The organism is Leptospira congkakensis (assembly GCF_004770265.1).
Classification (GTDB): domain Bacteria; phylum Spirochaetota; class Leptospiria; order Leptospirales; family Leptospiraceae; genus Leptospira_A; species Leptospira_A congkakensis.
Genome location: NZ_RQGQ01000009.1, coordinates 173,014 through 337,657, shown reverse-complemented (window position 1 = coordinate 337,657; position 164,644 = coordinate 173,014). Strand labels below are relative to the sequence as shown.

The following is a 164,644-nucleotide window of genomic DNA, read 5'->3' as shown; positions in this document are numbered from 1 at the left end:
CAGCGTCTTCCCGCTACGTTTCGGCACAAGGCCTCACTCGGCCTGCGGCAAATTCCCTTCCGGCACGCTTCTTGCTCCGCAACAAGACGCGCCGACGCTAACACCTCCTTCGGAGGCTCAGCTACAGGGAACTTCGGGAACACTAGTTCGTTATGCGAAATTTTACAACTAATCTATGAGTATAGAAGAAAAATTAAATAAACAGGAAAATAACTTGCTGAAGATTTTGAATAAAAATCTTCCCAATTTTGTAAAAATGTATGACCCCAAAAAAAATGATCTTACAAAGTTTTACCAAATATTGCTAGAATATGAATCAAATATAAAAGAAAATTATAATACAGAAAAACCATTTGTAACAAAAATGTCATTAGCTGGTGCTATAATTACAACAATCACAAATCCGCAAGAGAATACTTCAAGTATTCTAGAGTATTTAGATCGAACTTGCAGCAATATTTTAACGAACCTAAATGATAAAACCAAAATTAAAAATATTAAAAAGCAAATTCTTAAACATATGTTAAATTTTTCTTCTCCAACAGAAGATAGATTCTGCACTGCTTTAGCAGAACTATCGACCTTAGATTACTACATAAATACAAAAAAATACAAATTTGAAAGATGTGAAGCAACAATTCCTGATCGAAAAACAAAAGCCGATTTACATTTCTCAAATGGAGAAGAGAATATATACATAGAAGTAATTAATATTCTAGAGTTTGATAGCTCCAAAGTAAAAAACAGTAACGATCTAAAAACATTCTTAGAAAACAGATTGTATAATAAAATTATAAACAAACTAAGAGCAGAAAACGAACAAAAGAATAAATTTACCTTCCTTCTCCAAACTGTATTTTGGGATATAGATCAATTAAAAAAATATGAAGAATTTCTAGAATCTTATTTAAATGAAAATCGACAATTGCTAAAATTTGTTAGTCTATGCCCATATCGGGATGAAGAAAGTCATGCCCTTGTTTATAAATTCGAGACCATTGATACAAGGTATAACAACATAAATCAAATATCTAATAATTGAAATAAAAATTTTAAAAACGTAAAACTTCGCATAACAGCAACTAACCGCTTCGCTTCGGGACTTACGCCCTCGCTCGGTCTCCGACACATAGGCTTCTGGCACTCCCCTTGCCTGCGCAAGTGTCGTGGCCAGTCCCTAACGTCCCGGCGGGACTCAGGGCCAGCCTACGTCGGTTAGTCTAGTTCGTTATGCGAAATGAGCTAAACCATGAATCAAAAGAAAAAAACAATTTTCTGAGCTTCCCATGCAATGTTTCTAGAAGTAATTATTTGCAAAGTTTCTGCTTGAAATTAAACATATGTCTCATAGTATAACAAGTTATGGGACGTTCTGCTCAACTTAAACTTATTCATCCTACTCCAACATTTGAGTGGGAAAACCTCTTTAATGATGCTCCCAAGCCTTATTTTGAGTCGAACTTAGGAACCTTATTTGACCAGGATTGTATGAAAGTCCTGCCTAAACTAAAAGAAAATTCAATAGACACAGTTTTTGCAGATCCTCCTTTCAACATAGGAAAAGTATACAGAAAAAGTACTGATGACAAAAGACCAGATCACGAGTACCTGGAATGGTCAAAACAATGGATTCGGGAATGTGTTCGTGTTATAAAACCAGGAGGAGCATTATTCCTATATAACCTTCCCAAATGGAATATCCTACTTGGTTCTTATTTGAATGAACTAGGTATGGAATTCAGACATTGGATAGCAATAGAGTTAAATATGCTTCTTCCAATTCAAGGTAGACTTTATCCAAGCCATTATAGCCTGCTTTACTATACAAAAGGAAAACCTAAAACTTTCAGGAAAATTAGAACACCTATTGAATTATGCAGACATTGCCATCGAGAAATAAAAGACTATGGTGGTCATAGAAAAGCAATGAACCCTCTTGGTGTAAACTTAAAAGATGTCTGGACTGATGTTCCTCCTGTACGGCACAGAAAATTTAAATCAGAAAATAGGAAAGCAAATGCACTCTCTACAAAAATAACTGATAGAATTATTGAAATGAGTACATTACCAGGCGATATCGTCTTAGATCCTTTTGGCGGAAGTGGAACCACATATATTTCTTGTGAAAATAAGCATCGTCACTGGATCGGAATTGAAATAGATTATGCAGACGATATAAAAGACCGTTTAGAATCCGATGATATTCATACACATAAGAATACAGACCACGTAGAAGAATAAATTGAAAGTTGTTCACATAGAATCCTTAATTGAAAAGGGAGATTATTCAAAATCTACCGACTGGAAAATTTTGAAAGATGGAATTGTCGCTGAAGTAAAGGAAGTCGATTGGCCACCTGGAAGTGGGAAATTTACTATCTATCCAGAGAGTGGCAAAAAAAGAGGCGAAGGCAATGGCGTAAAACCTATAAAAGACAGCTTCGTAAAAAGATTAGTCGTAAAAGGTTGGGAAGCAGAAAAACCACTCGATATTGCTTCACGAAAAAAACCTGGCAACCTTGACTTACTGTTAGAAACAAATAACCGAAAAATTGCAATTGAATGGGAAACAGGAAATATCTCCTCTACTCACCGAGCATTAAATAAAATGGCTCTTGGTTTAATTAAAGGCATATTAGATGCAGGAGTTTTAGTTCTACCATCTAGAAAATTATATCAATACTTAACCGATAGAATAGGTAATTTTGATGAAATTGAACCTTATACTGATTTGTGGAAAGCATTGAAAATGGAATCGGGAATTTTAATTATCATAGTCATCGAACACGATGAAGAAAGTAAAAAAGTCATGAAAATACCCAAAGGAACAGACGGACGAGCAATTAATTAAAAGCTCGCTTCGCATAACAGCGACTAACCGCTTCGCTTCGGGACTTGCGCCCTCGCTCGGTCTCCGACACATAGGCTTTTGTCACTCCTCTTGCTTGCGCAAGCGTCGTGCCAATCCCTAACGTCCCTTCCGGGACTCAGGGCCAGCCTACGTCGGTTAGTCTAGTTCGTTATGCGAAATTTTCTTAACTAACAACATGAAATTACTATCAATAAGCTTCGATATATCAAATTCAACTTTGCTGAAAACTAAAATTTCAGAAATTTCACCAAATCAAATCCGAAAAGTAGAACTCTTACAACGTTACAATACATTTCTAACAAAAATTGAATCACGACTCTATTTTCATGCTCACCGCCAAAATATAGATCTTACCAATCTATTTCTTATCAAAAATATAGGTGATGAATTGTGGTATGTATACAAATTTGATGATACAGATGGAATTCCATCGCACGTCTTTGAACTAATACAAATTGCATCAAATATTGTAGCTACAACTAACTCATTCATTGTCTCTGAAAGGGACTTATCTTACATCGAAGAAACCAACTTTGAATCATCTCCCAGCATTAATGAAACTCGCATTAATCTACCCGTGAAATGTTACTTTGATATACTTGAAGATTATATGGATTTTTCCTTGGCTCGGATGCATGCAATAGCTGATGAACTCGGTAAATTAATACAAAGTAATCTACATTTTAATCTTTCACAAGAGGAACGGACTCAAGCATATAATGATATGATTATGAATTTAAGTCCATCTCTGAATTTAGGACATGTGACTATAGAAGGAGACAATACAAGGCATAACTCTATTCGCTTTGACCCTATCGGACACGATGTAGACAGGTTCTTTCGAACTTCCAAATTCTCTCTGCCTGGAGTTATTACTATAGGAAATACCCTTTTTACTCTACTTGAGGAAAGTAGATCGAAAACAAGAGTACAAATTAAAGTGAAGCATGTTGCAGGTAGATATTCATTTGAATACAAAAATTTTATCAAATATCATATTCCCGCAAATAAATTAAAAGGAATTGGATATGGATACACTGTATACTATCTTCTCGTTTCCAATGCTCATGGCCTCTTCTTCGTCCGTCGAGGTGAACACGATGCCTACAAAGACACTCGAACATTACTTTTAAATCACTCGTTTTTAAATAGTAAATTTATCTACAACTTATTTTCCCATTGCAAAAATGGCACCGCCATATATACTCGAAATACGAAAAAATGGACAGATTATTAAAAGACACCGAAAACTTCGCATAACAGCGACTAACCGCTTCGCTTCGGGACTTCCGCCCTCGCTCGGTCTGCGACACATAGGCTTTTGTCACTTCTCTTGCTTACGCAAGCGTCGTGCCAATCCCTAACGTCCCTTTCAGGGACTCAGGGTCAGGGAACGTCGTCTCCCCTAATTCGTTAACCGAAATCGCCAATAATTAATTAAATACAAACAGTTTTTTAAATCTTGACCAACTGCCAATATTCGTAAATTTTTACTAAATCTATTCAAACGTTTTAAGGTAACAAATGAAATTTTTAAAATTCGCAATGACAATACTACTTATTAGTACACTTAATCAATGTATCACTTACTTAAAGAAAGAAATACCCGCATATAATCCCGCTAAAATAGAGAAGAAAATATCTAATGTAGATTTTGTTTTATTCTATAAAAGTTTCAACGCGATAGGTGAAAAATTTCCAGTTTCAGAAGCTGTTCATAAAGCAAATAAACAAGCATTTACCGACATTATCGCTGGATGTAAATGTATAAGCAAATTCAATGTATATGTAGATGGACTAGACGACTTAAGCAAGGTTAATAATAAAAATTTAGTAAATATTGAAGTAACCAGTAGAGTAAAACCGAATAGTGCTTTTTTTATAACAACTACTCTTCATGTTATAACTGCCGGCTTATTTCCGCTTTTCGCCGAATTTAATGGAAAAACTGAATTTATTGCTTTTAGTCAAGGAAAGGAAATCAAAAGGTATTCTTACGAAAATGATGTAGTAGAAGTAAGACAACTCCTTTTAATTTTTGCTATGCCATTTACTCAAAGAAGTTATATCACTAATCAAAACGTACCTGATAACTTTGTAAATGATATTTATAGAGATAAACTATATTCATTTGATTCCAATTAAATTCTAAATTACTCTATTCAACACCGAAATCTAAATTCCGAAGTCCTAATTTCAATTTGGCGACTTCGGTTAACTTCCGCTAACCACTTCGCTTCGGCACTTCCGGCCTCGCTCGGCCTGCGGCACATAGGCTTCTGGCACTCCTCTTGCTTGCGCAAGCGTCGTTCCAGTCCCTAACGTCCCGTCGGGACTCAGGGCCAGCCTACGTCGGTTAGTCTAGTTCGTTATACGAAATCGCAAAAACCTATCACTGAATACGATAAAAAAACGATTTGACATATCTCATTTTGAGATAATGATGGTAGCTGTGCACGTTATCAGCTGGAAGAAATTAGATGATTTCATCACTAAACATCCAAATTCTGAATCTTCACTTAAAAGCTGGTATAAATTAGTTAAAAATATCAATTTTAAAGATTTTAATGAATTAAGGACGATTTTTAATTCGGTTGATCAAGTTGGTAAATTTACTGTTTTCAATATTAGTGGAAACCACTTTAGATTAATTGTGGCAATCCATTTTAACAGGCAAAAAGTCTTTATCAGAAATATTCTAACTCATACCGAATATGACAAAGGAAAATGGAAAAAGGAGAATATATGATTCTAGAAATTGAAAAAGTTAAGAATGTTTGGAATGATGTTAAAGATATTCTCTCTGTTCCTCATACAGATAAACAGTATCGAAAATTAGTTAAAATTTTAGATGAATTGATTGATGAAGTTGGAAATAACGAAAAACACCAATTAGCTCCGCTTTTAGAAACCGTTGGAAATTTGATTGAAGAATATGAAAATGATCACTTTATACAACCAAATGCTGAACCAATCGAAGTCTTAAAGTTTCTTATGGAAGAAAACAACTTAACTCAAAAAGATTTAAATATTTTGGGTAGTCAAGGTGTTGTTTCCGAAATTCTAAACGGAAAAAGAGAACTGAACGTTAGACAAATTAAAGCATTAGCAGAAAAGTTCAAAATCTCCCCATCTGTTTTTATTTAAATTTTAACTCTAACTTTGCGACTTCGTATAACAGCGGCTTACTGCTTCGCTTCGGGACAAGCCCTCGCTTGGGCTGCGCCAAATTGTCCTCCTGTCACTCGCTCGCATACGCAAGCTACGTGCCAGTCCCTAACGTCCCAGTCGGGACTCAGGGTCGGACAACTTCAGTAACCCTAGTTCGTTATGCGCAAGAAATGCAAATTCCTCTAATCATAAAAATAAAATTCAAGATAAAATTTGTTAAATATTTTCATTAGTTTGAAAAATTAAATTTCTCCTCACTATGATAAACGAAGCAATATAATCAAAATTTACCAAAAAAAAATTATCTTAAACAATGTTAAATAAATCTATAAATAAATATGAAAACTAAAAAAAGGAAATGAATATGAGATATTGTTCAAGAACCATATTCAAACTAAATGAAAAAGATGTATAAAAGTATGATAACATTAGGAAATTTTTTTACAATTCTGTTCTTAATATTTCTGATAAATTGCCAAAGTGAAAGAGAGGAAATCTTTGGAAAATCAAAAGAGACAAAAGAAAAAGAAGATGCTTGCAATCCTGCTCTAACAATTATAATATGCGATATTTTCTTATATCAATCCTGTCTTAAAGATCCACCTGGACATACATCATGCTGGCAAATTCAAGAAAATTGTATACTTCAGCGTGGCTATAAATGTTCAGGCAAGACTTATTTATAATGTACGAAAAAAATACAAATTAGAAAAGGGAATTGAGTTAATTTATAATTTAAGTAAATAAGTCATTTCCAGCGCATAACAGCGACTAACCGCTTCACTTCGGGACGCCCTCGTTCGGCCTTCGGCAAATTTCCCGCTGACCCTAACGCCTACTACGCAGGCTCAGGGCGGGAAACTTCGTTAACACTAGTTCGTTATGCGAACATTGCGGGGAAAAATCGCCACATCCGTGTGGAGTTTTTAAGAAATCCTTTAAAATTATCGATTTGACAAATATACAAATTTTGTATATCCTGGAAAATTATGAATCAGACAGTAAATATCTCTTTCGAAAAGGCACTTTTAAAAGAAATCGATAAAATTGCAAAAAGAGAACATAGATCCAGATCTGAACTGATTCGTGAAGCAGCAAGGACTTACATTGAGAAAAAATCTAAGTGGCAAGCTATCTTCGATTTCGGTAATAAATCCGTAGAAAAATCAAATCTTACAGAAGCTGACATTTTTGGTGAAATTAAAGCTGTTAGAAGAAATAGACAAGCTTCTTAATGTTTAAAGTTCTCTTAGATACAAACATTTACATTTCTGCAATTCTATTTAATGGAAAACCTAAATTAGTTCTACAAGATTTAATCGATGAGGCTTTTGTTGGGTATATTTCAAATGAAATCCTTGATGAAATTGAAGAAACTTTAGCTAAACCTAAGTTTAAACTTCCAAATGATTTTATTCAGTTTACTATTGAGGAAATTAGAAATGCCACCACTATCATTAAAAATAAACCTCTAAAGGATTATTTAAATTTAAGAGATAGGGATGATTTTCATATTTTAGAAACTGCTTTTTCAGCAAATGTAGATTTTCTTATTACTGGTGATAAGGATCTTCTTACTCTTGAAAAAATCAAAGGTTTTAAAATCATCACAGCTGATGAATATTTAAGAATCAAAGACAAACTTAGCTAAGATGGCGACATCCGTCTCGCTCCCCGCAACGTCGCATAACAGCGTAGAAATGCTGCGCTTCGGCAAATTCCCTTCCGGCACGCTTCTTGCTCCGCAACAAGTCGCACCGACGCCAGCGCCTCCTGCAGAGGCTCAGACCGGGAAATTTTATTTATACTAGTTCGTTAGTCGCAATAAACCACAATTTATATGAAAAATCTAAAACAAATGCGACCAGTTCTCTTGCTTTTGTTTAGTGATTCAGCTACTTCAAAAGTAAGAGTGTTATGACCAATTTAAAACAAGGAAACAGAATTTTCTGTCAAATAATTGATGGTAATTACAATCCCATCGTTCATAAACTCTTCGACAATTATTCAAAGGATATGTGATGAACTGAAGTAATTCAAAAAAAATATTAAAGGATTTTATTTTTGAAAATAACTCGAGAACTAGGATTGACATAAAAACTTCAGGCCATAAATTCTTAGAATCAAATCGGAACAAATTCAGGAAAAAATCGGCCCTATGAGTAAAACAAAAAAATTATCTCCTAAACAATCTGAAGAGATCATAAATACATTAAAACTTCGTTTTGAAAAGAATAAAAACCGCCATAATAATTTAGAATGGGGAAAGATACATAGTAAACTGGAATCAAATCCCGATAAGTTATGGTCACTCAATGAAATGGAAAATACGGGAGGAGAACCAGACGTTGTTGGTTACGATAAAAAAACAAATGAATTTATCTTCTATGATTGTTCCGCAGAAACTCCCAAGAATAGGAGAAGTATTTGTTATGATCGAAAAGCACTTGATTCTAGAAAGGAAAACAAACCTAAAAGTAATGCCTTAGATATGGCAGCAGAAATGGGTATTAAATTATTATCAGAGGAAGAATATAAAGATTTACAAAAACTAGGAAACTTCGATACCAAAACATCAAGTTGGATCTTAACACCTCAAAACATTAGAGACCTTGGTGGAGCCTTATTCGCAGATTTTCGCTATGGTACTGTCTTTATATACCATAACGGTGCTGATTCATATTATGCGGTCAGAGGTTTCCGAGGTTCTCTCCGAGTTTAATTCAAAACAATGTCAAATTTGTTTTTAAACAGATTGATTAGTATCGAGGACCTCAAAGTTCAATGGGAAAATTTCTCGGCACCCGTAGACCATTATGTTGATACATACCAAAAATTTAACAAGGTTGGGTTAGCAATAAAACCAAACGATACTCTTTGGTATTTAAGACAAATGGATAAAAAAACTATTCTAACTTCTGGAACTTGGGGTACTAAACAATCATTTACAAATCGATTAATAACAACTACCCAATCTGAACATATCTACTCTTCTCCTCTTTGGAAAAAATATTCAGCTAATCGATGTTTAATTCCAGTGTCCGCATATTTCGAATGGCAAATGCAACTTAGCGGGAAAAAACATAAATTTAAAATTGAATTTATTGATAAAGATTCCTATTTCGGTGGTCTTTGGGGATACAATCCGGGAGACGATAATACATGGGTCACAATCGTTACGCAAGTTGCTAATGAAAAAACAGCCGAAATTCATAACTATGGAGACAATAAACACAGGCAACCGATTGTAATACGTAGAGAAAATCGAAAACGATGGATTGATCCGGGAAAAAACTCCGAATCAGAAATTAAAAATATAATTACTCAGTTCCAACAAAGTGAAATAATAACAGATGATCTTGACTACGAGCAAACACTGTTTGGCTGAAACTAAATAAGATCTACTTTTTGATATCATCGCCAAAAATTCTTCGAAATTGTTTTAATAAAATTAAAAATCTTTTTCTATCTTTTTCAGGTATCGAGCTTAGTATCGGTTCGAAGTGACTTAAGATTTTTTTAGGCAAAATTTTTTCTAACGACAGACCTTTCGCAGAAAGACGAATAACAGTCGCTCTTTTGTCTAATTTCGAAACCTCCACTTGGATCAGTCCAGCTAACTCCATTCGACCAATCATTTTGGAAGCAGAAGGAGCATCTTGTAACGTCAATTCAATAATTTGCTTCTGACTAAGAGCTTCCTTTTGCCATAACATTGCCAATACCTGCCACTGCTCTGGTGACAAGTGATACTCCCGTAGACAACGAATCAATTCTCTTCGAAAGAGAAGAGAAACTCGATTCAAATTAAAACCAATCTGATCATCTAGTAAAAACATATTTTTATATTGATTCTAATATACCCGATTAGTTGTCCAAACAATTATAATTTGACAACATTAAACCGAGCAATTTAATTGTCTAGACAACTAAATTGAGGCAAATAAATGAAACGAATTGATTTTTGTTTTAGAGTGTTACTAGGTATTGTTTTTATTCTGTTTGGATGTAGCAAGTTTTATGCGTTTATGCCAACGCCACCGATGACTCCAGAAGCTGCAAATTTTATCGGAGCCATTATCACTACTGGTTACTTATGGAAATTGGTAGGATTTTTAGAAATTTTTGGCGGTATACTCATCCTCTTCAATAAAACAACTATCCTTGGTTTAGTAATTCTTTCACCAATTATAATCAATATCATTCTTTACTTAGGTTTTTTACAATATAAGGTTGGACCGGCACCATTTATGATGATATTTTTTTTAATCTCAAGCACAAGTGTTTTGGCTTGGCAAAGAAAAAATCAATGGATAAGATTATTCAATTTTTGAATTTAATTAAAATAAGTTAGGTTAGGATTTAATACAAAAGATATTATTACTTCGTTGGAGCTGAAAAAACAATCATCTTGGTTTTATTTTATAAGAAGGGTCTTTTTACGTAAACCCTTCTTATATCATACTTAATTCATATCATCAATCTTAATATCATCCGGTGATGGTTTACCAACTCCTAGTTCTACAAGATCCCTCAAACTAAGCAAAAAAGTTGCCCATTTCATACTACAATGAGCAGTAAACTCCGTTTCCTCTTTCCAATCTTGATGACGGAAATAAAGAATTGTCATTCTTTCACCATCTGGTGCCTTTCCCGAATGCAACTGAAAATCAATATGAGAACCAATCCAATCACCAGGACCGGCGGTACATTCCCATAACAAATGTTTGGGTTCTAACTGCTGAACTTTCATTTCAATTGCGTTTCCATGTCCAAATCCAAACTGAATGGACTCACCGACCGAGGATACGCCAGTAACAAAACTACCGTTCACTTCCCTGGTCCACCAATTGCTTAGTCCCGTTTTTGTGATAAGTGCATCCATCACCTCTTTTTCTCCAGCTCTCATTCCAACTTTATGGTAAATTCCATTCATATGGGTCTCCCTATTTTTATTTTACTATTCTAAAATACTTTCTTTATCTTTATAAAATACTTGAGTGTTTAAGTGATCCACCCGCTTAAACTATCTAGTATATTTGTCCAACCATGATTGTGCATCTTGATTTGAATATCGCTGATCAGTTCTTCATGTATTAAAGTCACAAGCGTATTAAATTTTTGATTTTCCTTTGAATTTTTTTCATTCAAATCTCTTAATTCTTTAAAAGTAACAGTAACCAGTGTATCTCGATTTTCGGTAGCATGGGAGCGCCATGTGAAAACAAGCTTATGAGGTTTTTCAATGACAATGTATTCTCCTTCATGTGGAAGAATTTTACCATCCAGGCTCATGTTGATTAAAAATTTCCCACCTGGTCTTGGATCCATTGTTACAGATTCAATACCTATTCCCTCTCCTGACAAAAACCATTGCGCAAAATCTTCAACATTGAGCCATGCTTGAAATACTTTTGTTGGATCAGCATTAATTCTTCTTTCTACTTTTAGAATCTTTTGGTTCATTCTCCTTCTCCCCTAAAAATGCGTCGAGTTTCGCTAATTTGTTAGTCCAAAACTCTTGATGATATGTAATCCAATTGGTTGCCTCAATCAGAGTTTGATTTTGCAACTCCAAACGATAACTTCGGCCATCCTCTGGCGCACGCACCTTCCGAACCAGTTGCGCTTCAGTCAGTACTTCGATATGTTTGGCTACCCCAGCAAAGGACATCGAAAAAGGCTCTGCGAGTTCAGAAATGCTTAAAGAACCTTTACGCAGACGAGACAACATTTGCCTTCTTGAATGGTCCGCAAGAGCGGCAAACACCCGATCCAAAACTTGTTCTTTTCTCTTTAATTCAACCATTTAGTTGAATTAATTATTTTGTATTTTTTTAGTCAATTATTAAACCAAATGGTTGAACAATTTTCGTAATAAATACAAATGCAAATCGGCCAAAAATCGAATTATATAGGATTTACATCCAAAGACAGTAATAGAAAGATATCTATACGGATTGAATATGAACTGGATTCTACTCTTTATTGCCGGACTATTTGAGGTTTTATTTGCTTTTTGTTTAGGAAAAGCAAAAGAGAACACAGGAAACGAAGCCTATTTTTGGTATATAGGATTTTTTATCTCACTACTGATTAGTATGACATTACTCATCAAAGTAACTCAAACTTTACCAATTGGAACAAGTTATGCAGTTTGGACTGGCATTGGGGCCATAGGAACAGTTTTAATCGGGATTATTTTTTTCAGAGAACCAATCGAATTTTGGAGAATGTTCTTTCTCACTACTCTTGTTTTCTCTGTTGTAGGATTAAAATTCGTATCACATTAGTGAATACAAAATTTGAACAATTAATGAAACACAAACCTAGTGTAACAGCAGCAATTCCGCCTTTTCTAAATTCCACCAAAGAGAAGTTATTTGATAGGCTTAAACTACCAATCACAAACATTACATTAGAACCAGAAAGTTCAGAATACGATGCCTGTCATTTCCAGGTTCAAAATAAAAAAATCCGGTTTCGACAAGCAAAGGTCACACCAAAAAAAATCGGACAATTCGTAACTCTATGGAAACGGAATAAAGCCGGGATTACAGAACCCTTTGACTCGAAAGACAATACGGATATCTATATTATTTCTGCTAATCAAAAAACACAAATAGGATATTTCTTTTTTACAAAACAAATTTTAAGTGAAAAAGGAATATTATCCGGAAAACATGAAGGTAAACGAGGATTCCGCATTTACCCCTCTTGGGACACACCTGCCAACAAACAAGGGTTATCAACAAAAAAATGGCAAATACATTACTTTGTTGAATTAACTGGAAAAGAAGAAGATTTGGAATCTATCAGTAAACTTTTAGGCCTCCAACGCCAATAACCCCATCTGAAAATCCCCCACCTATCATTGCTGAACGACTCAAATCAAAAGACAAAGTCAAAGCAGACAAAACAAACGAAGCAACAATACTTTTTGCTCACATAGTTGAATTTACCGTTGTATCACAGACAATCGAGCCGGAAAAAATAGTTTCACTTTTAAACTATACATTCTCAGAATTTGATACAACTATCTAAAACCATAGTTTAGAAAAAATCAAAACTGATTGGGATGATATGCGAAAAAACATTAACCCTTGAATTCTACTTTACCCTCAACTTGGAATGAAGAAAAAGGACGAATGAATCAAATTTTTCGAAAAAACTTAACTACACACCACTTTGATTTAGACTGGAACCGTCATGTCACAAGTAGAACATATGAAAAATTTGGTTACGATGCAAGATGCGAAATTCTAAAGGAATTCGGATATTCCATAGAACAAATGTTAAATACAAATTCACGTTATGTTCCTGGATCCACATATGTCAGATTTTTAGACCAACAATTTGCTGACGCTGAAATAACTGTGGAATCACAAGTATTCAGAATGGATACGGGGGTTCTATTATGGAAACAAAGTATTATAGGACCGAACGGAAAAAAAGCCTGTGAATTAGAAACAACATCAACATTGGTTCAAGATGACAAAATCATCATCATAAAAAAAATACCAGAAATCAATATAACACCTTACAAATTCACCATTCACCCGAAACCCACAAAACAAAATACAGTTGAACATGACCACTATATTCCATTTAGCGATATGAATTGTTTTTGGAATTTACCATCAGATTCCATTTGGAAAATTTTCGAAGAAGGTCGTTTTTTATTTTTTAAAGAAATTGTAGATTTGAATTTAATCAAAGAAACGGATGCTACTACTTTCTTTATGGGTGGAGAAATTTTAATCCACAAACAACCAGAACCAGGATCTCATGTAAAAATCCTAAGTTGGATCGAAAGTTTTCAAAAAATACGTTTTTACTTTAGACAAGACATTGTTGATCTCAATGGGAATTTACTAGCAAGTATGAAAGATGAACAGTTGTTTGTATCACTTTCAAAATCTAGACCTAGAAAAGCACCAGAAGCTTTTTTTAATAAAATTGAAAGATTTATTGAGTGACTTATGATTTCTGTTTGAGAAGAATTTCCTCATCCAAAGTTAATTCGCGATACTTACCTAGAGCAAGTGTAGGATCTAATTCTAATTTCCCCATTTTCATTCGTTTGAGATAAGTTACTTCTTTACCTAAACTTTGAAACATCCGGCGAATTTGCCTATATTTTCCTTCTTTTAACCAAACGGTAACCACTGTTGGCTTTTCAAGGTTTGGAACGGCAAGTCTTGCTGGCAAAGTTTTATATCCATCATCCAAAACAATTCCCTTCTCAAAGGCTTTTATATCCTCTCCTGTTACTAAATCAGAAATTTCAGCATAATATTCTTTTTCTACAAAATGTTTTGGTGATGTATAATAATGGGCAAGTATTCCATCAGTGGTAAACAATAACAACCCTTCTGTTTCTTTATCTAACCGACCCACAGGAAACAATTCCATATTTTGATGTCTTTCACTTAAGTAGTCCATCACTGTTTTTTCACGTGTGTCTTCCGTAGCTGTAATACAATCCGGTGCTTTGTTCATCATAAAATAATAAAACTCTTTTCGAACGAGAGTTTCTTCGTAGTAAATGATTTCATCAGTAAGAGAAACTTTAAAACCAGGATCTTTGATTACGATTCCATTGACTTTAACAAACCCCTGATGAATCTCTTTTTTGACATCGGAACGAGATCCTAGACCATAATTTCCGAGCACTTTATCCAACCGTTCTTTTGCCATATATTGAGATCATCAAATTTCAAACAGAGAGAGCAATCAGGATTTCCCCATCCAACCATTGATTCGATCTAAAAAAAGCTATCGAAAACAAATGACAAAAACAATCTAACTAGTATGTTCGATATCTTAAAAAGGATTTTGAAAACCTCGAGAATTGCTTTTGATTTGGCATATAAGAGCTCTCCTTTTTTAACCGCATTTATCTCTATCCTGACCATTGCCAATGGCCTATTTCCTTCATTACTCGTTTGGATAGGAAAACTAATCATCGATTCCATTCTTCTCACAAACTCACAACCAAGTGAATGGAATCAATTATTACAATCAGATGCAGTTCAGTTAGTTTATGTCGAAGGTATACTAACGATCCTATTTTTTGGTTCACAAAAATTATATAATGTCTCTTATACTTTGCTTCGCATTCGATTAGGGCAAGAAGTTAACGAAAGAATTTTATCCAAAGCCATTCGTTTAGAACTCACTCATTTCGAAGATTCCGAAACATACGATAAAATGACTCAAGCCAGAACAGAGGCTTCTTCAAAACCTCTTTCGATGGTGACACGTTTTTTCACGATAACTCAATCCTCCGTCACCATTATAAGTTTTTTTGGACTTCTTATCAAACTTTCACCACTTGCTTCTTTTATTTTAGTGATTGCGGCTATCCCTTCTTTTATTGCCGAAACAAAGTTTTCTAGTCATAGTTTTCGTTTGTTTCGATGGAAAGCAAAAGAGACAAGAGAACAAGTGTATCTTGAAACTCTTATGGCAAGAGAAGATAATGCAAAAGAAATTTTACTTTTTAATTTAGGAAAAGAATTTTTAAATAGATACAAAGATAACTTTCAAAGAATATATAACGAAGATAGAAAACTAACCATCTATAAAGGTTTTTTTAGTTTCCTTCTCGGATTACTCAGTCAATTTGCATTTTACGGTTCCTATATCTGGATTGTATGTCTTGCTTTATTACATAAAATTTCATTGGGTGAAATGACTATGTATCTAGTTATCTTTAGACAGGGACAAAACACATTCTCCAATGCACTTTCTGCCTTTGGTGGAATTTATGAAGACCATTTATATATAGAAAACCTAATGGAGTTTCTGGATTTACCCATCCTAAAACAATACGGAACTGCCAAAGGTAATCACCAAAGATTAGGAATTGTTTTTGATTCTGTTTCTTTTCAATATCCAGGTTCCAAACAACCTTCATTATCCAATGTTAGTTTTGAATTAAAACCGGAAGAGAAACTTGCCATCGTCGGGGAAAATGGATCAGGAAAAACAACTCTTATCAAACTCCTAACTCGTTTGTATTCACCTACATCTGGAAATATTTATTTAGATGGAATCAACTTAGAAGATTGGGACGAAGAAACTTTACGTAGAAGGTTTGGAGTCATTTTTCAAAACTTTGTTCAGTATCAATTCAAAGTGGGTGAGAACATTGGAATGGGCGATGTGTTAAAAAATCAATCAGAAGCAGAATGGATACCTGCAGCAAAATTAGGCATGGCGCATGAATTTGTAACAAATTTGGAAAATGGATATGAAACTAGACTTGGAAAATGGTTTAAAGACGGTCGAGAATTGTCTGGTGGACAATGGCAAAAAGTGGCTCTTGCTCGTGCCTTTATGAGATCCAATGCGGATATTTTAATCTTAGATGAACCTACATCTGCCATTGATGCTGAAGCAGAAATGAAAGTTTTTGAACACTTTAGAGAACATACACAAGGAAAAACTGTAATCCTAATTTCCCATCGTTTTTCCACAGTGCGAATGGCTGACCAAATTTTAGTACTCGAACAGGGAAAAAAAACGGAATGGGGAAGCCATGAAGACCTCCTTTTAAATAAAGGAAAATATGAAAAACTATTTCGATTACAACAAGCGGGATATCAATAGCAGAATCATAATATCCGATACTATAAATAGATGAATCATGTTTCGAACAATAAGGATAAGATATGGAAGACAGTTATTCAAATTTAGGAATGCGAAAACTTAAAGATCTTATCGATTCATTTGGAGAAAGATCAAAAGAAATTGGTTCTGTAGCAGCATCGATCCAACAAGTTGCAAAACAAACAAACCTGCTTGCCTTAAATGCTTCGATTGAAGCCGCAAGAGCTGGAGAACATGGACGAGGATTCGAAATTGTAGCCAATGAAGTGACAAAGTTGTCTTTTCAAACATCTGAAGCCACAAAAAAAATCTCGGGAATTTTATCTCGCATCAATATAGAAAATTCATCTGCAAACGAAGATGTTTTTGAGATGGAAAAACAATCAATCCTAGACTATGCAGAACTTTGGACTAACAATATTGCCAAAGAACTTGAATCTAAATTTTACATTATGGCTACCTCACTCTATGGTTTGAAATTTTTAATCCAAAGTTTAGTCCATGCTAATATTGGAATGAAACGAGAACATCTACTTCTAATCTTACAAGAATACTTAATTCAAAATGAACAACAACTTGCATATGCAATCTGTTGCGAACCAAACGTAATTGATTCGATGGATGCAGAATACGCAAATAAAGAAGGTCACGATTCTAAAGGTAGATTTGTTCCCTACTGCCATAGACATACAGGAAGGATTTCGATAGAACCTTTGCAAGGATATGATACAGTCGGTGAAGATGGATGGTATACTCTCCCCCGCGATTTAGGCGAAGATGTAATGATGGAACCTTATGATTATCCAATCGAGGGTAAAACAGTAAAGATGACAAGTCTTATGACCAACTTATTTTTACATTCCAAATTTGCAGGTATCTTAGGAGCAGACTTTTCACTGGAACAATTACAATCAGAACTTTCACCGAAAAAATTATTCGGATTTGGAAGGACATCACTCATCACATACGATGGCAATTTTGCCTCCCACCCAGAAATTGAATTTTTAGGAACCCCGGCAGAACTTCTAACTGAGGATGCAAAACGAGCTGTTCAAAAAGGTGAAAGTTTCACCTTTATCGACAAATCAAATACTGCAAGAATCCTGAAACCAGTTCGAATCGGGCAAAGCAAAAGGCCATGGAGCATCCTTGTGGAATTCAATTTACTTTCCGCACTTAAAAAATAGTCATTACCTCTCCATTGAAAACGTCTGATTAGATACTTGATTCGCCATCCCAAACCAAAACTCTGGTTTTATGGACATCGATTCTTTGTTACAGGATTTAAAAACTCTTTTGGATTCCCCAAAGGAACTTGTAACCATCTCCGAAGAAAAACGATTGGAACTCATGATCCTTTGTGGGAAAATTTCTCGCCCAGATCGTAATGAAGTGCGGAGAAGAAACCGCACAGTTCGAGTAGAAAAAAAACAAACTCTTAAAATTCAAGAAAAACAAAAAACAGCACTAACAGGAATCAGGCGGGCGAGAGAAACGGCTGTTTTCAAAGCTCCACTACAAATTTCCAATTCAGCTGGATGGTCTTGGGACAAAGCAGAAGAACTTTCAAATCCCAAACCTTGTTATATCTGTAAAACTCCGTTTACAAAACTTCATTTTTTTTATGACTCAATGTGTCCGAATTGTGCGGAACTCAATTATTCAAAAAGATTTCAAACAACAGATCTAAAAGGGACGGTAGCAATCATCACTGGCTCTCGGTTAAAAATCGGATATCAGGCCACCTTGCTTTTGTTACGTGCCGGTGCTCGAGTCATTGCTACAACAAGATTCCCAAATGATTCCGCAATTCGCTTTTCTAAAGAAACAGATTTTCATTTGTGGAAAGATCGGTTACAGATTTTTGGACTAGATTTACGACACACACCTAGTGTAGAAATTTTTTGTAAATTTTTAGAAAATCATTTAGAGCGTTTAGACATTCTCATCAACAATGCAGCCCAAACGGTAAGACGACCTCCTGGTTTTTATAGTCATCTTCTTGATACAGAAAAACTAAGTCTTTCTGAATTGCCAATGGATGCACAAAAATTGCTTAATTTCTATCAACATTGTAAACAAGAATTAGATTCTTACAGGTCTGATTCAGAAATGAAAGACACTGCTACAGCCCTTGCTGTGAGTTGGAATCACAAAACACCGGGTGTTGGAATTCGTTCTTCTGCTGCCTTATCCCAAATTCCCTATTCACATGATAATTCCCACGAACTAGAAGCTGTATTCCCAGAAGGGGAATTGGATGCTGATTTACAACAAGTTGACCTTCGCAAAACAAACAGTTGGCGACTAAAACTTGGAGAAATCAATACTTCAGAAATGTTAGAAGTTCAGTTAGTAAATGCAGTGGCACCCTTCGTACTTTGTAACCGACTTGTTGGAATTATGCGGAAAGACAATACGGGAAAAAAACATATCATCAATGTTTCCGCAATGGAAGGAAAATTCCATAGGTTTAAAAAAGAAGACCGTCACCCACATACAAATATGGCCAAAGCTGCCCTGAATATGATGACTCATACCTCAGCAGAAGATTTTGCAAAAGATGGGATCTTTATGAATGCTGTGGACACTGGATGGGTGACAGATGAAGATCCCGTTGAACTTGCAAAAAGAAAACAAGACCTTCATGATTTCCAACCTCCACTGGACATTGTTGATGGCGCTGCGAGAGTCATTGATCCCCTGTTTGACGGCATCAATACAGGGAAACACTGGATTGGAAAATTTTTAAAAGATTACTTCCCTATTGATTGGTAGGAAAGCACCTATCACCTTCACCCACAGCTTCTCTTCCTAGAAGTAAGCCTCTAAGCTCCTCATCGAACCTTACATTGCCTAGAAAGCTGATCTCATTCAGGTATAATTGCGACCATTGTGGACTTATGTATCCATAACTTCGGAAACTTTGCTTAAGGATATTGTTTCGAGCTTCTGCACTATTAGATGTTACACCATCCTTCGTGATCCATCTTTCTCTACTTAAGTTATATCTAGGGTCTTTTGATTTTTTAGAATGATTCACCATCCGATGGTTAGGTCTGTCCCAGATGAATGTATAATACTCATCTGTGAATAAAGGCACATACCTTGGGATTTTCTCATCTAAGTCCTTCCCTAGATACTTCTGATTATTCAAGGGAATAGATTTGTAAAAGGTCATACCATGATTAATCCCAATAGTATGGACCATTGTGCCTTTCTGCTCCCCTCCTAACGCATTACTTAAGTAGATTGAAGCTGATCCAGTTTTGTATCTTCGGGATCTATGCTTATTGGCTTTTAGAGATGAGGAGTATAAAATAACTGTATCTGCAACAGCTAGAGGCTTGTTTTTAAGGGCTTTAGTGAGGTTTCCCTCCTTCGGTAGCCTGAAGTCCTTAGTAGCCTCTTGTAATTCATTATAGAGCTGTTTTTGAAGGGACTCATTTAGGATAGAGAATAGAACCTGGATTCTTTTCTTTAGAAAATAAGAACTCTTGTAGGATAAATTTAGTTTCCTAGAGATCTCCTTAGAAGTCATCACCTTGGGATATTGCAGTATTTGATCCTGCATTATGTAAGATATATAGGCTAGAGGTAACTTAATGTTATGGAATGGTGTTTTTGAAGTAAGGCTGATCTGCTTATGGCAGTGAGAGCACCTCCCAATAGATTCCCTACCTTTTACTTTGAGAAAATTAAGCTTGGGTTCTTTAGAAGATTGAGGACAATTACAGTTTTTGGGGAATAAAGTATTTAGAATTCTAAGAGTTTTAAGTGTATATTCTCTCCTTATGAGTTCATTTTCTAGAGGTGTTAGGTTCTTAGATGGAGGTGTATAGACTACTTTTGTGAATTTTGGGAGGAAAGATGAATTTCCTCCGTTAGATGAACTAGATTTACCTGCTTTGGGCTTTAAGGTGATAGGCTTCGGTAGGAATCTGTAACGTCAGGATTTGTTCCTTCGGTGAAAACTTCTTTAGAAACTGAGTAAAAGACAACAAGTTCCCTTTTTTAAATCGAAATTTAAGGAGTGTTGTTGCTGGTGACTTCAACCGAGTTAACATTTCTTTCCAATCTTGAGAATCAAGCTCTACAATCAAATTCGCATCTGTGAGTAAACCAGGAATCACTTCTGCTACCCCTTTTCTTACGTGGATGGAATATGATTCTTTCGTATCAAGAAACACAAATCCGACTTTTTCGTCTGTATTTACGCTTAATTTCGGATCCAAATTCGTTACAAAACTGCTTAAAATTACTTTTACAGGATAACGTCTTAACAAAGCCGGACTTGGTCTTACTTTAATTTTGGCAACAAACTGATTTCGTAATTCGAAAGCTTCCGTTAGATAATAATGTTTTGCATTGGCATTTGATTCAGACGCACCCAATTTTTCCAGCGCTTCTATTCGCAAAGGAATGACATCCGTTAACTTTGGATCATTCCGAAGAAGGTAACCAGAAAGTGTTAATACTGTTTGATATTCTTTTGATTGAAGTTTACTTTTTGTATACTTAAGTAAATTTTCACTTCCACCAGCTAAATCTACAATCAAGTCAGCATAAACCTTTCGATCCAAGGGTTGTAATTCCGCGGAATCTCCACTATACCAACCCAAATTTCCAGTAAATGCCGAACGAACCGACCAAGACACTTTTCCATAAATTTCTTTAAGATAAGGAGATTTTTTTAGATGTTCTGGGAGTTGGATCAATTGTACCAAGTCATCCGGATGGTAACCTGCATTGATACCACGCAGCGACTGATCGTGTACAAATTGTACGGTATCTCGATAATCAGTTACTATATCATAAATATTTGATTTACCTGAGATGGGTTTTCCGTGACTAGGAACCAGGTGGTCCGGTTTTAAATTTCGGATGATATCCAGCGACTCGTACCAATGTTTCAAACTCCGAAACCAAGTTCCACGAATCGTATATAAATTGGGGAATGCTTTATAAATATTATCACCGACAAATAAGATATTTTTTTCTGGATGATAAATATAAATTTGATCGTCCGTTTCACCTGGAGCATGGATCAGTCTCAGTCTTATTCCTGAAACTTCGATATCAAGACTGTCTCGAAACGTTTTTGTTGGAGGAACAAAATCTAATTTTGTATCAGCATTATAACCTTGGTAAGGCCCTATCCCTACATTGACCAAGTCACTTTTTTCTAAATAATTTCCAAACATCCGAGCACTCCTCGTTCCAATGATGGGAGTGGTTTCACTTGCTAATTTCTGAACCGTAGGAAGTAAACTCTCGTGTGCATACACTTCCGGTGATCCATCCGTAACAAATGACTCGGAACCAAAAATATGATCAGGGTGGCTATGTGTGTAAATGATTGCTTTGATTGGCAACGAAGAAATTTTTCGAAAATCTTCTAAAACTTGTTTGGATGCCTTTAACTCGTCTAACGTATCAATGATGATGAGGCCATCTTTCCCAACAAGTAAGATTGAGTTGGCGATTCCATAGCCAACTGCGGAATAAACTCCTGGTGCCACTTCATAAATTTTTTTTTCAAACTCGGCATTAAACTCTTCTAAATGGACATGACCGGAATCATTTACAGCAGTTTTTGATTTTGTAGAATGACAATAGACCAGTAGGATTAAAAAAAAACAGAGGATTAAGGATTTAATTTTCATACAATTCCTTATCAAACAAACCCAAGGTTAAGGAATAAACATAGTTTTGTGAACCAAAGAACGGAACCTTTCCATTTAAACCCAGTACATTGTCCGAATTGTATAATCAATCATCTGTCACTCGTTAGAAATGAAACCATTCACAGGATTCATTCAAGAAGCAAGATAAACTAACTATAATTAGTTGAATCGGTTCGCAGGAAAAGAATGTGGATAAAAAAAAAGATAAATTACTATCTAGGAACTAAGCATTAAATACAATATATTGGAATTATATTCGTAATAACAGATTTCAATCTACCCAATTTGGCTCTTTAGAGAACAGTGTCCAAAACACTACCGAGAGACCCAATGAAACTAATTCGATGGAGCCTATCCCTTACCCTATTCGCAATATCCCCTCTTTTGGCACAATCTACGACAAAAGAACAACCCGCTATTCTCTCCCAAACCAGGGCAGAGGCGCCAAATTCGAAACCTGAGGACGAAACAGCCGACAAGGAAAGATGGAGACTTCTCTTCTATGCAGGTGCCGGAAAGGCAGAAATCCAAACCAATCCCAATATTCCCTTTGCTCACCGAGATCCTAATACCGGGCTGCTTACCAATCCAGGAATTGGAAAAAAAACAGGACTGACCAATGCAGGCACAACCAATTTTCCTTCCGAAGGATCTGGAACCAACCAAGGGACCGTTTTTACTTTGGCTAACGACAAATGGTTGTTTGCTTATGGATATACATCAATCGACTTAAAAATGTCCCCAGCGAACCAAGGAGCAGTTCCCATACGATCCTTTGATTCATCTTCAGAACATGTGGTTAGAAATATACGAGTTGATTATACACAAAAAATTTCTGATTTAGTGTCCGCAGTATTTTCCGTTCGGCAGTTTTTAAGAACAGGAAATTATGAGTGGAACAATGTATTAGAAACAACGAATGTATCAAATCATTATGTTGCCTTCCCAAAAATCCAAGTGAATGACAGTATGAAAATTAATATTTATTCACTTGGTTTCAAATTTAATTATTTCAAAAACTGGGAAATTGAACCTTACTTCCAATACCGTGATGCAAGGTTTTATGCCAATGTATTTTCCACAGTAGGAATTGCACAAAGATCCGATAACTTACTTTTGCCATCTGACCCGGAAGCAATCGGAAATGCATGGGCCTACAAAGGACTCGGAAGTGCCTATGCTCTCCCCTTATACAATTCAATAGAAAAAGAATTTGGAAATGTTGGTTTAAAATTACAATACAATCCATATAAGTTTTTAATTCTTCGATCTGATGTGAGACGAAATCCAATTCTTGCAGCATGGGAAGTAAGAGGATCTGTAACTGTATTTTTAAGTAAGTATTTTGGAATTACAGCAGGTGGGGTCTATGCGGAAGCAGAAATCAATCCACTTAGTTTACGTGGTTGGGAAATTGGCCCTACGTTTACTTATTTGTTTTAATGTTAGAGCCAATCACCCAGGAAGTTACAAACCTATATCAATCATGGTAAAGGAATTTCAATTCTTTTACCATCGTGTCCAATGATCAAATCGCCATGATACACTTTCTGAATTGGATCTTTATAAATTGCTTTGGTTTGGATATATCCTTTCACAAAAGGAATCATATGGGTTAATACTAAAGTTTTTACTTTTGCTTCTTCCGCTAAATTTCCGAGTTCAGTAGCATCAATATGATACAACTGAATATCTTTCATAATTTTTCTAAATCGCTCATGATCAATAGATTCGTAAGCTTTTTCGACTTTTGCAATCATGGATTTGTTCATCACTTCAGAAATCAAATAATCCACACCAGAGGATTGTTTCTTTAAAAATTCCGAATCAGCAGTATCTCCAGAAATCACAATAGATTTACCCTTATACTCAACCCTGTAACCAACAGCAGGTTCCACTGGCACATGGTTTACAAAAAATGCATGAACCACAACTCCATCTTTTTCATATACAATTCTAGAGGATCCATCTGATTTAGGAGAAAACTCATTTGTTTTGGCACCTTTCCACTGCGATGGCATAACCGCCTCTCCATGATGTTTTGTGCGGTAATAATATTCCGATTGATAACTCTTTAAAAATCCATTTACAAGATCCGTAATTCCTTTGGGCCCATACACAGTAAGAGGTTTTTGTCTTCCAAGTAACCAACTGCGATCAATCACTTCTCCTAAGTCTGCAAAATGATCCGAATGAAAATGGGTAATAAAAACAGCACCGATTTCAGAAACCGGTAGGTGTAACTTTTCCATTGCCATGGCAACACCGTCACCCGCGTCAAATAACAAAAACTGACCATTCACAAAAATGGCTGTAGAATTCTGAATGCTTTCCGAAGGAAGTGGAGAACCTGTTCCTGTAAGGACGATGGTGATTTTATCCTTGTTCAAAAGTTCTTTTGCTGCTTTGGCTTTTACAGCTGTACTTTCGTTTACACGACTGATGACAAAACGATCCCAAGAACAAGAGAGTGTGAGTGAACCGAGGGAACAGATAAACAAGAATAGAATCTTGTTATAGAGTGATTTAGTTTGATTTAACTTCATAGTTTTTCCTTTCATATTTTTTGAATTCATTGAAATGATTGCGTACGATTGTTCGAAACCCAATATGGTTACTTGCCAATTGGTCTTCTTGTGGTTGTTTTGCTGCTGCCCTATATCGTTTGCAATAGTTTGACGAACAAAGAAAAGATCCACCTTTGATGGTATGGTATTTTGATTTGTCTAAAGTTTTATCCACAGGCCATGGATCGGCAGTGTATTCCCAAACATTTCCGATCATATCATAAAGCCCAAATTTATTTTTCGCAAAACAACCAACAGGTGATATTCCAATAAATCCATCCTCTCCTTCATCTAAGAAAGGAAATTCACCTTGCCAGGTATTGGCTTCTTCCTTACTCCCATTGGCGGCAGCCCATTCCCATTCCACCTCTGTTGGTAAGACCCGCCCCTTCCATTTGGCATAAGAACTAACATCCTGATAACTCACTGCGACTACAGGATAGGATCCTTTTCCTTCGATGGAAGAATTTGGTCCATCAGGATGACGCCAATTGGTTCCAGGAACATAAGTCCACCATTCTAAATGAGAATTTACTTTACCTTGGTTTGAAGGATTCTGAAAGACAACAGCACCTGGCTGATAAACATCAAACTTCACCTCTTCCGAGTTTGGATTCAAGTTAGTTTCAGCTTCTGTTTGATAACCTGTCTCCCAAACAAATTTTGCAAACTCATCATTGGTAACCTCTGTTTCATCCATCCAAAATCCCGAAACAGTTGTGGTATATATTGGTGATTCTTCAGGATACACATTGGATCCTTTTTCGAATTTTCCTGAAGGAACCCAAACCATTCCAGGAAGATTCGGGTTCTCATTTGATTTCGGATAATGACAAAAATTCTTGGTTCCGAAATAATTTTGAATCAGTGAACACTGCCAAAGAAAACAAAACAATACCAAAATCGCAAATTTCATATTAGGTGATATAAATTCAATTCACCCAATACGTATATTCATCATCGGCTTCCTGTTTTTGATCTAAAGTTTTATCAATCGAAACAGGAAATTCAATGAACGAAGGCCAAAGTGGTTTCGGCATTTGTTTGTTATAATGATCTAATAAACTATCTAACTTCGCTAACCTATCTGGAAATAGAGAAATAACATTTTTCTTTTCTAATGGATCCGTGTCCAAATGGAATAACCATTTCTTTTTCGGACGTTCTGTTCGAATCAATTTCCAACCTTCTGATTGCACTGTTTGGTAATAGCCATCACTCCAAAATAGTGGTCTTGGTTTTTGGATTGCCTGGCCTTTTAAATAAGGAAGAAGATTCACACCATCAATCTCTCTATCTAACGGTAGTTTCACGCCAGCAGCATCTGCTACAGTAGGCAAAATATCAATATTCGTAATTGCATTCTGGTATTTTGTACCTGGTTTGATATGGCCTGGCCACTTTGCCACATAAGGAACGCGAATCCCACCTTGAAAGAGAGTCAGTTTCCAACCACGGTATGGTGAGTTCACATCGGGTAGTCCAATATAATTAGGTGCTCCATTATCACTTGTAAAAATCACAATCGTGTTTTCATCCAAACCTTCTTCTCTGAGTGAATGCAAAATTTTTCCAACACTGCGATCAAGGGAACGAATCATACTCAAATACACTCGTTTCCGATGATCTTTGATATGCGAAAGAGCATCATAATCTTCCTTACTTGCTTGTAAGGGAGTGTGTACGGCCCAGTGTGCTAAAAATAAAAAGAACGGTCTATGTTTGTTTGTTTTGATTACCTTAACGGCTTCATCCGCAAAATAATCTGTCAAATACCGACTGGGTTCAAACCAATTACCACCGTTATAACTCACACCAAAACGCATATTGGGCCATAAAAACTGATCAATAGGATCGAAGTCTTGTTTAGAATTGTAGACATTGGGATCATCAACAGGAAGATACAAACCACTCTCCATAAACAATGATTCGTCAAATCCCTGTTTGTTGGGTCTCATTTCTTCCGTACTTCCCAAATGCCATTTTCCAATATGAACTGAATGATACCCTCGTTCTTTCAAAACTTCGGCAATGGTAATTTCCGAACCAGGCATCCCTAACTCATTAAAACTTTTGGACTTTTCAGCCTTTTCTTTATCAATCACAACGGGATACAAACGGCCTGGATCCGCATACAAATCTGCACCCACTCTTGCGAGAGCACCTGGTGTCGGAGTAAACTCGACTCCAAAACGAGAGGGATACCGACCTGTCATTAGAGCCGCACGAGAAACCGTACAAACTGCACTCCCCGAATATCCAGAATCAAATCGCACTCCGTCTTTCGCTATGGAATCAATATTAGGCGTGGGAACACCAAGGTCCGCATAACCACCACCATAAGTTGTAACATCATTAAAACCTAAATCATCTGCCATAATTACGACGACATTTGGTGGGCGAGTTTTTAGTGTTTCTTTTGGATTCTCTGGTCCCACTAGCCATGGCACAGGATGGTTCGGCTCTCTCGGATGACGAATGTCTGTGATCCAACCAAGAGAATAACGGAGTAGTAGCAAACGATTGTAATAAAGAATACCAAGAATGATAAAAAGAACAAAAAAGGTAGAGAGTAGAATTTTAAAAAGTTTCATCAAAAAACAAAAGTCCTCTGAATGAAACTAATCCATCTCGAACCATTACGCCAAGAGTTAAGTGAAAGCGAGATTTTTATAAAAAAGAAAAATCACAAAATCCATCCAGTCCAATGAAAAATCGAACAATGAATTAAACAGAGTTTCCTGTTTGTGAATATTTGACTAAACTATAATCTAGGAAAGTTACAGATCTGAACATAACAGACAAAATATTCTCTAACAATCGTATCTTCTGTTTTACCGGGGAAGTCCGTTTTGTTAAGTAAATAACAATTTAAAAAAGCTTCTCCTCTTTTTTGTGGAGTCTTCTCTACCGTTTTATTAAGATAACAATTCATAAAACCAAATAAAATCAATGTGATTAAAAAATTATCTTTTAACATCATAGAATAATTACCGGATGAACAAATGTTTAATTTAAGACTGGTTTAGTATCCTATCAATTTCGGATGGTCACATCTTTTCACAACTGACCATTTAGTAAACGAAAACCGCCATCAGAATTTACTTCGCAACTCCTAATTTGACCAAATTGATTCGCACCACCACAGGCAATAATTAAATTTCCAATTAATTCAAAAGTATTTGTTTCTGGATGAAAAATTTCTGCTGATTTTAATTTTTCTGATTGTTTTCCAAATCCACCTGTAATGAGTACTCGACCATCATTTAATAATGTAGAAGTGTGATACGTTCGAGGAATATTCATTGGTGATATGATTATAAATGAATTTGTTAACGGATCATATATTTCTGAATCAGAAAGAATGAATCGTCCATCATAACCTCCCATAATTAATACTTTACTATTTTGCAAAGTGACAACTTCATGTTGTACTCTAGGTGATGCATCGAACCTATATAACTCACCTGATCCTCAGTAAGCTTATAAACGTTTGCGGTGGCATATGTTTTTTGGCTGTTTCCTCCAACTAACAACACTTCTCTTTCTGAATATTTTGCTGATCGCTGTTGTTGTACACCGAATGGAGAAAAATAATCATAGAGAAAAACTAAACCCAAAAGTTCTTCTTCGCGATTCTTTTCCTTTTCTACATCAAGGACCAGAATACATTGGTTGAAAATTAATAAACAAGGGAAAAATAGCAGAAATTTTCGAATGATGGTCACAAACAAACCTTTACATTCCTAAGAATACAACATCACTTCCGTTTGGCGATTACTTAATTTCCTCCATGTTACCGTTTTTAAGTATTTTTATACTCTTTAATTTTTTCATATTCTAAATTATAAAAGTTACCTCCAAATGATCCCAGCTATAACCGTAAATTTAAAATTTAGAATCCATAAAAATCTACAGGGTAGCGAAAATACCACTCCCCAAAGACCCTACCCGCCACCCAATAACACTGTTCAGAAACGAACACCCAATCCAAATTCAGAGTCTATCTCGATCCCACTGGACTGAAATCATTTGAGAATCATTCACAATACGAAAACACCTCAAAACCTAATAAAAACCTAGTTTTTTAAAAAATTCCATTCGTTATTTAAAATTTAAATACATTGACTGACCAGTCAGTATCTTCGTTTATGGAGAAAAGGGGCGAAATGTTTTTTATTCTATTTTTGATTCTTTCTGTAATTTTCGCCGCAAGTATCGGTGTTCCCGATCTCATCTTCCCACAGGGAGACGAAATCATGCACATTCGTTCCATTCGAGAAAGTTTGGATCTGGGAAGTTATACTCTACCAGTCCTATCCGGCCTCCCGAACCCTTATAAACCTCCACTTCTATTTTGGTTGGGGATGTTCTTCGATCGAATCTTCGGTGTGAGTTATTTATCAGAACGACTTGTTTCTTTTTTCTTTGGGATTGGGACTTTGGTTCTTTTTTACAAACTCTATTTCTCCATTAGTAAATCTTCAAAAGAAACAAAAATAGCAACATTTACCTTTGCTTTTTCTTTTCTCTCTCTAAAATTTTTTGGAATACTTATGATGGAAGGAGCAATGGTATTTTTTACATTGCTTTATGTTTTCCTATTCTACCAAACCAAAAAAACCAAAAACTTAAGTTATATCGTTTGGGGAAGTTTCTTTGTAGGATTTGGATACTTACTCAAAGGACCAATCCTTCATATCTACATAGTATTATTTTTACTAAGTTATCTATACATCAGAATGGTTCGAGTGAGAAAAGGAAAATTTCAAATTTCTTTTTACCCACTGAATGAAGAAAAACCAATACTCCTATTGTTTAGCCTTTCTCTCATCATACCGATTCTTTGGATTTCGTATTTATATCTATTTACCAGTTCAGGAAAAGAACTTCTCAGATTCTTTTTTATCACTGAAAACATGGGAAAATTTTATGCCGCCAACCAATCGGGACTTAGAATTTGGGGAGGATGGCTTCTATATACAATTCCATTCACAATCCCTCTATTACATAGTTTTTACCTCAGCGTAAAAAAAACCTCAAACAAAAAAAATCAATCTTTTGTTATGGTGATTGTAGTATTCCTGGTACTGGTTACGGTATTTCATTTATTGCCAAACCGTAAAGACCCGTACTATGTGACTCCATTTGTTGTTTTCCTTTTTTTGATTCCTGCATTGAAAAAAGAAAGTTGGGAAACACTTATACTTTCCCATTTCAATAAATATTCAATACCAATCATATATTTTCTTTTCGCTGTCATTGCAGTGGTCTTAAGATTACCTGTATTATTTGCAATTTCACTTTTCGGAATCATCATAACATTAAGTGTTATCTTTGCTACGAAAGACAACAAATTTCAATTTTACGGAATTTTTATCCCACAACTACTCCTCGTACCAATCACGATGATGTTCCTTCTAAGGCCTATGTCAGATCCAGATATCACCAAACAGAACATAAACGCTGATGGAAAAGAAATTTGTGTTATAGCGGAAAATCCTTGGACGGCCATGGATGTACAAAACAAATTCAAAAACTCCAAAGTGAATTTTGCATTACCATTAACCTATAAAGAAACCTGTGGCAATGCGGAAATCTTAATCAATTTCCATGAAGACACCACATTTACAGAGAATTGGAAAAAAGAAACATTTTGGTTTCAATGGAAACAACATCTAAATTTAAACTCAGACCAGGTCATTCGTGCCGTAAGAGGAATGAACAAACGTTTTTTCCAATCAGAGGTTAGTGTTTGGAGTAAGGGGGAAAAACTATGAAAAAATATGGAATTCTTATTTTCCTTTTAGTCATCGTAACTCTTTGGGACTTCTCTAAAGACAATGCACCTAAATTTGGAATCAAAGCAAAAACTGGTGAGTCACAGGAATGTAAACTTCTTTGTGAAAAAGCAAGTCTCTGTTTAAACGAAGACCAAAAAAAATTACAGGATCCAAAAATGTATCAGTTTGCTTGTGAAATTCTTTGCACCAAACAATACCAATTGTTTTCCGAATGTTCCAAGGCCATTGCCGATTCCTGCACCAGTGGCGAGTTATGTATCAAAAATCAAACAAAGGGGCTTTTTTAAAAACAAAAGAAGTTAAATGACCAGTCATGCAAAATAAAACAAGTATTATACTACCAACATATAACGAAGCCGGCAATATCAAAAACTGTGCTGAAACCATTTCGAAAATTTTAGAAAAAGAATCCATCGACTTTGAGATTGTGATCGTGGATGACAATTCCCCTGATGGAACTTTTGAAGTTGCGAAAGTCCTTGCCGAATATGACAAAAGGATCAAACCCTTTGTTCGTACAACAGAAAGAGGACTTAGTTCGGCAGTTACTTATGGGTATGGGAAAGCAGAAGGTGATAATTTAGTTGTCGTTGATGCAGATTTTCAACATGACTATACTAAAATTCCAGATGTCATTCGTCTACTCGGTGAAAACGATATTGTTGTGGCTACTCGTCGAAGTTCCGATGGAGGTTATGGAAACTTTCCCATCTTTCGGAAGTTAGCAAGTCAATTTGCGACAAAAATTTCTGAATGGATATTTCCCGTCCCTATTTCGGATCCCATGAGTGGTTTTTTTGGAATTAGAAAATCCATTTATTTGGAAACAAAAGGAAAACTCCATCCCAGAGGTTATAAAATTCTTTTTGAAATTTTGGGTTCAGTTCGTACGGAAAAAATTGCAGAGGTGGGTTATACCTTTGGTTTACGTGCTTGGGGACAATCAAAACTAGATTCTGGTGTGATCTTTTATTTTATATGGGATTTGATTTCGATCAAATGGAACCAGTGGAGGTCATCACACTCTTTCCAATTTCGATCCAAAAGAAGAAATTCACACATCCACCCATAATGAAACTTTAGGGTTTCCCAAGAAAAGATTCGAATTATAAAAAAATTTCGATTCTTTTTTTATCTTCTATACCCTAAGGTATTTTTTCCTTTTACCGTTTATCTATTTGTGAGGGACAACATGGTCACAAAAACGGTAGAGGAAAATTGTTATCGCATAGAAGAAAGTCAATTGGATCTTTACTCTGCGGCAAGCCTAGAAGAGGACATGACAAACATCTTCCAAAAGGGAGTCACCTCCCTCTACTTGGATTTTTCTAATGTAGAAGAAGTGTCTTCGTCCGTACTCGGACTTCTTCTATATAAAAAAATGATCTATAGAAAACAGGGAGTCAGTTTGTTTCTGATCAATGTAAATCCTCAAGTTTTCAAAATCTTAAAAATTTTAAACCTAAGTGGGCATTTACTTCTTTAAACGAGACTCAAAAACCGCTCCCGAATGGGCAGGAAGCAGCAGGGTTCCCGCTTGGACCAAGGCTCCACCAAACTGATACAACAACTTACAACCTTTTGCTAAGGATTCTTTCCTATCCTTCTCGCCGAAGTTTAAATAAATAGTAACCACCTTTTCTCCGAGAACCCTTTCAAAACACAAAACCTCAGAATCACTTGTGGATTTTGTAAACAAACTTCCTTCTCCAATGACCTTCGATCCTTTCCGGAGATGGAATAAAGAGCGGTAATGATTCCAAAGAGAGTCTTTCTCTTTCCTTTGTTCACTGACAGTATCTGAAGTTTTGAATTTACCAATAGGCAACCAAGATTTTCCTTTTGTGAATCCTGCTTGGGGACTATCATCCCATAACATAGGCAGACGGCAATTGTCTCGATTGATATAAATCCCGAGTAAATTGGATAAAAATAGAGGAACAAAACGATTCATTTTTGCAATAGGATCTTTTCCAAAAAAATTGGAAATCCTACCTTCTTTCCTCGCAATTTCTTCTCCGTAATATACAATGGGAATTCCCCTAGCTAAAAATTGAAAGGCAGAAAGGACTTTAGCTTTCCGAACATCACCACCTAACCGATCAATGTAGCGCCTTTGGTCATGGTTTCCTAAAACATACGTGGGAGTAAATGGTGCCGGAAAATCTTTTTCATTTTTTTCCAATAGGTCTTTAAAAAACTGAGCTTGGTATTGAAAATGAATCAACTCAAACTGAAAAACCAAACTGAGTCCATCTGCCTTTTCCCCTAAAAAGGATTTTAGAACAGAATCAGATCCACTCACCTCCCCAATTAGGAAAGGTTTCTGTTTGTATTTGGAAATATGTTTACGAACTTCCTTCGCAAATAAAAAAGATTCGGGTAAGTTTAGGTTGTATGTTTTTTTTTGAAAGAACGCCTCATCATGGTTATCTGGCGTTGGGAAAAATCTAAAACTAGAAGGATTGTTTCTGAATCCCTCGTCCTTATAAATCGAATTAAAGATATCAAGACGAAACCCATCCACACCTTTTTTTAACCAAAAATCCAAAACACCAAACATCGCTTTTTTGACTTTGGGATTACGATAGTTCAAATCCGGTTGGAAAGATAAAAAATTACTATAATAAAATTCGTCAGTTAGATTGTCGTAGTTCCATCCAGAAGTACCTACCATAGAAATCCAATTATTTGGTTTTTTCTTTGTTCCCTTCCGCCAAATATAAAAATCCCTTTTCGAACTTTCTTTAGAAGATTTGGATTCTAAAAACCATGGGTGTTTGTCCGAGGTATGGTTCATTACCATATCCAGCACTACTTTCATCTTTCGTTTATGAATTTCTTGAATGAGTTTGTCACAATCTTTCATTGTTCCAAACCGAGGGTCAACCTCTGTATAATCAGAAATATCGTATCCAAAATCCTCTCCTGGACTTTTGTAGAAAGGAGAGAACCAAATGGTTTCCACACCTAAATCCTGGATTTGGTCCAAACGGGTTAGAATGCCCTGTAAATCGCCGATCCCATCCCCGTTCGAATCCTGAAAGGACCAAGGGTAAATTTGGTAAATTGAAGTTTGTTTCCACCATTCCATTTTGTTTTCCATGACTTTTCTAAAACTTTCTCGTTATTTCAGTTGCTTCTCATCGAAATGCCGAATTTCTGTTCTTTATACAAGCAGGTGACAATGGATAAAGAAAAAATCAAACTTTCCGGTTTTAATAATCTCACAAAAGTTTTGAGTTTTAACCTCTACGATTTTTGCATCACTCTCGATGACGAACAAAAAGGTAGATACGTAAGTTATATCCACGACAAATACAATGCTAGCAAAATTACAGAAATCTCGAAGGAGATTGTCAAACGAATTGATGCGAATATCCTTTCTGTCTCTGCACAAGACTACGATCCTGTAGGTGCTTCTGCTATGGTTCTAATGAGTGATGTCAAAGGTGGCGGAAATCCTATCCCTACGGCACAAGTCAGCATGCACCTAGACAAATCACATATCACGGTTCACACCTATCCCGATGCTGCCGATACCGACGGAATTTGTTCCTTTCGTGTGGACATCGATATTTCCACTTGCGGCGAGATTATCCCTCTAGACTCTATTAATTTTTTGTTCGAAGCTTTTGAGTGTGATGTGGTTTATATTGATTATGTAGTTCGTGGATACACTAGATTAGCGGATGGTAGAAAAATTTATAACGACCATCACTTTAATTCTATTTTGGATTTTATCAAACCAGAACTCAAAAGAAATTATACATTTTTGTCAGACATCAATATGCCACAGGACAATACTTGGCAAACAAAGATGATGATCAAAGAACTGGGGCCTGAAAATTATCTTTTGAATCCAGAAGATATTTCACATCCAGATGTTCCAAACAAAATGAAACTACTTCGTGAAGAAATGAAAGAAGTTTACCATATGATCCACTAATACTAATTAATTGGTATTAGACTCAATTTCTTTCTGAATTTCCAACCATTCCTTCTCCCCCAATTTCGGTATTAAATACAAAACATCGCGATTGGGAGGAATTAAAAAAAACTGAGTTCCATGTTCATCTCTTTTTTTTAGTGAAGGATGGACAGGTAAATAAGCACCTAACTTTCGATAAAAACTTATCTCCTCTTCTGATTCTGGGCGAAGAGCTTGGATGTTTAGACTTTTTCTATAATAAAACAGATAAGATTCTATATCTTCTTCGGATTCATGGGGATCGGTAACCAAAAAATAAAACGAAGTTTTTACCTCTGGAAATCTTTCTCCAAATCGGCGAAGAGCCTCTAAAGCCAAAGGACATTTTTTACCACAACCCACAAGTCCTGGATAAATCCAAATCCAGGTATCTTTTGGTTCCTTCGCAAATTTTTCCGAACAAAACGTACAATTTACAAACCGACTTTTCCCAGCAAAGTGGACAATCACCACACTTAAAGTTAGGAGTAAAAAACTCCCCAAAAGAAAAAGTCCAAGGTTACGAAAGAAGGTTTTATTTTTTGTCATGTCCAATCATAGCAGCCAAAGTTTCTACCGATTCCTTTAAGCCATGAAAGATCACATTTCCTTTTTCAATAAGAGAAATCATTTTAGAACTAGTTCCTAAATTTGTTTGTGTTTTGACATTCAAATCAATGATCGAATTTGAAATATCATCCATACTTGTGGATTGTTCCTTACTCGAAATCTGCATTTCTTGAGCGATTTGATCCAAGGTAGCCAGTGCATTTTCTTGTCTTTCAAAAGCAGAAAGAGTTCCTGTAATTTGTGCCGTGAGTTCTCCCATTCCCACTTCTGATGCCAGAATGGATTTCACAAAACTTTGAACTGTTTGGTTGATTTGGTTGGATTGTTTGAAACTGACTTGGATGGCAGATTTGATTTTTCCCGAAATAGAAGAGATGTTTTTTGTAGCTTCTGCTGTAGAGTCTGCGAGTTTAGAAATCTCAGAGGCAACCACAGCAAACCCTCTTCCCGCATCACCAGCACGGGCTGCTTCAATGGATGCATTTAACGAAAGTAAGTTGACTTTTTCAGCAATGTCCGAAATGAGTTCTAAAATTTCTTCCATCTTTTCAGAATCATCCACCGCCACTTCCATAGATTGATAAAGCCCCGTAAATTCACTTTCTGTTTTTTTGACACTGTCCGCGGACTCTTGGATTTTTGTTCGCATCACGTCTAGTGAAGTCACAAACCCCTGGCTTAAAACAAATAAGTTATGATTTAATTCTTCAACAGCTTTTACTTCTTTAATTTGGCGATTGGATCCCTCCAAAATCAATTGGCTGGAAGCTGCTGTTTCTTCCGTAGCAGCAGAAATGGCTTCAATCGAAGAGGATTGGGTTTTGAAGGAAGTTTCAAATTCAAGGACCTTCTCGGAGATAAGTCCTGAGTTTTCGACAAAGGTTTGGGTTCCTGAGGAGACTTTATCAATAGCAGCTGTCACACCAGCAATCACAGTTTCTAAATTGGATTGTGTTTCGATTTGTTTTCGAAGTTCCAAAACAGAACGATATGAGAAATAAATCAGAATTCCTGTTTCAAAAACGACAAACAAAGCATGAGTGAGAACAATATCAAGACCTGTTCCATAACTATAAACCATAACTTTGGTTCCAAAAATCACAGTTCCAAATTCTTGGATATAATTTCCAACTAAGTGGTGTATGGCGATTGTTAAAGCAGCAACAAAAAGAACTCTCCAATCTTCATAAACAAATAAAATGGCAAGAGCACTGAATACATGAAAATGCATTTCGATTCGACCAAATTGGGCTTGGATCAAAATGGCACTGAACATCATAAGGGTTGCCCCATTCCAAGCTCTTAGGAAAAAACTACCCCTTCCTAATCTATAAAAAACAAAGGAAACTAGGGAAAGAACAATGGCGGATAAAGTAACAACTGTCGTTGCACCATAACCTAGGGAGAGAAAAAAAACAAGGGGTGTGTGAGCAAGAATTGCCCAGAGAAAAAAGGTATCTACTTTCTTTTGGCGTTCCAGTAGAACCGCGGCCAATCTATTTTGCATATAACAAGTAGACGAAAAAAAAGAAAGATATGTCGCCGAAAGCCAGACCCCAAGGATAAATAAGGAAATATTTTTCCTCTCAAATTTGCCATGATTAACATACCTTTTCAAGAAAGGAAACTCGCGGGACAAAACTTTCTCTCTTGATTTACGGAAAATAGGTTTTGATACTGTTCGCAGAAGGTATATTTTGGAATCATTCTCAGAACCCACAAATTCAGAAACACCACTCACAGGTGAAACTACGGAGCCTTCGTTTTTCATTCCATTGCCCAAAAACATTGCGAGTTACTCGATGACTTCTCAGGCAATTTTAGAAGAACTGCGAGTGCGCCATAGAAGATTGGAAATGCATGGCAGTGCCGAGATCACTCCCTCCTTATTACTAACAGTAGATTCCATTCCTGAATTACTGACAAAACAAGTTCAATTAACTGACTCACATAAATCACAATCTGCTATCGCCGAAGCCTTCAAAGAACTTGCTGGCCTAACAGAACACAACAAAGAAGCTGTTGTGTATTTTTATCCCTTCCTTTTATCTGTAGATCAAAAACTGACCATGCGTGTGAGTATGATTGCTCCGCAAAGCAAAGAAAAAACGGATATTGTCCCTTTTCGCAGAGCTTGTTTCAAATACAGCATTGATTTGGTTGACCAACTTTTGAAATCAAGAGCTGGTAGAGAATTTGTTTTGGAAGAAGAAAACCCTGGTGTTGGCCTTGTTCGTTCTGACCAAAAAGGTAATACTTATTTTTTCCCCACCAAACTTGGTTATGAAAGTGAACTAGAATCGATGATTCGTAAAACCATGGAATCCTTTGGTTATATTCCCATGAAGGACTTTGTAATCGATGTAATCACAAGAGGAAAAGAAACAGCAAAACTTGTAGAAATCATTCCTGGATACCATCTCATTCTGCCAAATGGATCACATAACCCTGAGTATGCGCGTCATCTCGCAGTCCAACTCGATGGACTCAAAAATTTTTCCTTTCCTTATCTGAAAAAATATGCCAACGAAAACAAATACTCCGGTTTTTTAGACAAACTCTTAGATTTAGAAACCAAACTACCCAGAAAAACAGAAGAACTTCTGAAAACAGGAGTTACTTTAGTTCCAGAAATCACCACCCTCCTTCAAGAATTTCCTTTTGATAAAATCACAACGGATGAAGGCAAACGAGTGGGTCACTCGATCAGAGAAAGCCTTATCATTTTGGATAAACTTTCGAAACGACTGAGGGAACAAAAAAAAGAGGATGCAGAAGAAGCGGTTACTTCTCTCATTAAACGTCTCGGAACAAAAATTGAAGACAATACAACAAATACCCTCACTCTTACAAAATTAGATTTAAAGTCGGAGATAAAATCTTTAGGTCTCAAAAATGAATCAGAGGTAACAAAGACAATCGCAAAAATTGTATCCTCTCTTTCCGAAACCTATGGTTGTTTAGAAATGAAAGAAGAAACATTTCATATTCTCTTTGCCTTAGACCAAAAAAAACTTTCTAAGGTAGAGGCCAACACCCTAAGCCTTGCAAAAACCGATTCTAATTATCGAAACGAACTTCCGATACTCGACCAAATCCGTGTGATTCTAAAAAACAGATCGGATGAAAATATAGACAAAGAAGAAATTCCAGAAAAAGAATTAGAAGAAGAAACGGATAACAACCAAACCCGTTTCGATGAACCACGAATTTCTTTTTCGGCTCTCCAAGAAAAATTTCATGTTCCGATTGGAGTTTTTAGTTTTTTGGCATTAGCATCTTTAACCACGGTGGTTTCGCTACTCATTGGTTCTTTGGAATACATAGTCAGTGGTTTTTTTATGAGTTTCCTTGTAGGTTTATCTCTTGGTTATCTCTATCGGAATGATGGAAAAAAGAAACAAGTTCCAGATAAACAAATACCCACATCCACATCTCCTAAAGAAAATCGAACCCTAGGGATCGCCAAGGTAGCAGAAGGATTCATTTATCCCAAAAAATTCAATAGCATCGCAGAGAAGGTTTATGATTTCAAAAGGTTACGAAATCATATAGAAGATTGTGTAGAGGATATCAAAGTCCAACTGCCACCTGCCGATGGGAAAAAGGATGTAAACAAAATTGTAGCAGAGATCGAACACGCCATCATACAAATCTCTGTAGTGATGAAAATTCCAGAAGCCATCCAATTAAAAAACAGACCCAAGGAACTCATCATTTCCAAAGCAGACTTTCGCACCATTTTATTTAGAACGCAACTCGCTGAGTATTATAGAAAGGAAGCAAGTATCTATAAATCAGATCGTGACCAAATGGATTACATCCAGTTTATCATTCGAGAATTAGAATTTGGCTATAATAAATATCTGAAATGATAAAATTGGTTTTATGAAGTCTTTTATTTACAAAACACTGACAGTCCTTTTTCTCACCTCCCTAGTTTTACAATGTAATAAAAAAGTAGTGAATGCGGAAGAATGGATTTTAGAACATAAAGAAGACCGTGTCCTCAATCTTTCCAACAAAGAATTTGGAGTTTTACCCGCATCCATTGGGAATTTAACAAAGGTAGAAGAACTCACTCTCCAATACGATTCATTACAAGTTCTCCCTAAAGAAATTGGAAATCTCAGACAATTAAAGATTTTAAATCTTTTTGGAAACCCCATCCAAACTTTGCCAGAAGAAATCGGGAACTTAGAAAACTTGGAAGTTTTGTTACTCGGAAGGACAGAACTGAAGGAAATTCCCGCTGTCATCTCGCGTTTGAAAAATCTAAAAACTTTGGCCCTAGACGAAACCAAAGTGCAACTAACAGAAGCTGATGTGGAAGTGATTGCCGCCCTTCCCAACTTAGAAATTTTAGACCTCACTCTCATGCGAGAATACAAAACCCTCCCCGAAAACCTGGCAAAGTTAAACCACCTAAAACATCTAGTTTTGCAAAAAACCCTACTGGAAAAATCGGATGTGGTGAGACTTCGGGACGAACTCCCGAAAGTTCGAGTCAAACTCTAAGAACTTAAAGATATTTTTTCCGTTTTCTCTTTGGCCTAGACCCCAAACATTGGTCTTAATATGGCCAAACCAGAAACGGAAAATCCCTATTCTAAAACGGTTCTCCTACCGCAGACCAACTTTCCCATGAAAGCCGACCTGGCAAATCGTGAACCAGGTCAAATTAAGATTTGGAAAGAGAAAAAAGTCTTCCAAACCATGAAGGAGATTCGTAAATCCAAACCTTCGTTTGTATTACACGATGGGCCCCCTTACGCCAATGGAAATTTCCATGTAGGCCACTCTCTCAATAAAATTCTAAAAGATATCATTGTTAAATCCAAAACCCTTTCTGGTTTCCAAACCGACATGATTCCTGGTTGGGACTGTCATGGTCTCCCGATCGAAGTACAGGTGTTAAAGAATCTTGGAAAAGAAGCAAGGAACACAAGTCCGAGTGAACTCCGAAAAAAATGCCGTGAGTATGCAGCAGAATTTGTAGGGAAACAAGGCGAAGACTTAAACCGATTCTTATGTTTCTGGGAAGAAGATCATAAATACCTAACGATGGCTCCAGAATTTGAAGCAAGGATCGTAGAAGTATTTGGATCTCTATTTGCTAAAGGATATATCTACAAAGGAAAAAAACCAGTGTATTGGTGTATCGATTTGGCAACGGCTCACGCGGAAGCGGAGATCGAATACCAAAATCATGTTTCTCCTTCCATCTATGTAAAGTTTGCTGTTAAGGGAGAAAAGGAAACTTATTGCCTGATCTGGACAACCACACCATGGACACTCCCTGCAAACCTTGGCATTTGTTTTAATGAAGATTTGGACTACTCTCTTTTCCAATCCGATACACACGGAAGGCTCATCCTTGCCGATGGACTCAAAGAAGCAGTGGAACAAAAAACAGGGATCACACTCACTAAGATCAAATCTTTAACGAGTGCAGAACTTGGAAAGATGACCTTCTTACACCCGTTTATTGATCGTGAATCCATTCCTCTTTTTGGAAACCATGTGACACTGGATGCGGGAACGGGTTGTGTTCACACGGCCCCAGGTCACGGAACCGATGACTACCGTGTGGGAACAGCAGCAGGCCTTCCTCCCCTTTCCCCAGTAGATGATTACGGCCGTTATACAGACGAATTCGAAATGATGAAGGGGATTAAAATTTGGGATGCCAATCCAAAAATTGTGGAACTCCTCCGCGAAAAAAATGCCCTAGTCCACTACTCTGAATTCACTCACTCCTATCCCCATAGTTGGAGAAGTAAAAAACCTCTAATCTTTCGAGCAACCCCACAATGGTTTTTTTCGATCGATCATGCGGATCTTCGCGAAGATTCACTTAATGCTATCGACAAAGTCCAATGGATTCCGGATTGGGGGATCACTCGCATCCGTTCCATGGTGGAATCTAGACCTGACTGGTGTTTGTCGAGACAAAGGAACTGGGGAGTTCCCATCCCATCGTTCACTTGTAAGTCTTGTGGGTTCACTCACCTTGATGACAAAACCATAGGACATTTCATCCAAATTGTCAAAAAAGAAGGAATCGAAGTTTGGTATGAAAGGGATGCAAAAGACCTTTTGCCAGAAGGAACCAAATGCTCCAAATGCGGCTCCGATGACCTAAAACAAGACAAAGATATTTTGGATGTTTGGTTTGATTCTGGAGTTTCCAGCTTTGCCGTGTTTGGTGATTCTTTGGACAAAGAACCAGCGGATTTATATTTGGAAGGATCAGACCAACATAGAGGTTGGTTTCAATCTTCTCTTTGGCCGTCCATGGCCATCAGAAAAAAACCTCCTTATAAATCTGTTCTCACCCATGGTTATGTGTTAGATGAAAAAGGGCATGCTATGTCCAAATCTCTTGGAAACGTAATCAATCCTACAACGGACATCATCAACCAATACGGAGCCGATATCCTTAGGCTTTGGGTATCCACCCAAGATTTCCGCGACGATGTCAAAATTGGAAAGGATTCTATCAAAACAGTAGCCGAAGCCTACCGTAAGATCAGAAACACTTTCCGTTATCTTTTAGGAAACACAAAGGCAGAAACCCTTCAGTGGAATCTAAAAAAAGAAGATTTAGAAGAAATCGATAGATACTATCTACATAAACTTGCGAAACTGAATGAGGATGTGAAAAAACTTTATGAGAACTACCACTTCCATCAAGTATATCATCGAGTTTTGGTTTTCTGTACGGTAGACTTATCCCAAGACTACTTTGAAATCATTCGGGACAGAATGTACTGTGATGCCAAGGATTCTAAAACCAGAAAATCTTCTGAATATGCGTTAGCTGTCATTTTAGAAACCTTGTCAAAACTCCTCTCCCCCATCCTTTCTTTCACAACAGAAGAAGTATGGGCTGAATTTGGATTAAAAGACTCTGTATTTTATTCTGATTTTTCAGACTTATCTTCCTTACTTGATTCCGATTTAGAATCTAAATTAGCACCAGTCTTTCAAACCAAAGAACTGGTACAAAAAGCCTTAGAAGAAGCAAGGAAATTAGGAAAACTTGGGAAGTCACTCGAAGCTGAAGTATTAATCTCCGGAGAAACTTTGAAAGATACAAAGTTTTCTAAAGACGACCTTAGCCTATTCTTTGTGGTATCAGAAGTATCCTTGGATCGCAATGAAATTAGCGAAGTGTTCTCGGAATGGAAGGGAGAAAAAGATTCCATCCAAATTCGTAAACCCCGCCACCACGAATGTCCAAGATGTTGGCGCCATGTTTCAGAAAAAGAAGGCAATCTTTGTGTTCGTTGTGAAGGAGTTGTTTCCAAACTTTCACGTTAAGGTTACAAACAAAATCGTAAGTATAATTTATCGCTTTTTGATTATACTTACGATCATTCTTTCTCATAAAAAATACGGACTAACTTCGAATCAATCAAAACAAAAGTAGATCAGACCAAAAGAGCGCCCAACATTAACTAGGTGCTTTCTAAATCCTAACCAAATCCATCTCGATTCGATTAGGATTGAATCGATTTTTTTCGAAATTTCTTAAGGAATCTTCCGAGGATAATTTCTGATTCCGGAATCCTTACCAAACTTGCGGTAACAAAATAAATCACGACAGCAGGAAGGATCGAAACCACAAGACAAACCCGACTCACATTGGCAAATCCAAGCGCCCATTCGCTCGTTAAGTAATTCACTAACACCGGTTTACCGACTAACTCTGAAAGAAGAAGCCAAATCAGAAGACCAATTAACGCTGGCATCATTTTAAAAACACGAAGCCAAACGGTTAGAAAAGGAATTTTCACTTGGTGCGATTTTAAGTAGAATAATAAAAGCGAAGAAGTGACAGAAGCACTGAGAGCCGAAGCCAGTGCTATGGCAGAATGTTTTAGAAAAAACATAAGACTGATACTGACCACAATACTCAAAAAAAACGAAACCAGTTGAATTCGTAAGGGTGTTTTTGTATCCGAAAAAGCATAATAAGAAGAAACCAAAACTTTATTGATGCTATAAAATGGAATGGCAAAGGAATAAAATACCAAAGGATAAAAAGCAGTCATTGTCGCCAAATGGTCCCAACGACCTCCAAAATAAATCGAATCCAAAACGGTTTCCCCAAGAACCGCCAAACCGATGCTTGCTGGGAGTGTCAAAAAGAAGGCAAAGGACAAAACATCTGCAATTTCTCTTGGAACATTTTCCTCCCTCCCTTCCCTTAGGTCTTTCAAAAGTGATGGTAAGATGGTTGTAGCAAGAGCCACTCCAATGATTCCCGTTGGAAGTTGGACGAGTCTTTGTGCATAATCCAAACTCACAACCGCTCCAAGCCCTGGGTTTTGGTTTTGGATATAGTTTGCTAGGAAAATATCAACGAGTAATCCAATTTGATAAAAACTTCCTCCAAGGGCCGCCGGTAACATCAGTTTAAAAATTTTACGAATGGCCGGATGTTTGAAATTCAAACGAAAGATGGGACCAAATCCATTTTTGTAAACATACCAACCCTGAACGAGAAGTTGTAAAACCCCACCCGTAACAATTCCATAAGCCAACAGAAAAACTTTGTCTCGGATCTCATGGTAAAAAGGAAAAACAAAAATAAAAACGATCAAATAACTGAAGTTAAGGATGATGGGAGAGAGAGAAGGAACAAAATAATTATGATGAGAGTTGGAAATCGACATAAAAATCGAAGACAAACTTGCCGTCATGATGAGAAAAAACAAAACTAACGAAAGTTCCACGACAAGAGTTCCGTATTCTGGAGATCCACCCACTAGTGTCGGTAAAAACCCTGCCGCAAAAAACCAAAAGAGAGCTACAAAAACTGACAAACAAAGAAAAAGGAAACTAAGAACCGTTCCTGCCATCACCCTTGCTTCTAAAACACCCATCTTTTCATATTCAGAAAAAATAGGCATAAAGGATTGGCTGAGTGTCCCCTCAGCAAGAAGGTTACGAAACATATTGGGAAGGCGGTAAGCCACACTAAAGGCAGAGGCAACCATCCCTGTCCCAAAACTAACAGCCATAAAATGATCACGAACAAGACCTAAAATACGAGATAAGAAGGTATAAAAAGAAAGGGCAAGTGACCGTTTCGTACTTGATTCACTCCCTCCAGATTGTTTCGTCATAAAACCAGAATTTAGAGGGGATTCAATTTTTCAAGAAAACGGATAGATCCACTTGGGCTCATTTGGAACTGCGTAGAACAACCAGGGCATTCATGTTTTCCAAATTTATGGATTCGTAATCTTGTTCCACAAACTTCACATTGGATGATTCGTTCCATAGCTTCCAATTGTTTGGTTTTGGATTGGATATAACTGGGAATGACCACTCGTTTATCCTCTGCTTCCGGCGAAGATTTATAAACGGCAAATCTTCTTTCCAGTTCATGGTTTAAGGTCTCTTTGATTTCCAAACGAAGGCTATTCAGTTTTTCTTCCAAAACAGATTCCATAGGAGAGGAACTAATTCGTTTCGAACTTGGAACCTCTTCTTCTGGTAAAGATTCCAACCTGGAAACTGGTTCTTTGGAACTAGTGGCAGAATCTTTATCTTTAGATTTTCCTGTGAAATAAAAACGGATTCTATTGGGGTCCGTCGAAGATAAAGGAGAAGGGTCTACTTTTTCTGATGGTTTGGATTCCTTGGGACTAGAGTCTTTTGGATCCATTTGCAAAAGAAAGGATTCCGCTTGGGAGTGGCCTCGAAAGATAGGAAGTTTTTCAAATAACCCCACAAGACTTAACACATCTTCGATTTCTTGTTTCACTCCATAAATGGCGTAAACTGCACCCACCTTTCGGATCTGTTTGTGGATTTTCACAAGGATGCTGATTCCATTCGAAGTGATAAAATCTAAGGCACCAAACTGAAATAAAAACTTACGATACCCTTTGTTCAATTGTGACTCGAAGTAACGATAAAAATCTTCGGCGCTGGTTCCGTCCAAACCACCTTTCAACTGGATTGAAAATACTTTATCTTGTGCTTCCATAATCTATCCTAAAAAGATCGCATCGCGAATCGGTGTTTGGTGAGAATCAGGAGAAACGGTTGTTACCAGAGGGCCTTCCGAAAGGATTTCTGCTTCGCTTCCGTCTTCCTTAAGTCCCACTTCAAGATTACGAATAGGAACTTGATTTGAATTTTCCGTTAAATCGAGAACTGGTTCCAAATTACTTTCTTTCGATTCGACTGTTTTTTTCTCAAATAAAGGAAGGTTCGAAGATTCTTTTGGGGTTACAGAAGAATCCCTTGCAACTAACATTGTATAAGTGACAAATGCACCAGTCAAAATCAAACTCACAACAAATGCGAATAATATATAATTAAAAACCATCCACTCCACTAGTTTCCATTGGTTTTCAAAAAGTAATCCTAAGTTTCCTCTTTCATAAACCAAAATCACAAGCCCCGATACATCAAGTGTTCCTGGTTTGTATAACGGTGAAGTAAGCCTTACTGTATTTGACTTTGCGAGTGGTAAATAGGAAAGAACCCATTCAAATCCAGAACGAACTTTAGGATCCCTTTTGGAATTAAGGATAGGATTTTCTCCGTTTTCAGGTTCCGACCATTCCCATTTCTTCATCCGAATTCCTTTTTTAAAAAAAGTGGAATGTCGAAGCGTTTCGTCCGGTGTCCTTTTTTTTAATTCATCGGGAGTATAAATGGTATCAGTGGAAACAAGAAGAGTGGCATCCACAGAATACAAACTAATCTTTTGGATACGAAACTCTTCGGGATCATTTTTGGATTGTTCTACATAACGGAGAAACATTTTTTCAAGTTCCACATAACCTTCGTTCTGTAGTCTTTGTTCCGAACTTTTTGCAAGCGCTAGTGTTAGATCGCGAGCTCTATGGTCAGAAACAAACTGCTCTTGGGTGAGAGCATTTTGTAATGACTCATAAAAAGTCCAAACCACAGCACTCAGTGCTAAAGTTTCACAGAGGAAAAAGAAAAGTATAAAGGATAGAAAAAAACGTGAATATTTCATAGATCCCCCTTATACCTTTCGACCAAAACCAAAGATTTACATAGGAAAATACGGAGGATTTAAGGAAGTAAGTCTATAAATGTCTTGGCAAAAACCTCTACAAATTCCCTTCGTTTCTTCGGGAAATCCTTATCTTTTCCCAACGCCAGGAGGGATGTCATATCTTCCGACTTCGCACCACAAGGATTGATGAGAGAAAAGGTAGATAGATTGTTCACACCATTCAAAGCAAATCCAAAACTAGTGAAATAAGACTTCGCATAAATCCCTTCCGAAACAAGTTTTAATTTGGGTTCCTCCACGGTATACAGGCCTGGAGCTTTTGGATTTTCTTCCACAGACAAACCCCAAGTTTTTTGAATGGATACCACCAAACTTTTGTTTAAAGCCCGTAAAAAATCACCAAGACTTAGATTTCGTTTTTTCAAATCAATATGCAAGTAACCTACAATTTGACCCGGTTCATGGGCTGTAAAATCCCCACCTCGTGGCAAAGTGACAAGCTCCACTCCAAGACGGGAAAGGTGTTCTGGCGAAACCAAAAGATTTTCCGCTTTCGCACCTATGCCCCCTGTTAAACATGGACTGTGTTCTAAAAAGAGCATGGATTCCCTTCGATTTTTCCTGGAATTTTCCTGGAAATTCACGTATCTTATGTACGAAACAATCGAAGGAAACAGGTAGGAAGGAAGTCCTTTTCGATGGAGAAACTTTGTCATGCGATCCTTTGGATCCTCGAAAAATCACCTAATGGTAGAGCCCGCCTCGATTTGGCGAAACTCCTCTACTATTCGGATGGTGTTCATTTCCAAAAACATGCGGAGATGATCACAAGAGGAGACTATATCCACTTAGAAGACTCCCCTTACCCCGTCAAACTGAACGAAGCACTTTTATTTTTGAAAGAAAAAGGCCATCTTGATGCCATTCCCAAAATTGAAGGAAATGGAATCCAAGGTTTTACCCTTCGGTTCTTAAAACCGATGGAGGGCCTCGTCCTTTCTAGGGAAGACAAACGGGTCATGATGAAGGTGACCGAAGCCTTCCGTGGTCGGGTTGTGGACGAAAATCGCCATTATCCCAATCTCTACGAAAACTACGTAGTCACCCCGCTATTTGATTCCATCCCCTTTTCTGTGGATCGGATCAATACGAAAATCCATGTTCTCGTACAAAAAAGCCTTTTGAATCTATCGGGCAAAATGTTTAGGGTTTTATTTGAGAGGTCAGAATGATCATCACTGTTTGCAAAGGCAAAATCCACAGAGCCGTCGTCACCGAGGCGGAACTCCACTACGAAGGTAGCCTCACCGTTGACCAAGACCTTATGGATTTGGCGGGAATGAAGCCCTATGAACAAGTTTCTGTAGTGAACGTAAATAACGGAGCTCGGTTTGAAACCTACCTCATCGTCGGGGAACGCGGTTCGGGAACCATTTGTTTGAACGGGGCTGCCGCAAGACTCGGTATGAAAGGGGACAAAGTCATCATTATTACCTACGGCCAAGTGGTAGAAAAAGAGCTTCCAGCAGATTACAAACCCAAGGTAGTCTTCGTGGATGAGAACAATCACCCGAAAAAAGCCTAATTTCCCTAATTTTTCCAGGGCATTTCTTCGATACTAACTGTATAAACCAAATTGGTAGTCGGAACATGAACAAAACAATATTCGCCATTTCATTCACCCTACTCACTTGTGCACTTTTTGCTCAAGAAACAGGGAATACGCAAGGGACACAAGGCACCGTTGCCTCCAAAGACGGCCGTGACCTGTATCCTCTTTCTATGTATGATACAAGGATTCGTTTAAAAAACATAACCTTTGTTAGAAGACATGCTGACACAGGAAAAGGTGAATTTTTGGATGTACAAGTGGAACTAGAATCTAGAGTTCCGGACAATCAAGAATATGCAATTTATGTTCTTGCGGGTCACGAAGCAGACAGAACCAATGCTGATGAAAGAAGACTCATCCCTTATCCTGCTTGGAGAAAGGCCGATCCTGAAAAAGAAGATAGAACTTTATACTTTTCCAATGTAATGCCAACTCCAGTGACTGCGAAAGAAGTTTGGGGTGAAGAAACATATGCTAAGAAAAAAGCAGAAGTAGAAAAACGCCACTATGCTGGATTTGAAGCAGAAATGCCAGAACCTACATTCACGGAAGTAGTAGATTACCTTTGCAAAAACAATGCAAAAGCACTTCCGTTTACACTATTTGGGGAAACTGGTCCTACCAAAGATAAACAAGTAATGTATAACTATGTAGCACAAACAGAAGATGAGAAAAAACGCCAAGTGCATGAAACTCTTCCAAAACACACTTATACAATTTACAATAACAAGTATCGTGTGAACATCACAAGCCACCACTACACACAATACCGACCGAACTTCCTTTCTTTTAACAAAGTAGCAGTTCTTGTGTTTGATACAAAGAAACCAACCAATAGCCTTCTCTTTAGAAAGTTTATTGATATTTCTGATTTAAGGATTACTTACTAATTGGTAAAATCCAAGACCAGGTTTGGTCTTGGAATCTAGGCGTCTGACCGAAAGAAAATCCAAAAGGATTAGTGGTCAGTGCCTTCCGGGCGGATGGGGGGAAATTGTTCCGAAGCCCTCACCCTCCACTCGTCTTCCGGATGGTTCAAATGCAACCAACCGTTTGCAAAATCCCAACGACCATCCAAATCCAAAAAATCCCAGAAAATAGCCTGGTTCATGTATTTATAGGTATCGAGAAGATCGAGTAGATCCCTTTGTTTCCTGGGAGAATTGTCCATTCTATTCCAGTTTCGACAAGTTGCCCCCCTGGTCGATGTTTTTTATGGACAAAAGGAATCGAATCTGCCGAAAATGATACCAGACCATGGCAATCACAAAGGAAAAAAAGGCCGACTTCAATGACAAACTGGTAGATTTCAAAAACTACCTAGAGGAACTGAAAAAAGAGGCTAATATATACAAAGTCCAAGCCAAAAAAAGTAAGGACATGGAACCTTATTTCAATATCTCCCTTGCCATCAACTCCATCAAAACCATTAACACCTGTATTGTGATCAATGAACTCTCTACAGCCATTTTAGAAATCAACAATAACAACTACTTAGAAACTGCTAGAAAAGAAATTTATAACGCGATCTCTTATATCGAAAAAACGGTAGGAAACAACGTAGATGGTTCTCTTTCCGAAAACAAAGAGTTACTTGCAAAAATCGAAAGGTTCACACCCACACAAAGACTGAATCTTGTGAAAGGCCTACTCCAAGCCATGAAAAAAACCACTGCCGCTTTTGGTACCAATTCCAAGTGGAAATGGTCTTGGCCAGACATCAACTTCCGAGTTGCGGCATGTACGAAAAACCTTTTCGATTTCATTGCTTATGAAAGGGAACAAGACCTCGAAAATCCATATTACTACATCCGCAAAGAACACTTCAACCTTGTCATAGAACTTGCTAACCAAGCTGCCCAGGATTATAGGACAAAATTTGAAATGTCTACACAAGATTCCACAGATTTGAAACATTCTGTAGAAATGTTAGAGATGAACCGTAAAATTTTCCAAATTACTGGCGAAAATGATGACTTGGAAAAAACAAAAACACTCATTGAGTCTTTCCAACAGAAGATCACGGATCTCGAATCCGACGATAAAAAGAAAAAAAAGAAACAATAATCGACGTTTTTCCCTAGAATCCCCAGTCTAGTTTATAGAAAGGGCAATACTTTTCAAAAGGAGATTTCGAAATATGGCACTTACGGAAGTCACTGACGCCAATTTCAAAGCAGAAACTGCTAAAGGCGTTGTACTCGTGGATTGTTGGGCGGAATGGTGCGGACCTTGTCGAATGGTGGCTCCTGTTCTTGATGAATTATCGCAAGAAATGGCTGATATCAAAATTACAAAGCTAAATGTTGATTTCAATCAGAAGACAGCACAGGAATTGGGAATCCAATCGATCCCTACTCTTCTTCTCTATAAAGACGGAGTTTTAGTGGATAAGGCAATTGGCGCTTTACCAAAGCCGCAAATTAAAAAATTTATAGAAAATCACAAGTAGGAAATAAATTATCCCCTAATGGTCAGTTCTGAACCGAATGGTTTTACCGCTCTCCCTAGAGGGGGATATTTAGTCGATACATCCGAAGGGTACATCCAAATTGGATCCCCTCCGGAAACAATTAAAGACACCATGGGGCTCGAAAAGAAAACCCCTCTGGTGTTTGTTCTTCCCAATAAATTCTTCCATGTCGAAAAAGGGATCTCTATTGCGGAGTTAGAATTTCCCATTTACTTCAACTTCTTCTTTCGTGGTGGCAAAAAAACTTTTATCGTTTGTTCTCCCGAACAAAAAGAACAGCTAACTATTGTTCTTGGGGAATCTCTTATGGGGCCACAGGAATTAAACCTAGCTTCTGAGTTTATTGATGGAACGGAAAGTTTTGGTTTCCCTGATATCAAAGCCGAGATGGCACATTTCCGTAGTTACAAAACTATGGAGGAAGTGGTTGAGTTTGTTTTATTCGACGAAAACCACAAAGCCCAGTTTGGAAAAATCACTATCGAACAACTCCCCTCCAATGAATTTCTCATTGTGGATGGAGATAAAAAAATCAAAACTCCTGGAGAGGTCGACTTCCATGTGAAGTATGATATTGGAAAAAGACTCGAAGAACCTTTCCAACCTCCCATCATCGGGATCACTTGCCTTGGACCTTCCCATGGTTTTGACCCCACAGACAACACTTCTGGTTTTATCATTTGGTTGAATGGCCAAGGGATCATGGTGGACCCACCAGTGAATTCCACTGAGTGGTTACGGGAATCCAATGTAAATCCCAAGTTCATCAACTCCATCATTCTCACCCACTGCCATGCTGACCATGATGCGGGAACCTTCCAAAAGATTTTGGAAGAATCCAAAATCACGATCTATGCTACTGCAACCGTGATGGAATCTTTCCTTAAAAAATACTGTAGTTTAACAAAGATTCCGCGCAGGGAAATCACAGACTTATTTGATTTTATTCCTGTTGTGATCGGAAGGCCAACCATCATCAACGGTGGTGAGTTTTATTTTCACTATGCACTCCATTCCATCCCTTCTGTGGGTTTCGAATTTTTTTTCCAAGACCAGTCCTTCTATTATACGTCTGACCACTTAAATGATCCGGAAGCCTTTGAAGAAATGTACAAAAAAGGAGTCTTTCCTGAAACGAGATACCAGTTTTTAAAAGACTTTCCTTGGGATCGCAAAATCATTTATCACGAAGCCGGTGTTCCCCCGCTGCACACAAAGATTAGTTACCTTGCCTCACTACCGGAAGAAGTACAAAAAAGAATTACGGTTTATCATATTGCTGCCAAAGATATGCCCGAAGGAAACCACCTTACTCTTGCTAAATTTGGAATTGAAAATACCTTATATCCGGAAATCACTCCACCCAAACACCAAGAGGCTTTCCAACTTTTAGAAATCCTTTCCCAAATTGATATTTTCTCTGGATTCCCGATTGAGAAGGCCAAAGAATTTTTACAAATCGTAAAAGAAGAAAGATTTCGTCGTGGGGAACAAATCATCAAAAAGGGAACCCATGGGGACAGATTTTTTATCATCGCTTCCGGAAATGTTCGTTTCGAAGGATTGTCGGGAGACCATTCCGCAGTCAAAAGGTATGGAACTTACGAATACTTTGGAGAGGCATCCCTAATTTTGGACACTGCCCGCCAAGCCGATGTATTTGCCGAGACTGATGTCCTTGCTCTCACCATTGAAAAAACAAGATTCTTTCAGTTCATCCGCGGATCCAAACTCCATGAAAACTTAATCAAACTGAATAGCATCCGAGAGACCAATACTTGGAAAACTTTGACGGAATCCCAAACTTTCCGAGGCCTTACCAGTTACCAAGTCACCCAACTTGAACTCATCCTCAAACTGGAAACGGTAAAAAAGGAAGCTGCCCTCATCGATGAAGGACATACCTTCCACAATGCCTTTATTGTTAGATCCGGAACAGTTGTGGTCATGCAAAACCACAAAACCATTCGGGAACTGGGAGCTGGTGACTTTGTTGGGGAAATCTATGCCTTAACCAAAAACCTTCCCTCCAATTTCAGTTTCATTGCCTGGCCAGGAACTGAATTGTATGTTCTTTCCGAAGAAGATGCAATTCAGTACATCAAGAAAAATCCCGGTGTCTACATGAAGCTGAACACTGTTTATAATTGACCTCAATTCGCCATTTTTGTAACATTTCCATATCAAGGAGTCACAAATCATATGGAGCGTATCCTCCCCTTTACTGAAGAACACCATCAATTCCGCGAGATGGCTCGGAAATTTTTTGAAACAGAAGTAAAACCACATCACGAAGAATGGGAAAAAAACCATATCGTGCCCAAAGAAGTTTGGAGAAAGGCAGGTGAAAACGGCCTTCTCTGTCCCGATGTCCCTACCGAATACGGTGGTTCCGGTGCCGACTTCCTTTATAACATCATCATCATCGAAGAATCTTCCCGCGTGGGAAATAGTGGATTCTTTATCTCTCTTCATAATGACGTGATCGCACCCTACATCTCAACTTATGCGAGTGACGAACAAAAGAAACGTTGGCTTCCAAAATGTGCAACAGGCGAATCCATCCTTGCGGTTGCCATGACAGAACCCGGAGCCGGATCTGATCTTAAATCCTTACGTACAAGTGCCGTTGATATGGGTGACCATTTTGTGGTGAATGGACAAAAAACATTTATCTCAAACGGACAATTGGCAGATCTTATCATCACAGCAGTGAAACATGATAATGGAACCATTTCCCTTGTGATGATTGAAGAAGGAATGAAAGGTTTTGAAAGAGGACGTAATTTAGATAAAATCGGACTCAAAGCCCAAGACACTTCTGAACTTTACTTCAACGATGTGATTGTTCCGAAAACAAATCTTATCGGCAAACAAGGACAAGGTTTTCGTTACCTCATGCAAAAGTTAGCACAAGAACGATTGGTTCTTTCTGTGGCTGCAGTGGAAGCAACAAGACTTGTCCAATCCTTAACCCTCCAATACATCAAAGAAAGAAAAGCCTTTGGTCAAAAGATCGGGTCTTTCCAAAATACCAAATTCAAAATGGCGGAAATGGCAACGGAACTAGAAATGGCACAAGTGTTCTGCGACAAAGTTGTGATAGAACATATGAAAGGCGAAAACACAACAGCAGAAGCCTCTATGTGTAAATGGTACACAACAGAAATGCAAAAACGCCATACAGACGAGTGTTTACAATTCTTTGGTGGATACGGTTATATGATGGAATATCCAATTGCAAGAGCTTACCTCGACGCAAGGATCCAAACCATCTATGCAGGAACTACAGAGATTATGAAAGAAATCATTGGTCGTAGTTTGGGACTTTAGTCTCAAACAAAACCAAAATTACCAATTCTCAAAACAGAATTGGCAAAAGTCTTATCGAGAACCCGGTGCTTAAGGCCCGGGTTTTTTATGTACTGCTTTTGCGAAACAACAAACACAAATTAATTGTTCGTTATCCGCAATAGACAAAAACCTAACCCAAAATCAGATAAAATATTGACATTTGCACAAATAATGTGCAAGCTAGATTTCTATGAAAAATGTTACGTTCAGAGTAGAAGATGATAGGCTTATAGAGAAAGCAAAACTGAAAGCTACATCAATCAATCGCTCATTAAATGATTTATTTATTGAGTGGTTAAAAAACTTTTCCAACGAAAATGGAGAGAATTTTAACTACAAAAAATACTTGACCAAATTCAAACACATCAAAATAGAAAAGAAATTCTCACGTGATGAAATGAATGAAAGATAAATTTTTTTTAGATACAAATATTATTCTTTATCAGTTTAGTAGCGATATTCAAAAGAAAAACAGGGCAATTGATATCTTAGATGAGGCAACAAATTCCAATAAATTTACAATCAGTTATCAAGTAATTCAGGAATTTTCAAACGTAGCCCTTAACAAAAACAAGGGGTATTTTTCAATCAAAGAATTAAAGACATATATCGAAGACATTCTAATACCTTTGTGCAAATTTTTTCCAGATCCAAGCTTTTATATCGATTCTCTTAAAGTTAAAGAAAAATATAAATTTAGTTATTATGATTCACTAATCATAAATGCTGCGCTCGAACTAAAATGTTCAAAATTATATTCTGAAGATCTTCAAGCAAATCAGAAAATCGAAAACTTGGAAATTATAAATCCTTTCAGATAAGAGAACTTACAAAAACCCGAAAGTCCCATTCAGGACTCCGGGTCAATTTACATCGGTGAGCTTAGTTCCGCAAAATCAAAAAAAGCTTCAACCTAGTCTTTCGATTCTACCGCACCCACTTCTTCTTCCGTTTCCTTTCGTAAATCCGTTGTCAGTCGCATAGAACAAAAATGCGGGCCACACATAGAACAAAAATGTGCTTTTTTCATCCCATCTTGAGGAAGGGATTCATCATGATAGGACCTTGCTAGTTCTGGATCTAGTGAAAGGGCAAATTGATCTTCCCAACGAAATTCAAACCGAGCCTTGCTGAGTAAATCATCTCTTTCTTTGGCGCCGGGATGGCCTTTGGCAAGATCGGCAGCATGAGCGGCAATTTTATAGGCAATCACCCCATCTTTTACATCTTGTTTGTTTGGAAGTCCCAAATGTTCTTTGGGAGTCACATAACAAAGCATAGCTGTTCCATACCAAGCAATCATGGCAGCACCAATGGCAGAAGTGATATGATCATACCCCGGTGCAATGTCTGTGACCAGTGGCCCGAGTGTATAAAAGGGAGCTTCCATACAAATCTCTTCTTGGAGACGAACATTTTCCTGGATCAGGTGCATCGGAACATGGCCAGGCCCCTCCACCATGACTTGGACATCATCAGCCCAGGCACGTTTAGTGAGTTCTCCCAGAGTCTTTAGTTCTGCAAACTGAGCTTCGTCGTTGGCATCATTGATACAACCAGGCCGGAGACCATCTCCCAAGGAATAGGAAACTCCGTATTTTTGCATGACCTTGGAGATTAAATCAAAATGTTCATAGAGAAAATTTTCTTTTTTATGATGGTTACACCACTTTGCAAGGATAGATCCTCCTCGTGATACGATTCCTGTAATTCGTTTGTCTGTTAGGTGGATATAATCCCGAAGGACACCAGCATGGATTGTAAAATAATCCACACCTTGTTCGGCTTGTTCTTCTAAGGTTTCTAAAAATACATCTATGTTTAAATCCTCTACTTTTCCCTTTACCTTTTCCAAAGTTTGGTAAAGAGGAACAGTTCCAATCGGAACAGGAGAATTTCTGATAATCCATTCTCTCGTTTCATGGATATTTTTTCCAGTAGAGAGGTCCATCACCGTGTCTGCTCCCCAGTGCAGTGCCCAACGAAGTTTTTCTACTTCATCATCAATGGAAGAAAGGATCGCAGAATTTCCAATATTGGCATTGATTTTCACTAAAAACTTTTTACCAATGATCATTGGCTCTAGTTCCGTATGACGTTTGTTCGATGGAATGATGGCTCGACCAATTTTTACTTCATTCAAAACAAATTCAGGAGCCATCCCTTCCCTTTTTGCCACATACATCATTTCTTCTGTGATGATATCTCTTTTGGCATAATAGAGTTGGGAAAAATTCCGATCACCTCTGGATTCTCTGGTTTGTATCCATGGTTCTCTTAGTTTTGGGATTCCATTTTTATAATCGTATTCATTTTCATGGATACAAAACATACCTTCCGTTCGGTATGATTGAAACTTAGTATGGTTCGAAAGTGTAATGGTAGTTTCTGGGATGGTGATGGGATGGTTGTGATTTGTTTCCATGTTCCGTTTTCCTTAACCGGAACTGATCCATAAGAAATAAGCGGGAAAACAAAAAAGAGGATCTAAAAAAGTTAAGGATGTAAATCACTAAACGTAAATAGAATTTCTGCACGATTCTCGTTTCCCTTCGCAAGCATTACCAGGATCAGGTTCAAAAAGGGTATATCTCAGCCAACCCCGCTCTTATCTATTCAGAGCAAAGGAAATAGCACCCCTAACGGTTATTTCTCAAATGAAGAGGAAAGATTTTTTTGGCAAGCCAATTTGTTTTTGGCTTTTTAGCTCAGTAGCATTACTTTACTTCGCGGCCTTGTCGCACCATTCGATTGACATAAACTTGTAAATCCTGTTTTCCTTTAGGGCCAATTTCGGTGAACTGAACCCCGTAAACCCCAGATTCTTTGGATTTTTTTCCGATTTGTTTGATCACTCCTCTGGCAAGGAAATCTTCTAGATCCCCCGGGAGAGCCACAAGGATTTCCACCGTTTCGTTCATATCCCATTCATCAAAGTGATTGGGAGCAATGACCCCTATACCACCCACACTGATATCACTCGCTTTTAGGACATCCAGAAGGGCTGTTCCCATCAAATGGACTTCGACAGGATCATTTTCCAGTGGTTGTACGCGGACATATTTCCGTTTTTCTTGGATGGGTGCCATACTCTCATATTCTTAGGAAATTCTAGATTGTAAACTAGGAAATAGAACCACCTCCAATTGTTAAGAAAACATAGACCAATCTCCGATATCTGTTATAATGGGGGCGAGATGAAATTACGTTTTGGTTTTGTTTTCTTTATTTTTGGCACTTGCCTACTTTTGAATGGTTCTCTCCAAGCAAAAGTGACCTGTACTGGGGACGCCTGTACCATTCTCCCTACAAGCATCCAATCCCAAATCAATAGCGTAGACACAGCCCTCCAACTCCAATATACAGACAAAGTCCTTTCCACAATGTCTGAAGCTGCCGTGATTTCGAATATCAACTCATCTCTGATGGGACCTGGAATTGTAAACAGATTCCAAGTTGGTGTTGGTATGACCGTTGCAGGCCAACAAAAAGAAGACATCAATGTGGCTTACCAAAGTTTGAGTTTCCAAAAACTTCCCAACGTGGGAGCGTCCCTAGCACCTAACTTTATTGTGGCGGTAAACCTAGGTTGGCTTATGGGAGGAGGTCCATCCGATACCGAACCTGAACTCAAAACCTTCCTTCATCGATTTAATTTATACCTTCATGGATTCAAGTTCAACTTTGCCCAAGGAGATGTTCAAAAAGCTGTAGAAGCTCAAAATAAAAACGTAGAACTTGGCGGGGACATTACGAACGGCGGTTTTACTTTACGATTTCATATCATAGAAAACTATTCTGATGGGATTGGACTTTTTGAATTTTCTGGAATCTCCATGGGTCTTGGTCTCCACTACCAAAGACAAGAGATCGATGTCACTTATAATGACAAAAAAACACAAACCTTAACTTTAGGTCCTGCCATAGGAACCTGGGGTGGTTCCACAACGTTTAACTATTCTAGTACGGTCACAAGTGTTCCTTTAGACATTCGGACAGGATTTAGAATGTTCTATTTCTTTACTATCTTTGCGGGCGCTGGTGCCTCGATGAATTTTGGGAGTTCCACTCTAAACCTCTCTCGTTCGGGTCCCCTAACACTGGCTTTAGATTCTTCTGCCATATCAGCTTCCCTCTCTCCGGAAATCGCAGCTCTCATACCTGCATCCGCATTGGGACAAACCAAAACCGGAACTCTCACTATGGATCTAAGTGGGAAAGCACAAGCACCTAACACCACTAACTTTCTCATCGCAGGAATCGAGATCAATGCTCTCATCACAAAACTCACAGTCGAAGCGGTTATGGCACAAAACGTCCAATCCGTGATGCTCGGAGCAAAATTTTCCTTCTAACGAAGTCTTGGCACTGTTTTTGCAAATTCGTTAGAGAACGGCTTTATTAGAACCGATCTGGGGATTTCCTGGCGTCGATTGTTTAAGTTCTAAGCAGAATGCCGATTTTAAGGGAGAATTCTATGGCGCAAACTATGCAAGAAATCAAAAAACCAATCCTACATGTTTCTTGTGTCCCAAGAAAAGATACAACCCTACTCAAAATTTCCCTTTCCCAGGATGATTTGGGAATTCTCTACCGGGTCACCTCAGTGCTCTACAACCATGGTTGGGATATTTTAGAAGCCGTTGCAGAAACAGCAAGTGACGGACATGTTCAGGATTTATTTGTGATCCGCAGTTGGGACGGAGGAGAAATGACAGAGGAACTTTTGTCTCAAATCCGAACCGATCTATATTCCCTCTTTTATGAAGGAAAAACTGTGGCGATGTACTTACGTGAAAATGCAAAAGAAGAAGTACTCGTTCGAAAAGTGGGAGATACAGAAGCAACACTCAAACTCTATAACCCAATCTCCTCTGATTTTACAGTTATGGATTTACGAATGAAAGACACAGTTGGGATTTTATTTCAAATTACTGAGTCTCTTTTCCACTTAGGAATCGATATCATTAGTTTTACCGCCAATAGTTTTGACGGAAAAATTCGAGATAGTTTTTTACTTCGCACTTCTCTTACAGGAGAGAAGTTGGATGAGAAACTGATGTTTCCTATGTTACGTGCAAAGTTAGAGTCTTTTCTTTAAGTTGTTTTTTCTTTTTGTGTAAACAGTAAAAATCCAAATCCAATGAGTAGGAGAAAGGATACAAAAAAAGCCAAACTTGGCCCTTTTTGAAAGTATAACAAAGAGAATACGACCGGTGACACGGCTCTTCCGAGGGATCCAAAACTTCGAAAGAGTCCGAGTGATCTCCCCAAATCTCCCTTCCCACTTTCGAGTGATGCAAAAGAGGAAAGTCCTGGATTCACAAGTGCACTTCCAAAAGCCAAAAAGAATAAAGAAATAAAGAGTCCCGTAAAACTAGTTCCGAAACTAACCAGTAGTCCCATCCCAATCACAACGAGTACTGCCCCATAAAGAGAAATTCTTTTTTCCGAAATTTTCCCGGAAAGCTTGCGAACCACTCCACCTTGTACGAGTATAATGATGATCCCAATGTATAAAAAAGTGAATCCAATTTCTTTTGGTGAAAACTGAAAGGTATCAGAGAGAAAAAAGTTCACAACAAATTCAAATCCAGAAAAACTAAGCACAAAAAGTAAATTCAGTAGAGAAATACGAACCAAATTACGAGATTCAATTTTCTTTAAAGATAAAAAAGGATGGATTTCTTTTTCAGGAACCACTTCCGGTTTGTTATGTGGTAAAAACACAAATACAAGAATCACAGTCAGAAGGGATACCAAAATGGCAAAAAAAGCAGAAGCGGGAAACACAACCACAGATCCTTCTTTGTAAAAGGAATCCAAAAATGTCCACTGGGAACTAATTCCCCCGAGAAGTGGACCCATTACAAATCCAAGTCCGATGCCAGCTCCTAGAAATCCCATCCCAGCAGCTCTGGATTTTTCATCGGTTTGGTCAGCCATAGCTGCAGAGGCCACAGATAAATTGCCACCCATCATTCCCGTGATCACTCGACTGAGGACAAACATCCAAAACTGTGAAGAGAACAACCAAAGAAGATATCCAATGGTGTTTCCTAAAGTGGTAAAAAGTAAGATGGATCTCCTTCCCGAATGGTCAGAAAATCTTCCCCAAACAGGAGCAGCAACGAACTGTAAAAAACTATAAATACTCCCCAATATCCCACCAAACAATACAAAGGTATATTTTGTATCTCCACCAAAAGACAAAAGGTTTGCGGCAGAATAGAACATTCTGAACAGAGCATCATCCCCTTTTAATAAGAAAAATTCTAAGGTTTTGGGAAAGAGAGGAAACAAAAGGGAAAAACCCATCATGTCTGTAAAAACAATTAGGAAAAGTATGAATTTGATTCGTTTGGGGGACGTACTCATCTAGACAAATCTCTAGGCACAAATAAAAAAAGCCACAGAAAACTCTGCGGCTTTTTCTTAAAATTGACTAGAAAACCCAGGGTTTACTTAGTTTTTGCTTTATCAATCAGAACTTTCAATTCATCTAACGTTTGTTTTAGTTTTTCCTTCACTTGTGGAGGAATTGCCGTATCAATTTGTTGGTAAATGGATTGGTAATTTGTTTGAAGTTTAGCCAAAACTTCATCATAACTTGCGTTAGTTTTTCCAATCGCACCTTGGGCATCTGCAATTGTTTTGTTTAAAAGGTCACGAATCTTTTGTGATTCTGCCGATTTGTCCAATTCACCTTTTGCTTTTAGATCATTATAAACTTTTTCTAAATCAACAACTGCGGTTTTTAACTTTTCTTCACCGGAACGAAAGAGAGCAATTCCAGCATTTACAACATCCATTACCAATTTTTCCATACAACTTTCCTATAAAGGGCAAACGCACCTATTTTTGGATTCTAAGTTTAGGAAAGAAAAGTGTGGATTACAATTAAAAAATTAAAGAGTAACAATTTTCTATGAGACATAGTTAAGACCGAGTTTGGTCTTAACTGTTTTCGATTAACTTTTTGATTTGGTCTCTAATTTTGGCTGCGGTTTCGTAATCTTCGGTTTTGAGAGCATTTTCTAAGGTTTCTTCCAAAATTTGAAGATTGGACTTGGGAAGGGCTTGGATTTTTTTCTCCGAAGAAACACTCTCACCTTGCATATCTTCTTCTTTCATAATGATCCCAGTTTCATCTAACACTGTTTTAGCGATAAATATAGGAGCATTGGCTCTTAAAGCAAGGGCAATGGAATCCGATGGCCTAGCATCCAAAGTGATGATCTCTTCCTCTTTTTGGAGTTGGATCTTTGCATAGAAAGTGCTATCTATGATTTCTTCAATAGTGATTTTGATGACGGTAGCACCAAGGGATGTCAACATATACAACATAAGGTCATGCGTCATTGGTCTTGGGGGTTTGGTTCCATCGATCACAGTGGTAATGGAATGGGTTTCTAATGGCCCGATAAAGATAGGAACCACACGTTTGTCATCTGAATCCTTCGGACGCAGGAAAACTGCGAAGCCGACATTGGTCAGGCTGATATCAGAGATTTTTACTTCATAAAACTCCATAGAATATCGCTACCTTTCCTGTTTTGTGGGCCCAGAAGGGCTCGAACCTTCGACCCGCAGATTATGAGTCTGCTGCTCTAACCAACTGAGCTATAGGCCCCACTGACTTCCAATCTTTCGAGGAAATAAGTAGAGACAAGCACAAAACAAAAGATTGGAGCCTAAAGCGGAAGAAAGAGGTTAGATTCAAAGAATTCGGTAAGGTCTTTACGGTCACTCTTCCATTGGATCCAGATCCATAAACTAGGACTTGAATCTATACTGACCCATACTTGGTTCCGAAGTGCGTTTTGGTTTCGGACTTGGTCTGCCTGAAAAATCTGAAAGTTTAGATTCCCCACCACCTTCTGGAACTGTTTGGGTTCGATCCCTTTTGTGAATACGGAATCTTTCCAAATAGTTTTATCATCCAAGGGTTCCTTCCAAGGAAGGGTACGCACCACCATAAAAAATCCATCTCTTTTGGCTGGATACACGGTGAGTTTTTTGCTCATGGTAGAGTTTTGTTTGACCACCACTGCTTCCGGAAAGACAAAAGAAAAATTTTCCCAAACAAAGTTTTGGTTTGGTTCTACAAGTGTCTGTGAAAGGATAGATGAGGTAGAGATTCCGAGTAAAACGAGAATCCAAAAATTTCCTTTCATTCCATGAAATTATTAAACAAAGAGTCCATCTGGCAAGTCCGAAATTCTTATTTAGGAGTCTATGTCCACTTCCCTTATTGTTTTAAAAAATGCGATTATTGTGATTTTTATTCAGAAGGAATTGGTGCTGCGCCAGCTAACGATGAAAAGTCGCTATTCCAATCTTACAAAAAAGAAATTTTAGATAGGGCAAATCATTTTCCGGAAATTAGAAAACGTACAATAGATACAGTGTTTTTTGGTGGGGGCACTCCTTCCAAAGCGTCCGCAAAACGTTGGAAAGAACTTTTAGATTTTTTACGTTCCGAGTTTTCTTTTTCCGACAACCCTGAAATTTCTATCGAAGTCAATCCCGAAGATTTAAGTTCCGACCTCCTCGCCGAATACAATTCCATTGGGATCAACCGTGTGAATGTGGGTGTCCAAACCTTAGAAAAAAAAGGACTCGAATTCCTCGGCCGCCATTATGACGAAGTTCGTTACCATTCTCTAGTGGAAGTTCTCACCAATTCTCCAATAAAAAGAGTGGGAATCGATTTGATGTATGGAATTCCAGGTATCGCAAAAGAATCTTTTTTATCCGACCTATCTCTTTTTTTGAATGCCGGCCTCCCCCATTTGAGTTTGTATTCTTTGACTTTAGAAAAAGGAACCCAGTATTCTCGAGATGTTTCTGATAAAAAAAAGGGAGAACCGGAAGAAAATCTCCAATCCGAAATCCTCACTCAATTACCAAATTTACTCAAAGAAAATGGATACCTTTGGTATGAAGTATCCAACTATGCAAAACCAGGATTTGAATCCTTACACAATTTGAAGTATTGGACTTATGAACCTTACCTAGGCATTGGACCCGGTGCTCATGGAATGATCGCTGGCCACCGGTATAGCAATCCGAGAAATGCTAGTCTCTATCAGAAAAAAGAAACATCAACCAAGTATGAAATGATTGATCCTTCTACGGAACTAAGTCTCACACTATTTCGACTCTTTTCTCCCTTTCGGTATTTGGATTTTATAGAAACCTATTTAGATCCAAAAACAAAATCTAAGTATTTAAAAACCATTGAAGGTTGGGAAAAAAGAGGATTGTGTAGAATTGATGATGCCGTGTTTCAATGGAAACCAGAGGCATTACTCTTGTTAGATGACTTAATCTTAGAAATTTCACTCTAAATTTTCTAGATATCTTTCTTAAAATAATCTTAAAAAAAGATTGCCCAGAGACCCCTCTCGAAAAATACTGTTCGTATCCCGGGCCTGTAGCTCAGTTGGTTAGAGCACTCGCTTGATAAGCGAGGGGTCACAAGTTCAAATCTTGTCAGGCCCATAAAGATACGGGGCGTTAGCTCAGCTGGGAGAGCATCTGATTTGCATTCAGAAGGTCATCGGTTCGATCCCGATACGCTCCAAAAACCCGTATCTCTTCCGATCCACTTCCAAAAATTTCTTGCTATCTCTTTAGAATTCCTATAAACCATGAGACATGTCCGTAAAAGATATCCTCAAAGACAAAGCCTCCTCTGTTCTTTCCATTGAAGAAGATAGAAATGTATTGGAAGCCACCCAGATGATGGTTGGTGCCAAAGTAGGATCTCTCATTGTAACCTTCCAAGGAAAACTAGTAGGAATCTTTACGGAACGAGATTTGATGCGTGTCGTCGCGAAAGACCATGTGAACCTAGACAAAGTCAAATTGAAAGATGTGATGACCACACAACTCACAGTCGCTGGCCCTGATGAAGATGTAGATGATATCTTAAACAATATGATCACCAAACGGTTTCGTCATATGCCCGTTCTTGATGGTGATAAAATCATTGGTCTCATCTCGATTGGAGATGCTGTCAAAACAAAACTAACAAGAACCCAAGCCGAGATGAGTATACTCAGAGAGTATATGTATGGGCCGCACTAAAACAAACGGTTTTCTGTAAGCCTATCGATTGTTTTTTCTAATACAATTTCTAAGTTTTTAGTATCTTCTCTATTATAAGCGATTAGTTTTTCTAAGGCTTCTTTGTTATTCGTTCTTTGGTATTCGAACCATAATAGAGGGGCTTGTCTTCCATCGATGCCTGCAATCTCTTCTGGACGAACGAGACCTAGCAACACCTCCGATTTTTTTAATCCGCCTTTGATTCCAATCGAATGCAAAAGATTCATCAAATCCAGTTGGGGGTTTTTTACCCGATAACGAAATTCCTTTTCTAAAAAAGGGACATCAAACCTTCTCCCGTTATAAGTCACAAGAATGTCTTCGGATGAGATAGAATCAAAAAGAAATTCTAAATCTTTTCCCCTTTCAAAAGTTAACATCCGTTTGTCTTGATATAGACTAACCACCGTCGTCACTGAGGATTCGGATATCCCAGTGGTTTCAATGTCTAAAAAACAAAACCTTTCTGGAAAATTTTGCCACAACCTCCAGTATTCAAGACTCGGAAGTTCGGTTGTAAAAAAGGGAAAATTAGCTTCGGACAGTTCATGTTCTAATTCTTCTAAGCGTTCCTCTAAAATGGAAACCGCAGGAAGGAGGGGATCATTTTTTTGTTTTTGGTATTGAATAAGAGATTCCCAATCGTATACACCAACACCAAACAGTTGTTTCTCTTTTCTTTCTCCGATTCCTGGAAACAGCTGGAGGCTAGATTTTAAATGAGATCCGTACATTTTCTCCATCGAAGAAGGCCTTCATTCATTCTTTCCTCTCTCTCCCCAAATCCAATGCGAAGGAAACCTTCTTCTTCAAAATTAATTCCTGGGAGAACAAAAACACCCGTTTTTTCGAACAATCTGTCCGCATAGTATTCCGATGAAATTCCTGGTTTTAATTTTAGCCATCCCACTAACCCACCGGCAGGTGTTGTGAAAGACTCGGTATATGGAAGTTCCATCCATATAGAATCAAAACTTTGGATGTTTTTTCTGACTCGTGATTGGATTTTAGGAAGGAAGGATTCTTTTGTATTTAATAGTCCGAGAGCAATGCGTTCAGAGATGGGTGAAACGGTATGAGTTAAGTAGTCTTTAAAAGACCTTGCCCTTTTCAGAAAAGATTCCTCTGCGACAAGCCAACCTACCCTAAGGCCTGTTACGCCAAAACATTTAGTAAAGGAACCCGTTCCATAAAAAGAATGATTCGGATCCACGCCGGTTCGTCCCATAAAACCTTCACTCGGTAAAAATCGGTAATGTTCATCGAAGAGAACTTGTTTCTTCTTTTGTCGAAATTCGGTGATGAGTGTTTCCCATTCCCCATCTGAAAAAGTTTTGCCCGTGGGATTGTGGGGATGGTTCAAAATATAAAGATCAGCATCGATATCTTTCCAAGTGGATGCGAGAAATGCCTTTTCATGGGGAACTTTTACAATCTCCGCTCCGAGCATTTTGGGAATTTCATATAGAGCCTGGAAGGCGGGCCAAATCAGAGCCACCTTCATTTTGGGCTTAAGAGCCATATGAAATGCCAAGTACAAAGCCTCACCCGTTCCCGTTGTCACAAGGACTTGGTCTTTGGAAACACCTGGATACAAATTGGCAATTGCCTGGCGAAGTTCCAGGGAACCTTGGTTCGGTGCATCATTCATAGGAAGGTCCAGAAGATCCGAAAAGGTAATTTTTGCCATCTCTAACACTTCTTCCAAACGAAAAAACCCAAGCCCACTCTCCCCTAAATTGCAAAATGCTTTTAGGCGAAATCGTTCCAATCGGTCTTCTATGAAAAATTCTCTAGGTTCCAAAATTGATTTCCAGACAACTTAGCTTCAAAAGATTAGTATGTAAGCTATGTTGAAACCAGAAGACAATATCCTATCTTGGACGAAATCACCTTTTTCATCGGAAATCCAGAATGAAGCCAAAAAGGCTTATGAAGATTGGAAGGCTGGGATCAGTTCCGAACTAGTCGATGCCTACGCTACCCCTCTCAGTTTCGGAACTGGTGGGATTCGCGGGAAGATAGGAAATGGAATCGGCAAAATGAACCTCTATACAGTGGGTCGCGCCGCACTTGGTTTCATCAGTTATTTAAGAGACACTAAAAAAGATGCCTCCATCGTCATTGCTTATGACTCAAGAAGGCTCTCTAAAGAATTTGCAGAACTTTCTGCCGGTATCGCCGCCAAACTTGGTGTGAAAGTTTATATTTTCCCCAAGGTAACACCCACTCCTCTTTTATCATATGCCATTCGCTATTACAAAGCAAGTGGTGGAATTGTCATCACGGCATCCCATAACCCACCTGAATACAATGGATTCAAAGCCTATCTTGCCGATGGAGGACAACTTGTTCCCCCAGATGATTCTCTCATCATAGGAAGGATTAGCGGTATTAATGATTGGTCTAGTATCCCTATTGTCAAAAAAACAGACAAAGATTATAAGAAGTTCGTAAAACTTGTTGGACCAGCCGTTTTCAAAACTTATTTAAAGGAACTGAAACAAGCAGGTATCCTTTCTTCCGTAAAACCAAAATCCAGAGCTGATTTAGGAATCGTTTACTCACCGTTACATGGAACTGGTGGAGACTATATGAAAGAAATGTTAAATTTCTTTGGTTATAAGTCAGTATTCCTTGTTCCCGAACAAAAGAAACCAGACGGTGAATTCCCAACAGTTAAGTATCCAAATCCAGAAGAAAAAGAAGCTCTCGCCTTATGTGAGTTCTATGCCAAAAAGAAAAAAGCAGCTACCTTTATTGCCACTGACCCCGATGCCGATAGACTGGGTGTGGGAGTTCGCCGTCCCGACGGAGAATATGAATACTTAAATGGAAACCAAATTGGTTCTATTATGGCAGCTTACCTTTCGGAAAGAAAAAAATCAAAAAACAAAACCTACCATTTGGTAAAAACAATCGTAACGACTGACTTACAAGAAGCGATCGCAAAAAAAAATGGGATCAAAATCAAAAATGTTCTTACAGGTTTTAAATTCATCGCAGAAGAGATGAAACAAATTGAATCTAAGAAGAATCATGTATTTTTGTTTGGTGGTGAAGAGTCTTATGGATATTTACCCGTATCCTTCGTTCGCGACAAAGATTCTCTTTCTAGTGCTTTACTTTTTGTAGAGATACTTGCCGAAAAAGGTGATCTACTTTCTTATTTAGAAGCCATTTATTTAAAATATGGGCTTTATCGTGAAAGTTTATATTCTTTGACTCTCGAAGGAAGTTCAGGACAAGACAAAATTAAAAAAGCAATCGAATCGCTCAGGTCAGAAAACTTAATTGGGAAATCCATTGGTGGTCGAAAGGTTGTGGGAGTCCTGGATTATGAAACAGAAAAAGCAGATGGAAAATCTAAGGTTTCCGCTTTTAAAGGAATGCCCAAATCCAATGTCATCCAAGTGGAATTAGAAGGAAATGCCAAACTGACCATCCGCCCATCGGGAACAGAACCTAAGGTAAAAGTGTATTCTTCCTTTGCTTCCTTGAAAAAACCAAAAAAACAATCAGAGATTCCAAGTCTTTGGGATTCCCTCGGGAAAGAAATTTCCCAAGCAGAAACTGAATTTTTACAACTTGCAGGTCTAAAATGAGCCAAGAAACAAAAACCAAATTCGAAGAAATTAAAAAACTTTCTGATAAATACCTTCTCAACACATACAATCGTTATCCGGTAGCTTTTGAATATGGTGTAGGAGAAATGATCTTCGATCAAGATAACAAAGGTTATATCGATTTTTTAGCAGGGATTGCTGTATCCAATTTGGGTCACGGGGAAGCGGACCTCATCGAAGCGATGCGTAACCAAATGGATAAAATCCTACATTCTTCCAACCTCTACTATTCGGAAGAACAAGCAAAACTTGCCGAAGTCATTATCGAAAACAGTATCCCTGGAAAAGTATTTTTATGTAACTCAGGCACAGAAGCAAACGAAGCTGCTTTCAAACTCATGCGTAGACATGGAGTGAAAAAAAATATCGATAAACCGGTCATCCTTGCCCTCCACTCAAGCTTTCACGGTAGAACTCTTTCTGCCATGACCATGACTGGGAATGAATCCGTTCGTTCTGGATTTGGCGAACTTGCCTCAGATGTTTACTTTGTAGAAGCCAATAACGAAGACTCTCTCATCCAAGCCTTCGAACAGTATGGTGACTCTGTTGCCGGAATCATTATGGAACTCATCATGGGGGAAGGTGGAGTGGTTCCACTCACCCAATCTTTTGTGAACCTAGCTCGCAAACTCACAGAAGAAACAGACTCCCTTCTTGTTTTTGACGAGATCCAAACAGGAATGGGAAGAACAGGAAAAATGTTTTGTTTTGAACATTACGGAATGTACCCTGATGCCTTCACGCTTGCAAAAGGACTTGGATCAGGATTTCCGATTGGTGCTCTTGTCGTTGCCAAAGAATACGAAGGTGTTTTGGAACGAGGGATGCACGGGTCTACTTTTGGTGGAAACCATTTGGCTTGTGTGGCAGCATATGAAACATTCAAAATCATTTTATCACGTAACCTACTAGATCACGTTGCCACTATCTCGGAACAAATGTTTGCAAGGTTAAAAACCATGATGGAATCAACCGGAAAAATCAAACAAGTGCGAGGACGTGGTTTACACATTGGTGTGGAATTGTATTCCGAATCAAGACCCGTTGTCGAAGAATGTTTGAAACGTGGCCTTGTTGTGAATAGCACAGCAGGGAATGTTATTAGAATTATACCTCCACTCATCTTAAGCATCGAAAAAGCAACAGAAGGATTGGATATTTTAGAATCAGTATTAAAGGATATGAAATGAAAAAAGTAGCAGTACTCGCCGGAGATGGAATCGGTCCAGAAGTTATGGACGTGGCCCTATCAGTGGTCAAAAAAGCATTAGGAAACAAATCTTCCGAATTTACCTTTGAACATGCATTAGTTGGTGGTGCGGCAATTGATGCCACAGGATTTCCACTTCCAGATGAAACCCTAAAACTTTGCGAATCATCTAGTGCTATCTTTTTTGGTTCTGTGGGTGGACCTAAATGGGAAACACTTCCCCCTGAAAGACAACCAGAACGTGGAGCTCTCCTACCACTCCGCAAACATTTTGATTTATTTGCAAACCTTAGACCTGCGATCATCTACCCGGAACTTAAAAAAGCAAGTCCCATCCGTGGCGACATCATCGGAGATGGACTCGATATCTTAATTCTCAGAGAATTAACTTCAGGAATCTATTTTGGAAAACCAAAGGGTAGAGAAGGAACTGGGCCAGAAGAATTTGCTTTTGACACCATGCGATACTCTCGTCGTGAAATTGAACGGATCGCACGGACTGCCTTTGACGCAGCCAGAAAACGAAATAAAAAAGTAACAAGCATTGATAAAGCTAACGTTTTAACAACATCCGTTTTGTGGAGAGAAGTAGTTGTAGCCCTTCATAAAGCTGAATACTCTGATTGTGTTTTGGAACACCTTTACGTAGACAATGCTGCGATGCAACTTATCGTAAAACCAAAACAATTTGATGTGATGCTCTGTGAAAATATGTTCGGTGACATTCTCTCTGATGAAGCGTCCATCATCACAGGATCCATTGGAATGTTACCTTCCGCTTCCCTATCTGAATCTGGTTTTGGACTTTATGAACCATCGGGCGGATCAGCTCCCGACATTGCAGGAAAAGGAATCGCAAACCCCATTGCTCAAATCCTATCAGGAGCCCTTATGCTAAGGTACTCTTTTGGATTGGAAACCGAAGCGGTTGCGATCGAAAATGCCATTCGAACGGTTCTAAAGAAGGGTTTTCGCACGAGAGATATCGCCGAAGAAGGCACATCTGTCCTCGGTACGAAAGAAATTGGTGTTGAAATCGAAAAGGCACTTGGCTAAACTACGGAGAACATCATGCAAACTGGCATCGGACCGACAGGCAGACCTTACCAAATTCTCATAGCCGAGAATTCCAAATTCCAATCCAAACAACTCCAACAGATTTTGGAATCAGAAGGTTTCAAAATCATCGGTGTTGCCGAAACAGGGAAAGAACTTTTGCAAATGTATAAAGACAATCGTCAACAGATTGACCTTGTCACCATTGAAATTTTCCTTCCTGAAGTCGATGGATACGCTGCCTTCTGGGATATGAAAGAAATGGGTGTACTTCCAAGGATTCTTTTTATTTCCGAAGAGAATACTCCTTCGGTCATCAAAGCACTTCTCGAAAATGGGGCCATGGACTATATCGTCAAACCCATCAAACGAGAAAAGATCTTAGAGAAAATCAAAGAAACCCTACTTAAGATTCCCAAAGTATAAAATTCAAATTCCTGCCTTCTTCTTTGGCTCTGTGGCTAAAGTAAAGAGGGCTCTGGAAAACATTCGTATGGGAGTTTCTAATTTCGCTTAAATTCGGAAACCTCACTTTTACTCGTGCTTCAATAGCAAGTCCCACATCCAATTGAAACTTTCCATTCCCATTTGGAAAACAGACCTTATCCCCTAAGTCTTGGAATAATATGGCAACATCTTCACCCACTTCATAATCTCTTCCTTGGATATAAGGTCCAATTTCCAAATGTAGTTCTTCCTCTGTATAACCTAATTGAATCACAGTATCTAACATTTGTTCCGTAATACCTAAGTTCGTACCCTTCCAACCAGAATGGATCATAGCAACAAATGGTTGTTTGTCGGAATATAAAAAGATAGGAACACAGTCTGCTGTGCGAACAACAAGTAATCTGTTTGGTAGATTCGTATACAACCCGTCACCTGTCAAAATTAGATCTGGATTCGAATCGGGTGCAACACTGGATATCTGATGGAGAAAATCACCATGAACTTGGTTTAGAGTGCAAATTTTATGTGGTATGTTTTCAAATTCCTTATTGGCCCAAACCGTTGTGTATTCTTTCCAAATCTCTGGGGTTTTGGAAAAAACAGGATACACTTCCTTTAAGCCATCTAGGTCTTGTTTACCGGCAGTTCCAAATTTGACTTTTCCATAAGAGACGGTGATTTCTCTATTGTATTCCATCTTTATTCCAAAAAGACTTCGATTTCGTTTTATCCCAATGATTGGTTTCAAAAATTTGGAATAAATCGGAACAATTCCAATCGCTACGCGTACAAAGAGATTCCATTTTTAACGGATTGTAAGTTAAAAGATAAAACTTGATTGGAATCGTTCTCCAAGTGTATTGGATATGAGGTAAATTAGTTCCATGAAGTCGATTGTCGAGAAGGATTTCAATTTTACGATTTAACAAATCTTGTAATTCTAATTCACTTTCGTGCCCAATCCTCCCCCTTGCCGCAACTTTCTTTTTTGCAAATTCTCTATCCGTTAATCCTGATTCTGCTTCAAAGGAAAACGAAGGTCTTAAATAATAAATAAAATGAGCCTGCGCACCAAAAAAAGCAACTCGGAAATCAGAAAGCGCATCATTGTCATATCCAGAAGTTTGGATCAAATGATCTTCATAAAACATTCGTTCTTCGACAATTCCATGCCAATCAGCAATTCTAGTTTCATTGGTTTTTAATGGATCTGTATAAACTGCAGTAGATAAAATAAACAAAAAAGAAATCAATATTTGGTTCTTTTTATATATAGATAGAAACAAGGATGTTTTTTTCGATTCAATTTGAGAATCCATATCCCATTCATGTATTTTCCGAAATGCTAAATAAGATACAAAAGGCAAAATCGGAATCCAGAATCGATTTCCCATAAAATCTCCACCGACATACAAAACATAAAGAATGTATAAAAGAATCGAAGAATACAAAAGCAGAAATTCCTTTTGTAATATAGATTTATAAATTTGGACCCCAGCTAAAACGAAAACAAAAAGATAAAGCGGATAGGATTTTAGAAAATAAAAAAAGTAATAGATCCCTTGCGAAAAATAGGCTCCCTTATTTCCCTTCGCATAGAAAGTATTCGGAAGGATATCTTGATAATAAAAATAACGGAAACCCAAAAAACAAAGAAAGAAAAATCCAAATAAAATGGGTATCCAACTCCGTTTTCGAATCATCCAATCGATGGAAGCTATAAATAAAAAAAGTGCTCCCTCTGGTCGAACAAGCGCAGAAAGAAAAAAAATAGGAATTACATACCAACTCTCTTTTTCCCATAATAACAATCCAAAACAAACTAAAAATGTAAAAAGGGAAGTTTCAAGTCCAGAAGTGGCAAAGATATGAAGATGAAAGAATAAGGCCAAATGAACCAGAAGAAGTGGGTAAATTCTACCTAAAGAGATGCGACTTTCTTTATAGAAGAAAATAAAAAGAGTCATGAGATAAAAGAAAATGCCTAATGTGATGGAAAGAATTTGTGGTTTGATCTGTAAACTATAACCTAAAGAAAGTATAATGGTCCAAAGAAAATTGGTGTACCCCTCTACCCTTTCTCCCCAATTAAAAACAAATCCAAATCCTTCGTATAAATTTCTCGCATATACAAAACTGATATAGGCATCATCACAAATCCATCTCCATTTAAAACTTTGATAAAATGCGAAGGCTAAAAAAAATGCGGCAAGGAAGTTGTAAGATAAAAAAAATCGTCTCAAAAATAACATGGATTAGTCCAGTTCAAATGATTTGATGAATTCTTCAATGATTAGAATATGATCCATCTCCGGCGTTGGGTTTTCTTCGGAAGGTTCATACAAATAATCATCAAAGACGTGAAAATCGAAAATTTTTAATTCAAAATCAGGCAGTGTGATGATGATATTTTCAGCATGGATATCAAAAATTAATTTTTCTTCTTCTGCCAAAAACTTTGTCACTTCGATCACACGATTGAAATCAACGGCAATTTTTTTAAGTTTTGATTTAGAAATCACTCCAAACCGATGCGAGTCAAAATTCAATTTCCATTTTGGGAAAAACTTATCCATAATTGGATTTTGATCTAACTTTTCATTTCGTATGGTGAATTCTTTTAAATGTTTGCCCGCAAGTAATGGTTGTTGGTCACAAGGAGTGAGAGTGACATTGGGAACTCCAAACGGATTGTTTCTCACGCGCATACCCATAAAAAAACGGGTGGGAACAACTAAGTCAGGTATGAGAGATTTTAATTTCCAATAATGTAATCTTTCTAACCCCAATCGTTTGAATTTAAAGTCGATTTCATCTTTTTTAGAATCACGAGATGTTTGTTTTTTTAAAAACTCTCGTAGTTCCATTTCTTCTGGTTTCAAAAATCGGGATAGGTCTTTACCTACTTCTTTGAATAAGGATCCAAAGATTGCATCGGAAGGTAATTTTGATTTTCCAATTTTAACCACCTGGTTCCAAGGAAGTTTATAAACAAATTTATAGGAACCTCTCCCAATATATCCGTCTTTAGAAAGTGGCATAAAGTTATCCAAAAATTCGCGGTCATAACGATATGTGATTCTGAATACATGGGAAACAGGAAAAAGTTTTTCATACAAATTACGAAAGAATCCAGACCTTCGTAAAACTTCATCAACAGGAAGATCCTCTAAGGGGATCGGTATTTCTTGTTTGTTTGGATCGACAAACAACTCTTTGTCGAGACCTTTCTCCAATAACTCCAAAAACTGGGGAATTTTTCCCCAGTTTGGATATTGGTTCCAAAGTTGTGAGATCCTATCTCGGATCCCTTCAATCCTGCCTTTTTTTTCAGACACGATTTAATTCTACTTCCAACGAACTACAGCTTCGTAATCTGTAAATTTTTCCTTCTTTGACAATGCTTCTGATAATTTTTTATCTTTCTCTTCATCATACCACCAGTAGTCAGAAGAAAAACTTTCATCTCCATACTTACCCAGTGGCAAGTTAGGAACTCCATATTTTTGCCAATACAGAAGTCTTGTACTTGGCAAATGCCATAACAAAACATAAGGATATTCTTTATAAACAATTCGATCGATTTGTTTAATGATTTCATTACGAGCGGAAACAGAAAATTCTGTTTTTTGTTTTTCGATAAGTTTGTCTACTTCTGAAATTTTTAGACCAGGTAAATTGGGTTGTCCCTCTTCGTTTGCGTATTTAGAAAGCCATTGTGATTCTGGATCTTTAAACACTCCCGATCCCCAAGCAGCCCAGGTCATATCAAAATCATATTTGTCTACTCGTTCGCTCCAGGCAGCCAAATCCAAAGTGTCAATGGATGCACGAATGCCCACTTCCTTAGCTTTTTCTAGAAATACGGTGAAATACTTTTCTGTTTTTTTATCTCGATCTAAAATAGAGAATTGGAATGGTTTTCCATCCTTTTCTAAGATCCCTTCCTTATTAGGTTTCCAACCTGCTTCTGCTAGCAGTTTCCTTGCTTTTTCTATGCTAAACTCTGTTGGTTGGTTAGGATTTTTTTCACCACCCAAATAAAAATCCGGGTAATAACTATTTGTTGGATCATATTCACCATACGCTAGTTTGTCGATCATTAATTTACGATCCACAAGTAGGTTCATAGCTTCTCTCACACGTTTATCAGAAAAAATAGAACGTCTGGAATTCATAGCCCAACCTTGGAAGCCAATTGGTTTTAAATTAAAAATTCTTTGTTTTGCGATCCAATTTTTATCAAAGGCATCTCCTTTGGCTTCCTCTACCCAAACAAAGGCGGAATACACTGGATAAATATCAATATCACCTTTTTTGAAGGCTTGGAGTGCTACTGCCTCTTCGTTATAAACTTTATAAACAATTTGATCAAAGTTATTACGCCCTTCGTTAAAAGGATAGGCTCTTTGCCACCAATCCCCTCTTCTCTCTAGTTTGATGTAACGATTCTTTTTGACTTCCGTGATTTTGTAAGGACCCGATACAACAGGGAATTCCATATTTTCTTTATTAAAATCTTTTCCTTCGAAATGATGTTTTGGCAAAATAAAAATGGAAGATGCTACATCATTAAAATTATTCCAATGAACTTCCTTTGCTTCAAAAACTACAGTTAAATCATCCAACTTCACTGGTTTTAAAAATCTAGATAAGGAAACTCGAAACACTGCTGTTCCATTTTTTGGATTCATGATTGTATCATAAGTGAAAATTACATCATCTGCAGTTACTGATTTGCCATCCGACCAACGTGCATTCGGATCCAAATAGAAAGTAAATTTCTTTTTATCAGGAGAAATTTTCCAATCCCTTGCAAGATGAGGAATGGTTTCCAAAGTCAGTGGATGGTAACCTGTAAGCGGTTCATACAAACTAGTAAAGATCCGAGCTGTAGTGGTGAACTGATCCAAATAATAATTTAATGATTTTGGGAATTGGTGAGAATAAATGCGAATCTTTCCACCTTTTTTGGCTTTAGGATCTGCCACTGGATTTTTCAAACGAAGGGCATTCGGAATGGAATTAACATCTCCTTCCCAAGGAAGATCGTTTACCTTTGATAAGGATTCATTCCTATCTTCTTCGGAACAATTAAAGGCAAAAGCCATTGACAAAAGTCCTGTCAAACCAACCAAAACTATCTTGCGTAAGGAGGAACTATACTTGAATATTTGAACTTTGTTATGAAACATCCCTTCCATCAAATCCATTTGTACGAGATTGGCTCAAGGCTTTTTTGTACAAAAATGACGGAACCGCTCGAACTTAGCCTCCCCACCCTAATCCATTCCCCTCCGTTTGAATGGGCCGACGAAATTTGGCTGATGGGTGTCTGGAAAAATAGCCCAAAATCCCAATGGATCGCTCGTTCCATGCCGGAACTCCAGACTGGTTTTCATACCGTTAAACAAAACCTTGGCCCAGAAGATATTTATGGATCTCCTTATTCTGTTTTCTCTTATACACCCGACCCAATAGTGTCTGGGGAAAAAGATCTAAAACATATTCATCAGCTGATGCAAAGTTGGAATAAAAAACTAATTTTAGATTTTGTTCCAAACCATATGGCAATTGATTCCCCTTTGATCGATTCTGATCCAAATTTATTTCTGAAGGCAAATGATTCCGTTTCATCAAAAAATTCTTTTTTACATCATAATGGAATCCGTTACGTGTATGGGCGAGATCCTTATTTTGATGGTTGGACAGATACCATCCAATGGGATTTTTCAAATCCAAATGTAGAACAAAAACATATCCAAATTCTGAAAGAGATCGCAAAACAATGTGATGGTGTTCGTTGTGATATGGCCATGTTACTCCTTCCCGATATTTTCGAAAGAACTCATGGGAAAAAATCAGCTTACGATTGGAAACGAGTCATTGATATAGTAAGGCAAAACTATCCAAATTTTAAATTTTATGCAGAAGCCTATTGGGAAATGGAAAATCGATTACTGGACTTAGGGTTTGATGCCACTTATGATAAATCCTTTTATGATGCTCTCAAACAAAACAATTTCCCCTTTGTCTCTCAAAGTTTGAGACAAAATTCTAACAGAAACCAAATCAGATTTCTGGAAAACCATGACGAAGAAAGAGCCAAACATCAATTTGGTGACAAATCTTATAGTTATTTTAGCCTACTCTCTGCCAGTGAATCAATTTTATTATTCCATGAAGGTCAGGACCTAGGTTTATCCAAAAAAATTCCAGTGCAAATGATTCATACGGATTTAGAAAAAACAAACCCCTATTCAGAAGAATTTTACAAAAGAACCTTAAAAACCACAGCCAAAAGAAATTCGAATGGATTTTCTTTTTGGCCAAACTACAAAGAGTTTAACGGTCATTCAGTTTTTATCAAATCCATCCAAACCGAAAATCAAACAGAACTTTTCCTTTGGAATGAAAACAATATAGAAGTCTCGGGTTGGATTTTTTTCCAAGAAGGAATCCAGTTTAAACCAAGTTTAACGGATCTCGTAACAGGAACAGAATACCCACAAACAAAATCCGAAGAAGGAATTTATTTCAAACTAAATCCAAACCAAGCCCAGTGGTTTATTTTTTAACCCTTTCCGCAAAAACCACACCTTGGATCATTCGTAAGTTTTCTAAAATTTCTTTGAGTTGGTCTAAATGATCCACTTCTAACATAAATTTGGCGGTTAATGTTCCATTCGGATGTGAAGATGCACCCGCTTCCAAAATATTTGTTTCTGTGCTGGAGATGGATTCTACCATCGATAAGTAAATTCCTTGTACATCTTTCGCACGAACTTCGATTTGGATAGGAATTGGTTCTCCTGGCCCTTCCCAACGAACAGGAATGGTTTTCATCCACTCGAGTTGTTTGTTCGCAGTCGTACAATCTTTTTTATGAACACTCACTCCTCTTCCTCTTGTGATAAAACCAATGATTTCATCACCTGGGATGGGTGTACAACAAGAAGCTACTCGAACAGGAACATCATTCCAACCAGCCACGGAAATCCCAAACTCTTTTGATTCCTCTTGGTGCTGATTTGATTTGTTCGTTTTTTTGATTTTAACTTTTTTGATCTCTTTGATTGTGTTTTCATCAATGGCTGGTGTTGATGCTTCCAAAACAGAACCAATGGTTTCCCTTTGTGAGTCTTCTTGTAATTTCCGAAAATAAGCACGTAACTTTTGTCTTGCGCCAGAAGTTTTTACAATACGTAACCAAATAGGTGATGGTTTGGAACTTTTTTCAGTAATGATCTCTACTTGATCTCCTGATTTTAATTCCGTACGAAGTGTAACCATTCGCCCATTAACTTTACCACCCCTAGCATGTAATCCCACATCTGTATGGATTCGGAATGCATAGTCTAGAACCGTCGCGCCCTTTGGCATTTCGATAATTTCGCCTTTAGGAGTAAAAACAAAGACCTCATCTTCATGGAGATCATATTGTAGTTCTTCCATAAATTCTTTGGAATCAAGGCTTGGGTCTTGCCATGATTTCAAAATTTCCAACCACTTCATACGGAAGGCATTTTCTACACCGTTCTGCAAAATGACGGAAGTTTTAGAAAGATTGGTGGACTCTTTGTAAGCCCAGTGTGCCGCGACCCCATTCTCAGCAATGGCATTCATATCCTTAGTTCGGATCTGCACTTCCATGGGGCGGCCATCAGGTCCAAAAACAGTTGTATGTAAAGACTGATAAAGGTTAGTTTTCGGAGTGGCTATATAATCTTTGAACCTTCCGGGAATCGGAGTCCAGAGAGTATGAACAATTCCAAGTACCCCATAACAATCTTTAATTTCATTGGTGATGATTCGAACTGCCCTTAGGTCAAAAATCTCAGAAAATGATTTTTCCTTTGTAACCATCTTTCTATAAATTGAATAAAAATGTTTGGCCCTTCCATCAATGCGAGCATCAATACTAATCTCAGCCAACCTTTGTTTGAGAATGATTTTAATTTTTTCTATGTATTCATCGCGTTCCGATTTTTTTGCGGATACACGTTTTTTAATTTCCTGATATTCTTCTGGATGAAGAGACTGAAATGCCAAATCTTCCAACTCAAACTTAACTTTATAAACACCTAGGCGGCCGGCAATAGGCGCATACAAAGCCAATACTTCTTTCGCAATTCGTTTTTGTTTTTCTTCCGGTTGGAATTTTAGTGTACGGACGTTATGTGTTTTGTCTGCCAATTTGATTAACATCACCCGCACATCTTTGATAGTTGCGAGTAACATCTTTCTGATATTTTCAGCAGCTTCCGTTTCTTTGGATTGGGATTTAATTTCAGAAATTTTGGTTACACCTTCAACAAGTGCTGCTATATCCTCACCAAATTCACGAGTCATATCTTCTTTACTATAACTTGTGTCTTCCACAACATCATGCAAAAGACCGGCGGCAATGGCTCTTTCATCCAATCCAAGTTCATCCAAAACGGAGGCTACGTTCATGGGATGAATGATATACGGTTCGCCAGACAAACGTTTTTGCCCCGAATGCATTTTATCTGCAATAGCATATGCCTTTTCTATTAATGTGGCTTTTTCTGGTCCGAGTCTTTTTTGAACTGCTTCGAATAACTCCTGTTTATCCTTTATGTCTTGGTATAATCCCATTATTTAATATCCAAACTTATATCTAAAAATTTTACAGTATGAGTTAAATAACCCATACTCACACCAATGTCTTGAAATTTAGATAGAAACTTTAATTTTTCTGGAGTGATTCCACCGGAACATTCGATACGAATTTGTGGTGATTTCCCCTTAATGATTTCTATTGCTTTTTCGGTATCCGAATCAGAAAAATTATCTAACAAAATAATATCAGGATTTGATGTGATAGCTTCACTAAGTTGTGATAGGCCATCAATTTCTAGTTCTATTTTTTTCCCTGGATTAGCATTTCGAACAATTTGTACAGCCGACTGGATGGATCCTGCTTTTGCTATATGATTATCTTTTAACATTGCCATCTCAGACAAATTCAATCGGTGGTTGGCTCCCCCACCCGTATAGACAGCATACTTTGCAAGTTTTCGATATCCAGGTAATGTTTTTCTAGTATCTAAAATAAGAAGATTAGGGAATTCTTTTGTCACCTTACTTGCATTTGTTGCTATTCCAGAAAGGTACTGGATAAAATTTAAAAGAATCCGTTCCATTTTTAAAATATCTTTCAAGGAACCTTCCAAACCACCAATGATGGTTCCTTTGGAAAGAGTTGCTCCATCAGATAAAACGGGTTTCCATTTCACATTTGCCTTCGTGAGGGAGATGAGACAAGGTAGTACAGCAAGTCCACACAAAACACCTTCTTCCTTGGCTAGTAATTCCGCTTTGCAGATTTCATTAGAGTCAAATAGAGAATCTGTAGTGATGTCTCCGGCAGGCAAATCTTCGGTTAATGCGAGACTTACTAATGCCTCAAAGTCCTTTTCCGAAATTTCAGTGACAGGTGTTGTGTATCCTCGAGTCATATGGTCCTATTCTTTAGACAAAAAAAAAGCTGCCCTTACGACAGCTTTTTTTCGAACACCTAAGGCTTGTTTACTCCTTAGGGGCAGTTCCGATTTTCCCTGTTTTAGGAGGGATATTCAATTTTTGTTTTGGATAAATCAGGTTTTTGTTGCGAATCGATTTACGATTGGCTTCAAAAATTCTTGGCCAAAGTTTTGCATCGTTGTAGATGTCTTCTCTATCCGCAATTCTCCAAAGGCAATCTGTAGGATTTGATTTTTCTACAGTATATCTTTTCCAACCACCAGAAAGTTCTTCCACTTGAGAGGAACTTGCTTTATCGTTTGTTTCTTCAGTTTTAGTGGCAGTAGTTGTTGTATCAGGTTCTGTAGTTTTGCGATCTTTTTTCGCTACTGTATTTTTACCTTTCAAAGTTTCAATTTGATCAATAGAAATTTCTGCTAGTCGGATGGCTTCTTCTGATTGAGCAATCGAATCATCAAATTTTTCTTGTTCTAAAAGGTTTCCAGAAGCTTGTAAAGATTCATTGGAGGCACCTAGGTTTTCTTGAGTGCTTGCATAAGATTCTTTTGCGTTAGACTTGAGGTAAGTTTCAGCACTCAATTCACCAAAACGTGCGTTTGCATCTTCTACAACTTCACGAGCTTGAACATTGCGGTTCTTTGCATGGTCTTTGACTGCATTTGCAAGTAGAGAAGCAGATGCCAAACGAGCTGCTTTAATTTTTTCATCAGCAGTTTTCAAACGACCAGCTTCGATGTCTTCACGAGCAGAAGCCACTCTTGCTTTTTCTTCATCGATGGCAGGATTTCCACCTTTGGAATATGTATAAGCTTTTTCTAATACTGCATCTACTTCATCAGCGGATTGACGAACAGATCCCGATCTGTCTAGAGCCACTTTTTTTGCATCCTGGCTGATTTTGGAAGCTTCCGCAAAATGATTGTGAGCATCTTCATACTCTTGCAAAGCTACTGTGCGTTTTAATTCTTTTGCTGTTTCGTCTTTGTCTTCACGAAGGTAAGAAGCAAGGCTCGCATCTGCTTGTGCCAATTTGGTTTCACCAGCATCACGCGCAGTCACAGCTTTTTTAAATTCTTCAGGAGTGTATTCGGAAGCATATGCTTCGTCAGCCGCATCGATAGAAGCAACCGCTTCTTCACGAGACTTTGCAGCAAGCTTTGGTAAAGTTTTTTCTAATGCGTCGTAAGCTTTAGAAATTGCATAATCTGCACTTTTTTTAGAATCAGATGCATTTTCTTGAGATGCAAATTCGTTAGCAGAGATGAGACTTTTTTTGGCTTCTGAATATTCTTCAGGAGCATACTCTTCTGCAGAAAGTCTTTCCGCTCTTTCTACTTGTGATTTTGCTAATTCAAGTTCTTTCTTTGGCAATTCTTGTGCACAATTAACAAATCCAATGGAAAACAATACCAATCCAGAGAGAAAGACTGCTGTCTTTTTCTTTCTTAACATAACAAACTCCTTAACTTTTCTTCGGGGGGTTTTGTAAGAGAGAAGCGCAATACACGCTCCTCGTTTACTTAAAAGCAGTGACGGCTTCGTCTTCGCTGTCGAAAATCTCAAAAAATGAAGTCAACTTAGTCAGTTCAAATACCTTGCGAACGGAACCAGCTACGTTGATGATTTTAAGCCCACCTTGGTATTTCTTCAAGTTGGACAAACTTGAAATTAAAGCTCCAATTCCGGAGGAGTCGATGTAAGATACCTTCTCGAGATTGATGACGATGCAATATTTTTGTTCTTCGATCAATTTGGCAATTACATCCTTGATCTCAGGCGCGTTATAAAGGTCGATCTCCCCGTTAATATCGAGGACTACGATTTTATCTTTTTCCCTTCTGGTGATTTCCATGTGTGTCTAGAGACTCCTCAATGAAGCTACAATCAATGTAGAAATGACGGTACAATTGCATTCAAAAAAATTGGGTACGTCAACCTAATAATTTTAGCTACCAAACAAATTTTTCCAATGGTCATAAAAGCCCTGAAAATTGCCTATTTCTATGGACTTTCGCATCTTTTCCATGAAGCTTTGCATAAAATATAAGTTGTGATACGTTGAGAGCGAAAATGCTGTCAGTTCCTTCACCTTATGAAGATGACGTATGTAGCCGAGGCTATATGTTTTACAAACCTTACACCCACATTCAGGGTCGATAGGTCCTTCTGCCAGACGATGGCTTTCATTCCTTAAATTGATTTTGCCGAGCGAGGTGAATACTTGCCCATTTCGCGCATTTCTCGTCGGTAAAACACAATCAAACATATCGATTCCATTCTTAACACCTTCCAATATGTCAACGACGGTCCCCACACCCATTAGGTAACGGGGACGAACACTATCAAAAAATGGTGCCATACATTCTAAAATACGAATGTATTCTGGTCTAGGTTCCCCAACGCTGAGTCCCCCGATGGCAATTCCTGGAAAATTTATATTCTGTAATGTATCTAAACTTCGTTTTCGAAGGGATTCATTGACTCCCCCCTGGACAATCGGGAATACATTTTGTCCATTTGGATTCTCCATCCAATATTCATAAGATTCTTTGGCCCATCTATGGGTTCTATCCAGGGCTAATTCCAAGCGTTTTAGATCACTTCCATAAGGAGCACAATCGTCTAAAACCATCATAATATCGGATCCAATGGAACGTTGCATATCGATGACAGAAGCAGGAGTGAATTTATGATGGCTTCCATCGATATGGGACTGGAACCGAACCCCATCTTCCTCAAACTTAAAAAGACTAGCAAGACTAAAGACCTGAAACCCACCAGAATCAGTGAGTAAGGCTCTTTTGTAAGACATGAAATTTTTTAAACCATGGAAGTGATCCATCACTTCTTTACCTGGTTTTAAGTATAAATGATAGGTATTCGCTAGGATTAAGTTGTAACCCAATTCATCAATGTCTGATGAAGAAAGGGATTTGATACTTCCTCTAGTTCCCACCGGCATAAAGATAGGAGTTTCAACTTGGATTCCATTTAAGTGGAGAGTTCCGGTCCTTGCGTAAGAACCGGGGTCTTTTGATCTTTCTTTAAAAATAGAAGACACTATTTTTTTGTTTTATGTTCACAATTAGCAAAATTCAAACAGTTTCCAAAAATATTCAAACTATGTCCAGTGATGGTAAATCCGTTTTCGGATGCAGCTTTGTTTTGTAGTTCTTCAATTCTTTCATCAATAAATTCTACAATACGACCACACTGCATACAAATGATATGATCGTGGTGTTCATGTCCGATAATATGTTCGTAATATTTGTAATCTTTACCAAAGTCATGTTCTTCTAGTAGGCCTGCCTCAACCATAATGGCAAGGATTCTGTAGATAGTTGCTTTGGAGATACGATCCTTATTGTCTTTTAATTCATCTAAAAGACCTTCGGCAGTAAAATGATTGTGTGAAGAAAAAATCTTTTGTGCAACCAACAGACGTTGGTTGGTTATTTTGAGACCTTTTTCTTTAAGATACTCCTCGAAAGCAAGCATCTCTTTTTTTGTATCTTCGCTGGAAATAGGATCGTTTTGCAAGGTTTATCTCCTCATGATTCAACTTAGTTCAATACACCAGAAAGAGAATAATACCATGCTCTTTCTGATTCTTCTGCAATTCGAAGCGCCATCACCCGAAGGAGACGATTTTGAGCTTCCAATTCTGATTCCCGAAATCCAATTTGAGTAGAAAAATGAACTCGTCCAGGAATTTCATTGCGTTCCATTGGAATTTTATTTCCCGTCTCCGCCTCAATGATTTCCACTCGAGCGACTACAAATAGTTCCGAAGTAATTTGTCTGTCCGCAAGATCCATAAGATCTCCGACTTGTTGGTAGTGGACAATCTCTGCATACAACCGGTATTTCGCGAGAGTTTTTTCACGAGTGGTGATAAACCTGCCCCGTCTATCAATTTCTTCCATAATCATTTGGGTGAGACGGGTATGCATTCCTGGGGAATAAGTATTGTTTCTTACGTTTTGGATATAAATCAAACGTTTGGAGTCAGGGACGGGAACCCCATCGATTTTGGGAGGCCTGCCCGGTTCCTTGAATAAAAAGGCACAACCAGAAACTGCAAATAATAGGAAGGATACAATGCCTAATTTCATAGAGAAATGTTCCCTGTCATCTTAAGTGCCAAGTCTAGTTTGTCAAGGGAATCGAAACGAAGGGAATTTCTTTCGATTTCGGGAAAGGCATGACAAAGGAAGTGGGAGGATTCTGATTCTCCCATGGAGATATCTCTTCTTCGTAAACTTAGTTTTCTCATTTGTTTTTCTTCGGGTCTTCTTTGGGGACAGTCCAAAATCCCAGAGATACCTCCAAACGAGGTAGGATTTCCCCTACCTTATTACTCTCCTGTTTCTGGAACTTTCGCAGAAATCCGAAACCACAACTTACATTTAGGTTCTGATTTCAAATCTTATGGTCTAAATGGCCATAGCATCTTAGCCACGTTTGATGGGTATATTGAAGAAATCAGTTATTCTAAAACTGGGTATGGGTTATCTCTCAATCTTTATAGTCCGAAATACAAACTCAAATCCAAATATGCCCACTTACATTCCTTTGGTGGTAGTTTGTATGATTTAGAACTCCTTCGCCGTGCTGTTCTTCTGATGGGTGATCCCGCTGGGTTCCAACTGAAACTCCCACCCGGAATGTTTTCCGCAAAAAAAGGAACAGCTCTTGGAAAAACTGGGGAATCTGGATCGGGAATTTCGCATCTTCACTTAGAGTTTCGAGCAGAAAAAGGAATCATCAATCCACTCTACTTTCCCGAAATCCACCAAAAAGATACCACTCCTCCCACAATCCTTTCTATGTATTTAGAAGGAGATTATTTAGAAAATCCTATCCTACTCACTGCTAAGGAAAAATCAAAAGGCCGGTATGAACTTTTTACTGATACGGGAGATCTTTTTGAATCTATTTCTTTAACAGGAAAGATTCGTCTTCGTTTGAGTGGGTATGATTTCATTCGTTCTAGAAACAAAAACAATGTGTATGGAATGGATCTATTTGTAGATGGAAAATCGATCTTCAGTCGTAACTTCGATTTTTTAGCTTATGAAGATGGCTCCAAAAAACACCAGTTCTACGATATCAACAGGTCATCGCTTGCACCACCTGTGTATTTTTATCATATGTATGAACAGTCTAAAAACTTTAAAGAAGAAGGTTTTTCTTTAGATTTGGATGGATACAAACCAAAAGAAAAATTACCACTAGAAGTTTCCCTCCGTGATGCGACAGGAAACAAATCCTCTGTATTTTTTTCCATCATTCATGATAAAAATGAAACCGAAAGCAGCAGGATTGTCAGAAAACAAAAGAGTGGAAACAAATTTAGCTCAAACGATGGAAAGCTGATTGTGGATCTAACCAAAGCAGAAGTTTCTGGTGAAGGAATTTTACTCATCACAGAAGTGAATGAAAAAGACATTCCTTTCAAAATCCCCTCAGGCCTTCCTCTCAAAGGAAAAATCTACCAATTGGATACAAAAAAGATGAGTTGGAAGGGTGAAGGAATCGGAGAATGGACTCTCAGCTATCCAACTTCCATAAAAGAATCTCTCTATTTTTATGATTCCTCAATTGGCAAATTCCAATCCATTGCTCACAAAAGAAAACCAAATGGATTTAGTTTCAAACTCACCAAACTTGGGTATGTTTTGGTTTTGTCTGATGAAACTCCCCCGACCATTTTTCCAATGACTTCCCTTGCCAGATACATTGAACTACCTGAAGTGAGAAACCAATGTTTTGAAGAAAGATTTTATGTTCTTGGAGATACAGGAAGTGGATTTCGAACAAACGTAGAACTCACGATAGACGGACAATCCTTTCCCTATGAATATGATCCAGACAGACGAGCCATCCGAGTTCTGATTCCGAAGAGTTTACAAAAAGAAAGGCCTTATCTTCTTTTGGAAGCTAAGGCCTTCGACTTTGCCGGAAATGTTTCCGAACCGTTTGTGGATTTAATTTCTACTCACGGCTGGGCAGAGGAACTTCAGGCCTCTTGTCCTGTCATGGAATAACGAGTTATATCCAATACTTCGTAAACAGTTTCCGTAGATCCGAAGACAAGTGTTGCTTCGTTTCCAGTATGTTTTCCAAGAAGTGATTTTGCGAGCGGAGATTGGTAAGAAATGATATTCTTTTCCGTATCCGCATCCCAAGCACCAAGAATTGAGTAAGTCACAGTTTCACTAGTTTGTTTGTTTTTTAAACGTATAGTAGTTCCGATTCCCACTTTATCTGATTTAACATCACTAAGGTCAAGGATCCTTGCACTTTTCAGTTCCGCTTCCAATCGTTTGATAGCTGCTTGTAACTGAGCTTGTTTTTCCATCGCCGCTTTGTATTCTGCGTTTTCTCGTAAGTCCCCTTTTTCTTGGGCCTCTCCGATATCACGAGAGTTCTCAGCCATCTCTACGTTCACAAGGTGTTCAAACTCTTGTTTTTTAGCGTTGAAGGCACGACGAGTCACTAGAACCACATCACTAGGAAGGTTTGCTAAAGGATCATCATCAGCATCTTCTTCTGAATCGTATTCATCCCAAACTATGTTTGGTTTGAGTTCGTTGATCAGAGCATAGAGTTGGTCTTTTTCTAAATCAGTTACATAAGGAACTTCTTTGAATAGAGCAAATAGTTTACGAACATATTCATCATCTGCATTGGTTAGGATGTCGCGAAGAAGGCTATTGTCCTTTCCAAAAAGAATGTCCATCGCTTGGTTTTTGAGTTTGGTTCCTTTGTCTTCAATCTTTGCGAGAGGCTTGAGAATACGGAACACACGAAGAACTAAATCTTCTTCACTGACTTTTAACCAATCAAACTTCCAAGTATGAGAAAGGATGGATTTAGCAACCCAAAGGAAAACTTCAGGGTTTTCTTTGGATTTGTTACAAACTGTTTCCACAAACAAATTGAGTTCTGCAAACTTATCATCAGAAACCAAGTTTTGGAAAACCGAACGGTTTACCTTTACTGGAACTTCAAACAATAACCCAATTAGAATATTGATTGCTTCTGGATGGTAAGCACGAATCAGATCTTTAAATCCTTTTTTGATATCCGTGTTTTCCAAAGCTTTTGAAATTTTTAACGCATCTTCTTTGGAAAGAGATTGGATGAGAGTTGTTAGTTCTTGTTCACGAATTTTGTGAGAGAACTCTTCCATTGGCCAAGCTTTACTTGCTTCTTCCAAATACAAATAAGCAGAAAGTTTACGAATGGAATCTCTTGCTGTTTCTTCTTCACCGTAATGCGATATGAAAAAATCACCAGCTTCTGCTGCTTCATCAGCATCACGAACCGCTTCCATAGCAATTTCTAGTTTTTTATTAGTATCATTGCTAGCTTGGAATTTTTGAGTTAAGGTTTCCGAATGAGTGATTGGTTTTTCATGGTAAACAACTTCATCCTTTTTCTTAGGATTCATTCCGATATTCGCTTCTTTTTTAAGAACCGATTTTACCTTCGCCCACCATTTAGACCACTCGTCTGCCTTTAAGAACGTTCCGATGAGTTCGTTCTTCATGTCCGCAATGATCATTCGGTTGTCGTAAGATTTAAGAAGTTGTTTTAAGAACTCAGCTAAGTTCTCAGCAAACATTGTATTGATGGCTTGTTTGTCTTCGTAATGTTGAACCCAAATATGGTCTTTCTTCAACGGTTTGAGTGAAGTGATAGCCATTTGGATTGAAAGTTTGTGATCTTTCTTTTCTTCAAAATCAACAAAGATAGAATCTCCAGTTTGGGAGATGGATGTAATTTTACCAACACCCCAGTTTCTATGCATTACATAGTTACCAGTATCAAATACGATATTTCTTTCGAAGTTAGTGATACAAAGTTTTACCGGTTTACGGTTGTTACCTAGTTCACTCATCTTGAGGAAATCTTCAAGAAGTGAATGCGCTGTGTATTTTTGTTTGTAAGCACGAATGAGTTCGTTTCTTGCTTTTTGAGAAGCTGGTTCGTGTTCTAAAATCTTTTTTAAGAAGTAGATGACATGATCCCAATCTTCCATCGCCTTAAAAGGTTCGACGATTGGATAAAGAAGTCCCACTAAACGAGTTTTTTCTCTTTGTCCAAGTAGGATACGTTCAATTTTATCGAAGAAAGAAACATCCTCGTAATTGTTTTGAACGATGGTAGGCCAAATCTCCTCCATCTGAACGTATTCTTTATTTTTTGCATACATCTCAACAGCAAGTTTGAGATAGGAGATCGCTTTTGGTTTGTCTTCTTCCATAATGGAAAAACCATACTTTTTGGCAATCTCTGGGTTTTTACGATCTTGTTTGGCGAGTTTTTCAAGAACCACTTTCAGTTCTTTGTTTTTCTTGAGTTTGTCGAGTGCTTCCGCTTTTACGCGAAGAGCAAGTCTATGATCACCGAATCGTAAAATAGAATCTGTAATGTATTCAATAATGGTCCATTTAGCGTGAGCCTTGAAAGCATCCAAAATACTCTTCACCAAATTTGCGTCCCCCATGGAATCTTCCATGAAAGAAATAATCATTAACATATATTTAGCGGAGATAGACTCAGGATGTTCTTTGAAATGGTCTTCAATTTTTTGTTTAGCTTCCGCTAAACGATTTTCTGCCTTATATGCATCAATGACATCGTCAAAGATTTTGAATTTAGAAACGGGAACCGTTCCTGCATCTGCACGTACATAAATTTCCTCATTAAAGAGAGGAGTTAGTTTGTCGTTGTCGGCGATTTTGTTTGATTTGTCTTCGGTAATAGTATCAGGCATGAAAAGAATCTCCCTCTTCGTATTTCCAATAAAGGGTGTTCATAGTTCCTATAAAGTTGTTACGGTAAATTTAGCGATGAATCCGCGAAAAGAACAGTCCTAGAGTTCATTTTCCAGGTCCGTTCGATTCTGTAAAGCCAAAAAACCCAGTCGATTTGACTGGGTTTTTGTTGGTCCCAAAGGAACCCTTCTTTCAAGTGAGTGAGGATTCTACTTGTTTTGGGAAGAACCGTTACTTCCACCACAATCGCGGATTTTCGCACCTGTGGAGATAGCTCCGGACTTCTGAAGCATTTGTTCCATCTTAACTTTGCTTTTACAATCTTCTTCATCAAAGTCGAGGTTTGCCCCATCAAAGTGAACTTCGAAGGTATCAGCAAGAACTCGGAGTTCGTCAAAGAAAAGGTAAACAGCCTCTGGACCAGTATTCAACCGGGAACGAATTTTAAACTGTTTGAAAATTAAGTTTCTGGTCGCCGGGAAGGCATTTGCCTCTTGCGGGATTCCTGGAGGGATGACGATGTGGAGAGGTCTCCAACCAACAAAGTCCAAGGATCCGAAAGGGAAAATATGGCTATTGCCATTATAGTCTTCTAACCAACCTTCTAAATCGTATTCGTTACCACGACCTAGAACCCAAACAGAAATGGCTTTTACGTTTCCTGGAGTTTCAATCCCATAAACTTTTTCCAATTTCTTTTTGTTGTCAGCATCGATATAAGGTCTTGCACGTGTGATTTCATATTCTGGAGCACGTGGAGGGCGAACCGTAACTACGTTGTTTCCTGGAAAAGTGAATTGGAATTTTACAGCCAATACTTTTGCGTTTCCAGCATCCACGTTTTTCACATCGCCTGGTTTACCAGGAACTAGTTTTACTTCTCTCAGCACAAGAGGAGACTTCACAGGGTCATTGAGAACTGGAGAATATTTATTATTCTCATCGTATTTCATATCACCTGTGCCGTCTTTGTTCACTCCATCTTTGTCAGTGAATACTTCCCAACCATAAGGCGCGGAAGAAACGGGAGAGTCCCAAGATTCGATCGTAATAGCTTTGAGTTCCATAGCACCAATATCATTTCCAATTGGTGTTGCCACCCCATTGGATACTTTGTATTGTGCTTGTGCAAAACCAATCAGTGCGATGGACGTTAGGGCTACTAAAGTTAGGATTTTTGTTTTGTTGTTTTCCATTGTTCCTTTCTCCCGCTTACCAATTGTCCTTAATTTCAGATCCAGGGTATTTTGCTTCGGATCTGTCGGTTCTCACTTGGAGGTCATCTACATAAAAGTAAAAGTCCCCTGCTACTTCATGAACATCAGATGTCACAAAAAGAGAAACGAAGTGAAGGTTTTTATCTAAAAGTGCAAATCTTGTACTTTGTGGAATAAATCCTGGAATGGTAGCCGTAAGTTTTCTCCATCCGAAGAAATCCAAACGACCCAAACGGATATTATGTGTTACGTCTTTATAATCTCTAAATTTTGCAAAAAGGGTATGTCTGAACTTTCTACCAAGAACCCAAACAGAGATTTGTCTCACTTTCCCTTTGATGATATATTCATGTGGTGGGTAAAGTTCCACTCGATCCAGTCCCTTAGCAGCAAAATGTGTTTTGACTCCTAAAATATGGTTCTTTTCGAGTTTGTCACCGCCGTCTTCTGGAACGGTTTTTTCATCGAATACATCTTTGATGAGCCCGCGTTGAACGAGTTTCAAAGTTCTTGTTTCTCCGAGTGGAGTGGTAGCTTTTACTCTCCAATCCTCAGCCTCTTCAAAATCATCTAAAACGATTTTTCTAAGAGGGCTATCCTCATCATTTGCATTGTTAGCTGTATTTTGTCCGCCAGTATCTGCCTGTGCGTACAACATTCCTATTGAAAGGAAGAGGCCTAACAACAGTTTGGTCAATCCTAATTTCCCCATGAAACTCACTCCTAAAAGGCTCCTAACTCCGGGTCTTTCGTATTCTCATTATCGGATATCCGGCTTTTAAATTGATTCAAGATTTCGATCATTCGATCGATTCCTTCCGCCGGTAGAAAGATCGAGGATTTTTTGCTATTCGACCATTCCGATACTTTCAGGTAGAATCCAGCCTGGTTTTTCTTCAAATCCACCAAGAAGGTCTTATTTTGTGTTACGATCTTCTCGGTTAGGATTTCGGGGTCCACCATGCATTCCTTCTCCCTGCCTACGTAAATAGTATCGGATTCCGAAACCCATTCCTTAGCTGTAATAGGAAGAAACTGAGGAATGGAAAAGGTTTTTTCGAAAGCGGTCGATAAAAAATCCCGATTTGATTGAATTTTGTCTTTTTTGGGCTTCTACGCGAATCGTTTCCGAAGCTCCCGAGCATAAGCCAAGTCATGGGTTAGCTTTCGGAGTCTGCGGATGTAATAATGGGTCACTTCCTTGTAAAATTTGAGCTCCATTTCTTTGTTTTTGGAAAACATATCGTGTAAATCAGAATAGCGAAGTTCGTATAATTCAGAATTCTCTTTTGCTTCTACTTTTGCGGAGCGTTTTTCATCATCAAAAAAAGGCAATTCCCCAAAGTGATCCCCTTCTCCAAGAGTGATTAGGTTCACATCGTCCCCGTGGCTTGTCGCGGTGGAGATTTGTAAAGTTCCATATTTCACAATGTACATGGACTCTGCTTCTTCACCTATATCATACAAAACATTTCGAGGAGGTAGGTGGACTTCCTGGATCTTTTCAGCAATGTGCAACAGTTCGTCTTGGTTTAACTTTTGGAAGAGATATATTTTTTTGAGACTCTCTACTTTAGTATTCATTCATACTCCTAGGATTTCTCTGAAAATGGGGGAATTTCGCTAATTTGCAAGAGAAAATTAAGTAGATAGACTCATGATTTTTTCTGGACAAATGGAACGGAATAGTACTAATATTTTCAGTTCTCCTCGTCTACTAGGGGGAAACGCTAGGGACAAAAGGTTCCTGGTTCCAAAAAAAGGGATATATATGACATCTAAAAAGAAGGTATTACTTGTTGAAGACCACGCCGTGACTCGAGTTGGAGTGAAACATGTCGTGAACTCTTCAGCCGATTTTGAAGTTGTGGGAGAAGCAGAACATTCCTCTCAAATTGTTACCCTCTTAAATGAAACGAGACCTGACTTTGTCCTCCTCGACTTGCGAATTCCAGGGGAAAACGTCCTCAATATGGTGAAGGATTGGAAAAAAGAACATCCAAACCTCAAAGTGGTCACTCTTACCATGCTCGATGAACAACCGATTGTTCATTCTGCGATTGAAGCGGGTGTGGATGGGTATCTTTTGAAAAGTGACGACCTAAGCAGTCTCACCAAAAATTTGAACGAAATTGCTTCTGGAAAAACGGTTTATTCCAAAAATCTCAAACTCAGTTTCAATCGCAAACCTCAGGACGGAAAAGTAGCCAACAAAAAGGAAAAACAAATTCTAACCCTTCTTGGCCACGGAAAAACCTACCAAGAAATTGGTACAGAAATTGGTCTCTCCAAAAGAACTGTGGAATACCATGTCGGTAGATTAAAAGACCGATTCAACGCTAAAACCGTAGCGGAACTGATCGGCCGTGCCAAAGAACAAATGTTAATCTAAACTTCTAGATCTAACAATCGCTTCACGAGTTCTACCAACTTCGCATCAGGAGATGTTTTTGTAAGAAAGGCATCTCCCCCAATTTCGATCACTGTTGTTTCTAATTTGTAACCGGTATTTGGATCTGTATGGGAACTGGAAACTAAGAGGGAACGGATTTCTTCCATCTCCGAGTTGGAATACAAATCCCGAAGGAAATCAACTCCAGTTCTTTCTGGCATGGAATAATCCACAATGATCAGATCAGGTTTCAAACGACCAACCGATAACAAGGCATGGTCAGGATACTCTTCTTCCCAAAGGATACAAGGAAGGTCTTTTAATACTTTGCGAATCTGTTTTCTGTAACCTGGGTTATCATCCAGAACAAGAACAATCTTCTCGTAATTAGGAAGTAAAAATTCAAAAGAACTTCCCAAGTCTTCTTCTGAATGGACTTTGAGTTCGGCACCATGTCGCTCTGCTACCTCTTTACAAAAAGCAAGACCCACTCCCGCTCCCATCTCATCGGCTGTCCCTTTACGTACGAAAAGAAACCCCTCTTCCAAAATATGTTCTGCCCAATACGGTGACATTCCAATTCCGGTATCGACAACTTTCAAACTCCAGTTTTTATCCTTCTCTGAGAGAGAGATTTCCACGGTTCCTGATTCTTTGGTGAATTTAACTGCATTTGTGAGGAGGTTCCAAATCAAATGTTCAATCAAATTAGGATCCCCAATTCCAATGGAGGATTCTTCGATATGGGTGATGATGGAAATGTTTTTGGGTTTTGCCATCTCCTGAACTCGTTCGATGAGCTGGTCTGTGATTTGGCGAAAATCAAAAAGTTGGTAATCAGGAAATACAGAAGCATTTTGGAACCTTGAGTATTTAATGAGTTCTTCCACCATACTAAGTATGTTTTTGAGTCCTGTGGATGCCTCACCGAGTACCTGTTTGGCTCTTTCTGGAGAGAGAGAGGGAGGAGATTCTGTCAGTAAGTTAAAAACAGAAGAGATTCCAAAAAGTGGAGAACGAATGTCATGGGAAACAATGGAGATAAATTTATCCTTTAATTCCCCTGTTTTTTCGGCTTTTTCTTTTTCTTTTCTCAGTTCTATGGTTTTCCATTCCACTTCTTTTCGTAAGTTGAGAGTTAGGTATTCGGCAGTTTCCCAAGTGTGAGCATTTTGTTTGGAAATCACAATGGCCAGGCACATACAAAAGATAGCAAACGCAAGTTCCGTAAGCATCGGTAAATCCCAACGTTTAAAAAAGACCACAGAATCATATATGGTTGCAGATAACATCACCACTGTTCCTAACAAAATGATACTTCCGATATATCTAGATTCCCTTTGGAAACAGGAACGAACTGCTGCAACCATAGCAATGACAAGAATGATTGCCATATATGTTTGGCTAAAAATAAGAAGTTTTGTGTACACAGCGTACGGTGCCGTGGCGATGATGATAAATTCCAAAAGAATGGGAATTAGAAGATACTTTTTGTATTTTTCTGGAAAAAAGTTTGTTTGGTTTTGAAAGAAAAACAGAAGACTAAAAATTTGAATTCCGCAAAAGGCAATGTATTCCAATCGGATTTGTAACATCTCAAGCCAATCAGAAGCCACAAACCAATCCCTCGAAACTCGATCAAAAAGTAAAATGCGGATGAGCCAAGAAATACAAAGCAAAGAAAACCAAAGTGGCGATTTGTCCTTTCTTCGATGGATGAATAAAAACAAATGAGAAAGGGCAAGGACAAGGAAAGTGGCAAAGAAAAATGCTTTTTTTCGTTCTTTAAAACGAAGGTATAAAAGAGTTTTTCCCACTTCCCCTAAAACAGGAGAGTAGTATGGGCCACCACGAGAATAAAGGTAATTGGAAATTTGAAGGTAGATGACAGTGGATGGTGTGGCACGAAAAGAACGAGCCGTTTCTAAATAATAACCAATAGAACCTTCTTTCGTTTTAGAAACCTTTCCAGCGGAACCAAGGAGTACAAGTCCCCTTTCCGCATTATGGTAATAGGCACGGTAAGCTGAGGAAGTTTCCCGCAAATAGAACATCAAGTTGATGGGGTCTTTCACAGTCAGTTTCAAACGATACGTAACAAACCCGTGTGCCGGCAAGTTTTGGTTCACCCAATAGGCAGGAACGTTGAGTTTAGTTGCTTCCTTTTTTTCAAGTGCCTTAAACTCTTCTTCTGTTTCAGGCAATTCCCCCGGGAAGGCTTCCCATTCTCCTGCAAGAGGAAAAGGATCTAAGGTTTTTGGATCTTCCTTAGAAAGGTCAAGGACACCAGCCTGGATGGACTTTGCAGGTGCCAAAGACGGAATGGACCTATTGCATTGGGCAAAAACAAAAACGAAGAGAGAAAAAAGAACCAGTTTGGAAACGGAAAAAATAGGGGAACGCACCACATCCAAACCTTAGAAGGAATTTCGAAAAACTCAAATCATATTAGTAGGAGTACGAGAAATTTATTCTTTCTGCGGTCGTTTTCGGGTCAGAACGACCATTCACTGTCTTTAGAAAACATTGACTTGGGAACAAAAATCAAAAGAAGTAGAGGATTCACAGGGGACTCTAATGGCAAAAAAATCAGATGTATTTGTTTCTAAAATCAGCGAAGGATATCCATCCAAAGGATCGCTCTACCTTGGAGCAGGAGTTTTCGACGGAGAAACATATAAAGAAGCGTCTGTTTCCATACCCCTTTCCACTCTCAACCGACATGGACTCATCGCTGGTGCCACAGGAACTGGTAAAACCAAAACCTTACAACTTCTGACAGAAGCCTTATCGGAGGCGGGTGTTCCCGTAGTCCTTATGGACATCAAAGGAGACCTCTCTGGACTAGCAGAGGCCGGTGAAGAGAATGATAAAATCAAAGAACGAACCAAGGCTCTTGGAATTGATTGGAAAGCCGCATCTTATCCAGTGGAATTTTTGTCTTTATCCAAAGAACCTGGGGTTCGCCTTCGTGCGACCATTGCCGAGTTTGGCCCCGTTCTCATCTCTCGCATTTTAGAACTGAATGATACGCAAAGCAGTGTGGTATCCCTTGTTTTCAAATACTGTGATGATTTGGGTCTTCCGATCCTTGATACAAAAGATTTTAAAAAAGCCCTCCAATACATCAATGATGCGGGAAAAGCTGAATTGGAAAAAGAATATGGAACTGTTTCTTCGCAAAGTATCTCCATCATTTTACGAAAACTCATTGAACTGGAAGGCCAAGGTGGGGAAGATTTTTTTGGAGAACCATCCTTTGATGTGAATGATCTGATGCATTCAGAATCCAAAAAAGGAAACGTATCCATCATTCGTTTGACAGACATCCAAACCAAACCTCGTCTTTTTTCTACTTTTATGTTATCTCTTCTCACGGAAATCTATGCGACCTTTCCAGAAGAAGGAGATTTGGAAAAACCAAAACTCGTTTTATTCATTGATGAAGCACATTTAGTGTTTGATGAAGCATCGAATGATTTACTCAAACAATTGGAAACGATGGTACGACTCATTCGTTCGAAAGGTGTAGGGATTATTTTTTGTACCCAATCGCCAACAGACCTACCCAAAGAAATTTTGGGGCAATTGGGATTAAAGATCCAACATGCACTCAGAGCCTTCACAGCAAACGACCGCAAGGCGATCAAAACCGCTTCTGAAAATTATCCAGAAACAGAATTTTATGACACAAAGGAAGTCATCACCACACTCGGAATTGGCGAGGCTTTCATCACGGCCCTCAGTCCCAAAGGAAGTCCCACTCCCCTAGTCCACACCCTCCTTGCCCCGCCGGCATCCCGAATGGGAATTTTGAAACCAGAGGAATTGGACTCTAAAATTAAAAAATCAGACCTGGTCAAAAAATACGAAACCACACTCGATCGGGAAAGTGCCCACGAAATGCTTTCTAAAAAAATGGAAACCATTGCCGATGAAACTGAGGCCGCCGAAGAAGAGTCAGGCGAGAAAAAAACAAAAAACAAACGCAGCAAAGAAAAAGAAGATCCTAGTTTTGTGGAAACCCTTTCCAAAAACCCACTCGCCCGGGAAGTAGGCAGAACAGTTGCCAAAGAGGTCACAAGGGGACTTCTGGGAATGCTCGGGGTCACCCCCAAACGAGGCTCCAAACGCAAAAAAACCGGCCTTTTCGGCTTCTAGACCCAAATTAGCACTCTTTGACTGAAAGTGCTTGACGGTTCTTTCGACCGATCATTTTATGGTATCTGAGTTTAGCACTCTTTTTGAATTGGTGCTAAACTCGGAATCATCAACAGATTGCATACAAGGAGTTACTCATGGCATCAATCAAACCTTTAGGCGACCGAGTGGTCGTAGAGCCAAAGAATGAGTCGGAAGAAAAAATCGGATCCATCATCGTACCAGACACTGCGAAAGAAAAACCACAAGAAGGGAAAGTCATTGCAGTTGGACAAGGTCGTTATGAAGACGGAAAACTCGTTCCTTTAGAAGTAAAGGTAGGAGATACAGTTCTCTACGGAAAATATTCTGGAACTGAGATCAAACAAGGCGGACGTGATTTACTCATCATCCGTGAAAGCGACATCCTCGGTGTTGTTACAAATTAATAATAGAAGGAAATAATCAATCATGGCTAAAACAATTGAATTTGATGAAACAGCTCGTAGAAAACTTCTTAGCGGAGTGAACAAACTTGCTAACGCAGTAAAAGTAACTCTTGGACCAAAAGGTCGTAACGTAGTCATCGATAAAAAATTTGGTGCACCTACTATCACTAAAGACGGTGTAACTGTTGCGAAAGAAATCGAACTAGAAGACGCAATCGAAAACATGGGCGCGCAAATGGTGAAGGAAGTTTCTACAAAAACTAACGACATCGCAGGGGACGGAACAACAACGGCTACCATCCTTGCACAAGCAATCATCAATGAAGGTTTGAAAAACGTAACTGCGGGTGCAAACCCAATGGCACTCAAACACGGAATTGACAAAGCAGTTCTTTCTGCTGTAGAAGAAATCAAAAAACACGCTATCAAAATCAATAGCAAAGCAGAATACGCAAACGTTGCTACTATCTCCGCAAACAATGATCCAGAAATCGGTAACCTCATTGCTCAAGCTTTTGACAAAGTAGGTAAAGAAGGTGTGATCACTGTTGATGAAGCAAAATCAATTGAAACCACTCTTGATATCGTAGAAGGTATGCAATTTGATCGTGGATACGTATCACCTTATATGGTAACTGATCCAGAAGCAATGATCGCAACTTTTAACGATCCATTCATCTTGATTTACGACAAAAAAATTGCGTCTATGAAAGACCTTCTTCCTGTGCTCGAAAAAATTGCACAAGCAGGAAGACCACTCGTAATCATCGCAGAAGAAGTGGAAGGGGAAGCTCTTGCAACTATCGTTGTGAACACTCTTCGTAAAACCATCCAATGTGTGGCTGTAAAAGCTCCTGGTTTTGGTGATAGAAGAAAAGCAATGCTTGAAGACATTGCCATCCTCACTGGTGGACAAGTGATTTCTGAAGACCTCGGAATGAAACTAGAAAACGCTGATGTGAAGATGCTTGGTCGTGCGAAAAAAGTGGTAGTGGACAAAGAAAACACAACCATCATCGAAGGTGCTGGTGCTTCTAAAGACATCCAAGGCCGAGTCAACCAAATCAAAAAACAAATCGAAGATACTACATCTGATTACGATCGTGAAAAACTCCAAGAACGCCTTGCAAAACTTGCTGGTGGTGTTGCGGTAATCCACGTTGGTGCAGCTACTGAAGTAGAAATGAAAGAGAAAAAAGCTCGTGTAGAAGATGCTCTTTCTGCAACTCGTGCGGCTGTAGAAGAAGGGATTGTTCCTGGTGGTGGACTCACACTTCTTCGTGCACAAGACGCTGTAAAAGCTCTTAAACTAAGTGGTGACGAACAAACTGGTGCGAATATCATCTTACGTGCATTAGAAGAACCTATCCGCATGATCACTTCCAATGCTGGTCTTGAAGGATCAGTCATCGTAGAACAAGCTCGTGCCCGTAAAGGAAACGAAGGATTCAACGCACTCACTATGGTTTGGGAAGACCTAATCAAAGCTGGTGTTGTTGACCCTGCGAAAGTGGTTCGTTCTGCTCTTCAAAACGCAGCTTCTATCGGAGCTATGATCCTCACAACTGAAGTAACCATTACTGACAAACCAGAACCGAAAGATGCAGGTGCTGGAATGGGCGGTATGGGAGGAATGGGTGGCATGGGAGGAATGGGCGGCATGATGTAAATCATCCCCTATTCACCTTGGGAAATGAATTTTCTTTTCCCACACCAAAGCCTTGGAGTCAAATCCAAGGCTTTTTTTATGCCTTCACATGCAAATGAATGATGGTGATATCATCATGGGGTGCTCCCGAAAGACCAGTAAAGTAATGGAAGTTTTCTAACATGTTTGCCATAGGATCGATTGATTGTTTGGCGATTGTTTCAAGAAAGGATTTGGCTAAACGTTTTTCGCCGTATTCCAACCGGTCTGCATTTTCTTCTTCAGTAAGACCATCCGTATAAAACAAAAATTGATCCCCTTTTTTGAAAAAATATTCTTCTTCCCCATAAGTAAGCCCTGGTAAGATTCCGAGAGGTTTTCCTTTGGGTTTGATTTCGACAAGTTCTTTGGACTCTGCTTTCCAATGAAAAAAGGAAGGGTGGCCGGCACTTGATACCATAAACTTCCTCGATTCTAAATCGATATGAAAGTATGTAGCGGTTGTAAAACGACCAAAGGATTTTTTCACCAAATCTTCGTTCATTGCAGAAAGTAAAAAAGATGGATTCGACCAATGTTTATAATGTTGGAAAAAGGCAAATTTGGAAAGTGATGCGATGATGGAAGCACCGAGACCATGCCCTACAACATCAGCGATGAGGATTCCAAACTTTCTGCCACCTAACGCCTGAAAATCATAAAAATCCCCTCCTACTTCATGGGAAGGTTGGTAATAAACATTGATATCCATTGGTTCCCAACAAGGTGGTGAGGGAGGAAGGATGGCACTTTGGATTCTGGCAGCCGTTACAATTTCTTTTTGTAAAGTGCCAAATTTGATTTCTGAATTTCGAAAAAGATTTTCGCCATAAAGAGTGAGGCAAATCACAAAAATAAAAAATCCCCAATGAGAGGACCTTGGGACGGAATCTAAAATACCAAGAGAAGAAAGAATGTCATGTGCGTTCAGGATAAAAAGAGCAGAAGCGCCCACCACAAGTAAAATGGCCTTAGGTTTTTTCGCGACTACTTGAGCCCAAGCCACAATGATTTGAATGACCAGTGTTGGTAAACACAACCAAATGAATGTCACTAAACCAACTGACATCGAAATGGTTTCTGTAAATGCCAAGGACAAAATAACAATAGAAAATAAAACATGAAACTGCCATAACATTCGAATGACATTCCACCGACTCACTCCGACCAACTGATCAAAAAAATACAAACAGCTGATGGGTATCAAAAATAGAGTGAAAATAAAAATGATAAAACTAGGAAGGATGGAATCGTAATAAAAAAGTCCAAAAAATCCAGACTGAGATAAAAAGTGGATTCCCGATATCGAAGAAAACCAAGTAAAGGCAAGTAATTGTTTTTTCTTTCGTCTTTCAAAAAGATAAAAAGAAAAAAGTCCCAGAATCAAAAATAGAAATCCAAGGGAAGCAAAAGACTGGGTTCGATTAGCAATTGCTTTGTGGTGGTCGGTAGGATCTCCGTATAAAGGTGGTTCCGAAAAACCTAAAGGTAAAATTCCATCGGAAAAAAAGACTATATAAACATAACTTCCCAAACAATCTTTTGGTAAATGCAAAATGGGAACAAAACTTCTATTGTAAGTGATTGATCTTTTTTCATTGGGAAGATCAGAATCTTGCGAATGAAAAAACTCGGATTGTAATTTAGTATCGCCGCAGTAAGCATCAAAATAAGTAACTAGACCCCGAAGGAGAAGCGATGGTTCGGAATAACCAATGGGATCTCGGAAACGAATCCGCGCCGAAAGGTATTTATGCATTGGTTTTTCCAAACTTATATAAGGAATGTGATAAGGTTGGTATTCTAAAGAAAGGTCTTCGATAGCAGGTTGGAAATAAGTTAACTCATCTTCTGTAAGGAATCGAAATTCCCATCCATGGGACCACTTAACAGACTTATACGGCAATAAAGAATCAAAACAAGAGGTAAAACAAAATAGCGGTAATAAAATCAAAAAAAATAATTTTACATAGGTTCGTTCCATTCTGATTTTTCTTTCTCCAGTTTCTTCTTCAAAGACTTACGATGTTTGTCCTGTTTTTTCTTTCGAAGTTTTTGGACAATTGCATCCGATTCCGTTTGATTCAAGTTCCGTTCTAACTCTAAACACAACAAGTCTCTCGCTTTGTAACGATTGAGACCTTGGGTTCTATAGACGGAACATTTGATTTGTTTTCCTGTGGGTAGATGTACCAAATGCACCGCAGTGGAAACTTTATTTACGTTTTGTCCGCCTTTGCCGCCGGACTTAATGAATCGTTCGCTTAGGTCTTTTTCAGAAATTCCTAGTACTTCCATCCGTTTCTGTAGTGATAGATTCTTTGTTACAGAAACAGGAAAGGTTAAGGGCATTTACGTTAGGCCTTAGAGAAATTTGGTCAAGAAATTTTTTTCCTAAAACTTAAGGAGTAGAAGATTCAATTTCTAAAATGCGTTTACGCAAGTCAGAAGCTGTTTCATAATTTTCGATTTGAATGGCGTTAAACTTTTGAATGTACAATCCAACTAGTTCATCTCCCATCTTTCCTGGCACTGACAATGCTTTTTTAAAATTATCGATGTCAAGGGTTGGATGATTGTTATGAAAATAATCAACGATACGTTCCATCTTAAGTCTAGTAGCTTCCCTAGCAATTCCAGAAGTGTTTCTAAATTCGAGTGAAAGACTCGCTAAAGTTTCTAAAGGTTCACTGACTTGTTCTAGATGTTCTGTAAGACTGGTGGTTTGTGTTTTCTTTTCTTTGGCCTTACAAAACTCAACATACCGCATAACCATGGAGTTGAATTGTTCCATTCTTTCCTGGATGTATTGGTTTGCTAGCTCCTTGTTGTCCGGCATTTGAAAGTCTGGGAGTTGTACTACATCATAAAGATGGATGTTGTCAGCAAGGATCTTCATCAGTTCCTCTTTGGAAGGTAAACCAACAGGGGGAAAGGTGACGACTGGGTAATTGTCCCCAATTTTTAAGAAACTGACAACCACATTGGATGCTATGATTTTACCGCCGGGCGCAATCGGATTTTCACCGAATACATGGCAGTATGCGATTAAGTTACCGGTAGGGTTTGGTTTGGAACCGCGTTCAAAATTCATAGTGTATCCTTTAGACTAAGAAAAAGCTCTGAAGAAACAAGTGATTTTTAATCTTCCCACTCTGCGATTTGGTTTTCCAAATTTTTTGCAATGCGGAAATAAGCTTCTTTTAATGGAGAATCACCTGCTTCTAGGAGTGCCGGTTTGCCGGACTCACCAGAACTCATGACATCCAATGTCAATGGCACCGATCCAAGTTCAGGAACTCCTACTTGTTTGGAGAGTTTTTCCCCTCCACCCTTCGAGAAAACATCTGTTACATGGCCGCATTTGGGGCAGGCAAATCCAGACATATTTTCCACAATTCCAAGGATTGGTACTTTTACTTGTTTGAACATGGCTGCAGCACGACCTGCATCAAGAACTGCTACTTCTTGCGGAGTTGTCACAATCACAGCTCCATCCAAATCAATGAGTTGGGCGAGAGATAGTTGGACATCCCCCGTTCCTGGAGGTAAGTCTATGAAAAGATAATCTAACTCTCCCCAGACAACATCATATAAGAACTGTTCGATGGCTTTTCCAAGCATTGGTCCGCGCCAAACGACTGGTTGGTCCTCTGTCACAAGAAACGAAAAAGAAATAAGTTTGATTCCATGTTTTTCAATGGGATAAATTTTATCTTCTTCTGATTTTAAGGCAACACGACCATTGATTCCAAACATCTTTCCAAGAGATGGGCCATAAATATCTGCATCAAGAATTCCCACCTTCTTTCCGTTACGTGCAAGTGTCGAGGCTAGGTTGGCAGTGACTGTTGATTTTCCGACCCCACCTTTTCCAGAACCCACAGCGATGACTTTTTTTACACCAATGATTCTGTTCCCATCTTCCATCTTTAGGTTTTGATCGACTTCAAATTTGATTTTGACCTTACCGGCACCTTCAATTTTGGAGATGAGTTGTCTTGTTTGTGCTTCAAGTCCGATTTGTAATCGTCTGTCGGCATTTGGAGTTTTGATTAAAATTTCAATCCCATCATCTGTGGGTGTTACTGCCGCAACCATTCCCAAACTTACGATGTCTTTTTTTAATTCAGGATGTTTCACCTGCATGAGTTGTCTTTGGATGGTTGTTAAATCTACTTTTGCATCAGCCATAATTTTTCCTTTAAATGACCCCTTCCGATTCTTCATAAAAAATCGGATTCGTCTCAATGAATTTGTCTTCTGAATAAATAAAACGACGATATTGGATAGACTTCCCTATCTCAATCATATGAAATCCACACTCGTGACTTCTATCGGATAACCTTGTGCTCGATGCAGAATTGACGATAGGAAAATGTGCTTTGGGACCAGGTAGTTTGACCCAATTGGTGTGAGTATGTCCGTGTAAATATAACTGCGGTGGATTGGTTTTGAGTCGTTCGACTACTTCTGAACGATTTAACATCCGATGCCCTCTCGATTCAATTTCCGTTTTGGGATTCCAAAGAGGATGATGGCAAACTAGTATATAAGGTTCTTTGACTGATTGAATTGTTTTTGAGATTACTTCAGGTGCCACATAACCATTGGCAGTGATCCGAGGGATGGCAAAATTGGAATCCCAGCCGATAAATACTTTGCCACCAATTTTTTTAGAACGAATGTATAGTTCTGAATCAAGAGAGGTGCCCATCCACTCGCTAAATGTTTTTTCAAACAATGGATTTGGTCCAATTGCCCGTTTTTGGTAACGATCATGATTCCCGGGAATTAAAAATGTTTTCTCTGTTAATAAAGGTTTTAAAATTTCTTTTGCATTTTCAAACTCACCTGGGTGAGAAACATTTGTTAAATCTCCAGAAATAACAAGAGCATCATATTCTAATTTACTAATGGCTTCAACCATCGCAGAAACAAGCACTAAAGGATGTTTTGATTTACGTCTCAACCTGTAGCTGAGATAACCGACAATGGCTTTTCCACGAAGAGAAAACAAAGGAAGTTTCTTCGGGAAATGTAAGTCGGAAATGTGAAGGATTTTCATTCGTTAATATCCATAATTCCGAGGATATCTCCTTTTTTCACCACCGATCCTTCTGGCGTTATGATTTTTTTTAAGGTTCCGGCATAGGGAGATTCCACGGGAAAGGCCGCTTTGTCAGTCACAAGTTCGATCATTTCGTCCCCAACTGTAACGGAATCACCCACCTTTCGGAGCCAACGAACCAATTCTATCTTTTCTGTATCACCCAAATCAGGAGTTTTTAAAAGGAATTCTTTCATGGACACAATCCTTTGCCACGGAAATGAAAACTGGTTTACAAAACCCTGTTTTCCCGTTTTTTTAACATAAAAGTTTAGCGAACCTCAATGGCAAACGAGAAAATCAAATACAAAGGCACCGAAATCATCGAAAACTTGGACCGACTGATTCAAAAGGACTATTTCCATTTTGAACTCCGAGGGCTCACCAAGTCTACAAGGGACATCGTCAATGAAGTGGTTCAAGGAATCTTAAACCGAGTGGGGGCAAACCCTCTCACTTCATTTCATTTATTTAGCGGTCTTATGGAAGCCCTCTTAAATGCAGTAAAAGCAAATACACGTTTTGTGATATTTCAAGATGAACTTTTGAATAAACTCACATCACAGGGACAAACTCCGGAAGAAGAAGCAGAAGAGTTACTCGACATTATTTTAGAAACAGAACCGTTACGAGATGCCATGCAACGTTATATCGTTCCTGACAAAATCAAAAAAGTAGTTCAAAAGATTCTAACTTTGTCTGACAAAAGAAGATCAAAAAAACACAATCTTTCTATCGATGAAAAAGATTTTTTAACCATCGTTAGAGAAAAAGTTAAAAAATATAATCTTAAAATTTCAATGAAAATTGAAATTAGACCAGCTTCAGTTTATATCAGGATTAGAAATGATTCTCCTATCATGGGAATGGATTTAAATCGAATTCGCAAAAGTAGAGAAAGACATGCCGAACTTGCTAAACAAGGAAATTCTGCAGAGTTTTTTCGTCCCGACTTTTTGGATGAAAAAGAAAGTGCTGGGTTTGGAATTGCGATGATTGATGAAGGATTTTATAACTTAGGCCTTGATCCTCTCGAATGTTTTGATATCCAAACCAGTAAAAAAACAACAACAGTTTACCTCAACTATCCACTAGAAGCTCTTCAAAAGATGGAGTTTTGATACAGACAGATCCAATGACATGGGAATCTTTCGAAGAAAAATACCGAAACACCGGTGGTTTTCTCTTCGAGGATTCTCTTTCCATTCCAGGTGATACTATTTGTGATTGGTATTTTGATCCGATTGAAGAAGTTCAAATCCTTTACTCCGAAAAAGAAAAACTATCGGAAACAATAAAAACTAGCTTATCAAAGTTAGATGATTACCGAAACCAAGGTTTTTATCCTTGTGGCGCCTTGTTTTTTGAATTGGGATACTTTTTTATCGAAGGATTGGCCTTAAGTTCCGCTGAACTCGCAGAGGGAACTCCCCTTCTCCAATACACAATCTATAAACAAAAAAAAAGAATCCAATACACAAATCCAAATTTCCACCAAACAGATAATATCCATTCACAAAAACTAGATATCCTTTGGACAAAAGATACTTACAAAGAGAGATGGGAAAAAACAAAAGAAGCCTTACTACTCGGTGAAAGTTATGAATTAAATTTATGTTTTCCCGTTTCTTTATCTGTGGAAGAAGATTTGTTTTTATACTACCAATCTTTAAAATCAAAACAAAAAACAAAATACTCTGCCTATTATCCTTTTGGAGATACAAAAACTTTATCATTCTCTCCTGAATTATTTTTTGAAGTCACGGGAGATAAAATCCAAACAGAACCAATGAAGGGAACCATTCTTCGCGGAACTACATCCAAACAAGATGAAACGAATAAACTCATTCTCCAATCTTCGGCCAAAGAAAGAGCCGAGAATGTAATGATTACAGATCTCTACCGGAATGATTTGGGAAGGATCGCCAAACAAGGAACAGTTCAGGTAACAGAACTTTTTTTGGTAAAAGGCCTGGAAACTGTTTGGCAGATGGTTTCAAAAGTAGAAGCCAAATTAAAAAATCCATTTGAATGGTTCCCGATTCTCCAAGCTCTTTTCCCGTCAGGATCCGTGATTGGCGCCCCCAAAAAAAGATCTTTCGAACTTTTACGTGAAATCGAAAAAAATGATAGAGGTCTCTATACGGGAGCACTATTCGTATCAGAGATGTTAGATGGAAAACCTTGGATTCGTTCTAGTGTCACAATCAGAACCATATATCTAAAAAAAGAAGGGAACCGCTGGATTGGGAATTATGGAGTGGGAAGTGGGATTACGGTTCTCTCAGACGTCGATGCAGAATATGAAGAATGCCTATCTAAATTAAAATTCATCACAAATCCAAACCTTCCTCCATTTGAAATTCTGGAAACAATTCGGCTTCATCAAGGACGTTACTTTTTAAAAAATCTCCATTTAGAACGAATGGAACAAACTGCCAACCGATTTGGATATCCATTTTCAAAACAAAATGCAGAGACTACCTTAAAAGTGATGGCCAATCAAACCAACGGTAACTTTCGAATTCGTTTTTTACTAAACGAACGCGGAGAATTCAATATTGAAAGTTTTGTATTCACAAAACCAAAAACGAGACCTACCATTCGTCTTGGATTTGCTAACAAACCAGTAGATTCTAAAAATTTATTTTTATACCATAAAACAACGAATCGAAACTTTTATAATGAGATGATGGAAGAATGTAAGAAAAAGTCCTGGGATGATTGTATTTTATTTGATATCCATGATCAAATCCTAGAAACCAATATCCGAAATCTTTTTGTACGCAAAGGAAAGATTTGGTTCACGCCGCGACTAGAAACCGGCGGGCTTCCCGGTGTCTTTCGGGAAGCGCTTGTCCGAAAGAGATGGGTGAAAGAAACTATCCTTTTCAAATCCGATTTAGAAACTGCCGATGAAATCCTTGTAGGAAATTCACTTCGCGGTTTTGAACGAGTGGAATTCGTTACAAGCACCTAAAAACAAACAGGTAAAATGATATTTCACCTGTTTGTTCTCATCCCTTAGAGAATGAACCGACTTAAATCCTTATCTTCTACAATTCCTTTTAGTTTGGAAGACACATAACTTTCGTTAATGACAATTTGTTTTTGGTCCGGTGGAAGATCCGGTGCATCAAAACTTGTATCTTCCAAAAGTTTTTCCATAATGGTATTGAGTCTTCTAGCACCAATGTTTTCATTTTTTTCATTCATCTGGAACGCAAGTTTGGCGATCTCGGCAATCCCATCTGTTGTGTATTCAATCTTGACACCTTCTGTAGCAAGAAGTGCCTCGTATTGTTTAGTGAGAGAAGATTTGGGAGTGGTTAAGATTTTGATAAAATCAGATTCTGTTAATGTTTCAAGCTCCACACGAATCGGAAACCTTCCTTGGAGCTCGGGAATGAGGTCTGAAGGTTTTGTCATGTGAAAGGCACCAGCAGCAATAAAAAGAATATGATCTGTTTTGATCGGCCCAATCTTTGTATTGACTGTTGAACCTTCAACGATGGGAAGTAAATCTCTTTGGACTCCTTCTCGTGAAACATCAGCTCCTTGTCTACCTTCACGGCCAGCAATTTTATCGATTTCATCTAAAAAGATAATCCCCATCTCCTCCACACGACGAACTGCTTCTGATTGGATTTTGTCCGCATCGATTAGTTTTTCTGCTTCCGATTCGGTGAGAAGTTTTTGTGCCTCAATTACTTTTACCTTTCGTTTTCCTGATTTTTTGGGCATCAAATCACCAAGCAAACTTTGTAATTGGTTGTCCATATCTTCCATATTCCCAGCACCAAACACTTGCAACATGGGCATTCCAGACGGTGCCGAAGGTTTCGGAATATCAATTTCGATTTCTTGTTCGTTAAGAAGTCCTTTCCGAAGTTTTTCTCTGAACTTTTCTCTCGACTCTTTATAACTAGTTTGTCTTTCTTTTTCTTCTGGATTTAGATCTTCTTCTTTTTTATGGAAGATGGGAGGTAAAATTGCATCGAGGACAATCTCTTCGGCTTTTTCAATGGCTTTGTCTTTGACACGATCACGAAATTCTGCTTTGACCAAATTGAGAGCACCCATTGCCAAATCACGAATCATCGACTCTACGTCACGGCCTACATAACCCACTTCAGTATACTTTGTGGCTTCCACTTTTAGAAAAGGAGCTCCACATAACTTAGACAGACGACGAGCAATTTCTGTTTTCCCTACACCGGTCGGTCCAATCATAATGATATTTTTGGGATAAATTTCTTCTCGGAGTGACTCATCGAGTTTACGGCGTCTCGAACGATTGCGAAGAGCAACGGCAACAGCTCGTTTGGCTTTGGTTTGACCAATGATATGTTCATCTAATTTTTCTACAATTTGACGAGGTGTTAACTCCTCTGCTTGATTTCCTGAACCGACAACTTCAGCAAGAATGGTTGGGTATGTCATTTTATAATTCCTCAATCACCAAATTATGGTTAGTGTATATGCAAATATCTGCTGTAATTTGCATTGCTTTTGTTATAATATCTCTCGGATCCATATCAGTGTTTTGCACAAGGGCACGAGCTGCCGAAAGGGCAAAATTCCCACCAGAACCAATGGCAAGGACTCCATCATCGGGTGAAATCACGTCCCCCGTTCCAGAAATTAAAAAAGATTCATTGGCATCACAAACAATGAGTAGTGCTTCAAGCCTTCGTAACATCCGGTCCATTCTCCATTCCCGAGCCAGTTCCACTGCTGCTCTCGAAACAGAACCACCATGTTCGATTAATTTTTTTTCGAAAAGTTCAAAAAGAGTAAAAGCATCGGCAGCACTTCCGGCAAATCCAGCGATCACCTTACCGTTGTAAAGTCTTCGGACTTTTTTTGCAGTATGTTTCATCACGGTGTTTCCCATGGAAACTTGACCGTCTCCCCCTACAGCAATTTTACCGTTTTTACGAACCGAAAGGATGGTCGTTGCATGAATTGTTTCCATACGGATAAATTTACAAAATGGTGAGAGTTGTCGAGAAAAATGGAGTTTACTTTCTTTTGATTAGAACCATTTGGTTCCCAACTTCAAAAGACTGGTCTAAAAAATAATAATCAGTGAGTTCTTTGATCAAAAAAAGCCCAATCCCATGTTCGCGGTAATCACTTAAGTCAAAACTACGAAGGTCTTTTGGTTCTACTTTTTTTCCATAATCTCTGAGTTTGATTTCAACTCGATCTTTATCAAATTGTAATTCAATAAAAATTGGTTTGTCCGATTGGCCAGAATAAGCATGGCGAATGATATTCACTACAGCTTCACCAATCACAAGTTTTAAGTCCATGGAATCGAAAAGAGAAAATCCATTTTCTAAACAAAGATTAAAAAAATAATTACGGGTGTGGGAAACAAAACGGGGGTTGGAGGGAATTTGAATACGGACTACTTTACTGTAGTCCGTGGGTTTCTTTTGGTTCGACATTATCCTCTCGGATGGAATTTCTTATGAACTTCCTTCAGAGTTTTATTTGCCATATGAGTGTAAATTTGAGTCGTCGAAATATCGATATGACCCAAAAGTTCCTGAACCGATTTGAGATCTGCATGGTTCTCAAGAAGGTGAGTAGCAAATGAGTGGCGAAGAGTGTGTGGTGTTACTTTTTTCTTTATTTTTGTGCGTTTGATGTAATGATTCAAAAGGCGCCATACCGACTTACGGTTGATATATGAACCTTTTTTAGAAACAAAAACAAATTCACAGGTTCTTTTTTTCAAAATTTCTGTGCGACTTTCGACTAAATACTTTTTCAAAATCTCTAAAGATTTTTCACCGAAAGGAACGAGGCGTTGTCTTCCACCTTTTCCTTCCACAGTAATCGTCATGTTTTCCATGTCGATGTCTGTCATTTTTAAATTACATGCTTCCGAGATACGAAGACCGGAAGAATAAAGAAGTTCAAAGATACATTTGTCACGAAGTTCGTACAAATTGTCCTCTTTGATATTACGAAAGAGTTCTTCAATTTCGGTTTGTGTTAAATAATCAGGAATGGTTCTTGCGACTTCTGGAGTTTCAATCTTTTCGGTTGGATTGGAATCCAATCGTTTTTCATCGCGGAGATACTTATAAAATTGCCTGATTGCAACCACTTCGCGAGCCAGTGTTTTTGCAGAGATTTTACGTTCTCTTTCTTCTTCGAGAAAACGCATAATGTCGTTGGCTTTTACTTCTAAGAAGTTGATATGTTCTTTTTCCAAGAAGATCGCAAACTTATTGAGATCGTACCCGTAGGAATATATCGAATTATCGCTCAGTCCTTTTTCTACGGACAGGTACTCTTGGAATGTTTGTAAAAGCTGATTTTGAGAAACTGGCAATTTGGAACCCATCTTTACTCTCTTATGTTACTTAAAGAGTCGGACAAAAAGCTTAAAGAGACTTATTATTTTTTTTGCCACAAATGGCTATGTCAGGAAAAAAGGAGATGTGGTTCATAGAAACTCCCTTATTTTTTTACTCACGTTTGGACTATTGTTAGTCGTTAATTGCGGCCGAAAGGAACGGTCCCTTTTTGAAAAGGGAAAAAAATGGGAAATGGTAGGTGAGAAAACCAAAGCCCTCTACTACTACGAACTTTCGCTCCGTGAAAACCCTGATTACGATCCTGTTCTAAAACGCAATGGATTACTACTCGCAGAAAGTAACCAATCCATCGCCACAGCCATTTTTTATTTGGAAAAATATCACAAACAAAAAAAGGACGACACAGAAGTACAACGTGAACTCTTCCGACTCTATCTTACCACAGGATACGAAAAGGAAGCGCTTGAAATTTTAGAAGAAATTCGTTTCCAAGGGAAAAAAGAAACTTTGGAGTTTTTTGAAACCACCTACCTTTGCCTTACCAGAGGATTCAAACAGAAAGAATACCTACTGACCTTAGAAAAAAGCCCTCTCGCAGGGGATCCCTACTATGCACCTTGGGTCCGGGCTTGTGAAACAAAATAGACAGGAATCCTGGAAATCCCGTCTAAACAATAAAGAACAAGATACAGAATAGGAGAAATTATGAACCATAAAGTTGTCATCATCGGATCCGGTCCCGCAGGACATACAGCGGCCATTTACGCAGCCAGAGCCAATCTAAACCCGGTGATGTATGAAGGATTTATGGCAGGGGGAGTTGCTGCCGGTGGACAGCTCACCACTACTACGGAAGTGGAAAACTTTCCTGGTTTCCCAGAAGGAATCGATGGAACGAAACTCACACAACTCTTCCGGGAACAATCCGTAAAATACGGAACCACCATCCACACCCAAACCATCACCAAGGTGGATTTTTCCAAACGCCCTTTTACCATTTGGTCTGACGACGAAGAAATCAAAGCAGATTCCATCATCATTGCTACAGGTGCCACTGCGAAACGGATGCATGTCCCGGGAGAAGAAACCTACTGGCAACGCGGAATCTCTGCCTGCGCCGTTTGCGACGGTGCCCTCCCCATCTACCGAAACAAAGCTCTCGCTGTTGTGGGTGGTGGTGACTCCGCAGTAGAAGAAGCAAACCATCTCACTAAATTTGCATCCAAAGTATATTTGGTCGTACGACGTGACCAACTTCGCGCTTCCCAAATCATGCAAAAACGTGCCTTAGAACATCCTAAAATTGAAATCCTATGGAGCCAAACGGTTGTGGAAGCCAAAGGCGGAGTCGGAGGGCTTACCTCCATTGTCCTCGAAAGTACAAAAGACAAATCCAAAAAAGATTTAGAAGTAGGTGGACTCTTTTATGCGATTGGCCATGTTCCCAATACCCAAGTGTTCCAAGGCCAATTGACCTTAGATGAAACCGGTTATATCATCACAAAACCAGGAACCACACAAACCAATGTGGAAGGTGTGTTTGCCGCAGGTGATGTTCAGGACAAAGTGTACCGCCAGGCTATCACAGCAGCTGGTAGTGGTTGTATGGCAGCTCTTGAAGCAGAACGTTGGTTAGAAGGTCACTAAGGAGTGACCGGCTTTCCATCCGCATTCAAATAAGATTTTGATTCCAAACTAAAAAATATCACCGAATCTCCCTTCGGTGATATGTATTGTTTTTTCCCATCTTCCCATTCGATAAGAGTAAAACCAGATCCTCGAAATAGAATTTGGTTTCCAGGAAATACATTGGCTTCCCATGAATCCCCATACCAGCGGTAGTTTCCTTTTTTCCAAAGATAAAAATAACTAGAATTTGGCCCAAGGAAATCCCCTTCCAATTTTCCCGAATAAGATTCCACATTTGCTGGAAAGATTTTTTGTAAACTCGGTAACTCAGTATAAGACTTGATCTCCAAAGCTGATTCAGGGAGAGAAAAACCTTTGTCTAAAAAAGTTTTTAATTCAAGAGGGAATTTAGAATTCATCACAGTATATCCAGCTAACTGGAGTTTTTTGCCATCTTTTAAAAAAAGATCTTTTTCTTTTTCAAAACGAGACAAACTATCTTTCAAAATTTGGTCGGGAGAAACACCTGTTGCGTTTTGTAATGCCAGGGCCGGAGATGTTCCGACACAAGTATCCTTTTGGTAAGAAATGATGGCCTCTTTTCCATAAGTTTCATGGATATGTTTGATGAGTAGTGGGCCAATGGAATAAGGAAGTAAATCTCTATATTTAGCATCTAACAATGCTTTGAAGGTTTTGGGAACTTTGTTTTCCCGAATCAACTTCTCTGCATCATTATAGATATGGAATTGTTTTCTTTCGTAAAATTTAGCTTCTACATAATTGGCAAGGCCTTCTTCAAACCAAGGATCCAAAATATCGGTTTGTGGAGTTTTTCCTGTTTCTGATTGGATTTTTAAACAAGAAATTTGTTCTAAATTATGAACGGCTTCATGATAAAACACTCCAAAGTGGAAACGACGAAGGGCATCCGCATCAAACTCTGGATTTCCTGTAGCTTGGGGCATTTTGTCCCCACAACACATAGTGATGGAATCTCTTCCGCCAAACCCACCCTCTTCGGATCCACCAGGGATATCAGCGCCAATGTACTTCTTAATATCCTCATATTCATCAAATAACAATACAGGAACTTTCCCTCGGTTTTCTAATGAAAATTCTGATTTTACATATTGAAGGAAAGGTTTGATTTTAAAATTTCCACCAAACGCACGTATGTATTCCGACCATTTTTCAGAACCATACAATACATAGTTACCTAATTCAAGTTTTGGTTTTCCAAACTGAGATTCTTTGACAAGAAGATAGTTTTCAAAATTCAAAGGTTTTTGGTAGGTGAAATCATATTCTTTTCTATGGGCCATCCAATACTTTGTGATTTTTGTTAAATCAGGATAATTCCAAACCAGGGTCGGCGAACATCCATTACACGACTGAGGAACAGAGGTGAATCCAACTCCAGAAGGGAAATCTAACTTAAAAGTTCCATTTACCCATTCTGTATAAACACTACCATCGGCACGTTTCCACTGGTAATGGTTTTTCGCCCATTGGTAAACTTCACCACCATCCGGCCCATTGTAATAACCAGGCGCTGGTTCTAAAAATCCTAATTTTAAATCTTCGAGTTTAGGTTCTTGGAGCCTTTCGACAGTTAGAGAGGAAGTGGGAGCCGTTTCCCCGAAATCAAAATACAAGACATCAGAACCCTGCCCCCGTTTGAGGGGAACCGCGGTACGTTCTGAATCAGAATAAATAACAGTCGTTAGGAGAAAAAAGGCAAGGGTAAATAGTTTCCGATCCATGGGTGTGGGTAAGTCTCACTTAACGCACTCATGTTTCCCTAAAAATTAGGCTCTGTCAAGTGGATTCTAAACGGAGTTTTGGTTCCGATAGGCAATGGCAATCTGACCTGTTCGAGAAATTTCAAGGATTCCGAATGGTTTGATTACAGAAATTACATTCGTAACTTGTCTTGAATTTCCAGAGAATTCGATCAGAAGTGAATCTTCCGTCATTTCTAAAATTTTAACATCAAATCCATTACAAATGGTAAGAGCTTCACTTCGGTTTGTTTCGGTGATGGAAAAAGAAATTAAGACAAGTTCTCTTTGTACGGAACTCGCATAAGCCATGTCTTGGACTTTTAATACATCGGGCAATTTGAGGAGTTGGTTTTTCACCTGGCCAACTATAAAATCATCTCCATTCAGAACAATTGTCATGGAAGACACATCTGCATTCTCAGTCACACCAACTGCAATCGAATCAATATTGTATCCGCGACGTGTGAATAGACCAGAAACATGGCTCATCACACCTGGGTGGTTATTTACTAAAATACTTAGAGTGTGTTTCATTTTTTTAATTTCCCCAAGTCTTTGAATTCAATTAAGTCTTGTTGTGATTTCCCAGCAGGGATCATTGGGAAAACTTTTTCTTCCGCAGGGATCATCACTTCGATGAGAGCAGATCCATTGTCTTTTAGGAAAAAATCCACACCCTTTTCGATTTCGGATTTATGTTCGATCCGCATGGCTGGAATTCCGTATGCTTCCGCTAGTTTTACAAAGTTAGGATTGTAAGTCCATTGGGACTCACTGAATCTTTCTTCATAAAATAGTTCCTGCCATTGGCGAACCATTCCGAGAAAATTATTATTAAAAAGTAGAATTTTCACACCTAACTTTGACTGTGCGATTGTTGCTAGTTCCTGGATACACATTTGGAAGGATCCATCTCCCGTAACACAAATGACCATTTTATCAGGGTTTCCAAATTTAGCACCGATGGCGGCAGGAAGTCCGTATCCCATAGTGCCAAGGCCCCCTGAGGTTAACCAAGTATTTGGTTTGTCGAAAAGATAATACTGAGCTGCCCACATTTGGTGTTGGCCAACGTCAGTGGAAACAATAGCTTCACCCTTCGTTTTGGTATAAACCCTTTGCAAGAAGTCTTGTGGTTTGATGCTGTCTCCACTGTTATCAAAATCGAGTGGATGGTTTTTCTTTAAACTTTGGATGTTTTCAATCCAAGAATTACGATCTCCCCCTTTCACAAATGGAAGGATTTCTCGAATGGCATCCTTTAGATCCCCATGAAGGATATAATCCACATTGATGCGTTTGTTAAACTCCGCGGCATCAATGTCTACATGGGCACGAACTGCATTCGGCGCAAAGTCTTGGTATTTGGCAACTCGGTCATCAAACCTTGCACCTAAATTTAAAATATAATCACACTCTAACACTGCTTTGTTGGCATAAGCAGTTCCATGCATTCCGAGCATCCCCACCGAAAGTGGATGAGTTCCCGGAAAAGCACCAAGTCCCATAAGAGTTGTGGTCACAGGTGCATTTGCTTTTTCTGCCAAAAGTTTAATTTCTGCTGAGGCAAAAGAATTAATAGCACCACCACCCACATAGAGTAACGGGCGTTTGGCTTGGTTTAAAGCTTCTGCAAATTCTTGTGGATCCCCTTTTACTTTTGGTCTTTCATAATGATGAGGAGCAATTTTTAAAGAAGAAGCTTTTCTAACTGATGTTTTTTCCAATTGAACATCTTTTGGAAAGTCGAGTAACACAGGTCCCGGTCTTCCACCCATTGCAATTTTAATGGCTTCTTCAAAATGGCGAGAAAGATCATCTGCTTTTTTGATTAAAGCATTGTATTTGGTAATGGGGATCGTGATTCCAAAAATATCAGCTTCTTGGAAAGCATCGGTTCCAATGGCGTCAGTGGAAACTTGACCAGTGATGGCAAGGATGGGAATGGAATCTAATTTGGCATCAGTAAGACCAGTGATTAAATTTGTAGCACCTGGCCCGGAAGTGGCGATACAAACACCTAACTTTCCTGTAGAACGTGCATAACCTTCTGCCATATGGATGGCACCTTGTTCGTGACGAACAAGAATATGTTTAATTTTTTTACTATGATAGAGTTCGTCATAGAATGGGAGGATGGCACCACCAGGGTATCCAAAGACGATTTCAACACCCGCTTCTTCCAATAATTCGACCATAAGCCGACCGCCAGTAATTGCTTCGGTTGTAGATGACATACGTTTCCCCCCTATTGTCATTTCTGCAAAAAAGAGCCTGCTGTCAATGTTCTCACGTTTTTGAGTCGATTTTTACTGTCTAAATAGGAATGCTGAAAATTGGACAGAGAATATGGAAAATGCTGAGATTGAAAAACCACAAGAAGATGAAAAATTCACAAAAATAAAAGCCCTTGCAAAAGAGGCGTATCGTTTTCTTGATCAGGGCCGATTTAAAGAAGCCAAAGAGCGATTAGACATATTACTTGACGAAGACCCTTCCAATACTTACGGACTTGTGGGACTTGGTGATTATTACGCAAAAACCAAACAACCGGAACAAGCCATCCAATACTATCGCAAATGTTTGGTCGGTGATACAACCAATAAGTTTTCTCTTATGGGGCTTATGAATGCTTATAGAGATTTGAATAGCCTAAAACGAATCATCGAAGTCGCAGAAGAATTTCATCACATAACAATCACAGATGCAAGTATCCTTTCTCGTGTGGCCGATGCCCACAGAAAACTCAAAAACTTCAAAGAATCAGAAGTTTATTATATGGAAGCATTACAAATCAATCCCAGTGATCAGTATGTCATTGTGGGTCTTGGGCATTTGTATTTTGCATGCCCAAGGTATGTAGATGCCATCCAGTGGTGGGAAAAATTACTTTCAAGCCAACCGAACAATATCAAAATCCTAACAGAAATTGGAAACAGTTACCGCAAAATTAAAGACTTCGACAAAGCAGTCCTTTATTATGAAAGGGCCAAAGAACTGGATCCTAAAAACTTTTTTGCTCTTTATGGCCTTGCCGAATCCTATCGTGGTAAAAAAGATTTTAAAACTGCCATCACCTATTGGGAAAAAATTCTCGAATCAGATCCTGACAACAAACTCATTATCAACCGGTATGCTGATTCCCTCCGTGGACTTGGGAACTATGACAAAGCTTTGGAATGTTTTAATAAAATTCTTGCAAGTGGGGACGATTACTTTGCCTTACTAGGAAAAGCGGCCGCATTACGTTTGATTGGTGACCTAGAAAAGGCTGAGGAAATTTATTTAGGCCTACTCTCGAAATCGCCAAGTGATCCAAGACCTGCCCTAGAGCTTTCTGATCTTTGGGACATTATGGGTAAAAAACCACAGGCCATCAAACTTCTAGAAGATTTAGCGAAGAAAAATCCTTCGAATGAATCCATCCGCGAAAGGATTGAATATTTAAAAGATTAAAAAAAATCCAACCTAAGGCCAAAACCAAAGGTTGGTTTCTTTTCGGTAATGAAACCAGGTAAACCATGCCCCTTACGGAGCGATGGTTTTGAGTAGGCTTAAATCATCTTTTTTGAATACTTTAATGGTCGTTTTATCACCTTCTTTCGGTTTACCGGTCACATAGACTTTATCCCCAAAAAATGTAAGTTCCGAGTTTTCTTCCACGGCTTCTTCCGTTCTTTTTTCAAAAGTTAAGTCTGATTTAAAACGAGAAACATGATATTTGTCTTTTACCTTTTCAATCACGTAAATTTTGTCTTCACGATTGATCATAGGAGTTCTCCAGAAAATATCTGCAGACTCACTTGTTTTTTTCACACCTAGTTTGTCTGGATCAAGCAACACAAGTTTGTGTTTACGGTTTTCTACTTTTTCTCCGTCATAACCGAGAACAAGCACTCCTTGGTTCGCAATTTCTTTAAATTCCTTGGAACAAATATTGTTGTATGGACTTTTGAAAAGAGCATCATCTTTTGCCGGATCAATCGCCCAAAGTTCATTGGAATAATGACCATCTGTATCATATTTGATAAACTTCATAAAAAGAATTTTGTTGTTCACAACATTGTCACTTTGTTCTTCTTTTTTCTTCAGTTCTTCTTTGGTTTGTGCGAGTTCTGTTTTTAACTCTTCTACTTTCGCTTCAACCTTTTGAACGGTATCATCTTTTTTGGCTGTATCGCCAGAAGTGGTGGTTCCGGTTCTTGCTTCTTCTTTTTTAGCGATTTGTTCTTCTTTTTTACTGAGTTCTTCTTTTTTTGCTTCTACAGCTTCTGATTTTTTATCAGTGTCTTTTTTCTCTTGTTCGATTTTTTTGACTTCTTCTGTTTTCTTTTCAATCTCTGCTTTGTTTTTCACAGGATCTTTTTTTAACTCATTCAGACTTGCGACAGTTTCTTGTTCCTTTTTCTTCAGAGCGTCTTTTTTGTCTTGGAGATCTTTTTGTTCGTTAGCTACTTCTTGTTTTTTATCTTGCAAAACTTTTTTCTCTTCTTTGAGTTTATCAGTTTGCAACTTATCCATTTTTTTGGCTTCGTCTTCCATCTTCTGTTTGGTGGCAGGATCTTTTTCTTTATCCTTCACCGTTTTGTTGACGTCTTTTTCTAACTCATCTGTGGTGAGATCCTTTCCACTATCTTTTAAGATATTTCCTTCTATTGGAATGATGATTTGGGTTTTGCCTGGCCAATTTTTATAAACAGTATCAATTCCTAATTTGTCAGGGGAAGTAGCTGCAATCACTCCCTCTGTATATTTTTTACTAAAAAACTTGGAGTCTTTTCTATGAGTTGCATTGTAATAGAGGACGTACTGCGCCAAAGTCTCAGAGTTCCCTGCTTTGTATTGGAAAGATTTTTCTACATACGAGGCAATGATTCGAGCAATGGAATTGACATGGTCAAAACTTTGTGACTCCGAAAGAGTCAGAATGTCTGCTCCCAGTTTTCCATCAGCACCAGGCGCAACTCTTTGGATTTTGACTCCATCCACAGTGGCTGTATTTTCTTTTGCCAAAGTTTCAGCGAGTTTACGACCGATTTCGGTATTTTCTTGGATAATGTCATCAGATGCCTTACGTAAGGAACGGTTGATGAATTCGATTTTTTTGGAACCCTTGATTTCGGACTCACCGAGTGGGGCTTTGGACTGCGCCGTCAGCGAAAGACTGACGAAAGTTAGGCAAATGATAATGGAACGAGAAATTCTCATTGTTTCCTCACGAAAATTAGGGTCTAGGATGCCCACAAGATTAACAACCTTTGTGATTCTGCAAAGCAAGTTTTAGAATAAAAATCTATTTACCAGGGGGTGGATATTCAAAATTCTGTGGGAGAATGCCTACATTTACGCACAGAGTCTTCAATTTTAATGCCGGTCCTGCCATGTTGCCTACGGAAGTCATGGAGGAAGCAAAGTCTGAGTTCCTAAATTACAAAGGAACCGGAATGTCTGTTATGGAAATGAGCCATAGAGGAAATGTTTTCCAAAATATTTTGGACGAATCTCTCCATGACCTAAGAGAATTGCTTGGCCTACCTTCTCGTTATGCGGTGGTTTATTTCCCTGGTGGGGCAACTTTACAATTTTCTGCAATTCCTTTTAATTATTTAAAAGCGGGAGATTCTGCTGATTTTGCTCTAACTGGCGTTTGGGCGAAAAAAGCCTTTGAAGAAGCAAAGAAATTTTACCCAAATGTAAAATCCATTTTCAATGGGGCCGATTCCAAATATATGGAACTTCCCACCATCACCGATGAGATCGTGAATGAGGGAGCCAAATATGTTTATATCACTTCTAACAATACCATTTATGGGACTCGTTACAAAACATTTCCAAAATTAAAAAAGGCTCCTCTTTTTGCAGATATGACAAGTGAACTCCTGAGTCGAAAACTCCCCATCGAGGATTTTTCTGTGATCTTTGCGGGAGCACAAAAAAACATTGGGCCTTCTGGACTCACACTTGTCATTTACGACAAAGAAAAATTACCCGCACTCGACCATCCCATCCCCAACCTAATGAACTTTGCTCTGATGGAAAAAAATGGATCTTTGTACAACACACCTCCTACTTATTCCATCTACATCGCTGGTCTTGTTTTTAAATATTTAAAATCAAAGGGTGGTCTTGCAGTGATGGAAGCCACAAACGAAAGAAAAGCAAAAAAATTGTATGATACAATCGATGCCTCAAATCTATTTTATGCACCGGTTCCAGAAGATTTTCGTTCCGCAATGAACGTAGTTTTTAGAAGTCATAACGAAAGTTTGGATTCGAAATTTCTTTCTCTTGCCGAAGAACAAGGGTTTGCTGGACTCAAAGGATACCGCGACATGGGTGGATTTAGAGCTAGTATCTACAATGCAATGCCTGAAGAAGGTGTGGATTCTCTCATTTCCTTTATCAAAGAATTTGAAAGAACTCATGGGTAAATTTCGAAAATCCTATTTAGTTTTCCTTCTCATTTTATCCTATTCTCTTTCTGCGCATTCGCTTTGGATTCCAGAAGGAAATTTAGGATGGAAGGAAGCTTTGGATTGTTATTTGCCATTAAAAAAGGAAATTCCTCCCGGTGCCATCAGTCCCAATGTCCTCAATTTGGATCGGACGAGAATGGGAGAATATGCAAAAGAATCAGCAGAACTCCGTCTCGCTTCCTTAGATTGTTTTTTTGAAAAAGTTAAAAATGTATCTCTCGAAAATTCAGAATCAGGCAACCTTGGGGAGTATTTTCGTTCTTCCCTCCTGCTAGGACAAGAGTGGGAAAAAAATCTTTTTTTCTATGAATGGAGAATTTTACTTTCAGATTCTAGACCTTATCCACTGACCCCTGGCGAAGTTAATATCGCAAAACAATGGTTTGAGTCTCATACAGAAATCAAAACCGAAATTACAAATCTTTCCATCGAATATCTAACAGAAAAAAATCCAAAAGACAAACAAGCTCGTTATTTGGATTTATTCACTGGATACTATGGAAGTTTACTCAGGGAGAGAGATAAGTTCCTACTTTCAATCTCACTGGAATCATTGAAATCATACACCGATGCCCTAAAACAAAGAAAGGAGAAAGCAGAATGAAAGAAAAAATTGGAATCGCATCTGATCACGGAGGATTTGCTCTCAAAGAATTCCTCAGGAAAAGTCTCGAGGAAACTTACGAAATTGTCGATTACGGTACTAAGAGCGAAGAGTCTGTAGACTACCCCACCATCATTGGAGATGCCTGCCGAAAGGTTCTTTCCGGTGAAGTTCCCAGACTCATCGCCCTTTGCGGGACAGGCATTGGAGCATCCATTGCTGCCAACCGTTTCAAAGGCATTCGCGCGGCCCTTTGCCATGATGAGTTTACGGCAGAAATGTCCAAACGCCATAACAATGCCAATGTACTCGTTTTAGGGGGAAGGGTTCTCGGAACAGATTTAGCACAGAGAATCGTAAAAAAATGGATAGAAACAGAATTCGAAGGTGGACGGCACCAAAAACGATTGGGACTCATCGAAGAACAGTCGTAATTTTATTCCTTGTTTGGGGCCTACCCTTATTTGGATGGGAAGTCCCAAAACAAGAAATCCTAAACCTTAGCCTCTGGAAAAAAATCGGTGTGGTTCAAAACTCTGAACCAGGGAAAAAGAACTTTCTCAAACCCAAAGAAAATACACCCAAACACGGCGAACTATTTTTCGACTTTGAAGGAGAGGTGAGAGAGCCACAAATCACTGAAGCAGGATTTCCTTTTAAATCCAAATCAATCTCCGTTGTTTCCTCTTCTTATTTAACCGATGACCAAACTTATTTTTTTGGGAAAAGGTCGGCTTATTTTTCAGGCCGCAGAAACCAAATCCATCTTTCCGTTTCTGGAAATTCTCTATTCGGCACCCATCCCGATCCCTTTACCATTTCCATTCCCGTTCGGTTGGGAGAACAAGGAGCAGGTTCTGTTATTTTGGATAGGACTGTTTATGTGAAAGGAAAAAAATACGGCATCTCACTCGAGTTAAATGAAAGTAAACCAACATTATACGTAAATAACCTTCTTCAAAAATCAGATGGTAGAACAACTAGTTTCATTTTAGAATCACCGGTGAAACTCAAACGCAAAACTTGGGAAGTGATTTCCCTTTATTTTGATACATTGAATCATAAATACATCCTGTACCAAAATGGAATCGAAACGGCAGAATACGAAAACAAACAAGCAGATACCTTAGGATTTGCTTTTCCAGAAAATGATTCCACTCCACTTGTCCTTGGAAAATCGTTTTATGGAAACCTGGATGGATTTCATATCCATAAAGGTGAACCCGAAGTGGAATACACTAAGTTTGAATCCGTTCGTTATGATGATGAAACCAAAATTGGATATATGGAAGGAAACACAGCCCTATCTCCTGTTTTAGAAACAAAATACAGTAACTCTAGTTTAACTCGTATCCATTGGAAAACAGAACAACCGAAAGATACAATGCTCGAACTGTATTTCCGAGCGACAAATGAAAAATTTGTGGAATCAAACATAAACCTTCCTTGGGTTAGGATTAAATCCCTAGAGAAAGATCTTCCCAAAAACAAATTCAAATACTACCAATGGAAATTATGGTTTAGACCCGATCCAATGGGAAAATCAGTTCCCAACATACAATCGTTATCTTTCGAGTATACAGAACAAACTCCTCCAGATGTCCCTACAAGGTTTCGTTTGGATTCCAATCCATCACAAGGCCATCCCATTTGTTTTTTATGGAACTCAAATCATGAAAAAGAAGTACAAAATGGAGGGGGTTATATCATCCATTATGGACTTACCCCGAATCGAATGTTAGGTTCTATCTTTGTCAAAAAAGATAAAAACGATAATTTGACCAAACTAGATGGGAACGAAGAAGAAAGTAGTTTCAGAAACAAACGTTTTTGTGTGAACGAAGAAGCACTCGTGAATAATATTTACATTCCTGAAGGGGAATTAAATACCAGTGAATACCGTCCGATTGCAGACCAAGTTGATACTTCCAGAATGGAAAAAAGAGGTCTTCTTTTCCAACCCGGTTTGACCTATTATTTTAGAATTTCAGCTTACAATCGTTATCTGAACGAATGGGATTCTAAGGACCAAAAAAGCCCGCTTTCGCAAGCAATTTCATTTAGTTTCCCCAAAGAAGTTTCGAACAACAAGTAAAGGCAGGGAGGTTATCTCCCTTTCCAAATCCACAAAAACTACGTCCATCCCCTCTTTAAGAGCAATTGCCATTTCAAGATCACAGGTTTCAGACATAAAAAGTTGGGTCCTAAGACTTTCCGTATCTAAGTCAAAAATGGAATCAGTTAGATCTTCTATTAACCTTAAAATTTGTTTTTTTCTATCTACCGAAATACCTTCTAACTGTTGAAACAATAAATACACAGAAACAGAGGATGTGAAAAATCTTTCATGGGAATCTAAAACTTCTAACAAAAGTTTTTGTATTTTTGGTTTACGGGCAGAACGAACTAATGCAAACAAAAGAGAGGAAGTGAGAAATACTTTCAATCCAGTAACTCCGTTAAGGCGATGAGTGCATTTCTTCTGACAAGTTCTGATTTTTGTATGATTTCATTTTTTAATGCCATTCGGATGAGTTCCCCCCCAGAAACCCCTCGTCTAGATGCTTCATTTTTTAATAAAATTTGTTCTTCTTCAGAAAGTAGAATTTGGAATCGTTTATCAATTTTTGCCATTAGTCTTCTTCTTCTAATTCTTTTTCGGCCTTTTCAAATTTACGCCAATACAAATTGGCATCTTGCCATTGCCCTAATGATTCGTAAAGGGCTGCAATATTATAATAAGATTCGGTCAAACGATAGTCTAACTTCACTGCCTTTTGGAAGAGTTTGATCGACTTTTCTTTGTTATCCGAATACCATTCACTAAACGCCCAAAGATAATACCACCGACCTAGGTTTGGATCCCTTGGTCTTACTTTTTGTAGATGTAAAACATTTTCTTGGAAAAGTTTAGAAGAAAGATTGTAGTTTTTTTGAATGAGTTTGGTTTTATTGATTCGATCTTCTGCAGGTTCATTTGGTCTAGGGACGGATAAATCGGTTCTGTATAGAAGTGCTTTTGCGTAGAGTAATTTAAAATACAACTCGTTTTGACTTAATTCCAAATACCTTTCCAAATAAGGAATGGATGATGTTTCTTCATCAACTTTGTGGAGGTTGTAAATTTGTTTCCTGAGAGCAGTTGTTTCTTCTTTTTTTTTGCTACCACCGGCCCAGGTTTGGGAGGTTAAAAGTAAAATAAAAACAAATTTAAAAGTATAAGTAGAAGTTTTGACCATCATCTGGAAATTTCATCGATTTGATTTCATGGCGGAATGGAAGTTCCTGTAATCTTTGGATCACAGAAAGATACAAATCTTTTGCCGTTACAATCAACATAGAATTGGGTGATGTTTCAATCAATCGATCTTTGCTTTCCAAATAACCTTGGATGGAATCCACAAAATGTCTTTTGGAACCTTCCCACTCTGGAGTTGGTTGGTAATCAGGCCATTGGATGCGAAGGACGGAAGTGGCCCTTTTGCCACCGAAGGTTGCCTGCATAAAAGAACGAATCATCCAAGACAAACTGTCTTTTAAAAATTCAGGTTTTCGTTCCTCTTTTTCTACAAGGACATGGAGGGCAGGAATGACTTGGCGGAGTTTTTCCTGGATCATTCGTTTGTGAGAATCCAAAAACTTACTTCTTTCTTCTTTGTTCAAAAGTACAAGAAAAATTCCAGGAAAACCAAGTGATTCCATATGAAAAGCAATGATGGCCTCTGTTTGTAAAAGAATTTCCCATGAAAACTTTTTGGCAATAAAACGATCGAGTCTTACCGTATCATCCACATCCAGTAGTGCAAACCCAGTTTCATCAAATGGTAAATATGGATCATGATGTAAAAAAATTAGATTAGAACGGGTGTTATAGTCAAGTCCTGAAGAAATTTGATTATGAAAAGAACCAAGTGCATCATTTAAAAAAAGATAGGAAAAACGTGGAGATCCAAGCCTTGAAATAAAGTTTTTTGTATAACCCACAATTCCATCATAAGAGATTTCGTTCTCTCTATAAATTTTATCGAGTAAACTATACTCGACTCGTTTTTCTTCCGGGATGATTGTGAAGAAATTTTCTGTGGCCGGAGCCTCTTCTTGTGGTTCTGATTTTTTTGTGACTGAGTGAACGAGTTTTTCTAACTCAGGATTAAAAATAGTCTCACGTTTCTTTTGAACGGCATCTAAAATCGCAACACGTCTCCATGTTGCCGGGGGTAAAATTTTAAAACTCGTTTTTTTCACAGGATTAGGATTGTTTATAACGGGTTCCATTTTTGTTTCAATTCCTTCTTTAGGAGAGAGAGTTTTTTTTATCTCTTGCACGATAGCCGGTGAATCATGACTCACAAAAAGGGATTCCCCTAACATCTCTGGATGTTTTTCGACAAGTCTTCGTTTGATAGAAGCCCACAAAACAAAAAAGATCCAAGGCCCTATGAATAAATATCCAAAACTCAGTAAATAAGGAGGAAAAGAAGAATAACGATATATGGATAACCCCGACAAAATTCCTGGTTTTCCTTGTTCTTTAGAAATAAAATAAGTATGAAATTTATGATGTAAAAAACCTACAGATTGTTTGGCCGCCTCTAAGTGTAAAAACTTTATCGAATCGTTTCCTTTCCAAGCACGCGGATTGAATGTTATCTGTTCCTTACTTTTGTTATCCGACAATTTAGCAGAAACAACTGGAAAATAAAACTCATCACGATCTTTTTCTTTTTTCGCCTGCAAAAGATTGGAATCAAGAACTGCAATTAGAATGGATAAGGATGTATCTTTCTCATTTCTTTTAGGAATTAAATATACTAAATCAAATTCTGATTCGAGTAAAATGGAAACAGGATGGTTTTCTATCCTTTCAAACAATCCAAAAATTTCTGTTCCAAATCGGTTTTGAATGGTTGTGGTATCAGATTTTCCTTTTTTCCAAAGATAAAGTTCAGAAACAATTTTTTCTGTTTCTCCAAGACTCTCTCCTTCTCCCAAACCTTCCTTTTTGAGATTTTTTTCAAGAACAGAAAGTGTTTCTTCAAATTGGACTAATCTATGTTTGGCCCATGGTTTGTAATACCTGTAGTCAGGAAATAGTTCCCAACTTTTTTGATAAAACAAAAGCAAAATCAAATAAACAATTACAGGTAATAAAATTCTACGTTTGAATTGAAATCCAGGATTATGAGTGACGATCCAAACAAAACGGATATAAAAAAGTCCAGTAAAGGTAACAAGAAAAAGGATAAAACAACCAAATCGCATTTCTTCTGATTCGGTATCTGATTGTCTGAGTAAATAAACGGAAAAACGATCCCTAATTTCTAAAATCAGTTTCGAATTTTCACCATCTAACTTCCATGTAATGGTTTGCCCTTCTTTACCAGAAAAAAGTCTTAAAATTTGATTACTTTCCAAATCACCAGTAAGAATGGATTCATCATTGGTATACAAAACTTTTTGTGATTTTGGATCGAACGCCCAATACAGATATCCATATTCCAAATTTGCATTTTGGATTTGAATCGGCAAACTAGGGCCTTTTGGAAATACAACAAAGAATTTTCCTGAAAGATCGCGATACACATAATCGCCGTTAGAAAGTATTTTTAATTTTCCTTCTAATAATCCAGAAGGATCTTGCCTTAGTTCTTCTTGAAAAATTTCATTTGTTTCATTTGTGCTATGGATGAGTCGTAACGAATCATCATACAATCGTACATAACTGAATCCAAGAGTTTCTTTGATCCGACTTGTGACTTGCGCTGCTCTGTAAGGAAGTGCGGACTCTCGAAAAAAGAACTCTAAGGTATTTAGGTGTTCTTTTGTTTTGTCTTCATCAAAACGTTCCAAAGCAGAAATCAAATTTGATTTCAGTCGCAGAGGACGAATCCATTCAAAATATCCGAATAAAACGGAGGTAACCAGGAGAGAAACCACTAGGTATCCAAAAAGAATAGACAGGTTTCCGAAATTCCGTTTCATCATTCTAATTATCGGGTTGTCATTGGCAAAAACCAATCAGTCCAAGGAAAGGAATGATTTTTTATGTATTTTTGGATGGAGTCGGAATCGCCGATTACGATCCCAAATCCAATCCCTTTAGCCGTTTTGCCAAAGGTTTTTTAGCCCCTGTCGGAGGGATTCCGAAGGCAGATGCCGACTTACCTATTTCCCCATCGTCATTGCATTATATCAAAACGGACGCTCATATGGGTGTTCCTGGCCTACCCCAGTCAGCCACAGGCCAAACAGCCCTTTGGACAGGGATTCCTGGACCCAAAGTCCTCGATCGTCATGTGAGTGGATTTCCAACCATCACACTTCGCAAAATCATCGCAAAATATTCCCTCATCAAAGTCCTAAATGAAAATGGTCATCTTAGTGATTTTCTAAATTGTTTTTCACCGCCCTATCTCAAACACGTGGAAGAAAAACCAAAACTTGTTTCTGCATCCACCTTAGTCCAGTTAGCCAGTGGTCGCCCCTTAAAAACTTTCGATGACCTAAAAAATGAACGTGGGCTTTATATGGACTTAACTCATGAAATTATGGGTACACTCGGGATTGATATGTTAAAACCAGGGGACCCACTACTCGAAAGAAGAGATCCTTATGAACTTGGGAAACAATCTTTCTCTCGGTTTGCCCATTACAAACTAGGTTTGTATGAATACTTTCTTACTGACAAAGTTGGTCATGCCATGGATTGGGAAAAGGCAGAACATATCATTCGAAACTTAGAAGAATTTTTTCGTGGATTACTAGAAAATTTAGATCCAGAAAAAGATTTACTCATTGTATCGAGTGATCATGGGAATATGGAAGACTTAAGCCAAAAGAATCATACGGAAAACCCGGCGGCCACCATCCTATATGGTAAGGATGCTGACCGCTTCGCTGAAAATATACATTCGCTTGCCGACATTGTTCCCGAAATATATAAAACTTTCGGAATGGAGGAAGCCCTCCACAATACCAAAACGAATGAATTTCTAATTAAGTCCGACTAAAATTCTAAATCACTTCCTGATTCCGGTTTGTTTGAAACCGAACTTGGTTTAGATGAATTAGAATCAGACGTTACATCTGAATCATCTAGATCATTGTGGTCGGTAAACTGATCGAGTGATTCTTTTTTCCATGCAATCGCCTTGTCGGTAATCTGGTTTTTAGGGTATTTATCTACAATTGTCTGAAAGATACCTGCTGCTTTTTCAAACTTTCCTTGTCTGAAATAAATAGTTCCTTTTTTGTATAAAGCTGCTTGGTCAAGCGAGTAATCGCTGTTATTCAAAGCTTTATTAATATAAGTAAGTGATTCCACTTGTTTTCCTATTGCATCATAAGAAAGCGCAATGTAATACAATGCTTCTTCTTCCTTTTTAGGACTTGGATTGACACTCACTACTTTTTGGAAAAGTTCGATTGCCTTTCCATATTGTTTTTTCGTATAATTTTCTTTTGCATCTTTCAAAACAGAGTCTTTGTATTCACCAACTACCTTTTCGTCAGCCCCAGCCAATTGGTCAGCGGTTTCAATGTATTCGTCAAAAACATCAAAGGATGCCCAATCTTTTCCTAGTTTACGAAGAGCCCTTCCCCAACCAATTCTGGATTCCGTATTGTTAGGATCTTCTTGTAAGGCTAAGGTATAATTTTTGCGTGCAGTTTCAAAATGTCCGGTTTTATAATAAAAATCACCAAGGGAAAGAAAAGATTTGGATCTTAGTTTGTTGTCAGAACTAAGTTGTAAAACAGATTCTAAATGTGCCTTACCTTCCGATTCATTTCCAATTTTCAAAAGTAAGTTTCCAAGAGAGTAACTAAGTTTTTCTTTTTCCTCTGGTTTTAAACTTTGGTTCTTTTTTAAGTCTTTATAAATATCAAGAGCCGGATAAAAGTCAGAATTTTTTTCAAGAGCCCTTGCTTGGTTGTATTTAATTTGAAACTCAAATTTTTCTAATCCACGTTTACCAGCTAACTCCGAAAATATGGAGATTGCCTTTTCTTTACTTTGTGGGTTGGATTGTTTTAAGTATTCTTCCCCTTCTGCAATTTTTTCCAAAATGATTTGTGACTGGTCTTCTTTTGCAGAAATATTCGTTTGGTAGTATACAGTCGAAAGACCAGCAACAATAAACAAAAGACCTGCTAAACTAACAATGATTCGATTCATAAATTCCCTCTACCCGCCTGACTCAAGGTTTGATTTGTCCAAAATTCCACTCTTGATGGAGAATAGGATTTAGTTTCCCTTTTTAAAAAACATTTTAAGGCTTTTTTTGTATCACCAGTTTTTAATGCACTCACTCCAAGGAAAAACATTGCTTTCCCTCGTAAGTATCCATTCGATTCATTTTTTAAATATTCTTCTAACCGGTATACGGCGGTTTCATATTTTTTTCTAATGACCGTTTCTTTGATGATTTGATTTAGATCTGTTTGGCCTAAATCATAATTTACCGTAGCCGATGATTCTTCCCGAAAGTCATTCACAGGTTCCGAATTTTCTCTCGGCGGTAAAGTCTCTGTAGGTAATACAGAATGTTCATTTTTATAAAGTTCGGATTTTTCTGGTTCTTTTTTGGGATGAGACTCTGCTACCACATTTGGTTCTTCCGGTGGTAAGTTGTCTTTTGAAAAATCATATTTAAAATAAGATACGTTTTCTCTTAAATTATAATCTTCTGGAATTCCATTGGATTTGGCTGTGACCCCGAAATACAATTCATCGATTTCTTTTAATTCTTTGATAAAAAAGTTTGTTTTTGGATGTACTACGGTTGCAACCTTTACAACAGAACCTTGCCCAAAGGAAGAGGATCCTTGGTTTAATGGTTTTACGGATGCATATAAACTATAAACTGTTGTTTCGTCAGCCGCTTCTGGACTAATCCAACTAATGACTGCACCTTTACCAACACGTTCGTAACCTAGACCACGAACATGCATCACACCACCTAAATCAGTGCGAGTGTCATTGGATGCTACTTCTTGTTTTGGTTTTTTAGGAGAATCTTCGACAATGACTTCCGCATTCGTTTTTTCTGTTTGTTTGATATAAAACACACGAAGAGTAGATTTTTTATCTTCTAATGGAAGCGATTCTTCACCTCCCACTTGTTTTACGGAAACTCCATAATATAAAGTTTGAGATTTCTCCAAATCCTGGTCTAAAAAAGTATTCACAGGATGAGTTAGTTCTGCTAGTTTCTCAGCTTTTTGCATTAGAGGCAAACTGGTTAAAGGAGAATTTGATCTGTAAACAGTATACAAAGTTCGTCCCGCAGTCGCACCGTTTGGTGGTGTCCAATTCAAACGAACAAATTTCCTTTCAACATTTGCAGTAATATTGGAAACCCCACCCACCATAGATTGAATTCCCGCATCCGCAGGAAAGGCAGGGAAATCTGGATTTTGTCCCACAACAGGAGTTCCGTTTTCTTCTGCAATATGAACGGGAACAACAGTATAATTTTGGTTAGAAAAAAGTTTTACTTCTCTACGACGAACATCGGTTACCATTATGATCGCATAGTAGTAAGTGCCTGGTTTCAAATTGTAATCAAAATAAAGACGAGTGGCGTTAGAACCGGATGCTTTGTAACGACCAAGCGAGTCCGCAATGTATAATTTTTCTGGGCTGTCAATCATCACGGAAGAACGAGCCACGATGATTTCACCATCTTGTTTGGGCGGATCCCAATCCAAACGAATCGATTTTTTATCAGGTAGAAGGCTAGCATGGATTGCCTTTGCTATCGTTGGATAACGGCTTTCCTCAAACCCAGAATCTGCCGAAACCGGAAATAATGAGAATAGCAGTACAACCATCCAGAATTGAATCGAGAACTTCATACTTAGATTTTCGGTGGCAGACAACCCCTAATTGAATTTTTCGTTTGTACTTTCCTAGGTTTTCTGTGAGAATTGTCATTATGTCCGAAACGGAATACTACCGTTCCCAAAGTTACCAGGAATACCTACTTTCCAGCCACAGAAGAGAGGTTTGTCCTCCCGAAGATGTGTATGCATTTTTCAATTGGAAAGGCTTAAACAACATAGTCGACTTTGGGAGTGGACTTGGATTCTATTTTAATGAATTTAGAAAATGGTTTCCCCATGTCTGGATTTGGGCTGCAGAATGCCAACAAGAGATCATCGACATGATCCTTCGTCGTAAACTCATGGAAGGGATTGAACAACTCACCCCTTTTCATATGGACCAGTCCGACCACCCCCTCCTTCCTGAATGGGTTCCGGTTCCTGAAATTATTTTTGCTTCTCTATCACTTTCCACTTTCCCAAACCCTGGTTTGGCGATGGATGGCCTCATTCGATCCATGAAATCAGGCGGACGACTTTTCATCATTGATTGGTCAAAAACAGAATCTGGATTTGGCCCCAAAATCAATGAAAAGATATCGATGGATAAAATGAAATTCCTCGCAGAAGAATACAAATTAGAAGTCACAAAATCTGGAAGAATCTCTGAACATTTTTATGGGATGGAAGTAAAAGCAAGTTCTAGTTTTATTTATGGATATTATGACCTCAAAGAAGAAGAGGATGAAGATTCAACAGTTTTCAAACAATAAGTAAAAATTTAGAACCAAACCTAAGGGATCCACCACTCTACAATCAATGTGGAGTGAAGAACAAAAATCCATCATCCATTCGAATCATCCCATCAAACAAGTGATTGCTGGTGCCGGTTCCGGGAAAACGGCCACAATGATTGGCCTATTAGAAGAAAGAGAAAAAAACAAATCCATCCCTCCAGAAAACACGATTATTGTTACATTTACCAAAAAAGCCACTCGGGAATTTAAGGAAAGATGTGAAAAAAAAGAACTCTCTAATAAGTATCATATTTCCACCTTTCATGCGTTTTGTTACCATGTTCTAAAGAATTACGATACCACTAAAGATTGGGCAAAATACAAACTCCTAAGTGAATCCAAAAAATGGAAAATCACAAAGGAAATTCTTTTTCAATATAGATATTTAGTTGGAGGAATTCCTTTTCCTGTTCTTTTCAAAAATGATGGAAAATATTTTCGTGAACTTAGCGAAGATAGATTTGAGTTTTTCCAATCAAAGTTTAAGTTATGGAAAGAGGAAAATTATTTTTTTGAATTTGATGATTTGATTTTCCACTTCCTCCAGTTTTTGGATACAAAGTCAGCACTGGTCGTAAAGGAAAAGTGGAAGTCTCTGATTATCGACGAGTTCCAAGACACCGACGAAATACAACTTAAGATCATACAAAAAATGAATTTTGAATCCATCACTGTTGTAGGGGATGATTGGCAGGCCATTTACGGATTTCGAGGCGCCACCCCAAAACCATTTTTAGATTTTCCAAACCATTTTCCTGGTGTCATACAATACTTTCTATCCACTAACTACCGTTCCAAGGATTCCATCATCCAAGCCTCCCTAGTCCCCTTAAAACCAAACAAAGACAAAATTCCGAAACAGGTAAAAACCTTCCGAAAAGAAAAGGGGATTTTTCTAGTGGAACGAATCAAAGACAAAGAAACAAGACCACTCGAGATATGGAAGGAATGGTACAAAAAAGATCCAAGTTGTATTCTCCTAACCCGAAGCAATTACCGAAAACAAACTTGGTTAGATCAGGGCCTACCTTCTGCCCAAGTGATGACAATCCACAGTGCCAAGGGATTAGAATTTTCGAGTGTCATCCTGGATTTAGTTCTTGGATGGAGCGAAGACGGCGAAGGAATCAATGAAGCCGAAGAACGAAGGATCCTTTACGTGGGTCTATCCAGAGCAAAAGACAATTTAGTACTACTCATCCCAGACAAAACCAAACCAACTCGTCTTGCCGATAAAATGAGTGCTGATTTTTCAATCAGGAACCGATTCAGAAATCGTACTTTACGGTGGGCTCGGCTCTGGTGAAGTGGTTTTACCTTGGGGGATTAGCTCAGTTGGTTAGAGCGCTACCTTGACATGGTAGAGGTCACTGGTTCGAACCCAGTATCTCCCACCAAGTAACATCCACAAACTTTCTGTTACCATTTTTTAACCTTACCAAACAAAGTTTCGACTTGCATCTCATAACAGATTCATTACAGTGCTAAGCGATGAAACCCAAGTTCCTCGCAGAAGAATTCCTACTGGCTTTGTATTTTTTGGTCTTTAGTATAGTTTCCGGATTTGTTTTGTACTTTGGAGAAAGTCCTTCGGGAGTCAAACTCGCTGCGCTTACCCTTCTTTTTCACATTAGTTTTGTTGGATTCTCTCTTGGCCTTCGGTGGCATACACCATTTCGGATTTGGAAATTTCTCGTTCCCTTATCTATTTTTATGGTTTTTCCGGATTGGTTTCTGTCTAGCGCCTTACAAATATTAGTATTTCCTGAAGATGGATTTTTAAAAATCGGAACGGTTGCCGGTTATATGGCAGGACTTTGGGTCATCCCATTGTTTATCTGTGTGTATACAGGAATCAAACTGGAAGAAATGTCCGTATCCATCATTGGAACTGGACTTTGGGTTGGAATCACAGCTTTACTTATCTTTGGAACTTCTGAAGCCACAATGTGGGTACTCGGATCTTGGTATGCACAAAATGTAAAGATGTGGGGGAAAGTAGCCTACTATGTGTTAGTTCCTGAGATGATTTTAGGAATCACTACTTATCTAGCCTACCAAGGATTCTCCTATTCTGCCTATATCATTCAAATTGCTATGGGGTTCTTGGTAATGCTTCTTTATATTGGAAATCTTTCTTTCTTTTACCTCCTCATTGAAAAAATTCTTTAAACCCTTATTTTATCTATCAATTTCCCTTCTCTTAAGTTTATCTCTAGGAGAAGGTTTTCTTCGTTTCCAAAATGAAAACGATCCCGATGAGATTCGTTATCGAAAATTTCATTGTTTGTATGAATTCGATTTGATTCGTCTTTGTTCCAATAGAAAGGAAAGTTTTATACGAGTGGATGGAAAAACTTGGGACATCCAAACCAATTCTATTGGAGAACGAATCCTTTCCGAAGAAAGTTATCCAAAGGATCTTTGGCTCATTGGTGACTCGATGGCAATGGGTTATGGTTTACCAACAAACGAAACTCCCGCCTTTTATTTAAAATCAAAATATAATATAGAAGCACGTGTGCTTGCGGTGGATGCCATTGGCACCAATGGTATCTTTAAGCTTTTAAAAGATGGTTTGGATTCTACAAAACAGGAAGACCACCCCAAAAAGATCTATTGGATTTGGAATCCTTCCGACTTTATCGATGACGAAAGGGAAAAAAAAGGGATCAAAAAATACATTTATCCCATCCACTACCATCTCATCCGAAATTCATATCTTTACCAAAAACTCATCCCTACTCAGAAGACCAATGTGTACACTTCGTCCGGAATTCCGATCCTATATCCCAAAGACCATATCACCTATTCCAACCTAGTTAAGTTTTTCAATGATCAAACACTACCCAAAGAGAAACTAAACATTCTTTTCAGTTGGGGGATGTCAAGAGAAGGAAAACCCGATACAAAAGATCCCAACTACGAAGAGGCAAAAAAGTTTTTTATAGGCCAAGGAATCAAACACAAGGACCTTCGAACAAAAACGGAAACCTTGTTTCAAGAACAAAAACAAGTTTATATCCCTGGAGATGGCCACCCTGGCCCAGCCCTCGCAGAACTTTTTGCCGATGCCATTGCCAAGGACTTCTTAAATTTGCCTTAGAAATGCTTGATTCCTATCTTGATTTCTAAAGTTTAGAGGGATATGATTCAAAACTGGAAACGATGGGGAGCCATTGTCCTATTTTTCCCGTTGGCTTTACTTGTTTTGGAATTGATTTTACGCACTTCCAATCCACCTGCCTTACGTTATTACCGCGATGTTAAACTTTTACATGCCTACCATCCTGAATATGGAGTGACTCTGGAACCAAACGAAAGTCGTTTTGTCCGCCACTATGCCGACCTTTGGCAAGGCCAGTTCACCACCAATTCTTTGGGTCTTCGAGGAAAAGAAGAACCCATACCTGGAAAACCAAAACTCGTTTGTCTTGGGGATAGTTTGGTCATGGGATTTGGTGTTTCCGATGAAGATACTTTTTGTTCAATCCTAGGTGGATCTCCAGAAAATGGAAAAGATTACCAAAGCCTAAATTTCGGTGTAGATGCCTACGGATCTCTTGGTTCTTTCAAACGCCTAAAAGATATGTCAGGTAAAATTGATAATATCCAAACAGTTTTATTTTTTATCTCACCAAATGATTTTACGATGCCCGAAGAATTACGTGCACAAGGAATCCTACCTGATGACGAAAATGATGCCCTCCATGAAAACGATCCGGTTTGGAAAAAAAACTTTCGCATTCAATTTGAACTCACTAGAGTTTCATATCTTTTGCAAGCACTCAAACTTGCTTATGAACAAACTAAAGTCAAATTTGCTCAAACCAAATACCTAGTCGCAGCCGATACGGAACTTCTTTTCTCTTCACCACTAGTTTATTTGCGAGAAACATTTATCCTTCCCATCAAACATCAAAAATGCGAAGAAAAGGATGAATTCATTTGCCCAACTCCTCTCCAAAATTTAAGTGTGATTTGTTCCGACTCACCAGTGGATCCAAACTCTTTAGAACCCTTACCCGAAACCACAACAAGAGCCTATGATTTGATGATCTCTCTTTCCAAAGAAAAAGGATACAAGTTTGTGCCAGTTTTACTTCCGATGCAGATTGAAGAAGTATACTGTAGGCAGTTAGGAAAGTATAATGCACTTGGTGGTTATGCCATTCGTGCCAAAAAGTATTTAGATTCAAAAGGAATCCAAACTCTGGATATCCTTCCCTATACTGACAAAATGTGCGGTCGTGAATTTATTCTAAATGGAAAAACAAAAAAAGCAGGAATCCAAGACTATTACATTCCTGGTGATGGCCACCTAACAAAACTAGGAAACTTATGGGCAGCCGAATCGATTGGTCTTGCCTTAAAGGAAATCAAATAATATGCTTTTTAATTCTGTTCACTATTTGATTTTTGCTCCCGTTGTTATCTTAGTTTACTTTGTAATTCCGAAAAGATTCCAAGGGCTTTGGTTATTCATTGTTAGTTTGTATTTTTATGCAATTTTCAGAATCCCCTTCCTAATTTTACTCGTATTCTCCTTTGTTGTCACAAAACTTGCTGTCGACTATATGGAACGAGCTTCCTCTAAACCAAAAAAGCTCTTTTGGTTGAATGTGGCTGTATGGAGCAATTTAAGTTTACTATTTGTTTTTAAGTATCTGGATTTTTCCATCACCGTCTGGAACCAAACCTTTTCACTCACTCCTTGTGATCCAGATTTTGTACAAAAGTCAGGGATTCTTCTTCCGATGGGGATTAGTTTTTTCACCTTACAAGCTGTATCCTATGCAGTCGATGTATATAGAGGTGTGGTGGAAAGAGCCAAATCCATTTTCCACTTTGGACTTTTTTTGGCTTTTTTCCCACAACTTGTGGCAGGCCCCATCTTACGTGCAAGCGATGTCCTTCATCAATTTTTAGATTCCAAAGACTTTACAAAAGAAAATCTAAAACAAGGCCTCAAACAACTGTTCTGGGGAGTTTTTAAAAAGACCTTCATTGCTGATCCTGTTTCCTATGTGATTGATCCTATGTATGCCAACCCTACGGAATACAATTGGATTGCGATGTGGATTGCTGCGTTTTTATTTGCCGTTCAAATTTATTGTGATTTTTCCGGATACTCCGACATAGCAATTGGAACCGCAAGGATACTTGGATTTCATATTCCAAAAAACTTTGACCGTCCTTTTTTATCGGGAACACTAACCGAACTTTGGAGACGTTGGCATATTTCTTTTAGTTCTTGGTTGCGTGACTATGTGTACATCACTCTTGGTGGAAATAGACGTGGTGAGATTATGGCCTATGTGAATCTTTTTATCACTACTTTTGTTTCAGGAATTTGGCATGGTGCCGACTGGACATTTGTTTTGTGGGGAACACTTCACTCCACCATGATGGTCGTAGAAAAATTTGTATTCAAATTTGAAACCATGCGGAATGCCTGGAACCGAGTGCCGCGTTCCCTCCAACCATTGTATCCAGTAGGTGTGTTCGTATTGTCTTGTTTTTTCTTCAGAGCCAAAGCCACTCCGGAAGTTCCGACAGGTATGGGCATTACCAAAATTATGTTAGAACGCGCCTTTACTGGTGCGGGTGGAATTTTTCCTCAGATGAGTGTGAGTTTAGTGATCCTTGTTGGATTTTTGTTTTTGGTGGATATCCTCCAAGATAAAAAAGAAGAGAGATTTGCCTTTATCACAGACAATTTATATTTTCTGATTCCAGCTTGTATCCTACTCTATATCACTTCGTTTATTATTTATAGTGTGACGGTATCAAGTCCATTCCTCTACTTTCAATTCTAAATAAAAAAGCCGGCAATCACTTACCGGCTTCCTTTTAAAATTCGAAATCAATTGATTTAGAATTCTACTTTCGGAGCATTCTCAATGGCTTTTTCATCTTCTACAGTAAAGGTTGCTTTTGCATCGTAACCAAAAGCTTTTGCTGTTAGAACCGCAGGGAACTGACGGATGTACACATTGAATTCTTTTGTTGATTTGATGAATCGGTTTCTAGCAACAGTGATTCTATTTTCAGTTCCTTCCAACTGTGCCATCAAATCAGAAAAATGTTGGTCAGATTTCAATTGTGGGTAGTTTTCTTGGATCATTAAGAGTCTTGATAACGCAGAACCCAATTGTCCTTGTGCTTGGTCAAATTTTTTCAAACTCTCTGGGTTGTTCACAAGTTCTGGAGTTGCTTGGATGGATCCAATTTTAGCACGCGCTTCTGCAATTCCTGTCATAATTTCTTTTTCTTGGTTGGCAAATCCTTTTACGGCGGAAACCAAATTCGGAACTAAATCAGATCTTCTTTTGTATTGGTTGAGAACTTCTGCCCAAGAAGCAGTTACTTCTTCATCCAACTCTTGGATGCGGTTATAACCGCAGTTGGTTAATAAGGTTGCCATTAAGGAAACCAGAAAAACGGTTCGAAACATTCTTGTCATGGTCATTGTATACCTAGTCTTTAGTCGGTCTGCAACACCAATTTGTTAAAAAATTTAATATCGATACGGTTTTGTGAGCCGAGTCCAACTACTTTCTGACTGGTCTAAGTACTCACTGAGCGCAGATTCCGATAATTTGCCGTATAAATAATCAAGTAGAACACTGTCTCCAGCAAGAAGTTCAATCGCTGGCCTGTCTGAACGAAACTCGTACACTCCTTTTAAGTATTCGAATTCTTTGGGAAATAATTCACCGAGTTGTTTTAGAAAATACAAAATAAAATAAAGAGAATGAAACTGTTTTGGTTTTAATACCATAAGTTGGTAACCTTCACAAATCGTTCCAGTGTATTTATGAAAGGTTGGCAAAAAACGTAAACCCCGCAAACGAAAATCATCGGACTGGTGTGAGTCCATTCTTTTGTCCAATTCTTCTTTTGCTTTACCGACTAAATAGGGAGCTCCAAAAGTTTCAAAGGGTTTTGTTGTCCCTCTTCCTTCGGAAAGATTGGTTCCTTCCAAAAGACACATCCCTGGATACACCAAACAAGTACTTTGTGTGGGAATATTCGGAGATGGTGGAACCCATTCAAATTGAGAAATAGACTTTGGATGGAAAACTCCCACAGGAACCACCACCACATCCACTTTTAAGTGGAAGGTTTCATTATAATATGATAATAATCCCCCGGGGGTAAGCCCATGCCGATGTAATACAGAAGTGACACCTACAAAGGATTCAAATTCTTTTTGGAGGGGTGTCCCTTCTACTTTTTTGCCAATGGGATTCGGTGAATCGATTACTAAAAAAATCGGAGCTTTACCCGTTTCTTTTTTTAAACGAGAGATTTCCAAAAGAATATAATAGGCCGTGGTTAAAAAAGTATAATAACGAGATCCCACATCTTTGATATCAATGATGATGACATCCACTCCTGTCAGACTTTCTCTGGGAGGAACAAGACTCTTCTCTTCTTTTCCATAGAGATTTATAATCTGCATATCTCCAAAAAGATATTTGAGTTCATCCCCACTGACCTGGTCTTGTAATTCAGCAAAAAGCCCATGTTCAGGTAAAAAGATAGTTTTAAGATCAAAAATCTCCGCATAGGTTTGGAAGTGGTACTTTCCATTAAAACCAAATGCACTTTGGTTGGTGAGAATAGCCGCCTTACAGCCGCTTAACTTATTTATGTTTTTTAGAAACTTCATGTATCTTTCGAATTTCTTCTTTATTGACCAGAGCCAATTCCCAAATTTTACGAATTTTATCTTCCTCAAAAGAACCATTGGAACCAAATAGTTCCCGAAATTCTAAGAGTTGTTTGATCAAATCATCAATCGACTTTCGTAAAAAAACTTGGTTTTCTTTAAAAATCGAAATCCACATATCCGGATTGGATCCGGCAATCCTCGACATATCCCGAAACCCACCACCAGTGATTGGTTTGGAAATGCCGGTGATTTCTTTTTTTGTTGTGGGATTCGATCCCGCAACATTGACAAGTAAAGTAGAGATCACATGAGGAAGATGAGATAGATAGGCCAAAGTTTCATCGTGGGACTTGGAATCCATCTCCATGGTCCAAGAACCAATTTTTTCCCAAAACAAACGAACCGACTCCAAACTCGCGTTAGATGCCGACTTAGGGGAAGTAAGAATACATAGTTTATCCACATACAAATCAGGAACCGCAGCCTCAGGGCCCACTTGTTCTGATCCACACATTGGATGGGTCGAAATATAATGATGGGTCGCATCTCCGTAATGAGATTCCACAGCAGAAACAATGGTTTCTTTAGTAGATCCTAAATCGATAAAGATCGTATTCCCCGATTTAGGAAGTGTAGGGATGATTTTCAAAATGGATGCAACAGGAGTGCTAAAGACCACCAAATCGTATTGATTCCAGTTGGGAGAAGTAAACTCTGATTCTAAAAAAACTTGGTGGCTTAAGTTTTTCGTAAGGATTGTTTTTTTACTTTTTTCGGAACGAACGACTGCGGTGATTTCTGCATCCGAAAATTTCTGACGAATGGCAAGGGCTAAGGATCCACCCATAAGCCCCATTCCATAAATCAAAACTCTGGATAACTTCATGTCGGAAAAGATCCGGCAGTTGGATAGGAACCCAAAAGTTTAAACAAGGTACATTGTGATTTTACCTTTTCGAGTAATTCTGCAATTTTTGGATCTTCTTTGTGTCCAATAAAATCCACAAAAAAATGATACTCCCACAAGTTTCGTTTGAGAGGTCTTGATTCAATCTTTGTCAGATTCACAGGAATTTCATTAAAAGTTTTTAAGATGGCAAACAAAGAACCGGTTTGGTTTGGAATGGAAAAAACGATAGATGTTTTATCTTCTTTCGTTTTAGGAGATTCTGTTTTACCGATCACTAAAAATCTTGTGGTGTTTCCAGAATAATCTTCGATTCCTTCTGCAATCACATTCAAACCATAAATTTCACCGGCAATTTTGGATGCAATGGCAAGCCCGTCTTTTTTTTCCGAAACCAATTTTGCCGCCATAGCTGTAGAGGATGTATCCACAACCTCTACACTCGGAAGGTTAGCTGAAATCCAATTGCGGCACTGTTCATTCCCAATCCGAATTCCGTAGATTTTTTTCACAGCCGAAAGATCAGTTTCAAATCCAAGTAACGAAAAAGAAATTCTTTGGTATAACTCAGAGTAGACGAAAAGATCTGTTTCTAAGAACATATCTAAGGTGGAACTGACTTGGCCTTCAGTGGAATTTTCTACAGGAACCACTCCGTAGTCCAACTTCCCCTCTTCTACCATTCGAAACACATCAGGGATAGAAGTTTGTGGAACCGCTTCAATAGAAGATCCAAATTTTGCACGTAGTGCGGAATGAGAAAAACTACCTTCGGGTCCTAAAAATCCAATCTTTAACGGATGTTCTAAGGCAATCGTTCCCGACATCATCTCTCTATAAATAGCACGAATCACAGATGCTGGGAGTGGTCCACCAGACAGTTTTGTTACCTTCTCATATACATCTTTTTCACGATCAGGACGATAGATAGGGCCACCAGATTCTTTTTTGACACGACCAATTTCTTGTGCGAAACCAGCCCGTTTTTGAATGAGTGCGATAATTTCTGTGTCTAATGAATCAATACCTGCACGGAGTTTTTTTAATTCTTCTTCTGCACTACTCATTTCAGGCCTCTTCTTGTAATTCTTCCGGTAGTGTACTTGTATCAAAATCAGGATTCATTTCTGTTTCATCAGTCACAATGATAGACTCTGGTGTGAATTCCTCAAACTTAAGTTCTTTCACTTCTACAGGTGTAGGAAGATCGGTAAGTTTGCTGAGGCCAAAGTGTAACAAGAATTCGTTGGTTGTTCCATACAAAGTAGGTCTTCCAGGAACTTCTTTTTGGCCCACGGCTTTTACCAATTTTTTAGACATAAGGCTCGCAACCATAGCACGCGAAGACACACCGCGGATTTCATCTAACTCTGTCAATGTGATGGGTTGTTTGTAGGCAATGATGGCAAGAGTGTCCAAAGTTCCACGAGAAAGGGTTTCTCTTTTTTTATCTTTAAAGATATGCGCCAAGATTTCGCTGTATTTTTGGTTGGTGATGAATTGGTAACCACCGGCGATTTCTCTCAGTAAAAATCCGCCTTCTTTTTCTTGGTAATCGAGGATGAGTTCATCAAGGAGTTCCCGGGCTTCTGTTTTTTCGATCCCAGCAGACTTGGCAAGTGCAGACAATTTGATTGGATCTGAAGATAAAAAAAGAAGCGCCTCAAGAAGGCCCTTGGTATAAGTTCTTTCTTCCAAATGGACTAAACCTTGACTATTTTGATTTCACCGAAAACTGCATGTTGAAGGACTTTGCAAACTCGGATTTTAACAACTTCTAATACGGCAAGGAAGGCAGCGACGATTTCTTTTTTTTCCGGTTTTTCTGTTTCGAACAAATCCATAAAGTGGATTTCCCCGGTTTTTTCTAAAAGATTTTGTATATAGGCCATTTTATCTTCTACGGAGTATTGGGCCACACCCTCGTAGACAGGGAGGAGGTCTTCGATTTCATTGGAACTCTCTTGTTCCAAAATTGAATTGAAGGCAGAAATCAAATCCACAAGGCTCACATCCAACCAAACTTCTGTTTCATCCAAAACTTGGTTGGTTTCTCTGGTGAACATACCTGCGGTCAGTCTGTCCAGTTCCGCCAGACGTTGTCCGGCCATTTGAAACTTTTTGTGTTCGAGTAATTTATCGACGAGTTCTTTAGGTAGGGGTGGATCATAATCCTCTTCCTCAAAACCAGGATCCGGTAATAAGGCTTTGGATTTTAAATACACCAAATGAGATGCCATCACGGCAAACTCAGAAGTTAACTCAATCGATAAGGACTGACTGGTTCTCAAGAATTGAATGAAATCAGATGTGATACGCGAAAGGGAGACTTCAAAAATATCAACCTTATAACTATCAATCAGAGACCATAAAACCGTTAAAGGTCCTTCTGTCAGTCCTCCGTCCTGGTTCTGCCACCGGACGATAAACTCCGGGGTATGGGACACGGCTTATAAACCTAGTGCTTTAGCTGCTGCTTGTTGCAATCTTTCTGGAGGGAAAGGTTTTACAACAAAATCTTTCACACCCATCTTAATTGCTTTTGCCAGTAAATCTTCCTGACCAAGAGCCGTTACCATAATGATCTTAGCAGAAGCATCAAATTTGATAATCTCTTTTGTAGCCTCGATTCCATCTTTTTCACGCATGGTAATGTCCATAGTTACCAAATCCGGTTTGAGGTTTTTGTATTGTTCTACCGCAATATTACCGTTCTCAGCTTCACCTACGATCTCGTGACCCGCTCCAACTAACGCATCTTTTACGAGCGTTCTCATGAATTTTGCATCATCTACAACCAAAATTCTTGCCATGTTAATTCCCTCTCGACTTTAATAATTCAATCATCTTTGGTACTAATTCTTCCACCGGAAGGACAAAATCAATGCCTCCCAATTCTACAGCAACTCGGTTCATTCCGTATACTACCGATGTTGCTTCATTCTGCGCCAGAGTAATACCACCTTTGGCGTGAATGTTGGTGATTGACTGTGATCCGTCTTTTCCCATACCAGTCATGATCATGGATAAAAGATGGTCTCCACCGTATGTTTCCACCAAACTATCAAACAATACTTCAATAGAAGGCCTGTGTCCATTGACTTGTCCTGTATGGGCAAGTTCAATGAAACGGTCTTTTCCTTTTGTGATCACTTTCATTTGGTAATCACCAGGTGCAATGTATGCAGTTCCGGATTGCACTAAGTCACCTTGCTCTGCTTCCTTAACTTGTATCTTCGACAAGGAATTTAACCTATCCGCAAACGCCTTGGTAAATCCCGCTGGCATATGCTGAACCACAAAGATAGGTTTTGCAAAGTCTTCAGGAATACTCGCAAACACTGTTTGTAAGGCCTTGGGTCCTCCCGTTGAGGTCCCTATTCCGATAGCGTCTACTTTGATCGGTTTTTGAAAACTTTTATTTAATTGGCGTTCGGTTCTCTCAGGCCTGACAAGAGATTCCAAAATAGGAAGTTTAGAATCAGAAAATCCTTTGATTTTTGCGGACAATACCGCAGCTACATCCTCTGGAGAGAACTGATTTCCACTAGATGGTTTGGGAATGAAGTCAACTGCCCCAAGTTCCAAGGCTTTAAAAGTGGCGTCTGCCCCGTGTTGGGTCAGAACCGAAAGCATAATCACGTGAGTAGAGAGTTTTAGTTTTTTAATTTCTGCAAGTGCAGTGAGACCGTCCATAATCGGCATCTCAATGTCCAAAACAATGAAGTCAGGTTTTAGTTTTTCCGCTAAATCAATACAATCCATTCCGGTTTTCCCGGTGGCAATGACCTGCACCTCATCTTTTTTAGTAAGGACATCACTCAAGATATTCCTCACGAGTAGTGAGTCATCAATGATAACAACGGTTGGTTTTTTATTCATGATTTATGGATGAGGTCTACCAGTTCATCAAAATCAGGTAGGAAAACCAAAACACCAATTAGGTTACTACCTTGGTGGTTAAATTCCGTGTGCATGGACAAAAACTTGGTTCGTTCTGGTTTTACGATGTCGATCACATCCATAAAACTTCCCGTAATCATTTCTGGAACCGAAGGTAAAACTTCCTTTTTTAATTTATTCGAAAGTGAATTCATCACACTCGAACAAACAATATTGGAAATTTCAGATAAAACAGAAACCATATCTTCTGAGAGTTTATGGTTACTACCTTCCGCATATTTGGCATCTTCCGAACCAAGTAATTCTTTTGCAATTTCCGATCCGTTTTCTTCTGAAAACATCATCAGCAGGTTACCGTTTAGGTCTCCTGTCATACGAATTTTCATTCCAAAAAACTGATCCATGGAATAACGGAACTCTTTGGCTAATCCCTCACGGTCAGTAAGAGTGATTTCAGGAATAAAAAGTTCTACTTCTTTACCAACTAACTGAGAAAGTACGACACCAGCATTCATCATACCTGTGTTCACAATGTTTTCTAGTTTTTTGATGTCTTTTGAAGACATGATTTCATTGATAGCATCTGAATTGAGAGCTGCCACTTGGTTCAATCGTTCTTCTTTTTGTTCCACAAAACCTTTGATGATTTCAGCGGCTTGTTCTCTTTCTGTTAATTTAACGTTTTCTATTTTGGCGACATCAGCCAAACGATGGATTTCATCTGTTTTGTGATCGATCACAAGAGTTGCGGTTGCTGATTTTGAAGATTCACCAGAATCCCCATTCACAACGGTTTCCGTTTTGATTACTTCTGTTGTGATTTTAAGGTTGGTTGCAGGTTCTTCTGCATATACTTCTTCTTTTGGAACAATTACATGTTTTTCAATTTTATGTTTATCTTTTTTAACACGTGATTTGTCTTTCGCACGTAACTCAATCAACTTCGCATTATAACGATTTGTTGGATGATTGGATTTAAACAAAAGTTCAGAATCGGACATTTCTAGAGAACGAATAGTAGACGCACGTTTCATCATCTCACCAGCGACTAACTGATCAGACCAATCCACTTTATCTGCGGCAATTTCCACAAGACCAGGAATGTCCAAAACTAGGATGATAGTCCCATCTCCCATAATGGTGGCACCAGTTAGACCTTGGATGTCTTTGAAGTTTTTACCCAGAGATTTGATGACTGTTTCATGTTTACCAATGAGATCATCTACCATAAACCCAAGTTTTCTCGTTTTGTAGTTCACGATGACCACTGGAACTTCTACCATTTCGAGTTTGTCTGCAAGTCCAAGAATACGATTCAAACGATAGATCGGTAATACCTCACCTCGTAGGTTGATGATCTCGTGCCCTTCTAAAGTAGTGATTTGGTCTAAGTTTACTTTGATGGTTTCGGAAACTTCAGAAAGTGGGAACGCATAAACTTCTTCTTCCATAATCACAAGGATGGATGGAATGATGGCAAGTGCTTGTGGGAAAGATAAAGTAAAGGATGATCCCTTTCCCTCTTCCGAATGAATGAGAATTTTGCCCTTAAACTCTTCGATGAGTTTATTCACAACATTCATACCCACACCACGGCCGGAGATATCAGAAATTTTATCTGCAGTAGAAAATCCTGGAGCAAAGATAAATTGGAAGATATCAGACTCAGAAAGATTTTGCGCATCTGATTCGTTTACAAGCCCACGTTCAATGGCTTTTTTAAGGATTTTATCTTTGTTCAAACCCTTACCATCATCACGGATTTCCACAAGGATATTGGATCCACCTTGGTAGGCATTGAGTTCGACAGTTCCTTCTTCTGGTTTGCCGGCTGCTTTCCTTTCCGCTGGTGATTCAATTCCATGGTCTACGGAATTACGAATGAGATGGATGAGTGGTTCTCCAATCGCATCGATTACTTTTTTATCGAGTTCTGTGTTTTCACCGCGAAGGACAAGATTTACTTGTTTTCCCGTTTCTAATGAAAGATCCCGAATGAGTCTTGTAAAACGATTGAATACAGATCCAATCGGAACCATTCGAATGTTCATAATTCCTGTTTGTAGGTCTTTTGAAATTCGATTGATTTGGTCGATTTTACCTTTGAGTTCATTGAATAATGAATCTTCACCGAACTGTGCCACCAAATCATCATAGATCTTTTGGAATCCAGAGTTTGTGATGACTAGTTCCCCCACGTTATTCATGAGTTGGTCTAGTTTATCAGAAGATACCTTGATGGTTCTCATCACCACTTTGGAGTCAGTAACCGCTTTATCAAAGTTAGCAGAACCTTTCACAGCATGTTTATCTTCTGAATCTACATGGCCATTGGATGAACCAGAGGTTGACGAAGCCGGTGCATTGTCGGATCTTTTCTCAAGAGCTTCCATTTCTGTTTCAGGAAGTTTGAGTTCTACCACAGACAAAGTATCCACCATATCAATATTACATTGAACATGTAACTCTTGTTTATTGAGTTTTGTTACAGTCACAAAGGAAAGCGCAAAACTACCTTGTCCATTGTCCAAAGCATCTTCAGAAGGATTACATTTGATGATCACACCCGATTGTTTTACTGACTGTAAAATGAGCAGAAGTCGTAAGTTCTGCATTGGTGTTTCATCTTTTAACTTTAAGTTAACAGAAAAAACGAATAAATCAGTATCATCTTTTAAAGATTGGCGAATTTCAGAAATTTCCTCATCGTTTAGATTGAGAGAAGAATCAGAACTTTCTTGCGGTTTGGAAGAACCACTGACCTTCGAGGAACTGCTAGTTGCGTTTGAAGATTGATTCGGTTGTGCTTCGTAGTCTTGGAGTTTTTTAATCATCTCAGTAAAGGGAGTTTCCACCTTTACCCCGTTGGCCACACCTTCGATTACTTGTTTGATAAGGTCAAAACATTCGAACAATAAATTGACCAACTTAACGTTGATCTCAAGACTTCCTTCTCTAATTTTTTGGAGAAGGTTTTCCATTGTATGAGATAAATCAGAAAGATTATAAAGTCCAACGAAAGCAGAGGAACTTTTTAAAGAGTGTGCTGCACGAAAGATGTCATTTATGATTTCAGGGTTTTCATGATCCTTCTCGAGTTTTACCAAATTGGAATTTAATTCTTCAATTTGATCCTCGGATTCTTCCAGGAAAACTTCTGTGTATTCGCCTAAAATTCCAGCCAATGTCGTATCCCTTTCTCTTTACTTTGCGGTTGAAACAAAATCAACAATTTGTTCCAAATCCAAATTCAAAATCAAATGGTCTTCGTATCTCGATACCGATTCAACCATCTTACTATAGTTTAACGACAAATCATCAGTTGTATAACTAATAAAATCCTTTTGGATTTTTACAACCTGTTTGACTTCATCAACAAGGACACCAATTCGTTTCTCATCTAACATAATGACGATGATTCGGGAGATTGGGAAAATTTCGGAATCCGTTTCATGGAATCTTTTTTTCAAATCTAAGATGGGTATGATTTCTCCACGAAGGTTGATCACACCTAAAATGTAATCATCTACGTTTGGAATTCTTGTGATGAGAACTGGTTTTAAAATTTCATGAACCAACAACAATCGAATCCCGAAGAATTCTTTATCAATGGTAAAAGTGAGGAACTGTTCCAAGTCTCCCAGATCGGACTCTAGTTCCATTTTGGTTTTTTCCGCCAGGGATGTGAGTAGTGTTTCTTGGTCCATATGCTATCGTGAATCTTGTCAGAATCCTACATGGATTCAATCTAAAAACGAATGAATCTGGGTTTCCGTAATCATTTTTCCTATTTTTAGATCGTGACTTTCTTCTAGGAATGGGACGGGAAAAAGTTTAGAAAAACTGAGTCCAATGGCTTTCTTTTGGAGAGATTCTGAATTTATAATGCGATCATAATACCCACCACCGCGTCCAAGCCTGTATCCCTTTTCGTTAAACCCAAGGGCTGGAACAAGGATCAAATCCGCTTCTTCTACGGATATCTCCTCATCACCAATGGGTTGAAAAATACCATTGGCATTCTTTTCAAAGGAGTGAGGCCGAATGAAACGTAGAACCTTTCCATCTTCCATCCGGGGAAAAAACCATTTAGCAGAATGACGAGCTTCGATAAAGCCAGTAGGCCTAGGAAGTGGTGAAGATTCAATGATAGGAAGTACATCCACTTCCCACTTGAGGTCTGGAGAATAAGTAATGATTTTGGATTTACCTTGTAAAAGAGGAAACAACCTCTTTAAGATAGCGGCTTCATGGTCTTCCCTTTCCGGTAAGTTCGGAAGGTTCTTTTTTAGAATCTCTCTAGCATCTTTTTTAGAAATTGGATTCAAAAATGATCCCCAATGATCCCTTCTTCTAACAGAGAGATGATCTTTTTTGTTCGTTCTTCCAGTTCTGGAATTTCACTCGCCTTTGCAGATACTTCTTTCATTTGGAATAATTCATCTGCCAAGTTGAGTGCACAAAGTACGGCAAGTTTTGTTTTGGATGCGGAGGGAAGAGCCTTTGACAATTCCAAAAGGCGTGATTCCACATAATCAGCTACCTCAGAGATGTACCCTGAGGAAGCTTCACCAACAATGGTATAGGTTTCACCAAAGATTTGTTTGGTTATTTTTTGCGGTTGCGGGGCAGATTCTGCCATAAAAATTATTTAGGATCGTCTTCGATAATTAAAAAATCATCGTCGTCGTCAGCATCAAATACGCTGATCGCTTCGTCGTCATCGTCAATGATGATGTCGTCATCTTCATCGATTTCCACAGTAGGAACTTCTTCTTCCGAGTTCACACTGAGCTCTTCTTTTTCAAAGGATGCGGATGCAGGAGGTTTTTCCAAAATTTCTTCTGTTTGGAACTCAGATTCATCTTCATCAAGTAAAATGATTTCGTCGTCTTCATCTGCCGCCAAACTTGGGACTGCCGCTGCACCAGCTGCTGCAGCTACCGGTTCTACGGGTAAAGAATCTGATGTTTGAGCTTTAGGAGCGGAACTTCCAGTCGTAGGAAGGCCATCCAATCTACCGAGGAGTTGGTGGACCTTGGATTCCAAAAGCCCTTCCCTTTCGCGAAGTTTGTTTAACTCTTCCGTAGTTTCTTGGAGCTGCGAACGAAGTGTTGTCAATTCGCGCTCTTTCTCCTCCATTGCGAGCTTCATTTGGTCATTTTCCGCGCGGAGGGTTTCGTTTTCAGTCTCCAGGCGTGCGTTTTCTGTTCTTAGGTCTTGGATGAGTTCCAAAGCCTTAACAACTTTACTTTCTAGCTCTTCAATGGTTTCGATTTTTAACATGATAACAATCCGATGGAATAGAATAGCCGAGCCATTCTATTCCAATCAAGCACTAATTTACTTAGCGACTTTCGTTTTTTCTACGATGGCGTTGAACACTTCCTTGTGGTTGTAAGCAAGGTCAGCCAAAGTTTTTCTGTCTAAGTTGATTCCGTGTGTTTTGAGTGCATGGATGAATTTAGAGTAAGACATTCCATTTTCTCTTACTGCGGCATTGATTCTCGTAATCCAAAGTTTACGGAATTCGGACTTTTTCTTTCTACGGTCACGGTATGCCCATTGACCAGCTTTCATCACTGCAGATTTTGCAGTTCTGAAAAGTTTAGAACGTCCGCCTCTAAAACCTTTGGCTTTAGCGAGAACTTTTTTTCTACGATTCTTATGAATGGTTCCGTTGACTGCGCGTGGCATCGTTTAACCTCCGTAAGGTAGAAGTTTTTCTACACGGTTGTAATCGGTTTCATGGATGAGGTGCATTCCACGGCTTTGGTGTTTCATCTTAGGAGATTTTTTCTCTAAGATATGTCTTCGGAACGCACAACCGCGTTTAATTTTACCAGACTTGGTAAACTTAAAACGTTTGGCTGCTGCCCTGTTTGTTTTTAGTTTATACATAGTTGTTTTTATCCTTTAGGTTTTTCACCAATTGGGTTCATCACGACCACTATCGTCTTTCCGTCGTGTACCGGCATTTTTTCGGGAGAGGCATGCTCTTTTAGGTCCTCGACAAACCGGTTAACAATATTCATTCCAATTTCAGAGTGAACCATCTCTCTGCCTCGGAATCGAAGAGTCACTTTTACCTTATCACCCTTTTGCAAGAATTCTAAAGCATGACGCTTCTTAATCTCGAAGTCATGGTTATCAATCCGCGGACGGATTTTAATTTCTTTAACCGTGACAACGTGTTGTTTCTTTTTCGCTTCTTTCGTTTTTTTAAGAAGTTCGAATTTGTATTTTCCAAAATCGATCAGCTTACAGACGTGAACATCTTGGTCTCCCGAGACTTCCACCAAATCAAGGTTAGCTTCCTTAGCTCTTCTCAGAGCTTCATCCAGAGTAACGATGTCAGACCCTTCGTCAGAGACGAGTCGGATCGATGCTACATTGGTAATTTGTTCGTTAATTCTGATGTGGGCGAATTTATCTTGGTTTGGGTTCCCTCTAGGGTTGGGCCGTTTCTGCATTCAGTCTCCGAAATTTCTTTCAATTTCCAATTTCGGACGAAAATCCAGGCGAGCAAGTACATTTCTTTCGGAATTAGGAAGGAAGTGGGTTACAGGGAACCCGAAGGACCTTCCCAACCAACAAGTTCCAAAAATAGGGACTCTGATTCTAAAATTTCGGGCAAAATAGGAACCAGAGAGACCAAATCTCCATGATTCCCCATTCCCATACAGGATCCGCCATGGCAGAGCCGACCTTCTTTGGTATAAATGGCGTATTGGATCAAATGATCAAAGGATTTTCCCTGGTGTTTGGGGGATTGGGACTGGACCAGAGCCAAATAGGTCAAACCTTCACTTTGCCTACGTTCCAACCGGATTCGGACTCGGTTTTCCTTAGTTAAGGTTTCGCTGGCAAAAAGGAGGTCACCCTTCCCTGGATTCCATTTTTGAAAACTATAGGAGCCTACCACTCCCCCATCCCGTTTCCATTCATATTTTGCTTCATTTTTTGGCTTTGGTTTGAAAAGAATCACTTCTTCTTTGGGACGATTGTCCTTCCAACCGTAAGAGGTAATGCTAACGGAAGTTCGGGCGATGTCCGTGATAGGAAAAGGAAAACGACTCCAAAGACCAGGAACGTCATAACTCTCCCAAGGTTGGACAATGTGTTCGCAAGTTTGGCTGGCAAGAAGACGATCCCTTACATCATAAAAAGCAGCTGTCACATACAAAGCTACAGGTGAATCTCCCAGGTTTTCTCCACCGGTGATGACAATACTCGGGCAATCAAACTTAAGATCACGACCAAGCCCATCCACAAACTGCATAGGACTTACCTTCCAACCGACGGTTAGCCCATCCGCAAAGGGAAGAAGTTGCATGGGAATGGCATCAAACGCATCACGGGCGTCATACGGTGGATGGATGGGTAAATCCAAATAGTATGCAACCGGATTGGTTTGTTTGGTGGTGAGAAGATTTAAAGGCACTGGAGGGAGTGTAAGTCCCCCCAAGGGTTAGTCAAGAAATTTCTTTATTTAAAGATCACCTTTCAGAAGTGAGAGGAATCCATCTCGAGAAACAGTCTCAGTTTTCTCTTCTCCCATACGTCGGAAGGAAATAGAACCTGCTTCTTTTTCTTTATCACCTAAAATCAAAGTGTAACTGCTTCGTTTTAGGATGGAATCCCTAATTTTACTTCCTATCTTTTCATTACGAATGTCAATCTCGACTCGGAATCCTTGCATGACCAAATCCTGATAGACTTCTTTCGCATAATCACTGTGAACTTCTGCCACAGTTAAGACACGAATTTGTGTCGGATTTAACCAAAGTGGAAATTTCCCTTCGAAGTGTTCGATTAAAATCCCAATGAACCTCTCTAGGGATCCATAAATGGCTCTATGGATCATAACCGGTGCATGTTTTTTTCCATCAGAGGCAGTGAAATCTAATTCAAAACGATTGGGCATAGAGAAATCAATTTGAACGGTTCCGCATTGCCAAAGTCTTCCAAGAGAATCCTTGATATTGAATTCAATTTTAGGCCCGTAGAAAGCTCCGTCCCCTTCTTTGATTCCGTATTCAATTCCCTTTTTTTTCAAAGCATCGTGTAATGCTTGTGTGGCGAGATTCCAATCTTCATCGCTACCTTGAGACTTTTCAGGTCGTGTGGCAATAAAGGTTTTGAATTCGGTAAATCCAAACTTTTTATACACATCAAAAGTAAAATCGATGATGTCTTCGACTTCTGATTCTACTTTTTCGAGTGGAGCATAAATATGAGCATCGTCCTGCGTGAAGGCACGCACACGGAATAGTCCGTGGAGCACTCCCGACATTTCATGTCTGTGGACATTTCCCAGTTCCATAAACCGAAGTGGCAATTCTCTGTAAGAATGCATATGGTATTTATATATCAAACAACATCCAGGACAGTTCATTGGTTTCACTGCAAATTCACTTTCATCGATATCAGTGAAATACATGTTTTCTTTAAAATTGTCCCAGTGGCCTGACTTTTTCCAAAGAGAAGAATTTAAGATGGCAGGAGTTTTAATTTCCTGATACCCGCGCCTAAAACATTCTTCCCGAATGTAGGAAGCAAGAGAGTTCCAAAGGATTGTTCCTTTCGGGTGCCAAAAAGGAAACCCGGGAGCTTCGTCTTGAAAACTAAAAAGATCAAGTTCCTTCCCAAGTTTTCTATGGTCTCTTTTTTTAGCCTCTTCAATGAGAAAGAGATACTCGTCTAACTGCTTTTTGGTGGGGAACGACACTCCATAAATACGAGTGAGTTGTTTGTTTTTGGAATCCCCTTTCCAATAGGCACCAGAAATCGCAGTCAGTTTGAAAGCTTTGAGTTGGCCGGTTCTTGCCACGTGAGGTCCGCGGCAAAGGTCATACCATTCCCCTTGTCCGTATAACGAAACCGATGCGGAATCGAAACCTTGGATGAGTTCGACTTTATAAGGTTCGTTTTCTTTCCTAAATTTTTCTATGGCTTCCTCTTTAGAAAGTTCCCAACGTTTGACTGTCAGGTCTTCTTTCACAATCTTTGCCATCTCGGCTTCAATTTTAGGAAGGTCTTCTGGGGTTAAAATGGTTTCACCAAAATCAATATCATAAAAGAAAAAACCAGGGCCATTTTCGATGACCGGGCCTACTGTTAGGCGAGCCTCTGACCAAAGCCTTTGGACAGCCATACCGAGTAAGTGGGCCGAAGAATGGTGAAAAACTTCTTTTCCTTCTGAATCATCAAAGGTGAGAAACTTTACCGTGGTGTTCGTCGTAGGAATATAAGAAAGGTCAACGGTGCGACCATCGGACAAAACAACGGCAAGAGCTTTCTCTTTCAAGAAAGGCAGTTGGGCTTGGATGAAATCAGAAAAGGATTTACCGGATTCTAGTTCCTTGGAACTTCCATCTGGTAATGTGATTGTAATTGCTGCCATAATTCTTTACCCAGGTTTTCGCACGCGCCCTCTCCCGAAAAGTAAAGTTTTACCAGAGTCTGCCAGATTCCAATGATTCTGTTATTTTCTTAAAACTTTCCTCAACCGACTCCTTGCGACCAAACCCACCTACCTCTTCCAAAACAATAAACCCATGTAGGAGAGAACGTAAAATCCGAATCCTGTGGACTGCCGTTTCGTCCAAGGTCTGAAACCGAAAGACTTCCATACAGAGGTTCAAAATTCGGTCACCCAAGGGTTTCAATTCTGGATCAAATTCTGTGGATTCAATGGTTAGGGGATATATATGAGGGTGAGACTTCGCAAAACTTCTGTAAGTATTTATAAACTCGAGGATTGGCCCAGAACCCGAGTTTAGATTTTTTAATTTTAGAGAAAGTCGATCACCAAGAACCACCAGTGCTCTTCTTTGTATTTCCCTACGAACATCGCCTATATCTTGGATGTGGTTGTAGAGAGAAGGTGTGCGGATTCCCAGTTTTTCGGCAAGTCCAGCCAACCGAAATTCCTCAAAACCCAATTCCATAATCATATCCCAGGCCGCATCCAAAACAAATTCTCTTGTGATCTGTATTTGGCCTTTTTTTGGCCGGCCTGGTTTGTGTTTTATTTTTTTTGCCATAACAACTGTATATCGGAATAGAACTTAGTTGGTTCTTCTACAAAAGGATAGTGACCAACACCTTCATATATTTTTACAGATCCATCCAGAGTTTTTGCAATCCAACGAGCTTCCTCTTCTGGGGAATCAAAGTCTGGATCTTTAGAACCCATAATCACAATGACATTGCTCGCGGCGAGAGGTAAAGCCGCTTCACATTCTGTTTTTGGTGCCAGGAGCATAGATCTAACTGCTGCCATACGACCCTCTTCCTTTAAATTGATTTTTAATTTTTCGGATCTTTCTTTTAAATCTTTGGGAGGATTTACGGGAAATAAAGATTCGTAAAAGCTAACCCAAGCACTCGCTCCCCAAGGACCTCTGAATACAAGTTGCATCAATGTTTTCATTCCGAAAGACAAAGGTCCTTTGTCACGAACGAAAGGGCCAGAGAGGGCAAGTCCCAATACTCTGTTTTTTTCTTTGGAACGAATGTAAACGGCAGAAGCAGCTGTCATAGAATTTCCAATGATATATACATTTTGTAAATCCTTCTCTTGTATAAATGCTAAAATATCTTCAGCAGTTTCTTTTGGGCCATAAGAAGGAAAACTCACATCGGATTCACCGATCCCGCGTAAATCAAAACTATAAACAGAATTGTCTTTAGCGAGTAACTTCGCAAGTTCCGCATAACTTTCCTTTCTGTCTCCAATTCCAGGCAATAATATCAAATTTCTTTTGCCCTTCCCTAGTTGGGAATAAGCAATTCGGCCATCCCTTGTTTGAAAATAGGAAGTTTCTATATTTGGATCCTTCCTAAGGTCTTCTCCCCAAAGGAGGAAAGAAAAGAAAAAGGAACATATGATAAAAATTTTGTGGTAGATTGTTTTCATAAAAACTAATGATATTAGTTTATTTAACTAATGCAATTAGTTTTTTAACAGATTCCAGAAATACCAATATTTTTTCTAAAATGGATCCGTTTTCTGGCTTGCCCTTCCCTTTTGGCATGAGATCCTTTCATTACCTAAAACGTATTGGTGATCCATGTCCATTGTTACCTTCGAAGACAAAGAGAATTTTCCTTTAGAAACAAACAAACCAGGTGCCACCATCCTGGAAACCGCCCTAAAACATGACTACCCGCTCTACCATCTTTGTGGAGGGAATGCCAAATGTACAACTTGCCGTGTTTTTGTGACTGATGGATTAAATCATCTGAGTACGCGAAATGATAGAGAACAAACTCTCGCGGACAGAAAGGGTTGGCCTTCTGAGATCCGACTTGCTTGCCAAACAGAAGTGTTTGGCGATATTTCACTCCGCCGAATCATAAAAGATAAAAAAGATTTAAAAACCGTTACCAGCGAATCCAAATCATCCAAAACGGGTGAAGAATGTTATGCAGTGATTCTTTTTCTTGATATCAAAGGATTTACTTCTTTCACGGAATCAAGTTTACCTTATGATGTTGTTTTTGTTTTAAACAGGTTTTTTCAAGAAATGAGTGAACCCGTCCTAAACAATGGAGGGGAAATTGATAAATTCATTGGAGATGGAATTTTAGCTTTTTTCCAAATGAAAAACAAAAACGAAGCCATCACCAACGAAAAAAATCTTTTGTCTGCCAAAGAAGAAACCATTCGTTCTGCCATCCGAGCTTGCCTTCGAATGTTTGATCAATTGAAAAAATTCAATTTAGAAATGAAAGATAGGTTCAATTTTAGTTTTGACATTCGTATCGGATTACATGCAGGAAATGTAATCTACGGAGACATTGGACATTCCGAATACAAAAGCCAAACAGTACTTGGTGATACAGTGAATGTGGCAAGTAGATTAGAAGCCTTAAACAAAAAGACAAATACGAACTTTTTAGTCTCCGATGAAATTTATCAAATCATCGGTCCTTCCCTTTCTGTGAATAAAAAAGTAATCACAAGACTTCGAGGCAAATCTGAAAAAATGGCTGCTTATTCGGTTCTTGGATTTAAAGTTTCAGATCCAATCCTACGTATTCAAAAATCTTTTGATCATGTTTTAGAAAACAATCCACACTGGATTGAGGATTACTTAGATAAATTAAAAAGTTTTGTAGAAGAAAATTTAGATCAAAAATTAGAGGAAACGGAAAATTCGTTAAACCAACATGAGTTCTTAAGTGCCATCGAATCCATTATTGAAAGATTAGGAAATCCTATATCTTTAAAAAAAGGAGTCTCTAAATTAGGAAAGATTTATGAATCCTTAGGTATTCCTAAAAAAGAATTTCCAAAACTAGTTCCTATCCTAATTTCTTCGATCAGAGAAAACCTTCCTTCTGAATGGAATCCCGAATTAGAATCGATATGGAATCAAGTCACAATGGATCTTACGATAGAAACAATTGAATCATAAAAACCTCCTTGCAATTGAATGAAAACTCTGTTTTTATAAAAATTAAGTAATGTCTTTAGATAAAAAAAGAAATTCATCACAAAGTTGGTCACGTTTAACAAATACAATACGACAGTTAATTCAGTCTAAACAAGGTCCGGCAGCCATTCGTTATGGAATCACACTGGTAATCCTTGTAATTTCTTTCAATGTATTCAATGTAATCAATAGTTATGTGGGTCGTGACTTCATCTCTTCTATAGAACAAAAAAATGTAACGGCCTTCTACACAAATGCACTCCTCTACGCAATTGTGTTTATCATCTCTTCTGGAATCGGATCCATCAATCGGTATGCCGAAGAAAGACTTGGGATCTTATGGCGGGAACAACTCACCTGGAAATTTACTGAAAATTATTTAGCAGAAAGAACCTTTCACCAAATCATTGGGAAACCTGGAATTGAAAATCCTGACCAAAGAATTACCGATGATGTCAAAGCGTTTACAACAACAACGATTTCCTTCACCTTACTCTTTATTGGTGGCATATTTTCTGCGATTTCCTTTTCGGGTGTTCTTTGGAGTATTAACCCCATTTTGTTTTTAGTAGCGGTGGCTTATGCTTTTTTAGGAACCGTATCCACCATCTTCCTTGGAAAATCTCTGATCCGTATCAATTACGATCAATTAGACATGGAAGCAAGTTATAGGGCAGATCTATTACATATCCGCCAACATGCAGAATCCATCGCTGTCACTCACAGAGAAGCACGAATGTCCGTTAGGTTAAAATCAAGGCTCCGTAAATTAGTGAATAATTTTCGCAAACTCATATCGGTAAACTTGCGACTTAGTTTTTTTACAAATAACTACAATTATTTTATTCAAATCATTCCCATGCTCATCATTGCTCCCAGTTATATGAGAGGAGAAATTGAATTTGGGGTCATCACACAAGCGGCACTTGCATTCACAACTTTACTCAATGCCTTTTCACTTATCGTCACACAGTTCCAATCCATCTCCGCTTTCTCTGCTGTGGTCAAACGATTGCATTCTCTAGAAACTGCCATGTTCCATACAGAGGCCGATGCAAAACAAAATAGAGAATCCAATTTTAATTCCGATGAAATTAGTTTTGAAAATTTTACATTATACTCGAATGACAGGTCCAAACTTTTAGTAGACAACTTAAATTTAAAAATCCAACGAAACGAACGTTGGCTGTTTACTTCTCCTGATGAAATCGTCAAACTGAGTTTATTTAGATCCATTGCTGGAATTAGTAATCATTCTGAAGGCCAGATCAAAAAACCAAGTTTAGAAGATGTTTTATTTCTCCCCGAACAAGCTTACCTTCCACCAGGAAGACTTCGAAATGTGATTGTGCCAGCATATTTAAATTTGGAAGTATCAGACCCAGAAATCCTAGCAGAATTACAAAAAATGGGACTCGATACTTTAGTTCGTAGGTATGGAGGGCTCAGGACTTTGAAAGAATGGAACGAAGAACTATCGTTAGCCGAAAAATACAAAATTGCGGTGATCCGTGTATTATTTTTAAAACCTAAGTTTTTGGTTCTGGATCGTCCTGGATCCAGTTTAGGTAAATTTGAAATTTCAAAAATTTTAAAAAGATTTCACAATCTAGGTGTGGCCACCGTTGTCATCGCTAAAGATGAGGAAACTGTTTTGGAATATGACCACCATCTCAATATTTCTCATTTTGGGAAATGGAGTTTAAGTTCCGTTCATAAGGCAAACAACGAATGATCCAATCAATCAAAAACGAGTCTGGACTCGAATTCCAATTTTTATCCAATGGGAACATACATTCCATTCGGTTCAATCGCTTACTTGTCAATTTGTATCTCGGAAATGAGATGGAGCCAAGTATCAGCAATCTCTATTTAAGAATTCATACACAAAACTCAATCCTTCTTTTCCCCTTATTTGGGCCAAAGTCAAACTCCTATTTCCAAATAACAGATTCCATTTATCTCTCACAAGGAAACTCTCATGGAGTGGATTATCAATTATTTCTGGAACTTCATCCAAACCTACCTACCTGGAGATACAAAGTCCAAGTTACAAACAAAACCAAAGAACCAATAGATTACGATTTAGTATACATACAAGATATAGGAATTTGCGATTACGGCGGATCAAGGCTGAATGAATTCTTTGTTTGTCATTACATCCACCACGAACCAATTCTCACAGAAGATTTTGGTTATGGAATTCTCTCACGCCAAAACGAATCTGTATCAGGAAAACATCCTGCTAGTTTTTTATTTTGCACCGATTTTATCCAATCTTTTGCTACAGACGGTTTGGACTTATATCCGCAAGGTGTATACCAATCCCTTCCCACCAAACGAAGACAAGGTGAGCACTCCATTTTAGGATTAGAAAGAAAAAGAGGAACACTCTCCGCGGATGAAATGCAGGAAACTTGTTTTTACGGGTATTTATTCGAAGACCTAAAAACTCTAAAAGTTTCTCCTGAACTAGAAGGCCTTATCAAGGAAGCCGGAAGTGGATGGACAGAAACTCCCCATTTGAATGGGGCAATGATCCAGACACAACCAAGCCTATTTTCTACCACAAAACAAAAAGAAGGTGACACGCTAACAGAAGTCGATATAAAATCTTTTTTTCCGAAGGAATGGAGAGAAGTGGAAAAATCTTCTTCTGGAGAAATTTTATCTTTTTTTACAAATGAATCCACTCATGTAGTTCTAAAAGAAAAAGAATCCCTTTGTCTCAGACCCCACGGACAAATTCTTAGAACAGGAATTCCTACGACACCTGATGAATCTTCACTTACAGTAACATCTTATTTTAAAGGTATTTTTTTATCCCAACTCACTGAGGGTCATACCAGTATCAACCAATACATATCTCGTAATCATAGTTATCTTAACTTCTTTCATTCTTACGGGTTTCGAATTTTTAGAGAAGAAGAATCTGGTTTTGTTCTTTTGGATAGCCCTTCTCTACTCTCCATGGAACCAAACAAGATGGAATGGATTTACCAATGGGGGGAAGAAGTTTTACGAATTCAAGTGGAAACAACCAAAAATCATGAGATCAGGTTCCAACTCTCCACAAACAATGAGCAGGTGAAAAATTTTCTTTTATCCTTTCACATTGCCCTCGACGGGGACAATGGTGTTTTGGAAATTCCACCGGTTGTCATCCAAACCGAATCCAAAATAGAAATCCAACCAAACCCGAAATCACCTTTATTCCAAAGATTAAAAGGAAAAGGATTTCAAGTTGAAACAGAAGGTCTTAAGACATGGAAAGTTTCCGATGATCGCATTTTATTTCCTGACGGTATCTCAAAAAACCAACCCTATCTCACGGCGGTGGTTCCCGTAAAATCGATTTTGCAATTTTACATCAAAGGAAATTTTGGATCTTCCCAAGCGCACGAAGAAAATAAAAATCACCAACGAGCAATATTTCACAAGACCAATTTACCAAAGAAAACAATTCAAAACTTGGAATCAAAATCCTTAAACCAGATCAAAGAGATTCTCCCTTGGTTCGAACAAAATGCACAGATTCACTATTTAAATCCAAGAGGACTCGAACAATATTCGGGAGGGGGTTGGGGAACAAGGGACGTATGCCAAGGTGCTTTCGAATATTTACTCGCTATGGGAGATATGGAGTTTTGTCGCAGTTTACTCCTTACTGTTTTTACAGAACAAAATGAAGATGGGGACTGGCCTCAATGGTTTATGTTATATCCTCGCGATAAAGAAATCCGTGCCGGAGATTCTCACGGAGACATTCTCTACTGGCCACTACTCGCACTCTCAACTTATTTAGAACGAACAGGTGACTTAAATTTTTTAGAGGAAAAAACAACAGGGTTTCACAGAAAGGAACCAAGAACCATTCTGGAAGCAGTTGAAAAAACCATTTCACTCATAAACAAACGTTTGGTGGATGGAACCAAACTTCCTATTTACGGAAATGGAGATTGGAATGACTCCTTACAACCAGTCAAAGAAGAATTTCGAACCCATGCCGTCAGCACTTGGACGGCCGAATTACAATCTCTCACTTATGATGCTCTGATTCAAATATATCACTTAACGGGTGATATCGAAAAAGAAAAACTCTATCAAAATGAATTGGGAATCATCAAACAAAATATCAAAGAATATTGTATGGATGATGGCATCCTCACGGGATTACGTTACTTCGGAGAGAAGAATTCTTTAGAATTTTACTTACATCCAAAAGATTCTAAAACAGGAATTCATTACAGCATCCTTCCTATGATTTATGGAATTTTATCAGAGGTTTTGGATTCTAAAGAAGCAGAAACGCATTTATCGATCATTCAAAATAAACTAACTGGGCAAGACGGAGTGCGTTTATTCGATGCACCGATTCCTTATTCTGATGGCCTTAGTGTTGAATTCAAACGAGCAGAGACTGCCAGTTACTTTGGAAGAGAAATTGGATTGATGTACACCCATGCACATTTACGTTACTGCGAAGCTTTGGCTCACATGGGTAAATCAGAAGAATTCTTTTACAATTTAAATTTGATAAATCCAATTGGAATTCAGAATAAAGTCCCCGCAAGTAATCCAAGACAGTCTAACTGTTATTATTCAAGCTCTGATGGTTCCTTTTTAGATCGTTACGACGCTGGAACAAATTACAAAGAATTACTACTCGGAAACATTCCTTTGGAAGGTGGATGGAGAGTGTATTCCAGTGGTCCCGGAATATATATCAAACTTGTTTATGAATGTTTGTTTGGAATTCGTATTTTTTTAGATGGATTGGAACTAAATCCAACTCTGCCAAAAGGATTGGATGGTTTACAATGGGAGATCCATTTATTAGGCAAAAAAGTTTTGATTACTTATCTTGTGGAATCTGAAAATGCTAGTATAAATTCTGTAACACTCAATGGTATTTCACTTCCCTTAGAACGAAAAAAAAATCGATACCGCAATGGTGCTGCAAAAGTAAAATTTACTGATTTAGAATTTTCTTTAAAAGAGGATTCCAATCAATTAGTGATTTTGTTACGATAAAAAGAAAAAACGTGTAGGGAAATTTCCCCACACGTTTTCCGATTTTTCCTTTAATAAAGGAAGTTTTAAATAGCGCTTTTTCCTTTCTCGCCAGTTCTGATTCGAATCACTTCTTCGAGAGGAGAGATAAAAATCTTTCCGTCACCGATTTTTCCGTCACCACTTTTTGCTGCTTTTAAGATAGCATCAACAGTTGGTTTTACGAATTCATCGTTTACAGCAATTTCTAGTCTAACCTTTCTAAGTAAGTTTACAGTGTATTCGTGACCACGAAAAACTTCTGTTTTACCTTTTTGTTGTCCGTAACCTTGAACGTCAGATACTGTTAGACGATAGATTTCGTTTTTAGTTAATTCTGCTTTAACTTCTTCCAACTTATGTGGTTGGATGATTGCAATGATCATTTTCATAATGTTATACTCCTATTCCCTTAACCACGAGCTCGGATATTGAAATCAGGGTAAGCTTCTGCTCCATGTTCCCCAAGATCCAAACCACTGAGTTCTTCTTCTTCACTCACTCGGATTCCACCAGCAAGTTTCAACACATACCATAATGCAAAAGAAACTACAAATGTGAAACCACCGATTGCTAGAATTCCAATAAGTTGAGTTAGAATGGAAGGAACTTCTACTCCAGCAGGTGCGCCTTCGTATCCGAAGATTGCAACTGCTAATGTTCCCCAAATACCACATACTAAGTGAACTGAAGTTGCACCTACAGGGTCATCAATTTTGATTTTGTCAAAGAAAAGAACAGATAATACAACGAGAGTTCCAGATACAGCACCGATGATGGCAGCTGAAGTTGGACTCACGATTGCACAAGGTGCAGTGATACCAACAAGACCAGCAAGTGTTCCGTTAAGGATCATACCAAGATCAGGTTTTTTCAAGATGATCCAAGCTGTTACAGTGGATGCAAGAGCACCTAATGCAGCTGAAATGTTTGTAGTCACAATTACGTGAGCCATTACACTTCCGTCACCAACACCCATAGTAGAACCTGGGTTAAATCCAAACCAACCGAGCCAAAGGATAAGTGTTCCTAATGCTGCAGATGTCATGTTGTGACCAAGGATTGGTTTAATTCTACCATCTGGTAAAAATTTTCCTTTTCTTGCACCAAGAACGATGGCACCAGCAAGAGCTGCCCAACCACCTACAGAGTGTACTACGGTAGATCCAGCGAAGTCATGAAAACCAAGTTCTGAAATCCATCCGCCACCCCATACCCAGTGACCAGTAAATGGATATAAAAATGCTACTAGAATAAAGGAGAAGATAAGGAAGGAATGAAATTTAATTCGTTCTGCCACAGCTCCAGATACGATGGTTGCTGCTGTTGCTGCAAAAACCAATTGAAAGAAAAATTTCGCAAATAGAGGAACACCAGTCCAATTCATAGATGAATATACACCTTGGTATGCATCCCCAATTGCTGGAGAGTTATCGGCTCCACCTAAGAAAAATAGACCTTCACTTGCCAAATATGGAGTTCCATCACCAAACATCAAACCCCAACCGATTGCCCAGTAGGAGAAAGTTGCTGCAGCAAAAACAATAAAGTTTTTTGCAAGGATGTTCACGGTGTTCTTTGATTGAGCAAAACCCGATTCAACGAGAGCAAAACCGGCATTCATAAAGAATACCAACATACCAGCGACTAGCACCCATAAGGTGTCTAAACCAACGGTTAAAGTTTGGATTGTGTTTGCGGTTTCCTCTGCTGGAGTTGCGACGGTTGCAGCTTCATCTGCAAAAAGGAACATCGGAACAACCAGGAGCAGGAAGGCGATTGATTTGAAATACTGTTTCATATTACCATGTTTCCTTTCCATGTTATTTGTTTAGAAACAGTGCAAGATTGGTACCCGATTTGAATTCTGATGCCAGAGAAACGGAAAAAAATCGTAGAATGCCTAGAAACCCCTCATTTTGTATAAATTTATTATGAAACGGAAACGAATCCTGATAGGCCTAGCTCATAATGTCGGGACATTTTGCTTTATTGTAGTTCATATGGTATAAATTTTAAGCACATCCGCTTTGCATTGGACTTCCTTTCTGATAAAAAACAAGGTCAGAATGCATCTGAATCCCCTCTAATAGAGGTGAATGAGGAAAGAGTTAGGCACTGCAATCAAAAACCCTTAAATGCAAGCGGACAGTTTGTCCTCTACTGGATGCAAGCTTATCGTCGTTTTGACTCCAATCATGCTTTTGCTTATGCGGTAAACTTAGCAAAGAAACATAACAAAGAACTGATTGTTTATGAAGGACTTCGTTCTGATTACCCTTGGAACTCAGAAAGGATTCACCGATTCATCGTCGAAGGGATGTATGACAACCAAACAAGAGCAGACGAACTGGGAATCAATTACTGGCCCTTCCTAGAATCCAAAACAAATCCTGCACGTGGGATCTTAAAAGAAATAACCAAAAATGCAGTGGCCATCGTCACTGACGACTTTCCTTGTTTTATCATCCCCGAACAAACCTCAAAACTTGCCGCCAAAGTGAATTGTCCCCTGATTGCAGTGGATAGTAACTCCTTACTTCCATTCTCCCGTTTTGCCAAAGAAGCAAGTGCCGCAAGGATTCTACGAATTTGGATTCATAAAGAATTTTTAAAAGGAATGCCTGAAAGAACCAAACCAAAATGGAAAAAGGAAGATGTCCTGGCCTTGAATCAAAATTCAAAACCTCCTGTAGGATTTGGATTACCAAAAGATTTAGATTTATTTTTAAAAACTTTTGAGTTTAAAGATTCGGTCCCTCCCGCCAAAGGAGTGAAAGGTGGTCGCGCAGAAGCCCTCAAAATCTTAAAAACCTTTATCGCAAAAAAAATTCAAGAATATGAAACGGGTCGTTCCCAACCGAATCCACCAGAAATGACTGCTACAAGTGGTCTTTCTCCCTATCTCCATTTTGGACATATTGGAATCGAAGAAATTTTCCAGGCAGTTTTAGAATCTTCATCGCAAGGAAAATGGAACCCAGAAAGAATGAGTCACCAAAAACCCGGAGACCGTGAACATTTTTATTCGGAGTCTACTTCCACCAATCACTTCTTAGATGAACTCATCACTTGGAGGGATATAGGGTATTTATTTTTTTGGAAAAACAAACCCAAAAACATCAATTTAGAAAATCTTCCCGACTGGGTAAAAACCAATTTCAAAAAACATAAATCAGATACAAGAGAGTATGTTTATAATTTGGAACAATTTGAATCTGGAAAGACACACGATGAACTTTGGAACGCTGCCCAAACCGAACTTGTGAAAACAGGTAGAATGCATAACTATATGCGAATGTTATGGGGTAAAAAAGTAATCGAATGGACAAAATCTTATGAAGAAGCGTTTCAAATTCTAGAACATCTAAACAATAAATATGCTTACGATGGAAGAAACCCCAATTCCTATACCGGAATTTTATGGTGTTTTGGATTATTTGATAGACCTTGGTTTCCAGAACGAAATGTATTTGGGAATGTTCGATTTATGTCCTCAGATTCGACAAAAAAGAAGTTTAAAATGAAATCCTATTTGGAGTATATTGGTGAACTGAGCGGAATCTCCGACTCACTTTTCCATGACTGAAGAAAACTTACCTACTACATTTGAAGAAACAAAATCTAAGTTTGATTCAATTTACTTTTACTTTGTCATTTTGTTCAATGATTCCATCCACGAGTTTTCTTATGTAGAAGATTGTTTGATGAAACTTTGTTTCAAAACAAAAAA

At 38.4% G+C, this 164,644-nt stretch carries 159 protein-coding genes and 4 tRNA genes (1 of these 163 cut by a window edge); 75 read left to right on the top strand and 88 right to left on the bottom strand.

Annotation, left to right across the window (positions count from 1 at the left end):
- Positions 1-175: 175 nt before the first annotated feature.
- From EHQ70_RS07290 to EHQ70_RS07240, 11 genes are all read left to right on the top strand, one after another.
- Positions 176-1,042 carry a hypothetical protein gene (locus EHQ70_RS07290; protein ID WP_135584948.1) on the top strand — a complete coding sequence of 289 codons (867 nt, stop codon included), beginning with the start codon at positions 176-178 and terminating at the stop codon, positions 1,040-1,042.
- Positions 1,043-1,488: 446 nt separating this feature from the next.
- Entirely contained in the window at positions 1,489-2,241 is a 753-nt protein-coding gene (locus EHQ70_RS07285; protein ID WP_244288249.1) for a DNA-methyltransferase, read from the top strand.
- Position 2,242: 1 nt separating this feature from the next.
- The gene (locus tag EHQ70_RS07280) at positions 2,243-2,851 is read left to right on the top strand and encodes a BglII/BstYI family type II restriction endonuclease (protein ID WP_135584944.1); all 609 of its coding nucleotides are present in this window, start codon (positions 2,243-2,245) and stop codon (positions 2,849-2,851) included.
- A gap of 196 nt (positions 2,852-3,047) precedes the next feature.
- Positions 3,048-4,109, top strand: coding sequence for a hypothetical protein (locus EHQ70_RS07275; RefSeq protein WP_135584941.1), 1,062 nt, complete (start codon positions 3,048-3,050; stop codon positions 4,107-4,109).
- A 287-nt stretch (positions 4,110-4,396) separates the two neighbouring features.
- Positions 4,397-5,017, top strand: coding sequence for a hypothetical protein (locus tag EHQ70_RS07270; RefSeq protein ID WP_135584939.1), 621 nt, complete (start codon positions 4,397-4,399; stop codon positions 5,015-5,017).
- 307 nt (positions 5,018-5,324) lie between these two features.
- The gene (locus tag EHQ70_RS07265; RefSeq protein WP_208729515.1) at positions 5,325-5,621 is read left to right on the top strand and encodes a type II toxin-antitoxin system HigB family toxin; all 297 of its coding nucleotides are present in this window, start codon (positions 5,325-5,327) and stop codon (positions 5,619-5,621) included.
- Positions 5,618-6,019: a helix-turn-helix domain-containing protein gene (locus EHQ70_RS07260; RefSeq protein WP_135584937.1), complete on the top strand. Its 402-nt coding sequence runs from the start codon at positions 5,618-5,620 to the stop codon at positions 6,017-6,019. Before EHQ70_RS07265 ends, EHQ70_RS07260 begins: the two co-directional genes overlap by 4 nt.
- 1,013 nt (positions 6,020-7,032) lie before the next feature.
- Complete coding sequence (locus tag EHQ70_RS07255; protein ID WP_135584935.1) at positions 7,033-7,278, top strand: CopG family ribbon-helix-helix protein; 246 nt, start codon at positions 7,033-7,035, stop codon at positions 7,276-7,278.
- Entirely contained in the window at positions 7,278-7,694 is a 417-nt protein-coding gene (locus tag EHQ70_RS07250; protein ID WP_135584933.1) for a putative toxin-antitoxin system toxin component, PIN family, read from the top strand. The genes EHQ70_RS07255 and EHQ70_RS07250 overlap by 1 nt, the downstream gene beginning before the upstream one ends.
- Before the next feature lie 507 nt (positions 7,695-8,201).
- Positions 8,202-8,765: a DUF4256 domain-containing protein gene (locus tag EHQ70_RS07245; protein WP_135584931.1), complete on the top strand. Its 564-nt coding sequence runs from the start codon at positions 8,202-8,204 to the stop codon at positions 8,763-8,765.
- Between the two features lie 9 nt (positions 8,766-8,774).
- Positions 8,775-9,431: an SOS response-associated peptidase family protein gene (locus EHQ70_RS07240; protein WP_135584929.1), complete on the top strand. Its 657-nt coding sequence runs from the start codon at positions 8,775-8,777 to the stop codon at positions 9,429-9,431.
- A gap of 13 nt (positions 9,432-9,444) precedes the next feature.
- Here the strand turns inward: EHQ70_RS07240 and EHQ70_RS07235 are convergent, their stop codons facing one another.
- Positions 9,445-9,789: a MarR family winged helix-turn-helix transcriptional regulator gene (locus EHQ70_RS07235; protein ID WP_341867406.1), complete on the bottom strand. Its 345-nt coding sequence runs from the start codon at positions 9,787-9,789 to the stop codon at positions 9,445-9,447.
- Positions 9,790-9,990: 201 nt separating this feature from the next.
- Here EHQ70_RS07235 and EHQ70_RS07230 point away from each other — a divergent pair, with 201 nt between their 5' ends.
- The gene (locus EHQ70_RS07230; RefSeq protein WP_135584925.1) at positions 9,991-10,377 is read left to right on the top strand and encodes a DoxX family membrane protein; all 387 of its coding nucleotides are present in this window, start codon (positions 9,991-9,993) and stop codon (positions 10,375-10,377) included.
- Between the two features lie 131 nt (positions 10,378-10,508).
- Here EHQ70_RS07230 and EHQ70_RS07225 read toward each other — a convergent pair whose 3' ends face one another.
- From EHQ70_RS07225 to EHQ70_RS07215, 3 genes are all read right to left on the bottom strand, one after another.
- Positions 10,509-10,979, bottom strand: a complete 471-nt coding sequence (locus tag EHQ70_RS07225; RefSeq protein ID WP_135584923.1) for an SRPBCC family protein — start codon at positions 10,977-10,979, stop codon at positions 10,509-10,511.
- Positions 10,980-11,047: 68 nt separating this feature from the next.
- Complete coding sequence (locus tag EHQ70_RS07220) at positions 11,048-11,509, bottom strand: SRPBCC family protein (protein ID WP_135584921.1); 462 nt, start codon at positions 11,507-11,509, stop codon at positions 11,048-11,050.
- Positions 11,472-11,852 (bottom strand): ArsR/SmtB family transcription factor, encoded by a 381-nt coding sequence (locus EHQ70_RS07215; RefSeq protein ID WP_135584919.1) that lies wholly within the window; start codon positions 11,850-11,852, stop codon positions 11,472-11,474. The genes EHQ70_RS07220 and EHQ70_RS07215 overlap by 38 nt, the downstream gene beginning before the upstream one ends.
- A gap of 157 nt (positions 11,853-12,009) precedes the next feature.
- Between EHQ70_RS07215 and EHQ70_RS07210 the strand changes: the two genes are divergently transcribed.
- The 4 genes from EHQ70_RS07210 to EHQ70_RS07195 all read left to right on the top strand — a co-directional run bounded on the left by EHQ70_RS07210 (position 12,010) and on the right by EHQ70_RS07195 (position 14,022).
- Positions 12,010-12,336: a DMT family transporter gene (locus EHQ70_RS07210; RefSeq protein ID WP_135584917.1), complete on the top strand. Its 327-nt coding sequence runs from the start codon at positions 12,010-12,012 to the stop codon at positions 12,334-12,336.
- A 23-nt stretch (positions 12,337-12,359) separates the two neighbouring features.
- Positions 12,360-12,890 carry a MepB family protein gene (locus EHQ70_RS07205; protein ID WP_135584915.1) on the top strand — a complete coding sequence of 177 codons (531 nt, stop codon included), beginning with the start codon at positions 12,360-12,362 and terminating at the stop codon, positions 12,888-12,890.
- Positions 12,887-13,087: an adenylate/guanylate cyclase domain-containing protein gene (locus EHQ70_RS18750; protein WP_135584979.1), complete on the top strand. Its 201-nt coding sequence runs from the start codon at positions 12,887-12,889 to the stop codon at positions 13,085-13,087. Before EHQ70_RS07205 ends, EHQ70_RS18750 begins: the two co-directional genes overlap by 4 nt.
- Positions 13,088-13,191: 104 nt before the next feature.
- Positions 13,192-14,022, top strand: a complete 831-nt coding sequence (locus EHQ70_RS07195; protein WP_135584913.1) for an acyl-[acyl-carrier-protein] thioesterase — start codon at positions 13,192-13,194, stop codon at positions 14,020-14,022.
- Between the two features lies 1 nt (position 14,023).
- On the opposite strand, the gene EHQ70_RS07190 is transcribed toward EHQ70_RS07195, so the two are convergent.
- Positions 14,024-14,743, bottom strand: a complete 720-nt coding sequence (locus EHQ70_RS07190) for a pseudouridine synthase (RefSeq protein WP_135584911.1) — start codon at positions 14,741-14,743, stop codon at positions 14,024-14,026.
- 138 nt (positions 14,744-14,881) lie between these two features.
- On the opposite strand from EHQ70_RS07190, the gene EHQ70_RS07185 reads away from it, so the two are divergent.
- The 3 genes from EHQ70_RS07185 (at position 14,882) to EHQ70_RS07175 (ending at position 19,438) form a co-directional block, all read left to right on the top strand.
- A complete protein-coding gene (locus tag EHQ70_RS07185; protein ID WP_244288247.1) occupies positions 14,882-16,660 on the top strand; it encodes an ABC transporter ATP-binding protein in 1,779 nt (592 codons plus the stop codon).
- A 62-nt stretch (positions 16,661-16,722) separates the two neighbouring features.
- Positions 16,723-17,847 carry a methyl-accepting chemotaxis protein gene (locus EHQ70_RS07180; protein WP_135584907.1) on the top strand — a complete coding sequence of 375 codons (1,125 nt, stop codon included), beginning with the start codon at positions 16,723-16,725 and terminating at the stop codon, positions 17,845-17,847.
- Positions 17,848-17,917: 70 nt separating this feature from the next.
- Complete coding sequence (locus EHQ70_RS07175) at positions 17,918-19,438, top strand: SDR family oxidoreductase (RefSeq protein WP_135584905.1); 1,521 nt, start codon at positions 17,918-17,920, stop codon at positions 19,436-19,438.
- Here EHQ70_RS07175 and EHQ70_RS07170 read toward each other — a convergent pair.
- Together EHQ70_RS07170 and EHQ70_RS07165 are read right to left on the bottom strand one after the other, a co-directional pair.
- Positions 19,425-20,201 carry a transposase gene (locus EHQ70_RS07170; protein WP_244288246.1) on the bottom strand — a complete coding sequence of 259 codons (777 nt, stop codon included), beginning with the start codon at positions 20,199-20,201 and terminating at the stop codon, positions 19,425-19,427. The genes EHQ70_RS07175 and EHQ70_RS07170 overlap by 14 nt on opposite strands.
- Positions 20,202-20,559: 358 nt before the next feature.
- Positions 20,560-22,326, bottom strand: a complete 1,767-nt coding sequence (locus EHQ70_RS07165) for an alkyl sulfatase dimerization domain-containing protein (protein WP_135584901.1) — start codon at positions 22,324-22,326, stop codon at positions 20,560-20,562.
- Positions 22,327-22,677: 351 nt separating this feature from the next.
- Between EHQ70_RS07165 and EHQ70_RS07160 the strand changes: the two genes are divergently transcribed.
- The gene (locus EHQ70_RS07160) at positions 22,678-23,790 is read left to right on the top strand and encodes a hypothetical protein (protein ID WP_135584899.1); all 1,113 of its coding nucleotides are present in this window, start codon (positions 22,678-22,680) and stop codon (positions 23,788-23,790) included.
- Positions 23,791-23,831: 41 nt separating this feature from the next.
- On the opposite strand, the gene EHQ70_RS07155 is transcribed toward EHQ70_RS07160, so the two are convergent.
- The 5 genes from EHQ70_RS07155 to EHQ70_RS18670 form a co-directional block, all read right to left on the bottom strand.
- A complete protein-coding gene (locus tag EHQ70_RS07155) occupies positions 23,832-24,893 on the bottom strand; it encodes an MBL fold metallo-hydrolase (RefSeq protein WP_135584897.1) in 1,062 nt (353 codons plus the stop codon).
- A complete protein-coding gene (locus tag EHQ70_RS07150) occupies positions 24,874-25,830 on the bottom strand; it encodes an SUMF1/EgtB/PvdO family nonheme iron enzyme (protein WP_208729513.1) in 957 nt (318 codons plus the stop codon). Before EHQ70_RS07150 ends, EHQ70_RS07155 begins: the two co-directional genes overlap by 20 nt.
- Before the next feature lie 16 nt (positions 25,831-25,846).
- Positions 25,847-27,508: a sulfatase-like hydrolase/transferase gene (locus EHQ70_RS07145; protein WP_135584895.1), complete on the bottom strand. Its 1,662-nt coding sequence runs from the start codon at positions 27,506-27,508 to the stop codon at positions 25,847-25,849.
- 466 nt (positions 27,509-27,974) lie between these two features.
- Positions 27,975-28,328, bottom strand: a complete 354-nt coding sequence (locus tag EHQ70_RS18675; RefSeq protein ID WP_244288245.1) for a Kelch repeat-containing protein — start codon at positions 28,326-28,328, stop codon at positions 27,975-27,977.
- The gene (locus tag EHQ70_RS18670; protein ID WP_244288244.1) at positions 28,307-28,648 is read right to left on the bottom strand and encodes a hypothetical protein; all 342 of its coding nucleotides are present in this window, start codon (positions 28,646-28,648) and stop codon (positions 28,307-28,309) included. The genes EHQ70_RS18675 and EHQ70_RS18670 overlap by 22 nt, the downstream gene beginning before the upstream one ends.
- 435 nt (positions 28,649-29,083) lie before the next feature.
- Here EHQ70_RS18670 and EHQ70_RS07135 point away from each other — a divergent pair, with 435 nt between their 5' ends.
- The 4 genes from EHQ70_RS07135 (at position 29,084) to EHQ70_RS07120 (ending at position 32,204) form a co-directional block, all read left to right on the top strand.
- Positions 29,084-30,694: an ArnT family glycosyltransferase gene (locus tag EHQ70_RS07135; RefSeq protein ID WP_135584893.1), complete on the top strand. Its 1,611-nt coding sequence runs from the start codon at positions 29,084-29,086 to the stop codon at positions 30,692-30,694.
- On the top strand, positions 30,691-31,005 hold the full coding sequence (locus EHQ70_RS07130) for a hypothetical protein (protein ID WP_135584892.1): 315 nt from the start codon (positions 30,691-30,693) through the stop codon (positions 31,003-31,005). Before EHQ70_RS07135 ends, EHQ70_RS07130 begins: the two co-directional genes overlap by 4 nt.
- 26 nt (positions 31,006-31,031) lie before the next feature.
- Complete coding sequence (locus EHQ70_RS07125; protein ID WP_135584890.1) at positions 31,032-31,790, top strand: polyprenol monophosphomannose synthase; 759 nt, start codon at positions 31,032-31,034, stop codon at positions 31,788-31,790.
- A gap of 120 nt (positions 31,791-31,910) precedes the next feature.
- Positions 31,911-32,204, top strand: coding sequence for an STAS domain-containing protein (locus tag EHQ70_RS07120; RefSeq protein ID WP_135584888.1), 294 nt, complete (start codon positions 31,911-31,913; stop codon positions 32,202-32,204).
- Here the strand turns inward: EHQ70_RS07120 and EHQ70_RS07115 are convergent.
- Complete coding sequence (locus EHQ70_RS07115; RefSeq protein WP_135584885.1) at positions 32,193-33,812, bottom strand: alpha-amylase family glycosyl hydrolase; 1,620 nt, start codon at positions 33,810-33,812, stop codon at positions 32,193-32,195. The two genes, EHQ70_RS07120 and EHQ70_RS07115, sit on opposite strands and share 12 nt — an antisense overlap.
- Positions 33,813-33,905: 93 nt before the next feature.
- On the opposite strand from EHQ70_RS07115, the gene speD reads away from it, so the two are divergent.
- Positions 33,906-34,667 carry an adenosylmethionine decarboxylase gene (gene speD / locus EHQ70_RS07110; RefSeq protein ID WP_135584883.1) on the top strand — a complete coding sequence of 254 codons (762 nt, stop codon included), beginning with the start codon at positions 33,906-33,908 and terminating at the stop codon, positions 34,665-34,667.
- Between the two features lie 6 nt (positions 34,668-34,673).
- Here the strand turns inward: speD and EHQ70_RS07105 are convergent, their stop codons facing one another.
- Positions 34,674-35,237, bottom strand: a complete 564-nt coding sequence (locus EHQ70_RS07105) for a hypothetical protein (protein ID WP_135584881.1) — start codon at positions 35,235-35,237, stop codon at positions 34,674-34,676.
- On the bottom strand, positions 35,224-36,753 hold the full coding sequence (locus tag EHQ70_RS07100) for a methyl-accepting chemotaxis protein (RefSeq protein WP_135584975.1): 1,530 nt from the start codon (positions 36,751-36,753) through the stop codon (positions 35,224-35,226). Before EHQ70_RS07100 ends, EHQ70_RS07105 begins: the two co-directional genes overlap by 14 nt.
- A 202-nt stretch (positions 36,754-36,955) precedes the next feature.
- Between EHQ70_RS07100 and EHQ70_RS07095 the strand changes: the two genes are divergently transcribed.
- The 3 genes from EHQ70_RS07095 to ileS are packed head-to-tail and all read left to right on the top strand — an operon-like array spanning position 36,956 to position 42,584.
- Positions 36,956-39,133: a hypothetical protein gene (locus tag EHQ70_RS07095; RefSeq protein ID WP_135584879.1), complete on the top strand. Its 2,178-nt coding sequence runs from the start codon at positions 36,956-36,958 to the stop codon at positions 39,131-39,133.
- 13 nt (positions 39,134-39,146) lie between these two features.
- Positions 39,147-39,776 carry a leucine-rich repeat domain-containing protein gene (locus tag EHQ70_RS07090; RefSeq protein WP_135584877.1) on the top strand — a complete coding sequence of 210 codons (630 nt, stop codon included), beginning with the start codon at positions 39,147-39,149 and terminating at the stop codon, positions 39,774-39,776.
- Positions 39,777-39,836: 60 nt separating this feature from the next.
- A complete protein-coding gene (ileS, locus tag EHQ70_RS07085) occupies positions 39,837-42,584 on the top strand; it encodes an isoleucine--tRNA ligase (RefSeq protein ID WP_135584874.1) in 2,748 nt (915 codons plus the stop codon).
- A gap of 179 nt (positions 42,585-42,763) precedes the next feature.
- Here ileS and murJ read toward each other — a convergent pair whose 3' ends face one another.
- Genes murJ through lipB form a run of 4 tightly spaced genes read right to left on the bottom strand, consistent with a single transcriptional unit; the run spans position 42,764 to position 46,988 of the window.
- Positions 42,764-44,395, bottom strand: a complete 1,632-nt coding sequence (murJ, locus tag EHQ70_RS07080; protein ID WP_135584872.1) for a murein biosynthesis integral membrane protein MurJ — start codon at positions 44,393-44,395, stop codon at positions 42,764-42,766.
- A gap of 11 nt (positions 44,396-44,406) precedes the next feature.
- Entirely contained in the window at positions 44,407-45,264 is an 858-nt protein-coding gene (locus EHQ70_RS07075) for an STAS domain-containing protein (RefSeq protein ID WP_135584870.1), read from the bottom strand.
- A 3-nt stretch (positions 45,265-45,267) separates the two neighbouring features.
- Positions 45,268-46,269 (bottom strand): LIC_12071 family protein, encoded by a 1,002-nt coding sequence (locus EHQ70_RS07070; RefSeq protein WP_135584868.1) that lies wholly within the window; start codon positions 46,267-46,269, stop codon positions 45,268-45,270.
- 59 nt (positions 46,270-46,328) lie between these two features.
- Positions 46,329-46,988 (bottom strand): lipoyl(octanoyl) transferase LipB, encoded by a 660-nt coding sequence (gene lipB / locus EHQ70_RS07065; protein ID WP_135584866.1) that lies wholly within the window; start codon positions 46,986-46,988, stop codon positions 46,329-46,331.
- Between lipB and EHQ70_RS07060 the strand changes: the two genes are divergently transcribed.
- The 3 genes from EHQ70_RS07060 to EHQ70_RS07050 all read left to right on the top strand — a co-directional run bounded on the left by EHQ70_RS07060 (position 46,971) and on the right by EHQ70_RS07050 (position 48,774).
- Positions 46,971-47,504: a type II toxin-antitoxin system antitoxin SocA domain-containing protein gene (locus EHQ70_RS07060; RefSeq protein ID WP_135584864.1), complete on the top strand. Its 534-nt coding sequence runs from the start codon at positions 46,971-46,973 to the stop codon at positions 47,502-47,504. The two genes, lipB and EHQ70_RS07060, sit on opposite strands and share 18 nt — an antisense overlap.
- Positions 47,501-47,857, top strand: a complete 357-nt coding sequence (panD, locus tag EHQ70_RS07055) for an aspartate 1-decarboxylase (RefSeq protein ID WP_135584862.1) — start codon at positions 47,501-47,503, stop codon at positions 47,855-47,857. The genes EHQ70_RS07060 and panD overlap by 4 nt, the downstream gene beginning before the upstream one ends.
- A gap of 65 nt (positions 47,858-47,922) precedes the next feature.
- On the top strand, positions 47,923-48,774 hold the full coding sequence (locus EHQ70_RS07050; protein WP_135584860.1) for a hypothetical protein: 852 nt from the start codon (positions 47,923-47,925) through the stop codon (positions 48,772-48,774).
- A 68-nt stretch (positions 48,775-48,842) separates the two neighbouring features.
- Here the strand turns inward: EHQ70_RS07050 and EHQ70_RS07045 are convergent, their stop codons facing one another.
- The gene (locus tag EHQ70_RS07045; protein WP_135578674.1) at positions 48,843-49,055 is read right to left on the bottom strand and encodes a hypothetical protein; all 213 of its coding nucleotides are present in this window, start codon (positions 49,053-49,055) and stop codon (positions 48,843-48,845) included.
- Between the two features lie 86 nt (positions 49,056-49,141).
- On the opposite strand from EHQ70_RS07045, the gene EHQ70_RS07040 reads away from it, so the two are divergent.
- The 6 genes from EHQ70_RS07040 to EHQ70_RS07015 all read left to right on the top strand — a co-directional run bounded on the left by EHQ70_RS07040 (position 49,142) and on the right by EHQ70_RS07015 (position 54,532).
- A complete protein-coding gene (locus EHQ70_RS07040) occupies positions 49,142-49,951 on the top strand; it encodes a hypothetical protein (protein WP_135584858.1) in 810 nt (269 codons plus the stop codon).
- Between the two features lie 73 nt (positions 49,952-50,024).
- Positions 50,025-50,336: a thioredoxin gene (trxA, locus tag EHQ70_RS07035; protein WP_004786415.1), complete on the top strand. Its 312-nt coding sequence runs from the start codon at positions 50,025-50,027 to the stop codon at positions 50,334-50,336.
- Positions 50,337-50,354: 18 nt separating this feature from the next.
- Positions 50,355-52,508 (top strand): cAMP/cGMP-dependent 3',5'-cyclic-AMP/GMP phosphodiesterase, encoded by a 2,154-nt coding sequence (locus EHQ70_RS07030; protein ID WP_135584856.1) that lies wholly within the window; start codon positions 50,355-50,357, stop codon positions 52,506-52,508.
- 51 nt (positions 52,509-52,559) lie between these two features.
- The gene (locus EHQ70_RS07025) at positions 52,560-53,690 is read left to right on the top strand and encodes an acyl-CoA dehydrogenase family protein (RefSeq protein ID WP_135584854.1); all 1,131 of its coding nucleotides are present in this window, start codon (positions 52,560-52,562) and stop codon (positions 53,688-53,690) included.
- Between the two features lie 211 nt (positions 53,691-53,901).
- Entirely contained in the window at positions 53,902-54,123 is a 222-nt protein-coding gene (locus EHQ70_RS07020) for an antitoxin (protein ID WP_135584852.1), read from the top strand.
- Positions 54,113-54,532 carry a PIN domain-containing protein gene (locus tag EHQ70_RS07015; RefSeq protein ID WP_135584849.1) on the top strand — a complete coding sequence of 140 codons (420 nt, stop codon included), beginning with the start codon at positions 54,113-54,115 and terminating at the stop codon, positions 54,530-54,532. Before EHQ70_RS07020 ends, EHQ70_RS07015 begins: the two co-directional genes overlap by 11 nt.
- A 92-nt stretch (positions 54,533-54,624) precedes the next feature.
- Here EHQ70_RS07015 and thiC read toward each other — a convergent pair whose 3' ends face one another.
- Entirely contained in the window at positions 54,625-56,136 is a 1,512-nt protein-coding gene (gene thiC, locus EHQ70_RS07010; protein ID WP_135584848.1) for a phosphomethylpyrimidine synthase ThiC, read from the bottom strand.
- A 292-nt stretch (positions 56,137-56,428) separates the two neighbouring features.
- On the bottom strand, positions 56,429-56,800 hold the full coding sequence (locus tag EHQ70_RS07005; protein WP_135584846.1) for a PilZ domain-containing protein: 372 nt from the start codon (positions 56,798-56,800) through the stop codon (positions 56,429-56,431).
- Positions 56,801-56,908: 108 nt separating this feature from the next.
- Here EHQ70_RS07005 and EHQ70_RS07000 point away from each other — a divergent pair, with 108 nt between their 5' ends.
- On the top strand, positions 56,909-58,066 hold the full coding sequence (locus EHQ70_RS07000) for an Lsa36 family surface (lipo)protein (protein ID WP_135584844.1): 1,158 nt from the start codon (positions 56,909-56,911) through the stop codon (positions 58,064-58,066).
- A gap of 122 nt (positions 58,067-58,188) precedes the next feature.
- Complete coding sequence (locus EHQ70_RS06995; protein WP_135584842.1) at positions 58,189-58,812, top strand: ACT domain-containing protein; 624 nt, start codon at positions 58,189-58,191, stop codon at positions 58,810-58,812.
- On the opposite strand, the gene EHQ70_RS06990 is transcribed toward EHQ70_RS06995, so the two are convergent.
- The 5 genes from EHQ70_RS06990 to EHQ70_RS06970 all read right to left on the bottom strand — a co-directional run bounded on the left by EHQ70_RS06990 (position 58,809) and on the right by EHQ70_RS06970 (position 61,888).
- Positions 58,809-60,089 carry an MFS transporter gene (locus EHQ70_RS06990; RefSeq protein WP_135584840.1) on the bottom strand — a complete coding sequence of 427 codons (1,281 nt, stop codon included), beginning with the start codon at positions 60,087-60,089 and terminating at the stop codon, positions 58,809-58,811. The two genes, EHQ70_RS06995 and EHQ70_RS06990, sit on opposite strands and share 4 nt — an antisense overlap.
- A gap of 83 nt (positions 60,090-60,172) precedes the next feature.
- Positions 60,173-60,538: a phasin-related domain-containing protein gene (locus tag EHQ70_RS06985; RefSeq protein WP_135584838.1), complete on the bottom strand. Its 366-nt coding sequence runs from the start codon at positions 60,536-60,538 to the stop codon at positions 60,173-60,175.
- Between the two features lie 130 nt (positions 60,539-60,668).
- The gene (locus EHQ70_RS06980) at positions 60,669-61,244 is read right to left on the bottom strand and encodes a bifunctional nuclease family protein (protein ID WP_135584836.1); all 576 of its coding nucleotides are present in this window, start codon (positions 61,242-61,244) and stop codon (positions 60,669-60,671) included.
- Between the two features lie 26 nt (positions 61,245-61,270).
- A tRNA-Ile gene (locus tag EHQ70_RS06975) sits at positions 61,271-61,344 on the bottom strand.
- 61 nt (positions 61,345-61,405) lie between these two features.
- Entirely contained in the window at positions 61,406-61,888 is a 483-nt protein-coding gene (locus EHQ70_RS06970) for a hypothetical protein (RefSeq protein WP_135584834.1), read from the bottom strand.
- A gap of 3 nt (positions 61,889-61,891) precedes the next feature.
- On the opposite strand from EHQ70_RS06970, the gene hemW reads away from it, so the two are divergent.
- From hemW to EHQ70_RS06950, 4 genes are all read left to right on the top strand, one after another.
- Entirely contained in the window at positions 61,892-63,064 is a 1,173-nt protein-coding gene (hemW, locus tag EHQ70_RS06965; RefSeq protein WP_135584832.1) for a radical SAM family heme chaperone HemW, read from the top strand.
- Positions 63,065-63,144: 80 nt separating this feature from the next.
- Positions 63,145-63,218: transfer RNA gene (locus EHQ70_RS06960), tRNA-Ile, on the top strand.
- Between the two features lie 9 nt (positions 63,219-63,227).
- Positions 63,228-63,300 (top strand) — tRNA-Ala (locus EHQ70_RS06955).
- Between the two features lie 74 nt (positions 63,301-63,374).
- Positions 63,375-63,806 carry a CBS domain-containing protein gene (locus tag EHQ70_RS06950; protein ID WP_135584830.1) on the top strand — a complete coding sequence of 144 codons (432 nt, stop codon included), beginning with the start codon at positions 63,375-63,377 and terminating at the stop codon, positions 63,804-63,806.
- On the opposite strand, the gene EHQ70_RS06945 is transcribed toward EHQ70_RS06950, so the two are convergent.
- Together EHQ70_RS06945 and EHQ70_RS06940 are read right to left on the bottom strand one after the other, a co-directional pair.
- The gene (locus tag EHQ70_RS06945; RefSeq protein ID WP_135584828.1) at positions 63,803-64,561 is read right to left on the bottom strand and encodes a ribonuclease H-like domain-containing protein; all 759 of its coding nucleotides are present in this window, start codon (positions 64,559-64,561) and stop codon (positions 63,803-63,805) included. The two genes, EHQ70_RS06950 and EHQ70_RS06945, sit on opposite strands and share 4 nt — an antisense overlap.
- Positions 64,543-65,631 carry a pyridoxal phosphate-dependent aminotransferase gene (locus EHQ70_RS06940; RefSeq protein WP_135584826.1) on the bottom strand — a complete coding sequence of 363 codons (1,089 nt, stop codon included), beginning with the start codon at positions 65,629-65,631 and terminating at the stop codon, positions 64,543-64,545. Before EHQ70_RS06940 ends, EHQ70_RS06945 begins: the two co-directional genes overlap by 19 nt.
- 46 nt (positions 65,632-65,677) lie before the next feature.
- Here EHQ70_RS06940 and EHQ70_RS06935 point away from each other — a divergent pair, with 46 nt between their 5' ends.
- The 4 genes from EHQ70_RS06935 to EHQ70_RS06920 are packed head-to-tail and all read left to right on the top strand — an operon-like array spanning position 65,678 to position 70,148.
- The gene (locus EHQ70_RS06935) at positions 65,678-67,432 is read left to right on the top strand and encodes a phospho-sugar mutase (protein ID WP_135584824.1); all 1,755 of its coding nucleotides are present in this window, start codon (positions 65,678-65,680) and stop codon (positions 67,430-67,432) included.
- Positions 67,429-68,646, top strand: a complete 1,218-nt coding sequence (locus EHQ70_RS06930; RefSeq protein ID WP_135584822.1) for an aspartate aminotransferase family protein — start codon at positions 67,429-67,431, stop codon at positions 68,644-68,646. The genes EHQ70_RS06935 and EHQ70_RS06930 overlap by 4 nt, the downstream gene beginning before the upstream one ends.
- Positions 68,643-69,722 carry a 3-isopropylmalate dehydrogenase gene (gene leuB, locus EHQ70_RS06925; protein ID WP_135584820.1) on the top strand — a complete coding sequence of 360 codons (1,080 nt, stop codon included), beginning with the start codon at positions 68,643-68,645 and terminating at the stop codon, positions 69,720-69,722. Before EHQ70_RS06930 ends, leuB begins: the two co-directional genes overlap by 4 nt.
- Positions 69,723-69,737: 15 nt before the next feature.
- The gene (locus EHQ70_RS06920; RefSeq protein ID WP_004785265.1) at positions 69,738-70,148 is read left to right on the top strand and encodes a response regulator; all 411 of its coding nucleotides are present in this window, start codon (positions 69,738-69,740) and stop codon (positions 70,146-70,148) included.
- On the opposite strand, the gene EHQ70_RS06915 is transcribed toward EHQ70_RS06920, so the two are convergent.
- The 4 genes from EHQ70_RS06915 to EHQ70_RS06900 are packed head-to-tail and all read right to left on the bottom strand — an operon-like array spanning position 70,129 to position 75,367.
- A complete protein-coding gene (locus EHQ70_RS06915) occupies positions 70,129-70,869 on the bottom strand; it encodes a purine nucleoside phosphorylase YfiH/LACC1 family protein (protein WP_135584818.1) in 741 nt (246 codons plus the stop codon). The genes EHQ70_RS06920 and EHQ70_RS06915 overlap by 20 nt on opposite strands.
- Complete coding sequence (locus tag EHQ70_RS06910) at positions 70,856-72,424, bottom strand: hypothetical protein (RefSeq protein WP_135584816.1); 1,569 nt, start codon at positions 72,422-72,424, stop codon at positions 70,856-70,858. The genes EHQ70_RS06915 and EHQ70_RS06910 overlap by 14 nt, the downstream gene beginning before the upstream one ends.
- A gap of 3 nt (positions 72,425-72,427) precedes the next feature.
- Positions 72,428-73,489 carry a hypothetical protein gene (locus EHQ70_RS06905; protein ID WP_244288251.1) on the bottom strand — a complete coding sequence of 354 codons (1,062 nt, stop codon included), beginning with the start codon at positions 73,487-73,489 and terminating at the stop codon, positions 72,428-72,430.
- 30 nt (positions 73,490-73,519) lie between these two features.
- Complete coding sequence (locus tag EHQ70_RS06900; RefSeq protein ID WP_425270020.1) at positions 73,520-75,367, bottom strand: extracellular solute-binding protein; 1,848 nt, start codon at positions 75,365-75,367, stop codon at positions 73,520-73,522.
- A gap of 54 nt (positions 75,368-75,421) precedes the next feature.
- Here EHQ70_RS06900 and EHQ70_RS06895 point away from each other — a divergent pair, with 54 nt between their 5' ends.
- Positions 75,422-76,750: an alpha-amylase family protein gene (locus EHQ70_RS06895; RefSeq protein ID WP_135584812.1), complete on the top strand. Its 1,329-nt coding sequence runs from the start codon at positions 75,422-75,424 to the stop codon at positions 76,748-76,750.
- Here EHQ70_RS06895 and EHQ70_RS06890 read toward each other — a convergent pair.
- The 7 genes from EHQ70_RS06890 to EHQ70_RS06860 form a co-directional block, all read right to left on the bottom strand.
- On the bottom strand, positions 76,740-78,794 hold the full coding sequence (locus EHQ70_RS06890) for a RelA/SpoT family protein (protein WP_135584810.1): 2,055 nt from the start codon (positions 78,792-78,794) through the stop codon (positions 76,740-76,742). The genes EHQ70_RS06895 and EHQ70_RS06890 overlap by 11 nt on opposite strands.
- The gene (nadC, locus tag EHQ70_RS06885; RefSeq protein ID WP_135584808.1) at positions 78,794-79,657 is read right to left on the bottom strand and encodes a carboxylating nicotinate-nucleotide diphosphorylase; all 864 of its coding nucleotides are present in this window, start codon (positions 79,655-79,657) and stop codon (positions 78,794-78,796) included. Before nadC ends, EHQ70_RS06890 begins: the two co-directional genes overlap by 1 nt.
- 70 nt (positions 79,658-79,727) lie before the next feature.
- Positions 79,728-81,134, bottom strand: a complete 1,407-nt coding sequence (locus EHQ70_RS06880; protein ID WP_135584806.1) for a lipoprotein LipL71 — start codon at positions 81,132-81,134, stop codon at positions 79,728-79,730.
- Positions 81,135-81,198: 64 nt separating this feature from the next.
- Positions 81,199-81,534, bottom strand: a complete 336-nt coding sequence (locus tag EHQ70_RS06875; protein ID WP_002975418.1) for an STAS domain-containing protein — start codon at positions 81,532-81,534, stop codon at positions 81,199-81,201.
- A gap of 93 nt (positions 81,535-81,627) precedes the next feature.
- The gene (gene tgt / locus EHQ70_RS06870) at positions 81,628-82,743 is read right to left on the bottom strand and encodes a tRNA guanosine(34) transglycosylase Tgt (RefSeq protein WP_135584805.1); all 1,116 of its coding nucleotides are present in this window, start codon (positions 82,741-82,743) and stop codon (positions 81,628-81,630) included.
- The gene (locus EHQ70_RS06865) at positions 82,743-83,180 is read right to left on the bottom strand and encodes a Fur family transcriptional regulator (protein WP_244242047.1); all 438 of its coding nucleotides are present in this window, start codon (positions 83,178-83,180) and stop codon (positions 82,743-82,745) included. The genes tgt and EHQ70_RS06865 overlap by 1 nt, the downstream gene beginning before the upstream one ends.
- Before the next feature lie 65 nt (positions 83,181-83,245).
- A complete protein-coding gene (locus tag EHQ70_RS06860) occupies positions 83,246-83,797 on the bottom strand; it encodes an LPS assembly lipoprotein LptE (RefSeq protein WP_135584801.1) in 552 nt (183 codons plus the stop codon).
- Between the two features lie 123 nt (positions 83,798-83,920).
- On the opposite strand from EHQ70_RS06860, the gene EHQ70_RS06855 reads away from it, so the two are divergent.
- On the top strand, positions 83,921-85,732 hold the full coding sequence (locus EHQ70_RS06855; protein WP_135584799.1) for a M23 family peptidase: 1,812 nt from the start codon (positions 83,921-83,923) through the stop codon (positions 85,730-85,732).
- Here the strand turns inward: EHQ70_RS06855 and greA are convergent.
- The 5 genes from greA to EHQ70_RS06830 all read right to left on the bottom strand — a co-directional run bounded on the left by greA (position 85,705) and on the right by EHQ70_RS06830 (position 91,272).
- Positions 85,705-88,470, bottom strand: coding sequence for a transcription elongation factor GreA (greA, locus tag EHQ70_RS06850; protein WP_135584797.1), 2,766 nt, complete (start codon positions 88,468-88,470; stop codon positions 85,705-85,707). The two genes, EHQ70_RS06855 and greA, sit on opposite strands and share 28 nt — an antisense overlap.
- Positions 88,471-88,680: 210 nt before the next feature.
- A complete protein-coding gene (gene flaA1, locus EHQ70_RS06845) occupies positions 88,681-89,667 on the bottom strand; it encodes a flagellar filament outer layer protein FlaA1 (RefSeq protein WP_135584795.1) in 987 nt (328 codons plus the stop codon).
- A gap of 16 nt (positions 89,668-89,683) precedes the next feature.
- Positions 89,684-90,400 carry a flagellar filament outer layer protein FlaA2 gene (flaA2, locus tag EHQ70_RS06840; RefSeq protein WP_135584793.1) on the bottom strand — a complete coding sequence of 239 codons (717 nt, stop codon included), beginning with the start codon at positions 90,398-90,400 and terminating at the stop codon, positions 89,684-89,686.
- 11 nt (positions 90,401-90,411) lie between these two features.
- Positions 90,412-90,648: a DNA-binding protein gene (locus EHQ70_RS06835; protein WP_002975368.1), complete on the bottom strand. Its 237-nt coding sequence runs from the start codon at positions 90,646-90,648 to the stop codon at positions 90,412-90,414.
- A 153-nt stretch (positions 90,649-90,801) separates the two neighbouring features.
- Positions 90,802-91,272, bottom strand: coding sequence for a cyclic nucleotide-binding domain-containing protein (locus EHQ70_RS06830; RefSeq protein ID WP_135584791.1), 471 nt, complete (start codon positions 91,270-91,272; stop codon positions 90,802-90,804).
- 187 nt (positions 91,273-91,459) lie between these two features.
- On the opposite strand from EHQ70_RS06830, the gene EHQ70_RS06825 reads away from it, so the two are divergent.
- Positions 91,460-92,080 (top strand): response regulator transcription factor, encoded by a 621-nt coding sequence (locus tag EHQ70_RS06825; RefSeq protein WP_135584788.1) that lies wholly within the window; start codon positions 91,460-91,462, stop codon positions 92,078-92,080.
- Here the strand turns inward: EHQ70_RS06825 and EHQ70_RS06820 are convergent.
- A complete protein-coding gene (locus EHQ70_RS06820) occupies positions 92,077-94,494 on the bottom strand; it encodes a hybrid sensor histidine kinase/response regulator (protein WP_135584786.1) in 2,418 nt (805 codons plus the stop codon). The two genes, EHQ70_RS06825 and EHQ70_RS06820, sit on opposite strands and share 4 nt — an antisense overlap.
- A 163-nt stretch (positions 94,495-94,657) precedes the next feature.
- On the opposite strand from EHQ70_RS06820, the gene EHQ70_RS06815 reads away from it, so the two are divergent.
- The 3 genes from EHQ70_RS06815 (at position 94,658) to groL (ending at position 98,338) form a co-directional block, all read left to right on the top strand.
- Positions 94,658-96,241, top strand: a complete 1,584-nt coding sequence (locus EHQ70_RS06815; protein WP_135584784.1) for a helicase HerA-like domain-containing protein — start codon at positions 94,658-94,660, stop codon at positions 96,239-96,241.
- A gap of 137 nt (positions 96,242-96,378) precedes the next feature.
- On the top strand, positions 96,379-96,669 hold the full coding sequence (groES, locus tag EHQ70_RS06810; protein WP_004784852.1) for a co-chaperone GroES: 291 nt from the start codon (positions 96,379-96,381) through the stop codon (positions 96,667-96,669).
- A 22-nt stretch (positions 96,670-96,691) separates the two neighbouring features.
- Positions 96,692-98,338 carry a chaperonin GroEL gene (gene groL / locus EHQ70_RS06805; protein ID WP_135578601.1) on the top strand — a complete coding sequence of 549 codons (1,647 nt, stop codon included), beginning with the start codon at positions 96,692-96,694 and terminating at the stop codon, positions 98,336-98,338.
- A gap of 76 nt (positions 98,339-98,414) precedes the next feature.
- Here the strand turns inward: groL and EHQ70_RS06800 are convergent, their stop codons facing one another.
- Genes EHQ70_RS06800 through EHQ70_RS06775 form a run of 6 tightly spaced genes read right to left on the bottom strand, consistent with a single transcriptional unit; the run spans position 98,415 to position 103,663 of the window.
- Positions 98,415-100,340, bottom strand: a complete 1,926-nt coding sequence (locus EHQ70_RS06800) for a PP2C family protein-serine/threonine phosphatase (RefSeq protein WP_135584782.1) — start codon at positions 100,338-100,340, stop codon at positions 98,415-98,417.
- The gene (locus tag EHQ70_RS06795; RefSeq protein WP_135584780.1) at positions 100,322-100,708 is read right to left on the bottom strand and encodes a peptide chain release factor family protein; all 387 of its coding nucleotides are present in this window, start codon (positions 100,706-100,708) and stop codon (positions 100,322-100,324) included. The genes EHQ70_RS06800 and EHQ70_RS06795 overlap by 19 nt, the downstream gene beginning before the upstream one ends.
- A 49-nt stretch (positions 100,709-100,757) precedes the next feature.
- The gene (locus tag EHQ70_RS06790) at positions 100,758-101,450 is read right to left on the bottom strand and encodes a hypothetical protein (RefSeq protein WP_135584778.1); all 693 of its coding nucleotides are present in this window, start codon (positions 101,448-101,450) and stop codon (positions 100,758-100,760) included.
- A 47-nt stretch (positions 101,451-101,497) separates the two neighbouring features.
- Positions 101,498-102,550 carry an Mrp/NBP35 family ATP-binding protein gene (locus EHQ70_RS06785; protein WP_135584775.1) on the bottom strand — a complete coding sequence of 351 codons (1,053 nt, stop codon included), beginning with the start codon at positions 102,548-102,550 and terminating at the stop codon, positions 101,498-101,500.
- A 10-nt stretch (positions 102,551-102,560) separates the two neighbouring features.
- Positions 102,561-103,424, bottom strand: a complete 864-nt coding sequence (locus EHQ70_RS06780) for a metallophosphoesterase family protein (protein ID WP_135584773.1) — start codon at positions 103,422-103,424, stop codon at positions 102,561-102,563.
- Positions 103,421-103,663: a biotin/lipoyl-containing protein gene (locus EHQ70_RS06775; protein WP_135584771.1), complete on the bottom strand. Its 243-nt coding sequence runs from the start codon at positions 103,661-103,663 to the stop codon at positions 103,421-103,423. Before EHQ70_RS06775 ends, EHQ70_RS06780 begins: the two co-directional genes overlap by 4 nt.
- An 87-nt stretch (positions 103,664-103,750) precedes the next feature.
- Here EHQ70_RS06775 and EHQ70_RS06770 point away from each other — a divergent pair, with 87 nt between their 5' ends.
- Together EHQ70_RS06770 and EHQ70_RS06765 are read left to right on the top strand one after the other, a co-directional pair.
- Complete coding sequence (locus EHQ70_RS06770; RefSeq protein WP_135584769.1) at positions 103,751-104,587, top strand: hypothetical protein; 837 nt, start codon at positions 103,751-103,753, stop codon at positions 104,585-104,587.
- 14 nt (positions 104,588-104,601) lie between these two features.
- Positions 104,602-106,446 (top strand): chorismate-binding protein, encoded by a 1,845-nt coding sequence (locus EHQ70_RS06765; protein WP_135584971.1) that lies wholly within the window; start codon positions 104,602-104,604, stop codon positions 106,444-106,446.
- 44 nt (positions 106,447-106,490) lie between these two features.
- On the opposite strand, the gene hslU is transcribed toward EHQ70_RS06765, so the two are convergent.
- From hslU to xerD, 4 genes are read right to left on the bottom strand one after another with little or no spacing between them, the layout of a single operon-like run.
- Positions 106,491-107,909, bottom strand: coding sequence for an ATP-dependent protease ATPase subunit HslU (gene hslU / locus EHQ70_RS06760; protein ID WP_135584767.1), 1,419 nt, complete (start codon positions 107,907-107,909; stop codon positions 106,491-106,493).
- 1 nt (position 107,910) lies between these two features.
- Positions 107,911-108,444, bottom strand: a complete 534-nt coding sequence (hslV, locus tag EHQ70_RS06755; protein WP_135578582.1) for an ATP-dependent protease subunit HslV — start codon at positions 108,442-108,444, stop codon at positions 107,911-107,913.
- A 46-nt stretch (positions 108,445-108,490) separates the two neighbouring features.
- Complete coding sequence (locus EHQ70_RS06750; RefSeq protein WP_135584765.1) at positions 108,491-108,922, bottom strand: ATP-binding protein; 432 nt, start codon at positions 108,920-108,922, stop codon at positions 108,491-108,493.
- Entirely contained in the window at positions 108,922-109,830 is a 909-nt protein-coding gene (xerD, locus tag EHQ70_RS06745; protein WP_135584763.1) for a site-specific tyrosine recombinase XerD, read from the bottom strand. Before xerD ends, EHQ70_RS06750 begins: the two co-directional genes overlap by 1 nt.
- A 97-nt stretch (positions 109,831-109,927) precedes the next feature.
- Between xerD and EHQ70_RS06740 the strand changes: the two genes are divergently transcribed.
- Together EHQ70_RS06740 and trxB are read left to right on the top strand one after the other, a co-directional pair.
- Positions 109,928-110,449 carry a tetratricopeptide repeat protein gene (locus EHQ70_RS06740; protein ID WP_135584761.1) on the top strand — a complete coding sequence of 174 codons (522 nt, stop codon included), beginning with the start codon at positions 109,928-109,930 and terminating at the stop codon, positions 110,447-110,449.
- Positions 110,450-110,509: 60 nt separating this feature from the next.
- Positions 110,510-111,451, top strand: a complete 942-nt coding sequence (gene trxB, locus EHQ70_RS06735) for a thioredoxin-disulfide reductase (RefSeq protein WP_135584759.1) — start codon at positions 110,510-110,512, stop codon at positions 111,449-111,451.
- Here the strand turns inward: trxB and EHQ70_RS06730 are convergent.
- From EHQ70_RS06730 to ilvB, 3 genes are all read right to left on the bottom strand, one after another.
- Positions 111,448-113,199, bottom strand: coding sequence for a peptidase MA family protein (locus EHQ70_RS06730; protein WP_135584757.1), 1,752 nt, complete (start codon positions 113,197-113,199; stop codon positions 111,448-111,450). The genes trxB and EHQ70_RS06730 overlap by 4 nt on opposite strands.
- A gap of 66 nt (positions 113,200-113,265) precedes the next feature.
- Positions 113,266-113,754, bottom strand: a complete 489-nt coding sequence (gene ilvN, locus EHQ70_RS06725; RefSeq protein WP_135584755.1) for an acetolactate synthase small subunit — start codon at positions 113,752-113,754, stop codon at positions 113,266-113,268.
- A complete protein-coding gene (gene ilvB, locus EHQ70_RS06720; RefSeq protein WP_135584753.1) occupies positions 113,751-115,457 on the bottom strand; it encodes a biosynthetic-type acetolactate synthase large subunit in 1,707 nt (568 codons plus the stop codon). Before ilvB ends, ilvN begins: the two co-directional genes overlap by 4 nt.
- A gap of 112 nt (positions 115,458-115,569) precedes the next feature.
- Between ilvB and EHQ70_RS06715 the strand changes: the two genes are divergently transcribed.
- Positions 115,570-116,676 carry a tetratricopeptide repeat protein gene (locus EHQ70_RS06715; protein WP_135584751.1) on the top strand — a complete coding sequence of 369 codons (1,107 nt, stop codon included), beginning with the start codon at positions 115,570-115,572 and terminating at the stop codon, positions 116,674-116,676.
- Positions 116,677-116,748: 72 nt separating this feature from the next.
- Here the strand turns inward: EHQ70_RS06715 and EHQ70_RS06710 are convergent, their stop codons facing one another.
- Positions 116,749-118,428 (bottom strand): P83/100 family protein, encoded by a 1,680-nt coding sequence (locus tag EHQ70_RS06710; protein ID WP_135584749.1) that lies wholly within the window; start codon positions 118,426-118,428, stop codon positions 116,749-116,751.
- 125 nt (positions 118,429-118,553) lie between these two features.
- Here EHQ70_RS06710 and serC point away from each other — a divergent pair, with 125 nt between their 5' ends.
- The 4 genes from serC (at position 118,554) to EHQ70_RS06690 (ending at position 122,395) form a co-directional block, all read left to right on the top strand.
- A complete protein-coding gene (gene serC, locus EHQ70_RS06705) occupies positions 118,554-119,651 on the top strand; it encodes a 3-phosphoserine/phosphohydroxythreonine transaminase (RefSeq protein WP_135584747.1) in 1,098 nt (365 codons plus the stop codon).
- Positions 119,644-120,300: a hypothetical protein gene (locus tag EHQ70_RS06700; RefSeq protein WP_135584745.1), complete on the top strand. Its 657-nt coding sequence runs from the start codon at positions 119,644-119,646 to the stop codon at positions 120,298-120,300. Before serC ends, EHQ70_RS06700 begins: the two co-directional genes overlap by 8 nt.
- A complete protein-coding gene (rpiB, locus tag EHQ70_RS06695; protein WP_002975248.1) occupies positions 120,297-120,734 on the top strand; it encodes a ribose 5-phosphate isomerase B in 438 nt (145 codons plus the stop codon). The genes EHQ70_RS06700 and rpiB overlap by 4 nt, the downstream gene beginning before the upstream one ends.
- Positions 120,735-120,823: 89 nt before the next feature.
- Positions 120,824-122,395: a concanavalin A-like lectin/glucanase gene (locus EHQ70_RS06690; protein ID WP_135584743.1), complete on the top strand. Its 1,572-nt coding sequence runs from the start codon at positions 120,824-120,826 to the stop codon at positions 122,393-122,395.
- Here EHQ70_RS06690 and EHQ70_RS06685 read toward each other — a convergent pair.
- From EHQ70_RS06685 to EHQ70_RS06670, 4 genes are read right to left on the bottom strand one after another with little or no spacing between them, the layout of a single operon-like run.
- Positions 122,357-122,746, bottom strand: coding sequence for a hypothetical protein (locus EHQ70_RS06685; RefSeq protein ID WP_135584741.1), 390 nt, complete (start codon positions 122,744-122,746; stop codon positions 122,357-122,359). The two genes, EHQ70_RS06690 and EHQ70_RS06685, sit on opposite strands and share 39 nt — an antisense overlap.
- Complete coding sequence (locus EHQ70_RS06680; RefSeq protein WP_135584739.1) at positions 122,743-122,934, bottom strand: CopG family transcriptional regulator; 192 nt, start codon at positions 122,932-122,934, stop codon at positions 122,743-122,745. The genes EHQ70_RS06685 and EHQ70_RS06680 overlap by 4 nt, the downstream gene beginning before the upstream one ends.
- Positions 122,934-123,539: a tetratricopeptide repeat protein gene (locus EHQ70_RS06675; RefSeq protein ID WP_135584737.1), complete on the bottom strand. Its 606-nt coding sequence runs from the start codon at positions 123,537-123,539 to the stop codon at positions 122,934-122,936. The genes EHQ70_RS06680 and EHQ70_RS06675 overlap by 1 nt, the downstream gene beginning before the upstream one ends.
- Positions 123,511-126,285, bottom strand: a complete 2,775-nt coding sequence (locus tag EHQ70_RS06670) for a hypothetical protein (RefSeq protein WP_135584735.1) — start codon at positions 126,283-126,285, stop codon at positions 123,511-123,513. Before EHQ70_RS06670 ends, EHQ70_RS06675 begins: the two co-directional genes overlap by 29 nt.
- Before the next feature lie 50 nt (positions 126,286-126,335).
- Between EHQ70_RS06670 and EHQ70_RS06665 the strand changes: the two genes are divergently transcribed.
- On the top strand, positions 126,336-127,310 hold the full coding sequence (locus tag EHQ70_RS06665; RefSeq protein WP_135584733.1) for an alkaline phosphatase family protein: 975 nt from the start codon (positions 126,336-126,338) through the stop codon (positions 127,308-127,310).
- Here the strand turns inward: EHQ70_RS06665 and EHQ70_RS06660 are convergent.
- On the bottom strand, positions 127,307-128,476 hold the full coding sequence (locus EHQ70_RS06660; protein ID WP_135584731.1) for a tetratricopeptide repeat protein: 1,170 nt from the start codon (positions 128,474-128,476) through the stop codon (positions 127,307-127,309). The genes EHQ70_RS06665 and EHQ70_RS06660 overlap by 4 nt on opposite strands.
- Complete coding sequence (locus EHQ70_RS06655; protein WP_135584729.1) at positions 128,473-130,158, bottom strand: tetratricopeptide repeat protein; 1,686 nt, start codon at positions 130,156-130,158, stop codon at positions 128,473-128,475. The genes EHQ70_RS06660 and EHQ70_RS06655 overlap by 4 nt, the downstream gene beginning before the upstream one ends.
- A gap of 80 nt (positions 130,159-130,238) precedes the next feature.
- On the opposite strand from EHQ70_RS06655, the gene EHQ70_RS06650 reads away from it, so the two are divergent.
- From EHQ70_RS06650 to EHQ70_RS06620, 7 genes are all read left to right on the top strand, one after another.
- On the top strand, positions 130,239-130,898 hold the full coding sequence (locus tag EHQ70_RS06650; RefSeq protein WP_135584727.1) for a class I SAM-dependent methyltransferase: 660 nt from the start codon (positions 130,239-130,241) through the stop codon (positions 130,896-130,898).
- A gap of 46 nt (positions 130,899-130,944) precedes the next feature.
- The gene (locus EHQ70_RS06645) at positions 130,945-132,228 is read left to right on the top strand and encodes a UvrD-helicase domain-containing protein (protein WP_135584725.1); all 1,284 of its coding nucleotides are present in this window, start codon (positions 130,945-130,947) and stop codon (positions 132,226-132,228) included.
- 14 nt (positions 132,229-132,242) lie between these two features.
- Positions 132,243-132,319, top strand: a tRNA-Val gene (locus tag EHQ70_RS06640).
- 94 nt (positions 132,320-132,413) lie between these two features.
- Positions 132,414-133,094 (top strand): DUF6989 domain-containing protein, encoded by a 681-nt coding sequence (locus EHQ70_RS06635; RefSeq protein WP_135584722.1) that lies wholly within the window; start codon positions 132,414-132,416, stop codon positions 133,092-133,094.
- Positions 133,078-134,028: an LA_2486 family SGNH/GDSL-type esterase gene (locus EHQ70_RS06630; RefSeq protein WP_208729511.1), complete on the top strand. Its 951-nt coding sequence runs from the start codon at positions 133,078-133,080 to the stop codon at positions 134,026-134,028. The genes EHQ70_RS06635 and EHQ70_RS06630 overlap by 17 nt, the downstream gene beginning before the upstream one ends.
- Positions 134,029-134,070: 42 nt before the next feature.
- A complete protein-coding gene (locus EHQ70_RS06625; protein WP_135584720.1) occupies positions 134,071-135,309 on the top strand; it encodes an LA_2490 family SGNH/GDSL-type esterase in 1,239 nt (412 codons plus the stop codon).
- 1 nt (position 135,310) lies between these two features.
- Positions 135,311-136,741, top strand: a complete 1,431-nt coding sequence (locus EHQ70_RS06620) for an MBOAT family O-acyltransferase (RefSeq protein ID WP_135584718.1) — start codon at positions 135,311-135,313, stop codon at positions 136,739-136,741.
- 56 nt (positions 136,742-136,797) lie between these two features.
- Here the strand turns inward: EHQ70_RS06620 and EHQ70_RS06615 are convergent, their stop codons facing one another.
- The 20 genes from EHQ70_RS06615 to EHQ70_RS06520 all read right to left on the bottom strand — a co-directional run bounded on the left by EHQ70_RS06615 (position 136,798) and on the right by EHQ70_RS06520 (position 154,337).
- Positions 136,798-137,388 carry a LemA family protein gene (locus tag EHQ70_RS06615; RefSeq protein ID WP_135584967.1) on the bottom strand — a complete coding sequence of 197 codons (591 nt, stop codon included), beginning with the start codon at positions 137,386-137,388 and terminating at the stop codon, positions 136,798-136,800.
- A 54-nt stretch (positions 137,389-137,442) separates the two neighbouring features.
- Positions 137,443-138,600: a DUF1343 domain-containing protein gene (locus tag EHQ70_RS06610; RefSeq protein ID WP_135584716.1), complete on the bottom strand. Its 1,158-nt coding sequence runs from the start codon at positions 138,598-138,600 to the stop codon at positions 137,443-137,445.
- A complete protein-coding gene (locus tag EHQ70_RS06605) occupies positions 138,575-139,489 on the bottom strand; it encodes a prephenate dehydrogenase (RefSeq protein WP_135584714.1) in 915 nt (304 codons plus the stop codon). The genes EHQ70_RS06610 and EHQ70_RS06605 overlap by 26 nt, the downstream gene beginning before the upstream one ends.
- Positions 139,486-140,577, bottom strand: a complete 1,092-nt coding sequence (gene pheA / locus EHQ70_RS06600) for a prephenate dehydratase (RefSeq protein ID WP_135584712.1) — start codon at positions 140,575-140,577, stop codon at positions 139,486-139,488. Before pheA ends, EHQ70_RS06605 begins: the two co-directional genes overlap by 4 nt.
- Before the next feature lies 1 nt (position 140,578).
- Complete coding sequence (scpB, locus tag EHQ70_RS06595; RefSeq protein ID WP_135584710.1) at positions 140,579-141,208, bottom strand: SMC-Scp complex subunit ScpB; 630 nt, start codon at positions 141,206-141,208, stop codon at positions 140,579-140,581.
- A gap of 5 nt (positions 141,209-141,213) precedes the next feature.
- On the bottom strand, positions 141,214-141,957 hold the full coding sequence (locus tag EHQ70_RS06590; RefSeq protein ID WP_135584708.1) for a segregation and condensation protein A: 744 nt from the start codon (positions 141,955-141,957) through the stop codon (positions 141,214-141,216).
- Between the two features lie 3 nt (positions 141,958-141,960).
- On the bottom strand, positions 141,961-142,323 hold the full coding sequence (locus tag EHQ70_RS06585; RefSeq protein WP_002975323.1) for a response regulator: 363 nt from the start codon (positions 142,321-142,323) through the stop codon (positions 141,961-141,963).
- A 1-nt stretch (position 142,324) separates the two neighbouring features.
- Positions 142,325-143,392 (bottom strand): protein-glutamate methylesterase/protein-glutamine glutaminase, encoded by a 1,068-nt coding sequence (locus tag EHQ70_RS06580; protein ID WP_135584705.1) that lies wholly within the window; start codon positions 143,390-143,392, stop codon positions 142,325-142,327.
- On the bottom strand, positions 143,389-146,598 hold the full coding sequence (locus EHQ70_RS06575; protein ID WP_135584703.1) for a chemotaxis protein CheW: 3,210 nt from the start codon (positions 146,596-146,598) through the stop codon (positions 143,389-143,391). The genes EHQ70_RS06580 and EHQ70_RS06575 overlap by 4 nt, the downstream gene beginning before the upstream one ends.
- 18 nt (positions 146,599-146,616) lie before the next feature.
- Entirely contained in the window at positions 146,617-147,120 is a 504-nt protein-coding gene (locus EHQ70_RS06570; RefSeq protein WP_135584701.1) for a chemotaxis protein CheW, read from the bottom strand.
- A gap of 36 nt (positions 147,121-147,156) precedes the next feature.
- Positions 147,157-147,741: a 5-formyltetrahydrofolate cyclo-ligase gene (locus EHQ70_RS06565; protein ID WP_135584699.1), complete on the bottom strand. Its 585-nt coding sequence runs from the start codon at positions 147,739-147,741 to the stop codon at positions 147,157-147,159.
- Complete coding sequence (locus EHQ70_RS06560; RefSeq protein ID WP_135584697.1) at positions 147,738-148,055, bottom strand: cell division protein ZapA; 318 nt, start codon at positions 148,053-148,055, stop codon at positions 147,738-147,740. The genes EHQ70_RS06565 and EHQ70_RS06560 overlap by 4 nt, the downstream gene beginning before the upstream one ends.
- A 5-nt stretch (positions 148,056-148,060) precedes the next feature.
- Positions 148,061-148,699 (bottom strand): hypothetical protein, encoded by a 639-nt coding sequence (locus EHQ70_RS06555; protein WP_135584695.1) that lies wholly within the window; start codon positions 148,697-148,699, stop codon positions 148,061-148,063.
- 57 nt (positions 148,700-148,756) lie between these two features.
- On the bottom strand, positions 148,757-149,110 hold the full coding sequence (gene rplT, locus EHQ70_RS06550; protein ID WP_002975326.1) for a 50S ribosomal protein L20: 354 nt from the start codon (positions 149,108-149,110) through the stop codon (positions 148,757-148,759).
- Between the two features lie 3 nt (positions 149,111-149,113).
- Positions 149,114-149,314 carry a 50S ribosomal protein L35 gene (rpmI, locus tag EHQ70_RS06545; RefSeq protein ID WP_002988170.1) on the bottom strand — a complete coding sequence of 67 codons (201 nt, stop codon included), beginning with the start codon at positions 149,312-149,314 and terminating at the stop codon, positions 149,114-149,116.
- 8 nt (positions 149,315-149,322) lie between these two features.
- The gene (infC, locus tag EHQ70_RS06540) at positions 149,323-149,886 is read right to left on the bottom strand and encodes a translation initiation factor IF-3 (protein WP_012389351.1); all 564 of its coding nucleotides are present in this window, start codon (positions 149,884-149,886) and stop codon (positions 149,323-149,325) included.
- A gap of 89 nt (positions 149,887-149,975) precedes the next feature.
- Complete coding sequence (locus tag EHQ70_RS06535) at positions 149,976-150,857, bottom strand: hypothetical protein (protein ID WP_135584693.1); 882 nt, start codon at positions 150,855-150,857, stop codon at positions 149,976-149,978.
- Between the two features lie 48 nt (positions 150,858-150,905).
- A complete protein-coding gene (gene thrS / locus EHQ70_RS06530) occupies positions 150,906-152,819 on the bottom strand; it encodes a threonine--tRNA ligase (protein ID WP_135584691.1) in 1,914 nt (637 codons plus the stop codon).
- Between the two features lie 49 nt (positions 152,820-152,868).
- Positions 152,869-153,462 carry a TetR/AcrR family transcriptional regulator gene (locus tag EHQ70_RS06525; RefSeq protein WP_135584689.1) on the bottom strand — a complete coding sequence of 198 codons (594 nt, stop codon included), beginning with the start codon at positions 153,460-153,462 and terminating at the stop codon, positions 152,869-152,871.
- A complete protein-coding gene (locus tag EHQ70_RS06520; RefSeq protein ID WP_135584687.1) occupies positions 153,447-154,337 on the bottom strand; it encodes an alpha/beta fold hydrolase in 891 nt (296 codons plus the stop codon). Before EHQ70_RS06520 ends, EHQ70_RS06525 begins: the two co-directional genes overlap by 16 nt.
- A 154-nt stretch (positions 154,338-154,491) precedes the next feature.
- Here EHQ70_RS06520 and EHQ70_RS06515 point away from each other — a divergent pair, with 154 nt between their 5' ends.
- The 3 genes from EHQ70_RS06515 to EHQ70_RS06505 are packed head-to-tail and all read left to right on the top strand — an operon-like array spanning position 154,492 to position 160,893.
- Complete coding sequence (locus tag EHQ70_RS06515; RefSeq protein ID WP_135584685.1) at positions 154,492-155,841, top strand: adenylate/guanylate cyclase domain-containing protein; 1,350 nt, start codon at positions 154,492-154,494, stop codon at positions 155,839-155,841.
- Positions 155,842-155,890: 49 nt separating this feature from the next.
- A complete protein-coding gene (locus EHQ70_RS06510) occupies positions 155,891-157,594 on the top strand; it encodes an ABC transporter ATP-binding protein/permease (RefSeq protein ID WP_135584683.1) in 1,704 nt (567 codons plus the stop codon).
- Positions 157,591-160,893: a GH36-type glycosyl hydrolase domain-containing protein gene (locus EHQ70_RS06505; RefSeq protein WP_208729510.1), complete on the top strand. Its 3,303-nt coding sequence runs from the start codon at positions 157,591-157,593 to the stop codon at positions 160,891-160,893. Before EHQ70_RS06510 ends, EHQ70_RS06505 begins: the two co-directional genes overlap by 4 nt.
- Before the next feature lie 65 nt (positions 160,894-160,958).
- On the opposite strand, the gene EHQ70_RS06500 is transcribed toward EHQ70_RS06505, so the two are convergent.
- Together EHQ70_RS06500 and EHQ70_RS06495 are read right to left on the bottom strand one after the other, a co-directional pair.
- Entirely contained in the window at positions 160,959-161,303 is a 345-nt protein-coding gene (locus EHQ70_RS06500) for a P-II family nitrogen regulator (protein WP_004786287.1), read from the bottom strand.
- A 20-nt stretch (positions 161,304-161,323) separates the two neighbouring features.
- Positions 161,324-162,712, bottom strand: a complete 1,389-nt coding sequence (locus EHQ70_RS06495) for an ammonium transporter (protein WP_135584681.1) — start codon at positions 162,710-162,712, stop codon at positions 161,324-161,326.
- Positions 162,713-163,006: 294 nt separating this feature from the next.
- On the opposite strand from EHQ70_RS06495, the gene EHQ70_RS06490 reads away from it, so the two are divergent.
- Together EHQ70_RS06490 and EHQ70_RS06485 are read left to right on the top strand one after the other, a co-directional pair.
- Complete coding sequence (locus tag EHQ70_RS06490; RefSeq protein ID WP_208729514.1) at positions 163,007-164,500, top strand: deoxyribodipyrimidine photolyase; 1,494 nt, start codon at positions 163,007-163,009, stop codon at positions 164,498-164,500.
- Positions 164,493-164,644, top strand: partial view of an ATP-dependent Clp protease adaptor ClpS gene (locus EHQ70_RS06485; RefSeq protein WP_135584679.1) — the 5' portion only. It continues 133 nt past the right edge of the window; only the first 152 of its 285 coding nucleotides appear in the window; its start codon is at positions 164,493-164,495; its stop codon lies off the right edge, out of view. The genes EHQ70_RS06490 and EHQ70_RS06485 overlap by 8 nt, the downstream gene beginning before the upstream one ends.

Excerpts from the sequence above, each read along its gene's own strand:
- EHQ70_RS06570 (WP_135584701.1), bottom strand. The coding sequence starts at position 147,120 with ATGGACCAAGAAACACTACTCACATCCCTGGCGGAAAAAACCAAAATG.
- EHQ70_RS06660 (WP_135584731.1), bottom strand. The coding sequence starts at position 128,476 with ATGAATCGAATCATTGTTAGTTTAGCAGGTCTTTTGTTTATTGTTGCT.
- EHQ70_RS07125 (WP_135584890.1), top strand. The coding sequence starts at position 31,032 with ATGCAAAATAAAACAAGTATTATACTACCAACATATAACGAAGCCGGC.
- EHQ70_RS06655 (WP_135584729.1), bottom strand. The coding sequence starts at position 130,158 with ATGAAGTTCTCGATTCAATTCTGGATGGTTGTACTGCTATTCTCATTA.
- infC (WP_012389351.1), bottom strand. The coding sequence starts at position 149,886 with ATGCAGAAACGGCCCAACCCTAGAGGGAACCCAAACCAAGATAAATTC.
- EHQ70_RS07205 (WP_135584915.1), top strand. The coding sequence starts at position 12,360 with ATGAAACACAAACCTAGTGTAACAGCAGCAATTCCGCCTTTTCTAAAT.
- nadC (WP_135584808.1), bottom strand. The coding sequence starts at position 79,657 with ATGACTCGAGGATACACAACACCTGTCACTGAAATTTCGGAAAAGGAC.
- panD (WP_135584862.1), top strand. The coding sequence starts at position 47,501 with ATGATCATCACTGTTTGCAAAGGCAAAATCCACAGAGCCGTCGTCACC.
- EHQ70_RS07150 (WP_208729513.1), bottom strand. The coding sequence starts at position 25,830 with ATGAAATTTGCGATTTTGGTATTGTTTTGTTTTCTTTGGCAGTGTTCA.
- EHQ70_RS07120 (WP_135584888.1), top strand. The coding sequence starts at position 31,911 with ATGGTCACAAAAACGGTAGAGGAAAATTGTTATCGCATAGAAGAAAGT.
- rplT (WP_002975326.1), bottom strand. The coding sequence starts at position 149,110 with ATGCCACGCGCAGTCAACGGAACCATTCATAAGAATCGTAGAAAAAAA.
- EHQ70_RS06615 (WP_135584967.1), bottom strand. The coding sequence starts at position 137,388 with ATGACAAGAATGTTTCGAACCGTTTTTCTGGTTTCCTTAATGGCAACC.
- EHQ70_RS06775 (WP_135584771.1), bottom strand. The coding sequence starts at position 103,663 with ATGAAAGAATTCCTTTTAAAAACTCCTGATTTGGGTGATACAGAAAAG.
- EHQ70_RS06815 (WP_135584784.1), top strand. The coding sequence starts at position 94,658 with ATGGCAAAAAAATCAGATGTATTTGTTTCTAAAATCAGCGAAGGATAT.
- xerD (WP_135584763.1), bottom strand. The coding sequence starts at position 109,830 with ATGGGTTCCAAATTGCCAGTTTCTCAAAATCAGCTTTTACAAACATTC.
- EHQ70_RS07040 (WP_135584858.1), top strand. The coding sequence starts at position 49,142 with ATGGCAATCACAAAGGAAAAAAAGGCCGACTTCAATGACAAACTGGTA.
- EHQ70_RS07250 (WP_135584933.1), top strand. The coding sequence starts at position 7,278 with ATGTTTAAAGTTCTCTTAGATACAAACATTTACATTTCTGCAATTCTA.
- EHQ70_RS07045 (WP_135578674.1), bottom strand. The coding sequence starts at position 49,055 with ATGGACAATTCTCCCAGGAAACAAAGGGATCTACTCGATCTTCTCGAT.
- EHQ70_RS07105 (WP_135584881.1), bottom strand. The coding sequence starts at position 35,237 with ATGACAAAAAATAAAACCTTCTTTCGTAACCTTGGACTTTTTCTTTTG.
- trxA (WP_004786415.1), top strand. The coding sequence starts at position 50,025 with ATGGCACTTACGGAAGTCACTGACGCCAATTTCAAAGCAGAAACTGCT.
- EHQ70_RS06790 (WP_135584778.1), bottom strand. The coding sequence starts at position 101,450 with ATGAATTTTGAACGCGGTTCCAAACCAAACCCTACCGGTAACTTAATC.
- hslV (WP_135578582.1), bottom strand. The coding sequence starts at position 108,444 with ATGGAAACAATTCATGCAACGACCATCCTTTCGGTTCGTAAAAACGGT.
- EHQ70_RS06625 (WP_135584720.1), top strand. The coding sequence starts at position 134,071 with ATGATTCAAAACTGGAAACGATGGGGAGCCATTGTCCTATTTTTCCCG.
- pheA (WP_135584712.1), bottom strand. The coding sequence starts at position 140,577 with ATGAGTAGTGCAGAAGAAGAATTAAAAAAACTCCGTGCAGGTATTGAT.
- EHQ70_RS07190 (WP_135584911.1), bottom strand. The coding sequence starts at position 14,743 with ATGGCAAAAGAACGGTTGGATAAAGTGCTCGGAAATTATGGTCTAGGA.
- EHQ70_RS07245 (WP_135584931.1), top strand. The coding sequence starts at position 8,202 with ATGAGTAAAACAAAAAAATTATCTCCTAAACAATCTGAAGAGATCATA.
- greA (WP_135584797.1), bottom strand. The coding sequence starts at position 88,470 with ATGCCTGATACTATTACCGAAGACAAATCAAACAAAATCGCCGACAAC.
- EHQ70_RS06970 (WP_135584834.1), bottom strand. The coding sequence starts at position 61,888 with ATGAAAGGAAATTTTTGGATTCTCGTTTTACTCGGAATCTCTACCTCA.
- EHQ70_RS07180 (WP_135584907.1), top strand. The coding sequence starts at position 16,723 with ATGGAAGACAGTTATTCAAATTTAGGAATGCGAAAACTTAAAGATCTT.
- EHQ70_RS07070 (WP_135584868.1), bottom strand. The coding sequence starts at position 46,269 with ATGAAATATTCACGTTTTTTTCTATCCTTTATACTTTTCTTTTTCCTC.
- EHQ70_RS06935 (WP_135584824.1), top strand. The coding sequence starts at position 65,678 with ATGTTGAAACCAGAAGACAATATCCTATCTTGGACGAAATCACCTTTT.
- EHQ70_RS06620 (WP_135584718.1), top strand. The coding sequence starts at position 135,311 with ATGCTTTTTAATTCTGTTCACTATTTGATTTTTGCTCCCGTTGTTATC.
- EHQ70_RS06645 (WP_135584725.1), top strand. The coding sequence starts at position 130,945 with ATGTGGAGTGAAGAACAAAAATCCATCATCCATTCGAATCATCCCATC.
- EHQ70_RS06825 (WP_135584788.1), top strand. The coding sequence starts at position 91,460 with ATGACATCTAAAAAGAAGGTATTACTTGTTGAAGACCACGCCGTGACT.
- EHQ70_RS06785 (WP_135584775.1), bottom strand. The coding sequence starts at position 102,550 with ATGGCTGATGCAAAAGTAGATTTAACAACCATCCAAAGACAACTCATG.
- EHQ70_RS07075 (WP_135584870.1), bottom strand. The coding sequence starts at position 45,264 with ATGGAAGCACAAGATAAAGTATTTTCAATCCAGTTGAAAGGTGGTTTG.
- EHQ70_RS06910 (WP_135584816.1), bottom strand. The coding sequence starts at position 72,424 with ATGTTATTTTTGAGACGATTTTTTTTATCTTACAACTTCCTTGCCGCA.
- EHQ70_RS06945 (WP_135584828.1), bottom strand. The coding sequence starts at position 64,561 with ATGTACGGATCTCATTTAAAATCTAGCCTCCAGCTGTTTCCAGGAATC.
- EHQ70_RS06985 (WP_135584838.1), bottom strand. The coding sequence starts at position 60,538 with ATGGAAAAATTGGTAATGGATGTTGTAAATGCTGGAATTGCTCTCTTT.
- EHQ70_RS06710 (WP_135584749.1), bottom strand. The coding sequence starts at position 118,428 with ATGAGAATTTCTCGTTCCATTATCATTTGCCTAACTTTCGTCAGTCTT.
- EHQ70_RS07005 (WP_135584846.1), bottom strand. The coding sequence starts at position 56,800 with ATGGCACCCATCCAAGAAAAACGGAAATATGTCCGCGTACAACCACTG.
- EHQ70_RS06730 (WP_135584757.1), bottom strand. The coding sequence starts at position 113,199 with ATGGATCGGAAACTATTTACCCTTGCCTTTTTTCTCCTAACGACTGTT.
- EHQ70_RS06605 (WP_135584714.1), bottom strand. The coding sequence starts at position 139,489 with ATGAAGTTATCCAGAGTTTTGATTTATGGAATGGGGCTTATGGGTGGA.
- thrS (WP_135584691.1), bottom strand. The coding sequence starts at position 152,819 with ATGGCAGCAATTACAATCACATTACCAGATGGAAGTTCCAAGGAACTA.
- EHQ70_RS07060 (WP_135584864.1), top strand. The coding sequence starts at position 46,971 with ATGGAGAAACTTTGTCATGCGATCCTTTGGATCCTCGAAAAATCACCT.
- groES (WP_004784852.1), top strand. The coding sequence starts at position 96,379 with ATGGCATCAATCAAACCTTTAGGCGACCGAGTGGTCGTAGAGCCAAAG.
- EHQ70_RS06830 (WP_135584791.1), bottom strand. The coding sequence starts at position 91,272 with ATGAATACTAAAGTAGAGAGTCTCAAAAAAATATATCTCTTCCAAAAG.
- EHQ70_RS06675 (WP_135584737.1), bottom strand. The coding sequence starts at position 123,539 with ATGGTCAAAACTTCTACTTATACTTTTAAATTTGTTTTTATTTTACTT.
- trxB (WP_135584759.1), top strand. The coding sequence starts at position 110,510 with ATGAACCATAAAGTTGTCATCATCGGATCCGGTCCCGCAGGACATACA.
- EHQ70_RS07175 (WP_135584905.1), top strand. The coding sequence starts at position 17,918 with ATGGACATCGATTCTTTGTTACAGGATTTAAAAACTCTTTTGGATTCC.
- EHQ70_RS06500 (WP_004786287.1), bottom strand. The coding sequence starts at position 161,303 with ATGAAAATGATCATTGCAATCATCCAACCACATAAGTTGGAAGAAGTT.
- EHQ70_RS06560 (WP_135584697.1), bottom strand. The coding sequence starts at position 148,055 with ATGGCAGAATCTGCCCCGCAACCGCAAAAAATAACCAAACAAATCTTT.
- hslU (WP_135584767.1), bottom strand. The coding sequence starts at position 107,909 with ATGACATACCCAACCATTCTTGCTGAAGTTGTCGGTTCAGGAAATCAA.
- EHQ70_RS06525 (WP_135584689.1), bottom strand. The coding sequence starts at position 153,462 with ATGGCAAAAAAAATAAAACACAAACCAGGCCGGCCAAAAAAAGGCCAA.
- ilvN (WP_135584755.1), bottom strand. The coding sequence starts at position 113,754 with ATGAAACACACTCTAAGTATTTTAGTAAATAACCACCCAGGTGTGATG.
- EHQ70_RS06750 (WP_135584765.1), bottom strand. The coding sequence starts at position 108,922 with ATGTCGAACCAAAAGAAACCCACGGACTACAGTAAAGTAGTCCGTATT.
- EHQ70_RS06715 (WP_135584751.1), top strand. The coding sequence starts at position 115,570 with ATGGAAAATGCTGAGATTGAAAAACCACAAGAAGATGAAAAATTCACA.
- EHQ70_RS06650 (WP_135584727.1), top strand. The coding sequence starts at position 130,239 with ATGTCCGAAACGGAATACTACCGTTCCCAAAGTTACCAGGAATACCTA.
- EHQ70_RS06875 (WP_002975418.1), bottom strand. The coding sequence starts at position 81,534 with ATGGAAATCACCAGAAGGGAAAAAGATAAAATCGTAGTCCTCGATATT.
- EHQ70_RS06895 (WP_135584812.1), top strand. The coding sequence starts at position 75,422 with ATGACGGAACCGCTCGAACTTAGCCTCCCCACCCTAATCCATTCCCCT.
- EHQ70_RS06980 (WP_135584836.1), bottom strand. The coding sequence starts at position 61,244 with ATGGAGTTTTATGAAGTAAAAATCTCTGATATCAGCCTGACCAATGTC.
- EHQ70_RS07225 (WP_135584923.1), bottom strand. The coding sequence starts at position 10,979 with ATGAATGGAATTTACCATAAAGTTGGAATGAGAGCTGGAGAAAAAGAG.
- EHQ70_RS07000 (WP_135584844.1), top strand. The coding sequence starts at position 56,909 with ATGAAATTACGTTTTGGTTTTGTTTTCTTTATTTTTGGCACTTGCCTA.
- EHQ70_RS06900 (WP_425270020.1), bottom strand. The coding sequence starts at position 75,367 with ATGTTTCATAACAAAGTTCAAATATTCAAGTATAGTTCCTCCTTACGC.
- EHQ70_RS06800 (WP_135584782.1), bottom strand. The coding sequence starts at position 100,340 with ATGGAACGAACCTATGTAAAATTATTTTTTTTGATTTTATTACCGCTA.
- EHQ70_RS07215 (WP_135584919.1), bottom strand. The coding sequence starts at position 11,852 with ATGGTTGAATTAAAGAGAAAAGAACAAGTTTTGGATCGGGTGTTTGCC.
- EHQ70_RS06665 (WP_135584733.1), top strand. The coding sequence starts at position 126,336 with ATGATTTTTTATGTATTTTTGGATGGAGTCGGAATCGCCGATTACGAT.
- speD (WP_135584883.1), top strand. The coding sequence starts at position 33,906 with ATGGATAAAGAAAAAATCAAACTTTCCGGTTTTAATAATCTCACAAAA.
- EHQ70_RS06680 (WP_135584739.1), bottom strand. The coding sequence starts at position 122,934 with ATGGCAAAAATTGATAAACGATTCCAAATTCTACTTTCTGAAGAAGAA.
- EHQ70_RS06990 (WP_135584840.1), bottom strand. The coding sequence starts at position 60,089 with ATGAGTACGTCCCCCAAACGAATCAAATTCATACTTTTCCTAATTGTT.
- leuB (WP_135584820.1), top strand. The coding sequence starts at position 68,643 with ATGAAAAAAGTAGCAGTACTCGCCGGAGATGGAATCGGTCCAGAAGTT.
- EHQ70_RS07130 (WP_135584892.1), top strand. The coding sequence starts at position 30,691 with ATGAAAAAATATGGAATTCTTATTTTCCTTTTAGTCATCGTAACTCTT.
- EHQ70_RS06765 (WP_135584971.1), top strand. The coding sequence starts at position 104,602 with ATGACATGGGAATCTTTCGAAGAAAAATACCGAAACACCGGTGGTTTT.
- EHQ70_RS06670 (WP_135584735.1), bottom strand. The coding sequence starts at position 126,285 with ATGATGAAACGGAATTTCGGAAACCTGTCTATTCTTTTTGGATACCTA.
- EHQ70_RS07285 (WP_244288249.1), top strand. The coding sequence starts at position 1,489 with ATGAAAGTCCTGCCTAAACTAAAAGAAAATTCAATAGACACAGTTTTT.
- EHQ70_RS06855 (WP_135584799.1), top strand. The coding sequence starts at position 83,921 with ATGGAGATATCTCTTCTTCGTAAACTTAGTTTTCTCATTTGTTTTTCT.
- EHQ70_RS06915 (WP_135584818.1), bottom strand. The coding sequence starts at position 70,869 with ATGGAATACAATAGAGAAATCACCGTCTCTTATGGAAAAGTCAAATTT.
- EHQ70_RS06780 (WP_135584773.1), bottom strand. The coding sequence starts at position 103,424 with ATGAAAATCCTTCACATTTCCGACTTACATTTCCCGAAGAAACTTCCT.
- EHQ70_RS07240 (WP_135584929.1), top strand. The coding sequence starts at position 8,775 with ATGTCAAATTTGTTTTTAAACAGATTGATTAGTATCGAGGACCTCAAA.
- EHQ70_RS06995 (WP_135584842.1), top strand. The coding sequence starts at position 58,189 with ATGGCGCAAACTATGCAAGAAATCAAAAAACCAATCCTACATGTTTCT.
- EHQ70_RS07050 (WP_135584860.1), top strand. The coding sequence starts at position 47,923 with ATGAACAAAACAATATTCGCCATTTCATTCACCCTACTCACTTGTGCA.
- ileS (WP_135584874.1), top strand. The coding sequence starts at position 39,837 with ATGGCCAAACCAGAAACGGAAAATCCCTATTCTAAAACGGTTCTCCTA.
- EHQ70_RS06860 (WP_135584801.1), bottom strand. The coding sequence starts at position 83,797 with ATGAAATTAGGCATTGTATCCTTCCTATTATTTGCAGTTTCTGGTTGT.
- EHQ70_RS07160 (WP_135584899.1), top strand. The coding sequence starts at position 22,678 with ATGAAACTAATTCGATGGAGCCTATCCCTTACCCTATTCGCAATATCC.
- EHQ70_RS06930 (WP_135584822.1), top strand. The coding sequence starts at position 67,429 with ATGAGCCAAGAAACAAAAACCAAATTCGAAGAAATTAAAAAACTTTCT.
- EHQ70_RS07230 (WP_135584925.1), top strand. The coding sequence starts at position 9,991 with ATGAAACGAATTGATTTTTGTTTTAGAGTGTTACTAGGTATTGTTTTT.
- EHQ70_RS07290 (WP_135584948.1), top strand. The coding sequence starts at position 176 with ATGAGTATAGAAGAAAAATTAAATAAACAGGAAAATAACTTGCTGAAG.
- EHQ70_RS06700 (WP_135584745.1), top strand. The coding sequence starts at position 119,644 with ATGGGTAAATTTCGAAAATCCTATTTAGTTTTCCTTCTCATTTTATCC.
- EHQ70_RS06890 (WP_135584810.1), bottom strand. The coding sequence starts at position 78,794 with ATGGGATTATACCAAGACATAAAGGATAAACAGGAGTTATTCGAAGCA.
- EHQ70_RS07015 (WP_135584849.1), top strand. The coding sequence starts at position 54,113 with ATGAAAGATAAATTTTTTTTAGATACAAATATTATTCTTTATCAGTTT.
- EHQ70_RS06795 (WP_135584780.1), bottom strand. The coding sequence starts at position 100,708 with ATGCCCTTAACCTTTCCTGTTTCTGTAACAAAGAATCTATCACTACAG.
- EHQ70_RS07135 (WP_135584893.1), top strand. The coding sequence starts at position 29,084 with ATGTTTTTTATTCTATTTTTGATTCTTTCTGTAATTTTCGCCGCAAGT.
- EHQ70_RS07170 (WP_244288246.1), bottom strand. The coding sequence starts at position 20,201 with ATGACTTCTAAGGAGATCTCTAGGAAACTAAATTTATCCTACAAGAGT.
- EHQ70_RS06610 (WP_135584716.1), bottom strand. The coding sequence starts at position 138,600 with ATGAAGTTTCTAAAAAACATAAATAAGTTAAGCGGCTGTAAGGCGGCT.
- EHQ70_RS07020 (WP_135584852.1), top strand. The coding sequence starts at position 53,902 with ATGAAAAATGTTACGTTCAGAGTAGAAGATGATAGGCTTATAGAGAAA.
- EHQ70_RS06520 (WP_135584687.1), bottom strand. The coding sequence starts at position 154,337 with ATGAAAACAATCTACCACAAAATTTTTATCATATGTTCCTTTTTCTTT.
- EHQ70_RS07195 (WP_135584913.1), top strand. The coding sequence starts at position 13,192 with ATGAATCAAATTTTTCGAAAAAACTTAACTACACACCACTTTGATTTA.
- EHQ70_RS07220 (WP_135584921.1), bottom strand. The coding sequence starts at position 11,509 with ATGAACCAAAAGATTCTAAAAGTAGAAAGAAGAATTAATGCTGATCCA.
- EHQ70_RS07255 (WP_135584935.1), top strand. The coding sequence starts at position 7,033 with ATGAATCAGACAGTAAATATCTCTTTCGAAAAGGCACTTTTAAAAGAA.
- EHQ70_RS06555 (WP_135584695.1), bottom strand. The coding sequence starts at position 148,699 with ATGTTAAAAATCGAAACCATTGAAGAGCTAGAAAGTAAAGTTGTTAAG.
- EHQ70_RS07115 (WP_135584885.1), bottom strand. The coding sequence starts at position 33,812 with ATGGAATGGTGGAAACAAACTTCAATTTACCAAATTTACCCTTGGTCC.
- rpiB (WP_002975248.1), top strand. The coding sequence starts at position 120,297 with ATGAAAGAAAAAATTGGAATCGCATCTGATCACGGAGGATTTGCTCTC.
- EHQ70_RS07030 (WP_135584856.1), top strand. The coding sequence starts at position 50,355 with ATGGTCAGTTCTGAACCGAATGGTTTTACCGCTCTCCCTAGAGGGGGA.
- EHQ70_RS06950 (WP_135584830.1), top strand. The coding sequence starts at position 63,375 with ATGTCCGTAAAAGATATCCTCAAAGACAAAGCCTCCTCTGTTCTTTCC.
- EHQ70_RS07210 (WP_135584917.1), top strand. The coding sequence starts at position 12,010 with ATGAACTGGATTCTACTCTTTATTGCCGGACTATTTGAGGTTTTATTT.
- EHQ70_RS07145 (WP_135584895.1), bottom strand. The coding sequence starts at position 27,508 with ATGAAACTTTTTAAAATTCTACTCTCTACCTTTTTTGTTCTTTTTATC.
- EHQ70_RS07090 (WP_135584877.1), top strand. The coding sequence starts at position 39,147 with ATGAAGTCTTTTATTTACAAAACACTGACAGTCCTTTTTCTCACCTCC.
- thiC (WP_135584848.1), bottom strand. The coding sequence starts at position 56,136 with ATGGAAACAAATCACAACCATCCCATCACCATCCCAGAAACTACCATT.
- EHQ70_RS07025 (WP_135584854.1), top strand. The coding sequence starts at position 52,560 with ATGGAGCGTATCCTCCCCTTTACTGAAGAACACCATCAATTCCGCGAG.
- EHQ70_RS06880 (WP_135584806.1), bottom strand. The coding sequence starts at position 81,134 with ATGTTAAGAAAGAAAAAGACAGCAGTCTTTCTCTCTGGATTGGTATTG.
- EHQ70_RS07270 (WP_135584939.1), top strand. The coding sequence starts at position 4,397 with ATGAAATTTTTAAAATTCGCAATGACAATACTACTTATTAGTACACTT.
- rpmI (WP_002988170.1), bottom strand. The coding sequence starts at position 149,314 with ATGTATAAACTAAAAACAAACAGGGCAGCAGCCAAACGTTTTAAGTTT.
- flaA2 (WP_135584793.1), bottom strand. The coding sequence starts at position 90,400 with ATGGGGAAATTAGGATTGACCAAACTGTTGTTAGGCCTCTTCCTTTCA.
- EHQ70_RS06505 (WP_208729510.1), top strand. The coding sequence starts at position 157,591 with ATGATCCAATCAATCAAAAACGAGTCTGGACTCGAATTCCAATTTTTA.
- EHQ70_RS07275 (WP_135584941.1), top strand. The coding sequence starts at position 3,048 with ATGAAATTACTATCAATAAGCTTCGATATATCAAATTCAACTTTGCTG.
- flaA1 (WP_135584795.1), bottom strand. The coding sequence starts at position 89,667 with ATGGAAAACAACAAAACAAAAATCCTAACTTTAGTAGCCCTAACGTCC.
- hemW (WP_135584832.1), top strand. The coding sequence starts at position 61,892 with ATGAAATTATTAAACAAAGAGTCCATCTGGCAAGTCCGAAATTCTTAT.
- ilvB (WP_135584753.1), bottom strand. The coding sequence starts at position 115,457 with ATGTCATCTACAACCGAAGCAATTACTGGCGGTCGGCTTATGGTCGAA.
- EHQ70_RS07165 (WP_135584901.1), bottom strand. The coding sequence starts at position 22,326 with ATGAAAATTAAATCCTTAATCCTCTGTTTTTTTTTAATCCTACTGGTC.
- EHQ70_RS06865 (WP_244242047.1), bottom strand. The coding sequence starts at position 83,180 with ATGCTTGCTTTCGAGGAGTATCTTAAAGAAAAAGGTCTCAAAATAACC.
- EHQ70_RS06635 (WP_135584722.1), top strand. The coding sequence starts at position 132,414 with ATGAAACCCAAGTTCCTCGCAGAAGAATTCCTACTGGCTTTGTATTTT.
- EHQ70_RS06770 (WP_135584769.1), top strand. The coding sequence starts at position 103,751 with ATGGCAAACGAGAAAATCAAATACAAAGGCACCGAAATCATCGAAAAC.
- EHQ70_RS07260 (WP_135584937.1), top strand. The coding sequence starts at position 5,618 with ATGATTCTAGAAATTGAAAAAGTTAAGAATGTTTGGAATGATGTTAAA.
- serC (WP_135584747.1), top strand. The coding sequence starts at position 118,554 with ATGCCTACATTTACGCACAGAGTCTTCAATTTTAATGCCGGTCCTGCC.
- EHQ70_RS06510 (WP_135584683.1), top strand. The coding sequence starts at position 155,891 with ATGTCTTTAGATAAAAAAAGAAATTCATCACAAAGTTGGTCACGTTTA.
- EHQ70_RS06920 (WP_004785265.1), top strand. The coding sequence starts at position 69,738 with ATGCAAACTGGCATCGGACCGACAGGCAGACCTTACCAAATTCTCATA.
- lipB (WP_135584866.1), bottom strand. The coding sequence starts at position 46,988 with ATGACAAAGTTTCTCCATCGAAAAGGACTTCCTTCCTACCTGTTTCCT.
- EHQ70_RS06495 (WP_135584681.1), bottom strand. The coding sequence starts at position 162,712 with ATGAAACAGTATTTCAAATCAATCGCCTTCCTGCTCCTGGTTGTTCCG.
- EHQ70_RS06585 (WP_002975323.1), bottom strand. The coding sequence starts at position 142,323 with ATGGCAAGAATTTTGGTTGTAGATGATGCAAAATTCATGAGAACGCTC.
- murJ (WP_135584872.1), bottom strand. The coding sequence starts at position 44,395 with ATGACGAAACAATCTGGAGGGAGTGAATCAAGTACGAAACGGTCACTT.
- groL (WP_135578601.1), top strand. The coding sequence starts at position 96,692 with ATGGCTAAAACAATTGAATTTGATGAAACAGCTCGTAGAAAACTTCTT.
- EHQ70_RS06515 (WP_135584685.1), top strand. The coding sequence starts at position 154,492 with ATGTCCATTGTTACCTTCGAAGACAAAGAGAATTTTCCTTTAGAAACA.
- EHQ70_RS06580 (WP_135584705.1), bottom strand. The coding sequence starts at position 143,392 with ATGAATAAAAAACCAACCGTTGTTATCATTGATGACTCACTACTCGTG.
- EHQ70_RS07155 (WP_135584897.1), bottom strand. The coding sequence starts at position 24,893 with ATGAAGTTAAATCAAACTAAATCACTCTATAACAAGATTCTATTCTTG.